Raw genomic sequence first — 169,001 nt, forward strand, 5'->3', positions numbered from 1 at the left:
AACGTTTCACCAGAAACGCGCGGCAAGGTGGAACGCGCGATCGCCATCCTCGACTACCGGCCCAACCACACGGCGCAGGCGCTGCGCTCGCGCTCGAGCAAGACCATCGGCTGCCTGTTCACCGATGTGACCAACCCGCTGTACGCACGCCTCTTCCGCTCGCTCGAGGAGCGGCTGCGCAAGGACGGCTACATGCTGCTGCTGGCCAACGGCCTGAACGATGCGCAGCGCGAGACGGAAACACTCTCCATGTTCAGCCGGCGCGGCATGGACGGCGTGATCGCCGCGCCCGGCAACGAAACCGATGCGCAGGTGCTGGCCGCGTTGAACGGGCTGCCGATGCCCGTGGTGGTGCTGGACCGCGACATGGCCACGCCCGGCTGCGACGCGCTGCTGTTCGACCACGCCGCCGGCATGAAGGCGGCCATGGCGGAACTCTTCGCGCAAGGGCACACGCGCATCGCGCTGGCCTTGTGGCGTGCCAGCAGCCGGCCCGTGCGCCGGCGCATCGAGGGCTACCGCGCGGCCTACAAGGCGGCCGGCCTGCGGGTGCCGGACATGCTGGTGCAGGCCGCATCGGCCACGAGCTCGGTGTTCGCCGATGTCGACGCGCTGCTCAAGCGGGCGGACCGCCCCACGGCCATCGTCGCCCAGGGCACCTACACGCTGGGCAGCACGCTGCGCGCGATCGAAGCCAACGGCCTGCGCGTGCCGCAGGACATCTCCGTCGTCACCATCGGCGACACCGACTTCGCACGCGACCACTCGCCCAGCATCTCGCTGCTCAACGTGGACGCCCAGCGCGTGGCCGAGCTCACCGCCACGCTGCTGCACAGCCGCATGACGGACGCCGCCCAGCCGGCGCGCAGCGAGCGCGTGCCGCTGCAGTTCACGGACCGCGGATCCATCGGGCCGGCGCCGCGGCCCTGAAGCTCAGTCTTCTTCGGCCGGGATCGTCGCCACTTCGTCGATCCACACCCGCGCCTCGGAATCGCTGGGTGCGCGCCAGTCGCCGCGCGGTGACAGCGAGCCGCCCGAGCCGACCTTGGGCCCGTTGGGCACGCAGCTGCGCTTGAACTGGCTGGTCTGGAAGAAGCGCCAGACGAAGGTGCGCAGGTGCTTCTTGATGTCGGCCAGGCCGTACTGGTTGTGCGCACCCTGCAGGGCGTCGGGCCAGGGGCCCCGGTCGCGGTCGTGCCAGGCCGCGTGCGCGAGAAAGGCCACCTTGGCCGGGCCGAAGCCGTGGCGCACGATGTGGTAGAGGTGGAAGTCCTGCAGCTCGTACGGGCCGACGGTGTCTTCCGTGCGCTGGCCGGGCTGGTCCTTGCCATCGGCTGGGGCATCGGCCCCGGCCGGCACCAGTTCGGGGCTGACCTCGGTGGTGAGGATCTCGTGCAGCACCGCGCTGCCGGCGTCGCCCAAGAGCTTCTGCGCGGCCACCCAGTGCACCATGTGCTTGATCAGCGTCTTGGGCACGCTGGCGTTCACGTTGTAGTGCGACATGTGGTCGCCCACGCCGTAGGTGCACCAGCCCAGCGCCAGTTCGGACAGGTCGCCGGTGCCGGCCACGATGGCGCCCTGGTGGTTGGCCAGGCGGAACAGGTGGCTGGTGCGCTCGCCGGCCTGCACGTTCTCGAAGGTAATGTCGTAAACCGGCTCGCCCCGCGCGAACGGGTGGTCCAGGTCGGCCAGCATCTGCCGGCAACTGGGGCGGATGTCGATTTCCTTGGCCGTGCAGCCCACGGTGGCCATGAGCCGGTGCGCCTGGTCCAGCGTGCGCGTGCTGGTGGCGAAGCCGGGCATGGTGTAGGCCAGGATGTGGCTGCGCGGGCGATTGAGCCGGTCCATGGCCTGGGCCAGCACCAGCAGCGCGTGCGTGGAATCCAGCCCGCCGGAGACGCCGATCACCACCTTCTCGATGCGCGCGGCCTCCAGCCGCTGCACGAGCGACTGCACCTGGATGTTGAAGACCTCGCGGCAGCGCTCGTCGCGGGTGGCGGCGTCGGCCGGCACATAGGGGAAGCGCTCGACGGTGCGGCGCAGCGCGCCCGGCGCCTTGGGCGGCGCGAGGTCGAACTCCACGGTGCGCCAGCCGGCCAGCTGGGCCTTGTGCTGCGCGGCCGAGGCGCCGAAGCTGTTCTGCCGCATGCGCTCGTGCACCAGGCGCTCCAGGTCCACGTCCGCAAAGATGGTGTGCGAGACATTGGAGAAGCGCTCGCTCTCGGCCTGCAGCTCGCCGCCTTCGTAGATCAGGGCCTGGCCGTCCCAGGCCAGGTCGGTCGTCGATTCGCCGATGCCGGCCGATGAATACAGGTAGGCCGCCAGGCAGCGGCCCGACTGCAGGCCGGCCAGCCGGTGCCGGTAGGCGGCCTTGCCGATGGTGATGTTGGAGGCCGACAGGTTGACGAGGACCGTAGCGCCCGCCAGCGCGGCGTAGCTGGACGGGGGGATGGGGACCCACAGGTCCTCGCAGATCTCGCAGTGCAGGGCCAGCAGAGGCTGCTGGCGTGCCCGGAACAGCAGGTCGGTACCAAAGGGCACGTCCTGGTCGAACAGGCGCACAGAGGTCGATACGGCCGCATCGGCGGCGGCGAACTGGCGGCCTTCGTAGAACTCGGCGTAGTTGGGCAGGTAGGTCTTGGGCTGCACCCCCAAAACCTGGCCACCGGCGACGATGGCCGCGCAGTTGAACAACCGGTGGTCCACGCGCAAGGGCAGGCCGACGATGGCCACGGCGTCGCGCCCGCGCGTGGCCTGGACGACGGCGTGCAGCGCGTCCACGCAGCGGTCGAGCAGGGTGGCCTGGTGGAACAGGTCGTCGCACGTGTAGGCCGACAGGCCCAATTCCGGAAATGCCACGACCGAGGCGCCCTGGTCGGCGGCGTCCTCGTACAGGCGCACGGTCTCGCCGGCGTTGAACACCGGGTCGGCCACGCGGTTGCGGGGCACGGCCACGGCCAGGCGCACGAAGCCATGGCGCCAGGGGTGCAGAAAGGGCAGGTGGCTCAGTCGGTTCGGCACGGCGCAGGAGTCCTTTGTTCACGACGCGGGTGGCCTGCGATGCTAACTGGCCGGCCCGGCCGCCTCGCGCAGCGTGCCGCAGTTCCAGCACTGTTCGAAGGGCCCTTCCACCACCTCGGCGCAGCCGGGGCAGGCCCAGCGCCGCTCGGGCGGATGCTGCAGCTGATCGAGCATGGCCAGGGCACGCGCCAGGTGGTGGTCGTCCTCGACCCAGATCTCGGGCAGCGCCTGGTCCGGCGGGATCTGGCCGGCGATGCCGCTGGCATAGGCGCGCTGCACCGTGGCCGAGATGCCGTCGCGCCGCAGCATGTCGGCCCACAGCGTGGCGATCATGAGATTCGGAGCAGGCGCGACACGTTGCATGGCGGGCCCATCCTATGCGGGGACTGGCGCGCCGCTTGTCCCTATCCCTCTTCTATCTTCTCTATCTTTCAATAGTGGTAGTAGTAGAGGGCGGTCCTGGCTGTGGACAACTGCGGTTTGTCCAGCCGCGCCGCGCACTTGCGGCACGGCCGTGGCTGTGTGTGGCCGCGCTTTCCTGCTGTCGCGCCGGCATGAACAACTTGCGCCGAACGCGCGCGGCTGTGGACAAGCACCGGCTTGTGCCGGAACTATCCACACGGTTGTTCTTCAGGGGGTCGGATGCTGCGGCGCGACGGCGCCCACCACGGGCAAGACGTGCGGGGCAGGGGCGCTGGCGTGGTGCGGACGCGCTGGCACTGCCTTGCCTTGGGCAGGCAAGGGGGCTGCGGCAGGGACGGACGCAGCCCGGTGTTCGCTGTACTGCACAGCGGCCACCACGAGCGCGAACAGCAGCAGGTGCAGCGCGATGCCGGCACCCGGGCTTTCCAATGTCCACTTCTTCATCTGCGTGGAATAATATCCCACAGAAATGTCCACTCCATCCCGGTCTGCGGTCGTGCTGGCTTCGGTGCTGCGGCTGCTCCGGCCAGCGGTGCGGCTGTTGCTGCGGCACGGTGTGGCCTATCCCAGCTTCGCGGCCGCACTCAAGCAGGTGTTCCTGGAGGCTGCGCGCGACGAGCTGGCCGCCAGCGGCCAGAAAACCACCGACAGCGCCTTGAGCCTGCTGTCGGGCGTACACCGGCGCGATGTGCGCCAGCTGCGCAGCATCGCCAGCGAAGCCCCCGCGCGCGACGCCATGAACATGGCCAGCCAGGTGGTGGCGCGCTGGCTCAGCGACGTGGCCTTCGTCGACGACGAGGGCGCGCCACTGGTGCTGCCGCGCCAGGCCGAAGGGCCAGGCTTCGACGCCCTGGTCGCAGCCATCAGCACCGACGTGCGGCCACGTGCCGTGCTCGACGAATTGCTGCGCCTGGGCCTGGTGGATGAAGGCGCGCAGGGGGTGCGCCTGCTCGCGCCCGGCTTCGTGCCGCGCCAGGGCTTTGCCGAGATGGTGCAGCTGCTGGGGGACAACGTGCACGACCACCTGGCGGCGGCCTGCGCCAATGTCGACGGCCAGCAGAACTTCCTGGAGCAGGCCGTGTTCGTGGACGAACTGACGCCGGCGTCCGCCGCCGAACTGCACGCCCTGGCCGCCAAGGTGTGGCGCCAGGCTTTCCGCCAGGTGATGGGCGAGGCCCAGGCGCGCTTCGACCACGACCAGGCCCATGCCGACCCGGCGCAGCGCACGCAGCGCGTGCGCTTCGGCAGCTACTTCCATGCCACTGATGACCATGAAACGACGCGTTGAGCTGTTGGCAGGCCTCTGGCTCGGCTGCCTGCTGGTGGCCTGCGGCCCCGGCACCGGCGGCACGGGCACCGGCCCGAACGTGGGCGCCAGCCTGGCAGAAGGCACCTACACCGCCACGCTGGACCCGGACCTGCAGCCGGCGCAGCCTCTGCCCTGCGGCGACCGGTGCGGGGGCGCAATGGTCTTGTCGGTCGGCGAGACGCGGGTGGAACTGAGCCTGCCATGCCAGCGCTTCGTGCACGAAGGCGCCTGGGAGTTCGATGCCAACGGCCAGGCCGAGCTGGCGGGCCGCTGGAGCACGGTGGTGCTTTCCGACGGGAAGGCGCTGCTGCAGGAACAGAGCGTGCTGCTCACGCTCGTCGCCAGCCTGCCGGATGGGTACGGGCAGGGTGCGGGGCAGGGCCTGCGGCTGCAGCTGAGCCTGCGCGGCTTCGATGGCGCGGCGCTGCTGGAACCTGTTTTGTTGACGCAACAGCCGCCAGAGGCCGCTACGGTCTCCTGTCTATCTTTCAATTAATTCAATAGTGGTAGTAGTAGAGGGTGGGCCTGCGCTGTGGGCAACCCGGTTTTTCCGAGCGCCATCAAGGGCTTGGCAAATTCACAGCCGTGTGGGCCGGGGCCCTGCAAGCTGCACCCCAGAAGCGAACAACTTTCGCGCGGACGCTTCTCCTGTGGACAACTACCTCGTTGTGCCGGAACTATCCACAGGCTTTTTTCAAGCATCGGCAGCTTCCTACAAGCCCCTGTGTGACGGCTGCGTAGCATGTGCAACAAACCCACAACGAGAGTTGCATGAAGCCCATCACGAAGAAAGCGGCACTGGCCGCGCTATGCCTGGTGTTCGGCGCCGCAGCCCAGGCGCAGCAGCAACGACAGGGCCCCGCCCTGTACCTGGAGGCCGGCCAGGCCCGCCACCATGGCGCCACCACCGACGCGATGACATTGGGCGTGCGCCTGCCCACCGACGTGCGCTTTTTCAGCGGCAGGCTGGCCCTGGCGGTGGATGGCTACGCGAGCCGCTGGCAGGCCGACGCCCTCCCCGGCGAACGCGACGATTTCACCCAGCTGGGCCTGGTGCCCATGCTGCGCTGGCGCTTCGACGAAGGACGTTCACCCTGGTTCGTGGAGGGCGGTATCGGCGTGTCCTATCTGGTGCACGGCTACCGCACCCGGACCAAGGCGTTCGGCTCGCGCTGGAACTTCAGCGACCACCTGGGCGTGGGCTACAGCTTCGGGCGGCACGAGATCGGCATGTACGTCAAGCATGTGTCCAACGGCGGACTGGACAAGCCGAACCCGGGCGAGACTTTCTACCAGCTGCGCTACAGCTACGCGTTGTAAAGGGACGGCGCAGGGAGAAGGGCCGCGAGGCCCTTTTCCGTGGGCGCTACAGGTCGATCACGGCCGCCAGCGGCGCGTGGTCGGAGAGCTTGTTCCACGGTGCGCCGGGCAGCACGATGGGCGAATGCGCGCCGGCGTTGCGCACATAGATCCGGTCCAGCGACAGCATCGGGAACTTGGCCGGGAAGGTCTTGGCCGAGTGGCCCGTGGCGTGCACGAACACCTCGCGCAGGCCGGCGAGTTCTTCCAGGATGTCGTGCGCGCGGCGGCGCCAGTCGTTGAAGTCGCCGGCCACCACCACGGGCGCGCCGGTGGGCACTTCCTTGTTGATCATCTCGGACAGCAGGCGCAGCTGCTCGCGCCGGTGCGACTCGCGCAGGCCCAGGTGCACGCAGAACACATGCATATGGTGCTTCTGGCCTGGAATGGCCAGCGCGCAGTGCAGCAAGCCGCGGCGTTCCGGGCCGGGCAGCGAGACGTCGCGGTTCTCCTGGTGCACGATGGGGAACTTGGACAGCACGGCATTGCCGTGGTGGCCATGGGGGTAGGCCGCGTTCTTGCCGTAGGCGAACTGCGGCCAGATCGAATCGGCCAGGAACTCGTAGTGCGGCGCCTCGGGGTAGTCGGCATGGCGCGCCGCGTGGCGCGCGTGCGTGCCCAGTACCTCCTGCAGGAAGACCACGTCGGCATGCACATGCCGCACGGCTTCACGCAGCTCGTGCAGCATGAAACGCCGGTTGAACGTGGTGAAGCCTTTGTGGATGTTGACCGTCAAGACCTTGATCTTGGTGGCGGTGCCGTCGGCGGTGGTGTTCGACATGGCTTCTGGATGACGCGGATACGGGTGACGGTTGTACCGCAGCCGGCCAGGCCGGCGCTGTAGGACGCCTGCCGGATACCGGGTCTGCGAGACCCGATAGGAGCCGGCTGGCGTCCCGCCGGTTCCTCAGCCCTTCGGTTCGGGCTGGGGCGGCGTGCCGTGCTGGTGCGTGCCGTGGTGCGGGCCGTGGCGCGGCCCCATGGCCATGCGCTGGTCGAACACCTGTTGCTGCTCGGGCGTGAGCGCACCGTACAGCCGCAGCGTGGCTTCGGCACGGCGCTCCATCTCGGCGGAGCGCTTGGCGTGCATGGCACGCATGTGCTCGATGCGCTGCGGCGTGGTCATCTTGCGGATGGCCTCGCGGTCAGGCCGCTCGGACGGCGGGCCAGGCGGCAGCATGCTGGCCGTGAACACGTTCCAGGCCGGCTCCTGCTCGGCCGTGATCTTGAGCTCCTGCTTGAGCCGGGCCTCGCGGCGCTCCATGCGCTTGGCAGGATCGGGGCGGGCGTGTTCGCGGGCATGGCGTGCCGGCGCCTCGGTCGTGGGTGGCGGGGCGGGCGGGGTCTGTGCCATGGCGGCGGCGCCCAGTGCAGCCAGGCTGCCGGCGAGCACGATGCGTTGGAGGGAGAAGAGAGAGCGGGTCATCAAGACTTCCTTTCTGTCGGTGAACCACAGCGGCTGTTGCTCTGCTGTGGGGCCAGTGTCCGGGGCGCTTGTATCGGCCCGGTGCTGTTTGTCCGGCTGTTTGTAAAGTTCTCGCAAGGAAGTTTGCGGTGCCATGCGGCGGCGGCGTGCAACGACAATATGCGGCTTTCCGTGCAACGAGAGCGAACAGTGTTCAAGAACGTGATGGTTTACAAGCTCGGCGGCGCCTGGACGGCGACGTGGGAGCAGATCGAGGAGGCGCTCGGCACGCAGCGCTTCGAGGAATGCGGCCCGACGCAGGAACGTTCGGCCGGCTGGGTTCCGCCGCGTGGCGAGGAACATGGTCCGCTGGTCGAGTCCGTGGGTGGCCAATACCTGCTGCGCCTGATGGTCGAGAGCAAGGCCGTGCCGGCCTCCGTGGTCAAGCGCAAGGCCGACGAACGCGCCCAGCAGATCGAGGCCACCACCGGCCGCAAGCCCGGCAAGAAGGAAATCCGCGACCTGCGCGAAGAAGCCAAGCAGGCGCTGCTGCCCGTGGCCTTCACCAAGCGCGGCGCCACCTGGGTGTGGATCGACCTGCAGGCGCGCCGCTTCGTGGTCGATGCCGGCAGCCAGAACCGGGTCGACGAGATCCTGAGCCTGCTGGTCAAGGTGCTGGACGGCTTCGCGGTGCAGGAAGTGCACACCGCCACCTCGGCCACGGCAGCGATGTCCGAATGGCTCAGCAGCCAGGAGCCGCCGGCCGGCTTCTCCATCGACCGCGAGTGCGAGCTCAAGGCGACCGACGCCTCCAAGGCCGCGATCCGCTACGCCCACCACCCGCTGGACATCGAGGAGATCCGCCAGCACATCGCCGAGGGCAAGCTGCCGACCAAGCTGGCCATGACCTGGGACGAGCGCGTGTCCTTCGTGCTGACCGAGAGCATGCAGCTGCGCAAGCTGCAGTTCCAGGACGGCGTGTTCGAGAAGACCTCGCAGGAGAAGGAAGACAGCTTCGACGCCGATGCCGCCATCTCCACGGGCGAAATCAGCCGCCTGCTGCCGGGCCTGCTGGAGGCGCTGGGCGGCGAGATCGAACTGGTGGCTGCGGTGGAGACACCGTTGCCTGCCGCCGCGGCGCCCACGGCGCAGCCGGACACCGAAGACGCGCCGTTCTGAGGCGCTAGACCATGGCCAGCGGCGGCTTGCGCGCCGGTGGCGGGTAGCGCCGGGACAGTTCGGCGCTGACTTCGTCCTTCAGGACGAGTTCGGCCGCGGCCAAGTTCTCGCGCAGATGCGCCTCGCCCACGGCCTTGGGCAGCGCGTTGACGCCCGCTTGCGCGAGCAGCCAGGCCAGTGCGAGTTGCGCCGTGCTGCAGCCCTGCCGTTCGGCCAGAGCCTGCAGCGCCGCATCGTCAGCCAGCGCGCCCTGGTCCAGCGGGCTGTAGGCCATGAGCGCCACGCCGTGTTCGCGCAGCCAGGGCAGCAGGCTGTGCGCCGGCCCGCGCTCGGTGATCGAGTAGTAGACTTGGTTGGCCGCGCAGGCCGTGCCGCCATCGACGGACCACAGCTCCTGCATGTCGTCCACATCGAAGTTGCTGACACCCCAGCGTGCGATGCGGCCGGCCGCGACCAGCGATTCCATGGCCTCGACGGTTTCGGCCAGTGGCACGCCGCCGCGCCAGTGCAGCAGGTACAGGTCGAGCCGGTCCACACCCAGGCGGCGCAGGCTGCGCTCGCAGGCGGCCACCGTGCCCTGGCGGCTGGCGTTGTGCGGGTAGACCTTGCTGACGAGGAACAGCTCCTCGCGCCGCAGGCCACCGCGCCCGGCCTCGGCCAGGGCCTGGCCGATGGCCTCTTCCGAGCCGCCTTCGCCGTACATCTCGGCCGTGTCGACGAGGCGCCAACCCATGTCGAGCGCGCTGCGCAAGGCCTTCACCTCGGTGGCGCGGCGCGCCTTGGACTCACCGATGCGCCAGGTGCCCAGGCCCAGGGCGGGCAGGGCCGGACCGGTGCCGGGCAGGGGAATGCTGTGCATGTGAAAGCTCCTTTCGCCCGCATTGTGCGGGCGCGGGCTTCACTGGCCGAGCGCCCGGAGTTCGGCCGTCACCTGCTGCCAGGCCACGTCGAAGCCGGGCCGCGCACGGGCATCGGCGCGGGGCTGCAACCCCAGGGCAGCGCGCGTGCCGGCGCCCACGCTGTCGACGAGCGGCACGCCCACCTGGCCCTGGAGGGCCGCGGCCATGCCGGCCAGGCCGGCACCGCCGACGATGACGGCTTGCGCATCCCAGCGCTCGGCCGCCTCCTGGCAGGCCTGGGCCAGCAGCGCGCGCGCACCCACAGGGTCGGCCATGAGCTGTGCGCCCGTGGGTGCCACGGTGTGGATGCCCACCAACGCCTGGTGGCCGAGTGCCAGGGCCAGCCGCTCCAGCATGGGCACCCAGCGCACGCCACCGGTCACGATGGCGAAGCGGCCGTGTTGCGCCGCTTCGGCGAAGGCGGCTTCTGCCAGGCCGGTGACAGGCGACGGGCTGGCTTCGCGCAGCGCGAACAGGCCAGGGTCGCCGAAGCAGCCGATCAGCACGGCGTCGGGTGCGGCACTGCCCGGCTCGGCCAGCGCAGCGGCCCAGGCGTCGAGCGCAGCATGGGCGGCCACGGCGTAGCTCGCTTCGCAGGCGATGTAGGGCGCGCCCAGGCGCGCGGTGACGCTGCGCACCTGGACATCGGCACCGGCCTCGCGCTGCACATGCTGCTGCAGCAGCGCGGTGACCTGGGCCGATGTATTGGGGTTGACGACGAGCAGCTGGCGCATGGCCGTCAAGCCGCGAGCACCGCGGCGAGGTCGATGGTCGTGTCCGCCGGCGGCGTGAACTCGAGCCGGGCTTCCAGCAGGTCCAGGTGCTTGCGCATGCAGCGGCTGGCTTCGCGTGCATCGCGCAGGCGGATCGCGTCCAGCAGCACGCCATGCTCGCGGCAACCGCAGGCCGTGGCCTCCTCGCGCTCCTGCGCATGGTGGCTGCTGAAGGTCATGAGCACCAGCGATGTGCGCGAGACCAGTTCGCGCAGGATGCGGCCCAGCGTCTGGTGGCCGGCTGCCTGCGCGATGTGCAGGTGGAAGTCGCCGGCCTGGCGGATCGCGCGGCGCATGTCGCCGGCCTGGCGCGCGGTTTCCTCGGCGGCGATGCAGTCGGCCAGGCGCTGGATGTCGGCGGGCTGCGCGACCGCGATGAAGCGCTGCACCAGCGTGGGCTCGATCAGCCGGCGCACCTCGAACACCTCGCGGGCCTCCTGCTCGGTGGGCTGGGCCACCGACGCGCCGCGGTTGGGTGTGAGCGTGACGATCTGCTCGTTGGCCAGCCGCACGAGCACGGGCCGCACGCGGGTGCGCGAGACGCCGAAGGCGTTGGCGATCTTGTCCTCCACGAGCTTGGTGCCCGGCAGCAGCTTGTGGTCCAGGATGGCGGAAACCATGCGCTCGTAGATCTCGCTGTCGGAGACCGGGGGGGAGGTCGTGGGCGCCGTATCGGTGGCAGGCATCGCGCGCACTCTATCCCTTGCGCCGGCGCGCGAGCAGCAAGGCCAGGCCGATCGCCAGGCCCATGACCGCGAACGACACCACCGTGGTCACCGTGCCCAGCGCGTAGATGGACGGCGTGGTGACGGTCGATGTGAGCCCCTGCAGTTCCAGCGGCAGCGTGTTGACGTCGCCGATGGCCTGCGAGGTGCGCGCGATCTCGTCCCACGACAAGGTGAAGCCGAACATGCCGATGCCCACCACAGAGGGCGCGACCAGCGGCAGCACCACCTGGCTGAAGCTCTGCCAGGGCGTGGCGCCGAGGTCGCGCGCGGCTTCCTCGTAGCTGGGGTTGAAGCGGTTGAACACGGCGAACATGATCAGCAGGCCGAAGGGCAGCGTCCAGGTGAGGTGCGCGCCGAGTGCCGACGTGTACAGGCCCAGCGCCGTGCCGTAGTTCTCGAGCGCGCTGTCCATGCCCAGCGCGCCGAGCAGCCACTTGATGCCGGTGTCCAGCAGCCGGAACTCCAGGCCGATGCCCAGCGACACGATGATGGAAGGCATGATGAGGCTGGCCACGACGATGTAGAACAGCGCATTGCCGCCCTTGAGCTTTTTGCGGAAGGCCAGGCCTGCCAGCACCGACAGCACCACGGTCAGCACCATCACGGCCGCACCCACGCCCAGCGAGCGGCGCAGCGCGGCGCCGATGTCGACCACGCCCAGGCCCTCGGCCAGCTGGCGGAACCAGTGCAGCGAGACGCCGCGCATCGGGAACGTGAGCCCGCCCTCGGGGCCCTGGAAGCTCAGCACCACGATCACCAGCATGGGGCCGTACATGAAGGCCACGAACAGGGCGAACACCAGCGGCAGCAGCCAGAAGCCGGCGGGGCGTGCGTCGGAAATGCGGGCTTGCATCAGAGTTCTTTCCGAATGTCGACCATGCGGGTCAAGGCCCAGATGATCATCAGGACGACCGTCAACAGGATCATCGCGTTGGCCGCCGCCAACGGGAACTGCAGGTACGAGGTCTGCACCTGGATGATCTTGCCGATGGAGGCGATCTGCTGGCCGCCCATGACGCCGATGGTGACGAAGTCGCCCATCACGATGGTGATGACGAAGATCGAGCCGATGATGATGCCGGTCTTGCACAGCGGCACGATCACGTTCCACAGCGTCTGCCATGCGCTGGCGCCGCTGTCGCTGGCGGCCTCCAGCAGGCTGCGGTCGATGCGCATCATGCTGTTGAAGATGGGCACGATCATGAACATCGTGTAGAGGTGCACGAAGGCCAGCGTGACCGAGAAATCGGAGAACAGCAGCCACTCGATGGGCTCATCGACCAGGCCGATGCCCTGCAGCGTCTGGTTCACCAGGCCGTTGCGCCCCAGCAGCGGCACCCACGAGATCATGCGGATCACGTTGCTGGTCCAGAACGGGATGGTGCACAGCACGAACAGCGCCGTCTGCATGCCCGCGCTGCGCACGTGGAACGCCAGGAAGTACGAGACCGCAAAGCCCAGCACCAGCGTGATGGCCCAGACCAGGAACGAGAACTTCAGCGTGGAGAGGTAGGTCTTGAGCGTGACGCACAGGTCGTCGCCACCCGCCAGGCCCACCGAGCAACCCTCGAAGATCGAGACGTAGTTCTTGAACGTGAAGCCGGGCAGCAGCTCGTACTCGTTGAAGTCCCAGAAGCTGACCATCAGGATCAGCGCCAGCGGGATGAGGAAGAACAGGGCGAAGACCAGCGTGAAGGGCGCGGCCTGCCACCAGGCCGCGATGCTGCGGCCCGGCGCCGCGGACGGGGCACCGTGGGAGGTGGTGGCAGGAGCGCTCATGGCTTGGTCAGCGCCTTACGCAGCGACGAACTGGTTCCACTTCTGGACCATGTAGTTGTTCTCGTCCATCAGCGCGTTCCAGCAGGCGATGCCGCCCATGCGGGCTTCGTAGCTGCCGCCGTCGCGGACCGAACCGGCCTTGGCCAGCACGTCGCCGTTGGGGCTCTTGATGTCCTTCTCGGCAGGCTTGCCTTCCATCCAGTAGGCCCACTCGTAGGCTTCCATCTTGGCCTTGGCGGTCTCCAGCACGGCGCTGTAGTAGCCCTGGCGGTTCAGGTAGGCACCGGCCCAGCCGTCGAGGAACCAGTTGATGAACTCGTAGGCACCGTCGAGCTTGCGGCCCGACAGCGTGGCCGGCAGGCCGAAGCCTGCCGCCCAGGCGCGGTAGCCTTCCTTCAGCGGCTGGAAGTTGCAGGCGATGCCCTTGGTGCGCACGGCCGTCACCGCGGGCGACCACATCGACTGGATCACCACTTCGCCGGACGACATCAGGTTCACCGACTCGTTGAAGTCCTTCCACAGCGCGCGGAACTGGCCGGCCTTCTTGGCTTCGATCAGGGTCTTGATCGTGAGGTCGATCTCGGCCTTGGTCATGTTGCCCTTGTCGGGGTACTTGTACAGGCCCTTGGCCTCCACGACCATGGCCGCGTCCATGATGCCGATGGAGGGGATGTTCAGGATGGCGGCCTTGCCCTTGAACTCGGGGTTCAGCAGCTCGGCCCACGAATCGATCGGGCGCTTGATCAGGTCGGGGCGGATGCCCAGCGTGTCGGCGTTGTAGACCGTGGGGATCAGGCTCATGAACTGCGTCGGGCTCTTGGCGAACACCTTGCTCTTCTCGCCTTCCAGGAAGATCACCTTCTTGGGCGCCGTGCCCTGGTCGCCCACGGCCTTGCCGCCCACGCTGCCGGTGGTGAACAGCGTGGTGATCTTGTCGGCGTTCTTGATCTTCTTGGTGTCGATGCCCTTGAGGTTGCCGGTGGGCACGATCTTCTTGAGCGAGAAGTACTCGGTGTCGATCAGGTCGAAGCTGTTGGGCGCGGTGACGGCGCGCTTGGTCACGTCGTCGGTGGTCACGGCCACGTACTGGATGGTGATGCCGGTATCGGCCTTGAACTTCTCGGCGATGGCCTTGTCCTGGTTCACGGCCGTGCCCAGGTAGCGCAGCACGATGGGCTCCTGCGCGTGCACGAAGGGCGCGATGCCGGTGGCCAGGATGCCGGCCGTGCCCTTGAGCATCGTGCGGCGTTGCAGGCCGGAAGTGGTGGTGGTGTCGGACATGGGTCGTCTCTCCAATCGGTGGCGGCAGTGGATGAAAGGGGAATCAGGCGGCGAGCGCATGCGCGTGCTGCGCGGCCCAGGACAGGCGCACGTCTTCGCCCAGCGTGTAGGGTCGGTCGGCGAAGGCGGCCTCGGGCAGCATCAGCGAGACGCCGGTGCGGCCGGAGCCGTTCGCGGTGTCCAGGCCCAGCAGCACGTAGGTCCCCTGGTACTCGACGTCGGTGACGGTGGCGGCGAGGCCTTCGCCCGCAGTGGCGATGCGCATGTGGTCGTTGCGCACGGCGATCTTGCCGGCCGGCGTGTCCAGCACGTTGTGCCCGCCCATGAAGCGCGCGATGAACTCGGTGGCAGGCTTGTTGTAGACCTCGTGCGGCGGGCCGACCTGCTCGATGAGCCCCTGGTTCATGACCACCATGGTGTCGGCCAGCGCCATCGCCTCTTCCTGCGAGTGCGTGACGTGGATGAAGGTCAGGCCCAGCTCCTTCTGCCAGCGGCGCAGCTCGGCGCGCATCTGGACGCGCAAAAACGGGTCGAGTGCAGAGAGCGGCTCGTCGAGCAGCAGCACCTTGGGCTGCGTGATCAGCGCGCGCGCCAGCGCCACACGTTGCTGCTGGCCGCCGGAGAGTTCACCGGGCTTGCGCTGCGCGAGGTGGCCCATGGCCACGCGCTCGAGCAGATCCTGCGCCTTGGCGTGGCGCTCGGCCCGGGCCATGCCCTTCATCTTCAGGCTGAAGGCCACGTTGTCCAGCGCGGAGAGGTGCGGGAACAGCGCGAAGCTCTGGAACATCATGGCCGTGCCGCGCGCGGCGGCGGGCAGGTCGGTGATGTTGCGGTCTTCCAGCAGCACGTCGCCGCTGCTGACGGTCTCGTGGCCCGCGATCATGCGCAAGGTGGTGCTCTTGCCGCAGCCCGAGGGGCCCAGCAGGCAGCAGTAGCTGCCGCTCGCGATGCGCAGGTCGATGCTGTCCACGGCCGGCTGCCCCTGCGCATAGCGCTTGGTCAGGGCCACGAGTTCCACGGCCACGGGCCGGGGCGCGCTGGAGGAGGGTGCGGCGGAAGGCATGCCGGGGCAGTACGCAAAGCCCGTGCCACGTTTGTACGCAAGCCGTGGCCACGAATGCGTACAAAAAGCACCAAGGAAGTGCGTACATCGCGGCGTGGCCGCCGGGCTTGGTGCGTGCGGTGCCGCGCCGGTGCCGCTTTCTTAGGGTTACAGAAGTTGCATGCGTCTTCTGTGGTTTGGCACGCGGCTTCCCCTAGGATGGAGTTTTGATCGGAGAACGCCCAGTGGCCCTGCAATCCCCCTTTTTCGGCAAGCGTGAGAACGAGCCCCTGAACACCCGGCCGAGCACGTTCAACAACACGTCCGCTTTGCAGCCCTCGTCTTCTTCTTCCACCTCTTCCAGCAGCACCATGGCCTCTTCTGCGACCTCCCCGTCGGTGTCCGGCAGCAGCGCAAGCGCACCCGTCGGCGCTGCCACGCAGGAGCCCGGCAGCAAGCTCATCGTCGGCCCGAACATCAAGCTCAAGGGCGTCGAGATCACCGACTGCGACACGCTGGTGGTCGAGGGCACGGTCGAGGCGACGATGGACTCGCGCATGATGCAGATCGCCGAGCAGGGCGCGTTCAAGGGCTCGGCCGAGGTCGACCTGGCAGAGATCCGCGGCGCCTTCGATGGCGACCTCGTGGTGCGCGAGAAGCTCGTGATCTACGCCACCGGCAAGGTCAGCGGCAAGATCCGCTATGGCAAGGTGGTGATCGAAGAAGGTGGCCAGATCTCGGGCGAGATCAGCTTCGGTGCGGGTGCCGCCAAGAGCAGCAAGCCGGCGCTGGCTGCGGCCTGATCCTTCCGGCTTTCTCCCATGCAAAACGCCGACCCGAGGGTCGGCGTTTTGCATGGCGCGGGCAGCCGATCAGGCGGGCAGCGCGGGGTAGTCGGTGTAGCCTTCGGCGCCGCCCCCGTACATGGTGGCGCGCTCGGGCACCTGCAGCGGCGCGCGTTCGCGCAGGCGGCGCACCAGGTCCGGGTTGGCGATGAAGGGGCGGCCGAAGGCCACGAGGTCGGCACCGTCGGCCACGGCCTGGTCGGCCAGCTGGCGGTCATAGCCGTTGTTGACCATCCAGGCGCCCTTGCCGCCGGCATTGCGGTAGGCGGCCTTCAGCTTGCGGTAGTCGAAGGGCCGGTCGTCGATCTCGCGCGGGCCGCCCGTGGCGCCCTCGATCACGTGGATGTAGGCCAGGCCCAGCGGCGCGAGTTCGGCCAACAGGGTGTCGAACAGCGGCTGCGGATCGGGGTCGGAGATGCCGTTGGCCGGCGTGACGGGCGAGATGCGCAGGCCCACACGGCCGGCACCGATCTCGGCCGCCACGGCGCGCACCACCTCCAGCGTGAAGCGGATGCGGTTGGCAATGGAGCCGCCGTAGTGGTCGGTGCGGTGGTTGGCGCCGAGCTTCAAGAACTGGTCGAGCAGATAGCCGTTGGCGCCGTGGATCTCCACGCCGTCGAAGCCGCTGTCGAGGGCGGCGCGGGCGGCCTTGCGGAAGTCGTCGACGATGCCGGCGATCTCCTCGGCGGCGAGCGCGCGCGGGGTGGAGGTCTGGTCGAAGCCACCCTTGCCGTCGCGGATCAGGTAGGTCTTGGTGGCCGCCTGGATGGCCGAGGGCGCCACCGGTGCCTGGCCATTGGCTTGCAGCTCGGTGTGCGAGACACGGCCCACATGCCAGAGCTGGGTGACGATCTTGCCGCCGGCCGCATGCACTGCGGCCGTGACCTTGCGCCAGCCTTCCAGCTGCTCGGGTGCATAGAGGCCCGGCACGTCGGCGTAGCCCTGGCCCTGCTGGCTGATGGCCGTGCCCTCGCTGACGATCAGGCCGGCGCTGGCGCGCTGGCGGTAGTACTCCACGGCCAGCGGCCCGGGGATGGCGCGCGGTGAACGGTTGCGCGTGAGCGGGGCCATGACGATGCGGTTGGCCAGTGCCAGGCTGCCCGCATGGGTGGGCTCGAACAAGGAAGACATGCACTCTCCGTTGAATTTATTTCTTGGCCGCCCCCAAGGTGCCGGAGCGGACGAAGCGTGCATGTATGGGCGGGCCACCCATCTGCAAGGCAGGGCCTGCCCTGTTACATCGGTTTACTTGGCCAGGCCTTCGGCCTTGAGTGCTTCCTGCACGGCGGGGCGGGCCGCCACGCGGGCCATGAAGGCGGCCACGTTGGCGTAGGCGGACAGGTCGACGCCGGTGGGCTTGGCCCAGGTGGTGACGGTGAACAGGTAGGCGTCGGCCACGGTGAAGTTGTCGCCGGTCAGGTAGTCCTTGCCGGCCAGTTGTTCATCGACCCACTTGTAGCGCGACAGCAGCTTCTCGCGCACGCCGGCCTTGTAGTCCTCGGGCGTGGTCGGATAGAAGAGCGGGCTGTAGCCCTTGTGCAGTTCGGTGCCGATGAAGGTCAGCAGCGACTGCAGGCGGTAGCGCGCCAGCGTGCCGTTGGCCGGGGCCAGGTTCTTCAGCGGGGCCTGGTCGGCGATGTACTGCACGATGGCCGGGCCTTCGGCCAGGCGCGTGCCGTCGTCCAGCTCCAGCAGCGGCACGTAGCCCAGCGGGTTGATGGTGTAGTAGTCGGTGCCGTCGTCGAGCTTGTGCGTCTTGGTCGGGGCCTTCAGGGCTTCGAACGCGATGCCGGCCTCGCGCAGCACGATGTGCGGGGACAGCGAGCAGGCACCGGGGGAGTAATACAGCTTCATGGCGTGTTTCCGAAAGGGTTGGAATCGTTGTGCCGCCAGCATCTGCAGACCCGCGCGGCGGCGCCCGAAAAAGGGCCGCGCGATTGTCCTACACCCCCCGGTGCCGACGGCTGATGCCTGCACAAAGCCCGCGTTTCTACATTGCATGCAAGCGCGGCGCCGCCGCAGTACAAGGAGAGTCGACATGTTGAAGTGGGCCATCATCTTTGCGTTGATCGCACTGGTTGCCGGGGGCTTGGGTTTCGGCGGTGTGGCTGCGGGCGCGGCCGGCATTGCCAAGGTCTTGTTCGGCCTGTTCCTGATCCTGGCCGTGGTGTTCGTCGTGCTTGCCGCACTGGGCGTGGGCGCGGCCAAGAAGATCTTGGACTGAGCCGTGCAATCTGTTCCTGAAGGCCTGGGCAACCAGCGCTACGCGCAGCTGCAGCAATGGCTGCAGAGCCCGGTGCAGCGCGCGCAGCGCATCGTGCAGGTGACGGCCGCCGACTGGTGGCCCGATGGCCAGGTGCCGCAGACGCGCAAGGCCGCCGGCCGCGTGGCCCGTGCGCACCGCGAGCGCGAGCAGGCGCATGGGGTGCGCGGCCGTCGCCACGCCTGAGGCTGACCATGCTGTCCTCCATCGACGTCAAGCTCGTCTACGACGTGGCCGAGCCCACGCACTTCTGCCTGCACCTGCAGGTGGCAGACCATGCCGACCAGCACCTGCGCGAGGAGCGCCTGCAGGTGGAGCCTGCGTTGCCGCTGCATGACTACCGCGACCCGGTGAAGGGCAACCGCTTCGTGCGCTTCGATGCGCCCAAGGGACAGCTGCAGGTGCACTACAGGGCGGAGGTCGAGGTGAACTACGCGCTGCCGACGCCCGGGCTGGGCGAAGCGCCGGTGAACCAGATCCCCGACGAGGTGCTGCACTTCCTGTCGCCCACGCGCTACTGCGAGTCCGACCTGCTCGGCAACGCGGCGCAGCAGTTGTTCTGCAAGGCGCCGGCCGGGCTGGAGCGCGTGCAGGCCATCAGCGACTGGATCCACGACAACATCGCCTACACGCCGGGCTCCAGCGATGCGACCACCACGGCCCAGCAGATCTTCGTGCAGCGCCAGGGCGTGTGCCGCGACTTCGCGCACCTGGGCGTGACCTTCTGCCGCGCGCTGAACATCCCGGCGCGGCTGGTGGCGGGCTATGTGTTCTTCGACGAGCCGCCGCAGGATTTCCACGCGATCTTCGAGGCCTGGCTGGACGGCCGCTGGGTGCTGTTCGACCCGACCCGCATGGCGCCCGTGGAACGCCTGGTGCGCGTGGGCACGGGCCGCGATGCCAAGGACGTGGCCTTCGCCACGCTGTTCGGCAAGGCCCAGCTGCTGAGCAAGGACATCGCAGTGCGCGAGAGCGAGACACCGCCCGCTGCCACGCCCGGCCAGCCGCTGCTGCGCGCCGTCGCCTGATCAGCCGCCGCCCGTGCGGGCGGCCTGGCGGAACTCGCTCGGGCTCAGGCCCGTGTGCTCGCGGAACACGCGCGCAAAGTGCGACATGTTCGAGAAGCCCCAGGCCAGCGCGATGTCGGTGATCGAGCGGCCCGCCGCGGGCGCCTGCCGCAGCTCCTGGATGCAGGCCTGCAGCCGCTGCTGCTGGATGTAGCTCGCCAGCGTCAGGTCGCCCTCGGCGAAGGCGTTGTGCAGGTGGCGCTTGCTGCAGTTCAACGCTGCCGCGATCTGCTCGATCGACAGCAGCGGGTCGCGCAGGTGCCGCGCCACATGGTCGCGGATGCGGTCGCGCAGCGCCTGCTTGAGCGTCACCGCCGTGCCCTGGCCCGCAAGCTCCAGCAGCGACAGCTGCACTAGCTGCATGATGAGTTCGCCAGCGCCGCGGGCTGCCGTCTCGCTCATGGCGGGCAGCTCCAGGTAGGTGTTGCGCATGGTCTCCAGCGCCACGCGCGAGATGCCGCTGGCGCCGCCCACGTGGCGCGCCATGAGCGGGTCGAGCCGCACGCCGCGCTCGGCCATCTGCCGCTTGGGCAGCATCACGATCAGGTGCTCGGTGGGCGCGGGGTTGTCGATCGCGTAGTCGTGCGTGGTGTCGTAGATGATCCAGCCACCCGCCTGCGCGCGCGCCTTGCGGCCCTGCTGCTCGACCTCGGCGCTGCCCTGCCAAGGCGCCACGATCTTGAGGTAGCCGGCTTCGTCGCGGCGCGCCATCTGCGGCGTGCGCAGCACGCGGTGGCGGCCGGCCTCCAGGCGTGTCAGCACCACGTCGCCGGCGCGCGAGGCCGACAGGCGGCCGTCGAAGTCGCTGTCGCCGTAGAGGTCGGACTCCAGGCCGCCGAAGTGGCGCCAGATCCATTCGCGCCATTGCGGTGCCCGGTCGCGCGGGGCGACCGCGTCGGTGCTCAGCAGCAGGGACGGGGTCATCGGCTTCTCCGGGGTGGCAGACGGGCCGCGATGATAGGCCGCGCCACCCGGCGCGCGGGTGCGCTGCCGGGTTAACCCGGGGGCGTGTGCGCGCTGGTGCCAGCATTCCCTGCACGCTGCGCACAGCGCCTGCGGCGCGGTCTTCCCACGATCCGGACCACCGATTCCGAGGAGACAAGACCATGACCATCCACTCCCGCCGCCGCGTGCTGCAAGGCGCGGCCGCCGCGCTCGGCAGCGCCGCCTTCGCGCCCGCGCTGCAGGCCCAGAACACGCCCGTGCGCATCGGCTACGCCATGGCCCGCACCGGCCCCTGGGCGCCCGGCGCACAGGTCAGCCAGGAGCCCAACTACCTGCTGTGGGCCGAGCAGGTGAACGCCGCCGGGGGCCTGGACGTGAAGGGCACCAAACGCCCCATCGAGCTCATCGGCGTGGACGACCGCAGCGACATCGAGACCTGCGTGCGCAGCTACCAGAAGCTGATGGGCAGCGACAAGGTAGACCTGATCCTGCCGCCCTGGGGCAGCAACGCGAACTTCGCCATCGCGCCGCTGGCGCAGCGCTTCGGCTACCCCATGCTGGCGCCCACGGCGCTGTCGCGCAAGCTGATCGACATGAACCTGTCGTTCTTCTTCTCCATCCTGCAGCAGCCCGACCGCATGATGGGCGCGCTGGTCGACATGCTGGTGGCGAGCAACGTGAAGACGGTCGCCATCGTCTACATGGACGACCTGTTCGGCTTGGAGAACTTCGCCGCGATCAACAACGCGCTCAAGAAGACAAGCATCCAGGTGGTGGAGCGCAAGAGCTATCCGCTGGGCGTGAAGGACCTCTCGCCCGTGCTGCGCGGCATCAAGGAGCAGAACCCCGACGCCTTCATCGGCATCACCTACCCGCCCGACACCATCCTCGCCAGCAAGCAGGCCAAGGAGGTCGGCTTCAACCCGAAGTTCTTCTACGCCTCGGTGGGCACGGCCTTCCAGCTCTACCGCAACGTGATCACGGCGCCGGGGGCCGAGGGCGTCCTGGGCATGGGTTCGTGGAACAGCAAGACCAGCGCGGGCGCCAAGGCCTACTTCGACGCGCACACCAAGCGCTTCGAGGGCAAGGAGCCGGACCGCTGGGCCAGCGGCCATTGCTGGGCCAGCCTGCAGATCCTGCAGGCTGCCGTCGCCAAGGCCGGGCTGGACCGCAAGGCGATCCGCGAGTTCGTGGCCACGACCACACACAAGACCATCGTCGGCGACATCCAGTTCACCGGCAGCGAGAACACCGCCACGCAGGGCAGCGTGGGCCAGTGGCAGAACGGGGAGTTCGAGGTGGTGTGGCCGGCGTCGATGGCCACGGCCAAGCTGAACCCGGCCAAGCCGGCGTGGAAATGACGTGTCGTTGACGGCCTGGTTCGAACTGATCGCCAGCGGCCTCATCACGGGCGGCATCTACGCGCTGGTGGGTCTGGGGCTGAACCTGCAGTACGGGCTCATGCGCATCCTGAACATCGCGCACGGCGAGTTCCTGATGCTGGGCGCCTATGCCACCTGGATGGCGCACACGCTGCTGGGCTGGTCGCCGCTGGCGGTCCTGCCGCTGGCCTTCGCGGGGCTGATGCTGATCGGCCTGGCGGTGCATGCGCTGACCTTCCGCAAGCTGGCCGCCGAGGCGCCCAACGTGGATGTGTTCGAGGCGCGCGGCCTCATGGTGGCCTTCGGCCTGATGTTCCTGGTGCAGAACTTCGCCAGCTGGGCCTGGGGCGGCGACCTGCGCGGCTACGACTACCTGACCACACCCGTGGCCATCGGTGGCGCGCAGTTCGCGGCCAACAAGCTCGTGGTGTTCGGCCTGGCGCTGGTGTTCGCGCTGGCGCTGATGGCGCTGCTGCGCTTCACCATGCTGGGCAAGGGCGTGCGCGCGCTCATGCAGTCGCCCACGGGCGCGCAGCTGGTGGGCATCGACACCAAGCGCCTGCACCCGCTGATGTTCGGCGTGGGGCTGGGGCTGTCGGGCGTGGCGGGTTGCCTCTTGTCGATGGCCTACACCATCACGCCTTCGATGGGCGAGCCCTACACGGTGACGGCGCTGATCGTGATCACGCTGGGCGGCTTCGGCAGCATGGGCGGCGCGCTGGCGGGCGGCCTGCTGCTGGGCGTGATCGAGGCGCTGGGCATGCACTTCACCAACCCATCTCTCAAGTCGCTGCTGTCGTACGGCGTGTTCATCGCCGTGCTGCTCTGGAAACCCAACGGACTGTTTGCCAAACGATGAAGCGCGACTGGATTCTTCTGGCGGGGCTCACGCTGGCCGCGGCACTGTTGCCCGGCATCGCGAGCGAGTTCCTGCTCTCGCTGGCCATGACCTGTTTGATGTACGTGGCGCTGGCGTCGAGCTGGAGCCTGTTCTGCGGCAGCACGCGCTACCTGTCGCTGGCCACGGCGGCCTTCTTCGGCATCGGCGCGTACACGAGTGCGCTGGTGCTGGAGAGCCTGCCCTGGCTCGCCGCTGTGGGCCTGGGCGCGCTGGTGGCGGCGGCCATCGCACTGGTGATGGGCCTGGCGGTGCTGCACCTGCGCGGCACCTACTTCGCGGTGCTGACCTTCGGCATGACCGAGCTGATCCGCCATGCGGTGACCTACTTCGAGAAGCAGGTCACGGGCACCGTGGGCCGCGTGCTCGTGGTCGTGCCCGAGGAGAGCACTGTCTACTGGACGGTGCTGGGCATCGCCGCCATCGCCGTGGCCACCGCCATCGTGGTGCGGCGGCGCCGCTTCGGCCTGGCGCTGGTGGGCATCGGCTTCGACGAGCAGCGCGCGCAGACATTGGGCGTGAACACGCGCCTGGTCAAGACGCTGGGCTTCGCGCTGACGGCCGCCTTTGCCGGAGCGGTGGGCGCCATCATGGCCGTGCGCTGGACCTACATCGACCCGGTCACGGTGTTCAACCCCTTCATCGGCTTCCAGACCGTGCTGATCGCGCTGATCGGCGGGGCCGCCACGCTGTGGGGCCCGCTGGTGGCCGCCGTGGTGTTCAGCGTGCTGGCCGAGACGCTGCGGCTGCAGCTGCCGCAGGCCTACATGGTGGCGCTGGGGCTGCTCTTGATCCTGTCGGTGATGTACCTGCCAGACGGCCTGGGAAGCCTGCGCTGGCAGCAGGTGCGGGGCTGGTTCCAACGGGAGCGCCTGAATGGCTGAGCCACTCCTGCAAGCCCGCGCTGTCACGGTGCGGTTCGGCGGACTGACGGCCGTGGATGCCGTGGACGCGCAGTTCCACGCCGGCGAACTGGTGGGCATCATCGGACCGAACGGCGCCGGCAAGACCACCTTCTTCAACGCGATCTCGGGCGTGCAGCCGCCGACCAGCGGTGCGCTGCTGTTGGGTGGGCGCGACCTGGCGGGGCAGGGGCCGCACCGCTTCGCAGCCCTGGGCGTGGCGCGCACCTTCCAGACGCCGCGCGTGTTCGGCGGCCTGCGCGTGGTGGACAACGTGGACTTCGGTTTGCAGTTCGCGGGCCGGGGCCGCACCGCGGTGCCGGCGCTGGCGGACGCGCAGACGATCCTGGCGCTGATCGGCCTGTCGCCCCAGGCCGACCTGCCCGCGTCTGCCGTCACGCCGGCGCAGCAACGCCTGCTGGAGATCGGCATGGCGCTGGCCACGCGGCCGCGCCTGCTGCTGCTCGATGAGGTGGCGGCCGGGCTGACCGAGGCCGAGGTCGAGGCCATGGCCCGCTTGATCGGCCGGCTGCGCGGCGAACTGGGCCTGGCGGTGGTCTGGATCGAGCATGCCGTGACCACCTTGCTGCGCCACGTGGAGCGCGTGCTGGTGCTGCACCAGGGCCGCAAGATTGCGGACGGCACGCCGGCCGAGGTCACACGCAATGCGGAGGTCATCGAGGCTTACCTAGGCGATGAGGTGGCGGCATGAATGTGCGCGCTTTGACCGTTGCGCTGGACCACGCCGACGGTGCACTCCACTCCGCGAATGTCCCCCGCCCCGGGCCGCAGGCGGCCCGAGGCTCCTCCTTTATTTCGCTGCGTGGAGCACACCATCGTCGCGGTTCGGCAGCCTCGTGTCGCATGAAGGTGCACGACGCGACGTGCCCCGGGTCGAGGGCATCGGGTGGCCTCTGCAGCGAAGTAAGGGAGGAGGCCGCCAGGCCGGGGGACATGAGCGGAAGAGGCTACCCGGTGGCGTCGACCCGCGCACCACGCCTCCCCCGCATCGCGCCGCCCCAAGGAGCCACAACATGACCGCCCACCTCAAGATCCAGGGCCTGGGCGCCGGCTATGGCGGCTTCAACGTGATCCGCTCCATCGACCTCGAGGTCGGCCCTGGCCTCACGGTGATCCTCGGACCCAACGGCGCCGGCAAGACGACGCTGCTGAAGGCCCTGGCTGGCCTCATCCCGCGCACCGGCACCGTGCTGCTGGACGACGCACTGCTGCCCGTGCGCCAGAGCGGCGTGGCCGTGCGCCGCGGCATGGCCCTGGTGGCCGAGGGCCGCCAGCTGTTTCCGCAGATGACGGTGACCGAGAACCTGGAGCTGGGCGGCTGGCTCAGCACGAAGGCGCAACGTGCGGAGCGGCTGCGCCGGGCCTTTGCCGACTTTCCGCGCCTGGCCGAACGCGCGCAGCAACTGGCCGGCACCATGAGCGGCGGCGAGCAGCAGATGGTGGCCGTGGCGCGCGCCATGATGTCCGCCCCGCGCCTGCTGATGCTGGACGAGCCCTCGCTGGGCCTGGCGCCGCGCATGGTGGACGAGCTGCTGGCCATCGCAAGGCGCATCGCCGACGCCGGCACCACGGTGCTGCTGGTCGAGCAGAACGTCAAGAAGGCCCTGGCCGTGGCCGACCGCGCCCATGTGCTGGAGCGCGGCGCCCTCGTGGACAGCGGCCCGGCCGCCGAGATCGCGCAATCCGACATCGTCCGCCACGCCTACCTGGGCGTGGCAACCACCTGAAAGGAGAAACCACCATGTCCGACCTGTCCATGCTCATCAACGGCCAAGCCGTGGCCGCCGAGAACGGTGCCACCTTCGACCGCCGCAACCCGCTCGACGAAAGCCTGGCAACGCGCGCACCCGCGGCCACGCCCGCCGATGCCATCCGCGCCGTCGAAGCGGCGGCCGGGGCCTTCCCGGCCTGGAGCCAGACCGGCCCCAACGCGCGCCGGGCGCTGCTGCTCAAGGCGGCAGATGCACTGGAGGCCAAGGCGCCGGAGTTCATCGCTGCGCTGCCGCGCGAGACCGGCGCCACCGCCATGTGGGCCGGCTTCAATGTGCACCTGGCGGCGGGCATGCTGCGCGAGGCTGCCGCGTTGACCACGCAGATCGCCGGCGAGGTGATCCCTTCCGACGTGCCGGGCAGCCTGGCCCTGGCGGTGCGCCAGCCGGCCGGCGTGGTGCTGGGCATCGCGCCGTGGAACGCACCCGTCATCCTGGGCGTGCGCGCCATCGCCACGCCGCTGGCCTGCGGCAACACCGTCGTGTTCAAGGGCTCGGAGCTGTGCCCGCACACGCACCAGCTGATCGCCCAGGCCTTCGTCGACGCGGGTTTTCCGGCCGGCGTGGTGAACTACATCACCAACGCGCCGGCGGATGCGGCGGCCGTGGTCGACGCCATGGTCGCGCACCCGGCCGTGCGCCGCGTGAATTTCACCGGCTCCACGCGCGTGGGCAAGCTGATCGCGGTGCAGTGCGCGCTGCACTTGAAGCCCGTGGTGCTGGAACTCGGCGGCAAGGCGCCCTTCGTGGTGCTGGACGATGCCGACCTCGATGCGGCCGTGGACGGCGCGGCCTTCGGCAGCTTCGCCAACTCGGGCCAGATCTGCATGAGCACCGAGCGCATCGTGGTCGATGCGGCCATCGCCGATGCCTTCGTTGCCAAGTTCGCGGCCAAGGCGAGCGCGCTGCCGCTGGGCGATCCGCGCGGCCCCGATCCTGTGGTGCTGGGCAGTGTGGTGGGCATGGGCACGGTCACGCACTGCAACGCGCTGATCGACGATGCCCTGGCGAAGGGCGCCAAGCTGGTGTGCGGCGGCAAGGCCGACAGCACGCTGATGCCGGCGACGCTGCTGGACCATGTGACGCCTGCCATGCGCATCTATGGCGAGGAGACCTTCGGCCCGGTGAAAGCCATCGTGCGCGTGAGCGGGGTGGAGGAGGCCATCCGCGTGGCGAACGACAACGCCTACGGCCTGTCGTCCGCCGTGTTCGGCCGCGACACGGCACGCGCCATCGCGGTGGCGCAGCGCATCGAGTCCGGCATCTGCCATGTGAATGGCCCGACGGTGCACGACGAGGCGCAGATGCCCTTCGGCGGCGTCAAGGGCAGTGGCTGGGGCCGGTTCGGCGGGAAGGCCGGCATCGCCGAGTTCACCGACCTGCGCTGGCTGACGGTGCAGACCACGCCGCGCCACTACCCATTCTGATTTGGCCTACACGATCAGCAGAAAACCCGCCTTGCGCTGTCGGCGCATGCAAGCGATGCTCGGCGCCCAGAACATGGCGGAGAAGGGCGGGCGATGCCGGCTGGGTCCGACGGTGCAGGGGTGGTCTTGGTCACGGTGGCGGTCCTCGTCGCCGCTGTGGTGCTCGGCTGCGCGCTGGCGCTGGCGTGGCTGTACCGGCGCCTGGGCCTGCAGCGCGGGCAGCTGCGCAAGGCCCTGACGCAACTGGCGCACTCCGAGCAGGAGGCGCGCGACGCCAACGAGCTGCTGTTGGCCAAGCAGGGGGTGGAGCGGGCCTTCGCCGAGTTGTCGACCTACATGCAGGGCATCGACCAGCATGCGCTGGTCTCGGTGACCGATGCAGAAGGCCGCATCCTCAAGGTCAACGACAAGTTCGTGCAGACCACCGGCCACGGGCGCGAGGAACTGCTGGGGCGGGACCACAGCCTGCTCAATTCGGGTTACCACGACCACGCCTTTTTCGAGCGCATGTGGACGACGATCCAGCGCGGCGAGATCTGGCGCGATGTCGTATGCAACCGCAACGAGGCGGATGGGTTGTATTGGGTCGACATGGCCATCGTGCCGCAGAAGGATGCCGCGGGCCAGGTGCTGCGCTACATCGCCGTCTGCGTGGACATCACGGAGCAGCGGCGCCAGGAGGACGCGCTGCATTACCGCGCGACGCACGATGCGCTGACCGAATTGCCCAACCGCACCCTGCTGCTGGAGCGCATGGCGCGAACGATCGCGCGGGCCCGCAGCCGCCAACGGCCGGTGGCGGTGTACTTCGTCAACCTCAACCGCTTCAAGCAGATCAACGACAGCCTGGGCCGGGGCGCGGGCGACCAGGTGCTCTCGGAAATGGCGCGGCGCCTGCAGGACGAGGCCCGTGGGGGCGACACGGTGGCGCGGCTGGCGGGGGACGAGTTCGTCGTCGTCTGCGATGGCTTGCCGCGCAGCATGGTCGAGCCCTTCGGCGCGCGCCTGCACACGGCGCTGCAGGCGCCGGTGCTGTTGTCCGGCGAGCCGCATGTGCTGGGCGGCAGCGTGGGGGTGGCGCTGTTTCCCGACCATGGCGACGAGCCGGAGATGCTGGTCAAGCGGGCGGACCTGGCCATGGAGCAGTCCAAGAACCGGACCGACCGCGGCGTGTGCATCTTCTCCAACGAGATGCAGGATGCCATCGACGTGCGCGTGCAAAAGGAGGCGCGCCTGCGCGATGCCATCGTGCGCCGCGAGCTGGTGCTGCACTACCAGCCGCAGGTGGACTTCGAGACCGGCGCGCTCGTCAGCCTGGAAGCGCTGGTGCGCTGGGATTCGCCGGACTACGGTTTCCTGATGCCGGGCAAGTTCATCGGCCTGGCCGAGGAGTCGGGCCTGATCGGCGCGATCGACACCTATGTGGTGGATGCGGCATGCCGCCAGATGCAGCAATGGCACCAGCAGGGCCATGGCTGGATTCGCACGGCCGTGAACCTGGCGGCGACAAAGTTCTCCGACCCGCATTTCAAGACCGAGCTGCACGAGGCCATGGCGCGCTACGGCATCCCGCCCGGCGTGCTGGAACTGGAGGTGACCGAGAGCCTGGCCATGCGCGACCCGGACGCGGCGCTGGTGCTCATGCACGAGCTCAAGGAACTCGGCATCCTGCTCTCGGTGGACGACTTCGGCACGGGCTATTCCAACCTGGGCTACCTCAAGCGCTTTCCTGCCGACCGGCTCAAGGTCGACCAGTCCTTCGTGCGCGGCCTGCTCAAGAACCCGCAGGACCGGGCCATCGTCGCGGCGGTGGTGCGGCTGGCGCACAACCTGAACATGCGGGCCATCGCCGAGGGTGTGGAGAGCGAGGACGAAGCCATCCTGCTCTATGCACTGGACGTGGACGAGATCCAGGGCTACTGGATGGCGCGCCCGCAGTCGGCCGAGGCGGTGGAGAAGTTGTTCGACCAGCCGTTGCTGCTGGACCCGGCCGCGTTCTTGCAGCGCGAGGCGCTGCCGGTGGTGCTGCTGGTGGAGGACGAGGCGATCACGCGCGAGCTGCTGGAGCACATCCTGCAGTCCTTCGGCGTGCGCGTGGCCAGTGCGGCCAGCGCCGAAGAGGCCATGGAGATGTTCCACCAGCACGACTATGCGATTGCCATCGTCGACCACTGGCTGCCGGGCAGCAGCGGGCTGGAACTGCTGCGCGAGATCCGCAAGCGCATGCCGCACACCGCGCGCGTGCTGATGACCGCCAGCAACGACCCGCAGGTGCTGCGCGATGCCATCAACATCGGCGGCGTCGCGCACTTCCTGGCCAAGCCGATCGACCCCGCCGTGCTGCGCAACGTGGTGCACGACGCCTGCTGGAACACGGCGGCGCAACGCCGGCGCACGCCGCCGCCACCGCCGGGCTGACCCGCTTCAGAGGAACATGCCGCCCGAGGCTTCCACGCGCTGGGCGTTGATCCAGCCCGTGCCGGGCGCCAGCAGCGAGGCGATCACCGGGCCGATGTCGTCCGGCTGGCCAACGCGGCCCAGCGCGGTCTGCGCCGCGACGAAGGCGTTGAGTTCGGCGTTGTCGCGGACCGCGCCGCCGCCGAAGTCGGTGGCGATGGCGCCGGGCGCGACCACGTTCACGCGGATGCCGCGCGGGCCCAGCTCCTTGGCCAGGTAGCGCGTGAGCGTTTCTACGCCGCCCTTCATCGTGGCATAGGCCGCATAGCCCGGCAGCGCGAAGCGGGCCAGGCCCGAGGACAGGTTGACGATGCGGCCGCCGTCGGCGATCAGCGGCAGCAGCGCTTGCGTCAGGAAGAACACGCCCTTGAGGTGGATGTCGACCATCTGGTCGAACTGCGCCTCGGTGGTTTCGGCGAAGGGGGTGTGCACGCCGGTGCCGGCGTTGTTGACGAGGAAGTCGAAGCGCTCGCGGCCCCAGGTGCCGCCGAGCGCGGTGCGCAGCGCGGCGGCGAAGCCGGGGAAGTTGCGCACGTTGGCCACGTCCAGTTGCAGCGCGACGGCCTGGCGGCCCAGGGCCCGGATGTCGGCGACGGCGGCGGCCGCCTCGGTGGCATTGCGCTGGTAGGTCAGCACCACATCCGTGCCCTGGCGGGCCAGGGCGAGTGCGGTGTTGCGGCCCAGGCCGCGGCTGCCGCCGGTGACGATGGCGATGGGGGTGTGGGTCGAGGTGGTCATGGAGTACTCCGGTTGGGTTGCGATGGGCCTGACTTTATTGATGTGCTGCAAGGAGAAAAAGACGCTTGAAGTGATAGATTTGTTCGTCCAAAACGAACAGTGAGCGCCCATGGTCCGCCCCGAACTGCTGCTGGTCTTCACCCGCGTGGCCGAGCTGTCCAGCTTCACCCAGGCTGCCGACAGCCTGGGCCTGCCCAAGGCCAGTGTGTCCAAGTCGGTCAAACAGCTGGAGGAAGCACTGGGCACGCAGCTGCTGCGCCGGAACACACGGCGTGTGGTGCTCACGCACGACGGGCAGGCCTGCTATGAGCGCTGCAAGGACATGCTGGCCAGCTTCGACGATCTGCAGGCCATGTTCCGCCAGGGCCAGGCGTTGCGCGGCCGGCTCCGCGTCGACATGTCGCTGGGCATGGCGCACCGCGCCGTCCTGCCGCGCCTGCCGGCTTTCCTCGCCTTGCACCCGGCGCTGGAGATCGAGCTCTCCAGCACCGACCGGCGCGTGGACCTCGTGGCCGACGGCTTCGACTGCGTGGTGCGGACGGGGCCGCTCGACGCATCCGACCTGGTTGCGCGGCCGCTTGGCATGCTCCTGCAGCACAACCTGGCCAGCCGCGCCTACCTGGCGGCGCACGGCCTGCCGCAGACGCTGGACGACCTGGCCCGGCACCGGCTGGTGCACTACGCGACGCGGCTTGGCGTGCGCAGCGCCGGCTTCGAGGTGGAGGAGGAGGGCGGCGCCGTGCGGCGCATCCCGATGCAGGGCAGCGTGACCGTCAACAACTCCGAGGCCTACGGCGCGGCCTGCCTGGCGGGTCTGGGGCTGATCCAGGCGCCCACCATCGCGCTGCGGCCGCATGTGGAGGCGGGCGATCTGGTGGAGGTGCTGCCGCAGTGGCGTGCGCCGGGCCTGCCCGTCACGCTGCTGTACGCGCACCGGCGCCAGCTGCCAGGGCGGCTGCGCGTGTTCATGGATTGGCTGGCGGAAGTGCTGGCGCCCTACCTGGCGCCGCCTGCATCAGCGCCCTGACGCGGGCGCCGTCGCGGCCTCCAGCCGCGTGAGCCAGGCCATTGCACCGCCGGCATCGCGGCCGCACATCTCGTGGGAGGGCTGCAGGCTGGCGCAGACGGCGGGACGATCGGGCGAACCGAAGATGCGGCAGCGCAGCTTGTCGTCGAGCTGAACGCAGGGCACGCCGGCCGGCTTGCCGTGGGGCATGCCGGGGATGGGCGAGCTGATCGACGGGGCGGTGCAGCAGGCGCCGCAGCCGCTGCGGCAAGAGGGTGGGGCGTCCGGAAGCGGCATGCAGGGGATTGTCGGCCACGCATGGCGCGGACTCACCTCGGCCGATAAAATGTACAGATCTTCGAAAGTTGTACAGATGCAAACCTTGCCCCTGAGTGAATTCCGCGCCAACGCCTCGGCCATGCTCGACCTGGTCGAGCAGGGCGAAACCGTGCGCATCCTCCGCCATGGCAAGCCCGTGGCCGATCTGGTCCCGGTGCGCGACAGCGCAACCGAGCGCGTGCCGAGTTGGAAGCGCAAGATCGAGCCCTTGCAGATCGCGCGTCCAGACGGCAAGACGGGGGCGCAGCTCATCATTGAAGACCGCGAGCAGGCGCGCTACTGACATGCGTCTACTGCTCGATACATCCGCGCTGTACAAGCGCTACGCGGCGGAATCCGGCACCGACGAGGTGGCCGCGCTCAGCGATGCTGCCCGGGAGATCTGCGTGGCGGCGCACTGCCTGACTGAGGTGGCGTCGGCATTGAACAGGCAGCGCCATGATGGCTTGGTCGACATGGACGCCTATGCCCGCATCATGGCCGACGTGCACCGTGACTTCGAGGATTTCTCGCTGGTGCCACTCGACCCGCGCGTCCAGGCGCTCGCCATCTCCGCCATGGAGCGGGCACGGCTGCGCGCCATGGACGCCCTGCACATCGGCTCGGCGCAGCACGCCGCTGTCGACCTGTTCGTCACAGCTGACCGCCGGCAGGCGGCCGCCGCCGAGGCCGCCGGCCTCAAAACCCGATTGATCACCGCATGAGCACCCCCTACACCCACCCCCAGGAATTCGACGTCATCGTCGTCGGCGGCGGCCATGCCGGAACCGAGGCCGCGCTGGCCGCGGCGCGCATGGGCTGCAAGACCCTGCTCTTGACCCACAACATCGAGACCTTGGGGCAGATGAGCTGCAACCCGTCGATCGGCGGGATCGGCAAAGGCCACCTCGTCAAGGAGGTCGACGCACTGGGCGGCGCCATGGCGCTGGCCACGGACGAGGGCGGCATCCAGTTCCGCATCCTCAACTCGAGCAAGGGCCCGGCGGTGCGCGCCACGCGTGCCCAAGCCGACCGCGTTCTCTACAAGGCCGCGATCCGCCGCATGCTGGAAAACCAGCCGAACCTCTGGCTGTTCCAGCAGGCGGTGGACGACCTGATGGTGCAGGGCGACCGCGTGGTCGGCGCCGTGACGCAGGTCGGCATCGCCTTTCGGGGCCGGACGGTGGTGCTGACCGCCGGCACCTTCCTGGACGGCAAGATCCATGTGGGCCTGAACAACTATGCGGCCGGCCGTGCGGGTGACCCACCGGCGCAGTCGCTGAGTGCACGTCTCAAGGAACTGAAGCTGCCACAGGGCCGGCTGAAGACCGGCACGCCGCCCCGGTTGGACGGGCGCAGCATCGATTTCTCCAAGTGCAGCGAGCAACCTGGCGACGGCATGCCGGGCGGCGAGCGCGACACCGTGCCGGTGTTCAGCTTCATGGGCCGGGCGGACATGCACCCGCGCCAGATGCCATGCTGGGTGACGCACACCAACACGCGCACGCACGACATCATCCGTTCCGGCTTCGACCGCAGCCCCATGTTCACGGGCAAGATCGAAGGGGTGGGGCCGCGCTACTGCCCGAGCGTGGAAGACAAGATCAACCGCTTCGCCGACAAGGACAGCCACCAAATCTTCCTGGAGCCCGAGGGCCTGACAACCCACGAGTTCTATCCCAACGGCATCTCGACCAGCCTGCCGTTCGACATCCAGTACGCACTCGTGCGTTCCATGCCGGGCTTGGAGAATGCGCACATCCTGCGGCCCGGCTACGCCATCGAGTACGACTACTTCGATCCGCGAGCCCTCAAGAACAACTTCGAGACGCGGGCGATCCAGGGCCTGTTCTTCGCCGGACAGATCAACGGCACGACCGGCTACGAGGAAGCAGCGGCCCAGGGCCTGTTCGCGGGCGCCAACGCTGCGTTGCAGTGCCTGGGCCGTGACCCGTGGCTGCCCGGCCGCGACCAGGCTTACCTGGGCGTGTTGGTCGACGACCTGGTGACCCAAGGTGTCAGCGAGCCCTACCGCATGTTCACGAGCCGTGCCGAGTTCCGGCTGCAACTGCGCGAGGACAACGCCGATATGCGGCTGACCGAGGCCGGTCGCCAGATGGGCTTGGTGGACGATGCGCGGTGGGACGCTTTCAGCCGCAAACGCGACGCTGTTTCACGTGAAACAGAGCGACTGCGTTCGCTTTGGGTGAGCCCGCGCAATCTGGCCATCGCGGAGGCGGAACGGGTGTTGGGCAAGGCCATCGAGCACGAGTACAACCTGGGCGACCTGCTGCGGCGCCCGGGCGTGGACTACGCTGGCCTGATGTCGCTGGATGGCGGGCGGTTCATGCCGGAGCAAACGCTGGCCGAGGAGGAAGTCGAGCAGATCGAAATCGCCGCCAAGTACTCCGGCTATATCGGCAAGCAGAAGGAAGAGGTCGAGCGCGCAGCGCATCTGGAATCCTTGCGTGTGCCCGAGGATTTCGACTACATGGCCGTGCCGGCGCTGTCGATCGAGGTGCGACAGAAGCTGCAAAAGCAGCGGCCCGAGACCTTGGGCCAGGCATCGCGCATCTCCGGGGTCACACCGGCGGCGATCTCGTTGCTCCTCGTGCACCTGAAGAAGCGCGGCCGCGCCGTCAGCGCGTGAAGGGTCGTCTGCTCGAAGCTGCGCAGGCAATTGGCCTGGTGCTGTCGGATGCGGAGGCCGATGCTTTGCTGGACTACCAGGGCTTGATCGCCAAGTGGAACAAGGTCTACAACCTGACCGCCGTGCGCGACCCGCAGCAGATGCTGACGCAGCATCTGGTGGATTGCCTGGCGGCGGTGCCGCCACTGCGACGCGCGCTGGAGGAGCAGGGCGCTGAAGCGCCAGCGCTTCTCGATGTCGGCGCCGGTGCCGGCCTGCCCGGCGTGGTCTTCGCCATCCTGCATCCGCAGCTGCAGGTGCATTGCGTGGACACCGTGGCCAAGAAGGCGGCCTTCGTTCAGCAGGTGGCGGTGGAGCTCAAGCTGCCCAACCTGCGGGGCCTGCACGCGCGCGTGGAGGGTTTGGGCCAGGGGTACGACATCGTTTCCAGCCGCGCTTTTGCCTCGCTGTTGGACTTCACCACGTGGTCGCGCGCCGCGCTCAAACCGGGCGCGGTGTGGCTGGCCATGAAGGGCAAGGAGCCGCTGGAAGAGATCGCCGCTTTGCCGCCCGAGGTGGCAGTGTTTCACGTGGAACATCTGCAGGTTCCAGGCCTAGATGCCGAGCGCTGCATCGTCTGGATGCGACCCTCCGCCGCTTAAACTCGCGGCCTGCTTCCCCTAGGAGATCCCCGTGTTCGGCATTGCTGACTACGGCGCATTTGTCGCCGCCATCGTCGTCTTTCTGATGATTCCCGGACCGGGCAACCTCGCGCTGATCACGTCCACCAGCAAGGGTGGCCTGCGCGGCGGACTCGCCTGCGCAGCCGGCATCATCCTCGGGGACCAGATCCTGTTGTGGCTGGCCCTGGCCGGCGTGGCGGCCGTGCTGGCCGCTTACCCGACAGCCTTCCATGCCGTGCAGTGGCTGGGCGCAGCCTATCTGGCCTGGATGGGCTTGCGCATGTTGCGCGCCAAGCCGGGCGACGCACCGGTGCTGCAGATGCAGCCGCGCCATTACCTGCGCCAGGCGCTCATGATCACGCTGCTCAACCCCAAGGCGATCGTCTTCTACATGGCCTTCTTCCCGCTGTTCATCGATCCGATTCGCCATCAAGGCATGGTGACGTTCGGCGTCATGGCAGCCACCATCGCGGTGCTTGGCTTCCTGTACAGCCTGGTGGCCATCCTGCTCACGCACCGCCTGGCGGAGCGCCTGCGCGCCAACCGCCGCATCTCCGGCGCGCTCGAGAAGATCGCCGGCCTGTTCCTGGTCGGCTTCGGCATCAAACTGGCGGTGCAGTGATGGCGCGTGTTTTCTGCATTGCCAACCAGAAGGGCGGCGTGGGCAAGACCACGACGACCGTGAACCTGGCCGCCGGCCTGGTGCGTGCCGACCAGCGCGTGTTGCTGATCGACCTGGACCCGCAGGGCAACGCCACCATGGGTTCGGGCGTCGACAAGCGGGCGCTGGAACTCTCCGTCTACGACGTGCTGCTGGAGTCCGCCAGCATCGCCGAGGTGCGCGTGACATCCGAGAAGTGCGGCTACGACGTGCTGGGTGCCAGCCGCGAACTGGCCGGTGCCGAAGTCGAGATGGTCAGCATCGAGCGGCGCGAGCGCCGGCTCAAGCAGGCGCTCGAAGCGGTGCAGGGCGATTACGACTTCATCTTGATCGACTGCCCGCCATCGCTCTCGATGCTGACCTTGAACGGCCTGTGCGCCGCGCACGGCGTGGTCGTGCCCATGCAGTGCGAGTACTTCGCGCTCGAGGGGCTGACCGACCTCGTCAACACCATCAAGCAGGTCCACGCCAACCTCAACAAGGACCTCAAGATCATCGGCCTGCTGCGCGTGATGTTCGACCCGCGCATCACGCTGCAGCAGCAGGTCAGCGACCAGCTCAAGGCCCACTTCGGCGACAAGGTGTTCGACACCGTGATCCCGCGCAACGTGCGTCTGGCCGAAGCGCCCAGCTACGGCCTGCCGGGCGTGGTGTTTGATCCCGCCGCGCGCGGCAGCCAGGCCTACCTGAGCTTTGCGCGCGAGATGGTGGCGCGCGCTCGATGAGCGTCGTGGTGCTCACGCTGCCGGGCTGGCAGAGCTCCGGCCCCGGCCACTGGCAGACGCTGTGGGAGGAGCGTTACGGCGACCGCCGCGTCGAGCAGCACGACTGGATGCGGCCGCTGCGCGGTGATTGGCTGGCGCGCCTGGACGAAGTGCTGCTGGGCCTGCCGCCCGGCCAGCAGGCGGTGCTCGCCGCCCACAGCCTGGGCTGCATCCAGGTCGCGGCCTGGGCCGACCACAGCCGGCTGACGGCGCGCGTGCGCGGCGCCTTGCTGGTCGCACCCGGCGATGTCGAACGCGAAGATCTGCGCGTCTTGCTTCCGGGCTGGGCACCCATCGTGCGCAGCCGGCTGCCCTTCCCCAGCGTGCTCCTGGGCAGCTCCGACGACCCCTATTGCGCGCAGGAGCGCGCCCAGGTCATGGCGCAGGATTGGGGTGCGGCCTACCACGACATGGGCACCGGCGGCCACCTGAACGCCGAGTCCGGCCTGGGCGACTGGCCGGCCGCACGTGCGCTCCTCGAAGAACTCAAGAAAGCAACCACATGACAACCCCACGCCCACCACTGCGTGTATCGCTGCCCTCCGGGGCGCTCCAGCGCCTTCGGGCGGCCGGGCGGCGCTGAGATGGTCACCAAACGACCCAAGGGCCTGGGCCGCGGACTGGAAGCCCTGCTGGGCCCCACCGTCGCCGACACGCCGGCCACCGAGGGCGGCGGCGCTGCCGACGGCAAGCCCACCACGCTGAACCTGGACGCCATGGTGCCCGGCCAGTACCAGCCCCGCACGCGCATGGACGAAGGCGCGCTGTACGAACTGGCCGAGAGCATCAAGGCGCAGGGCATCATGCAGCCCATCCTGGTGCGCCAGCTGGCCGCGGGCGAGCACGCCGGCAAGTACGAGATCATCGCGGGTGAACGGCGCTTCCGCGCAGCGCGACTCGCCGGCCTGGACCAGGTGCCGGTGCTGGTGCGCGACGTGCCCGACGAATCCGCGGCGGCGATGTCGCTGATCGAAAACATCCAGCGCGAAGATCTCAACCCGCTGGAAGAAGCGCAGGGCCTGCAGCGTCTGGTCAAGGAATTCGGCATGACGCACGAGCAGGCGGCCCAGGCCGTCGGCCGCTCGCGCAGCGCCGCCAGCAACCTGTTGCGCCTGCTGCAGTTGGCCGAACCGGTGCAGACCATGCTCATGGCGGGCGACCTGGACATGGGCCACGCGCGCGCGCTGCTCTCGCTGGACCGGGCCACGCAGATCACGGCCGGCAACCAGATCTCTGCCAAGAAGCTGTCGGTGCGCGAGGCCGAGAGCCTGGCCAAGAAGCTGTCGGCCGAGTTCACGCTGACCTCGCCCAAGCCCAAGAAGGAAAAGTCTCGCGACTTGAAGCGGGTGGAGGAGGAGCTGTCCGACCTGTTCGCCGCCGATGTCGAGATCCGCATCAAGAAGCGCGTCAAGCGCGGCGGCCGCCTGCAGGAGGCGGGCGAGCTGAGCATCCAGTTCGGCTCGCTCGAAGAACTCAACGGCCTGATCGAAAAGCTGTCGCCCACGGTCGCGCGCTGATGCCGCGGCTGCCCTGGCCACTGCCTGCCGTGCTGGCCTGGGCGCTGGCCTGGGGCCTGTACCGCGCGCTGCAGGGCCTGGGTTGGACCCCATGGCTCGCACTGCTGCTGGCCAGCGCCGCCGGTGTCCTGGCCAGCGTGCTGGGCAGCAGCCTGTGGCGCCGGGCGCTGATCGCGCTGGGGTTTCCACTGGCCGTGCTGCTGAGCAATGCGGCCCATTGGCCGGCGTGGGCTTGGCTGTTGCCGCTGGCGTTGCTGGCCCTCGTCTATCCGCTCAACGCCTGGCGCGATGCGCCGCTGTTCCCCACCCCTGCCAATGCACTGCAAGGCCTGGCAGACCGCGCGCCACTGCCGGCAGGGGCCCGGGTGTTGGACGCTGGCTGCGGGCTGGGCCACGGCCTCCAGGCGCTCCACTGGACATATCCTCAGGCTGAACTGCATGGCGTGGAGTGGAGCTGGCCGCTGCGCCTGGCCTGCGCCCTGCGCTGCCCCTGGGCTCAGGTGCGCCAGGGTGACATGTGGCGTGCCGACTGGCGCCCCTGTGCGCTGGTCTACCTGTTCCAGCGGCCCGAAAGCATGGCGCGCGCGGTGGCCAAGGCCGAGGCCGAACTCTCGCCGGGCGCCTGGCTGGTCAGCCTGGAGTTCGAGGCCACCGCATTGCGCCCGACGGCCAGGCTGCAAGGCGCGGACGGCCGCCCGGTCTGGCTGTACCAGCTGCCCTTCACCCGGGCATGAAAAAACCGCCCGAAGGCGGTTTCCGGTGGGCGCAGGGCAGGCTTACTGGCCGACCTTGAGCACGCCACCGCGGCCCAGGCCGCCCTTGACCTCCTGCGCCTTGTAGTTGCGCAGCGAGATCACCATCGAGTTCCAGGAATCGATGAAGGCCGCCACCGTGGCCTTGCCCTCGGGCGTGCGCGAGAAGCCGCCCAGGCCGGCTGCAGCGCCGCCGCCGAAGGCACCCAGTGCGGCACCGAAGTTGGTGGCCGTGGCATTGCCTTCGGAGATGCCGATCTGCACGCCCGAGCGGATGTCGAACAGCGTCATGGTCACGACCGAGGCCTTGCTTTCCATGCTGCCGGCCAGCGCGCCGAAGCCGCCGGGCAGGAAGGCGCCCAAGCCAGCAGCCACTTTGCCGGTGGAGTCGTTGTCGATGATGATGGCCGGCTCCAGGAAGTAGTCGGCCGCCACGCGCTGGCCCTTCTCCTGCTTGGACCCTGCGCGGAACTCGCCGGAGTTGCGCTGCTTGTCGGTGATGGCAGACAGCTTGCTCTCCGTGCGGTTGTTGCCGATGGAGGTGATCACGAAGCAGTTGGACTGCTGCACGGCCAGCCGCAGCAGCGGCTCGATCGACGTGACCTTGGTGGCCGCGCCGAAGCTGGCATACCACTCCTTGCCGCGGCCGTCGTCCACGGCCAGCGTGCCCATCGGTGCATCGCAGCGCTCCAGCGCCGGGTTGGCACCGACGCTCGATCCGCCGGCGGCACCGCCGGTCACGGCCGTGGGCGCACTGCCGGTCGTGATCTTGCCGCCGCCAGGCGTTTCACAGCCGGCCAGGGCCAGGATGGAGGCGACCACGACGGCGGGACGCAGGAAGGAGGAGGTGTTCATGGCTTGGCTTTCAGCAAGAGATGGGTAAAGGAAAGTGGAGGGCAGCCGGGGTTGCGGTCAATACCGGTAGTACCAGCCGGTCGGGCGCCAGTCCCAGTAGTACGTGTAGCCGGTCTGCCAGTAGCCGTACCAGGCAGTTCGGTTCAGGTCGACCCAGGCCTTGTAGTCGGCCTGGTTCTTCTTCTTGGCGGCGGAGGCTTCGGCGAGCAACTTGGTGGCTTCCTTGTTGCCGCGTCCGGCGGCCAGGGAAAGCCATTTCTCGGCTTCTGCGGGATCGGAGCCCATTTCTTCCAGGCCCATCAGGTAGAAGCGTCCCAGCGCCAGTTGCGCCTGCGGATGGCCACGCTCACCGGCGCTGCGCATCCATTGCAAGGCCTGGTAGCTGTTCTGCGGCACGCCATCGCCACGGAAGTAACGCAGACCCAGGTCGTAGGCGGCGCGCGGGTCCTTGTTGCCGAGTTCAGACAGAGCGGCGATGCGCCGCGTCTGTTCTGGATTGGTGTCGCGCGTGGCGTCGAAGCTTGCGCTGTTGCGGGGGCGGTCGGAGCAGCCCTTGTCGTCACAGATCCGGACCATGGCCGGCTGCTCCGGCGCGGCAGGCGGCGCTTGCACGCAAGCCGCGAGGGCCACTGCGGCAAGAGGCAAAAGCGTGCGGATCATTGGGCACCCCATCACAAAAGCGGCAACTGTATGTCTCGACATGCAAGAAACCCCTGCATGTCAAGTCGGAGAGTAACCAATTTTGACAAAATCTCAGCGACGGCGGCTGGGATTTTTGTGTGAAGGATGCACGCTGCTGCGCTGCCTCCGGCGTTCAGAGGGAGAAGATCTTCCCCGGGTTCATGATGTTCTGCGGGTCCAGCGCCCGCTTGATCGTCCGCATCATCTCCACCGCGCCGGCGCCGGTCTCGTCCACCAGGAAGCCCATCTTGTGCAGCCCCACGCCGTGCTCGCCCGTGCAGGTGCCTTCCAGCCGCAGTGCGCGCGCCACCAGGGCGTGGTTGAGCTGCTCGGCTTTGGCGCGCTCTTCCGGCAGGTTTGGGTCCAGCAAGTAGCCGAAGTGGAAGTTGCCGTCGCCCACATGGCCGACCAGGAAGTAGGGGATGCCACTGGCGTCGGCCTCGGCCACGGAGTCGAGCAGGCAGTCGGCCAGGCGCGAGATCGGCACGCAGGTGTCGGTGGAGATCACCTTGCAGCCCGGGCGCGACTGCACGGCCGCGAAGTAGGCGTTGTGCCGCGCCGTCCACAGCCGCGTGCGCTCCTCGGGCGTGCTGGCCCATTCGAAGGCGTTGCCGCCGAACTCGGCAGCGATCTCCTGCACCGTCTCGGCCTGCTCCTTCACGCCGGCCGGCGAGCCGTGGAACTCCATCAGCAGCATGGGTTCCTCGCGCAGGCCCAGCTTGGCATAGGCGTTGACCATGCGCACGGTGTTCGCATCGATCAGTTCCACGCGCGCGATGGGCACGCCCAGCTGCACGGTCTGGATCACGCTGCGCACGGCCGCCTCGATGCTCGGGAACGAACAGATGGCGGCCGACACGGCCTCGGGCAGCGGGTAGATCTTGAGCGTGACCTCGGTGATCACGCCCAGCGTGCCCTCGCTGCCGACGAACAGCCGCGTGAGGTCGTAGCCGGCCGATGACTTCTTGGCCCGCGTGCCGGTGCGGATGGCCTCGCCCTGGGCCGTGACCACCTCCAGCGCCAGCACGTTCTCGCGCATGGTGCCGTAGCGCACGGCGTTGGTGCCGCTGGCGCGCGTGGCCGCCATGCCGCCCAGCGAGGCATCCGCGCCGGGGTCGATCGGGAAGAACAGGCCGGTGCTCTTGATCTCGTCGTTGAGCTGCTTGCGCGTGACACCGGGCTGCACCGTCACCGTGAGGTCTTCGGCGTTGATGGCCAGCACCTTGTTCATGCGCGACACGTCGATGCTGATGCCGCCCTGCACGGCCAGCAGGTGGCCTTCCAGCGACGAGCCCACGCCGAACGGGATCACCGGCACCGCGTGCGCGGCGGCCAGGCGCACGGCCTGCGCCACATCGTCGGTGCTCTCGGCGAACACCACGGCCGCGGGCGGCGGCACGGTGAAGGAGGACTCGTCGCGACCATGCTGCTCGCGCACCACCAGCGCCGTGGAACAGCGCTCGCCGAAGCGCGCCTTGAGCGCCTCGATCAGCACGGCAGGCACCTCCCGCGGGTGGAATTCGGGGATCAACTGGGCGGTGGTTGCGGGAGCGTTCATGGGTTTGTCTCCGAGAAGGGCTGCCATTCTAGAAGTGGCCCGAACACCCTGTTCACCAAATACGGATGGCGCCGGCCGGCCTCGGGCGGCATGCTTGCGTCCGTTCGAAACCCGACGAGACACGCTCCTTCCATGACCACCATCACCCAACCCGATGCCGCTGGCGGCATCTTGGTGCGCCACCAGGCCGCGCTCCGGCAGGGCCGCTTCCTGATCCAGCGCTGCGGCGACTGCAGCCAGCACGTCTACTACCCGCGCGAGCTGTGCCCGCACTGCGGCAGCGGCGCGCTCGAACTCGTTGCGCCCGCGGGCACCGGCACCGTCTACTCCGTGACCACGGTGCGCCGCAAGCCCGAGGCCGGCGGCGACCTCAACGTCTCGCTGATCGACCTGGACGAAGGCGTGCGCCTGATGAGCCGCGTGGAAGGCGTGCCGGCCAGCAATGTGCGCATCGGCCAGCGCGTGAAGGCGCGCGTGCTGCAGCGCGAGGGCGCTGACGCGCTGGTGGTGTTCGACGCGGTGCAGGGGGCTTGAGATGAGCGATTGGAAGCAACTGCGCGGCAAGGCCGCCATCGCCGGCGTGGCAACCTTCGGCTGCGGCGAAGCCCCGGGCTACACCGACATGGAGCTGCTGGCCATCTCGGCCCGCCAGGCCGTGGCCGATGCCGGCCTCAAGATGAGCGACATCGACGGCCTGTGCACCGCCAGCGCCGGCGCCACCATGTGGGCCATGCCCGTCATCGAGTACCTCGGCATCCGCCCGAGCTACATCGACTCCACCATGATCGGCGGCTCCAGCTTCATCGCGCACCTGCTGCCGGCTATGCACGCGCTCGAATCGGGCCAGTGCAATGCCGTGCTGGTCTGCTACGGCAGCACGCAGCGCACCGCCACCTTCGGCCGCAAGGAAGTCGGCCAGAGCCGCAAGTTCCTCGATCCGCAGCCGTACGAGCATCCGTACGAGCCCATGATGCCGCTGTCGGCCTATGCGCTGGCGGCAGCGCGCCACATGCACCAGTACGGCACCACGCGGCGCCAGCTGGCCGAGGTGGCCGTGGCCGCACGCCAATGGGCGCAGAAGAACCCCGAAGCGTTCATGCGCGACCCACTGACCATCGAGGACGTGCTCAAGGCCCGCATGGTCAGCGACCCGCTGTCGGTGCGCGATGCCTGCCTGGTTACCGACGGTGGCGGCGCCTACGTGCTGGTGCGCGCCGACCGCGCGAAGGACCTGCCGAACAAGCCGGTCTACGTGCTGGGCAACGGCACGGCCTGCTGGAACCGACAGATCTCGTCCATGCACGACGTGACGGTGACGGCCGCCAAGGACTCCGGCGCCGCCGCGTTCGCCATGGCCGGCCTGCAGCCCAAGGACATCGACGTGCTGGCGCTGTACGACGCCTTCACCATCAACGTGCTGCTGTTCCTGGAAGACCTGGGCTTCTGCAAGAAGGGCGAGGCCGGCCCGTTCGTGGAGAACGGCGCCATCGCCCCGGGCGGGCGCCTGGCCGTCAACACCAACGGCGGCGGCCTCTCGTGCGTACACCCCGGCATGTACGGCATCTTCGCGCTGATCGAAGGCGTGCGGCAGCTGCGCGGCAATTGCGGCGAGCGCCAGATCGCCGGCGCCAAGACGGCGCTGGCGCATGGCAACGGCGGCACCCTGTCCAGCCAGGCCACCGCCATCCTCGGCCTGGCCGAAACCTTGTGAGAACCTGAACATGGCCCACCACACCCAAGACAAGTACGAAGAGATCCGCGACGCCGTGCGCTCGCTGTGCGCCGAGTACCCCGACGAGTACTTCCGCAAGGTCGACGAGCAGCGCGTCTACCCCGAGGCCTTCGTCGATGCACTGACCAAGGCCGGCTGGATGGCCGCGTTGATCCCGCAGGAGTACGGCGGCTCCGGCCTGGGGCTCACCGAGGCGTCCGTGATCATGGAAGAGGTCAACCGCGCGGGCGGCAACTCCGGCGCGTGCCACGGCCAGATGTACAACATGAACACGCTGCTGCGCCATGGTTCCAAGGCGCAGAAGGACTACTACCTGCCCAAGATCGCCAGCGGCGAATGGCGGCTGCAGTCCATGGGCGTGACCGAGCCCACCACGGGCACCGACACCACCAAGATCAAGACCACGGCGGTGAAGAAGGGCGACCGCTACGTCATCAACGGCCAGAAGGTCTGGATCAGCCGCATCCAGCACTCCGACTTCATGATCCTCCTGGCGCGCACCACGCCGCTGGCCGATGTGAAGAAGAAGAGCGAAGGCCTGTCGATCTTCATGGTCGACCTGCGCCAGGCAGAGAAGAGCGGCATGACCGTGCGGCCGATCCTGAACATGGTCAACCACGAGACCAACGAGCTGTTCTTCGAGAACCTGGAGATCCCGGCCGAAAACCTGATCGGCGAGGAAGGGCAGGGCTTCAAGTACATCCTCGATGGCCTGAACGCCGAGCGCACGCTGATCGCCGCCGAGTGCATCGGCGACGGCTACTGGTTCATCGACCGCGTCAGCAAGTACGTGAAAGACCGCATCGTGTTCGGCCGCCCGATCGGCCAGAACCAGGGCGTGCAGTTCCCCATAGCCGAGGCCTACATCGAGGTCGAGGCCGCCAGCCTCATGCGCTGGAAAGCCTGCGAGCTGTTCGACGCGCACCAGCCCTGCGGCGCCCAGGCCAACATGGCCAAGTACCTGGCGGCCAAGGCCAGCTGGGAGGCCGCCAACGCCTGCATCCAGTTCCACGGCGGCTTCGGCTTCGCGTGCGAATACGACGTGGAGCGCAAGTTCCGCGAAACGCGGCTGTACCAGGTCGCGCCGATCTCCACCAACCTGATCCTGAGCTACGTGGCCGAGCACATCCTCGGCCTGCCACGCTCGTTCTGAGGAGTAGGGCATGAGTGAGCATCCCAGCCGTGACCTGGCCGCCTTCGCCGCCGGCCTGCAGTTCGAAGACATCCCCGCGCCCGTGCTGCGCCGCACCGAGGACCTGTTCCTCGACTGGTTCGGCTCGGTGCTGGCGGGCAAGGGTTCGCGCGCCGTCGAGTCCATCGCCAGCGTGGCCCGCGCCATGGGCCCGACCGATGGCGCCAGCGAGGTGCTGATCTCGCGCACGCGCAGCAGCCCGCTGTTCGCCGCCATGGTCAACGCCGCGGCCTCGCACGTGGCGGAGCAGGACGACGTGCACAACGGCTCGGTGTTCCACCCCGCGGCCGTGGTGTTCCCGCCCGCGCTGGCCGTGGCGCAGGCCATCGGCGCCTCGGGCAAGGATCTGCTTGTGGCGTCCGTGGTCGGCTACGAGGTCGGCATCCGCGTCGGCGAGTTCCTGGGCCGCTCGCACTACCGCATCTTCCACACCACGGCCACGGCCGGCACCGTGGCCGCTGCCGCGACTGTGGGCCGCCTGCTGGGCCTGGACGCCGGCCAGATGCTGCACGCCTTCGGCTCGGCCGGCACGCAGGCCGCGGGCCTGTGGGAGTTCCTGCGCGACGCGGCCGACAGCAAGCAGCTGCACACCGCCAAGGCCGCCAGCGACGGCCTGCTGGCCGCCTACCTGGCGCAGGACGGTTTCACGGGCGCGCAGCGCATCCTCGAAGGCAAGCAGGGCATGGGGGCCGGCATGTCGACCGACGCCGACCCCGCCAAGCTGACCGACGGCCTGGGCACCCGCTGGACGCTGGCCGAGACCTCGTTCAAGTACCACGCCTCGTGCCGCCACACGCACCCGGCCGCCGACGCGCTGCAGCAGGTCGTGCGCGCGCACGGCCTGAAGCTCGCCGACATCGCGCAGGTGACCACCCACGTGCACCAGGGCGCCATCGACGTGCTGGGCCCGGTGACCGACCCGCGCACCGTGCACCAGAGCAAGTTCTCCATGGGCACGGTGCTGGGCCTCATCGGCGCGTTCGACCGCGCCGGCCTGGCCGAGTTCGACACGCACTTCCGCAGCCCCGACGTGGTGGCCCTGCGCGACAAGGTCACCATGGTGCTCGACCCCGAGGTCGATGGCGCCTACCCTCAGCGCTGGATCGGCAAGGTCACGGTGGTCACCACCGATGGCCGCACGCTGCACGGCCGCGTCGACGAACCCAAGGGCGACCCGGGCAACACGCTGAGCCGCGCCGAGATCGAGACCAAGGCACTGCAGCTGTCCGCGTACGCGGGCGGCGCCACTGCCGACGAGACGCGCGGCGTGGCCGAACGCGTCTGGCGCATGGCCGAATGGCCGCGCGTCACCCCCCTGCTGTAACCACTTTTCCCAAGACGAAGGAGCACACAACATGAGCGAACAAACATTGATGGCCGGCAAGGTCGTGGTCGTGACGGGCGCCGGCGGCGGCATCGGCCGTGACATCGCACTGGCGCTGGCCAAGTCCGGCGCCCGCGTGGTCGTCAACGACATCGGCGCGTCCGTCAGCGGCGAAGGCAACGACGCCGGCCCCGCGCAGAAGGTCGTCGACGAGATCAAGGCCCTGGGCGGCGAGGCCGTGGCCAACACCGACAGCGTCTCCGACTCGCGCAGCGGCGCCCGCATCGTGACCTCGGCCCTGGACAGCTTCGGCCGCATCGACGGCGTGGTGAACAACGCCGGCATTCTGCGCGACCGCTTCTTCCACAAGATGAGCGACGACGAATTCGACGCCGTCATCAAGGTCCACCTGTACGGCAGCTACTACGTGAGCCGCGCCGCCGCCACGCACTTCAAGGAGCAGAACTCCGGCGTGTTCGTGCACATGACCAGCACCTCTGGCCTGATCGGCAACTTCGGCCAGGCCAACTACTCGGCCGCCAAGCTCGGGCTCGCCGCGCTGTCCAAGTCCATCGCGCTGGACATGCAGAAGTTCAACGTGCGGAGCAACTGCATCGCCCCATTCGCCTGGAGCCGCATGATCGGTTCCATCCCGACCGAGACCGACGCTGAGAAGGCGCGCGTGGAACGCATCAAGCAGATGACGCCCGCCAAGATCGCCCCGCTGGCCGTGGCGCTGTGCAGCGATGCCTCGCAAGACACCAACGGCCAGATCTTCGCCGTGCGCAACAACGAGATCTTCCTGATCAGCCAGCCGCGCCCGGTGCGCTCGGTGCACCGCTCCGAAGGCTGGACGCCCGAGTCCGTGCTGAGCCACGCATTGCCGGCCATGAAGGCCAACTACTTCGGGCTGGACCGCTCGGGCGACGTGTTCACGTGGGATCCGGTCTGAGAGCCACAGCCTAGCGCCGACAGCCCGCGCCGGGGCGGGCTGTCGGAAACATGTGGCATGCCCCTTGCTGCTCGGCATTGTTCGAAGCGAACCCAAGGAGTCCACCGTGTCCAACACCCATCTTTCCCGCCGCGCCTTCGTCGGTGCAGCCTGCGCCAGCTCCCTCGTCGGCCCCGCATGGGCCGAAGAGAAGTTTCCCAGCCGCACCATCCGCATGGTGGCCGGCTTCCCGGCCGGTGGCATCACCGACATCGCCGCGCGCGCGCTGTCCGAGCGCATGGGCGCCATCCTCGCCACGCCAGTCGTCGTGGACAACCGCCCCGGCGCGAATTCCGCCATCGGCACCACGGCCGTGGCGCGTGCCCCGGCCGATGGCTACACGCTGGCCTTCGCCGGCAGCAATGCGATGGTGCTGAACCCGCTGCTCTACCGCAACCTGCCCTACAAGGTCGAGGATTTCGCCTTCCTCGGCTGCATGGGCAGCTCGCCCATGCTGTTGGTGGTGAGCCCTTCGCTCGGCGTGAAGACGCTGCAGGAATTCATCGACAGGGCCCGCGCCGCGCCCGGCAAGATCAACATGGCGCACGGCGGGCGCGGCGTGATCAACCACCTCACGCTCAAGTACTTCGAGAAGCAGAGCGGCACCGCGTTCCAGGACGTGCCCTACAAGGGCAGTGCGCCCGCCATCATCGACCTGGTGGGCGGCGTGGTGGACGGCTCGTTCGATTTCGGCGTCTCGGCCTTGCCGCACATCAAGTCCGGCAAGCTCATCGCGCTGGCCGTGACGAGTTCCGAGCGCATGGCCGCCTTGCCCGACGTGCCCACGCTCATGGAGTCGGGGGTGCCCCACTTCAACGTGCGCACCTACATGCTCATCGAAGGCCCCGCCGGCATGCCGGAGCCGGTGCGCAAGACCTTGGTGGATGCCATCCGTGCGGGCATCGAGACGCCGGCCCTGGTCGAGAAGTTCGCGCCGCAGGGCGTGTTCATCCAGTACGGCTCGCCGGAGTTCGTGGCGCAACTGGTGCGCTCGGAAACCGCGCTGTGGCAGCGCATCGTCACCGAGAGCCAGATCACGCCGTCCGACCTGGTTTGAGGGCCTGTTCGCCTTGACCGCCCATCTGCACGTCGAACCCGCGTCCGGCCTGATCACGCAGGAGCGCGTGATCCGGCTCGACGGTTTCAGCCCCGCCAGCGTGGTCACCGTCGAGGCCTGCAGCACGTGGAACGACGGCACGACCTGGCGCAGCCGCACGCGCTTCCTGGCCGATGCCGAAGGCCGTGTCGATCCGGCCCGCGACATGCCGCTGGACGGCTACGGCATGCCGTCGGCCATGGGCATCGTCTGGTCGATGGCGCCCGACAACCCGTCCGCCATGTTCCCGCCGTCGGGCACCGCGCCGCTGCAGATCGCCATCGCGGCCCGCGATGCGACCGGCCGCACCGCCAGCGCCACGCTGGAACAGACCTTCATCGCCCCTGGTGTGCGCTGCGAGGAGGTGCAGACCGAAGGCGTCAGCGGCGCGCTGTACCGGCCCGCCACGCCGGGGCTGCATCCCGTGCTGGTCTACCTGAACGGCTCCAGCGGCGGAATCAACCATGCGCGCGCGGCCTTGTTCGCGGCGCAGGGCTATGCCTGCCTGGCGCTCGGCGTCTTCAACTGCGAAGGCCGGCCGCGCTATATCTCGCGCACGCCGCTGGAGTACTTCGAGAATGCGCTGCAGTGGGTGCGCCGCACGCTGGCCCCGGCCGATGGCTTCGTCGCCATCGCCGGGATCTCGCGCGGCAGCGAGATGGCCCTGCTCAGCGCCGCGTACTTTCCGGCGCTGGTCTCGGCCGTGGTGGCCGTGGTGCCCACGTCCACCATCAATGGCGTGGCCAGCGCAGGGCAGCCCGGCGAGCCCCGCAGCGCCACCACCTGGACCTACCAGGGCCGCGACCTGCCCAACGTCTGGGAGCCCAGCGCCACGGCCGACTGGGGCCGCGCCGTGCCTTACCAGGACGAGGGCGTGCGCCAGGCGCCGGCCTTCGTGTCCACGCTCGAAGACCCCGCCGCCCTGGCACGTGCCAGCATTCCGGTGGAGCGCATCCGCTGCCCTGTGCTGCTGTTGTCGGCATCCGACGACGGCTTCTGGCCTTCCACGCTCTACGCGCAGCTGGTGCAGCGGCGGATGGCGGCGCCATGCCGCCACATCGACTACCGCGGCGCCGGGCACTACCTGTTCTATCCCGGCCTGCCCACCACTGTCATTGGCAAGACCCACGCGATGTCGGGCCAGCGCGTGTCGGCCGGTGGCGCGCCCGAGGCCAACGCGCTGGCCAACGCGGCGGCGGAGCGCGATGTGCTGCAGTTCCTGCGCGACGTGCGCGCGGGCACCGCCCTGTGAGGGCCGGCCTTACTTCAGGCTCTCCACCTTGCCGAAGGGCTCCATCTCCACGCCGTTGTAGCGCACCGGCTGCATCGCGGCCACGGCGTGCAGGTCCTCGGGGCTGTTGGCCACCGTCACGCCGGGCAGCAGCAGCTCGACCTTGGGGCTCTTGAGGTTGCTGGCGATGCGGCGGATGTTGTCGCGCGTGAGGTTGTCGCCGGCCTCGCGCAGCACGTGGGCCATGAGCTGCGCGGCGACGTAGCCCGTCACGCCGGAGCTGTTCAATGGGTCCACGCCGGGTGCATAGGTCTTGAGCAGCTCCTTGTAGGCCTTCATCTCCGGGTCGTTGTCCCAGTTCTTCGAGCCCGGGTCCTTGTAGTAGGCCAGCGAGATCGCGCCCTTGGCCTTGTCCGCACCGGCCGGCTCCATCGCCATCTTGACGGAGGCACCGGCGATGTTCACGTAGCGCTCGGGCGTCCAGCCCAGCTCGGCCACCTTGCGCAGCGCCTGCGCCGTGGTGCGCGCGGTGGAGGCCAGCACCAGCACGTCGGCACCCGAGGCCTTGAGCTGCACGATCTGGGAATCGACGGTCGGGTCGGTCACCTCGAAGGTGGCCTGCGCCACCAGGCTGGCGTTCTTGCCGGCCAGGCCTTCCTGCAGGCCCTTGAGGATCTCGCGGCCCAGGTCGTCGTTCTGCATCAGGATCGCGACCTTGGCGCCCGGCTTGCTGGTGGCGATGTGGTGGGCGAACACCTTGCCTTCGCCGCGGTAGCTGCCCAGCATGGGCGTGGTCCAGGGGTACTGCTTGGCGTTGTCGAACTGGCTGGCGCCGCTCTGCAGGAACAGCTGCGGCACCTTCTTGGCGTTCATGTAGCGCTGCACGGCGGTGTTGCTGGCCGTGCCCAGGCTGCTGAACCAGGCCAGGATCTGGTCCTGCTCGACCATGCGCCGCGCCACCTCCACCGTCTTCGGGGGCGAGTACTGGTCGTCGTAGACCAGCACCTTGATCTTGCGGCCGTTGATCCCGCCTTGCTCGTTGAGCTTCTTGAAGTAGGCCTCGGCCACCTTGCCGATGATCGAGTAGCCCGACACCGGGCCCGACAGCGGCATCGGCATGCCCAGCAGGATCTCGGTGTCGCTGGCGCCGGGGTCGTACTGCTTCTGGGCAAAGGCAGCGGGTGCCAGCAGGCTGGCGGCCAGGGCCGTGCTGGCGAGTGCGAGCGTGCGACGGGTGATGTGCATGGAGTCTCCGGTTGGCATGGTTCTGTGCGCCGACGGGTCGGCGCGGGTGGTCGACGACTATGGCGCCGGCCGAGCCCCGGCACCATGGCCGAAGCGATCACCGCATTGGCGCAATCGGTCTGTGAGACGCCTCTACGTCGCCTATGCGTCGCCTGTGCGCGCCTGGCCCGCGCGCGCGTCCGCCACCTTGCGCACCAGGTCCCAGGCGAGTTGCGCCACGGGCGCCAGCGCGCGGTGTTTGCGCCGCACCAGCACGATGCTGCGGTCGATGCGCGGCAGCAGCGGCCGCACCACCAGCCCCGGCAGCCCGGCCGGCGGCAGCGCCAGCGTGGGCACGACCGAGATGCCCAGACCGGCATCGAGCATGCGGAAGATCGTCGTCGGGTGCCCCACCTCCTGCGCCACGGGTGCCTGCACGCCGTGCTGGCGCAAGGCTTCGTCGATCAGCCGCCGGCTGCCCGAGGCGTGGTCGAGCAGCACCAGCGGCTCGCCGGCCAGCGCGGTCCAGCGCACGCTGCGGCGACGCGCCAGCGGGTGCTGGGCCGGGCAGACCAGGCAGAAGGGTTCGGCCAGGATGGTCTCGGCATGCAGCTCATCGCGCTGCGCCGGGTCGATCACCACGCCGAAATCGACCTCGCCCGACAGCACGCTGGCCAGCGCGTCGTGCTGGATGCGGTCCAGCAGCACCAACTCCAGCCCCGGGTGCTCCAGCCGACAGCGCGCGATGCAGTCGGGCAGCAGGTTGGCCGACAGCGTGGGGCTGCTGGCCACGCGCACGCGGCCCTGGCGCTGGGTGGCCAGGCCGCGCACGTCCAGCAGCACGGTGTCGAGCTCGTCCAGCACGCGGTCCAGCCGCGCGGCCAGGCTGCGGCCGGCCTCCGTCAGCACCACCTCGCGCGTGGTGCGGTCCAGCAGCTTCAGGCCCAGCTGCTGCTCCAGCTCGGTCACGCAGCGGCTCACGGCCGGCTGGGTCAGGCCGATCTGGTCGCCAGCACGCGTGAAGCTGGCCTGCGCCGCCACGGCCTGGAACACACGCAACTGGCGCAGGCTCACATTCATGCGGCCGAATCATAAATTCATCAGATCAATCCATTTCTCTTTGGTGCGGCAACGCGGTCCAATCGCGTCATTCCTGTTTTCCCGCTCCGACCATGGCCCGCTCCCGCCTGCTGCCCGACAACTTCACGCTCTACCTCGTCACCACCGTGGTGCTGGCCAGCCTGCTGCCAGCGTCCGGCCGCTTCGCCCAGGCGCTGGAAGTGGCCACCACCGTGGCCGTGAGCCTGCTGTTCTTCCTGCACGGCGCCAAGCTGTCGCGCCAGGCCATCGTGGCCGGCATCGGCCACTGGCGGCTGCACCTGGTGGTGGTGGCCAGCACCTTCGTGCTGTTCCCGCTGCTGGGCTGGGCGCTCCGCCCTGTGCTGCAGCCGCTGGTCACGCGCGATCTGTACACCGGCATCCTGTTCCTGTGCGCGCTGCCGGCCACGGTGCAGTCGGCGATCGCCTTCGTGTCGATGGCGCGCGGCAACATCCCGGCTGCGGTCTGCAGCGCGTCCGCCTCCACGCTGCTGGGCGTGGCGTTCACCCCGCTCGTGGTGGGCCTGCTGCTGACGCAGAACGCCGCCATGGGCGACCCGCTGGACGCCATGGGCCGCATCGGCCTGCAGCTGCTGCTGCCCTTCATCGTCGGCCACCTGCTGCGGCCCTGGCTCGCCGGCTTCCTGCAGCGCCGCGCTTCGGTCATGAAGGTGGTGGACCAGGGCTCCATCCTGCTGGTGGTTTACGCCGCCTTCAGCCACGCGGTGATCGACGGCCTGTGGACGCAGGTGCCGCTGTCTGCGCTGGCCGGCCTGCTGGTGGTCTGCGCCGTGCTGCTGGGCCTGGTGCTGACGATCACCACCTGGAGCGCGCGCCGCATGGGCTTCTCGAAAGAGGACGAGATCACCATCGTCTTCTGCGGCTCCAAGAAGAGCCTGGTCAGCGGCGTGCCCATGGCCAACGTGCTGTTCGCGGCCAACGTGGCTGGCGCCATCGTGCTGCCGCTGATGCTGTTTCACCAGATGCAGCTGATGGTGTGCGGGGTGCTGGCGCAGCGCTATGCGCGGCGGACCGCCGACAGTCCGGCCGCGCCCAAGCCCGCGCTGCCGAAGGGTGACACACGCGCGGGTTGACTGCGTCGCTCAAGGGCTGCGCCGCCGAGCGGTCGGTCGGTCCCGTGGCGATGGGGTGGCGGGCGCGCGGCCGTCGGCGGATCGCGTCCTACACTGCGGCGCGCGAGACCGAGGGTCCGCTCTGTGTTCCACCCCTCACCGATAGGCTTGCGCAGTATGGACATCGAGTTGAACGTCAACGAAGAGCGTTGGCTGCAGTTTCGGGACTTCAGTGTGAAGGCTGTCTCGGTCGTCGCCAGCGAATTCCCCAGGCCGGTGGCTCTGGACAGGGATGAGCTGCTGGCGCCGCTGGCCCGCTGCGTCAAACAGGAGCAGTTCGTCTGCGTGGAGACGCTCAAGCGCCGCCGCCAAGCGCGGGCGATGGTTGTGCGCGATCGCGTCGCCACGGCAGAGCAGCGGGCGCGCGCTCTGCTGACGCTGGACGCTGCCGCGGGCGCCGAGGACACCGCCACCTGGAAGGTGGATTTCCGGCGGGCGGTGGAGCAAGCCGCAGAACAGCTCGACCAGAACCCGCGCTACCGTCTCTTGTGGGAGCTTGACAGGGATCTGCCGCCTAAAACGGCAGCGCCTCGGCAGGACGACGCACCCTACGACGCACGTTCCTTTGTGCGCCTGTGGCACCTCGTGTCAGCGTCGAGCACACTCCATGACCAACTGGTGGAAGCGTTCGCCTCTGAGCTGCATCCGCTGCTGCGTGAGCGCGACGTCGTGGTGGACCGATCCGGGCTGCTCGACCTGGCGGCCTATGTACTGGACGGCACGCTGGAACACGGCTTGCAGCAGTCACTCGATGACGCATCGCCAGACTGGCTGCAAACGCCCGACGGACTGCCCAGTGACAACCCGGCCGCCATGGCGCTGCTCGAGGCGTTGACGCAGCGGGAATTCGACGCGGCCTGCGAGGGCGTGGCGCTGCACGACGGCGCGCAGGTCCACGCCCTGCGCGCGCGCCACCGGCTGTGGGAGGACCGCCAGGAAACGCTGGACGGAACGATCGACTACCTCGTCGATGCCGGCATCCTTGTGGTCAAGCCCAACGACGACGCCACGCGCTACACACTGTCGCCCCGCATGGTGGCGCCGTTGATGTCGGCCAAAGCAGCCGGCAGTGGCGGCTCGGGGTTCACCTTGCTGTCGACGTTGCGCAAGACGAGCGGCGACACGTTCAAGGAACTCGCGAAGGAGGGCGCGCAGATCCTGTTCACGTCGGCCACCATCGGTTTGGGCAAGCTTGTCTTGGAGAAGTGGTAGCGCGCTTTCGGCGCGGCCTACACGCCCGCCCTACAGCAGCCGATCCGCAAAACTGAAATTCGCCAAATGCCGCACCAGCTCCGCCGCCAACCTGGGCAGCGGCTGGCCGGCGCGGTTGACGATCTTGGTCTCGCGCTGGGCCCAGGCGTCGGTCAGCGGCACCAGCGCCAGTTTCAAGGTGCGCGCATGGCGCGCCGCCGACGAGCGCGGCAGGATGCCGATGCCCACGCCGGCTTCCACCAGCAGGCAGATGGATTCGAAGCTAGACACCTGGATGCGGAACTCCAGGTTGCGCCCCATCTGGCGCGCCAGCGGCGGCAGGAAGTTGGCCAGCGCGCTGCCCTCGGCCAGCGAGATGTGCGGCTCGTCCAGCGTCTGCACGAAGTCCATGCGCGGCAGCGCCGCCATCGGGTGCCGGGCCGGCACCACCACGACCAGCTCGTCGGCCACGAAATCGCGCACTTCCAGGCCCTGGGTGTCCACGTTGCCGGCCACCAGGCCGATGTCGGCATGCGCTTCGTGGATCGCCATCACGATCTCCTGGCTCAGCCGCTCGCGCAGGTCGATGCTGACGTCCTTGTGCTGCGCCAGGAAGCTGGCCAGCGCGGAGGGCAGGGCGCTCGTGATCGAGGTGGTGTTGGCCAGCACGCGCACGTGGCCCTTGGCGCCCTGGGCGTAGTCGCGCAGGTCGATCTTCAGGTGGTCCACCTGCTGCAGCACCTTGCGTGCGTGGTGCAGCAGCGCCTCGCCAGCCGGGTTCAGTTCCACGCCCTGGGGCTTGCGGTAGAACAGCTTGGCGCCGATGTTGTCTTCCAGCTGCTTGATGCGCGTGCTGGCCGCGGCCAGCGAAATGCAGGCGCGCTCGGCGCCGCGCCGCAGGTTGGATTCCTCGGCGACGAAGACGAACAGACGGAGGTCGAACAGGTCGAAGTGCATGGTGGGGCCGCGAGCGTACCGCACCGCGCGAACACCCCCTTTGCCAAAAACTGATGGCCGCCGGGCCGGTGCGGTGCCATCCTCGCCGCTCTGGCAGCTGCCCACAACAAGCCCATCAGGAGACACGACCATGCCGCACCCCTTCCACCGCCCCGTCCGCCGGGGCCTGCTGGCGGGCCTGTTGGGCGCCGCCGCACTCGCCGCCGCACCGGCCTGGGCGCAGCAGCAGCCCGTGCGCCTGGTCGTCGGCTACGCGGCCGGCGGCCCGGTCGACACGGCCGCGCGCCAGTTCGCGCAAGTGTTCGGCCGCGAGCTGGGCCGCACGGTGATCGTGGAGAACAAGGCCGGCGTGGCCGGCGCGCTGGGCGGCGAGGCCGTGGCGCGCGCCACGCCCGACGGCAGCGTGCTGTACTTCGGCGCCAGCCCCACGCTGACGATCAGCCCGCACGTGATCAAGACCATGCCGTTCGACACGGTCAAGGACCTGACGCCGCTGTCTCCGGTGCTGACCTACGCCAATGCGCTGGTCATCAACAAGGATCTGCCGATCAAGACCCTCAAGGAGCTGATCGCGTATGCGAAGGCCAACCCGGGCAAGGTGTCGTACGGCTCGGCCGGCATGGGGGCGTCCAACCACCTGTCCGGCGAACTGTTCGCCAAGCAGAGCGGCCTGACGATGACGCACGTGCCCTACAAGGGCAACGCGCCGGCCATGACCGACGTGATCGGCGGCCAGCTGACCATGATGTTCGACATCGTCAGCACCGCGCGCAACTACATCCAGACCGGCCGCGTGCACCCGCTGGTCGTCACCTCGCGCACCCGCAATGCCTCGCTGCCCGACGTGCCCACCATGCGCGAAGCCGGCCTGCCCGGCTACGAGGTGATCGGCTGGTACGGCGTCTACGGCCCGGCCCACATGAAGACCGAGCAGGTGGCGCTGGTCAACACCGCCGTCAACCGCACGCTGGCCGACGAGGGCCTGCGCAAGCTGTGGGCCGAGCAGGGCTACGACATGTGGAACGGCGCGCCCGCCGTGCTGGCCGAGCAGCAGCGCAAGGACCTGGAGATGTGGCGTGGCGTGACCAAGGACATCAAGTTCGAATGAGCGCCGCCATGCCCAAGCACCTCGTTCCCTGGATCGCCGCGTTGGCCTTTGCCGCACCTGCCTTTGCGCAAGACGCCTGGCCCACCAAGGCCGTCACCATCATCGTGCCGGCCGCGCCCGGCGGCACCACCGACATCGTCGCGCGGCTGCTGGCCGACGGCCTCTCGCGCGCCTGGGGCCAGAGCGTGGTGGTCGACAACAAGGCCGGCGCGGCCGGCATCATCGGCACGCAGCAGCTGGTGCGCTCCGCGCCCGACGGCTACACGCTGATCATGGGCAACATCGGGCCCAACGCGATCAACTACAGCCTGTACAAGAAGCTGCCCTACAAGGCCACCGACTTCGCCCCCGTGACGCTGGCCGTCTCGGTGCCCAACGTGCTGGTGGTCAACGCCGACTCGGGCATCACGAGTGCCAAGGACCTGATCGCCAGGCTCAAGGCCGAACCGGCCAAGCATGCCTTCGGCTCCTCCGGCAAGGGCCAGTCGCCGCACCTGTCGGGCGAGATGTTCCTGCAGCGCACGGGCACAAAGGCGGAGCACGTGGCCTACAAGGGCGCTGGCCCGGCCGTGGCCGCGCTGCTGGCCAACCAGTACACCTTCATGGTGGACAACCTGCCCAGCTCGATGGCGCAGATCCAGGGCGGCAAGTTCCGCGCGCTGGCGTTGACGGGCGCCACGCGCAGCCCGCAGCTGCCCGACGTGCCCACCATGGCCGAGGCCGGCGTGCCCGACATGGTGGTCACCGCCTGGTTCGGCCTGGTGGCGCCGGCCGGCACGCCGCCGGCGGTAGTGAACAAGATCCAGCAAAGCGCCCGCCAGGTGCTGCTGGCACCCGAGAACGCGCAGCGCCTGCGCGCCATGGGCGCCGAACCCGGTGGCAACACGCCCGAGGAGTTCGCCCGCTTCATCGACGCCGAACGCGCGCGCTGGCACAAGACCGTCGAGGCCGCCGGGCTCTCGATGGACGAATGACTTTCAACCGACCCTGATGGACCCGACATGATCCGCGACCCAGAAATCACCCAGGCCTTCCTCGACAGCGTGCGCAGCTTCGTCAACGAGCGCCTGATCCCGGCCGAGAACGCCGTGGCCGAGACCGACCAGATCCCCGAAGACATCGTCCAGGAGATGAAGGCCATGGGCCTGTTCGGCCTGACCGTGCCCGAGGAGTACGGCGGCCTGGGCGTGACGATGGAAGAAGAGTCGCTGATCATGTTCGAGATGGGCCGCACCTCGCCGGCCTTCCGCTCGCTGTTCGGCACCACGGTGGGCATCGGCTCGCAGGGCATCCTGATCGACGGCACGCAGGCGCAGAAGGACCACTACCTGCCCAAGCTGGCCAGCGGCGAACTCACCGCCAGCTTCGCGCTGACCGAGCCCGAGGCCGGCTCCGACGCGGGCTCGCTGCGCACCTCGGCACGCAAGGCAACGGATGACAAGGGCGACCACTACATCGTCAATGGCAGCAAGCGCTTCATCACCAACGCGCCCACCGCCGGCATCTTCACGCTGATGGCGCGCACCGACCCGAACAACAAGGGCTCGGGCGGCGTCTCGGCCTTCATCGTCGATGCCAAGTCGCCCGGCATCACGGTCGGCAAGCCCGACAAGAAGATGGGCCAGCGCGGCGCCCACACCGCCGACGTGAACTTCGACAACGTGCGCGTGCCGGCCGAGAACATCATCGGCGGCAAGGAAGGCATGGGCTTCAAGACCGCGATGAAGGTGCTGGAGAAGGGCCGCATCCACATCGCCGCGATCTGCGTGGGCGCGGCCGAGCGCATGCTGGAAGACGCGCTCAAGTACGCCATGGAGCGCCGCCAGTTCGGCCAGCCCATCGCCGAATTCCAGCTGGTGCAGGCCATGCTGGCCGACAGCAAGATGGAAGCGTACGCCGCGCGCTGCATGGTGATCGACGCCGCACGCCGCCGCGACAACGGCGAAAACGTCTCCACCGAAGCCTCCTGCTGCAAGCTGTTCGCCTCCGAGATCTGCGGCAAGGTGGCCGACCGCGCGGTGCAGATCTTCGGCGGCTCGGGCTACGTGGCCGACCATGGCATCGAGCGCTTCTACCGCGACGTGCGCCTGTTCCGCCTGTACGAAGGCACGAGCCAGATCCAGCAGTTGGTCATCGCACGCAACATGATCAAGGCGGCGAGCTGATCCAGTCGCCGGCCTGACGACAACAACGACGGAGACAAGACATGACCCCACAGCCGCTGCGCGCGCTGTTCGGCGAGCGGCTGCGCCTGCCGCTGATCGCCGCCCCGATGTTCCGCGTGTCGGGGCTGGACCTCACGTTGGCGGCCTGCCGCGCCGGTGTGGTCGGCTCCTTCCCCACGGTCAATTGCCGCGGCATCGCCGAGCTGGACCAGTGGCTCACGAGGCTGAGCACCGAGCTCGGCCCGCAGGACGCACCGTTCTGCCCCAACCTCATCATGCGGCGCGAGAACCTGCGCGAGGAGCTGGCCTGCCTGCTGCGCCACCGCGTGGAACTCGTCATCACCAGCGTGGGCGCGCCCGACCCGGTGGTGGCGCCGCTGCACGACATCGGCTGCCGCGTGCTGGCCGACGTGGCCTCGGTGCGCCATGCCGAGAAAGCGATTGCGGCCGGCGTCGACGGCTTGGTGCTGCTGACGGCCGGCGCGGGCGGGCAGACCGGCTGGGCCAACGGCCTGGCCTTCGTGCGCGCGGTGCGCGCGTTCTACGACGGCCCGGTGGTGCTGGCCGGCGGCGTGTCCGACGGCGCGGCGCTGCTGGCTGCGCAGGTGGCCGGCTGCGACCTGGGCTACATGGGCACCAAGTTCATCGCCACCGACGAGAGCATGGCCGAGGACGGCCACAAGCAGATGCTGGTGGACAGCCGTCTCGACGACGTGCTGCTCTCGCGCGCGTTCACGGGCCTGGAGACCAACACGCTGATCCCGTCCATCGTGGCCGCGGGCCTGGACCCGAAGGCCCTGCCGAGCGACATGACCGCCGAGCGCGCGAACGCGCTGTACGGCAGCGGCGGCGAGACCAGCATCCGGCGCTGGCGTGACATCTGGAGCGCGGGCCACAGCGTCTCGGGCGTGGACCGGCGCGGCAGCGTGGCCGCGCTCGTGGAGCAGACGGCCGCCGAGTACCGCGCTGCGGCGCAAGCAGCCATGGCCTGGCTGCCGGGAGCGGCCCGATGAGCGCCGCGCACCAGCACCCCACCTACTGCGGCCTCGTGCTGCGCGCGCTCGCGCGCTTCCCCGAGCGCGTGGCCTTCCAGACCGCCGAGCGCCAGGTGCGCTACGCCGAGGCGGCGCACTTCATCGGCCGCACCCAGGCCGTGCTGCAGGCCTGTGGCCTGCAACGCGGCCAGCGCGTGGCGCTGCTCAGCGCCAACCGCTGGGACAGCTGGTGCGCCGGCGTGGCGGCCCAGGCCCTGGGCGCCGTCGTCACCTCGCTGCACCCGCTGGGCGCGCTCGATGCCCACCTCTACCAGCTGGCCGACGCCGAGGCCAGCCTGCTCATCGTCGACGCGGCGGGCTTCGGCGAGCGCGGCGGCGAACTGGCCGCGCGCTGCCCCGACCTCCAGGTGCTCACGCTGGGGCCGGCCGGCTATGGGCAGGACCTGCTGCGCCTGACAGACGCCCACGGCACGGCCAGCGCGCTGGACCTCTCGCAGCCGGGCGGCATCGCCACGCTGAACTACACGGGCGGCACCACGGGCCAGCCCAAGGGCGTGGTCAAGACCTCGGCCGCCAACGCGCTGATGTCGCTGACCGTGATGGCCGAGTTCGAGCTGCCGCGCCGCCCCAGCTTCCTGGCCGTGGCGCCGATCAGCCACGTGACCGGCACCAACGTGCTGCCCGTGCTGTGCAAGGGCGGCACCGTGCACCTGCTCGAGCGCTTCGACCCGGAGCGGCTGCTGGCCACCATCGCGCGCGAACGCATCAACTTCGCGCTCATGGTGCCCACCATGGTCTATGTGCTGCTGGACCATCCTGGCCTGGGCCAGCACGACCTGTCGTCTCTGGAGCTGGTGCTCTACGGCGCCTCGCCCATGTCGCCCGCGCGCCTGGGCGAAGCTCTGGCCCGCATCGGCCCCGTGTTCTCGCAGCTGTATGGCCAATCGGAGTGTTACCCGATCGCCGCGCTGCCCAAGGCCGACCACGACCCCGCGCGCCCGCACCTGCTGGCCGCCTGCGGCTTCGCGAGCGCGGCCTGCGAGGTCGCGCTACTCGACGACCAGCTGCAGCCGGTGCCGCAAGGCGAGGCCGGCGAGATCTGCGTGCGCGGCGGCATGGTGATGAGCGAATACTGGCGCCAGCCCGAGCGCACGGCCGAGGCCCTGGCCGGCGGCTGGCTGCACACGGGCGACGTGGCGCGCCGCGACGAGGAGGGGCGGTTGTACATCGTCGACCGCAAGAAGGACATGGTGGTCTCGGGCGGCTTCAACGTCTACCCGCGCGAGGTCGAGGATGTGCTGAGCAGCCATCCTGCCGTGGCGCAGGCCGCGGTGATCGGCGTGCCCGATGCCAAGTGGGGCGAGGCGGTGAAGGCCGTGGTCGTGCTGCGGCCGGGCCAGCAGGTCGAGGCCGAGACGCTGATGGCGCTGGTGCGCGAGCGCAAGGGTGCGCTGCATGCGCCCAAGCAGGTCCAGTTCGCGGACGTGCTGCCGCAGACGGCGCTGGGCAAGATCGACAAGAAGGCGCTGCGGGCGCAGGAATGGGCCGGCAGCGGCCGCAACGTGGCCTGAGCCACGCACACCACAACAACCGGAGACCACATGCCTGACATCTCTTCGGCGCGCCGCACGCTGTGCGCCGCGCTGGTCGGCGGCTGGGCGTTCGCGGCAGCGGCGCAGTCCGCCGACCCGGCGCCCGACTTCCCGAGCAAGCCCGTGCGCATCATCGTGAACTCGGGCCCCGGCGTGTCCACCGACATCCTGGCGCGCCAGATCGGCGCGCGCCTGGCCGAGCAGTGGAAACAGCCTGTCGTGGTCGAGAACAAGCCCGGCGCCAGCGGCACCCTGGGCGCGGACTTCGTGGCCAAGAGCCCGGCCGACGGCCACACCCTGCTGATCGGCGTCACCAACCTCGTGCAGACGCAGTTCCTGATGCGTTCGCTGCCCTACGACTTCTCGCGCGACCTCAAGCCCGTGGCGCTGCTGGCACGCGGCCCCAACGCGCTCGTGGTGGCCGCCAACGCGCCCATCAACACGCTGGCCGAGTACATCGCGCTGGTGAAGTCGCAGCCGGGCAAGCATGCTTACGGCACCTATGGCAACGGCACCACGGCCCACATCTGGGGCGAGACCTTCCGCCGCCAGGCCGGCCTGGACACCGTGCACGCGCCGTTCAAGAGTTCGGCGCAGATGCTGACCGATGTGACGGGCGGCCAGATCGGTGCGGCCTGGCCCGACCTGGCATCGGCCATGGGCCTGATCCAGGGCGGCAAGCTCAAGGTGCTGGCGGTGACGGGCAGCCGCCGCCACCCGAACCTGCCCCAGGTGCCGACCTTCGCCGAGCAGGGCATCACCGGCCTGGAACCCTATGGCTGGTACGGCATCCTGGCGCCCAGCGGCACGCCTGAGGCGGTGGTGCGCAAGCTGTCGGCGGCCTGGGTCGATGCGGTGCATTCGGCGCCCATCCACGCCCGCATGGTCGAGATGGGCCTGGTGCCGGCCGGCGATCCGTACGACGCCTTTGCCGCCATGCTGCGCACCGATACGCCCGTCTGGGGCAAGGCGATCAAGGACGGCGGCATCACGATCGACTGAGGTGCGTGCGAACATGGCCGGTTCCTTGAACACAGGAGCTGCCATGCCCACCACCATCGAGCACTTCGCCCCGGTCCGCGCCAAGACGCCACCACTGTCCTCTGCCACGCGCGTGGGCGACCTGGTCTTCGTTTCCGGCACGCCCGGCTACCACGACGACGGCCGCATCGACGAAGACGACTTCGCCGCCCAGTTCGACCAAGCCCTCGTGAACCTGCGCGCCATCCTGGCCGAGGCCGGCAGCAGCCTGCGCGGCATCGCCAAGGCCAACGTGCTGCTCACGCGCGCGCAGGACGTGGCCGAGATGAACGTGCGCTATGCACTGGCCTTCGGGCCCGCGCCGTTCCCGGCGCGCACGACCTGCGTGGTGGCCGCGCTGCCCGATCCGCGCATGCTGATCGAGATCGAGTGCGTGGCGGTGGTGCAGGGTCGGGCCGGTTCATAGGCCTGGCGCGTGCCGCACGGCTGCAAGGCGCGCGGCGCAGCTGCCGGGCGCTGCATGCCCGGCCCATGCGTCAGTCGATCACGCCGCGCTGGAATTCCTCACGCGACAGGCCGCGGTCGCCGTTGCTGTCGATCTCGTCGAAGCGCTCGGCGACCACCGGCAGGCGTTGCGCCTCCTCGCGGCTGAGCCGGCCATCGCCGTTGGCATCGGCACGGTCGAAGGCCGCATTGGCGCGCTGGTGGGCCGCATCCCGCGCGGCGCGGGGCGCGCCCTGCTGCATCTGGGCCTGCACCAGGCTGCCGTGGTCGCGCGCGTGCACCGCGGCGCCCGTGCCTCCCATCACCAGAGCGGCGAACAGGGCCAGGCTGTGTTCTTCGAAGCGGGCGAGGGGACGGAACTTGCGCATGCGAAACCGGTGATCGGAGTGGTCGAGCCGCCATTGCAGCAAACGCGCGCGCGGGGCGCCAGCACTCTTGCGCCCTGTTGCCGCCCTCACAACTGGCCGCGCGACTTCACATTTGGAAGCGGCAAAATGCCCGCCTTTGCATCCAGGGGAACGACACATGGGCCAGCGCCTCACGCAGATCGCCACGCGCACGGGCGACGACGGCAGCACCGGGCTGGGTGACAACACCCGCGTCGGCAAGGACAGCCTGCGCATCACCGCCATCGGGGAGGTCGACGAACTCAACTCGCACCTGGGGCTGCTGCTGTGCGAGCCGCTGCCCGCCGCGGTGCGCGAACTGCTCGTGGACGTGCAGCACCAGCTGTTCAACCTGGGCGGCGAGCTGTCGATCCCGGGATTCGAGCTGCTCAAGCCCGAGGCCCTGCTGCAGCTCGACCAGGCCCTGGCCGACCACAACGCGCAGCTGCCACGCCTGGCCGAGTTCATCCTGCCGGCCGGCACGCGCGCCGCCTCGCAGGCGCATGTGTGCCGCACCGTGGCGCGCCGGGCCGAGCGCGCGGTGGTCGCGCTGGGCCGCGTAGAGGCCGTGCGCGAGGCACCCCGGCACTACCTGAATCGGCTGTCGGACCTGTTGTTCGTGCTGGCGCGCGTGGTCAACCGCATGGACGGGGGCGACGACGTGTACTGGAAGAGCGAGCGCATGGCGCGCGACGCGGGCGACAACGCCGACTGAAGACGGGCGCTGGCCGCAGGGCGCCGCCGCGACGGGGGCCACTGCGATGGTTTTGTAGCGAGCGATCTAGAATGCGTTCTTCATCGATCGCCGGATGCCGTGCAGCCCATGCCCTCGCGCAACGAAAGCAATGAACGCAAGCGCCCGTGGCTGGCCGGCTTGCTCTGGGCCGGCCTCACCGTGACCATCTTCGCCGGCTGGTTCGTCGTCACGCGCTTCAGCGTGACGCGCGAACTGCGCCTGTGGGATGTCACCGCGTTGCGCTTCGGCGTCGGCGCGCTGCTGCTGTCGCCGTCCTTGCTGCGCCGCGGCCACCGGCTGCCGGCCGCGCGCTGGGGCGAAGGCCTGCTGTATGCCTGCCTGTGGGGCCTGCCCTTCGTGCTGCTGGTGGCGTTCGGCCTGCAGCGCACCTCGGCCGGCCAGGCCGCCGCCATCGCGCCGACGCTGATGCCGGTGTTCGCCGCATTGTTCGCCTGGGCGGTGCTCAAGGAGCCGCAGGGCCGGGTGCGCTGGCTGGGCCACGGCATCATCGTGGCGGGCATCGCGTGCATGGTCGCCGCCGGGGCGGCGGCACACGGCATGGCCGATCCGCTGGGGCTGGCGGCGCTGGCATGCGGGTCGTCCATGTGGGCGGTCTACACGCTGCTGTTCCGCCGCAGCAGCCTCACGCCCGTGCAGTCCGCCGCACTGATCTGCGTGTGGTCGGCCGTGCTGTTCCTGCCGGTCTACGTGCTGGGCGGGTTGAGCCGGCTGGGCCAGGCCTCGGGCGCCGAGATCGCGCTGCAGGTGCTGTACCAGGGCGTGCTCATGAGCGGCGTGGCGATCGTCTCGTTCAACCGCGCCGTGGCGCTGCTGGGGCCGGCGGCAGCCTCGGCCATCATCGCGCTGATCCCGGCCGTGGCCGCGCTGGCCGCCATTCCCGTGCTCGGCGAATGGCCGGCGCCGGCCGAGGCCCTGGCACTGGCCTGCGTCGTCGGCGGCGTGCTGCTGTCCGCCCGCCGGGTTCCTTCCATCACCACCACCACCAACGGAGACCGCACACCATGATCCGCTTCTACTTCCACCCGACCCCCAACCCGGCCAAGGTCGCGCTGTTCCTCGAGGAAACCGGCCTGGCCTGCGAGACCGTCCCGGTCGACACGAGCAAGGGCGAGCAGCACACGGCGGCGTTCCGCGCGGTCAATCCGAATGGCAAGGTGCCGGCCATCGTCGACACCGAAGGCCCGGGCGGGCGCGAGGCGCGCGTGTTCGATTCGACCGCCATCCTGCTGTACCTGGGCGAGAAAACCGGGCAGCTGATGGGCCTGCCTGCCGACCGGCCCGAGCTGCTCTCTTGGCTGATGTTCATCGCCTCGGGCCTGGGGCCGTTCTCGGGCCAGTCGGTGCACTTCCAGCATGCCGCGCCGGCCGGGCTGGACTACGCCGTCACGCGCTACCGGCGCGAGGCCGAGCGCCACTACCAGGTGCTGGACCAGCACCTGCAGGGTCGCGACTTCATCGTGGGGGACCAATACACCATCGCCGACATCTCGGCCTGGGGCTGGATCGACCGGGCCGCGCGCGTGCGCAAGGGCGAGGCCGAGCCGCTGGCGCCGTTCCCCGCGCTGCAGCGCTGGTACGCCGCCGTGGATGCGCGCCCGGCCACGGCGCGCGCCCGCGCCATGCTGAAGAGCCACGCCTTCAAGAGCGTCAACGACGACGAGACCAAGCGCGCGCTGTTCCCCACCAACTACGCCCCCATCGTCTGATCGCGGGCCGGCAGCCCAGCGCACGCGACAGGAGGAAGGAACCGTGGCCCGCCCCCGCCAGTTCGACGAAGCCGCCGCGCTCGATGCGGCGATCCGCTGCTTCTGGTCGCGCGGCTACGCGGCCACCTCGGTGCGCGATCTGGCCGAGGCCATGGGCATCACCGGCCCCAGCCTGTACAACGCCTTCGGCGACAAGCGGGCGCTGTACCTGAAGGCCATCGACCACTACGTGGAGAACGGCTTTTGCGACCGCGTGCGGCGCTTCGAGCACCAGCTTGCGCCGCACGCGGCGATCGCCGCGTTCTTCGACGAGATCGTCGCGCTGTCGCTGGCGGACACCGAGCACAAGGGCTGCCTGGTGGTGAACTCGGCGCTCGAGGTCGCGCCGCACGACGCGGAGTTCCAGCTGGCGCTGGCGGCGGTGCTTGGCGACATGGAAGCGTTTTTCCTGCGCTGCGTGCAGGCCGGGCAGGCCGACGGCACGGTGCATGCCGCGCAGCCTGCTGCCGACCTCGCACGCATGCTGCTGGGCCTGCTGATGGGCCTGCGGGTGCTGGCGCGCGCGCGGCCCGAGCCTGCCCTTCTGCGCGGCATGGTCCGGCCGGTGCTGGCGCTGCTGCAGGCCGGCGTCAGCGCGGCGCCAGCACCGCCATCGTGATGCGCGAGACGCAGGTCAGCTCGCCCGCCTCGTTGGCCAGGTCGATCTGCCACACGTGGGTGCTGCGGCCCATGTGCACCGGCCGCGCGGTGCCGGTGACCCACCCGCTGGTGGCGCCGCGCAGGTGGTTGGCATTGATGTCCAGGCCCACGGCGCGCCAGTCCTCGGGCGTGGCGTAGGCCGCGCCGCAGGAGCCCAGCGTCTCGGCCAGCACCACGCTCACGCCGCCGTGCAGCAGGCCGTAGGGCTGGCGCGTGCGCACGTCGACCGGCACGCGGCCGCGGATGAAGTCGTCGCCGACCTCCAGGAACTCGATGCCCAAGTGCTCGACGGCCGTGCCGCGGTTTCCTTGGGTCAGGATGTCGACGGAGATCGGCTTTTTCCAGATGGGCATGGCGGGCGGAGTCAATGAACAGAAGGGCGCCACTATAGGAGCGCCGACGACGCGCCGCTGCTCCGCTGGCGACATGCGCCTACGCAGGCGCGCGGCGCACGAGCGGGGTGTGGCGGGCGGCGCAGCGCGACACTATGGCGATGCGCGCCCGCAAGACCCGGAAGATCCCCCTGATGGCGGCTGCGGCCGTGCTCGCCGCCGCCGCGTTGGCGCTGTGGTGGTGGCTGCCCTCTGAGGCCGCGCTGGCCCAGCGCGTCGCGGCGCAGGCCAGCACCGCACTGGGTGTGCAGGTGCGGGTGGGTGCGCTGCACTGGCAGTTGTTGCCGCGCCCGCAGGTCAGCCTGCACGACGTGGCCACTGCGCAGGAGCAGCCGATCGAGCTGCGCCGCCTGGTCATCGAACCGCGCCTGCTGCCGCTGTTGCGGGGCCATGTGGCGCTGGACCGCGTGGTGCTCGACGGCGCGCGGGTGGTGCAGCAATCCCTGCGTGGCCTGGGCGGCGGCCAGCCGAAGTCCGGCGCCCCGGATCTGGACGTGGCGCGGGTCGAGTTCAACGATGTGACGTGGGTGTCGCACAGCGGCGTGGCCGTGGCCTATTCGGGTGAGGCCGACATCGGCGCCGGCCTGCGCCTGCACGAGGCCCGGCTGTGGCGGCCCGACCAGCAGCCGCCCGCCGACCTGCACATCCTGCGCGAGACGGCCGATGCGCAAGACCCGACGCAGCGCTTCAGCCTGCAGGCGCGCGTGGGCGGTGGCACGGCCGAGGGCCAGGCCCGTGTGCTGGTGCAACCCGGTGGGCGGCTGCGGCTGGAGGGCGAACTGTCGCCGCGCAAGGTGGAGGTGCAGGCCGCGCTGAACAGCTTCCACCGCGATTCGCCCGTGGCCGGCCGGGCCGACGGCGAGACCCGTTTCGCCGCCGAGGGCGACAACCCGCTGGCGCTGGCGCAGACCCTGCACACCGAGACCCGCTTCACCATCCAGCCCGCCACCGTGCTGCGCTTCGACCTGGACCGCGCCATCGAGACCTTGGGCCGCGAGCATGCCGGCCAGACCAGGCTCGACCGGCTGACCGGCAGCGTGCAAACCCAGAACACGCCCGCGCAGGGCATGGCGATCCGCTTCCTCCACATCAAGGCCGAGGCAGGGCGCCTGAGCGCCAGCGGCTCCGCGCTGCTGCAGCGGCGCCAGTTGCAGGCCACCGCGGCCATCGACATCGTCGACGGCCTGGTCGGCGTGCCGATGCGCATCGAGGGGCCACTCGGCCAGCTCAAGGTGACGGTGTCCAAGGCGCCGCTGGTGGGCGCGGTGGCCGGCACCGCGGTGCTGCCGGGCGTGGGCACGGCCATCGGCGCGGCCATCGGCCGGCTGTTCGGCGGCGACGATGCGCCGACGCCTCCGCCCGCTCCAGCGCCGCGGCGGTGACGGCTGCCGCGCCTATCATGCGCGGCACCAGAACCAGACCGGAGACATGCCCGCCATGGCGCCCACACCGCCCGCCGAACGCACCCCGCACATCACGCGTTACCTGGATTGGCTGCAGCACACGCGCGGCCTGGCGTTTGCCGACTACGACGCGCTGTGGCGCTGGTCCACCACCGACCTGGAAGGCTTCTGGCAGAGCATCTGGGACTACTTCGCCATGGAGTCGCCCACGCCGCACCACGCCGTGCTGGCCAACGACGCCATGCCGGGCGCCGAGTGGTTTCCCGGCGCGCAAACCAATTACGCGCGCCAGGTGCTGCGCCATGTGGACGCGGCGCACGCGGCCGGCTGCCCGGCCATCGTCAGCGACAACGAGCGCGGCCAGCGCCGTGAACTCTCCTGGCCGGACCTGCAACGCCAGGTGGCAGCGCTGGCGCTGCACCTGCGCGCGCAGGGGGTGCAGCGCGGCGACCGCGTGGCCGCCTACCTGCCCAACATCCCGGAGACCATGGTCGCCTTCCTGGCAGTGGCCAGCATCGGCGCGGTGTGGAGCGTCTGCGCGCCCGACATGGGCCAGGCCGCGGTGCTCGACCGCTTTCGCCAGATCGAACCGGTGGTGCTGATCGCCTGCGACGGCGTGACCTACGGCGGCCGCGACCTGGACCGCACGCAGACCGTGGCCGAGTTGCGCGCCGCCCTGCCCAGCGTGCGCCAGCTTCTGGTGCTGGACAACCTGGGCGGCCTGCCCCCCGTGCCCGGCAGCCAGCCGCTGGCCGCGGTGCTGGCACGCGCCGATGCCCAGACGGCTGCGTTCGAACCCGACTGGCTGCCGTTCGACCACCCGCTGTGGATTGTCTACTCCAGCGGCACCACCGGCCTGCCCAAGCCCATCGTGCACGGCCATGGGGGCATCGTCGTGGTGGCGCTGGCGCTGTCCACGCTGCACAACGACGTCGGCTGCAGCTACGAGGGGGAGGGCGCACGCTTTCTCTGGTACAGCACCACGGGCTGGATCATGTGGAACTGCCAGGTCGCGGGCCTGCTGGCCGGCACCACCTGCTGCATCTTCGACGGCAGCCCGGGCGGCAGCCGCGAGCAGCCCGACTGGGAGGTGCTGTGGCGCTTTGCCGAAAGCACGGGCGTGACCTTCTTCGGTGCCGGCGCGGCCTACTTCGCCAACTGCATGAAGGCCGGCGTGGACCTGTCGCGCTACCCCGGCCTGGCGCGCGTGCGCGCGCTGGGCACCACCGGCTCGCCGCTGGCGGAAGACGTGCAGCGCTGGGGCACGGCGCAGTTCCAGCGGCTGGGCGTGCAAGACATCTGGTGGTGCAACGTCTCGGGCGGCACCGACTTCGCGGGCGGCTTCATCGGCGGCCTGCGCACGCTGCCGCTGGTGCCGGGCAAGATGCAGTGCCGCATGCTGGGCTCGGCCGTCGAGGCCTGGAGCGACGCAGGCCAGCCGCTGGTCGGCGAGGTCGGCGAACTGGTCTGCACGCGGCCCATCCCCTCGATGCCGCTGTACTTCTGGAACGACGCGGGCGACGCGCGCTACCTGGCCAGCTACTTCGACACCTTCCCCGGCGTGTGGCGCCATGGCGACTGGCTGCGCGTGGATGCCGACGGCAGCTGCGTCATCTTCGGCCGCAGCGACGCCACCATCAACCGCCACGGCCTGCGCATGGGCACGAGCGAGATCTACAGCGCCATCGAGGCCTTGCCCGAGGTGCTGGACGCGATGGTGGTCGACCTGGAATACCTCGGACGCCCCAGCTGGATGCCGCTGTTCGTCGTGCTGCGCGAAGGCACGGTGCTGGACGAGGCGCTCAAGGGCCGGCTCAACGACGCCGTGCGCCGCGCACTGTCGCCGCGCTTCGTGCCCGACGCCATCTTCCAGGTGCCCGAGATCCCGCGCACGCTGTCGGGCAAGAAGCAGGAGCTGCCGATCAAGAAGCTGCTGCTGGGCCAGCCGGCGGACAAGGTGCTGAACCGCGGCACCATGGCCAACCCAGGCTGCCTGGCCTGGTACGAGCAGTTCGCGCGCGATCGCGCGGCACAGGGCTGAGGCTTGCAGGACCGGCTGTTTCCCGAGGAAGAAGCGCCCACCGCGCCGGCACCGCGGCCTGCGCCTGCAGCAGCGCCTGCAGCAGCGCCCCAGGCCGAGCCGCCGCTCAGGCGCTCACGCGTCCGCCCCGTTGCGCCTGTGCCCTGGCCCGAGGAGCTCAGCGCCCTGGCCGCGCGCCTGCCCGAGCGCCTGCATCTGGGCACCTCGTCCTGGTCGTTCCCGGGGTGGAATGGCTTGGTGTGGGATGGCGAGTACACCGAGTCGATGCTGGCCCGCCGCGGCCTGGCCACTTACGCCCAGCACCCGTTGATGCGCACCGTCTCGCTCGACCGGGCGTTCTACCAGCCGCTGACCGTGGCGCAGTACGCGGCCTACGCCGAGCAGGTGCCAGCGGATTTCCGCTTCGTGGTCAAGGCGCCCGCGCTCGTGGCCGACGCGCTGGTGCGCCGCGAGGACGGCCAGGGCATGCGCGCCAACGACGCTTTTCTCGACCCCGGCCTGGCTTGGTCGGCCTTCGTCGAACCGGCGTTGCAGGGCCTTGGCACCAAGGCCGGTGCACTGGTGTTCCAGCTGAGTCCGCTGCCGCCGGCCCTGCTTGCCCGCATGCCGCAGTGCATCGCGCGGCTCGGCGCCATGCTGGCGGCGCTGCCGCCGCTGGCACAGCTGCACGCCCAAGCGCCGGACCTGGTGATCGCCGTCGAAGTGCGCAACGCCGAGTGGCTGGTGGCGGCCTTCGCCGAGGCACTGCGGGCCGGCGGTGCCACCTATTGCCTGGGCGGCCACGCCAAGTTGCCGCCGATCTCCGAGCAGCTGCCGGTGCTGCGTGCGCTGTGGCCGGGCCCGCTGGTCTGCCGCTGGAACCTGCACCGTGCCCACGGCGCCTACGGCTACGAAGAGGCCAAGGCGCTGTACCTGCCGTTCGACAAGCTCGTCGATCCCGACCTGGAGACCCGTGCCGCGCTGGCCCGCGTGGCGCGCGCGACCACGGCTGCGGGCCACCACGCCTACCTCACGATCGGCAACAAGGCCGAGGGCTCGGCGCCGCTGACGGTGGCAGCGATGGCGCGGCTGCTGGCCGACTGATCAGCGCTGCCCGTCGTGGACGGACACGTTTTCCTTGAGCAACCCGCCCAGGCGCGAGTGCACGCGCCCGCCCGTGCCCATCACCAGCGCGAACAGGATCTCCTTGGGCCGCGGCGCATCCTGGATGCCGACCTCGATGCTGTTGAAGTGGCTGCGCACGTAGCTGGCATGGATGTTGTGCACCGGCACCATCAGCCGGTAGCCGGCGCCGGCCACCGCCTTGGACGCCGGCACCATCGCCTTGGGCTCGCCCAGCACGCTGCGCATGGCCCAGCCGCCGGCCTCGTGCCAGACGGCGCCGTGCTCCATCTCGCCGTCCACCCCGACGATGGCGGCCTTGCTGTAGACCTCCACCTTGTCGCGGCCCAGCGTGTCCACGAGCTCCTGCGCCAGCAGCGTGCCCAGGCTGCGCAGTTCGGCCATGAAGGGCATGAGGTCGGGCTCGTAGCGGCCCGCATAGGGGTTGCGGATGACGGCGCAGGACGCGGCCAGCTTCAGCGGCACGTCCACCGGCGGGCCACCTTCGTGGTAGATGGTCTCGATGGTCAGGCTGCGCTTGCGGATCTCGATCAAAGACATTGGGCTTCCTTGCAGGGGAGGAGAGGGACGATCATCGCCGAACCGGCGCGCGGTTGACCAGCCAGATGCCGGCCGCCACGAGCGCCATCGCGCCCAGCAGGCTGGGCGTCAGCGGCTCGTGCAGCGCCAGCGCGCCGAACACCAGCGCGCACAGCGGCGTCAGGAAGATGAAGGCCGACAGGTGCGTGGCCGGGTAGCGGCCCAGCAGCCACATCCAGGCCAGGTAGCTCGCGAACGCGCCGACCACCGTCTGCAGCAGCAGGGAGCTCAGCACGAAGGGCGTGAACTGCACATCCCAGCGCTCGCCCATGGCCAGCGAGAGCGGCGGGAACAGCCATGCGCAGACCGCCAGTTGGTAGAACAGCAGCTTCTCGGGCGCCAGCCGCGTGAGCCCCGTGGCGCGGATCAGCACCGTGGTCAGCCCCCACAGCAGCGCGGCGAGCAGCGACAGCAGGTCGCCGCGCCATGTGTCCAGCCCCGTGCCGAAGCCCTCGCGCAGCGCGAAGGCGACGGCCACGAAGGCACAGGCCAGCCCGGTCCATTGCGCTGGCCGCAGCCGCTCGCTGGGGACCCACCAGGGCAGCAGCAGCGCCACCCAGAACGGCGATGTGTAGAGGAACACCGTGGCGCGCGAGGCCGTGGTGTGCACCAGGCCCAGGTACAGGCAGACGAATTCGCCGAAGAACAGCAGGCCGGCGGCCAGTCCGGCCTTGAGCGAGCCGTCGCGGTCGAACAGCGGGATGCCGCGCCAGCGGCACCAGCCCATCAGCAGCAGCGTGGCGGCAACGAAGCGCAGCGCCCCCTGCAGCACCGGTGGCATGTGCGCGATGGTGGCCTTGACCAGCACCTGCTGCGCCCCCCAGAGCACGCAGCAAACCAGCAGCAGGCCGACCGCCAGGCCATCCAGGTGGTCCTTGCGCTGGACTTGTTGCATGGCTCTAGAGAGGGTGTTCGGTGTAGAAGCGTCCGCCGTGGAACAGCAGCGGCGAGGCGCCCGGCCGGTGGGCGCAGTGCTCCACCTCGCCGACGAAGATGACGTGGTCGCCCTCCTCGTAGCGGCTGCGGTTGAAGCACTCGAACACGGCGGCCGCACCCTCCAGCAGCGGCGCGCCGGCCACGCCTTCGCGCCAGGCCACGCCGCGCCAGCGGTCGGCGGTGCGCGATGCGAATTGCTCGGCCAGCGCCTTCTGGTCCGAGGCCAGGATGTTGATGGCGTAGTGCGAGCCAGCGCTCAGCGCGGCCATGGACGAGGCCGCCTGCGCGAGGCTCCACAACACCAGCGGCGGATGCAGCGAAACGGAGTTGAAGGAGTTGGCGGTCAGGCCGACCAGCTGGCCATCCGCACGGCGTGCAGTGACGATGGTCACGCCGGTGGCGAACATCGACAGGCCCTGGCGGAACTCGGCGGCGGAAAAACTCGGTGCGCGCGCTTGCGGCGGCACGGCGGGAACTGGCATGGACCGGGAATCTACCCGAACTGCCGCGCCGCCCCGTGTCGCGGCACGATTGGCGGGCCCGGGGCCAGGGTCAACGGTGGCGCGCACGTCCTACGGGAGCTCTGCCTGCTCTCCGACAACGCGCTCACTGCGGTGCTTGCAGAGTCGGTAGCTTGCCCATTGCTGCCCGGTTCTGCCTGGCGGCCAGGAGAACACCACCATGGCAGCCAACGACAGGCCCCCCGGCTCTTCCAAGCCCCGCGTCAACTATTTGCGCCGCCGTCCCCGGCCCGGGGCGCTGGTGCGCCCGGTCGACGACCTGGCGCTGCCGCACGAACGCGACCAAACCGAGCAGGGCATGACCGACGGCCGGGTGACGCCCGAAGGCCGGCAGGCCCATGGCGACCTACAGCGCGGCGTGCAGGACACCACCAAGGCGCCCGAGATGGACCGCGCCTACCGTCAACAGAAGGACTGAACACCCGTCGCGCAGGCGCCGCACCGCGGCCCGATTTCTGTTAATTTCCGGCGCTGCTTCGCTTTGCGGCCATCCGGGCCGCAAAGTGCCCGATGGACCCGATCCCCGAAAGGCGCAGCCTTGGACACCCTCGCATCCCCCACCCGTTTCGGCAGCGGCCAGGCGGTTCGCCGGCTCGAAGACGACGCTCTGCTGGCCGGCCGCGGCAAGTTCACCGACGACGTGGTGCCCGAGGCGCAGCTCCGGGCGGTGTTCGTCCGCTCCCCGTATCCACATGCCAGCATCGTCTCGGTGGATGCCGAGGGCGCACGTGGCATGGCCGGTGTGGTGGCCGTCTACACCGGGGCCGACCTGGTGGCCAAGGGCGTCAAGCCGCTGCCGGGCACGGCCGGCTTCAAGCGCGCCGATGGCGGGCCCGGCGTCACGCCGCCCTTGCACGCCCTGGCGCACGAGCGCGTGCGCTTCGTCGGCGAACCCGTGGCCCTGGTGGTGGCCGAGACGCTGCAGCAGGCGCGCGACGCGGCCGAGGCGGTGTTCGTGGACTACGCCGAACTGCCGGCCGTGACCACGCTGGCGCAGGCCTTGTCTGCCGGTGCGCCGGTGCTGACCGATGCCGCCCCCGACAACATCGCCGCCGAGATGCGCCACGGCAGCGTCCAGGCCACGGCAGAGGCTTTTGCCCGCGCGCGCCACCATGTCACGCTGGACCTCACGCACCAGCGCCTGGCCGCATTGACACTGGAGCCGCGCAGCGTGCTCGCCGGTGTCGACCCGGACGATGGCCGGCTGACGATCCGCATGTCCACGCAGATGCCCTCGGGCGTGCGCAACACCGTGGCCGACGCGCTGGGCATCGCCCGCGAGCAGGCGCGCGTGCTGGTCGGCGACGTGGGCGGCGGCTTCGGCATGAAGACCGGCGCCTACCTCGAGGACGTGGCCCTGGCGCATGCCGCGCACCAGCTGCGCCGCAGCGTGAAGTGGGTGGCCGACCGCAGCGAGGAGTTCCTGTCTACCTACCACGGCCGCGACGTGCAGACGCATGCCGAACTGGCGCTGGACGAACACGGCAAGATCCTTGCGCTGCGCATCGCCTCGCAGGCCAATGTGGGCGCCTACGCCACCGGCACCGGCGTGGCCATCCAGCTGCTGATCGGCCCCTGGGTGCAGACCAGCGTCTACGACATCCAGACCATCGACTTCCGCTTCCAGGCGGTGCTGACCAACCAGGCGCCCACGGGGGCCTACCGCGGCGCAGGCCGGCCCGAGGCCATCTTCAACATCGAGCGGCTGATGGACGAGGCCGCGCGCCAGACCGGCATCGACCGCATCGCGCTGCGTCGGGCCAACTTCATCCGCCCCGAGCAGATGCCGTACAAGAACCCGATGGCGCAGACCTACGACACGGGCGCCTTCGAGCAGCAGATGAACCAGGCCCTGGAGCTGGCCGACTGGAGCGGCTTCGACGCGCGGGCCAAGGCGTCTGCCGCGCGGGGCAAGTGGCGCGGCCAGGGCATCGCCACCTTCCTGGAATGGACCGGGGGCAACGTGTTCGAGGAACGCGTGACGGTGGAGGTGCAGGCCGACGGCATGATCGAGGTGTTCTCGGCCGTCAACGCCATGGGCCAGGGCATCGCCACCTCGCTCGCGCAGCTGGTGGTCGACACCTTCGGCGTGCCGGCCGAGAAGGTGCGCGTGGTGCTGGGCGATACCGACCGCGGCGACGGCTTCGGCAGCGCCGGTTCGCGCTCCATCTTCACGGGCGGCTCCGCCGTGCGCGTGGGCAGCGAGCGCACCATCGACAAGGCGCGCGAACTCGCGGCCAAGGAACTGGAGGCCGCCGCCGAAGACATCCGCTACGAGCAAGGTGCCTTCACGGTGGCCGGCACCGACCTCAAGATCGGCCTGTTCGAACTGGCTGCGCGCCAGCCCGAGCGGCGCATCTTCATGGACTCCACCAGCAGCGTGGCCGGCCCGACCTGGCCCAACGGCTGCCACATCAGCGAGATCGAGGTCGATCCGCAGACCGGCTCCGTGGAGGTCGTGGCCTATGCCTCGATGAACGACGTGGGCCGCGTGATCAACCCGCTGATCGTGACCGGCCAGCTCGACGGCGGCGCCGTGCAGGGCATCGGCCAGGCGCTGTGCGAGGAGGTGGTCTACGACCGCGAAACCGGCCAGCCCGTCGCCGGCAGCCTGATGGACTACGCCGTGCCGCGTGCCGACATCCTGCAGGCCGACTTCGTCACGCGCATGGACCAGAGCGTGCCCTGCAAGAACAACCCGCTGGGCGTGAAGGGCGTGGGCGAGCTGGGCACCATCGGCGCCACGCCGGCCATCGTCAACGCCGTGGCCGATGCGCTGGCGCGCAACGGGCTGGCGGGCAAGACGACGCAGCTGCAGATGCCGGTGACGGCACCGCGGCTGTGGACGCTGATGCACGGTTGAGCACCGGCAGCCGGCCGCGCCAAGGGCGCGTCCGACATCGCCTGCATCGAACGAGGAACAGCATGAAAGTCGAAGGCCAATGCCATTGCGGTGCGCTTGCGTTCGAGGCGCAGGTGGAACCGGGCACCACGACGGTCTGCCATTGCACGGATTGCCAGACGCATTCCGGCTCCGCATTCAGGGCCAACATTTCGGCGCCGGCTGCCAGCTTTCGGCTGCTGCGGGGCGAACCCCGCACCTACGTCAAGACCGCGGCCAGCGGCGCGCGGCGGGTGCTGGCGTTCTGCGGCGACTGTGGCAGCCCGCTCTATGCTTGCGCAGAGGAGAACCCGCAGTCCTACTCGCTGCGCACCGGCGTGCTGCAACAGCGGCATGCACTGGGGGCACCGCAGCGCGAGATCTGGACCCGCCGCCGCCTGGGCTGGGTGGCGTTGGCCGGCGTGGGCACAAGCTGCGACGGCCAGCCGTGACGGGCGGGAAGCGCGTGCGCGGGGCTCAGGCCTGGCCGACCGCCTGGCGCATCGCGCCCACCAGCGTGGCGGGCTCCTGTGCGCCCGACACCGCGAGCTTGCGGTTGAAGATGAAGAAGGGCACGCCGCTCACGCCCATCTGGCGGGCTTGCTGGTCGGCGTCGTCGATGGTGGCGAGGGCCTCGGGGTCGTCCAGGTGCGCGCGCGCGGCTGCGGCGTCCAGGCCGGCCTCGGCGGCGATGGCGGCCAGCACCTCGGCATCGCCGACGAAGCGGTTCTCGATGAAGTAGGCGCGCAGCAGGCGTTCCTTCACCTCGGTGGCGTCGGCCCCGCTGCGCTGCGCGAAGTCGATCAGCGCATGGGCCAGCCGCGTGTTCGGCTGGCGCGTGATGCCGTCGATGTTGAGCTCCAGCCCGGCCGTGCGGCCGGCGGCGCGCACGCGCTCGTAGACCGTGGCGGCGCGTTCGGGCCCGCCGAACTTCTCTTCGAGATAGGCCTTGCGGTCGATGCCCTCGGCCGGGAGATCGGGATTGAGCTGGAACGGATGCCAGGTGATCTGCACGGGCGGCAGGTCGGCCGCCTCGGGGCTGGCCAGCGCGGCTTCGAGCCGCCGCTTGCCGATGTAGCACCAGGGGCAGACCACGTCGGAGACGATGTCGATGCGCAGCGGTTCCATGTCACTGTCCTTGCCGGCGGTGCCAGCCGATGAATTGGGGTGCGATGCGTGCAATCACCGGGCCATCGAAGTCCCAGGACATGCAGCCGCCCATGAAGAAGGGCGGGGTGGTGCGCACGGGCTCGGGTTCGCCGCGCTGCTGGCGCAGGTGGTCGCGGTAGGCTCCCAGGGTCTGGAACGCGGCCGTGGCGGTGCCGAACAGCAGTTCGCGCAGATGCGTGCAGCCGCGCGTGCTGCCGATGGCCTCGTCCAGCGCACGGCGCCAGCCACGGCCCAGCGTGGCGCCGATCAGCTGGCGCACGGGCGGCTCGGCGCGCGGGCATTCCTCGAACGGCGTGGTCAGCATGGCGGCGTGGATGTCGACGATGGTCATGTTGTCGTCGATGGTCACGCGCACCTCCATGTCGTGCACGGGCGCACCGGCGGCGCGCTCGCGGCCACGCACGGTCTTGCCGTAGGGCTTGGTGTCGCGCAGGTGGCCTTCGATGTCCCACAGGCCATCTTCGCGGTGGAAGCCGCGGTAGCTGATGCGGCGGTCGTGCGCGGTCGCGCGGGGGGCGGGAGGCGGAAGGGGCATGGCGCTGGCAAATCGGCTGGCAAAGCGAAATTCTAGGAGTCCCGCCCTGGCGGCGCACAGGCCGGGCGCAATGGCCCGACGCGTGGGCGACAGGCTCAGCTGGGCTTGCGCGCGAACAGGAAGAGCAGCGAACCGCTGGCCGCCAGCAACGCCAAGACCGTGAAACCGGCGCGGTAGTTGCCCGTCAGGTCGACCAGCACGCCGGCCACCAGCGGCCCCGCCACCTGGCCGATGGCGATGATCAGCGTCGACAGGCCCAGGATCATGCCGATCGCATTGCGGCCGAAGTAGTCGGCGCGGATCGCCTGCATGAGCGGCCCGCGCAGGCCCCAGGCCATGCCGTGCAGCACCGCAAAAGCCGCCACCATCGCAGTGGCGTGGTGGCCGTAGGTCAGCAGCAGCAGCGCCACGCCGTGGGCCAGCATGCAGCCGGCCGAGAGGTAGCGCTTGTCGTAGCGGTCGCCGATCAGCCAGCCCAGCAGCACGCCGCCGATCTGCGCGCCGGTCAGCAAGGTGATGACCAGCGCGGCCTGCGCCACGCTGTAGCCCAGGCCTTCCTTCATGTGGCTGATGGCGTGCACATTGACGGCCGTGACGACCAGCAGCGCGAAGCCGTGGCCCAGGCCCAGCAGCCAGAACGCGCGCGTGCGCAGCGCCTCGCGCGCCGTGAATTCGCGCTGCGGCGCGGCAGTGGGCGCCGTGCCGGCGCCTGCGGTGGGGGGCGGCGGGGCTGGGTCGCCATCCACCGTCGCGCCGTGGTCCTCGGGCCGGCTGCGGAACATGGAGGCCAGCGGCCAGCCGACCACGATGGACACCACGCCCGAGGCGAAAGCCGTGGCGCGCCAGCCGTAGGTCAGCATCGACCAGGCCACGATGGGCACGAACAGCCCGCCCATGGCCATGCCCAGGTTCATGGCCGACAGCGCCCGCGCGCGCTTGCGCGAGAACCAGCGGATCACGGCCACGTTGATGGGGAAGTAGCCCGACAGGCTGGTGCCGACCGCGATGACGGCCACCGCCATGTAGAACTCGCCGACGCTGTCGATGCGGCTCAGCAGCATGAAGCCGATGCCGAAGGCCACGACGCCGGCGCGGATCATGGCGCGCGGCCCGATCCTGTCCACCAGCCAGCCCAGCACCGGGCCGAGCAGCGCGGACTCGGCCGACTGCATGGCGGCGGCACCCGACAGCGTGGTCTTGCTCCAGCCACGCTCTTCTGCCAGCACGGCCACATAGGCGCCGAAGGCCTGTTGCAGCAGCATGGCCTGCAGGAATTGCAGGCCGCCACCCGCGCCGACCATGCGCCAGCCGTAGAAGATCTTCATCGGTGTGGCGCGCGGCGCCGTCTCCTCTTGTCGTGGCGCTGACCATACCATCGCCCCCCATGCACATGTTCGATCCCGATGCGCTGGAATGCCTGGCCGCCATCGTCGAGGAGGGGGGCTTCGAGCGCGCTGCGCAGCGCCTGCACATCACGCAGTCGGCGGTGTCGCAGCGGCTGCAGGCGTTGGAAGCGCAGGCCGGCACGGTGCTGCTGGTGCGGCGCCCGCTCAAGGCCACGCCGGCCGGGCAGCTGCTGCTCAAGCACACGCGCCAGCTGCGGTTGCTGCGCGCCGACCTGGACCGCGACATGCGCGCGTTCGCGCCCCAGGCCAGCGGCCGCCTGCGCGAGCAGGAACGCGTGGCCGTCGCCGTGAACGCCGACAGCATCGCCACCTGGGTGTTGCCGGCGCTGCGCGAGCCGGTGGCCCAGGGCTTGCCGCTGGAAATCATCGCGGACGACCAGGACTTCACGCAGGAGTGGCTGCGCGAGGGCCAGGTGCTGGGCTGCGTGACCACGCTGGACCAGGCCCTGCGCGGTTGCCGCATGGTGCCGCTGGGGGCGATGCGCTATGTGGCCGTGGCGGCGCCGGCGTTCGCACAGCAACGGCTGGGCGGAGCGCTCACGCCGCACAACTTCCACCAGGTGCCTTTCGTGGCGTTCAACCGCAAGGACGACATGCAGCGGGAATTCGTGTCGGCGCGGCTGGGCTTGCCGCGGCTGGCGCTGAACCAGCTGTTCGTGCCGAGTTCGGAAGGCCAGGTGCGCGCCGTGCTGGCCGGCTGGGGCGCCAGCGTGGTGCCCGAACTGCTGGTGCGCGGCCAGTTGGCGAGCGGCGAACTCGTGGACATCGCGCCGGGCCACGCCGAGCGCGTGGCGCTGTACTGGCACTGCTGGAACCTGGAGTCCGAGGTGCTGGACGGACTCAGCCAGGCGCTGACGCAGGCCGCGCGTGCGGCCCTCGACTGATCACTCGCCCAGCGTGGCGCGCAGCGCGCGGGCTTTCTCGGCGTCGAACGGGCCTTCGACCCGTGCCAGCACCTCGCCGCGGCGGTTCAGCACCACCACATGCGGATGGTCCACGCCGGACAGGCCCGTCGAGCGCGCGAAGGCCGCGCGGTCGGTGAACACCGGCACCACGGCGGCCTTCTCCTGTGCGTAGCGCTCGCGCAGGCGGGTCTCGATCACGCCGCGCTCGGCAGCGTCGCCCGGATCGTTGACCACCAGCATGCGCAGCCAGCGCACGGAGGCATCGCCGCCCAGTTGCAGGCCGTTGATCCAGCTGTCGACGGCAGGGCGGTGGTCGCGGTGGAAGCTGATCAGCGCCAGCGTGCGGTCGGCGCCCAGGCCTTCCGGCAGCGCCAGTGGCTGCTCGTCGAGCTGGCGCGCCTGCACGTTCGGCAAGCGTCCCATCACGCTGGATTCCGTGGGCGCGGCCACGGCAAGCAATACCGCCGCCACAACGGCAAGAAACCATGCCAGGGTAGGTGACCAGACGCTTTTCATACGGTGGCTCCTGTGCGCGACGACGGGGAAAGGGTGAAGCGCAAGATAGCGCGCGTACGACAACCCTGGCGCCCCCGGGTGATTTCGAAACGTAAGCAGTTGCGACGAGATGCTGTTGCGCTCAGACCTCGATCAGCAGCTGCGGGCGGAAGCCCGCCTGCTCACCGTTCTTGGCGTAGCCCAGGGGATTGGCCACGACGCGACACCCGCGGTGCACGTAGTCGCTGGGCGCATGCAAATGACCGTGCAGCCAGAGCTTGGCGTGGGGCAGCAGGTCGTCCAGTGCATTGCAGAAGCCGGCCGTGCCGGGTGTGAGGCCATAGCGCGGGTCGGCGCTGTGCAGGCTGGGCGCGAAGTGCGTCACCACGACGGTGGTGCCGTCGAAGGGCTGGGCCAGTGCCGCGCGCAGCCATTGCTGGCAGGCCAGGCCTTCTTCACGCATCTCGGCCGCCAGCCAGGGCTGGCCATGGCGCACGGTGCCGGTGCGGCGCAGGTAGTGGTCGGCCGCGCGGAAGGCCTTGTGCCGGGCCTTCAACTGGTCGGCCAGCGAGAAGTCGCCGCCTCGCCCGGCCGGGCCGATGGCGTCGTAGTCGGTCCACAGCGTGGTGCCGACCAGGCGCAGCGCGGTGCCGTCGGCGGCGGCGCCGGGCAGGTGCACGATCTCGCGGTCCAGCCAGCGCAGGCCCAGGCGTTCGCAGGTCTGGCGCAGGCGCAAGGCGGTCGCGTCCACGTCCAGCATGTCGTACTCGTGGTTGCCCGGCACGTAGTAGACCGGCACCGGCCAGTCGGCGAAGAGGCGCAGGCCGAAATCGGCATCCGGCATGCGCGAGCCGGTCTGGTAGGAGCCGACGTCCCCCGCCAGGATCAGCACGTCGGCGCCGGACACGGGCTCGGGCACGAAGTTGGTGTGCACTTCGAGGTGCAGATCGGAAAGGAGCTGGAATTTCATGGATTCGTGGTCCGCGTGTGGCCATGCAAAGGTTATGCGCGAACTGCATGGGGCGGGGCTTGCAACCCTAGGGATAACCCTTATTCTTGACCCATCCTGAACTTTGGACCGCCACAAGCGGTGTTCGTATGTTGATCGTTTCCTGGTTTGCCCGCGCTTATCAAGGGTGGACCGCTTCCGCCGCAGCCTCTGCCCACCAGGGCGCCCGTGATGGCGCCGCCGGCGAAGTCGCCTTCGCGCTGCTGGAGAGCGCGGACAACCTCGCGGGCCACGACCCGCATGAGGCACGCCGCCTGCGCAGCGCAGCGCAGGCCTGGCTCAGCGTGGTGCGCTGAGGCAGCCCCTTCACGGCGCGAACGCCTGTTCGGCCGCGCGCACGACGGCCTGGCGCAACCACTGGTGGTGGCTCTGCAGGTCGGTGCGGCGATGCCACAGCGCGGCCACGTGCACGGCCGCCACGTCGAACGGCAGCTCCTGGTGCACCAGTTGTTCGGCGATGCCTGTGGCCTCGACGAAATGGCGCGGCAGCACCGTCAGCAGGTTGGAGTTGGCCACCACGCGGCCGGCCGTGAAGAACTGGTTCACCGTCAGCACGACGCGGCGTTCGCGTTTGAGCAACGCCAGTGATTCGTCGATGAAGCCATAGGGTCGGCCGGAGAAGCTGACCAGCAGGTGGCGCGCGGCGCAGAACTGGTTCAGCGTCAGCGGGCCGCCGGCCAGCGGGTGGTCGCGCCGCATCACGCACACGTATTCGCTGTCGTACAGGCGCTGGTGCTCGAAGGGCACGGCCTTGCCGACCTGCGCCCGCGCTGTCAGATCGGCCAGCACGGCCGGAAAGAAGCCCACGGCCAGGTCTGCCGTCTCGTCGTCCAGCAAGCGGCGCGGATCGCGGGTGGTCAGCGGCACCACACGCAGCGAGATGCCCGGGGCCTCTTCTTCCAGGATGTCCACCAGCCCCGGCACCAGCATGGCGGCGGTCGCGTCGGCCATCGCCAACACAAAAGTGTTGTCGGCTGACAACGGGTCGAAATTGCTGGGGGCCAGAGAGGCTTGCAACTGCCGCAGGGCCTCGCGCACGGCCGGCCACAGGGCCATGGCGCGCGGTGTGGGTTCGATGCCCTGGCCGCTGCGCTGCACGAGTTCGTCGCCCAGCGCATCGCGCAGGCGCTGGATCGCGTTGCTCACGGCGGGCTGCGTCAAAGAGAGATTGCGCGCCGCGCGTGTGAGGCTGCGTTCGGCCAGCACTTCGTCGAAAACACGCAACAGGTTCAGATCCAGCGTGCGGAAGTTCGGCGGCGCCATGGGCCCTCGGGCGTGAAGAAGTTGGCACGCCACTCTATTCATCACCGCGGTGAATGTCCAGCATCATCAATATAAAGTTGAAGACACCTAGGGCAAACCCTAGTATTCGTTCCATAGCGCCACCGATCGGGTGGCCACCAAAGGAAAACACCATGACCAGCTTTGTCCACGTCGACTATCCCCAACAACACCCCGGCGTTGCCCGCGCCGAGGCAGTGATGCAAGCCGCAGGCCGCCTGCGCCAGGGCTTTGACGGCACGCGCGGCATTGCCGCGCTGCTGCTCGCAGGTGTGGTCTCGGCACTCCTCGTGCTGGCAGACCGCCTGGTCGACAGCTGGGGCGGTGGCCGCCTGATGGCCGCCTGGCTGGTGCTGTGGCTGGTGGCCTTCGCCGCCCTGGCCTTGTTCGCCACCCCGGCCCGCCGTCTGGCCAACGCGCTGGTGCAGCGCCTGGATGCCTGGTCGCAGCACGTGGCCAGCCAACGCGCCGACGACCGCCTCTGGGCCACCGCCCAGACCGACGCCCGCGTGATGGCCGACCTGAAGGCCGCGATGTCGCGCAGCGATGCCATCGCACCCCGCGCCGCAGCCGCCCTGTTTGCCCGCGAATCCGCCGGCGCCCGCATCAGCCTGCGTGATGTGATGCAAGGCTGGTACCGTGACGTGCAGAAGGCCCGCGCCGATGTGGCCTACCTGACCGCCGTGAAGGCCGACCCGCGCATGCTGGCCGACCTGCAGGCCGCCGCGACCCGCGCTGAATCGGTGCCGGCCCAGACGCAGACCCTGCTGCGTGGCGACAGCGCCGGCAACGCAATGCGCGACGCAGCCCACGCCCTGGGCGCACGCCGCAGCTACTACTTCTGAGCCCTGTGCTCCGCCCCGGCCGCGCCGGGAACCACTCCAAGCCACCCACCGCGGTGGCTTTTTTCATGGTCGGATGCATCGAGCATGCCGCCTAGAATGAAACCATCGTCACAAATATAGCCGAGCGATGGATTCAATCAAGTGGTTGCTGCTGACTTACAAGGTGCCAGCCGAGCCGACCTCCAAACGCATGGCGCTGTGGCGCCGTCTCAAGGCCTTGGGCGCGGTCTACCTGCAGAACGGCGTCTGCCTGCTGCCCAAGACCGACGACCATGTGCGCAAGCTCAAGGTGCTGGAGAACGACATCGCCGCCATGGGCGGTGAGTGCGTGCTGCTGGAAACCATCGCGCTGGACCGGCTGCAGGAAGACAAGGTCATCGCCCGCTTCAAGGCCGACCGCGACGACCAATACCGGGAACTGCTGGGCCGCTGCCAGGACTTCGAGGCCGAGATCGCCAAGGAAATCGCGATCCAGAAGTTCACGTACGCCGAACTCGACGAAGAAGAGACCGACCTGAAGAAGCTGCAGACCTGGTTCGAGAAGATCCGCAAGCTCGACTTCTACGACGCGCCGCTGGCGGCCACGGCCGCCGACCGCCTCCAACAGTGCGAGGCGCTGCTCGACGGCTATGCCAGACAGGTCTACGACGCCCATGACGAAAACCGTTGAATCCGCCGCCGGCGTGGCGCCCGCCCGCGGCGCCCGCGCCGTACCCCGCAGCGTCTGGGCATTGGGCTTTGTCTCCATGTTCATGGACATCTCGTCCGAGATGGTCCATGCGCTGCTGCCCATCTACATGGTGGCAGTGCTCGGCACCTCGGTGCTGGCGGTCGGCCTGATCGAGGGCATCGCCGAGGCCACCGCCTCCATCGTCAAGGTCTTCTCGGGCGCGATCAGCGACCGTTTCGGCAAGCGCAAGCTGCTGGCGGTGGTGGGCTATGGCCTGGGCGCGCTGACCAAGCCGGTGTTCCCGCTGGCCGGCACGCTGGACTGGCTGGTCGGAGCGCGCTTCGTGGACCGCATCGGCAAGGGCATCCGCGGTGCGCCGCGCGACGCACTGGTGGCCGATGTGACGCCGCCCGAGTTGCGCGGCACCGCCTACGGCCTGCGCCAGACGCTGGACACCATCGGCGCTTTCACCGGCCCGCTGCTCGCGATGGGCCTGATGTGGTGGACGGCCAACAACTACCAGCGCGTGTTCTGGCTGGCCGTGATCCCGGCCTTCGTGGCGGTGGCCGTGCTGGTGGTCTTCGTGCACGAGCCCAAGCTGCCCGAGGCCGCCCGGCCGCGCAAGCTACCGCTCCGCAAGAGCGAACTCGTGCGCCTGGGCGCGGCCTATTGGTGGGTGGTCGGCATCGGCCTGGTCTTCACGCTGGCGCGGTTCAGCGAGGCCTTCTTGATCCTGCGTGCCCAGGCGGTCGGCCTGGCACCGATGTGGGCGCCGGCCGTGCTGGTGCTGATGGGCGTGGCCTACTCGCTGTCGGCCTATCCGGCCGGCGTGCTGTCGGACCGCCGGCCGCGCCAGGATGTGCTGCTCGCCGGCCTGGCGCTGCTGGTCGCCGCCGACCTCGTGCTGGCCTTCATGCCGGGCCTGTGGGGCCTGGGGCTGGGCGTGGTGCTCTGGGGCCTCCACATGGGTTTCACGCAAGGTGTGTTCAACAGCTTGATCGCCGACAGCGCGCCCGCCGACCTGCGCGGCACCGCCTTCGGCATGTACAACCTGCTGACGGGCGTGGGCCTGCTGCTGGCCAGCGTGATTGCCGGCGCGCTCTGGGATGTCGTCGGCTTTCAGGGCACCTTTGCCTGCGGCGCGCTGTTCGCCGGGCTGACCGCGGTGGCCCTCTTGCTGCGGCGGCGCCAGACGGCGTAGCCGCCCCCATGAAAAAGCCACCTTGCGGTGGCTTTTCTCATCGGGAGGCGGTGCCGGTTCAGGCGGCCAGGCGCGTCTCGATCTGCTGCTTGATCTCGCCCATTTCCTTGGGCAGGTGGTAGGCCAGTTGCGCAAACAGCTCTTCGTGCAGCGCGAGCTCGGCCTGCCAGGCGGCCTTGTCGATGCTGGTCACGGTCTTGAACTGGTCGGCGCTGAAGTCCAGGCCGGTCCAGTTCAACTGCTCGTAGGACGGGCTCACGCCGAACACGTGCTCCTGGCCGCCGTCGGCCTGGCCTTCCAGGCGGTCGATCATCCACTTCAGCACGCGCATGTTCTCGCCATAGCCGGGCCAGACGAACTTGCCGTCGGCACCCTTGCGGAACCAGTTGGTCGTGTAGATGCGCGGCAGCGTGGCGCCGGACTGCTCCAGCTTGGCGCCCAGGTTCAGCCAGTGCTGGAAGTAGTCGCTCATGTTGTAGCCCATGAACGGCAGCATCGCGAACGGGTCGCGGCGCACCACGCCCTGCTGGCCCGCGGCGGCCGCGGTGGTTTCAGAGCCCATGGTGGCGGCCATGTAGACGCCTTCCTTCCAGTTGCGCGCCTCGGTCACGAGCGGCACCGTGGTCGAACGGCGGCCACCGAAGATGAAGGCGTCGATCTTCACGCCCTTGGGATCGTCCCAGGCTTCGTCCAGTGCGGGGTTGTTGATGGCGGCCACCGTGAAGCGTGCGTTCGGGTGGGCGGCCTTCGCGCCGGTTTCCTTGGCGATCTGCGGCGTCCAGTCCTTGCCCTGCCAGTCGATCAGGTGCGCGGGCAGGGCCTTGCCGGCCACGTCGTCTTCCATGCCTTCCCACCAGACGTCGCCGTCGTCGGTGAGCGCCACGTTCGTGAAGATCACGTTCTTGTCCAGACTGCGCATGCAGTTGGGGTTGGTCTTGTAGTTCGTGCCCGGGGCCACGCCGAAGTAGCCGGCCTCGGGGTTGATCGCGCGCAGCGAGCCGTCGGCTTGCGGCTTGATCCAGGCGATGTCGTCGCCGATGGTCGTGACCTTCCAGCCTTCGAAGCCGGTGGGCGGCACCAGCATGGAGAAGTTGGTCTTGCCGCAGGCGCTCGGGAAGGCGGCTGCCACGTGGTACTTCTTGCCGTCGGGCTTGGTCACGCCCAGGATCAGCATGTGCTCGGCCAGCCAACCCTGGTCGCGGCCCATGGTGGAGGCGATGCGCAGCGCGAAGCACTTCTTGCCCAGCAGCGCGTTGCCGCCGTAGCCCGAACCGTACGACCAGATTTCGCGCGTGGCGGGGTAGTGCACGATGTACTTGGTCTTGTTGCAGGGCCACTTCACGTCGGCCTGGCCGGCTTCGAGCGGCGCGCCCACGGTGTGCACGCAGGGCACGAAGTCGCCGTCCACGCCCAGCACGTCGTACACCGCCTTGCCCATGCGCGTCATGGTCTTCATGTTCACGGCGACATAGGGGCTGTCGGACAGTTCCACGCCGATGTGGGCGATGTCCGACCCCAGCGGGCCCATGCTGAACGGCACCACGTACATGGTGCGGCCGCGCATGCTGCCCTTGAACAGCGCGTTCTCTCCGCTCTGCAGCAGGGTGCGCATCTCGGCGGGCGCGGTCCAGTTGTTGGTCGGGCCGGCGTCTTCCTTCTTCTCGGTGCAGATGAAGGTGCGGTCTTCCACGCGCGCCACGTCGGACGGGTCGGACAGGGCCAGGAAGGAATTGGGGCGCTTGGCCGGGTTCAACTTCTTGAAGGTGCCGGCGTCCACCAGCTGCTGGCACAGGCGCTGGTATTCCTCGTCGCTGCCGTCGCACCAATAAATGTCGGCAGGCTGCGTCAGCGCAGCGATGTCCGAAATCCAGGCGATCAGCTTGGCGTTCTTCACGTGTGCCGGGGGATTGATGTTCAGTCCCTGCATCGTGGGTGCGTTCATGGGCTAGCTCCTAAGTAAAAAAATCGTCTTTCACAAAGTCGCTCGCAATGCAAGCAGGCCTTGGACTTGGTGGAAGACGACAGGTGCAGCCCGGCGCGACAGTCCGGCGCCGGTGGGAGAGGCCAATTCTAGGGATGGGGCCTGCGCACGGAGCCACGTTGGAGACAAAAACCATGCAAAACATGCATAGGGTTATGTCTGGCGTATGACGCCCGTGACAAAGTTGTCGTCGCATGCACACAACAGGTGCAGCGCCGGAACGTTGTACGGAGGAGGAAGGGGAATGGCGCCGGCCAGTCGGGCGACGCCTAGGGAAGCAACAGGCCGCGTTGCACGGCCTGGGGAGCCTTGCGGCTCAGGCCATCGAGACGGCGATGAAGGCCAACAGGAACATCATCACGCCGCCGACGATGGGCAGCACGATGGGAATCATGGGCACCACGGCTTCCACCGGGTCCACTTCATGGGCAGCGACCTCGTGCGGGTTGGGGCTGGCGTGGGAGTCGGACATGTCTCTTTTCCTTCGCTCGAAAAGGCGGATTGTAGCCAGGGGGTCAGCGCAGTTCCTTGGTCTCGAAGCCGGCCTGGCCCAACGCCTGCACCAGCTCGTCCAGGTGGCTGCGGCCGCGCGTCTGCACCACGATTTCGATGTCCACGTTCTGTGCCGACAGCGCCGTGAACGCGCGCTGGTGTTCCACCTGGTCGATATTGGCGCCGCTGTCGGCCACCACGGTGGCGATGCGCGCCAGCGAACCCGGGTGGTCTGCGGCGCTCACGCGCAGCCGGCCGAGCCGGCCCGAACGCACCATGCCGCGCTCGATGATGGCCGCCAGCAGCATGGGGTTGATGTTGCCGCCCGAGAGCACCAACCCCACCTTCTTGCCGCGAAAGCGACCGGGTTCGCGCAGCAGCGCCGCCAGGCCCGCGGCACCCGCCCCTTCGACCACCGTCTTCTCGATCTCCAGCAGCATCAGGATGGCCTGCTCGATGTCGCCCTCCTGCACCAGCATCAGGGCGTCGACGCTCTCGCGCACGATGGCCTGGGTGATCTGTCCCGGCGAACCCACGGCGATGCCCTCGGCGATGGTGCTGCTGCCCTGGACATGCGCGGTGCCCTGCACGGCGTTGACCATCGCCGGGAAACGCGCCGTCTGCACGCCGACGATCTCGATGCCAGGCTTGAGCGCGCGGGCCGCCGTGGCGATGCCGGCGATCAGACCACCACCACCGACCGACACCACCAGCGTATCGAGCGCTGGCACCTGGGTCAGCATCTCCAGGCCCACCGTGCCCTGGCCAGTGACGATGTCCTCGTCGTCGTAGGGATGCACGAATGCCAGGCCCTGCGCCTTGGCCAGTTCCTGTGCGTGGGCGCGCGCGGCGTCCAGCGAATCGCCGTGCAGCACGATCTCTGCACCGAAGCCGCGCGTGCGCTCCACCTTCACGGCCGGCGTGAAGCGCGGCATCACGATCACTGCGCGCAGGCCCAGGCGCTGCGCGTGGTACGCCACGCCCTGGGCATGGTTGCCTGCGCTCATCGCGATCACGCCGTTCTGCGCGCCGCCGGACTCCACCAGCCGCACCAGCTTGTTGCAGGCACCGCGCTCCTTGAACGAGGCCGTGAACTGCAGGTTCTCGAACTTCAGGAAGACCTGGGCGCCGGTGATGTCCGACAGGGTGCGCGACTCCACGCAGGGCGTTTCCAGCACCTGGCCTTGCAGCCGGGCCGCGGCCTGGCGGATATCGTCGAGGGTCAACATGCCGGCATTGTGGGCCGCAAAGCAGGCGTGGCGCGCGTTTTTGAGGGGCTGCCTTCCAAACCCCCAAGGCCTGCGTTATCGTGGGCCACCGTTCCTTTGCTGATTGGAGATCCATCCATGGTGAAGCGTTTGGTCCGTGATCCAGTAGCCGCCCAGGTGATCGCCTCGCCCGGGCTCGAGGCTGCGCCGGTCCTGGACTTGATGTGTTCGCACTTCGTGCTGACGCTGGTCGCCCGCCAGGGCCCCAAATTCAACGTGCGGCGCGACCTGAACAGCCTGCTCGCGATGGCTGGGCGCCATCTCGTGTGGCCACAGCCGGTGCTGGCGCGGCTGCGCGAATTTCTCGCCCGCCGCTGCAAGGACAACGAGTTCTGGCGTGGCCACACCACGCTGTCCACGGCCGAGTTCATGGAGCGCCATGCGATCTGGCGCGGCCCCTATGAGGAAGGCACGCTGTTCTTCTACCTGGACGAGTACGCCAAGGACCAGCCCAAAGACCTGCTGGCGGCGCTGAAGGTCACCTGCGACTGGCTCACGCGCGCGCTCAAGAAGCAATCCACCCTGGTCGAGAAGAACATCGATGCGCTGTCGGGCCTGCTGCAGCTCAACCGCGCCGAGCGCGCGCTGCTGCTGTACGGCACGCTCGCGCGCTACCAGCGCGACCTGCGCACCATCCTCGTGGAGGTCAAGGTCAACAACGCACCCGAGGCCTATGCAGCCATCGCCGAGGTCGCCGGCGTCAGTGCCACCGAGGTCGGCGAGGCGCTGCGCGCGGGTTCGCGGCTCGAGCGCATCGGCCTGGTGGAGAACCTGATCTCCGAGCACAACATCACCGACCTGGCCGACCTCATGAAGGTCAGCGAGAAGCTGCCGCCCGTGCTCATGCGCGAGTACCGCGACCAGAGCGAGCTCATGGCCGTGTTCACGCGGCCGGCCACCAAGAGCCGCTTGGCCATGGGCGACTTCGGCTTCGTGTCGGACGATGCCGAGGTGCTGGTCGCGCTGCTGCGCAACGCCGTGGCCCGCAAGGAGCCCGGCGTCAACATCCTGCTGTATGGCCCGCCCGGCACGGGCAAGACCGAACTCGCGCGCGTCGTCGCGCAGGCCGCCAACCTCGACCTGTTCGAGGTCGAGTACGCCGACCGCGACGGCAACTCGCTGTCAGGCCGCGACCGCTACCGCTCGCTGCAGATCGCGCAGGTGTTCCTCAAAGGCAGCGTGCAGGCCGCGCTGCTGTTCGACGAGGTCGAAGACGTGTTCCCGCCCATCAGTACCGAGGCTGCGCAACTGATGGCACGCGCCGAGCAGGTCGCGGCGCCCGCCAGTGGCTCGGTCAGCGGCAAGGCCTGGGTCAACCAGATCCTGGAGACCAACCCCGTGCCCACGTTGTGGGTCACCAACCGCATCGAGCAGATCGACCCGGCCTTCCGCCGCCGCTTTGCGTACCACCTGGAGCTCAAGTCGCCGCCGCCGGGTGCGCGCGAGGGCCTGGTGCGCAAGACCCTCGAAGGCGTGGCTGTGTCCGATGCCTTCGTTGCCAAGCTGACCGAACGCAAAGGCCTCACGCCCGCGCAGATCCGCACCGCCGTGCGCTTCGCCGGCCTGGCGCGCGTCGATGAGGCGGCCACTGAGCAGCTGATCGAACGCCAGCTGCGCAATGCCGACAAGGCCCTGGGCCGGCACAGCGAGGAGCGTGCCGGCATTCCCGCGGCCACCACCTACGACCTGGAGATGCTCCACGTCGAGAGCCGCTTCGAGATCGGCCGCATCGTGCAGGCGCTGCAGGCGCGCGGGCACGGCAGCCTGTGCTTCTATGGCGCGCCCGGCACCGGCAAGACCGCGCTGGCAGAACACATTGCGCGCGCGCTCGACAAGCCGCTGATCGTCAAGCGCGCCAGCGATCTGATGAGCAAGTTCGTCGGCGAGACCGAGCAGCAGATGGCCGCCATGTTCCGCGAGGCCGAGGCCGAGAAGGCCGTGCTGCTGCTCGACGAGGCCGACAGCTTCCTGCAGGACCGCCGTGGCGCCCAGCGCACCTACGAGGTCACCGAGGTCAACGAGATGCTGCAGGGCATGGAGCGCCACCGTGGCGTGTTCATCTGCACCACCAACCTGATGGACCGTATCGACCAGGCGGCGCTGCGGCGTTTCACGTTCAAGATCAAGTTCAAGCCGCTGACGACCGCGCAACGCGAGCGCATGTTCGTGGTCGAGGCGCTGGGCGGCGACGTCGCCCTGCTTGACGACGGCGTGCGCACGCGGCTACACCGGCTGGAGCACCTGTGCCCGGGCGACTTCGCCGCCGTGCGCCGCCAGGTCGACATCCTGGCCGCCGAGATGTCGCCCGCGGAGTTCATCGAGCAACTCGAAGCCGAACACCGCATCAAGCCCGAGGTGCGCGAGGCGCGCGGCATCGGCTTCGTGCAGTAGCGGCGCGCGCCTTTCAGAGCAGCGCGAGCGTCTCCGGGTCGGGTTGGCCGCCGTAATAGCGCGCCAACACCTCGCCGAATTCCGGCTGCTGCGGTGCCGCGGCCTGGAACAGCGTCATACACGAACGCAGCTTGAGGTCGTCGGGCGAGCCGAAGATGGCGTGCGCGCTGCGGCCCTGCACCGCCAGCACGAGGCCGGTGGCCTCCAGCAGCCGCGGCCCCAGCACGGGATGCTCGGCATAGGCCTGCGCCTCCGCCAGCGAGGCCAGGCCGAAACGCCGCGCCATGCTGCTCCTGCCGAGCGCCACATGCTGCGGAAAGACGAACCACATCCAGTGGCTGGTCTTGTGCCCGGCCTGCAACTCGGCGCAGACCTGCGGCCACACCGGTTCCTGGGCAGCGACGAAGTGGGCGAAGTGCCGCATGGCCGGATCCTGCATCAGGACTGCTGGCACACGCGCAGCACCTCTTCGCCATACTTCTCCAGCTTGGTCGCCCCCATCCCGCTGATGCCCTGCAGGTCGTCCAGCGTGGTGGGCGCGCGCTGCGCGATGGCGGCCAGCGTGGCGTCGTGGAAGATCACGTAGGCCGGCAGGTTGTGGGTCTTGGCCACCTCGGCGCGCCAGCCTTTCAGCGCCGCGAACAAGGCCTGGCCCGGTGCGTCCAGCGGCGCGGCGGCCGGGGCCACACGGTCGCTGCGGGCTTTGGAGGTCCGCGGCCGGCGGCCGGGCGGCACCGACGCCGACTCGCGCAGGCGCACCGGGGTCTCGCCCTTGAGCACGGCGCGCGAGCCGTCGGTCAGCTGCAGCGTGTTGAACTTCTCGGCGTTGACGGCGATGGCGCCTGTCGCCACCAACTGGCGCAGCACGCTGCGCAGCTGTACCTCCGACAGTTCCGCGCCGATGCCGAAGGTGCTGATCTGCTCATGCTGGAACTGCTTGACCTTCTCGGTCGCCTTGCCGCGCAGGATGTCCATGATGTGCCCGGCACCGAAGCCGATGCCGCTGTGCTGCTGCACGCGGTACACCGTGGACAGCAGCTTGCGCGCGGCATCGGTGCCGTCCCAGACCTGTGGCGGCGTCAGGCAGTTGTCGCAGTTGCCGCAGGGCGCGCTGGCTTCGCCGAAGTAGCGCAGCAGGCGCACGCGGCGGCAGTCGGTGGCCTCGGCCAGCGCCAGCAGCGCATCGAGCTTGCCGCGCATGACCTGCTTGAACTCTTCGCCCGCGGGGCTTTCGTCGATCATGCGGCGCTGGTTCACCACGTCCTGCAGGCCGTAGGCCATCCAGGCGTCGGCGGCCTCGCCGTCGCGGCCGGCACGGCCGGTCTCCTGGTAGTAGCCCTCGATGTTCTTGGGCATGTCCAGGTGGGCGACGAAGCGCACATCGGGCTTGTCGATGCCCATGCCGAAGGCGATGGTGGCCACCATGACGATGCCGTCCTCGCGCAGGAAGCGGTCCTGGTGCTTCTGGCGCACCGCCACGTCCAGCCCCGCGTGGTAGGGCAGGGCGTTCACACCCGCGCCCTGCAGCGAGGCCGCGACCTCCTCGACCCGCTTGCGCGACTGGCAATAGACCACGCCGGCCTCGCCCGCGTGCTCGCCCTCGATGAAGCGCAGCAGCTGCGCCATCGGGTCTTTCTTCTCGGCGATGGCATAGCGGATGTTGGGCCGGTCGAAGCTGCTGACGAACTGGCGCGCCTCCTCCAGCTGCAGCCGCTCGACGATGTCGGCACGCGTCAGCGCATCGGCCGTGGCCGTCAGCGCGATGCGCGGCACGCCGGGGTAGCGCTCGTGCAGCAGCGTCAGCTGGCGGTACTCGGGCCGGAAATCGTGGCCCCACTGGCTCACGCAGTGCGCCTCGTCGATGGCGAACAGCGCCAGCTTGCCGCGCGCGGCCAGTCCGTCCATGAGCTCGAGGAAACGCGGCGTGGTCACGCGTTCGGGCGCGGCGTACAGCAGCGTCACCTCGGCGCGCGCCAGCCGGCGCTCCAGGTCCTGGGTGGCGGCCCAGTCCAGCGTGGAGTTGAGGTAGGCCGCATCGACGCCGGCCTCCAGCAGCGCGCCGACCTGGTCGTGCATGAGCGCGATCAGCGGCGAGACCACCACGGTCACGCCCTGGCCGGCGTTCTGCCGCGCGATCGCCGGGATCTGGTAGCACAGGGATTTGCCGCCGCCCGTGGGCATCAGCACCAGCGCGTCGCCGCCCTCGACCACATGGTCGACGATGGACTGCTGGGCACCGCGGAACTGCGCGTACCCGAAGGTCTCGCGCAGGATGGAACTGGTCACTTCACTCATCGCACCACACTTGTCTACATCTGCTCCCAGGGCAGTCCGTCGAAGCGCCAACCGTTGCTGCGCGAGCGCTGCAGCGCCTCGTTCAGGTCGCCTTCGAAGCCATGCACGACGGCCACCACCTCGCCAAAGCCCGCGGCTGCCAGTGCCTGGCCGGCATCACGGGCGCGCTTGCCGCTGCGGCAGATCAGCACCACCGCGCGGTGCCGGCTGCCGGCGGCGCGCTCGACAGCCGCGACGAAGGCCGCCGGGTCGGGTGTCATGGCCGGGTACTCGTACCAGGGGATGTTCTGCGCACCGGGCGGATGGCCAACGTAGAGGAACTCGATCTCCATGCGCACGTCGACGAACAGCGGCGGATCGCCCGCGCCTTCGGCCGCATCCTGCGTGCGTTCCAGCAGCAGGTCCCAGGCCTGCTTGGGAAGGAGTTCTTGCATGGGGGCGATTGTCGCCCGGCCATCAGGCCATCAATCCGCTCGCGCGCAAAACGCGCCGGCCGATGGCCTCGGCCAGCACCGGGCCCTGCGCCCTGGCGCTGCCGACCAGCGTGAACCAGCGCTTGGCGCGCGTGATGCCGGTGTAGACCAGTTCGCGCGTGAGCACGGGGTTGCCCTGGTCCGGCAGCACCAGCGCCGCGTGCTCGAACTCCGAGCCCTGCGACTTGTGCACCGTCATCGCGAAGACCGTCTCCACGGCCTGCAGCCGGGCCGGCAGCACCCAGCGCACGCCCCCGCTGCCATCGCCGGCCGGGAAGGCGACGCGGCGCACGGGCGGCGCGCCCGGTTCGGGCGCCGGCAGGTCCAGCGTGAGGCCCACGTCGCCGTTCATGAGCGACAGGCCGTAGTCGTTGCGCGTGACCAGCACGGGCCGGCCCGCGAACCAGCTTTGCGTCCCCTGCAGCAGGCCGGCTTCGCGCAGCAGTTCGGCCACCGTGGCGTTGAGGCCGGTCACGCCCCATGGGCCTTCGCGCAGCGCGCACAGCAGCTGGAAGCGCCCCAGCGCCTGCAGCAGCTCTCCCGCCCAGGCATCCCAGGCCGCGGGCGCGGCACCGTCGGGCGGGCGGGTGGTGTGCATGCGGCGCAGGTAGTGCGCGTGGCCGAAGGGCGCGGCGCGCTCGGCCAGCACCAGCGCGCGCAGCTTCGCATCCTGTGCGAGCAGGGCGGGCGGCTGGCTCAGGCGGCAGCTGCGCAGGTCGTCCAGGCCAGCGCGCCACAGCGCTTGGGCGGCGCGGCCGTCGCCGGTGTTGACGGCCTGGGCCAGCTGGCCGATGCCGCTGTCGGCCGTGAAGCGGTGGCTCACGCGCAGCATGGCGATCGCCTGGTCCAGCGGCTGACCGGCGCCGTCCTGCAGCGCGGGTGGCGGCTGCTGGCCGGCGGCCTCCTGCAGCCATTGCACGGTGGCGGCGTCGTAGTGGCCCTCCTGTGCGCGGCTGCACAGTTCGCCGAGCACGGCGCCGGCTTCCACCGAGGCCAGCTGGTCCTTGTCGCCCAGCAGCACCAGGCGCGCTTGGGGCTGCAGCGCCTGCAACAGCCGGGCCATCATCTCCAGGTCGACCATGGAGGCCTCGTCGACCACAAGCACGTCGAGCGCCAGGGGGTTGCCGGCATGGTGGCGGAAATGCCGGCTCTCGGGCTGGCTGCCCAGCAGCCGGTGCAGCGTGGTGGCGGCGCTGGGCACGTGCGGGCGCAGCGCCTCGCCGTGTGGCAGCGCGTCCCAGGGCAGGCGGTCCAGCGCGCCGCGGATGGACTCGGCCAGCCGTGCCGCCGCCTTGCCCGTGGGCGCGGCCAGGCGAATGCGCAGCGGCGCGCCGCCGCCCTGTAGCGCCATGGACTGCAGCAGTGCGAGCAGGCGCACGACGGTGGTGGTCTTGCCCGTGCCGGGACCGCCCGTGACGATGGCGAAGCGCTGGCGCAACGCCAGCGCGCACGCCAGCTTCTGCCAATCCGTGTCCCTTGAGGCCTGGGGCGCGGTGAACAGCGCGTCGAGCACAGGCCGGATGTGCGCGGCCGGCGCCACGGGCTGGGGCGCCAGCCGCGATCCGACCAGCGCGCGCACCTCGCGCTCGTGCTGCCAGTAGCGGCGCAGGTACAGGCGCGGGCCCTGCAGCACCAGCGGCGCCTGGCCGGGACCGGCCTCGCACAGGCGACTGGCACGCAGCGCGGCGCACCAGGCGTCGAGCCGCAGCGCCTGCAGCCACTGGCTGGGCGTCCGCGCGAATTGGGCTTGGGCAGCATCGGCCGCATGGGCCGGCGGCAGCGAGAGGCTGGCCGGGCTGTCGGCCAGTGCGGCCTGTAGATCCAGGCAGACATGGCCGCGCCCCAGCTGGTGGCTGGCCAGGGCAGCGGCCAGCAGCAACGGCGCGCCGGCGGCCGGGTCGAGTTCGTGCAGGAACAGCGCGAAGCTGCGGTCGAGCTCGCGCAGCCAGCCGTGTTCCACCCACTCGCCGAGGTCGGCCAGCAGCGTGGCGCAGTCGTCCAGCGGCGGGGCAGGGGCGTCGAACAGGTCAGGCTGGTTCATCTGCATCAGGGCGGAACAAGGTGTCGAGCGCCTCGATCAGTGCACGCGGCGGCCGGGTCGCGAACACGCCCTGCGTGTCGGCCTCGGCGCCGCGCAGGAACAGGTACAGCGCGCCGCCCACATGGCGGTCGTAGTCGTAGTCGGGCAGCCGCGCGCCCAGCAGCCGGTGCAGCGCGAACACGTAGAGCAGGTATTGCACGTCGTAGCGGTGCGCGAGCAGCGCCTGCTGCATGGCGGCGGCGTCGTAGGCGCGCGCGTCGGGGCCCAGCCAGTTCGACTTGTAGTCGGCCACCCAGTAGCGGCCTTCGTGCTCGAACACCAGGTCCATGAAGCCCTTGAGCATGCCGGCCAGCCTGGTGCCGGCCAGGGCCGGGCGCGGCGCGGCGTCGAAGGTGTGGGCGGTGACCAGCGCGTCGATGGCGCGCGTGTCGGCGCGGTGGATGGGAAACCAGAACTCCAGCTCGGTCTGGTACTGGGCCAGGCGGTCCAGCGCCACGGGCGTGGCGTGGCCGGGCAGGGCGAGCGGCAGCTGCAGCCAGCGCGGCACCCACGCGCACAGCGGATCGATCCAGGCTTCCCAGCCGCGCACGGCGCAGCGCCGCGCGATCAGGTCGCGCAGCGCCTGGGGCTGTGCCACCACGTTGGCGAAGCCCTGCAGCGCGCACCATTCCAGCAAGCCGTGCAGGAAGCTGCCAGGCTCGGCACCACGCGGGAAGGCGTGCCAGCTGCCGGCCGCTGGTGGCCGGGGGCTCTCGGCCTCTTCGCCGGGCTCGGCCTCTTCCAGGGCCTGGTCCTGGCGCGCGTCCTCGGGTTCGGCAGCCACCGCACCGAGTTGCTGCACCAGCGCCGAGTAGCTCGCGATCCACCAGGGCGCGTATCCCTGGCGCTGCGGCTGGCGCGCCGGGCCCACGGGCGGCGGCGCAGCGGCCTGCCAGGTCGCGTTGTCGGGCACCGGCGCGGCTTCCAGCGCGATGTCGGCGCAGCCCGCGGCCAGGGCCTGCAGCTGCGCACGGTAGCTCGCCAGGTCGTCGATGGGTGCGCCACCCGACAGCACATGGCCCAGCGCGCTGCGGTGCAACTGCGGCTTGCCGGCGTTGCCCGGGGCCAGCGGCGCCACGCCCAGCCACAGGCCATGGCGTGCGCGTGTGAGCGCCACGTACAACAGGCGCAGGTCCTCGGCCAGCCGCTCTTCCTCGGCCAGGGCCCGGGCCTGGGTGTATTGGCCGTCCAGTTCGAGCACGCGCACATCGGCCGCGGTGTCGTGGAAGCCCAGCGTCTCCTGCTTGCCGCTGCGCGTTTCGCGCCAGGCGCTGATGAAGGGCAGCAGCACCAGCGGGTACTCCAGGCCCTTGGACTTGTGGATGGTGACGACCTTGATCAGCGCGGCGTCGCTCTCCAGCCGCAGGATGTCTTCCTCGCCCTCCGGGTGGGCCAGGCGCTCGGCCAGCGCGCGCAGCAGCGCGTGCTCGCCATCGAGTTCCACGGCGCGGCGCTGCAGCCATTCGGCCAGGTGCAGCACGTTGGTCAGCCGGCGTTCGCCGCCAGGCTCGGCAAGCCAGCGCGCGGGCAGGTCGAAGTCGTGCAGCAGCTGGTGCAGCATGGGCAGCACGCCATGGCGCTGCCACAGTTCGCGCAGTGCGCGAAAGCGCAGCGCCAGCGCTTCCCAGGCCAGCTCGTCTTCGCGCAGGCGGGCCAGTTCGGCCAGCGGCATGTCCAGGGTGCGCGTGGCCAGCGCGCTGCGCAGCAGGGCTTCGTCGGAGGGCAGCGCGCAGGCACGCAGCCAGTGCAGCAGGTCCTGCGCTTCGGGCGTCGCGAAGACCGAGGCGCGGTCGGACAGGTAGACGCTGCGCAGCCCGCGCGCCGCGAGCGCGGCGCGCACGGCATCGGCCTCGCTGCCGCTGCGCACCAGCACCGCGATGTCGGCCGGGCGCAGCGGCTGCAGGCGCTCGCCGTGGACGAAGCCGGTGCGGCCCGCGTCGGCACCGCGCAGCCAGTGCACGACGGCGCTGGCACTGGTCTCGGCCATGCGCTGGCGGTACTCGGCGCTGCCCACGCGCGGCTTGTCGGCGTCGTGCGGCGGCTCCAGCGACCACAGCGTCAGCGCGGCGGCCGGCACGCCGTCGATCTGCAGCCACTCGGGCCGGCCCTGGGCGTGCACGGGCACGAAGGGCACCGGGTTGTCGCCATCCTGCGCGAAGCGGAAGGCCGCGCGCGGCTGCTGCTCGGCATGCATGAACACATGGTTGACGGCGCGCACCACGGCTTCGGTGGAGCGGTAGTTGGTGTCCAGCGCGTACATCCCGCCCGCGCCGCTGGTGTCGCGGCGCGCGCGCAGATAGGTGCGGATGTCGGCGCCGCGAAAGCCGTAGATGGCCTGCTTGGGGTCGCCGATCATGACCAGGCCCGTGTCGCGGTCAGCGCGCTCGCCACCGTCCTCGGCATAGATGCGCCGGAAGATGCGGTACTGCACCGGGTCGGTGTCCTGGAACTCGTCGATCAGCGCCAGCGGGAACTGCGCGCGGATGCGCGCGGCCAGCGCCGCGCCGCCCTCGCCGTGCAATGCGCGGTCCAGCTGCTGCAGCAGGTCGTCGAAGCCGAGCTCGGCACGGCGCAGCTTCTCGGCGGCCAGCGCCGCGCGCAGCGCGTGGGCGGCCTGCGCGGCCAGGCGGGCGCGCAGTTCGTCGATGGCGATGCCCTCGCTGGCGTGCAGCCACGCGTCGATGGCGTGCAGCGCGGGGTGCTCGGGCAGCTGCTGGTTCTTCTTGAGTCTGGCGCCGGCCAGGCCGAACAGCGCGATGTTTTTCGGCGCGGGGGCGCCCTGGCTCCACTCGGCAAGCGCCTGCAGCCAGCCGGCGAAGACGGCGTCGTCGTCCTTGTTGCGGTAGCTCGTGCCGCTCAGGTGGGGGCGGGCAGCGTGCCACAGGCGTTCGAGGTCTGCGCGCGCGGCGGCCCACGCCGTGCGCGCGGCCTTCTCCAGCGCATCGGCGTGCTGGCGTGCGGCGCCTGCGGCGTGCAGGGCGGCCAGCGCGTCGTCTTCTTCCAGGGGCGTGCCTTGCAGCTGCAGCAGTGCGTCCTCGCGGCGCAGCAGCGGCTCGACGGCCTTCCAGAGCGCCTCCGGGTTGGCGAAGCACTGCAGCAGCATCTGCGCAGCCGGCGCCGCGAGCGGGTAATAGTCTCTGCGCCAGTGGTCCTGCAGCACGCGCTGCTGCAGTTCGGCCAGGTCGGTCTGCAGGGTCTGGCGGAACAGGCTGCCGCTGTCGAAGGCGTGCTCGCGCAGCATGCGCCAGGCCCAGCCGTGGATGGTGGCCACTGCGGCCTCGTCCATCCACTGCGCGGCCACGCGCAGGCGGTGCGCGCAGGCCGGCCATTGCCGGACGGGGAAGTCGGCGCGCAGCGCCTCCAGCACATCGCCGGGTGCGGCCTCGGCCTCGCCCGCGAACACGCGCGCGGCCTCGTCCAGCCGCGCGCGGATGCGCTCGCGCAACTCCTGCGTGGCGGCTTCGGTGAAGGTCACGACCAGGATCTCGGGCGGCGTCAGCGCGCGCGCGAAGGCCGCACCGTCCGCGCCATGGCCCAGCACCAGGCGCAGGTAGAGCAGCGCGATGGTGTAGGTCTTGCCAGTGCCTGCGCTGGCCTCGATCAGGCGCTGGCCGTGCAGCGGGAAGCGCAGGGGGTCGAGCGCAAGCAGGCTGTTCATGGGGCCTCTTCCCCAGCGTCCGGCTGGCCGCGGTGCGCCCCGCCCAGGGCGCGCCAGAGCGGCCCGTACAGCACATCGCTCCATTCGCGCAGGCCACGGCCGTCGGCTGTCTGCGCGGCCTGCAGCGCGGCGAAATCGGCAAACACGCGCGCCAGCGCCGGGCGCTGGCCTTCGCCGCCCGCATGCTGGCCGCCCTCGTAGAGTGCCTGGGCGGCACGCTGCTCGCCGGCCAGCACCGCGAACGCGGTCTTGCAGGCCACGGGCAGCGGCTCGGCCAGGCCCGCCGCCCAGGCCTGCACGAGTGCGGACAGCGTGGCCGCGGCGGCCTCGGCGTCCAGCGCGGGCAGGCGCAGCAGGCCCGATTCGCTGGCCAGCAGCGTGAGCGTGGGACCGGCCGCGATCTGCAACGCGAGGTGCGTGGGCCAGTGCCGCACGATGTGGTGCCAGGCCAGCGTGGGGCCCTTGTGCAGCCGCCCGTTGGCCAGCACCAGGCAGGCCGGCAGCTGCTCGGCATCAGCAGGCCGACGGCGCTGCGGCAGCGCGTCGTCGAAGGCGATGGCCGTGGCCGGATCGGTCCAGCGCAGCGCGTGGCGCTGGTCTTCCAGCAGGGGCCAGCCGGCCAGCGCATCGAGGTAGTGGCCCAGCGTGCGCATGAGCGGCTGGGCCAGCGCACTTTCGGCGATCTGGCCGAAGGCCTGCAGCGGCAGCTGGCCGGCGCGTGCGAGCGCGGCGGTCTGCTCGGCCAGCGCGTCGGCCAGGCCGGCGCGCGCGGCGGCGGGGCTGGGCTGGGCGTCGCACCAGGGTTGCAGCGCGGCGCGCAGGTCGCGTTCCAGCGTCCATTGCTGCAGGCTGTCCAGCCCGAAGGCTTCGTCGTCCTGGGTGTCCTCGGCGTGCAGCGCGAGACCGGTCTGCAGGCGCTGGCGGAAAAAGGCCTCCACGGGCTGTGCCAGGAAGTCGACCAGCGGGCGCAGCGGCTGGGCGTTCTCTGGCTGCCACGCCGCAAGCGGCGCACCGGGGCCGCGCGCGCAAGCGGTCTCCGCGTGGGCGGCCCGCCATTCGCGGCCGTAGCTGTAGAGCCCGTCGATGCTTGGGGCGGCCGGTGCGTCGGGCGCGAAGTAGCGCGGGCTGAAGGGCTGCAGCGGGTGTTCCGTGGTCAGGGCCTGCAGCAGATCGGTGCCGCCCGCGGCCTGCCAGCCGGCCGCGAGGTGGTCGCGCAGCTGGCCGATCAGCACGCTGGGCGCGCGGGCGCTGTGGTCGCGCACGTTGCGGCCGACCCAGCTGATGTAGAGCTGCTCGCGTGCCGAGAGCAGGGCTTCTAGCAGCAGGTAGCGGTCGTCGTCGCGGCGCGAGCGGTCGCCGGGGCGCCAGTCGCCCTGCATGAGGTCGAAGTCGGCGCGCACCATGGGCCGCGGGAAATCGCCGTCGTTCATGCCCAGCAGGCAGACCACGCGGAACGGGATCGCGCGCATGGGCATCAGCGTGCAGAAGCTCACGCCGCCCGTCATGAAGCGCTGCTGCAGTCCTTGCTGCTCGAGCACGGCCAGCCAGCGTTCGCGCACCACGGCCAGCGGCAGCGGCTGGTCGAATCCGGCGTCCGCGCACTCGTCCAGCCACTGGTCCAGGCCCTGCAGCAGTTGCTGCACGCGCAGTTGCTCGCGCGCGTCCACCGGCGCGAAGAAGCCCTGCAGCAGCGCGCGCAGGCGCTCGGCCCACTGCAGCGGTTGCGCCGGTTCGTTCAGGGTGGCAAGGGTGTCGCCGAGCGCGCGCAGCAAGGCGGCCAGCGGGCCCAGGGCCGCCGCATCGAGCCCACCGATCTCATCGTAGGGCGCGATGCCCTCGAAGGCCTCGCCTGCGCCGACTGCGAAGCCCAGCAACATGCGCTGCAGGCCGAAGCGCCAGCTGTTGACTTCGCCGGCCGCGCCCAGCGCCTGCTGCGCCCGCTGGGCCGTGTCCAGCCCCCAGCGCACGCCTGCGCCGGCGATCCAGCGCTTGAGCTGGGGCAGGGCCTCGTCCATCAGACCGAAGCGCGCGCGCAAGGCGCCGACCTCCAGCAGGTCCAGCACGTCGCTGGCGGCGAAGCGGCTGTCGGGCAGCTGCAGCAGCAGCTCCAGCGCCACCAGCAGCGGCTCCTGGCCGCGCCGGCCCTGGTCGGCCACGGTGTAGGGGATCAGGCGCGCATCGCCGCGCGGCAGGCGGCCGAACACGGCCTCGATGTGCGGTGCATAGGCGTCGACGTCGGGCAGCATCACGATCACGTCGCGCGGCTGCAGCGTGGGATCGGCGTCGAAGCGGGCCAGCAGCTGGTCGTGCAGCACCTCGATCTCGCGCTGGGCCGAATGCGTGCTGTGCATGCGCAGCGACCGGTCCAGCGCCGGATCGACCGCGGGCCAGCGCGCACGCGTCTCGGCCAGCGGGCGCAGGTCCAGGATGTCGTCCTGCAGTTGCTGCAGCAAGCCTGCGGGCGCGGCTTCCTCGCTGAACAGGTCGATGCGGCCACTGCCGACACCGGTCCAGGCCGCGCGGTACTGGTCCGGCGCATCGAAGCTGTCGATCAGGTGCAGGTAGTCGCGGCCCTGCTTGCCCCAGGCCGCCAGCAGCGGATGGGCATGCTGGTGCAGCGTGGCCTCGTCGAGCACGGCCGGCATGCCGGCGCGGCGCGCCTGGCGCCGGTAGGGGCCGCGCAGCAGGTCCTGGTCGGCCACGATGTCGGTCCAGTGGTGGCGGCAGGGGTTGTGCACGAAGAGCATGACCTGGGCCACGCCGGCGATCGCGGCGAGCGCCTGCAGCGTCTGCGCGGGCAGGGCCGAGATGCCGAACACCACCACGCGGCGGGGCAGTCCGGCCGGTGCCGGCCCCGCATGCCCGGCCAGCGCGGCGATGAAGCGCTGGTGCACGCCGGCGCGGCTCCCGGCCTGGCCAGCGGCCCCGGCGTCGGCGATCAGTGCGCGCCAGAGCAGGGCCTGCCAGCGCTGGTCGGCAGGCAGGGGGTGTTCGCCGCTGCGCAGGTTGCGCACCACGTCGCGTCCGTCGGCCCAATCGGCCAGCCAGTCCGCGCGGTAGACCTGGTACTGGTCGAACAGGTCGGCCAGGCGCTGGGCCAGCTGGTGGCGCTTGCGCAGGTCGGTGTCGGCGGCCAGGAAGCGGGCCAGCGGCGCGAAGCCTTCCTGGTCCAGCAGGCCGGGCAAGAGGCGCATGAGGCGCCAGGTCAGCGGCGCCTCGTCCAGCGGCGAGCGCTCGGGCACGGCGTCGGCGCCCAGCACGGCGCGGTAGGCGCGCCACAGGAACTGCGCGGGCAGCTGCAGCTGCGTGGCGGCCGTGATGCCCAGGCCGCCGCCCGCCGGGTCGTCGCGGTCGGCCGCCAGCGCCAGCTTGAGCCACTGCGCGATGCCGTTGCTCTGCACCAGCACGACCTCGTTCTCCAGCGGTGCCAACGGGTGGCGGCGCAGCCAGGCCACGAGCAGCTGGCGCAGGTCTTCCGGCCGGTTGCCGTGCAGCACCATGAGGCCGGGTTGCAGGGGGGAGAGGGGAAAGGCGCTGGGCATGCAGGGCTGCGATGCTAGCGCGCTGCGGTGCAACCGGGCGCTTTCTACAATCGCCCCACCATGACGCTCCCCGCCTACACCCGCGCCCAGCAACTGCCCGCAATCCTGGCGGAGCGCATCGCCATCCTCGACGGCGCCATGGGCACCATGATCCAGCGCTTCAAGCTGACCGAGGCGCAGTACCGCGGCGAGCGCTTCAAGGACTTCCACAAGGACGTCAAGGGCAACAACGAGCTGCTCTCGCTGACCCGACCCGATGTGATCTCCGACATCCACGAGCGTTACCTCGCGGCCGGCGCCGACCTGATCGAGACCAACACCTTCGGCGCCATCACGATCGCCCAGGACGACTACGACATGGCGCACCTGGCGCGCGAGATGAACCTGCAAAGCGCCAAGCTCGCCCGCGCGGCCTGCGACAAGTTCAGCACGCCCGACAAGCCCCGCTTCGTCGCCGGTGCACTCGGCCCGACGCCCAAGACCGCCAGCATCAGCCCCGACGTGAACGACCCCGGCGCGCGCAATGTCGATTTCGAGACGCTGCGCGCGGCCTACTACGAGCAGACCGCCGCGCTGGTCGAAGGCGGTGCCGACGTGATCCTCGTGGAGACCATCTTCGACACGCTGAACGCCAAGGCCGCGCTGTTCGCGGTGGACGAGTACTTCGAGGCGAGCGGCCAGCGCCTGCCCATCCTGATCAGCGGCACGGTGACCGACGCCTCGGGCCGCATCCTGTCTGGGCAGACCGTCACCGCCTTCTGGCACAGCGTGCGCCATGCACAGCCACTGGCCATCGGCCTGAACTGCGCGCTGGGCGCCGCGCTGATGCGGCCCTACATCCAGGAGCTGAACCGCGTCGCGCCGGACACCTTCATCAGCTGCTACCCGAACGCCGGCCTGCCCAACCCCATGAGCGACACCGGCTTCGACGAGACGCCGGCCGACACCTCCAAGCTGCTGCACGAGTTCGCGGCCGAGGGCCTGGTCAACATCGTGGGCGGCTGCTGCGGCACCACGCCCGAGCACATCGCGGCGATCGGGCAGGCAGTGGCGCCGCTGGCCACGCGGGCCGTGGCGCAGCGCAGCTTCTTCTACGCCGAGACGGCCTGACAGCCGCGCACGCGCCAGGCCCCGGTCTCGCGCCCGGCATCTGTCCGGCTGCCGTTTCTACGCACAGCGCGCGGTGACCTCCGAGGCTGCGGCCTGCAGCGAGGCCACGGTGGCAGGCGCGACCGCGGGCAGTGGCGCCGGTGTGGCCGATTGCGTCCGTGACCAGGCCTCGAACGCAGCCGCTTTCATGGGCCGCGCGATCAGGTAGCCCTGCACTGCATCGCAGCCCGAGGCATCGATCAGGTCGAACTGCGGCTCGTCCTCCACCCCTTCGGCCACCACCGTGAGCCCCAGCGCGTGCACGAGCTGCGTGATGGCGTTGAAGACGGCTGCATCGCCTGCGCTCTGAGTGGCGTGCACGATGAAGCTGCGGTCCAGCTTCACCGAGGTCAATGGCAGCCGGGGCAGTTGCGACAGCGTGGAGTAGCCGACGCCGAAGTCGTCCATCGCCACCTTGAAGCCGAGCGCACGGGCCCGTGCCAGCTGGCTGATCGCCGTGTCGCTGGCCAGCACGCTTTCGGTCACCTCGATGCACAGCCGGTCGGTCGCCAGGCTGTGCCGGCGGGCGGCGTTGGCCAGCTCGGCCACCACGTCGCCACTGGCGAACTGCATCGGCGAGACATTGATGTTCAGCGTGGGGCACTGCCCGGGAAGGGCACCGTCCCAGGCAGCCGCCTGGCGCACCGCCATTTCCATGATCTTGAGGCCGAGCGGCACCATGAGACCCGTGCGCTCGGCCAGCTGGATGAAGCGGTCCGGCGCCACATTGCCCAGGCGGGGATGGGCCCAGCGTGCCAGCGCCTCGACCGCCACCACGCTGCGGTCGGCCACGCGCACGACCGGCTGGAACACCAGGCTCAGTTCGTCGTCGCGCCGCAGCGCCTCGTGCAGGTCCTGCTCCAGTTCGGCCTCCTGCCTGCGGGCGTCGTGCATGGTCCGCGCGAACACGACGGCCTGGTTCCCACCGCGGCTCTTGGCCACGTACATCGCATCGTCGGCCGACTGGCGCAGGTCGCCCGTGCCGGCGATCTCGGTGTGTGCGATGCCGACGCTGGCCGTGAGCCGGAAGATGCGGTCACCCAGCTCGAACGGCCGGGCCAGCGCCAAGGTGGCGGCCGCACCCATGCGCTCGGCCTCTTGCACCGAGACGCCGGCCAGGAACAGCGCGAACTCGTCGCCACCCAGGCGCGCCACCAGGCATTTGCGGTCCAGCGCCTGCAGGCGCCTCGCCACCTCCTTGAGGATGCGGTCACCCTGTTCGGCGCCCAGCGCCTCGTTGACCGACCGGAAACGGTCCAGGTCGACGAACAGGCTGGCCGCGGGCTCCCCGTCCCGGCTGCGCGCCGCGCGTCGGCGCGCCATGCTGTTGCGGGTCAGCAGGCCGGTCAGGCCGTCGCGCGTGGCGGTGCGCTCCTGCAGCCGCTCGGCCACGGCGCGCAGGCGGTCGAGCCGGTCGGCACGCACTGTGCCGATGACCACCACCACCCAGACCAGGGCCGCGATGGCCGCCGATTCGTAGACCAGCAGGTAGGGGTCGGCCGGCAGGTGCACGCCAGGGTTGTCGATGCTGCGCGCCACGAACCAGCCGATGACCAGCAGCAATGCCGTCGAACTGCCCAGCAGCAGCCGGGCGAGCCGGCCGGGCTCCGACCGGGCCGTCAGGCCGCGCATGAAGCCGCGCCGGGCGGTGGCGAACAGCACGGCCAGCGCCAGCGCGCCCATGCCGAGCCAGTCGGCCGGCCCCACGCTGCCCCAGAAGGGCGAAACATTGGCCAGGTAGCCCGTGGCACCCACGAACAGCAACGCCACCGCACCGCAGGCGAACAGTTGCGAGGCCAGGGGGCTGCGCTGGCGCCGCAGCACCTCGGCGAACGCCAGCATGAGCAGGGCGGTCGCGACGTTGGCCGGCAGGTGCACCGGCCGGCCGGCCGCGGCCTGCGCATCGACGGCCGCCCGAAACGGCGTCAGCGCATCCACCCAGACCGGCCCGATGCTGGGTGCAGCCAGCCGCAACACCAGCAAGACGACCAGCACGGCCAGCGCGCTGTAGGTCACGCCCCGCCACTGCGGTGAACGGGGCCGCCCCGGCAGCAGCGCAACCGCCAGTGCCACCAGGCACAGCGCGGTGTAGGGGTGCGTGGCGGGCAGGCCGGCCACCCACCGCCAGCCGCGCTCCAGGCCCAACGCATAGCTGCCCAGAACGCACAGGGCCACCAGGCCACCCAACAGGGCGCCGACGAGACGGTGGCTGTAGAACGAACGCGGCCGGCCGCGCTTGACGGCGTGCGCGACCGTGTCCAGCGCCTGCCGGGAAACGACAAAACCCAGTGTGCTCATGGTCCAAATTTCGTGGAAGAAGGCGCGTGCTGGCGCCAGCCCCTGCCGAGGCCAGCCTTGCGCCCATGGAGGGTGCAACCCAAGACCGATCCGCCGACGGCAAGCGCGGCGGGGGAAAAGTCTCTCCTTCGTTCGAACACCGTGGCGAGCGCCGCCGGCGGGTGGAAAGACATTTAGGCTGGCGTCGTCGCGCAGACGCCAGGCATTTGTTCAGTATATGGCCATGTTCTACCAGTAATTGGTTCATTTGATGTGGAACTGGGTTGGGTTTGGCCGTGGCGGGGCGCCCGGCGCTGCGGCACACAATGGCCGGCCAGAGCGCGTTCCGCCACCGCTGTCAGGACACTCCGCCATGACCTTCGCCTTTCCCCACGGCTTCACGGGCCAGCAAGCCATCGACGAGGCCTACGACCCGTTCCGCCGCGCGCACGATGCCGCTGCCATCAACCGCCACTTCGCCGAGCGCAGCGAGGAGGCGCGGCGCACGCTGGCGCCACGGCTGGGCGTGCCCTACGGCGCCACGCTGGCCGAGACGCTGGACATCTTCCCGGCCGTGCAGCCCGGCGCGCCGGTGTTCTTCTTCATCCACGGCGGCTACTGGCGCGCCCGTGCTGCGCGCGACTTCCACAGCGTGGCCCTGGGCCCCCACGCCATGGGCTTCACCACGGTGGTAGTCGACTACGCGCTGTGCCCCACGGTCACGCTGGACGAGATCGTGCGCCAGGTGCGCGCCGCAGCCGCCTGGACCGTGCGCCACGTCGCCGAGTTCAACGGCGACCCCGGCCGCATCGTGGTCGGCGGCAGCTCGGCCGGGGGCCACCTGGGCGCCATGCTGTTGACGACGCCCTGGCGCGCCGACTACGGCCTGCCCGACGATCCGCTCAAAGGCGCCGTGCTGCTCTCGGGCCTGTACGACATCGCGCCGCTGCGCTACAGCTACCTGCAGCCGCTGATCCAGCTCGACGAAGGCAGCGTGCGCCGCAACTCGCCCATGCACCTGGTACGGCCCTGCGCCACGCCGCTGCTGCTGGCCTGGGGCGATGCAGAGCAGCCTGTGTTCGCGCAGCAGTCGCAAGGCCTGCACGCGGCCTGGCAGCGCGCGGGCAACCGGGGCGAACTGCTGGCGCTGCCGGGCGCCGACCATTTCGAGGCTTTGGTACCGCTGGAGCAGCCCGACAGCGCGCTGTGCCGGGCCATGCGCGGTTTCGTGGGCGCATAGCGCGGGGCGGGCACGGCGCCTGCTAGACAATGCCGCGCCCTCAGCCACCGCCCGCCCATGACCACGCCCACGCCGCACTTCACCGAGCCCACCACGGGCTATTGGCAGCAGATCCTGCCTGCCTCCGAGGCCGGCCCAGCGGGCGACCCGGTGCACGGCCCCTGGCAGTACGGCTATCCGGCGCGCCTGACCGATGGCCGCGTGCTGGTGCTGCCGATCCGCCAGATCGCCGGCCAGCCCGGGCATGCCGTGGCCTCGCTAATCTGCAACCAGGCGGCGCTGGACGTGATCGACGCACTGGGCGAACTGCTGGCCGCGCGCCTGGCCCCGCTGGCGCCCGAGGTGGTGGTGGGCGTGCCGACGCTGGGACTGTCCTTCGCGCCCATCGTGGCGCGCCGGCTCGGCCATGCGCGCATGGTGCCGCTGGGCTACTCGCGCAAGTTCTGGTACGACGAGGCGCTCTCGGGCGCCGTGCAGTCCATCACCACGCCGACGGCCGGCAAGCGGGTCTACCTTGACCCCAACCTGCTGCCACTGGTGCGCGGCAAGCGCGTGGTGCTGGTGGACGACGCCGTCAGCAGCGGCAGCACCATCGTGGCGCCCTGGAACCTGCTGGAAGCCGCAGGCGCCACCGTGTTGGGCGTCGGCGTGGCCATGTGCCAGGGACGGCGCTGGGCCGAGGTGCTGGGCCCTGAGCGGGCTGCCAAGGTGTTCGGCGTGTTCGACAGCCCGCTGCTGCAGGCCGTGCCCGAGGGCTGGGTGCCGCGCGACTGACCGGGTCGGGGCAGGGCGTTTGGTACGCAACTTGCGTTTCACGGCGTAGCCCGCAACGTATCGCAAATCGTATACGTTTTGGTGCATGACCCGCCCCGGGTCGGTGCACCGCATCCGCCATCTCCTGCCCTTCGGAGCCGCCATGTCGTCCACGTCCACGCCCATGCCTTCCCGTACCCTGTCGCGCCGCCGCCTGCTGCAGGCCGCTGGGGCCGCCGCCTGCGCCACCGTGGCTGCGCCTGCCTTCGCCCAGACGCGCGCCATCAGCATCACGCTGCCCTGGGTCGTGAACGGCTCCAACTACTGGCCCATGGTCGGCAAGGAACTGGGCTACTTCAAGAAGCGCGGCATCGACCTGACGGTCTCGCGCGGCAACGGCTCCGTGGCCGCCGCGCAGGCCGTGGCCAACAAGCAGTTCGACCTGGGCGTGGTGTTCTTCGGCGGCACGCTGGTGAACATGGCGCGCGGCCTGCCGCTGCAGGCGCTGGCCACCGTGGGCTACGACGCACTGATGGGCAACCTGGTGCTGGAGGATTCACCGATCCGCGCGCCCAAGGACTTCGAGGGCAAGCGCGTGGGCACGGTCGCCACCTCGGCCGAGTCGCCGTACTGGACGGCCTACGCGGCCAAGACCGGCATCGACCTCGGCAAGGTCACGCGCCAGCAGCTCGATGCACGCCTGATCGAGCGCGCACTGATGGACAAGCAGGTCGACGCCATCACTGCCATCGGCTCGTCCAGCATTCCTGTGCTCGACTCGCTGGGCGTGAAGACGCGCTTCATCCCCTGGGCCAAGACCGGCGTGCAGCTCTACGCAGCCCAGGTCATCGCGCGGCGCGAGACCATCGAGGCCGACGCCGGCCTGTGCCAGGCCATGGTCGACGGCATCCTCGAATCCGTGGTCTACACCCTCAAGAAGCCCGAGGAATCGCTGGAGATCCTCTACAAGGCCCAGCCCGAGATCGGCATGGCCAAGGGCGGCAAGGAGAATGCCAAGATCTCCCAGGGCCTGGCCCAGGCCACCATGGTCGCGCCCGAGGCCATCGAGCACGGCATGGGCTGGAGCAGCATCCCCACACTGGCCGGCATGATCTCGCTGGCCGCGCGCGCCGGCGCGCTGACGGCCGATGCCAAACCGCTGGTGCCCGAAGACCTGGCCACCAACCGCTTCGTCGGCAAGATCAAGCTCAGCAGCGCCGAGTGGGAGCAGATCCGCAAGAACGTGGCGCCCTACAACAAGATGCTCGGCCTGGCCTGATGCCGTTCACGCTGCCCACGCGGCCCGAGCCGCTGGCGGCCGAGCGCGCGCAGACCGCGCTGGTCGTCATCGACATGCAGAACGGCTACCTCTCGCCGGGCGGCTATCTGGACCTGGCGGGCTTCGACATCGCGGGCAGCCCGCCCGTGGTCGACCGCGCCGCGCGCGTGCTTGCGGCGGCAAGGGCGGCTGGTCTCATGGTCGTGCACGTGCGCAACGGCTGGACCGAGAGCCTGGCCGAGGCCGGCCCGGCGACGTCGCCGATGTGGCACAAGTCCAACCCGCTCAAGTACATGCGCAGCAACCCCGGCGCGCAGCTGCTGATCCGCGGCAGCTGGGACCATGCCTTCGTCGAACCCATGCGGCCGCTGCCGGGCGAGCCCGTGGTCGACAAGCCGCGCTACAGCGCCTTCGCCGGCACCAACCTCGAGATCCTGCTGCGCGCCCACGGCATCACCACGCTGGTGTTCGTCGGCGTCAACACCAATGTCTGCGTGGAGACCGCCGTGCGCGATGCCTTCCACCGCGAGTTCTTCGCCGCGATGGTGGCCGACGCCACGCTGCAGGCCGGCGCGCAGTCTGTGTTCGACGCCAGTGTGTTCAACATCGAGAAGTTCTTCGGCTGGACGATGGCGACCGACGACGCGGTGGCTTGCTTCGAGGGCCTGGCGTGAGCGACGGACTGACGACGCGGCGCATCGTGCTGCCGCTGCTGTTCGCATTGGCCACGCTGGCGCTGTGGGAGGCCGTGGTGCGCGGCTTCGCGATCCGCGAGGTACTGCTGCCCGCGCCCAGCGCGATCGCGCAGCGCCTGCTGGAGACCTTTCCGCTGCTGTTGCAGCACGCATGGCCCACGGTCTGGGAAAGCCTGGCGGGCTTCGCCATCGCCTCGCTGCTGGGCGTGGCGCTGGCCGCGCTGCTGTCCACCTCGGCCCTCATGCGCGACATGCTGTACCCCAACGTCGTGCTGTTCCAGCTGATCCCCAAGATCGCGCTGGCGCCGCTGTTCATCGTCTGGCTGGGCATCGGCTTCCAGTCGCGGCTGACCTTCTCGGTGTTCATCAGCTTCTTCCCGGTGGTGATCGCCACGCTGGCGGGCCTGGACCATGTCGACAAGTCGCTGCTGCGCCTGTGCCGCGCGCTCACGGCCACGCCCTGGCAGGTGTTCACTTCGGTGCGGCTGCCGCATGCGCTGCCCTATGTGTTCAGCGGCATGAAGATCGCCACCACCTTCGCCATCATCGGCGTGATCGTGGGCGAGTTCATCACCTCGCAGGCCGGTCTCGGCTACCTGATCCTGTTCGCCTCGGCCCAGGCCGACACGGCGCTGATCCTCGCGGCCATCCTCGTGCTGTGCGTGTTCGGACTGGCGTTCTATGGGCTCGTCGCCGGCCTGGAGCGCTGGATGCAACAGAAGTTTGGCGCCTGATGTCTTCCGTTTCCCCTTCTTGGCTGCAGCCGCTCGCGACCCCGGCCCAGCGCGACCAGGCCTATGTGTCCGTGCAGAACGTGCACAAGACCTACGCCACACGCAACGGCGAGGTCCATGCCGTGCAGCATGCCGATTTCGACGTGGCCGAGGGCGACTTCCTGAGCCTGGTCGGCCCCAGTGGCTGCGGCAAGAGCACGCTGGTGTCCATGGTCGGCGGGCTGGAGAACCCCAGCGCGGGCTGCATCCTGGTCGGCGGGGAGCCCGTCACCGCGCCGCGCCGCGACTTCGGCTATGTGTTCCAGGACGCCACGCTGCTGCCCTGGAAGAGCGTGCTGGACAACGTGCTGTTCCCGATCCGCACGCAGAAGCGCCCGGTGGCCGAGTACCGTGGCGAGGCCGAGCGGCTGCTGCGGGCGACGGGCCTGTGGGACTTCCGCGACAAGCGCCCGTCCGAACTGTCGGGCGGCATGCGCCAGCGCGTGGCGATCTGCCGCGGCCTGATCAACGACCCGCGGTTGCTGATGATGGACGAGCCCTTCTCTGCGCTCGACGCCATCACACGAGACGACATGAACCTCATGCTGGCCCAGCTCTGGGACCAGGTGCACAAGACGGCGCTGTTCATCACGCACAGCATCCGCGAGGCGGTGTACCTGTCGGACCGCGTGCTCGTCATGAACGCGCGGCCCTCGCGCATCGTGGCCGACATCCGCGTGCCCTTCGCGCGGCCGCGCCGGCCCGAGATGCAGGAAGACCCGGTGTTCAACAGCATCTGCAGCTTTGTGCGCGAGACCATCCATGCCGGGCACGAGAGCCGCAGCGCACACGCCGGCTGAACCTGCCACCCCGCTGCAGCGGCTGGTGGCCGAGCAGCGCGTGGCGCTGGGCGGGCGCTTCTCCACCGACGACATCGTGCGCGTGCTGCACCAGGCCATCGTGCGCGGCATCTTCCACCCGGGCCAGGCGCTGCGGCAGGACGAGCTGGCGGCCGAGTTCCAGGTCAGCAAGATCCCGCTGCGCGAGGCGCTGCGCACGCTGCAGGCGCAGGGCTTCGTCGAGCTGCCGCTGAACCGCGGCGCACTGGTGCAGGCGCCCACGCTGGACCAGCTGAAGGACGCTTTCGAGCTGCGCCTTCTGGTCGAGCCCAGCCTCATGCGCACGGCTGCGCCGCTGCTGAAAAGGGCCGACCTCGACGAGGCCGAGCGCCTGGTGCGCGCCATGGACAAGGCCGGCACCGCCTGGGCCTTCAGCGAACTCAACGTGCGCTTCCATGACCTGCTCTACGGCCCGGCGCAGCGTCCACTGTCCAAGCAGATCCTGGCCATGCTGCAGGGGCACATCCAGCGCATGTCGTTCATGCAGCTGTCGCTGGCCGGCTTCAACCGCAGCTCGAACGAGGACCACCGCGTGATCCTGGTGGCGTGCCGCGAGGGCGATGCGGACGCGGCGGCGCGGGCGGTGGCGGCGCATGTGAAGGGGGTGCGCCGGATCGTGCTGGCGCTGGTGGAGCGGCAAGCGGGCGGTTAGCGTGGTCTCGGCGTCAGTACTTCAGCGCCACGGCCTCGGCGCTGCGACCCGCTACGGCCGCCTCGCGGAACGCCTTGGTGATGAGCCCCGTGGACACGGTCGCGAAGTACCGCGCCCCGATGGCCGCGTGCTTCTCTTCGTCGTCCAGCGTCAGCCCCAGCGTACCCGCGCATTTGCCGGCCGCGATCACGGCCTTCAGCGCGCGCGTGATCTCGGCCTGCACCTCGGCCCTGCGCCAGTCGTCGGCGTAGCCCATGGCGTGCGAGAGGTCGTTGGGGCCGACGAAGACCGCGTCCACCCCGTCCACCGCCGCGATGGCGCCGGCGTTGGCCACGGCTTCGGGCGTCTCCACCATCACGATCAGCGCGATGCCTTCGTTGCTGCGCTGCGCATGCGTGCGCCCGCCGAACGCGCCATAGCCCGCCGCGCGCGTGCTGAACGCGCTGCCGCGCTCGCCCACGCCGGGGTAGCGCACGCGGCGCACCAGGTCGCGCGCATCGTCGGCCGTGTTGACCATGGGGATCTGCAGCGCGCCGGCGCCCATGTCGAGCACGCGCGCGATGTCGTGGCGCAGGCAACGCACCACCGCCGGGATGCCGCTGGCACGCGCGGCGCGCAGCATGTTCTCGGTGGTCTCCAGGTCGGCGCTGCCGTGTTCGTTGTCGATGACGACGAAGTCGAAGCCCGCGTAGGCGCACATCTCCACGATGGCCGGGCTGGGCAGGCCGTTGAAGATGCCGCGCAGTCGCTGGCCGCTCTTCAGCAGTGCGGGCATGCGGTCGTCCAGGGGGTGTCGGATGTCCATGGTGTCGCCTCTCAGTCGATGGTGATGTGGTTGGTCTTGATCAGTTCGCCGAACTTGCGCGTCTCGTCCTGAATGAAGCTGCGAAAGCCTTCGGGGGTCATCGGCTTGGGCGTGAAGCCCTGGGCCGCCAGCTTGGCCTTGACCGGGGCCGATGCCAGCACGGCCACGACCTCCTTGTTCAGGGTGTTCACCACGTCGGGCGGCGTGCCGGCGGGTGCCAGCAAGCCCAGCCAGGTCACGGCCTCGAAACCGGGCACGCCGGATTCGGCCAGCGTGGGCAGGTCGGGCTGCAACTCGGTGCGCGCCAGGCTGGTCACGGCCAGGGCCTTGGCCTGGCCGTTCTTGGCGAAGGCCAGCGCCGTCGTCATGTTGTCGAACTGCATGTCGATCTGGTTGCCGGCCAGGTCGGTCAGCGACTGGCTGCTGCCCTTGTACGGGATGTGCACGGCCTTGCCGCCGATGCGGTTCAGGAGCATCAGCGTGGTCAGGTGCTGCGAGGTGCCGTTGCCGCTGGTGCCGTAGGAGATCGCGTCGGGCTTGGCCTTGATCGTGGCCACGAGTTCCTGCACCGTCTTCGCGCCGGACTTGTTGCCGGCCAGCAGCACCAGCGGCGTGCTGGCCAGCTGGGTGATGGGCGCGAAGTCCTTCTCCACGTCGTAGGGAAGCTTCTTGATGAGGTGCGGATTGACCGACAGCGCGGTCTGGGTTCCCAGCAGCAAGGTGTAGCCGTCGGGCTTGGCGCGCGCGACGAACTCTGTTCCGATGCCGCCGCCGGCGCCGGCCTTGTTGTCCACTACCACGGCCGTGCCCCAGCGCTTGCCGAGTTCGTCTGCGATCAGGCGGCCGATGATGTCGGTGGCGCCGCCCGGCGCGAACGGCACGACGATGACGACGCGGCCGGTCTGCGGGTAGCCGGCGGGTTGTGCCTGGGCCGGGGCGGCGAGGGAGGCGGCGGCCAGGGCCAGGCCGAGCAGGGTGGTGCGGCGGGTGAGGGAGGAGGGCTTCATGGTGCGTGGATCTCTTTGGGTTGTCATTCGGCCTGGATGCCCGCGTCACGGATCACCTTGCCCCACTTGGCGACTTCGGCGCGCTGGAATTCGATGAAAGGCGCCGAGACGCGGCCATCGGGCTCCACGCCCATGTTGCGCAGGCGGGCCTGCACATCGGGCATGGCGACGATGGTGGCCACCTCGCGCGCCAGCCGGTCCACGATGGGCTGCGGCGTGCCGGCCGGCGCGAACACGCCCTGCCACGACTGCATCTCGAAGCCCGTGACACCGGCCTCGGCCAGCGAGGGCGCGCCCGGCAGGTCCGCCAGCCGTGCCTTGGACGTGACGCCCAGCACCTTCACGCGCTTGGCGTCGATCATTGGCCGGGCTGCGGCCACGGTCTCGAAGACCATGTCGATCTGCCCGCCGACCAGGTCGACCATGGCCTGCGAGCCGCCCTTGTAGATGATCTGGCGCAGCTGCGTGCCGGTCAGGCTCTGGTAGAGCTGGCCCGACAGGTGCTGCGAGGTGCCGGCGCCGGCCGTGCCGTAGGTCAGGCTGTCGGGCTTGGCCTTCAGTTCAGCGGTGATCTGCTGCACCGAGTCGAAGCGGCTGCCGGCGGGCACCACCAGCACATTGCTGACCATGCCCACCAGGTTCACGGGCACGAAGTCCTTCACCGGGTCGTAGCCCAGGTTCTTGGAGAAGAACGGGTTGACGGCGTGCGTGGTGATGGTGCCGCCCATGAAGGTGTAGCCATCGGGCTGGGCACGGGCCACGGCCTGCGTGCCGAGGATGCCCGAGACGCCGGGCTTGTTGTCCACGACCACCGGCTGGCCCAGGCGCTCGCCCAGGTGCAGGGCGATCAGGCGCGCCACGCCGTCGGACACGCCGCCGGTGGAGAAGGGCACGACGTAGCGGATCGGCTTGCTGGGCCAGTCGGCGGCCTGGGCCCATGCGGCCAGCGGTGCCAGTGCGGTGGTGGCGAGCAGGGCGAAGGCGCCCAGCGTGCGGCGGTTGATCTTCATCGGGTTGTCTCCTGGGATCGAAAGAAGGGGGATGTGGGTGTGGAGTGGCGTCAGTCGCTCGCGGCGCCCGATGCATTGGCCGGCGGCCGCACCGACCGACGCAGCACCAGTTCGCACGGCACGACCACGTGGCGCGGCGGCGCATCGCCGCGCATCTGGCCGTGCAGCAGCTCCACGGTGGCGGCCACCATCTTCTCCACGCTCTGCACCACGGTGGTGAGCTGGTAGGCGCCCCAGGCGGCCTGGGGCACGTCGTCGAAGCCGACCACGCTCACGTCCTCGGGCACGCGCAAGGCGAGTTCATTGCGCAGCACGTCCATCGCGGCGATGGCCATGTGGTCATTGGCGACGAACAGGGCGTCGGGCGGAAGCCCTTCGGCCGCGAACAGCGCGCGCGTGGCGGCCTGCGCGCCTTCGAAGCTGTAGTCGCCCACGGCGCGGCGGTAGACCTTGTGGCCGGCCTCGGCCAGCGCTTCGTTGAAGCCGCGCTCGCGTTCCACGCTGGTGGACGAACGTTCCAGCCCGGCGATGAAGGCGATGCGCTCGAAGCCGCGCGCCAGCAGCAGCTCGGCCACCATGGCGCCGCCGCGGCGGTTGTCCGAGGTGACGGCGTTGGTGCCGTAGCGCGCCGTGGCGCTGGTGTCGGCCACGCGGTTGAACTGCACGATGGGCACGCCAGAGGCGGCGCAACTGCTCGCCAGACTGGGCGACAGCATGGTGGAGGCCAGCACGATGCCGTCGACCTGGTACTGCAGGATCTCGGCCATCACCTCGTCGGCCTCGTCCAGGTCGCTGATGAACATCAGCACGTGGTAGCCCTGCTTCTGCAGCTTCTGCGAGAGGGTCTGGATCACCAGCGGGTAGAACTGGTTCTCCAGGTAGCTCATCACCAGCGCGACGATGCGGCTTTGCCGCGTGATCAGGCTGCGCGCCATGGCGTTGGGCCGGTAGCCGAGCTGGGCGGCGGCGGCCATCACCTTGGCCCGCGTTTCCTCCGACACGCTGGCGCCCGGCGTGAAGGTGCGGCTGACGGCCGACTGCGAGACCTGCGCCAGCCGCGCGACCTCCTGGGCGGTGGCGCTGCTCTTCATGCCGCCGTCCAGCCGCCGTCCAGCATCAGCGCGCTGCCCGTCACCAGGCTGGACGCGTCGCTGGCCAGGAACACGAAGGCGCCCATGGTCTCCTCGATCTGGCCCAGGCGGCCGAGCGCGATCTTCTCCAGCACCCACTGGCGGAACGTTGCGTCCTCGAACATGCCGCGCGTGAGCTCGGTCTCGATGAAGGTCGGGCACACCGTGTTCACGCGGATGTTGGCGTGGCCCAGTTCCCAGGCCAGGGCCTTGGTCATGCCTTCCATGGCGTGCTTGCTGGCGCAGTACAGCGTGCGGCGCGGGCTGCCCACGTGGCCCATCTGCGAGGAGACGTTGATGATGGAGCCGGGCAGCTTGGCCGCCAGCAGGCCCTGCACCACGGTGCGGGCCACGGTGAACGCGGCCTTGACGTTCAGGTCGAGCACGGCGTCGATGTCTTCGTCCAGCACATCGACCAGCGGCTTGGGGCGGTTGGTGCCGGCGTTGTTGACGAGGATCTGGAACGGCGCGCGCGCGCCCAGTTCGCGGGCCACGGCGGCGCGGTCGCCCACGCCCAGCGCCAGCGTGTCGCAGGCGCAGCCGGCTTGCCGGAGCAAGGTGGCCGCGGCGTCCAGCCCGGCGGCGTCGCGCGCGGCCAGCGTCACATGGGCGCCGGCCTGCGCCAGCGCCGTGGCCGCCGCCAGGCCGATGCCGCGGCTGCCGCCGGTGACGAGGGCGCGGCGGCCGTCGAGGCGAAAGCTGGGCGCCTTCGGCAACGCCTGGGCTACGGCGGTGCTCATGCCTCGAACGGCACCGGCTGGTACCAAGGCACCTCGGCCCGCGTGCCGTAGCGGCGCACGCGCAGGTTGGCCTGCTCGCCGTGGCCGGCGAAGTTCTCCATATGGCACAGGCGCGAGCAGTAGGCGCCCATCGTGGCGCTGGCCTCGTCGGTCAGCACGCGCTGGTAGGTGCAGGTCTTGAGGAACTTGCCGACCCACAGGCCGCCCGTGTAGCGCGCGTTCTTGTTGGTGGGCAGCGTGTGGTTGGTGCCGATGACCTTGTCGCCGAAGCTCACGTTGGTGCGCGGGCCGAGGAACAGCGCGCCGTAGTTGGTCATGTTGGCGAGGAAGTAGTCCGGGTCGCGCGTCATCACCTGCACGTGCTCGGAGGCGATCTCGTCGGCCTTCTGCAGCATCTCCTCGTCGGTGTCGCAGACGATGACTTCGCCGTAGGCGGCCCAGCTCTGCGCGGCGATGCCGGCCGTGGGCAGGATCTTGAGCTGGCGCTCGATCTCGGCCATGGTGTCGTGCGCCAGCTTCTCGCTGGTGGTCAGCAGGATCGAGGGCGAGGTCGGCCCGTGCTCGGCCTGGCCCAGCAGGTCGACCGCGCACATCTCGCCGTCCACGCTGTCGTCGGCGATCACCAGCGTCTCGGTGGGGCCGGCGAACAGGTCGATGCCCACGCGGCCGTACAGCTGGCGCTTGGCTTCGGCCACGAACATGTTGCCCGGGCCGACCAGCATGTCCACAGGCGCCAGGCTGGGCGTGCCCACGGCCATGGCGACCACGGCCTGCACGCCGCCCAGCACCAGGATGTCATCGGCGCCGGCCATGGACATGGCGGTCACGATGGCCGGGTGCGGCTGGCCCTGGTAGGGCGGCGCGGTGGAGACGATGCGCGGCACGCCGGCCACCTTGGCCGTCAGCACGCTCATGTGGGCCGAGGCCAGCAGCGGGTACTTGCCGCCGGGGATGTAGCAGCCCACCGCGTTGACCGGGATGTGCTTGTGACCCAGCACCACGCCCGGGTAGGTTTCGACCTCCACGTCCTGCATCGAGTCGCGCTGGATCTGCGCGAAGTTGCGCACCTGCTTCTGCGCGAAGGCGATGTCCTCGATCTCGCGGGCGGACAGGCTCTTGCGCGCGGCTTCGATCTCGGCCTGGCTCAGGCGGAAATCGGCCGGGTCCCAGTTGTCGAACTGGCGGCTGTACTGGCGCACGGCCTCGTCGCCGCGCTGTTCGATGTCCTTGATGATGGTTTCAACGGTGGCGCGCACCTTGGCGTCGTCGTCGGCACGGACTTGCACGTCCTTGCCGCGCTTGAGGTATCGGATCATGGGTGGGCTTTCGGAACGGATCAGGGTTGGAAGGTTTGCATACGTATTCATGCTGGGCGGTTTGCATGCGTATGCAAACAGGGTTTACCCTCAGAAATATGTCGGGTGCCGGCGGCGCTACGCGGTGGCGCGGCCAGGCATCGCTCTTGCGTGCAGCAGCGCTGTCTTCCGAAACGGAGGGGTCGCGATGAGAACAGGCAGATCTTCAGCTGCGTCGCGCACCTGGGACGGCGAACGCCCCAGGTCCGGACCGGCGCTGCGGGCCGACACGTCGGCGGAGCGCCCGCTGGGCGCGCGGGCTGGCGGGGTGCCCCAGCAGGTGATCACCGAGCGCTGGGACGCGCTCTGCACCCATCTGTACCGCTGCCGCTGCAGCCTGGCGCGGCTCTGAGCGTGGCGCACGGCGGTGCACGGTGCACCGCTCTGGACATCACTCCGGCTCGATGCCGGCCGCCTTCGCCACCTTGCCCCACTTGACCATCTCGCTGCCGATGAAGGCCGCGTACTGCTCGGGCGTGCCGCCGACCGGCTCCACGCCGGCGGCCAGCATGCGTTCGCGCACATCGGGCAGCGCCAGGATGCGCGTGGTTTCGGCCGCAAGCTTGGCGACCACGGCCTTGGGCGTGCCGGCCGGGGCCAGCAGGCCGCCCCAGGTGCTGGTCTCGTAACCGGGCAGGCCGGCTTCGGCCACCGTGGGCACATCGGGGAAGGCCGGCAGGCGCTTGGGCGTGGTCACGGCCAGCGCGCGCAGCTTGCCGCCCTTGATCTGGGCGCTGGTCGCGGCCAGCGTGTCGAACATGATGGAGACGCGGCTGCTCATCAAATCCGGATGCGCCAGCGTGCTGCCCTTGTAGGGGATGTGCTGCATCTGCAGCCCGGCCATGCTCTGGAACAGCTCGCCCGAGAAATGCGGCGCGCCGCCGTTGCCGCTCGACGCGAAGCTGAGTTGCCCCGGGTTCTTCTTGCCGTAGGCGATCACGTCCTGCATGGTCTTGAATGGCGAATCGGGCGCCACCACCAGCACCAGCGGTACGGTGTGCGTCTGCACCACGGGCTCGAAGCTCTTGACCGTGTCGAACGGCAGCTTCTTGAACATGCTGGGGTTGATGGCGTGGCTGCTGGCCACCAACGCCAGCACATGGCCGTCCGGCGCGGCCTTGGCCACGAAGTCGGTGCCGATCACGCCGGTGGCGCCGGTCTTGTTCTCGATGACGACCGGCTGGCCCCAGGCCTCGGTGAACTTCTGGCCGATCAGGCGTGCCGCCAGGTCGATGGCGCCGCCGGGCGAGGCGGGCACGACGATGGTCATGGGCTTGGTCGGAAAGCTCTGGGCGAAGGCGGGCGCGGCCAGCATCAGCGTGGCGGCCAGGGCGAAGGTTCTGCGTTGCATTCGGGTGTCTCCTCCAAAGTTGAAAAGTTCAGCGGCCCTTGGCCTTGCGCCATTCGGCGAAGTCCGTCCGGCTCTTCTCGTCGGTCGGCGGGTACAGGCCCAGGATGCTGCGGCCTTCCATGACCTTCTCCTGCACGAAATCCTCGAACACCGTCATCTCGGTGGCCTCGGCGGCGATCTCGTCGGCCAGGTGCGCGGGCAGCACGAGCACGCCTTCGGCATCGCCCACGATCACATCACCCGGGAACACCGGCGCGTCGCCGCAGCCGATGGGGCCGTTGATCTCGATGGCCTCGTGCAGCGTCAGGTTGGTCGGCGCGCTGGGCTGGCGGTGGTAGGCCGGCATGGCGTACTTGGCGATGTCGGGGCTGTCGCGGAAGCCGCCGTCGGTCACCACGCCGGCCACGCCGCGCTGCATCAGCCGCGCCACGAGAATGCCGCCGGCCGAGGCGGCGCGCGCGTCCTTGCGGCTGTCGATCACCATCACGGCACCGGGCGGGCACTGCTCCACGGCCACGCGCTGCGGGTGGTCGCGGTTCTTGAAGACTTCGATGCCGTTGCGGTCCTCGCGCGCCGGCATGTAGCGCAGCGTGAAGGCCTCGCCGACCATGTTCGGGCCGTTGGGGTTCAGCGGGCGCACATCCTGGATCATCTGGTTGCGCAGGCCGCGCTTGAAGAGGGCGGTGCACAGGGTGGCGGTGCTGACCTTCATCAGCTGGTCGCGGGTTTCTTGCTTCATGGAAGGGTCCTGGTCAGAAGATGTCGGGTTCCGGCACGGGTTGGCCGAACGTGGTTTCGAGGAAGTCGAAGTCGCAGCCCTCGTTGGCCTGCTTGATGTGGCGGCCGAACATCCAGCCGTAGCCGCGCTCGTAGCGGGGCGGCGGGGGCGTCCACGCGGCTTTGCGTTGGGCCAATTCGGCGTCGCTGATCTCCAGGTGGATCGTGCGGGCCGGCACGTCCACCGTGATGCGGTCGCCGGTCTTCACGAGCGCCAGCGGCCCGCCGATGGCCGCCTCGGGCGAGCAGTGCAGCAGGCAGCCGCCGTAGCTGGTGCCGCTCATGCGTGCGTCGGACAGGCGCAGCATGTCCTTCACGCCCTCTTTCAGCAGCTTGGTCGGGATCGGAAGCATGCCCCACTCGGGCATGCCGGCGCCCAGCGGGCCGGCGTTGCGCAGCACCAGGATGTCGTCGCCGGTCACGTCCAGGTCCGGGTCGTCCACCGCCTTCTTGAGGCTGGGGTAGTCGTCGAACACGAGCGCGCGGCCGGTGTGGCGCAGCAGGTGCGGCGCGACCGCGCTGGGCTTGATCACCACGCCGTCGGGCGCCAGGTTGCCGCGCAGCACGGCCAGCGCGCCTTCGGCATAGATCGGGTTGTCGAGTGGCCGGATCACGTCGTCGTTGTAGACCTCGCTGCCGGCGATGTTCTCGCCGATGGTCTTGCCGTTGACGGTCAGTGCTTCCGTCTTCAGGTGCGGGCGGATGCGCTCGAGCATCGCGCGCATGCCGCCGGCGTAGAAGAAGTCTTCCATCAGGTAAGCGTCGCCGCTGGGCCGGATGTTGGCGATGACCTGCACGCGGCGGCTGAAGTCGTCGAAGTCGTCCAGGCTGACCGGATGGCCGGCGCGGCGCGACATGGCGATCAAATGGATGATGGCGTTGGTCGAGCAGCCCATGGCCATGGCGCAGGCGATGCCGTTCTCGAAGTTGGCGCGCGTGAGCATCTTCGCGGGCGTCAGGTCGTCCCACACCATGTCGACGATGCGGCGGCCGCATTCGGCGCTCATGCGCACATGGTTCGCGTCGGCCGCGGGGATGCTGGACGCGCCCGGCAGCGTGAGGCCGATGGACTCGGCGATGCCCATCATGGTGGCGGCCGTGCCCATGGTCATGCAGGTGCCGTGGCTGCGCGCGATGCCGGCCTCCATCTCGTGCCAGGCCTCATCGGACAGGCGGCCGGCGCGGCGCTCGTCCCAGTACTTGAAGGCGTCCGAGCCCGAGCCCAGCACTTGGCCCTTCCAGTTGCCGCGCAGCATGGGGCCGGCCGGCAGGTAGATGAAGGGAATGCCCATGGAGAGCGCGCCCATGGTCAGGCCCGGCGTGGTCTTGTCGCAGCCGCCCATCAGCACGGCGCCGTCCACCGGGTGGCTGCGCAGCAGCTCTTCGGTCTCCATCGCGAGGAAGTTGCGGTAGAGCATGGTGGTGGGCTTGACCATGCTTTCCGACAGGCTGATGGCCGGCAGCTCCAGCGGGAAGCCGCCGGCCTGGAACACGCCGCGCTTCACGTCTTCCACGCGCTGCTTGAAGTGCGTGTGGCACTGGTTGGCATCGCTCCAGGTGTTGACGATGGCGATGATGGGCTTGCCCTTCCAGTCTTCGTAGCCATAGCCCATCTGCAGCACGCGCGAGCGGTGGCCGAAGGAGCGGAAGTCGTCAGGGGCGAACCAGCGCGCGCTGCGCAGGCTGTCGTAAGTGCGTCGTGTCATCGGGGATGTCTGTGGAAGGTGGGTCTCTATTCAGCCTTGATGCCGGCGGCCTTGATCACCTTGGCCCATTTGTCGACCTCGCTCTTCTGGTAGTCGCCGAGCTGGGTGGGCGTCATGTCGGAGGGCAGCATGCCGAAGCCCTTGAGCCGGGCCTGCACCTCGGGCGTGGCGACGATCTTCATGATCTCCGCGTGCAGCCGGTCGACGATGGCCTTGGGTGTGCCGGCGGGTGCGAACACCGCCTGCCAGGAGCCCATGTCGAAGCCCTTCTGGCCGGCTTCGGCGATGGTGGGAACGTCAGGCAGCGACTCCAGCCGCTTGGCGCTGCTGACCGCGATGGGCCGCAGCTTGCCCGACTGGATGTGGGGGCCGACGATCAGCGTGGTGTCGAACATCATGTCCACCTGGCCGCCGACCAGGTCCTGCACGGCCGGGCCGCTGCCCTTGTAGGGCACGTGCGTGAAGGCCACGCCGGACTGGTAGCCCAGCAGGGCCAGCGCCATGTGCGGCGAGGTGCCGTTGCCGGGCGAGGCCGAGGACAGGCCGCCTTGCTTGGCGCGGCTGGCGGCCAGCACGTCGTTCAAGGTCTTGTACGGACTGCTCGCATTGACCACCAGCACGAGCGGCCCGGAGCCCAGCATGGCGACGGGCGCGAAAGACTTGACCGGGTCGTAGTCGAGCTTGGCGTACAGGCTGCCGTTGATGGAGTGCGAGCTGATGGTGCCGCCCAGGATGGTGTAGCCGTCCGGTGCCGCGCGCGCTGCGATGGCCGAGCCCACGCTGCCACCCGCGCCGCCCTTGTTGTCGATGACCACGGGCGTGCCCAGCGCGGTCGACAGCGCCGGGGCGATCACGCGGGCCAGCGTGTCGGTGTTGCCGCCGGGTGGGAACGGGACGATGTAGGTGATCGCCTTGCCGGTCGGCCAGGTGCCCTGGGCGAGTGCGGGCAGCGCGAGGGCGCTGGCGGCGAGCCCGGCGATCGCGCCTTGAACGATCGTTCGACGGTGCATGTTCATCTCCTTGGTGTGTTTTGCGAGGGTTTTCAGCTTGTCGGCGCAGGATTGAAACACTAATATATTAGTACGTCAACGCAGAATCGCCTCATGAACGCCTTGCCCAAGATCCGCCTGGACCGCACGCGCCTGGCCGCGCCGCAGGTGCTGGAGCGGTTGCGCGAGGCCATTTTGGAACTGGAGCTCGTGCCCGGCACCGTGCTGGCGCGCCAGGCCCTGGCCGAGCAATTCGGCATCAGCCAGACGCCCGTGCGCGAGGCCCTGCTGCGCCTGAATGAAGAAGGGCTGGTGGACGTGTTCCCGCAGCACGCCACGGTGGTCAGCCGCATCGACCTGACGGCGGCCCGGCAGGCGCATTTCCTGCGGCGCGCGATCGAACTGGAGTTGGTGCGCGAACTGGCCGCGCAGCGCCCGCTGGGGCTGGTGGCGGCGCTGGAGCGCCAGGTGGGCCTGCAGCAGGCGCTGGCCGAGGCGCAGCAATACGGCGAGTTCGTCGCGGCCGACCGCGCGTTCCACCGGCTGATGTATGCGGCGGCCGGCATGGAAGCTCTGTGGGAGCTGGTCGGCCGCACCTCGGGCCATGTGGACAGGCTGCGCCGGCTGCACTTGCCCACGGCGGGCAAGACCGCGTCGATCCTGCGCGACCACCGCGCCATCACGGCCGGCATCGCGGCGGGCGACGGCCCGGCGGCGCAGGAGGCTGTGCGCACGCATCTGTCGGGCACCTTGTCTGCAGTGGACGAGATCCGAACGCAGTTCCCGGACTATGTGGTCGATGCGGACGCTTGAGCGCCGCAAGGCCAGGCTTGCTGGGCGCTATGGAAGCGCCGATCCGATGTCGGTCCGCGCGAAGTCGTCGCCGACATAGAGCAGCTTGCACCCGTGCGTCTTGGCGAGCACATAAGCAAAGCAATCGCCGTAGTTCAGCCCCGCCGGATGAATACCTTTGCCCCACAGCCCGTAGGCCTGCGCCACATCGTGTGCGCCGGCCGAGGTGACGCTGACGACTTCAAATCCCAAGCCGTCGAGCAGGCGTTCCATTTCCTCCCCCACACCGCGCCGGCCGGCGACGATCAGCGCTTCAGCCACCGTGCCGGCGGAAATCAGCAGCCGATGTTCCGCTGTGAGAACGGCTGCACAACGGTCGGCGTCAGCCTCGTCCAACACGATGGCCATCAGTGCCGAGGTATCGACCGCGATCACGCGGGCAGTCCGTCGTCGTCGTACAGCGCGTCCTGGCTGCGCGCCGCGCCGGGCCCGGGACGTGCCTTGGCCGCCCCGGCGCTGCGCACGGCGGCCAGCAGCGCCCGACGTGCCGCCTGGTTGGAGACGGGCTGCACCGGCACCAGCCGAACGGCGGGGTGGCCGTGACGTGTCAGCACGATGTCGTCGCCCGCTTCCGCGCGGCGGACCAGGTCGGTCAGTTGCCCCTTGGCGTCGGTGACAGAGACATGCATGCCAGGCTCCTGAATGGTCCAAAGAATAGTCCAATATTCTCATGGTCGGTGGCACAGCGTTGGCAACACTAGAATTCGCGCCTCCCAAGGAGCGTTGCAGCGGACCACCGGTCCGTCAGGCTTGGGACCGCATCCGCAACGACGCTCACCGGCCCCTTGATCGCCCGATCGGATGCCCAGGTGAGACCATGACCCACGACACTGCCGCCCCTTCTTCCGCTTCCGAAGCCGCCACGCCGCCGCCCATGCGCCTGTCCGGCCTGGAGCCTGTCGCCATCGGGGCGGGCACGCTGTTCGTCAACATCGGCGAGCGCACCAACGTCACCGGCTCCAAGGCGTTCGCCCGCATGATCCTGAACGGCGAGTTCGACCAGGCGCTGTCGGTCGCGCGCCAGCAGGTCGAGAACGGCGCCCAGGTCATCGACATCAACATGGACGAGGCCATGCTGGACAGCAAGGCGGCCATGGTGCGCTTCCTGAACCTGATCGCCAGCGAGCCCGACATCGCGCGCGTGCCCATCATGGTGGACAGCTCGAAGTGGGAGGTCATCGAGGCCGGCCTGCGCTGCATCCAGGGCAAGGGCATCGTCAACTCGATCTCCATGAAGGAGGGTGTCGAGAAGTTCAAGCACGAGGCGCGGCTGGTGCGGCGCTACGGCGCGGCGGCTGTGGTGATGGCCTTCGACGAGCAGGGCCAGGCCGACACCTTCGCGCGCAAGACCGAGATCTGCGAACGCGCCTACCGCGTGCTGGTGGACGAGGTGGGCTTTCCGCCCGAAGACATCATCTTCGACCCCAACATCTTCGCGGTGGCCACCGGCATCGAGGAGCACAACAACTACGCCGTCGACTTCATCGAAGCCGTGCGCTGGATCAAGCAGAACCTGCCGGGTGCCAAGGTGTCGGGCGGCGTCTCCAACGTGAGCTTCAGCTTCCGTGGCAACGACCCGGTGCGCGAGGCCATCCACACCGTGTTCCTGTACCACGCGATCCAGGCCGGCATGGACATGGGCATCGTCAACGCCGGCATGGTGGGCGTCTACGACGACCTGGAGCCGCAGCTGCGGGAGCGCGTGGAAGACGTGGTTCTGAACCGCCGGCCCGATGCGGGCGAGAGGCTGGTCGAGATCGCCGAGACCGCCAAGAGCGGCGCCAAGGACGAGAGCAAGAAGCTCGAATGGCGCGGCACGCCCGAGGCGCCGGTCAGCGTGGAACAGCGGCTGGCCCACGCCATGGTGCACGGCATCACCGACTTCATCGTGCTCGACACCGAGGAGGCCTACCAGGCCATCCTGGCCAAGGGCGGCCGCCCGCTGCACGTGATCGAAGGCCCGCTGATGGCCGGCATGAACATCGTGGGCGACCTGTTTGGCGCCGGCAAGATGTTCCTGCCGCAGGTGGTGAAGTCGGCCCGCGTGATGAAGTCGGCCGTGGCGCACCTGATCCCCTACATCGAAGAAGAGAAGCTGCGCGACGAGGCCGCCGGCCGCGACGTGCGCAGCAAGGGCAAGATCGTCATTGCCACGGTGAAGGGCGACGTGCACGACATCGGCAAGAACATCGTCACCGTCGTGCTCCAGTGCAACAACTTCGAGGTGGTGAACATGGGCGTGATGGTCCCGTGCCACGAGATCCTGGCCAAGGCCAAGGTCGAGGGCGCGGACATCGTCGGCCTGTCGGGCCTGATCACGCCGAGCCTGGAGGAGATGCAGTACGTGGCCGGCGAGATGCAGAAGGACGAACACTTCCGCATCAAGAAGATTCCGCTCTTGATCGGCGGCGCCACCACCAGCCGCGTGCACACCGCCGTGAAGATCGCGCCGCACTACGAAGGCCCTGTGGTCTACGTGCCCGATGCCTCGCGCAGCGTGGGGGTGGCGCAGAGCCTGCTGTCCGACCAGGCCAGTGCGTACATCGCCGAGCTCAACGCCGACTACGACAAGGTGCGCCACCAGCACGCCAACAAGAAGCAGGTGCCACTGTGGCCGCTGGCCAAGGCGCGTGCCAACAAGACGCCGGTGGATTGGGCGGCCTACCAGCCCACCCGCCCCAAGTTCATCGGCCGGCGCGTGTTCAAGAACTTCGACCTGGGCGAACTGGCCCGGTACATCGATTGGGGTCCCTTCTTCCAGACCTGGGACCTGGCCGGCCCGTTCCCGGCCATTCTCAAGGACGAGATCGTGGGCACCGAGGCGCAGCGCGTGTTCAGCGACGGCAAGCGCATGCTGCAGCGGATCATCGAGGGCCGCTGGCTCACGGCCAACGGCATCGTTGCGCTGTACCCTGCCGCCAGCGTGCACGACGACGACATCGCCTTCTACACGGACGAGACGCGCAGCCACACCGCGCTGACCTGGCATGGCCTGCGCCAGCAGACCGAGAAGCAGGTGATCGACGGCGTGCCACGGCCCAGCCGTTGCCTGGCCGACTTCGTGGCGCCGGCGGGAAGCGGCGTGGCCGACTACGCCGGCATGTTCGCCGTCACAGCCGGCATCGGTGCCGAGGCGCGCGAGAAGCGCTTCGTCGACGACCTGGACGACTACTCGGCCATCATGTTCAAGGCCCTGGCCGACCGGCTGGCCGAAGCCTTCGCCGAATGCCTGCACCACCGCGTGCGCACCGACCTGTGGGGCTATGCGGCCGGCGAGGCGCTGGACAACGAGCAGCTGGTCCGTGAGCAGTACCGCGGCATCCGGCCCGCCCCGGGCTACCCGGCTTGCCCCGAGCACAGCGTCAAGCGGGACATGTTCACGCTGCTGCAGTGCGAAGACATCGGCATGGGGTTGACCGACAGCTGGGCCATGACGCCCGCTGCGAGCGTGAGCGGCTTCTACATCGGCCACCCGGACAGCACCTATTTCAACGTCGGCAAGATCGGCCAGGACCAGGTGGAAGACCTGGCGCGGCGCCGCGGCGTGCCTGTGGCCGAACTCGAGCGGGCGCTGGCGCCGCAGCTCTGAACAGCCGCGCTCGGCCGCAGAGAAGGTTTTACGGTGTCTTACAAATGAGACACCGGCCAGCGACGCTGCTTGCATAGCCTTGGATCCACGGAGCGCGCTTGCGCTCTGCTTCGAGGAGTGACCATGCAAGAACACCAAACTTCCCCTTCGATCCCTGCCCGCTCGGGAAACAAGACGCTGTGGATCGCCGTCGGCGCGCTGGCCGTGGCGGTCGCCGGTCTCGGCGGCACCCTGCTGGGGACGCAGTTGCCCCGCGGTGCTGCTGAGCCGCCGGCCAGCCATGCATCGGGCCTGATGCCCTTTGACGGCGCGCCCACGGCGGCGGCCAAGCCTGCCACGCACAGCGCACCGACCGCACCGGCGCCGGCGCCTCGCGTTGCGCCTGCAGTCGTCCGGGCACCGGCTGCGGCCCCTGCGGCCGCGCCCGTGGCGCGCTGCGAAAGCTGCGGCACCGTCGTCGCCGTGAGCGCCGTGCAGCGGGCCGGCCAGGGCAGCGGCGTGGGGGCGGTGGCAGGCGGCGTGGTCGGTGGCCTGTTGGGCAACCAGGTCGGCGGCGGCAGTGGTCGCGCCGTGGCCACGGTGATCGGGGCCGTGGGCGGCGGTTTTGCCGGCAACGAGGTTGAAAAGCGCGTACGGCAGAACACCGCCTACGCAGTTCGCGTCCGCATGGACGACGGCAGCGTGCGCACCGTGGAGCAGGCCGAGGCCGTGCCCGTGGGCAGCCCCGTGCTGGTGCAGAACGGCACCGCCCGGGCGCGTGGCAACACCGCGGCCTGGAACGGCTCGTAGCGCGAAAACCGTTATCCGTCATCAAAAAAAGGCCGGGCGCCATGCGCCCGGCCTTTTTTTTCTTGACCCAGACGAGAGCACCGTCTCGCCTGCCATCGCGGCAAAACGCGCAAGTCGTAACGAAACCGGAACAAAAAATAGTTCAGATGCAGGGACGGTCAAGGGAACTATTCACGTTCACTGACATTTTGTAGCGGTGTTCGCCTACAAAAACCAATAGCATCCGCCTACACCCGTTGAGCACGTCGCGCAACGCCCAGATCACATAAAAGTCATGAAAACTTTTGAAACCTCTCCCGCCAGCGAGCGGTTTGGGCAATATTTCCGTATTGCACCAGCTTTGGACGCCGCGGCGAGAGACGAAGTGTATTTTGTGCGCCACGACGTGTACGCCCGGGAGCTGGGGTTCGAGCCGGTGCGTACCGAGCAGCGGGAGGTGGATGGCTACGACCGGCATGCGCTGCACTGCATTGTCCGGACCAATGACGACAATGTTCGTCCCGTAGGTTGTGCCCGGGTGGTGCTGACGGATCCGCGGGACCGGGATGCCCCGCTGCCCTTCGAGCAATCCTGCCGCGACACGCTGGACCGCCGCATCATCGATCCCGCGGCATTGCCGCGCGAACGCATCGCCGAGGTGTCCCGGCTGGCCGTCATGGGCGAGTTCCGCCGCCGCCGTGGCGAGCTTCACCGGCCGGTGGCCCTGTCCGCGCGCGACAGCTCGAGCGATCCCTCGGCGCGCTTTCCCAATATTCCGGTGAGCCTGTACTTTGGCGCCGTGGCGCTGGCCCAGCGTGCCGGCGTCGAATACCTGTTCACGCTGACGGAACCGCGCCTGGCCAAGCATTTCGCACGCGGCGGCGTGCAGATCGAAACCGTCGGCGCGCCGATCGAGCACCGCGGCATGCGCATCCCCTCGCTGATGCGCGTCTCGCAGGTCTACAGCAGCCTGCGCGCGATGGTGCGTCCGATCTGGCACGAGGTGCATGCCCAGATGGACACCTGCTACCTGCTGCACGAGGCCATGGTCCAGCGGGACCTGGCCGAGGTGCCGGTCTCGCAGAGCGCGCCACTGAGCGTCTGAGGGCGGATCAACCGGCCGCGGGGCTGCGCAACGCCCGGCGGTATTGCACCGCCTCGGCGACGTGGCTGGTCTGCAGCTTCTCACTGCCTTGCAGATCGGCGATGGTGCGCGCCACGCGCAGCGCGCGGTGGATGCCGCGGGCGGACCAGCCCAGCCGCGCCGCGGCATGGTTCAGGAAGCGGCTGGCCTCCTCGGTGCGTGCGGCATGGCGCTCCAGGTCCTGGCCGGCCAGGGCTTGGTTGCACTGGCCCTGCCGCTGCAGGGCCAGCGCGCGCGCCGCGGTGCAGCGCTCACGCACCGTGGCGGTGCTCTCGGCGGCCGGCGTGTCCAGCAGTTCCTGGGGCGCCAGCGCGGCAAGCTCCAGGTGCAGGTCGATCCGGTCCAGCAACGGACCGCTGAGCTTGGACTGGTAACGCACCACCTGGTCGGGGCTGCAGCGGCAGGCGCGGTGGGTGGCGCCGAAGTACCCGCAGGGGCAGGGGTTCATGGCCGCGATGAGCAGGAAGCGTGCAGGGAACTCTGCGCGCTGGGCGGCGCGGGCGATCGCGATGCGCCCCGTCTCCAGGGGCTCGCGCAGGGCTTCCAGCGCGGCACGGGGGAACTCGACCAGCTCGTCCAGAAACAGAACGCCGTGGTGCGCCAGCGAGATCTCGCCGGGCCGGGGTGGCGATCCGCCGCCGACCAGGGCCACGGCACTGGCCGTGTGGTGTGGTGCGCGGGTGGGCCGGCGCATCCACTGCCCCAGCGAGAAAATCCCCGCCAGGCTGGCGACCGCGGCGCTTTGCAGGGCTTCCTCCGTGTGCATGGGTGGCAGCAGGTTGGCAAAGCGTTGCGCCAGCATGGATTTGCCGCTGCCCGGCGGCCCGACCAGCAGCACGCTGTGCCCGCCAGCGGCAGCGATCTCCAACGCCCGCTTGGCAGCGGACTGGCCTTTGACATCCGCCAGGTCCGGGCCCGCGGCGGCGGCCGGCGGCAGGCCTGCCTGCAGCAGGGTCCAGCCATCGCCCGCAGGCGCTGCGGGGCTGCCGCCCGGCGGAAACGCGGCCACCACGTCCAGCAGATGCCGGGCACGCACGACCTGCATGTCCGGCACCAGGGCGGCCTCCTCGGCACTGCCGGGCGGCAGGACCAGCGTGGGCGGGTGGGCCTGGCCGTGCAGCGCCAGGCTCATGGCCAGCGCGCCGTGCACGGGCCGCAGTTCGCCCGACAGCGACAGCTCCCCGGCGAACTCGTGGCCGGCCAGCCGTCCGGCGTCGACTTGTCCGCTGGCCGCCAGGATGCCCAGTGCGATGGGCAGGTCGAAGCGGCCGGAATCCTTGGGCAGGTCGGCCGGAGCCAGGTTGACCGTCGAGCTCTATGTAATCTATCGGAATGAACACGGTAGCGCCGTCCACGAAGGACGAGGTAGGCTCTACTATGCTCGAACAGGGTAGATCATGATCGTAAGGCTGCTTCCCCAGATCGCGGTGCACACCCAGATGAAGGTGCACCAGCGCACCTATAAGCGCACAGAGGTGTTCGACAGCCGACTGTTCCCGGCTCGGTCGCTCGCGTGGGTGTGGCCGCAGCTCCACGAGCTCGGGCGGAGGTCCCGGCTATCGCCGGAGCAGGATCAAGAAATGCGGTACTTACAGCGGGGCTTGAGGATCGCGAGCAAGCTGAAGACATGGATGGACATCGCGACAACCCGCCCGGAAGACGTCGTTCTGGAGCAGGTGCTCGCGCTGTTCAATGAGTACGAAGACAACCTTGTCACGACCGTCGGTGACAACAACAGCTCCGCCCGCCTCAGTGGGTCCATCCGAAACTTAGTGGAGCGTGTTGTAAAGAAACACTCTAAAGATGCTCGAACGTCCAACATTCGCCAGCATTACAGAGTCCGTTGCGTCATCCGATCAAGAGGCAGGGCTTTACTCAGCGATGTGCCACATCCCGCCCGCCCGCTCATTAAGGCGCTACCTCACGAATCGCTTTCCCAGCTGACGAAGGAAACGACCGCGGTCCTAAGCTGGGATTTGGAGCAGTTCAACAGGGCCGCCGTGGCAGTCCTGCGTAGATATGAGTTGGCACTGGAAAACGTCCAGTTGCTGAGAAACCTCCGAATAGCTCCCGCTGACGGAGAAAGCATAAGAAACAAGGTTCTCCGCCTTGCTTATGTGGGAGACGAGCAGAACTGGAGTGCGGAAGAACTCCAGACCTATGTGGCTCTGGAGCTTGAAATAAGGGAAGGCAAGGCACAAGAGTTTGGTAGACCCGAGTATCCAAAACAACGATACCCGCACAATCTAAATGATTATATGAAAGGGCTATTGTGCGGACTTTCAAATGGCACCACTTTGCCATTCTGGCTTGACATAGAAATAGCACCTCCAGTTGAGGTGCTGCTCTCGTGTGCATTGATTATTCAGATGAAAACGGCATGGAACTTTATCTCCGTGCTCGAACTAGAGCCCCACATGCTGGTAGCGGACAAATTCCCCCTACAACTGCAATCCACCAAACCTAAAACGAAGGACAAAACGCCCATTGTTCTGATCGAGCGGTCAGATGAAGAAGTACTTTTGGCGTTGAAAGTTCTTAGGGAGAGATATCAACGGTTGATATTGAGTGGAATTCAAGGGCCTAGCGTATTTGCAAGCTCCCGATCTGCCCGTAGCGGAAAAGGTGACGCAGTCAGCGGGTGGGATAGCTCTTTAAAAAAGTTCTGCCGTACATACAGCCTGCCCACGTGCTCCGCTGAGATGGTTAGGAATCAGGTCTTGGCCTATCGGGCAACTACACGGAGTATTTTAAGTGCGCGATCAACCGCTGGGCATCTCAGCGAAAACACCACACTAGGCTACATAAACAAAATCCTAGTCCAGCGCCTGAACTCCGCGAACTCGTTTGAGTTCGATAAGCGGTTTGACGCGACCGTACATTACATGATTGACCCGAAACGCGTTGCAAAAGACCAGAAAATTCTTGCGTATCCGATAGGCGACGGCGCATCATGCAAATCTCCGTCGCAGCCTCCAAAGCAGGAATGGCTGGTTGATGGTGCTTGCAGTGGGCGCGAATGCCATAAAAACGGCGGCTGCCCGAACAGAAAAATAGTCATAGATTTGGCCAGAATCGAAGAGGTCGTTCGAACAAAGCGCTATTACGACGCCAACGCAATTCGACTGCTTAACGAGAACGAGGCCGCTTTTGCAGCAGATCATCTGCCCAATCTGGAGTTCAACTATGCTCTGTTCGGCCTTCTGAAGCGCGGACCCTACAGGCATCTGGTCAAGAGGTTCGACAATGAGTGAAGCAGCCGAGAAATCAGAGGCGAGCGGCGCTGCGCCTGAGTTTGAATGCGTTAGCAGGAAGATACGGTTCGATCTTGCGTCTCGCACAATCTCGGTAAAGCGGTCCATAGTTCGCGCCGACGAAGAGCCCTGGGCTGATTTAGGCGTCCAATACGCTTGGATGCCTGCCTCTCCCCTTCATCCCGCACCGACAAAACTTGTCGAACACGACCAATTGTTCTGGTTGCTAGTAGTTTCACTAGATTGTTATGCAGCTAAACAGAAGGGATCAAAGACCTTCCATACAGTCGTAACCGACATATGCAGAACTCTTGTCAAAACATTTGAGTACCTATGGATCGAAGGTTTCTATGATCCTCGTGACGCACCAGAAGCAGTTTGGCAAAAGCTTCGGACAACTCTTGCTAGAGGGAGTTGGAATGCCGCGCTACGAACAGAACAGAGAGCGATAAACTTTGTTGCCGACAACCCTAACACGGCCGCGAATTATATCTATCGCAACTGGAAAGGAAAGATAAGCCTACGAGATGAGTTTCGCGAAGCTCTTGGGACGAACATAGCTGGTTTAGAGACTCGGGCGCTCAAAAGCATCGTGGTACAGGCTACTTCCAAACGTGATGACGATGACGGGCGCTACAAATTTGGTGTTGCAAAGCAAATGTCTGAGACCATGCTGATCCAGACATTGCGCGCTCATGATTTGCTAGGAATGCTCCCTGAAAGATATCGCGTCAAAACGATTCCCAGAGAGAGCGCCTCCGGATTCGCACAGGAGAACGGAAGGAAAGGGAACCGGACAGAGAATATCGAACCAGAAGTCTGGGCAAAGGTGCTTGTGCACGCATACAAATGGATTTACGACTTCGGCCCGTTCGTTGTTGAAGCAGTCCGCGTAATTGCAATCCATTTGGAGCCCTACTTCTCTACCGAGATGCGCCTCCGAGCCGACGCTAATGAATCCGTAGCTTCTTACCGCGCAAGCCTGATGAGGCGTGCACTGCCCAAAATTACCGAGGTACAGGCGCTGAGCGCGGCGATAGGGTTAGAGATTACTAATTACAGCAGGAAAGAGAACCCAGACGGCGAGACTTCAGTTAACGCCGTTCTAAACCAACTGTTGTCATCATGCTTTATCGTAATTGCTTCAATGAATGCACGACGCAAGGATGAGGTTAGCGGAAGAGCTGTCGGTATATACGCTGGGGCACTAAAACAGATTGATCCGCACCGCGATGTGTATGAATGCGACTTCTATGTTGAAAAGACAGTGCAAGACTACGTTCCATTCCTTGTGAACAATGTTTCCGCGACGGCGATTCAACTTGTGGACGACGTAGCAGAGGTGGCATGGTTCTGGCGAGAGGCGGTTAACGAACAACAGGGAGCAGCGGGACGTGAAAGAAAAGTTTTCTTTCTGCCGGGTTTTGTCGGTGGCAAAAAGGGGAAGCCGATATGGTTTGAGTTCGATGCAAACCAAGACGAGCCAGCGCAGGCATTTATTCGAGACGCGTTGGGAGAACTCGCATCGCAATTCAAGGTAAAAGCCCACATGTTCCGACGAGGATATGGACTTCTCTACCACTACCGATATGAGAACGCCACGCTCGTTGCCTTGTCTCAAAAGTATGGGCATCTCGACCTAAACTCCACCCGTCACTACATAACGAATGGGACGGAAACAGAACTTGGAAAGACGGCCGCAGCAAAATGGGCATTACCTTCAAATCCAGTTCAACGTGCTCAATTGGATCAACGCAAGGAAATGCAAGCGGAGATTGAAGACGTGGGTTTGGGAAAGTTAGAAAATTTTGTGCGCGATGTAATCGGAGGCGCGCGAACTTTTGGAGGTGGTTTCTCCAAGTTGGTTGCTCGTTATCACAGGATTCTTAGCGCAAGAGTAGATTACGACCAAATGAGTCTTGCGGCGCAGGCGAAGAGCTTGATGGCGTCGTTGGTGGATCGCGGCCACACTTCGCATCCTCTTAAGACCAATACCTGCTGGGCTGGCCGAAACCGCAAGCATGCTGCATGCGGAGTTAAAAAGGAAGCAGTAGCACGGGAGAATGCATCTGCCATGGTTTGCTCGCGATGCCCCTATTCAGAAACGAACGAAGTTCAGCTTAAGACCCTCGAGCGGGACCTAGCCTTCCTTTCTTCTCACGGGCTTGCGGCCGCCGAAACTGTGAAAGGCCGCGCTGCTATACAAGAGCAAGAAAACCTCCGACGCGTCATTGTTTTGCATAGATTGAGGTTGGGTCTAGACAAATGAAAAAGACAAACATGTCGTTGGCTCGCGGCGCGAGTTCAGATTCTGCGCCTGGTCTCAAGCCTGCTGTAGCCTTCGGAAATCAAAAAGCGGCCGAGAAAAGTATCAGAGATAAGCTTGCAATTATCGAAGGCGCTATAAAGGCTTATGCGAAAGAAAAGGTGGCGAAGTCTTTGGAAGGCCTTCCTCCCACGAAGCGCCAATTCTACTTATGGACACCCATAACCGCATCAGGAGAGAAGTTAAGTACAAATAATCCTGATACCGCTAAGCAATATCCGCCATTGCTGATGCGCATTGAGTCTGCCATTGAACTGATACGTCTGGAGCGGGGCCGCATAGCCATCACGCCTTCAGTCAAAGAGGATTCCTTGGCAGCCGCGAGGCGGTCATCCTCCCTGCACAAAGCTTTACGCGAAATTGCGGAGCGCGAGCTCATTGCGCAGCGTAGGCTCGTCCAGATGGCGAAGCAGGAGTTGGAGAACGCTCAGGCATCGCTTAACTCGACGCAAAAGGAGGCGGCAGCCTTGCAGAAAAACCTACGAGCTGAAATTGCGGCCTTGAGCGCTGAGAACTCTCGACTGGTCAAGCTGAACAAAACGGTCGTTCTGCTCAAGCGATGAACTCCCGTTTCAAGCTTTCTTTGGTCGAGTGCGGCGGGGGCTCATTCGCCGCTATTTTATATGATCTCCAGCGCTGTAGAGTGGTATGGGAAGTCACTGACTACGCCGAAAATCTAATTTCCATCCTTCATTTCAAGCCGACTAGTATTCATCAGGAGATTGGGCATCTCCGCGTATTTTGGGCGTATTTGCACGCGCACGGCATTGCTATCGAGAAGTTCACAGACCGCGACCTGACTGGGTTTCGGGACTATATTACTAGGAGCGCCGAGAATAGTCCGGCGCGTCGTCAGCATCGACCGAAAGCTGCGAAAAAGACAGCTAACGCTAAGTTGACGCGTGTCTATGATTGGCTGATATGGCTTCAAGAAACTGGGCGCATTTCAATAAATTCCATCGGTCGAATTGGTGCGAGGGTGCAGAGTGCGTTGAATGGCAGTAGTTTGTCCTATCACGCAAAGGAGAATCGGAAATTGCGGCTGGAGGATAAGTATCCTCTCCTTCACGAGGAGAGCGACAGTCGGAGTAAGCACACCGTTGCTTCATTCATTCCAACTGAGGAAACCGTTGACCTACTGCACGAGACCTTTTTTTCGAAAGGTTCAACAAGCCACATTCGGCATCGAAATTCAATGATGGTCGATTTTGTAGCTTATTCCGGTTTCAGGAGGAACTCAATGAGGTCGCTAAAAGTGGAGCAATTCATCGGTGATGACTACTTGACTAGAACATCCGACACCGTAACGATAAGGCCAGCCGAGCAGAAGTTTGGTTACCAAAACACTTTCGATATCCCGGTCGTTTTGCACAACAATATGCGTGCTTTCATCCTTACCGAGCGCGCGCAATTGCTTCGCGACAAGGGTAAAAACGAATCTGTGGCGAAGGGATTTGTCTTCCTTTCTGACAGGAATTGTACGCCTTTGGACGGGAGAACGATTACCGCTATCGTTTCCGGAGCTATGCGTGCTAACGGGGCGCCGAAAGGAGCAGCCGTTCACGCGTTTAGAGCTAAGTATGCGGTGGAAGCTACAGAAGATGAATTCGAAGATCGTCGAGAGCGAGGGTTGGATACGAGTGAAGACACAATAAGTCGTGCGGTGGCCGTTAAGCTGGGGCACTCTAACCCGGAGTCACAAAGGGCGTACACAGCCCGCCATGCTTCAATAGAGCTGGTAGGAGCAAAGTCTAGACGAATACGAAAATTAGATGAGCTGAAGGAGGAGAATGAGCGATTGCGTCTAGAGAACGATAGGTTGCTGCAGCAATTAAAAGACAGCAGGTGATGAACACATTGTTCTTGATGAGCATTGGTACATCGCTCTTTCAACAGCCCGTCGCTCGCCAGTCTTCAGGCGCCAAGGGTCGCGGCGGTTCTGTTGTATTGACGTGACGAGGGCGGACACCTGCGTTGCTCTCCGCCGTGTGATCGTCTCGTCGGGTTGTGTGGGTAGGCTCGGCGCCGTACGTCTGCGCAGTCTGAAAATAGGGATAGCATCAGGTCCAACACAAAGGCAAGGACGTCAATGGCGGTAGGTCTTCAGGACGCGGTCATGCTGCGCAAGTGTGCTTACAAGGTCCTGGGTTGGTGTCGATTCGGTGCCTTGCTCATGGTCGCGACATTGTGTCTCTCGCGGTTCAGCACCCAGTCTACGGACGGCCTGCCGACGCTGGCAGCTGCGCTTCTGACCGTGTTCGCCGCGACTACTAGCCTTCTGTACAACCGAGCGAGGGCGTACTCAGCGGGGCCGCTCCAGCGGAGAACATTGCACGCGGCCGAGCAATGCCTGCGCGCTACGCTTCTCCTGGTGGTCGGGGTGTCTGCCGCGTCCGCTGTCTTGTACTGGTTGCCCGACCAAAGCGGCCGGTTCTTCACCTCCAAAGATGGTGACAGCTTAGTTGCTTTGGTGCTCACGGCGCCTGCTGTGATGCTTCTTGCCTTCTCGGGCTGGCTCTATGTAGGGGCGCTGCAGACTCTGCTACCGAACATGATTACGCCACTCCGCACGCGCATCCGGTACCGCAGGGAATTGGAGCGTAGGCGGGTGAAGTCATCAACAGACCTCGGCGAGAAGGCACGGTCGACAACTAAGGACGTGTGACCTGTGTGGGCCCTTGCTTAGCCAGAACAGCTACGCCCATCGGTCCGTAGGCGCCCTCTCGCCTTGGCTCGTATATCATCCTGACACTGGCCTTCGCTGCAGGCCTGCACGCTCACAGAGCGAAGCCAATCGAGGCTGCGGCGGTTGGCTTGGTTCTGACCAAGGCGTTGATGCTGGTTGTGTGGGCGCAGTCCGGCTTGACGCCCTGGAGATCAGCAACCATGGCAAGTCCCTTGACATCCAAGCAGATTGCGTATCTGCGCAGCGATGCGAAGAATATTGCGCGCGAGCAAAGTTGCCCCCTTACTCAAGCGCAAGACGAGATTGCGAAGAGGCATGGCTACAAGAATTGGGCATTGCTCGTCCGGTCTAACCGACTGGAGAGGCAAGCAGAGCCGTTGTCGAATGCGGGTCGGAGCAAGTCCAAATTTCTCGCTTCTGGCGAGCGAGCCGATTTGCTTCGGTGGTTTAAGAGTAAGCTTGAGACGGGCGTATCCCAAGGTGAAATTGCCCCCGCGCTTTCAAAGACAGAGCGTCGTCTGGTGGCATTACTGTTTTTTGGTTTTAATCGAAGAATCATCCCGCTCGCGCGAATTTTTGGGCACACGGCGTTGTCTTCGGTTTATCTCTACCTGAAGGTATCAGACCGAGCACCGCGACCACCTTTCGTCTCAGCAAGCGATAGAAAACCATGAAGGCTTCTCTACCAATAGACGGCGCTGGCGTTGTAGTCTATTCGCCGGCAGCGTCGGTCTCCATATGTTGGTGAGAGCCTCAGAATAAACCTCTACGCGTTCCCCGCAATAAACACTTAGACCGAACGGTGCTATCTAGACGGAAACTACCAACCCATTGCGGGCAATCGCGGCTCGGCCCATCATTTCAGCGGCGGCTCGCCGGGGCCAGCATTCGTAATCTTGCTGCGAGTGAATTGAGCCAATATATAAGGGCAAGCCGTTGATGTTGCCTAGAGGCCGTCGCGCTGACGGCAGTACGGGCGTTGTGAAGTCCCTCATGGCCCGGCTAACCAGGCGGACTTCAACCAAGCATGCTTGTGAAACAGGCAGTGGTCGACTGACCGACAGTCCGAACCGCCAAGCTACGCGCGAAAGACCAGTCCCGGCACTTGCGGTCAACGAAAGTCGCGTGAGGCAGTCTCCAGGTCGCCAAGCATTGGCGTGAGGTCTTCTAGCTTGCGAGCGATGAGGCTGCAGGCATCCCCAGCTCGTTGCCACTGGCCATGTACTGCAAGTAGACGAGAGCGAAGAAGCTCCTTTGGCTGTGCATCTCTCACGCTTGGCCAGACGATGACCTGGACATTGCCTGTCTCGTCCTCGAGGCTGACGAAGACGACTCCCTTGGCGGTTTCAGGTCTCTGTCTCAGGGTGACGATTCCGCAAAACGATGCCGCGATGCCGTTGCGCCTCCTCATCAACTGTGAGGCCGTCACGAAGCGGCGCTCGTCCAGTTTGGGCCGCAGAAGCTTCATCGGGTGGCTCCGCAACGTCAGCCCCAACGTGCGGTAGTCCCAGGTCACTTCTTCGCCCTCGGGCGCTGCCCGCAGTTCAAGCACCGGTTCATCCACAGGCGCCTGCCTCAGCAGCATTGGCGGGCGGCGCAACGCGGCTGCATCCCATACCTGCTGACGGCGATGCCCGCTCAGGCTGCGCAGCGCATCTGCGCCCGCGAGCTGCCGCATGTCCTGGTGCTCTAGTTCAGCCAGGCGGGCCAGCTCCTCGGCGCTTTCGAAGTAGGCCTCGTCCCTGGCCCGAACGATGCGGTCGGCAACATCTTTCTTGAAGCCGTCGACCATGCGGAGGCCGAGTCGGACCGCGGGCTGGTGTTCGATGTTTTCCATCGTGCAGTCCCACTCGCTGGAGAGAACATCGGGCGGCCGTACCTCGACCTGGTGCCGCTGAGCATCCTGCACAAGCTGGCTTGCACTGTAGAAGCCCATGGGCTGGCTGTTGAGCAGTCCACACAGGAACTCAGCTGGGTAGTGACACTTCGCCCAGCAGCTGGCGTAGACCAGGATGGCGAAGCTGGCTGCGTGGCTCTCCGGAAAGCCATACGAGCTGAAGCCCTTCATCTGCTCGAACACATTGCGTGCGAAGTCCTCGGTGTACCCGCGATCCACCATGCCGCCGATGATGCGCGGCTCGTACTTGTTCAAGCTGCCTGTCCGGCGCCACGCAGCCATCGCCCGTCGCAGTCCGTCCGCTTCGCCAGGCGTGAAGCCGGCGCAGAGGATCGCCAGCTGCATGCACTGCTCCTGGAACAGCGGGACGCCAAGCGTGCGCCCCAAGGCCTTCTCAATCTCTGGGCTCGGGTAGGTCACCGGGACCGTTCCGTTGCGCCGCTCCAGGTATGGATGTACCGAGCCACCTTGGATCGGACCGGGCCGCACGATGGCCACCTGCACCACTAGGTCGTAGAAGCGTTGGGGGCGGTGCCGCGGCAGCATGCTCATCTGCGCGCGGCTCTCCACTTGGAATGTCCCCACCGTGTCTGCCTTGCAGATCATCTTGTAGGTGACCGGGTCTTCAGACGGGATGTCCTGCATTTCGAACACGTGCCCCTTGCGCTGGCCAATGAGGTCCAGCGTCTTCCTCAGTGCTGTGAGCATGCCCAGGGCCAAGACGTCGACCTTCAGCAGCCCCATGAGGTCCAGGTCGTCTTTGTCCCACTGGATGACCGTGCGGTCAGGCATCGACGCGTTCTCGATGGGAACGAGGCGGCTCAAGGGCCCTGACGTCAGGACGAATCCGCCGGTGTGCTGCCCGAGGTGGCGGGGGAAGCCCAGCAGTTGCTCCGTCAACGTGCGCAGCTGCTTCACGAGCAGGCTGTCCTTGTTGAGCCCTGCCTCCGTCACCAGGTCGTCGGTAAGGTCCAGCTCCCACGAGCTTGTGCCCTTGGCCAGTACGTCCAGAGTTGTCTTATCGAGGTCGAGCGCTTTTCCGACGTCACGCAGCGCGCTCTTGGGCCTGTAGCTCGCCACCGTGGCCGTCAATGCGGCGCGGTCGCGACCGTATTTGGCGTACAGGTACTGGATGACCTCTTCACGTCGCTCGTGTTCGAAGTCGACGTCTACGTCTCATGTGGAACCCGGAGGCCGACGAGCAAGCAGACTGAGAAAAAACGTCAGAAGAATCAAGAGCATACGCCGGACGCGTCGACCTGATAAAAGACATCTTGACCGCCGACGTCTTCTAAATGACGCTGGCCGCTCAATTCCGACAGTTGGGATACATCGGCCGCGCGCAGGACGACGTAACGAGCGAAATGCGATCGAAGCGATCGCTTGGCAGATGTCAGAAACAGCTGCCGACAAGGTCGCGCTAGTGGGCGGCCGGGGCCTTGGGCGGCCTGCCTGGCTTACGCTTGACGGCACCGGTCGTAATTTTCGGCCGGGGACCTCGTCGATATGTCGTTCCACCCTCGAAAGTCTTCTCAACCAGCAGTTGCGGAGGGCAACCGAGTGCCCGCCCCAAAGCGAAGAGAGTTTCTAGCGTGGGCTGAGCGGACGCTAGTTCGAGCCGGCTGATGAAATTGGGGTGCAGCCCCGCAAGTGCAGCGAGTTCCGCCTGCGTCATGTCGGCGTCAAGACGCATTGAGCGCAACACGTTCGCGAAAGCGTCCAGAACCTTCATCAAGAGATCTGCGTTGGCATGCCGCAGATTCTTGAAAAGCACAACTTATAATTTTCACACTATGGTGTGAATATAAAATCTGTGTGGGACTACTTGTTGGCGTCGACCTTTCGCGACAGCAACGCCCGCGGTCGATGCCCGCAAACTTCCAGCTGCCGGGTGGCTCACTTTTTGCCGAACTGACAGGTGATGCAGTGGCCCCGCGTGTTCCGCCGCGCGACTTAACAAGCCATTTTTGGGCGAACGCCCAGCGAACAGGGGAACGAAAACTTGGAGCAGACAGGACTGGTGCACGGCTCGCTTTGCAGGCCGACGATGTTGGACGACGGCGAGGTGGTATGGGGTCAGGTGGCGATGAATGCCCCCCGGCGCTTCTGCATACTCAGCATCAAACTGGAAGACTCCATTTGCCCCGAGCTCTCTTTTTCGGACGACGATCTGTACAAGCGGTTGCGCGAGTTGGAGGCAGACGAGATCGTTGGCATCTCCCTCATTCACCCGCACGACAAGGCCGCGAGGTGGACCGCATATGGCGTGGTTGCGGTGTGGTTGTTCGAACCGGAGAACGGCGAAACCGCCCAAATCTCCTATGAGTTCGACACGGTAGGCCGAAGCGTATGGCCGGAAGGGGAAGGTGCCTGGAGCTTCCTTTGGCGTCGCAGCTGAGCACTTTCCTTCAATCTCGCCCCCGTGCAAGAGCAGCGTAGGGCTGACAGGCGCGTCAGGAGATGCCGTTGTGCTCGTGGCCCTTCACACGCTGGTATCGCGCAAAATTGGTCAACGTGAACGCCGTCAAGAAGAAGTCAAAACCAGGTGAGTCGTTCGTCGACCACCATGCTGTCGAGCGCGCTGTAGAAAAGCTTGCCGAGCGCTGCTCGCTTCTTCTCGCAAGGGTCAAGCATTGGAGAGAAGAGCGGCTTCGAACTGACAGGTACATGTCGGTCGCCGAGGCTGCCGCCGCGCTCGGGCTGCAGCAGCGAACCGTACTCCGTCGCATCGCTCACCGGAAGCTGATTGCGCTTTGGAGCACTGAAGCCGGGAGGTACAGAGTTCTTGCATGTTCGTTGGCCTTAACCCCGCAGGACACGAAGATCTTGATGGACGCGGTGGACGGTAGCAATGGTTTTCTCGAGTGGTATCTCGAGACACCTCAAGTCAAGCTCAACGGCATGAGACCGCTTGACTTGATCGTGGCGTCCGAGAACCATTCACGGGCGGCCAGAGCCAAGCGCAGGCGACTTGTCGAAAGCCTCGCCGAGTTGGGCAGTTCGATCTTTTCCACCGAGTTCGACCGCCTGCGACTTAGCAGGGCAAGCCAAGACTTGTTGCTTGCATGAGCCGAGCCTGGAAGAAGCTGCTCGAGAAGGGCATTCGCAACCAGGACGCCGATCTCCTGACTGACGAGTTCGTTTCGATCGACGAAGCTGCGCAGTTGCTTCGTGTTCATGTGCGCTCCGTGCAGCGCCGCGTGCGCGAACGCAGCCTTCTCACGCTGCGGAGCTTTTCAACCAAGGAGATCCGGATCCCTGCCTGGACCTTGGGCTTTAGGCCTCGAGACACCAGAGCGCTGCTCGCAGAAGTCGGTGATCATCATTGGCACCTATACCTGTTTCTTCGCGAGCCGATCGGCGGCTTGTCCGCTCTCACGCCGGAACAAATGCTTGTGCCGCTCGACCAACTGCGTCGCGTTCCGCGAGCCTACCGTGAGGACTTGATCGAACGGTTAGGCGGTCGCAACGAAACGCTCGTGGCCAAGATCATCGAACTGTTGAGAGACCAGATGCAAGGCACCGACGGCTCGGGCTTTGGATGACACCGGTAGCCCAGCGACGCCAAGCCTTGGAGCACGGCATTGCGACGCGCTCGTGCCGCATTCGCGCGCGTTTCCGCCTCCACCATGCGACGACAAGCCTCAATCTGCGAAGCGAGGCGCTGCGAATCCCCCGACGCAACGGCAGCACCCAGCTCAGCACGCACCGGTGCCAGCTCGGATCGATCGATCTCTGCGATCGACGTCAGCAGCTCCGTCGCCTCGACAGTCAAAGCAGCCCAGGCCTTGGCCTGCTTGACTGCGTTGGCAACTTGGACCTGCAGACTGTCCAACAGCATGCTGCGCCGCTGCGGGCTTTCCTGCGCCAGGATGCTTGTGAGCCGCTCCTCGAATGCCTCGACTTCCCGCGCCTCTCGCGCATGCTGACGCAGAAGCTCCAGATGCCGAGCCAACGAGCTGACCCGTCCATCGACGACGTCGTCTACGCTGGCGCAGTGGGTCGGCGAGTGCGGGGCGCAGTTGCAGCCGCTGGTCAACGCGCTGGCGGAGGAGTTGCGCCGCCATGCGGTGCTGCACGCCGACGAGACGCCGGTGTCCATGCTCAAGCCCAAGCACCTGAGCGACGGCAAGACGCACAAGGCCTACATCTGGTCGTACTGCACCACGAGCTTCAACGCGACGAAGGCCGTGGTCTTCCAATTCGCCGAAGGCCGCAGCGGCGAGAACGTTCAGCAGTTCCTGCAGCTCGACACTCCGCAAGCCTGGCAGGGCACGCTGGTCACCGATGGCTTCAGCGGCTACACCGCCACGACGACCAAGGGCGTGACGTCGGCGCAATGCATGGCGCACGCGCGCCGCAAGTTCAACGACCTGTGGGCCAACCACCGCAGCGAGGTCGGCCGCCAAGCGCTGCGCTACTTCCAGGTGCTGTTCAGGATCGAGCGCGAGATCGAAGATCTGCCTGGCGATGAGCGAAGGCAGATGCGGCAGCGCAAGTCACGTCGGGTGTTGGCCGCCTTGCATCGCTGGTTGCTCAGACAGCGGCAGCTGGTGCCGCCGGGCTCGGCCACGATGAAGGCCATCGACTACAGCTTGAAGCGCTGGACGCAACTCACGCGCTTCGTGCAGGACGGCGACGTGCCGATCTCCAACAACTGGGTGGAGAACCAGATCCGGCCCATTGCCATCGGCCGCTCGAACTGGCTGTTCGCCGGCAGCCTGCGCGCGGGCCAGCGGGCGGCGGCAATCATGAGCCTGCTGCACTCGGCGCGCATCAACGGGCATGAGCCCTACGCGTACATCAAGAACGTGTTGGAGCGGCTGCCCACGCACCCGGCCAGCCGCATTGACGAGTTGCTGCCGCATCGCTGGACGCCTGCTGCATCCGCGTAGCAGCGCGCCAGATCAAGGGATTGCAAATCCGTCCAGGTGAGTTGGCCGGACGGATACAGCCGTACGCGGCGTCGGCAGCTGTGTTGCGCCCCAACTCGCGGCTGATGGTCGATGGCGCACGCCTCAGCAGGCGGGCTATCGCCCGTACACCGCATTTGCGCTGGAGCATGCTCGCAATCGTCATGCGGTCTTCGGGCTGGAGATGGTCGTATCGGATGGCGGGCTTCATGTGAACACCTTACTTCAAGGGGTGTTGCACTTCAGATTTGAGGCCGCCATCAGATTTGCGGACGAACCGCGGCCGGCATCGTGGTTCACCGTTTCCGGCCCCTCTCGCCCAGCGTCTGACTAGGGCAAACATAGTTGGTCGAGGTTGAAGAGCCCAAGTCCATGATTTTGCAGCGCGTCGCGTGCGATGCAAAGTTCGTCGGAGTGGTGCTCACACCGGCGGTCACCCTACGCTCAAAAATAAAGCTCGTCGAGATCATCCACGGCCGCAACGAACGCTGCGCAACCCGTGATGAAGCAGTGAACCGCCCTGGGGCGGTTCACTGTGCTGGCAAGCTGCAGCTGACTGCATTGCGCCCTGAGCCGACATCCACGGCCCTGAATCCGGCGCCACGAAGCGGTCGGGCCGGTACGCCGGCCCCCCGTGGAGGGCTCACACGGATAGACGGTACTCAGGGCGACAGAGGCGCAGCGCGCGGCTAGAGACCTTGCAGGCCAGCCGCCCGCTCCCAGAGGCGGTGTACGGCCGGGACTACTTCGTCGCAGCCACCGCCGACGAGAGCCGTTCAATCGGGATCGGTTTGAAGGAACGGCCCACGAGGACAGGACCTCTTCATCCCGATCATTCAAGCCATACGCAGCTTCACACTTGCCGCCGCGGTTAGCTCGTCAGCCAGGCAACTTGGCCGCCAGCAGATCGATCTTCTCGATGTTCGGCGGTGTACTAAGCAAGGCGCCCGCGTTCGCCATCAACGCGGCGGCGATCGGTCCGTGCAGGTGAGCCTCGCGGCCGGCCTCGTCCGCAAAAGCGTCAAAGACGCCGAACGTCGATGGGCCGAACTTCAATGCGAACCAGGCGGTGGTGCCCGACTCGGCGTTGGCGAGCGGCAACGCGCCTCGCAGAAAGTCGGCAACGGCAGCTTCCTGGCCAGGCTTGGCTTCGAGGCGGACGAACAGGGCGAACTTGGTCATGGAGCGATCCTCTGGTTGAACGGGTGACAGCGTTGGCGAGTGCGAAGTCTCGGGCGCGGCGGCAGTTTCCGCGAGTGGCAGAAATGCCAACATTGATATCATTTCTGCCATGAAACTACACCTTGTTGTTCTCGATGGCGTGTTCGACCTGGGTCTTGCTGCACTCATGGACACACTGAGCACGGCCAATGAATTGGCGGGCTCGCTCGCACAGGCGCCGCCGCCCATCGACGTCACGGTGGTCGGCGTTCGGCGTCGCGTTCGCACCGCGCACGGTCTGACGGTACCGGTCGTGCCAGTGCACCGCGTGCAAAACCCTGACGTTGTTCTGGTGCCCGCGCTCGGCGCCAAGATGCCAGACGCGCTCGCCGCGCGTCTCGCGCATGCGGACGTGGCCGATGCGGTCGTCGCGTTGCAGCAATGGTCAAGCGCCGGCGCGGCCACTGGCGCCGCCTGCACCGGCACCTTCTTGCTGGCGGAGAGCGCGCTGCTAGATGGCCAGCGCGCCACAACTTCGTGGTGGCTGGCGCCAATGTTTCGGCAGCGCTATCCGCACGTGGCGCTCGACGACTCCCGCATGCTTGTGAATTCGGCCGGCTTCACCACGGCCGGCGCCGCCTTGGCTCATCTCGACCTGGCGTTGAGCGTCGTGCGCAGCCGTAGCCCGGCGCTGGCGGCTCTGGCGGCGCGATACCTGCTGGTAGAGGCCCGCGGCTCGCAAGCCGAGTTCGTGATCCCCGATCACCTGGCCCATGCCGACCCGGTGGTCGAGCGCTTTGAGGGCTGGGCCAGGCAGCAACTCGCGCACGGGTTCTGTCTCGCCGATGCGGCCGTCGCAGCGGGCGCGAGTGAACGCACCTTGGCGAGGCGCGTGCAAAGCGTGTTGGGCAAGACACCCCTCTCGTACTTCCAGGATCTGCGCGTCGAGCGTGCGGTGCATCTGCTGCGAACCGGCAGCGAGAGCGTCGACCAAATTGCCGCTCAGATCGGCTACTCCGACGGTGTGACCCTCCGCGCCTTGTTGCGACGCAAGCTGGGCCGCGGCGTGAGGGAGTTGCGCGCACGTGCCTGATCGGCGCCGCGTGGTGCAGGTCGATGAAGTGGCCGAATGCTGCCGGTACTGAACGTCTGCAGATGGCCGTCTGCCGCCTGCCGTGGCTGGCGGCTACGCGCCCGTTGCAGTCTGCTGCGTTGCGTGCTTGAACGTCAGGTCTGTAGTAGTCAGCTGCCGTTCGCATGCGTGTCGGTCCGATGCCAGGCACGTCCAGCAGAGAGCCGATCCCACCTGTACACCGCGCCGCGGTGAAGGATTGGGCAAAGGAGCGGATTGGCCTTCCGTGGCAGGGGCCACGGCGCGGCTACTTTACTGAAGCGTCACTGTCCGCGCGCTGCGCAAACGATGTGCGCTCCAGTTCTTTACGCTTATCAGCGTTCAGTCCAGCTTGAGCCCTCGCAGGCGCAGCGCATTGGCAATAACGCTCACCGATGACAGCGCCATGGCGGCAGCAGCGACAACCGGCGACAGCAAGAGCCCGAAGAACGGGTACAGCACGCCCGCCGCGAGCGGTATTCCCGCGACGTTGTAGGCGAACGAAAGCACCAGGTTCTGGCGGATGTTGCGCATCGTTGCGCGCGACAGCGTTCGCGCACGAACAATACCCATGAGGTCACCCTTCAGGAGGGTCACGCCGGCACTTTCCATCGCAACATCCGTCCCGGTGCCCATGGCGATGCCCACGGTCGCCTGGGCCAGGGCAGGCGCATCGTTGACGCCGTCGCCGGCCATCGCGACCGTGCGACCTTCGCCCTGCAGCCGCTTCACGACGGCCGCCTTGTCTTCGGGGAGAACGTCCGCGACCACTTCGTCAATGCCGAGCTGCTGGCCGACGGCCTGGGCGGTCGTCTTGCCGTCACCGGTCAACATGACCACGCGCATCCCGATGGCTTTGAGTTCCTCTAGCGCCTGCTGCGTGGTCTGCTTGATGGGATCGGCAATGGCAACGAAGCCCGCCAGTTGACCATTGATGGCGACGAAGATCACAGTGGCGGCGTTGCGCCTGTGCTGTTCGGCAATGCCTTCGAGCGCCGATGCATCCACACCGGATTCAGCAAGGAACTTCAAGCTGCCGGAGATGACCGCCGTACCCGCCACGGTGCCAACGACGCCTTTCCCCACTGGCGAGTCGAAGTCCGAGACAGGGGACAGTTCAAGCTTGCGCTCCTGCGCGTCGGCAACGATGGCCAGGGCCAGGGGATGCTCGCTTGCCCGCTCCACGCTGGCGAGCTTCCGGAGCACATCCTGCGGCGTGAAGCCTTGCGCCGCTTCGATGTGAACGACCTTAGGGCGGCCCTCGGTCAACGTCCCGGTCTTGTCGATCACAAGGGTGTCGACCTTTTCCATTTTCTCCAGCGCTTCGGCGTCACGGATCAGCATGCCGAGCTGCGCCCCCTTGCCCACGCCGACCATGATGGACATGGGCGTGGCCAGTCCAAGCGCGCAGGGGCACGCGATGATGAGCACGGCAACCGAGGTCACAAGCGCATAGCTGAAGGCCGGCGACGGCCCCCAGACGAGCCAGACCATGAAGGTCGCCAGTGCCACGAGCATTACCACTGGCACGAACCAGCCGGCGACCTGGTCGGCCATGCGCTGGATCGGTGCCCTGCTGCGCTGGGCCGCCGCCACCATGTGGACGATCTGCGACAGCAAGGTGTCGGCCCCGACCTTCTCCGCCCGCATCACGAAGCCGCCGGTCTGGTTCATCGTTCCCGCCGTGACCTTCGATCCGACGGACTTGGCAACCGGCACCGGTTCGCCGGTCACCATTGATTCGTCGACGTTGCCCTTGCCCTCGGTCAGCTCGCCATCGACCGGTACCTTCTCGCCTGGCCGCACGCGCAGAAGGTCGCCGACCTGAATGGCATCAACCTGGACTGTTGCGTCCGCACCGTTGGCGTCCACCTTCACCGCGGTCTTGGGGGCCAGGTGCAACAAGGCCTTGATGGCCCCGGACGTTTTCTCCCGCGCACGCAGTTCCAGCACTTGCCCGAGCAGGACGAGCACGGTGATGACTGCCGCTGCCTCGAAGTAGACGGCAACGGCCCCGTTGTCGCTTCTCAGCGCCTGGGGAAACAGTTGAGGCATCAGCGTTGCGACGATGCTGTAGAGCCATGCCGCGCCGGTGCCGAGCGCGATGAGCGTGAACATGTTGAGGCTTCGGTTCTTGATCGAAGCTGCCCCCCGGGCGAAGAACGGCCAGCCGGCCCACAGCACCACTGGTGTTGCCAGCAGCAGTTGCACCCAGTTGGAGGTTTGCTGCGCAATCAGGTGATGGATGTTGAAGACATGGCCGCCCATCTCCAGCGCGAAGACAGGGGCGGTCAGGACGGCGCCGATCCACAGGCGGCGCCGCATGTCCGTCAGCTCCGGGCTTTCACCTTGATCCTCCGTGGCAAGCAGCGGCTCCAATGCCATGCCGCAGATGGGGCAGGTGCCAGGGCCGATCTGGCGCACTTGCGGATGCATGGGACAGGTGTACTCGGCCTGGCCGGGTGAACTGGCACGTGGCTGGGGCGCACCATCCCCCGGGGCGGCAGGGTGGTGGTGATGACCCGCATGACCGTGCTGGCACTGCGCACTATGTGCGCCCTGGCCCGGACCGTCGTTGTGTCCGCTCGATGCGGGATGAGGCGCCTGGTGGCCGGCGGGGTGGTGGTGTTCGTTTGGCATGTCGGACTCTCCGGTTGACCAGTCTCACGATTGACACCGTTGGAAGGTCAAGGGCTTCACACGCAGGTTCTGCGATACGCGTGCGCCTTGTCGTGTTGACCTTGTCACAGTGGGAAGGTCTAGGATGGCTAAAATTTAATGGCTAGCCCGGCATTGTTCTGCCGCGCGCGCTCTACGTGAAACTGCTTCGCATCTGGCTTCTTGTGCTGCTCGCTGTATCGCTACCCATCAGGGGTGCGATGGCTGCAGCCATGGTCTGTCCGCCGGCAAGCGGCATGCCAGCCAAGCACGCTAGCGAGCACCACGCGGATCACGGCCACGGCGACCAGGTCCACGACCAGGCCGACCATTCGCACCACGATGAGAAGACAGCTGACCATTCCCATGCGTCGGGCCCCGACAAGTGCAACATGTGCTCGGCCTCGTGTTCGACACCTCCAGTGCCCAGCGCTGCAGCCGGGCTGGGTACGCCGGTCGAACTGAGTACGGCCGGTTTTCCCCACCTCTTCGCTCCTGCGCCGACGTTCCAGTCGGACGGCCAGGACCGACCCCCACGAACCATCTGACCCTTTGAGGCCTCCGCTGGAGGCCCGATGGGGCTCGTGCGTCCGCTTCGCGCAGGCATGAGCGTCTGCTGGCACCTCGCCAGCTTTCTCACATGGTTTTGAACAATGAACAAGCTCGCTCACGGCTTGGCACCTGCGCTGGTGCTGTGCCTGCCGCTTGGTGTGCTGGCCCAGTCCGCCAGTAGCCAAGCAGAAGATTCCAACGCGCCTTCCCCGGCGCTGCGCTACCAGTCCGCTTTCTCCGACTACAAGCCCTGGCAGGACATCAAGCCGGGCAACTGGCGGCACCTGAACGATGCGCTGGTGGCCACGCCTGCGGGCAAGGCCGGCGGTCACGCCGGCCATGCGATGCCATCGGCATCGGGTGGACCAGCCGCGCCGGCTCCGGTCACTCCCTCGGCCACGCCCCATGGTGGCCACTCCATGCACGGAGGCAAGCCATGATGCGGCTCACAGCGGCGGCCCTCGCCACACTGGTGCTGGCAGGTTGCGCCTCGTTCTCGCCCGATGGCGGCATGGACCGGGTGTCGGAGCTGGCCAAGGAACGCACAGGCCAGGCAATCGTGCCGCAGCGCACGACGCAAGACATCGACCAGGCACGCACCCGCGTGGCCGAACTCTTGAAGCAACCCCTGACGCCCGACGCAGCCGTCGAGCTGGCGTTGCTGAACAACCGAGGCTTGCAGGCAAGCTTCAGCCAGCTCGGCATCGCGGAGGCCGACCTTGTCCAGGCTGGCCGCCTGCGCAATCCTGTGTTCGGGTTCGGCCGCATGGCACTTGGTGGTGGCGCAGCGGAGATCGAGCGCTCGGTGATGTTCGACGTGCTGGGCTTGCTCACCATGCCGGCGGCGACCCGGATCCAGCAGCGCAACTTCGAGCAAGTGCAGTATGCCGCGGCGTCCGAAGCCGTCGGTGTCGCGGCCGACACGCGGCGTGCCTATTTCGGCGCGGTGGCGGCACAGGAGATGGTCAAGTACCTGCGGCAGGTCAAGGACGCGGCTGACGCTTCCAATGAGCTGGCCAAGCGCATGCTGCGCGCAGGCAACTTCAACAAGCTGGCTCAGATGCGCGAGCAGGCGTTCTATGCCGACGCGACCGCGGGGTTGGCGCGCGCCGAGCAGCAGGCCGTGGCCGAACGCGAGCGACTCACGCGCTTGCTGGGGCTGTCCGGCGACCAACTCGACTTCGTCCTGCCCGAGCGCCTGCCCGAACTGCCGAAGTCGCCCACCACGCCGCAGAACGCAGAGCAGGTCGCCATCGCCAAGCGCCTGGACGTGCTGATGGCCAGGCGTGCAACCGAGGCCACGGCGCAATCGCTCGGACTGACCAACGCCACGCGCTTCATCAATGGCCTGGAGGTGGGCTACCAGAACAAGAGCGAGACCGGCGAGCGCCGGCAGAACGGCTTTGAAATCGAACTGCCGATTCCCTTGTTCGACTTTGGCTCCGCGCGGTCCGCGCGCGCGGAGGCGACCTACATGCAGTCCGTGCACCGCACGGCTGCGGTGGCCGTGAATGCGCGGTCGGAAGTGCGCGAGTCCTACGCTGCCTATCGCACCGCGTACGACCTTGCCAAGCACTACCGCGACGAGGTGGTTCCGCTGCGCAAGCGCATTTCCGAGGAGAACCTGCTGCGCTACAACGGCATGCTCATCGGTGTGTTCGAACTGCTGGCCGATGCGCGCGAGCAGGTCAGAGGGGTCACGGACTACGTCCAGGCGCTGCGCGATTTCTGGGTCGCGGAGACCAGCCTGCAGACAGCGCTCACCGGGCGTTCGCCAGGCGTCGGCTCCGGCCCTTCCGCAGCGCCCTCTGCAGCACCCGAACAGTCCGCCGGCCACTGAAAGAGCAACCATGTCCAACCGTAGAAACTTCTTCAAGACGGCAGGTGCCGTCGCTCTGGGTGCCACGGCGGTCAGCCGCGTGGGCGCCGCGTCCCTGCCCGAGGCGGTCTACCAGACCTCGCCCGCCATGCAACCGCTGCTCATGCCCAGCACGGGTCGGCCCTACAACCCGGTCGCCACGCTGAACGGCTGGAGCCTTCCCTGGCGCATGCACAACGGCGTCAAGGAGTTCCACCTGGTCGCCGAACCCGTGGTGCGCGAATTCGCCCCCGGCATGAAGGCCAACCTGTGGGGCTACAACGGCTCCAGCCCCGGGCCGACCATCGAGGCCGTCGAGGGCGACCGGGTGCGCATCTTCGTCACCAACAAGCTGCCCGAACACACCACGGTGCACTGGCACGGCGTCATGCTGCCCTCGGGCATGGACGGCGTCGGCGGTCTCACGCAGCCGCACATCCCGGTGGGCAAGACCTTCGTCTACGAGTTCACCCTGCTGCGCGCCGGCACCCACATGTACCACCCGCATGCCGACGAGATGACCCAGATGGCCATGGGCATGATGGGCATGTTCATCATCCACCCGAAGGACCCGCGGCAGATGCGTGTGGACCGCGACTTCGTGTTCCTGCTTGCGTCCTACGACATCGAGCCCGGCGCGGCCACGCCGAAGACGGCCGAGATGACCGACTTCAACCTGTGGACCTGGAACAGCCGCGTGTTCCCGGGCATCGACTCGCTCGTGTGCCGCACGGGCGACCGGGTGCGCGTGCGCGTCGGCAACCTCACCATGACCAACCACCCGATCCACATGCACGGGCCGCATTTCGTGGTGACGGGAACGGACGGCGGCTGGGTGCCGCCTTCAGCGCGCTGGCCGGAGGTGACCACCGACATCGCCGTGGGGCAGATGCGCGCCTTCGAATTCGATGCCGTTGCGGGCGACTGGGCCATCCATTGCCACAAGTCGCATCACACCATGAATGCGATGGGCCACGACGTGCCCAACATGATCGGCGTGGACCACAAGGGCGTGGCGGAGCGCATCACCAAGCTGGTGCCCGACTACATGGTCATGGGCGACAAGGGCATGGCGGACATGGGCTCGATGGAGATGCCGCTGCCGGACAACACGCTGCCCATGATGACCGGTACCGGGCCGTTCGGCCCCATCGAGATGGGCGGCATGTTCAGCGTGGTGAAGGTGCGTGATGACGTGCGGCCGGGCGACTACAAGGAGCCGGCGCCGTACAAGCATCCCCAGGGCGCCGTCTCCTACGAGTTCACAGGGCAGCTCGAGCAGGCGCCGCGTGCCCAGGCGCCCAAGGCCGACCAGAACACCATGACCGTGCGCAAGCCCTCGGGCGCCGGCCACTCCAGCCATTGACCACAAGGACCTCCAGATGAAAACCAGAATCGCCATCTTCAGTCTCACCGCACTGCTGGCCAGCGCCGGTGCCTTCGCGCACGGCAACGAAGATCATGCGGCCAAGCCACGCAAGTTCGACGCCTCGAAGGTGGAAGACACTGCCTTCGGCCGCGAGGGCGACCCCGCGAAGGCGGTGCGCACCATCCAGGTCGACATGGCCGACACGATGCGCTTCACGCCGGCCAACCTCACCATCAAGCGTGGCGAAACCGTGAAGATCGTCGCCACCAACAAGGGGCGGGTGCTGCACGAGATGGTCATCGGCACGCCCGAGGAACTCAAGAAGCACGCCGAACAGATGAAGAAGTTCCCCGAGATGGAACACGAAGAGGCCTACATGGCCCACGTCAAACCGGGCAAGACCGGCGAGATCGTGTGGCAGTTCACGAAGGCCGGCGAGTTCGAGTTCGCCTGCCTGATTCCGGGCCACTTCGAAGCCGGCATGGTCGGCAAGGTCACGGTCAAGTGAAGCGGCGGGCCGTTCTCTCGGCCGCAGCGGCCAGCGCTGCTGCGCTGGCCCTGCCGAGCTGGTCGCAGGGGCCGCTGCCGGCGGTGGCGGTCTACAAGAGCCCGACCTGCGGATGCTGCGGCGACTGGGTCGACCACCTGAAAGCCGCCGGCTTCGCCGTGAAGGTCATCGAGGTGGACGACACCTCGGCCGCGCGCAAGCGCCTTGGCATGCCGGCTGAGTTCGGCAGTTGTCACACGGGGCTCGTCGGTGGCTACGTGGTCGAGGGGCACGTGCCAGCCAAGGAAATCAAGAAGCTGCTGAACACCCGGCCGAGCGCCATCGGCCTGGCGGTGCCGGGCATGCCTGTCGGCTCGCCCGGCATGGAGGTCGGCACCCAGCAGGACGCCTACGACGTGCTGCTCATCGACACACAGGGCCGCAAGTCGGTCTTCGCCCACTATCCAAAGGCTGGAATCTCATGAAATTCACACACATCCTGGCGGCCCTAGCCGCAACTGCTGCGGTCGCTGGTGCACATGCGCAATCGGCACCGCCTGCGGGCGCCGAGCATGCGACCCACCAAGCGACGACGAGCGCACCCCAGGTGGATGCCGAGGTCCGAAAGATCGACGCGGAGCAGGGCAAGGTGACGCTGCGCCATGGCCCGATCCCAAACCTGGACATGCCGAACATGACCATGGTCTTCCGGGTCACCGAACCCAAGATGCTGGAGGCCATCAAGGAGGGCGACAAAGTGAAGTTCACCGCCGACAAGATCAACGGCGCCTTCACCGTGACGTCAATACAGGTGGCCAACTGACGGCCCCGCGCGCCGGTTCGCCGGCGCAGCGGCAGGCGCGCACATCGCCCGTCTGGTCTAATATAGTCCCCCACACTATATTTTTCGGGTGGCTTCGTGGCGCATACCGTTCTGCAAAAGGGAAAGATCATTGCGCGCGTCAGGCGGATCAAGGGCCAGATGGAGGGCATCGAGCGCGCGCTTGAAACCGGTGCGGCCTGCGGTGAAGTGCTTCGTCAGCTTGCTTCTGCACGCGGGGCCATGAATGGTTTGACGGCCGAGCTGATGGAGGATCACCTGCAGGAGCACGTGGTGCATGCCAAGTCCGAACAGGAACGCCAAAGCGGTGGCCAGGAGATGGTCGACGTGATCCGGACCTACCTGAAATGACGGCCTTCGAGAACCCCGCGGTGCGTTTGCAAGCCCCCCACGACCACCAGTTCCTCGGGGCAGACCATCACCGCAACGAGCGGCGGGTCTGGCTGGTCATCGCGCTGACGGCCAGCATGATGCTGGTCGAAATCGTCGCCGGGACTGTGTATGGCTCCATGGCGTTGGTGGCCGACGGATGGCACATGTCGACGCATGCCGGAGCGATGCTCATCACTGCGTTGGCCTACGGATATGCGCGGCGCAACTCGAACAATCCGCGCTTCGCGTTCGGCACAGGCAAGCTGGGCGACCTCGCGGGGTTTGCAAGCGCTGTTGTCCTGGCACTCATCGCCCTGCTGATTGGCTACGAAAGCTTCATTCGGCTCGTGAACCCGATTCCCATCAGCTTCGGGCAGGCCATCGCCGTGGCTGTCGTTGGGCTCCTAGTGAACCTGGTTTCTGCGTGGCTGCTCAAGGACGATCACGCTCATCACTATGGCCACGGGCACCAGCACGACCATGGCCATCAGTACACTCACGGCGGCCACGAGCAAGGCCAGGACAACAACCTGAGGGCCGCCTATGTCCACGTTCTTGCCGACGCGTTGACATCCGTGCTTGCCATCGTTGCACTGCTTCTCGGGCGCGGCTATGGCTGGTTGTGGGCTGACCCATTGATGGGTGTTGTCGGCGCGGTGGTCATTGCGCGTTGGTCCTGGGGGCTCATCCAGGACGCTGGCAGCGTGTTGCTGGACGCCCCACAAGAAGCGGGCGAGGTTCGTCAAGAGATCGAGGAGGCCCTTGCAACCACAGGTGACGCGATTTGCGACCTCCACGTGTGGCAGGTCGGGCCTGGACGCCTGGCCGCCATCGTCTCGATCATTTCCGCGAACCCTCGCGGTATCAACGACTACAAGGAGTTGCTGGCACCCATCCACGAGCTCGTGCACGTCACGGTGGAGGTAGCTCAAGCAACGGATGGCGGTACTGACTAGTTTCTGCCTGTGCGTCCAACAAAGACGCGAACTGGCGAAGTCGAAGGCTTTCTCCAATGTCGCGGATGTGTCAACACAGGGGCGCGTCTTGAGAGCTTCAGATACAACCTCGGCATCTATCCAAACCGTGTGAACTACCGCCCGTCGAGGTTGGGGGGCTGCGCTCGTTCCAGTCTGACGCTGAGCGCCCCCAACGACCGCTGCCAAGATAAGCCGCCGTTCGGCTGATGTATTTGATCGACCGCTGGTGGCCGTTGGCGTGCATTCGCCAATCGTGTGCCAGTGAGAACTCCAGCCCTTCCAAGAGCAGTCAACCAGAGAACCTGAACCTAGAATCTGGCCCCCTCATCACGCCCACTTGTCCCTCCCCGCTGTGGACAACATTTGGGAGAAAACTGCGGGTATATCGCCCGAGATCGTTGTAGGGCGCGGGCTGCAGCGGAATGCCCAACGAAAGGGCACTGTTCGTTCACCGAGACCACCCCGGTCCGCGCACCCTCTCGCATGGCAAATAAAAGCGCCCTGCCCCAGCGCGCGCCCCAAACCCCATACTGACCATGCTCCCGTGGACATCGCGTCCACCAAGCCTTCATCGGCCGTCTCGGCGGCCCTGAAGTCCAGTTCGCTGGCGTCGCAGTCGTTACCTGCCTCGTAGCCGCCGGCCCTGTGCCGGTGGGCCATCGTCTGATGACCTGTTGACGTCGTTGGCCCTGTGCCGATGCCGACCGCATGCTGCGGCAGCCCACGCTGCCTGGCATCGAGCGAAGGCCTGTGTCTGCGGATGCAGGCCTTCACCTTGCCGTCGCGGATGCCCGCGCCAGCCAATTGCCGCTCCGGCTTGCCTGGAGCTTTCCCAACCGGGGACCTTGTCCCCGCCGGGGATGGGCGTTCCCTTTTGCCACGCGAAGGAGAACCCCATGTCCACTGCCTCTTTGTCCCAGTCGTCGCGCCGCGTCCCCTACCTGCTCGGGGGCACCTCGGCACATGCCGCTACGGCGATGCCGCGCCATGCACTGCCGGCACTGTTCCTGCCGCTGCCGCGCGCCGCCATCCTGGCTGCCATGGAACGCGGAACGCGCTGATCGGTTACGACCGCACCTGGGACACCATGTCCTGGGGCGCATCGTCCCTTCCAAGGAGATCGCCATGCCGGTTTCGTGCGGCGCCTGCGCCTGCACCGCGATGCGGTGCTGGGGGCGCTCGATGCGCTGGCACCGCCCAACGAGGGCGCGGCGCGGACCATCGCCATCCTGTCGGATGCCGAGATCGCACTCGGCGCGCAACGCATCCGGGCGCGCAGCCGCCATCCGCTGGAGGATGTGGCGCTGTACTACATGCTGTTCGCCACGGCCGCACGGCCGCTGGAGATCGCGCGGCTGCAGGTGCGCGACTACCTGGCGGCCGATGGCATGGTGCGAACCAGCTCCGAACTGCGCCCGGAGGTCACGATCACAGGCCGGGCGCGGCCTTTGCTGTTCGCCAGCGCACGGCTGCGCGAGGCGCTGGACGTGTGCCTGGACGCGCGTGTCGCCAGCGGCCAGGGTCTGGGCCGTCAGGACGCCTACCGGGGCCTGGATCCGGACAGCCGTCTGTTCCTGTCCTCCACTGGCACCGGATTCACGATTACGCCCTACGGCGAGCCCGGCCAACACCGTTTCGAGTGCCGTGCCATCTGGCACCACTACCGCACGCTATTCCGCCACGCCGAGCAGAAGCAGGTGACGGCGCTGACGGCGCGACACACCGTCGCCGCACGCCTGTACGCCTGAGGAGCCGACGAAGGTCAGATTGGCCTGTTGTTCGGCATCGGCGAACTGCGTGGCGTGCGCGAACAGTTCCCGCGCCGACTGCCCAGCCTCGACGAGCTGGTGCGCGACCTGGTCTGACGCCGTGGAGACCACCGCCCTGCCCTGCGACCTGGACGCACTGGGCGATGCCCAGCAGTTCGCGCTGTATGGCCGCACCTGGTCGCTGAACGACCCTGAATTCCAGCATGCGCTGGCGCGTGCACACCAGACCGGCGACCGGCCGCGCTGCCTGTGCACGCCGGCCGGTCTGGACATGTACGTCGCGCGCCACCAGCGCTACCGTGTCAAGCGATTGCCGGACAGCGGCCCGCAGCACCATCCGACTTGCCCCTCTTATGAGCCGGATGGCGCCTGCTCCGGCCTCGGCCCGCTGGTCGGCGACGCGGTGCGCGATGCAGGGTCGGACCGGGTGGAGCTGCGCGTGGATTTCCCGTGGGTGCGGCTGCAGGGGCGCGCCGTGCCGCCAGGCCCGCCGGGCGAGCGTGGCGAAGTCGCCAACCCACGCGCCCGTATGTCGCTACGCGCCGTGCTGCACTACCTGTTCGAGCGCGCCGGCTTCAACCGTTGGACGCCTGCCATGGCGGGCAAGCGGCACCAAGGCGTGCTGCACAAGTACCTGATGGAGGTGGCCGCCGGCATTGCCGTCAAGGGCGTGCCGTTGGCCGATCGCCTGTACGTGCCGGAACGCTTCGACGAACGGCGGATGGCCGAGGTCGCTGTGCGGCGCAGCGAGAAGCTGGCCATCACGCACCCGCAGGACGGTTGTGCGCCCATGGCATTGATGGTGGGCGACTTCAAATGCTGTGAGCCAGGCGACCTGGCGCGTCGGCTGTGGATCCGGCACATGCCCGACCTGCCGCTGTTGCTGGCACCGCAGGGTTGGCAGCGTCTGGTGCGCGTCCATCGGCCGCTGCTGGAAGCACACGATGCTGATGGCGGGCGTCGGCTGCGCCTGGTGGTGGCAGCCCTGGTGCGAGCACATCGATCCCTCGGGTTTGAGATCGACACGGCGTGTCTGATGCTGACCAGCCGGGATTGGATCCCGCTTGAAGGTCTGTCCGAATTGACGTTGGTCGAAGCACTGGTGGCTCAGCAGCGCCGCTTCTTCAAGCCGTTGCGTTACGACGCGCCGACTGCGGCATTGTTTGCAAATGCGCTGCTGCTGGATGCTGGACCTCGCCCTGTCGCGCTGCACCTGCTGAGTGCCTTCATGCCGGCGCCGGATCGCGTTGCCAAGGAACACCTTGTGCAAGCGGACACTGGATCAGCGTGGGTCTGGTCGGTAGAGCAGTCGATGCCTCAGTTTCCGCTGCCGGCAGCCCTTCGCTAACCAACCAAGCAACAGTTTCCGGACACCTCGTTCAACTACAGGCTGGGCAGGGGAAAGGATTTAAGAGTTGCGCAAGCGATGCGACCGCCGGTCCGCACCGAGCTGCGTCTTTCCGAGCGGTCTTCCCCAGCATGCAGCTAGCCGCGCCTCGCTGGCAAGTTATGCGCGCCATCGAATTGGAGGCCATCTCATCAACGTGATGCATTCGTTCATGGCTCGTCCCGCTCAGTCTGTCGAACGTCTTCAGAAGCCGGAACGATTGACGCGTACGAAGTCGTCCAGCGATCTAGGGTTAGCCCTATATCGTACTGGCATGCCAGCCATGTTCCAATTAAGTTCCACGCAGCAATACGTTGCAAACTCGAAGAGAGCACAAGGACCATGGCACTGAGCATCTACCCCATTGCATCCGACTTCGCGGCCGAAATCGGCGACGTTGACCTGTCGCGGCCACTGTCGCTAGAAGACCGCGAGGCCATCAAGCAGGCGTTCTGGAAGTACGCGGTACTGATCTTTCCGCAACAGACGATGACGCAGCAGCAACACGTCGACTTCGCGACCATCTTCGGCCCGCTGGAAACCACCATCCAGAAGCACCGCACCGACGAGGCATTGCGCATACGCGAGGACATCGCCGACGTGTCCAACCTGGACGCCAACAACCAGGTCTGGGGAGAGACCAGTCGTCAGCGCATGTTCCAACTGGGCAACAGGCTGTGGCACACCGACAGCACGTTCCGCAAAGTCCCCGCCAAGGCTTCACTGCTCTACGGTCGCACGGTGGCGCCCATCGGAGGCCACACCGAGTTCGCCGACATGCGCGCCGCTTACGACGCACTGCCGGCGGCGATGAAGAACCGCATCGACAAGCTGATCGTGGAGCACTCGATCTTCACTTCGCGCGCCAAACTGGGATTCACTGCGTTCTCGGACGAGGAGCACGCCGCGCTGCCGCCAGTACCTCAGGTCCTGGTGCGCACGATTCCCGAGAACGACCGAAGGTCGCTCTACCTGGCATCGCATGCCGGCCGCGTGTTTGGCCTGCCCGACGCCGAGGCCGCCGAGCTTCTGGAGATGCTCACGGCACACGCCACCCAGCGGCAGTTTGTCTACACCCACCGCTGGCGCCAGCACGATCTGCTGATCTGGGACAACCGCTGCACCATGCACCGGGGCACGGAATTCGACGACCTGCGCTGGAAGCGCGACATGCAGCGCGCCACTGTCTCGGAACCCGCCAACTCGTGCGAGATGGCCGGTGTGACCGTCCCGGTCGCCGCCTGAGCGATGGGCGACATCCTTCGCATCCTCGGCGCGCCAGCACTGTATGTCCAAGGGCCGAACGCGTCCATGCGGCTCGGCGACATCGCTGCGGGACTCGGACGAAACGTGCTGCTCGTCTCGGACGCCGTGGTCGAGCGCCTGTTCGCGCCGCGCGTGCGGCAGAGCATCGAAGCCAGCGGGCTCGCGTTCTCGTCCGTCTCGTTCACTGGCGACCTCACGCCGGCCAGTGTGGAACGCATGGCCAGCGCCCAGCGGGCGTGGCAGCCGGACGTGGTGATCGCCGCAGGTGGCGGCAAGGGTGTGGACGCGGGCAAGGCCGTGGCATGCGCCCTCGGCACGCGGCTCATCACCTTGCCGACAGCGCCCTCGAACGACGGCCCCACCAGCCGCGTCTTCCTGCTCTACGACGATCACCATCGGTTGCTCAGCGTCGAGAAGCTATCCCGCAACCCGGATGCCGTCGTGGTCGACACCACCATCCTTGCCGCAGCGCCGGTCGATCTGCTCGTCTCGGGCATCGGTGACGCGATCGTCAAACGCTACGAAGCAGCGCAATCCATCGGCGCGGGCGGCCTCAACCTGTTCGGCGGCCAGGCGACGCTGCTTGCGGCGAAGCTGGCGCAGACCTGCGATGAAGTCGTTCGCCAGCATGCCGTGGCGGGTCTGGCTGCAGCGCGCGCCGGGCGGCCCGACACATCGTTTGAACACCTGGTCGAGGCTTGCATCCTGCTGGCGGGCATCGGCTTCGAGGGCACTGGTTTGTCGGTGGCACATTCGATGACGCGCGGCCTGACGGCGGTGCCCGAAACGGCAGGCGCCCTGCACGGCCGCCAGGTGGCCTATGCGCTGCTCGTTCAGTTCGTACTCGAGCAGCGCTCCAACGCCTTCCTGGCAGAACAGTTCGCCTTCTATCGCGCCGTGGGCCTGCCCACGAGTCTGCACGAACTCGGCCTTGCCAAACCCGCGACGCAGCAGCTGTCGACGATTGCCGCGCTCACTCTCGATGCCCCGCACATTCGCAACTTCGAACGCCGGCTCACGCATGGCGATCTGGTGGAAGCGATGGCGCGCCTCGAGCAACTCGGCGTCGCAGCCTGAATCCCGCGCTTTCTCCCCGCCCTGCCATCCAACCTGGAACACATGAGATACCTATGAATCCGTTCAACAACGTTCGCGCTCTCGTCTCATCCTGTCTCGCCGCTGCGTCCTTCGCGACGCCACATTTCAGCGCGCAGGCCGCCGACATCACCTGGCGCCTGCAGAGCGTCGCCGGTGCCGGAACGACCGAATACAGGAATCTCGTCGAGCGTTTCGCCAAAGAAGTCAACCAACGCACCAACGGTCGTGTCGAAGTCAAGACCTTTCCCGCCGGCATGCTGATGAGCAGCGCGAATGTCGTCGATGCGGTGAGCAAGGGCACGCTCGATGTTGGCCACACCTATCTTGTCTATTTCAGTGGCAAGGAGCCCGCACTCAAGGCGGTGAACGAGTGGCCGGCCGAAGTCAATCCGCTTCAGGGCTACAACTGGTTCTACGAGGGCGGCGGCGCGGAGTTGATGCGCAAGATCGTGGCGCGCCACAACATGCACTTCCTCGGTGTCTCGCCGCTGCTCGGCGAGCAGATCTGGTCGAAGAAGCCGATCAAGGGTGTCGACGATCTGAAGGGCGTCAAGGTGCGCGCGGCGGGTCTGGCCGCCGATGGCTTCGCAAGGCTCGGCGCTTCCGTCGTCGCGTTGCCCGGCGAGGAGGTGTACACCGCACTGCAGCGCGGTGTGGTCGATGCCGTCGAGTTCACGACGATGCCTGTGAACTACGGCCTCGGCTTGCAAGAGGTGGCGAAGTTCGTCTCGGTGCCGTCGTACTCAGGCGGGGGGACATCCGACTGGGTCGTGAGCCAGGCCGCGTGGAACAAGGTACCCGCCGATCTGAAGCCCAAGATCGAAGAGGCCCTGAAAGTCGCCAGCATGGACTACAACGCCTCGGCGGTGGCCGAAGAGAAAGAGCTGATGGTCAAGCTCGAGAAGAGCGGTGTCACGCTCGTCAAATGGCCCGATAGCGAGATGCGCAAGATGGAGAACGCGCGCCTGGCTGTCATGAAGGACAAGTACGCCGTCGAATCCAAGGACTACGCCGAGAAGCTGGACTCCCAGCTGAAGTTCCTTGGGAAGCTCGGCTACCGCGCGAACTGACGTTGCCAGACTCTCCCATGCGGCAACTATGCGACGCGATTGATCGCCTCAACGAAGGGGCGGGACGACTGGCGGCTCTGCTGATCCTGCCCAGCCTGCTGATCACGATGATCGAGGTGGTAGCACGGTATGCCTTCGACAGCCCGACGGTCTGGGTCAACGAATCCGTGCAGATCCTGTTCGGCTTCTACTTCCTGCTCGGGGGCGGATACACGCTGCTGCACGGCGGGCACGTGCGGGTCGACCTGATGCTGCTCGGCCTGACGCCGCGCGCGCGCCGTCGGGCCGAAGTGGTTGGTCTGGTGGTCACGATTTTCTATCTCGCCGTGCTGTTGTGGTTCACCGGCGAGCAGGCGCTCGACGCCATCACGAGCCGCGAGCGCGCGGAGAGTCCGTGGGCGCCCTACATCTTCCCCGTGCTCACTGCCGCGCCGGTGGCCGCCGCGCTCATGGTGCTGCAGGCGGTATCGCTGATCTTGCGCGCCTACGTCGATCCGGCACACCGGGCCCAGCCTGACGGCGACGTCCCCGGCTGACTTTTGTTTTCTACAGGGTAGGTATCAATCAATGGGTGTTGAACTCCTCACGGTCGTCCTGTTCGGATCGCTGTTCGCGCTGATCTTCCTGGGCGTTCCACTGGCCTTCGCGCTCGGCAGCGTGGCGGTGGTGGTGGGCTATTTCGAATGGGGGCCGATGGCGCTGCACCTGCTAGCGGGCCATGTGAAGAGCGCCACCTTCAACTACACGCTGGTCTCGATCCCGTTCTTCATGTTCATGGCCGGCATCCTCAACAAGGCGGGCGTGGCCAACGACCTTTACCACGCCATCCATGTGCTGTTCGGCCCGCTGCGCGGCGGCCTTGCGGTCGGCACCGTTCTGGCTTGCACCATCATTGCGGCCATGAGCGGCGTAAGTGCGGTGGGCGTGCTGGCCATGGGTTCGCTCGCGCTGCCGGCAATGCTGGCGCGCGGCTACGACAAGCACATGTCGATGGGCACCATCCTCGCGGGCGGAGCGCTCGGGCAACTGATCCCACCCTCGGTACTGGGTATCGTCTACAGCGGCCTGGCCAATCTCTCGGTCGGCCAGGTCTTCCTTTCAGGCCTGATGCCCGGCCTGTTGCTTGCATCGCTTTTCATCGCCTACGTGCTGATCAAGTGCTGGATCAACCCGGCAGCAGGCCCCGCGATGCCCGCCGAGGAGCGAGCGCTCGTCACCGGTCGCGCGCGTATCACAAGCCTGCTGGGGATCGTACCCGTCGGCCTGCTGGTCCTGGCTGTGCTGGGGGCCATGTTCACCGGCATCGCGGGCCCCACGGAAGCAGCCGCCGTCGGCGCCATCGGCAGCATGGTCATCGGCTTCGCGCGCCGCAGTCTACGCTGGGCCGATATCGCAGACGCAGCCCGCGAAACCCTGAAGTCAACTTCGATGGTGATCTGGATTGCCATTGCCTCGCTTGTCTTCGTATCGGTCTACGCCGGCATCGGAGGCGACAAGCTGGTGCGCAGCATGCTCCTCGGCATGGACCTCTCGCCCTGGGTGGTGATGACGATCATGATGGTCATCCTGTTCCTGCTTGGGATGGTGATGGACCCGATCGGAATCATCTTCCTGACCACGCCGATCTTCCTGCCCATTGTGGTAGCACTTGGATTCGATCCCCTCTGGTATGGCGGCATGCTGATCATCAATCTGGAGATGTCCTACCTCACGCCGCCGTTTGGCTACAACCTGTTCTACCTGAAGTCGGTGGCGCCCAAGGGCATCACGATGAAGGACATCTACAAGTCGACGCCGCCCTTCATCGCGCTGCAGGGACTCGGCTTGCTGATCTGCGCTGCTGCGCCACAGATCATCACTTGGCTGCCCACCTACGTGCTGGGTCGGTAGGTTCCCATTCCCCTTTCAACAGAGGCTTCCACATGGTTTTTCCGATCAACTACATCACGTCGGTGCAATTCGGCTTCGGTGCGATTGCCACATTGGCGCAGGAGTGCGAGCGCATTGGCATCCAGCGCCCGCTGGTCGTCACCGACGCCGGCGTTCGCGCAGTTGGCCTGCTCGATCGCGTGCTCGCACACCTGGCCGATGCCAGTGCCGTCGCGGTCTTCGAGCAAACGCCTTCCAATCCGAACGAAGCGGCGGTTCGCGCCGCCGTCGCACTCTTTCACGCGCAGCGCTGCGATGGCGTGATCGCGGTGGGTGGTGGCTCTTCGATCGATCTGGCTAAGGGCGTTGCGGTGTGCGGTACGCATGAAGGGCCGCTGAAGAACTTTGCGTTGATCGAAGGTGGACTCGCCAGAATCACCGCCGCAACTGCACCGGTGATCGCGATTCCGACCACGGCTGGCACCGGCAGCGAAGTGGGCCGCGGCGCGGTGCTGATCCTCGACGACGGCCGAAAGGTGGGCGTGATCTCGGCGCATCTGGTGCCAAAGGTGGCGATCTGCGATCCGGAACTGACGCTCGACTTGCCGGCCAGACTGACCGCTGCAACCGGCATGGACGCGATCGCCCACTGCATCGAGACCTTCATGTCCCCGGCCTTCAACCCGCCTGCGGACGGCATCGCGCTGGACGGACTGTGGCGCGCATGGGCGCATATCGAGCGCGCCACACGCGAGCCGCACGACCGCGAAGCACGCCTGCAAATGATGTCCGCATCGATGCAGGGCGCCATGGCGTTCCAGAAAGGCCTCGGGTGCGTGCACAGCCTCAGCCATTCGCTCGGCGGCCTCGATCCGACCCTGCACCACGGCATGCTGAATGCCGTTTTCCTGCCCGCTGTCATCGAGTTCAACGAGTCGGCGACCACGGTGAGGAACGAAAACAAGCTCGCCCGCTTGGCGCACGCGATGGACCTGGCCGACCCGGCCTCCGTCGGCGACGCCATCGCCGCGATGAACCGTCGTCTTGGTCTGGCCACAAGCTTGCGCAACATGGGCGTCAGCGAAGCCAGCTTCCCACGCATTGTCGAAGGCGCGCTGCAGGACCATTCGCACAAGACAAATCCGCGTCTCGCCGATGCGAGTGACTATGCGCGGATGCTCAGTCGTTCTCTGTGACCAGTCGACAGCTAGCGTTCGCAACGATCGTCAGCCTTGGTGTTGCCAGGGGCTCTACGTCGTTTTCCTTGGCGCTTGGTCCAGCACCCGCCGAACCACACGGCGGGTGTTGCGCGGGTTGGCGGGAGCGAATGGTGAAGTGTTCAGGTCCGTGAGCTGGACAATGCGCAGGTAGGCGATGCCGATGAAGGTCACTGCGTTTCTGAATCTCCGGGCAGCGCGCTCTGCCAACTATCGGAAGCCGTTCATGGCTTCCACGAAGGCGTTGCTGCGGTGCTCGAACATGCCGTGCACTACGGTCTCGCAATGCCCGCTCAGCCAATACACCAGGCGCTTGAAGGCGTCCAGCCGGCTGCGCCGGGTCCAACTCCTCGCACAGCGACATGACCAGCGCCCCGAACAGCGTCGTGAAGCCGCTGCCCTCGCGTGCCCATGGCACGGTCAACTGACCGGTCTTACCACACGCCGTGCAGCCCACGCGTGAGATCGATGCGTGCAGCCAGGCCCTGTCCAGGAACAAGTCTGGATGGCGCCAGGACCGTCGTACCCGCTCGTGCACCACCTGGCCCTGCGCGCCGCACACCTCAGGCCGCAGCCGGGCAGGCCATTCGCCCAGTAGTGTTGATCATCTCGAAATCGATAGGCAGCTTCGCCGTGTTCAGCTCGACCTTGTCTACCTTCCACGGATCAGGACAGCATCGCAACCGCTCCAGCCGTCTGTCGCTGATCTCGGGGCGCAGCGTTGAGAGGGGCTACTGATGTGCACAGCGCGCGCCGGACCGCCGACGCGCCTGTGCCCCAAAGCGAATACGAAGGGACTTCCCCAATCCCACCACGGTGTCCAGGCACCAAGATCGACTTGCGGAAGTTCAATCTGAAACGGAAAAGGGGAAGTCCAAGACGGAGATTACACGGGCGCCGGTGGCGCGGGTAGGGGTCGATCTGTCCAAGCGGGTTTACCAAGTGCATGCGGTCGATGCCCAGGGGCGCTGCGTGCTGGCCAAGGCGATGGCACCGGATCGGTTCTTCGCCTGGTGCGCCGGGTTGCCGCAGGGTTGTGTCGTGGCGATGGAAACCTGCGGTGGCGCCCATCACGTGGCCCGCCGCCTGCGCCTGCTGGGCCTGGACGCGCGGCTGATCGCCGGCCACCTCGTCACGCCCTACCGCATGGCCGGCAAGAGTGGCAAGAACGACGCCAACGATGCCGCCGCCATCTGCGAGGCCGCGGGCCGCCCGCACATGCGCTTCGTGCCGGTCAAGACGGCCGAGCAGCAGGGCCAACTGGCCGTGCACCGGCTGCGCGAGGGTTTCAAGGAAGAGCGCACGGCGCTGATCAACCGCATCCGCGGCCTGCTGGCCGAGTTCGGGCTGGTGTTCGCGCAGGGGCCGGATGCCTTGCGCCTGGTGCTGGCCAGCGTGATCGAGGACGCCGGCAACGAGATCCCCGGCGTGGCGCGGCTGGCGCTGCAGCGTGCCCATCTGCACTGGATCGACATCGATCTGCAGATCGCCTGGTGCGACGAGCGCATCGCCACCCATGTGCGCGCGGATGCGCGGGCCACCAAGGCCGCGGCCCTGCTGGGCATCGGCCCGACCACGGCGTCGGCGCTGGTCGCGAGCGTGGGCGAGTTCGGCCAGTTCACCAACGCGCGCCAGTTCGGCGCCTGGCTCGGCCTGGTGCCCAGCCAGAACTCCACCGGGGGCAAGGCCAGGCTCGGAGGCATCACCAAAGTAACCGTCCGGCCAACCCACATTGAATTGCCGTAGCCGACCCTGGATGCTTGTGTCCACGAACAAATGATCTGACCCCCGAAACCTGGACGAACTCGAGGGTTCGAAGTGACCAGGTACACAGAGAAGCAGAAGCTTGCGGCCGTCTTGGCCTACAGGAAGGGCGCCGGCGGCTTGCGTGCCACCGCCAGCGCGCACGACGTCGGCGTTGATTCGCTGAGGGCGTGGATCGCCGCGTACGAGGCCAACGGGAAAGCTGGCCTGGTGGCGAAGAGGCGCACCATCTACGATCTCGACTTCAAGCTCGAGGTTCTGCGCCGAATGCAGGATGAGAGTCTGTCGTGCAGGCAGGTTGCGGCCCTCTTCAACATCCGGCGACTCGACATGGTGGCGGAGTGGAGCCGGCTGTACGTCGCTCATGGGGCGGCGGCGTTGCAGCCTGGCTGGAAGTGGGAACAGAAGAGGATGAGTAAGCCGCCGAGCAGGCGCGATGACCGCGATGCGGTGACGAACGACCAACGCGGCCGCGAGGAGTTGCTGCGCGATCTCCAGCAACTGCGCGCGGAGAACGCTTACCTAAAAAAAGTGCAGGCCTTAGCTCGAACCAAGTCACGCTCGGCGCCCGTGAAAGGACGTTGATCGTGCTCGAGTTGAGGCCGCACTTCCCTCTCGGCGATCTGCTGCGCGCCGCCGAACTGGCGCGCAGCAGCTTCTACTACCAGCTGAAGGCCCTCGGCACAGGTGACAGGCACTGCGACCTGAAGGCGAAGATCCGCGAGATCTTCGACCGCCACAAGGGTCGGTATGGCTATCGACGGGTCACTGCCGAACTGCGCCAGCAAGGACTCGTCGTCAACCACAAGACAGTCCAGAAGCTGATGGTGGAGATGCAGCTCAAGTCGCTGGTCCGCCCCAAACGCTACAAGGCCTACGACGGCGCTGCTTCCGAGAAGGCCCCAGACCGCTTGGAGCGCGACTTCACGGCTGATGAGCCCAACCAGAAGTGGGTGACCGACGTGACCGAGTTCAAGGTCAACAACCAGAAGCTGTACCTGTCGCCGGTGATGGACCTCTACAACCGGGAGATCGTGTCGTATGAGATTGCAGAACGTCCGCTCCCGATCATGATCAAGAACATGCTCACCAAGGCATTCAAGCGGCTCGATTCGGGCGAGAAACCGATCCTGCATTCGGACCAAGGATGGCAGGGTGGATTCAACCGGTCGACGCAACACCGGGTTACGCGGCGGATTTTAGGTAGTCGTTCAGCGCCTCCGTGGGAGTCCTCCAGTCCAACGTTTTG

At 67.9% G+C, this 169,001-nt stretch carries 160 protein-coding genes, 5 pseudogenes and 1 riboswitch (1 of these 166 cut by a window edge); of the genes and pseudogenes, 101 read left to right on the top strand and 64 right to left on the bottom strand.

All coding sequences use genetic code 11. The features are described 5' to 3' along the window. On the top strand, window positions 1–930 hold the 3' portion of the coding sequence (locus DES41_RS29825) for a LacI family DNA-binding transcriptional regulator (protein WP_114471260.1). It extends 90 nt beyond the left edge of the window; 930 of the gene's 1,020 nt are visible here — the last part of the coding sequence; its start codon lies beyond the left edge, outside the window; its stop codon occupies window positions 928–930. A 3-nt stretch (window positions 931–933) separates the two neighbouring features. Here the strand turns inward: DES41_RS29825 and DES41_RS29830 are convergent, their stop codons facing one another. The 3 genes from DES41_RS29830 to DES41_RS29840 form a co-directional block, all read right to left on the bottom strand. After that, entirely contained in the window at window positions 934–3,021 is a 2,088-nt protein-coding gene (locus DES41_RS29830; RefSeq protein ID WP_245965925.1) for an NAD(+) synthase, read from the bottom strand. Between the two features lie 42 nt (window positions 3,022–3,063). Continuing rightward, entirely contained in the window at window positions 3,064–3,384 is a 321-nt protein-coding gene (locus tag DES41_RS29835) for a DUF2007 domain-containing protein (RefSeq protein ID WP_114471261.1), read from the bottom strand. A 267-nt stretch (window positions 3,385–3,651) separates the two neighbouring features. Continuing rightward, window positions 3,652–3,909 (bottom strand): hypothetical protein, encoded by a 258-nt coding sequence (locus DES41_RS29840; RefSeq protein WP_147282978.1) that lies wholly within the window; start codon window positions 3,907–3,909, stop codon window positions 3,652–3,654. Between the two features lie 4 nt (window positions 3,910–3,913). Between DES41_RS29840 and DES41_RS29845 the strand changes: the two genes are divergently transcribed. The 3 genes from DES41_RS29845 to DES41_RS29855 all read left to right on the top strand — a co-directional run bounded on the left by DES41_RS29845 (window position 3,914) and on the right by DES41_RS29855 (window position 6,073). Continuing rightward, window positions 3,914–4,732 (top strand): DUF6502 family protein, encoded by an 819-nt coding sequence (locus DES41_RS29845; RefSeq protein WP_147282979.1) that lies wholly within the window; start codon window positions 3,914–3,916, stop codon window positions 4,730–4,732. Continuing rightward, window positions 4,716–5,249 (top strand): hypothetical protein, encoded by a 534-nt coding sequence (locus DES41_RS29850; RefSeq protein WP_147282980.1) that lies wholly within the window; start codon window positions 4,716–4,718, stop codon window positions 5,247–5,249. Before DES41_RS29845 ends, DES41_RS29850 begins: the two co-directional genes overlap by 17 nt. Window positions 5,250–5,524: 275 nt before the next feature. Further along, window positions 5,525–6,073 carry an acyloxyacyl hydrolase gene (locus DES41_RS29855; protein ID WP_114471265.1) on the top strand — a complete coding sequence of 183 codons (549 nt, stop codon included), beginning with the start codon at window positions 5,525–5,527 and terminating at the stop codon, window positions 6,071–6,073. A gap of 46 nt (window positions 6,074–6,119) precedes the next feature. Here the strand turns inward: DES41_RS29855 and DES41_RS29860 are convergent, their stop codons facing one another. Next, on the bottom strand, window positions 6,120–6,893 hold the full coding sequence (locus DES41_RS29860) for an endonuclease/exonuclease/phosphatase family protein (RefSeq protein WP_114471266.1): 774 nt from the start codon (window positions 6,891–6,893) through the stop codon (window positions 6,120–6,122). A 126-nt stretch (window positions 6,894–7,019) separates the two neighbouring features. Then, entirely contained in the window at window positions 7,020–7,538 is a 519-nt protein-coding gene (locus tag DES41_RS29865; RefSeq protein ID WP_170168320.1) for a Spy/CpxP family protein refolding chaperone, read from the bottom strand. 189 nt (window positions 7,539–7,727) lie between these two features. Here DES41_RS29865 and DES41_RS29870 point away from each other — a divergent pair, with 189 nt between their 5' ends. Then, entirely contained in the window at window positions 7,728–8,696 is a 969-nt protein-coding gene (locus DES41_RS29870; protein ID WP_114471268.1) for a recombination-associated protein RdgC, read from the top strand. Window positions 8,697–8,700: 4 nt separating this feature from the next. Here the strand turns inward: DES41_RS29870 and DES41_RS29875 are convergent, their stop codons facing one another. The 8 genes from DES41_RS29875 to DES41_RS39920 form a co-directional block, all read right to left on the bottom strand. Then, window positions 8,701–9,555, bottom strand: coding sequence for an aldo/keto reductase (locus tag DES41_RS29875; protein ID WP_114471269.1), 855 nt, complete (start codon window positions 9,553–9,555; stop codon window positions 8,701–8,703). Between the two features lie 39 nt (window positions 9,556–9,594). Continuing rightward, the gene (locus tag DES41_RS29880; RefSeq protein ID WP_114471413.1) at window positions 9,595–10,329 is read right to left on the bottom strand and encodes an aspartate/glutamate racemase family protein; all 735 of its coding nucleotides are present in this window, start codon (window positions 10,327–10,329) and stop codon (window positions 9,595–9,597) included. A 5-nt stretch (window positions 10,330–10,334) separates the two neighbouring features. Next, window positions 10,335–11,054: a GntR family transcriptional regulator gene (locus DES41_RS29885; RefSeq protein ID WP_114471412.1), complete on the bottom strand. Its 720-nt coding sequence runs from the start codon at window positions 11,052–11,054 to the stop codon at window positions 10,335–10,337. A gap of 10 nt (window positions 11,055–11,064) precedes the next feature. After that, on the bottom strand, window positions 11,065–11,949 hold the full coding sequence (locus DES41_RS29890; protein ID WP_114471270.1) for an ABC transporter permease: 885 nt from the start codon (window positions 11,947–11,949) through the stop codon (window positions 11,065–11,067). Beyond that, window positions 11,949–12,875 carry an ABC transporter permease gene (locus DES41_RS29895; RefSeq protein WP_114471271.1) on the bottom strand — a complete coding sequence of 309 codons (927 nt, stop codon included), beginning with the start codon at window positions 12,873–12,875 and terminating at the stop codon, window positions 11,949–11,951. Before DES41_RS29895 ends, DES41_RS29890 begins: the two co-directional genes overlap by 1 nt. A gap of 15 nt (window positions 12,876–12,890) precedes the next feature. After that, window positions 12,891–14,156, bottom strand: coding sequence for an ABC transporter substrate-binding protein (locus tag DES41_RS29900; protein WP_114471272.1), 1,266 nt, complete (start codon window positions 14,154–14,156; stop codon window positions 12,891–12,893). A 43-nt stretch (window positions 14,157–14,199) separates the two neighbouring features. Next, a complete protein-coding gene (locus tag DES41_RS29905) occupies window positions 14,200–15,219 on the bottom strand; it encodes an ABC transporter ATP-binding protein (protein ID WP_114471273.1) in 1,020 nt (339 codons plus the stop codon). 193 nt (window positions 15,220–15,412) lie between these two features. Continuing rightward, window positions 15,413–15,571, bottom strand: a complete 159-nt coding sequence (locus DES41_RS39920) for a hypothetical protein (protein WP_425466408.1) — start codon at window positions 15,569–15,571, stop codon at window positions 15,413–15,415. On the opposite strand from DES41_RS39920, the gene DES41_RS29910 reads away from it, so the two are divergent. Continuing rightward, window positions 15,528–16,001: a bactofilin family protein gene (locus DES41_RS29910; RefSeq protein ID WP_425466407.1), complete on the top strand. Its 474-nt coding sequence runs from the start codon at window positions 15,528–15,530 to the stop codon at window positions 15,999–16,001. The genes DES41_RS39920 and DES41_RS29910 overlap by 44 nt on opposite strands. 69 nt (window positions 16,002–16,070) lie before the next feature. On the opposite strand, the gene DES41_RS29915 is transcribed toward DES41_RS29910, so the two are convergent. Both DES41_RS29915 and gstA read right to left on the bottom strand, forming a co-directional pair. Further along, window positions 16,071–17,174: an alkene reductase gene (locus DES41_RS29915; RefSeq protein WP_114471275.1), complete on the bottom strand. Its 1,104-nt coding sequence runs from the start codon at window positions 17,172–17,174 to the stop codon at window positions 16,071–16,073. Between the two features lie 114 nt (window positions 17,175–17,288). After that, complete coding sequence (gstA, locus tag DES41_RS29920; protein ID WP_114471276.1) at window positions 17,289–17,897, bottom strand: glutathione transferase GstA; 609 nt, start codon at window positions 17,895–17,897, stop codon at window positions 17,289–17,291. Between the two features lie 184 nt (window positions 17,898–18,081). On the opposite strand from gstA, the gene DES41_RS29925 reads away from it, so the two are divergent. From DES41_RS29925 to DES41_RS29935, 3 genes are read left to right on the top strand one after another with little or no spacing between them, the layout of a single operon-like run. Then, window positions 18,082–18,267: a DUF1328 family protein gene (locus DES41_RS29925; protein ID WP_056663631.1), complete on the top strand. Its 186-nt coding sequence runs from the start codon at window positions 18,082–18,084 to the stop codon at window positions 18,265–18,267. A 3-nt stretch (window positions 18,268–18,270) separates the two neighbouring features. Further along, complete coding sequence (locus DES41_RS29930) at window positions 18,271–18,492, top strand: hypothetical protein (RefSeq protein WP_114471277.1); 222 nt, start codon at window positions 18,271–18,273, stop codon at window positions 18,490–18,492. Between the two features lie 8 nt (window positions 18,493–18,500). Then, window positions 18,501–19,334 carry a transglutaminase domain-containing protein gene (locus DES41_RS29935; protein WP_114471278.1) on the top strand — a complete coding sequence of 278 codons (834 nt, stop codon included), beginning with the start codon at window positions 18,501–18,503 and terminating at the stop codon, window positions 19,332–19,334. Here DES41_RS29935 and DES41_RS29940 read toward each other — a convergent pair whose 3' ends face one another. Beyond that, window positions 19,335–20,297, bottom strand: coding sequence for an AraC-like ligand-binding domain-containing protein (locus tag DES41_RS29940; protein ID WP_114471279.1), 963 nt, complete (start codon window positions 20,295–20,297; stop codon window positions 19,335–19,337). It abuts the gene before it with no gap. 182 nt (window positions 20,298–20,479) lie between these two features. Between DES41_RS29940 and DES41_RS29945 the strand changes: the two genes are divergently transcribed. The 7 genes from DES41_RS29945 to DES41_RS29975 all read left to right on the top strand — a co-directional run bounded on the left by DES41_RS29945 (window position 20,480) and on the right by DES41_RS29975 (window position 29,135). Further along, the gene (locus DES41_RS29945; protein WP_114471280.1) at window positions 20,480–21,679 is read left to right on the top strand and encodes an amino acid ABC transporter substrate-binding protein; all 1,200 of its coding nucleotides are present in this window, start codon (window positions 20,480–20,482) and stop codon (window positions 21,677–21,679) included. 1 nt (window position 21,680) lies between these two features. Beyond that, window positions 21,681–22,559 (top strand): branched-chain amino acid ABC transporter permease, encoded by an 879-nt coding sequence (locus DES41_RS29950; protein ID WP_114471281.1) that lies wholly within the window; start codon window positions 21,681–21,683, stop codon window positions 22,557–22,559. After that, window positions 22,556–23,482, top strand: coding sequence for a branched-chain amino acid ABC transporter permease (locus tag DES41_RS29955; RefSeq protein WP_114471282.1), 927 nt, complete (start codon window positions 22,556–22,558; stop codon window positions 23,480–23,482). Before DES41_RS29950 ends, DES41_RS29955 begins: the two co-directional genes overlap by 4 nt. After that, on the top strand, window positions 23,475–24,212 hold the full coding sequence (locus DES41_RS29960) for an ABC transporter ATP-binding protein (protein ID WP_114471283.1): 738 nt from the start codon (window positions 23,475–23,477) through the stop codon (window positions 24,210–24,212). Before DES41_RS29955 ends, DES41_RS29960 begins: the two co-directional genes overlap by 8 nt. A 322-nt stretch (window positions 24,213–24,534) precedes the next feature. Next, window positions 24,535–25,248 carry an ABC transporter ATP-binding protein gene (locus DES41_RS29965; protein WP_114471284.1) on the top strand — a complete coding sequence of 238 codons (714 nt, stop codon included), beginning with the start codon at window positions 24,535–24,537 and terminating at the stop codon, window positions 25,246–25,248. 14 nt (window positions 25,249–25,262) lie between these two features. Then, window positions 25,263–26,717 (top strand): aldehyde dehydrogenase, encoded by a 1,455-nt coding sequence (locus DES41_RS29970; protein WP_114471285.1) that lies wholly within the window; start codon window positions 25,263–25,265, stop codon window positions 26,715–26,717. A gap of 93 nt (window positions 26,718–26,810) precedes the next feature. Next, window positions 26,811–29,135, top strand: coding sequence for an EAL domain-containing protein (locus tag DES41_RS29975; protein ID WP_114471286.1), 2,325 nt, complete (start codon window positions 26,811–26,813; stop codon window positions 29,133–29,135). A 6-nt stretch (window positions 29,136–29,141) separates the two neighbouring features. On the opposite strand, the gene DES41_RS29980 is transcribed toward DES41_RS29975, so the two are convergent. Further along, window positions 29,142–29,912, bottom strand: coding sequence for an SDR family NAD(P)-dependent oxidoreductase (locus DES41_RS29980; protein ID WP_114471287.1), 771 nt, complete (start codon window positions 29,910–29,912; stop codon window positions 29,142–29,144). 109 nt (window positions 29,913–30,021) lie between these two features. Between DES41_RS29980 and DES41_RS29985 the strand changes: the two genes are divergently transcribed. Beyond that, complete coding sequence (locus tag DES41_RS29985) at window positions 30,022–30,939, top strand: LysR family transcriptional regulator (RefSeq protein ID WP_114471288.1); 918 nt, start codon at window positions 30,022–30,024, stop codon at window positions 30,937–30,939. Here the strand turns inward: DES41_RS29985 and DES41_RS29990 are convergent. After that, window positions 30,928–31,215: a YkgJ family cysteine cluster protein gene (locus tag DES41_RS29990; RefSeq protein ID WP_114471289.1), complete on the bottom strand. Its 288-nt coding sequence runs from the start codon at window positions 31,213–31,215 to the stop codon at window positions 30,928–30,930. The two genes, DES41_RS29985 and DES41_RS29990, sit on opposite strands and share 12 nt — an antisense overlap. Here DES41_RS29990 and DES41_RS29995 point away from each other — a divergent pair. From DES41_RS29995 to DES41_RS30035, 9 genes are all read left to right on the top strand, one after another. Continuing rightward, window positions 31,136–31,540 (top strand): type II toxin-antitoxin system Phd/YefM family antitoxin, encoded by a 405-nt coding sequence (locus DES41_RS29995; protein WP_245965926.1) that lies wholly within the window; start codon window positions 31,136–31,138, stop codon window positions 31,538–31,540. The two genes, DES41_RS29990 and DES41_RS29995, sit on opposite strands and share 80 nt — an antisense overlap. A 1-nt stretch (window position 31,541) precedes the next feature. Beyond that, a complete protein-coding gene (locus DES41_RS30000) occupies window positions 31,542–31,961 on the top strand; it encodes a type II toxin-antitoxin system VapC family toxin (protein WP_114471291.1) in 420 nt (139 codons plus the stop codon). Beyond that, window positions 31,958–33,886: a tRNA uridine-5-carboxymethylaminomethyl(34) synthesis enzyme MnmG gene (gene mnmG, locus DES41_RS30005; RefSeq protein WP_114471292.1), complete on the top strand. Its 1,929-nt coding sequence runs from the start codon at window positions 31,958–31,960 to the stop codon at window positions 33,884–33,886. The genes DES41_RS30000 and mnmG overlap by 4 nt, the downstream gene beginning before the upstream one ends. Next, on the top strand, window positions 33,883–34,527 hold the full coding sequence (rsmG, locus tag DES41_RS30010; RefSeq protein WP_114471293.1) for a 16S rRNA (guanine(527)-N(7))-methyltransferase RsmG: 645 nt from the start codon (window positions 33,883–33,885) through the stop codon (window positions 34,525–34,527). The genes mnmG and rsmG overlap by 4 nt, the downstream gene beginning before the upstream one ends. Window positions 34,528–34,558: 31 nt before the next feature. After that, window positions 34,559–35,170 carry a LysE family transporter gene (locus DES41_RS30015; RefSeq protein ID WP_114471294.1) on the top strand — a complete coding sequence of 204 codons (612 nt, stop codon included), beginning with the start codon at window positions 34,559–34,561 and terminating at the stop codon, window positions 35,168–35,170. Then, window positions 35,170–35,934, top strand: a complete 765-nt coding sequence (locus tag DES41_RS30020; protein WP_114471295.1) for a ParA family protein — start codon at window positions 35,170–35,172, stop codon at window positions 35,932–35,934. The genes DES41_RS30015 and DES41_RS30020 overlap by 1 nt, the downstream gene beginning before the upstream one ends. Then, window positions 35,931–36,479, top strand: a complete 549-nt coding sequence (locus DES41_RS30025; RefSeq protein WP_114471296.1) for an RBBP9/YdeN family alpha/beta hydrolase — start codon at window positions 35,931–35,933, stop codon at window positions 36,477–36,479. Before DES41_RS30020 ends, DES41_RS30025 begins: the two co-directional genes overlap by 4 nt. Window positions 36,480–36,557: 78 nt before the next feature. Next, window positions 36,558–37,490 (top strand): ParB/RepB/Spo0J family partition protein, encoded by a 933-nt coding sequence (locus DES41_RS30030; protein WP_114471297.1) that lies wholly within the window; start codon window positions 36,558–36,560, stop codon window positions 37,488–37,490. Beyond that, window positions 37,490–38,224: a class I SAM-dependent methyltransferase gene (locus tag DES41_RS30035; RefSeq protein WP_114471298.1), complete on the top strand. Its 735-nt coding sequence runs from the start codon at window positions 37,490–37,492 to the stop codon at window positions 38,222–38,224. Before DES41_RS30030 ends, DES41_RS30035 begins: the two co-directional genes overlap by 1 nt. A 42-nt stretch (window positions 38,225–38,266) precedes the next feature. Here DES41_RS30035 and DES41_RS30040 read toward each other — a convergent pair whose 3' ends face one another. The 3 genes from DES41_RS30040 to DES41_RS30050 form a co-directional block, all read right to left on the bottom strand. Continuing rightward, window positions 38,267–39,097, bottom strand: coding sequence for a hypothetical protein (locus DES41_RS30040; RefSeq protein WP_114471299.1), 831 nt, complete (start codon window positions 39,095–39,097; stop codon window positions 38,267–38,269). A gap of 57 nt (window positions 39,098–39,154) precedes the next feature. Continuing rightward, entirely contained in the window at window positions 39,155–39,757 is a 603-nt protein-coding gene (locus tag DES41_RS30045) for a tetratricopeptide repeat protein (protein ID WP_114471300.1), read from the bottom strand. A gap of 154 nt (window positions 39,758–39,911) precedes the next feature. After that, window positions 39,912–41,336: an FAD-binding oxidoreductase gene (locus DES41_RS30050; protein ID WP_114471301.1), complete on the bottom strand. Its 1,425-nt coding sequence runs from the start codon at window positions 41,334–41,336 to the stop codon at window positions 39,912–39,914. Window positions 41,337–41,468: 132 nt separating this feature from the next. On the opposite strand from DES41_RS30050, the gene DES41_RS30055 reads away from it, so the two are divergent. From DES41_RS30055 to DES41_RS30085, 7 genes are all read left to right on the top strand, one after another. Beyond that, window positions 41,469–41,870 (top strand): Zn-ribbon domain-containing OB-fold protein, encoded by a 402-nt coding sequence (locus DES41_RS30055; protein WP_114471302.1) that lies wholly within the window; start codon window positions 41,469–41,471, stop codon window positions 41,868–41,870. Between the two features lies 1 nt (window position 41,871). Further along, window positions 41,872–43,047 (top strand): thiolase, encoded by a 1,176-nt coding sequence (locus DES41_RS30060; RefSeq protein WP_114471303.1) that lies wholly within the window; start codon window positions 41,872–41,874, stop codon window positions 43,045–43,047. A gap of 10 nt (window positions 43,048–43,057) precedes the next feature. Further along, window positions 43,058–44,221, top strand: a complete 1,164-nt coding sequence (locus DES41_RS30065; protein WP_114471304.1) for an acyl-CoA dehydrogenase family protein — start codon at window positions 43,058–43,060, stop codon at window positions 44,219–44,221. A 10-nt stretch (window positions 44,222–44,231) separates the two neighbouring features. Further along, on the top strand, window positions 44,232–45,584 hold the full coding sequence (locus DES41_RS30070) for an MmgE/PrpD family protein (protein ID WP_114471305.1): 1,353 nt from the start codon (window positions 44,232–44,234) through the stop codon (window positions 45,582–45,584). Between the two features lie 31 nt (window positions 45,585–45,615). Next, window positions 45,616–46,536, top strand: coding sequence for an SDR family NAD(P)-dependent oxidoreductase (locus DES41_RS30075; protein WP_114471306.1), 921 nt, complete (start codon window positions 45,616–45,618; stop codon window positions 46,534–46,536). Between the two features lie 106 nt (window positions 46,537–46,642). Next, window positions 46,643–47,632: a Bug family tripartite tricarboxylate transporter substrate binding protein gene (locus tag DES41_RS30080; RefSeq protein ID WP_245965927.1), complete on the top strand. Its 990-nt coding sequence runs from the start codon at window positions 46,643–46,645 to the stop codon at window positions 47,630–47,632. Window positions 47,633–47,645: 13 nt separating this feature from the next. Continuing rightward, complete coding sequence (locus DES41_RS30085) at window positions 47,646–48,923, top strand: acyl-CoA thioesterase/bile acid-CoA:amino acid N-acyltransferase family protein (protein WP_114471307.1); 1,278 nt, start codon at window positions 47,646–47,648, stop codon at window positions 48,921–48,923. 9 nt (window positions 48,924–48,932) lie between these two features. On the opposite strand, the gene DES41_RS30090 is transcribed toward DES41_RS30085, so the two are convergent. Together DES41_RS30090 and DES41_RS30095 are read right to left on the bottom strand one after the other, a co-directional pair. Continuing rightward, a complete protein-coding gene (locus DES41_RS30090) occupies window positions 48,933–50,147 on the bottom strand; it encodes an ABC transporter substrate-binding protein (RefSeq protein ID WP_170168321.1) in 1,215 nt (404 codons plus the stop codon). A 141-nt stretch (window positions 50,148–50,288) separates the two neighbouring features. Further along, on the bottom strand, window positions 50,289–51,206 hold the full coding sequence (locus tag DES41_RS30095; RefSeq protein WP_114471309.1) for a LysR family transcriptional regulator: 918 nt from the start codon (window positions 51,204–51,206) through the stop codon (window positions 50,289–50,291). Window positions 51,207–51,298: 92 nt separating this feature from the next. Here DES41_RS30095 and DES41_RS30100 point away from each other — a divergent pair, with 92 nt between their 5' ends. Further along, complete coding sequence (locus tag DES41_RS30100; RefSeq protein ID WP_114471310.1) at window positions 51,299–52,318, top strand: bile acid:sodium symporter family protein; 1,020 nt, start codon at window positions 51,299–51,301, stop codon at window positions 52,316–52,318. Window positions 52,319–52,474: 156 nt separating this feature from the next. Next, the gene (locus DES41_RS30105) at window positions 52,475–53,569 is read left to right on the top strand and encodes a hypothetical protein (protein WP_114471311.1); all 1,095 of its coding nucleotides are present in this window, start codon (window positions 52,475–52,477) and stop codon (window positions 53,567–53,569) included. A gap of 30 nt (window positions 53,570–53,599) precedes the next feature. Here DES41_RS30105 and DES41_RS30110 read toward each other — a convergent pair whose 3' ends face one another. Continuing rightward, window positions 53,600–54,505 (bottom strand): LysR family transcriptional regulator, encoded by a 906-nt coding sequence (locus DES41_RS30110; RefSeq protein ID WP_114471312.1) that lies wholly within the window; start codon window positions 54,503–54,505, stop codon window positions 53,600–53,602. Window positions 54,506–54,635: 130 nt separating this feature from the next. Between DES41_RS30110 and DES41_RS30115 the strand changes: the two genes are divergently transcribed. The 7 genes from DES41_RS30115 to DES41_RS30145 are packed head-to-tail and all read left to right on the top strand — an operon-like array spanning window position 54,636 to window position 61,812. After that, on the top strand, window positions 54,636–55,613 hold the full coding sequence (locus tag DES41_RS30115) for a Bug family tripartite tricarboxylate transporter substrate binding protein (protein WP_114471313.1): 978 nt from the start codon (window positions 54,636–54,638) through the stop codon (window positions 55,611–55,613). An 8-nt stretch (window positions 55,614–55,621) separates the two neighbouring features. Continuing rightward, window positions 55,622–56,587, top strand: coding sequence for a Bug family tripartite tricarboxylate transporter substrate binding protein (locus tag DES41_RS30120; protein ID WP_114471415.1), 966 nt, complete (start codon window positions 55,622–55,624; stop codon window positions 56,585–56,587). 27 nt (window positions 56,588–56,614) lie between these two features. Beyond that, window positions 56,615–57,778 carry an acyl-CoA dehydrogenase family protein gene (locus DES41_RS30125; RefSeq protein WP_114471314.1) on the top strand — a complete coding sequence of 388 codons (1,164 nt, stop codon included), beginning with the start codon at window positions 56,615–56,617 and terminating at the stop codon, window positions 57,776–57,778. Between the two features lie 41 nt (window positions 57,779–57,819). Continuing rightward, the gene (locus tag DES41_RS30130; protein ID WP_114471315.1) at window positions 57,820–58,791 is read left to right on the top strand and encodes an NAD(P)H-dependent flavin oxidoreductase; all 972 of its coding nucleotides are present in this window, start codon (window positions 57,820–57,822) and stop codon (window positions 58,789–58,791) included. Then, entirely contained in the window at window positions 58,788–60,344 is a 1,557-nt protein-coding gene (locus tag DES41_RS30135) for an AMP-binding protein (RefSeq protein WP_114471316.1), read from the top strand. Before DES41_RS30130 ends, DES41_RS30135 begins: the two co-directional genes overlap by 4 nt. A 30-nt stretch (window positions 60,345–60,374) precedes the next feature. Beyond that, entirely contained in the window at window positions 60,375–61,367 is a 993-nt protein-coding gene (locus DES41_RS30140; protein ID WP_114471317.1) for a Bug family tripartite tricarboxylate transporter substrate binding protein, read from the top strand. A gap of 43 nt (window positions 61,368–61,410) precedes the next feature. Further along, on the top strand, window positions 61,411–61,812 hold the full coding sequence (locus tag DES41_RS30145) for a RidA family protein (protein ID WP_114471318.1): 402 nt from the start codon (window positions 61,411–61,413) through the stop codon (window positions 61,810–61,812). A gap of 70 nt (window positions 61,813–61,882) precedes the next feature. On the opposite strand, the gene DES41_RS30150 is transcribed toward DES41_RS30145, so the two are convergent. Beyond that, the gene (locus tag DES41_RS30150; RefSeq protein ID WP_114471319.1) at window positions 61,883–62,218 is read right to left on the bottom strand and encodes an EF-hand domain-containing protein; all 336 of its coding nucleotides are present in this window, start codon (window positions 62,216–62,218) and stop codon (window positions 61,883–61,885) included. A gap of 157 nt (window positions 62,219–62,375) precedes the next feature. On the opposite strand from DES41_RS30150, the gene DES41_RS30155 reads away from it, so the two are divergent. The 4 genes from DES41_RS30155 to DES41_RS30170 all read left to right on the top strand — a co-directional run bounded on the left by DES41_RS30155 (window position 62,376) and on the right by DES41_RS30170 (window position 65,357). Beyond that, the gene (locus tag DES41_RS30155) at window positions 62,376–62,951 is read left to right on the top strand and encodes a cob(I)yrinic acid a,c-diamide adenosyltransferase (RefSeq protein WP_114471320.1); all 576 of its coding nucleotides are present in this window, start codon (window positions 62,376–62,378) and stop codon (window positions 62,949–62,951) included. A 108-nt stretch (window positions 62,952–63,059) separates the two neighbouring features. After that, complete coding sequence (locus DES41_RS30160) at window positions 63,060–63,998, top strand: DMT family transporter (RefSeq protein ID WP_114471321.1); 939 nt, start codon at window positions 63,060–63,062, stop codon at window positions 63,996–63,998. Beyond that, window positions 63,995–64,699, top strand: a complete 705-nt coding sequence (locus DES41_RS30165) for a glutathione S-transferase family protein (RefSeq protein WP_114471322.1) — start codon at window positions 63,995–63,997, stop codon at window positions 64,697–64,699. The genes DES41_RS30160 and DES41_RS30165 overlap by 4 nt, the downstream gene beginning before the upstream one ends. A gap of 43 nt (window positions 64,700–64,742) precedes the next feature. After that, on the top strand, window positions 64,743–65,357 hold the full coding sequence (locus DES41_RS30170; RefSeq protein ID WP_114471323.1) for a TetR/AcrR family transcriptional regulator: 615 nt from the start codon (window positions 64,743–64,745) through the stop codon (window positions 65,355–65,357). Here DES41_RS30170 and DES41_RS30175 read toward each other — a convergent pair. Further along, a complete protein-coding gene (locus tag DES41_RS30175) occupies window positions 65,329–65,751 on the bottom strand; it encodes a hotdog fold thioesterase (RefSeq protein WP_114471324.1) in 423 nt (140 codons plus the stop codon). The genes DES41_RS30170 and DES41_RS30175 overlap by 29 nt on opposite strands. 173 nt (window positions 65,752–65,924) lie before the next feature. Between DES41_RS30175 and DES41_RS30180 the strand changes: the two genes are divergently transcribed. The 3 genes from DES41_RS30180 to DES41_RS30190 are packed head-to-tail and all read left to right on the top strand — an operon-like array spanning window position 65,925 to window position 70,317. Continuing rightward, the gene (locus tag DES41_RS30180; RefSeq protein ID WP_245965928.1) at window positions 65,925–67,172 is read left to right on the top strand and encodes an AsmA family protein; all 1,248 of its coding nucleotides are present in this window, start codon (window positions 65,925–65,927) and stop codon (window positions 67,170–67,172) included. A 55-nt stretch (window positions 67,173–67,227) separates the two neighbouring features. After that, window positions 67,228–69,234 carry an acetoacetate--CoA ligase gene (locus DES41_RS30185; protein ID WP_114471417.1) on the top strand — a complete coding sequence of 669 codons (2,007 nt, stop codon included), beginning with the start codon at window positions 67,228–67,230 and terminating at the stop codon, window positions 69,232–69,234. Between the two features lie 3 nt (window positions 69,235–69,237). After that, on the top strand, window positions 69,238–70,317 hold the full coding sequence (locus DES41_RS30190) for a DUF72 domain-containing protein (protein ID WP_114471325.1): 1,080 nt from the start codon (window positions 69,238–69,240) through the stop codon (window positions 70,315–70,317). Here the strand turns inward: DES41_RS30190 and DES41_RS30195 are convergent, their stop codons facing one another. From DES41_RS30195 to DES41_RS30205, 3 genes are read right to left on the bottom strand one after another with little or no spacing between them, the layout of a single operon-like run. Beyond that, a complete protein-coding gene (locus tag DES41_RS30195) occupies window positions 70,318–70,896 on the bottom strand; it encodes an amino acid synthesis family protein (RefSeq protein ID WP_114471326.1) in 579 nt (192 codons plus the stop codon). It lies immediately after the preceding gene. Window positions 70,897–70,927: 31 nt separating this feature from the next. After that, complete coding sequence (locus tag DES41_RS30200; RefSeq protein ID WP_114471327.1) at window positions 70,928–71,830, bottom strand: DMT family transporter; 903 nt, start codon at window positions 71,828–71,830, stop codon at window positions 70,928–70,930. Between the two features lie 4 nt (window positions 71,831–71,834). After that, window positions 71,835–72,353 (bottom strand): flavin reductase family protein, encoded by a 519-nt coding sequence (locus DES41_RS30205; RefSeq protein ID WP_114471328.1) that lies wholly within the window; start codon window positions 72,351–72,353, stop codon window positions 71,835–71,837. Between the two features lie 199 nt (window positions 72,354–72,552). Between DES41_RS30205 and DES41_RS30210 the strand changes: the two genes are divergently transcribed. The 3 genes from DES41_RS30210 to DES41_RS30220 all read left to right on the top strand — a co-directional run bounded on the left by DES41_RS30210 (window position 72,553) and on the right by DES41_RS30220 (window position 75,725). After that, the gene (locus DES41_RS30210; RefSeq protein ID WP_114471329.1) at window positions 72,553–72,810 is read left to right on the top strand and encodes a hypothetical protein; all 258 of its coding nucleotides are present in this window, start codon (window positions 72,553–72,555) and stop codon (window positions 72,808–72,810) included. Between the two features lie 120 nt (window positions 72,811–72,930). Beyond that, the gene (locus tag DES41_RS30215; protein WP_114471330.1) at window positions 72,931–75,255 is read left to right on the top strand and encodes a xanthine dehydrogenase family protein molybdopterin-binding subunit; all 2,325 of its coding nucleotides are present in this window, start codon (window positions 72,931–72,933) and stop codon (window positions 75,253–75,255) included. 62 nt (window positions 75,256–75,317) lie between these two features. Continuing rightward, window positions 75,318–75,725, top strand: a complete 408-nt coding sequence (locus DES41_RS30220; protein WP_114471331.1) for a GFA family protein — start codon at window positions 75,318–75,320, stop codon at window positions 75,723–75,725. Between the two features lie 25 nt (window positions 75,726–75,750). Here DES41_RS30220 and DES41_RS30225 read toward each other — a convergent pair whose 3' ends face one another. The 3 genes from DES41_RS30225 to DES41_RS30235 form a co-directional block, all read right to left on the bottom strand. Further along, entirely contained in the window at window positions 75,751–76,401 is a 651-nt protein-coding gene (locus DES41_RS30225; protein ID WP_114471332.1) for a DsbA family oxidoreductase, read from the bottom strand. 1 nt (window position 76,402) lies between these two features. Further along, complete coding sequence (locus tag DES41_RS30230) at window positions 76,403–76,978, bottom strand: DUF2889 domain-containing protein (RefSeq protein ID WP_114471333.1); 576 nt, start codon at window positions 76,976–76,978, stop codon at window positions 76,403–76,405. A 95-nt stretch (window positions 76,979–77,073) separates the two neighbouring features. Beyond that, window positions 77,074–78,303 carry an MFS transporter gene (locus DES41_RS30235; RefSeq protein ID WP_170168322.1) on the bottom strand — a complete coding sequence of 410 codons (1,230 nt, stop codon included), beginning with the start codon at window positions 78,301–78,303 and terminating at the stop codon, window positions 77,074–77,076. 59 nt (window positions 78,304–78,362) lie between these two features. On the opposite strand from DES41_RS30235, the gene DES41_RS30240 reads away from it, so the two are divergent. After that, window positions 78,363–79,268: a LysR family transcriptional regulator ArgP gene (locus DES41_RS30240; protein WP_114471335.1), complete on the top strand. Its 906-nt coding sequence runs from the start codon at window positions 78,363–78,365 to the stop codon at window positions 79,266–79,268. Here the strand turns inward: DES41_RS30240 and DES41_RS30245 are convergent, their stop codons facing one another. Further along, window positions 79,269–79,712, bottom strand: a complete 444-nt coding sequence (locus tag DES41_RS30245; protein ID WP_147282981.1) for a hypothetical protein — start codon at window positions 79,710–79,712, stop codon at window positions 79,269–79,271. A 214-nt stretch (window positions 79,713–79,926) separates the two neighbouring features. Then, a complete protein-coding gene (locus DES41_RS30250; RefSeq protein WP_114471337.1) occupies window positions 79,927–80,754 on the bottom strand; it encodes a metallophosphoesterase in 828 nt (275 codons plus the stop codon). Window positions 80,755–80,840: 86 nt separating this feature from the next. On the opposite strand from DES41_RS30250, the gene DES41_RS30255 reads away from it, so the two are divergent. After that, complete coding sequence (locus DES41_RS30255; RefSeq protein ID WP_211333112.1) at window positions 80,841–81,089, top strand: hypothetical protein; 249 nt, start codon at window positions 80,841–80,843, stop codon at window positions 81,087–81,089. Between the two features lie 10 nt (window positions 81,090–81,099). On the opposite strand, the gene DES41_RS30260 is transcribed toward DES41_RS30255, so the two are convergent. Further along, window positions 81,100–82,056, bottom strand: coding sequence for a LysR family transcriptional regulator (locus DES41_RS30260; protein ID WP_114471339.1), 957 nt, complete (start codon window positions 82,054–82,056; stop codon window positions 81,100–81,102). A gap of 152 nt (window positions 82,057–82,208) precedes the next feature. On the opposite strand from DES41_RS30260, the gene DES41_RS39780 reads away from it, so the two are divergent. The 3 genes from DES41_RS39780 to DES41_RS30275 all read left to right on the top strand — a co-directional run bounded on the left by DES41_RS39780 (window position 82,209) and on the right by DES41_RS30275 (window position 84,790). Then, window positions 82,209–82,919 (top strand): hypothetical protein, encoded by a 711-nt coding sequence (locus DES41_RS39780; protein WP_211333113.1) that lies wholly within the window; start codon window positions 82,209–82,211, stop codon window positions 82,917–82,919. Window positions 82,920–83,046: 127 nt separating this feature from the next. Next, window positions 83,047–83,589: a Chromate resistance protein ChrB gene (locus tag DES41_RS30270; protein WP_114471340.1), complete on the top strand. Its 543-nt coding sequence runs from the start codon at window positions 83,047–83,049 to the stop codon at window positions 83,587–83,589. Further along, a complete protein-coding gene (locus DES41_RS30275; RefSeq protein WP_114471341.1) occupies window positions 83,573–84,790 on the top strand; it encodes an MFS transporter in 1,218 nt (405 codons plus the stop codon). Before DES41_RS30270 ends, DES41_RS30275 begins: the two co-directional genes overlap by 17 nt. Window positions 84,791–84,848: 58 nt before the next feature. Here DES41_RS30275 and DES41_RS30280 read toward each other — a convergent pair whose 3' ends face one another. From DES41_RS30280 to DES41_RS30285, 3 genes are all read right to left on the bottom strand, one after another. Next, window positions 84,849–86,732, bottom strand: coding sequence for a phosphoenolpyruvate carboxykinase (GTP) (locus DES41_RS30280; RefSeq protein WP_114471342.1), 1,884 nt, complete (start codon window positions 86,730–86,732; stop codon window positions 84,849–84,851). A 355-nt stretch (window positions 86,733–87,087) separates the two neighbouring features. After that, window positions 87,088–87,243, bottom strand: coding sequence for a hypothetical protein (locus DES41_RS38530; RefSeq protein WP_170168323.1), 156 nt, complete (start codon window positions 87,241–87,243; stop codon window positions 87,088–87,090). A 43-nt stretch (window positions 87,244–87,286) separates the two neighbouring features. Further along, on the bottom strand, window positions 87,287–88,492 hold the full coding sequence (locus DES41_RS30285) for a threonine ammonia-lyase (protein ID WP_114471343.1): 1,206 nt from the start codon (window positions 88,490–88,492) through the stop codon (window positions 87,287–87,289). 117 nt (window positions 88,493–88,609) lie between these two features. Between DES41_RS30285 and DES41_RS30290 the strand changes: the two genes are divergently transcribed. Beyond that, on the top strand, window positions 88,610–90,922 hold the full coding sequence (locus tag DES41_RS30290) for an ATP-binding protein (RefSeq protein WP_114471344.1): 2,313 nt from the start codon (window positions 88,610–88,612) through the stop codon (window positions 90,920–90,922). A gap of 13 nt (window positions 90,923–90,935) precedes the next feature. Here the strand turns inward: DES41_RS30290 and DES41_RS30295 are convergent, their stop codons facing one another. From DES41_RS30295 to recC, 6 genes are read right to left on the bottom strand one after another with little or no spacing between them, the layout of a single operon-like run. Then, window positions 90,936–91,346 carry a DUF1810 domain-containing protein gene (locus tag DES41_RS30295; RefSeq protein ID WP_114471418.1) on the bottom strand — a complete coding sequence of 137 codons (411 nt, stop codon included), beginning with the start codon at window positions 91,344–91,346 and terminating at the stop codon, window positions 90,936–90,938. Window positions 91,347–91,360: 14 nt separating this feature from the next. Continuing rightward, window positions 91,361–93,217, bottom strand: a complete 1,857-nt coding sequence (gene recQ, locus DES41_RS30300) for a DNA helicase RecQ (protein ID WP_114471345.1) — start codon at window positions 93,215–93,217, stop codon at window positions 91,361–91,363. A 14-nt stretch (window positions 93,218–93,231) separates the two neighbouring features. Beyond that, window positions 93,232–93,651: a rhodanese-like domain-containing protein gene (locus DES41_RS30305; protein ID WP_114471346.1), complete on the bottom strand. Its 420-nt coding sequence runs from the start codon at window positions 93,649–93,651 to the stop codon at window positions 93,232–93,234. Between the two features lie 22 nt (window positions 93,652–93,673). Next, window positions 93,674–95,731, bottom strand: coding sequence for an exodeoxyribonuclease V subunit alpha (gene recD, locus DES41_RS30310; protein ID WP_114471419.1), 2,058 nt, complete (start codon window positions 95,729–95,731; stop codon window positions 93,674–93,676). Next, a complete protein-coding gene (gene recB / locus DES41_RS30315; protein WP_114471347.1) occupies window positions 95,718–99,428 on the bottom strand; it encodes an exodeoxyribonuclease V subunit beta in 3,711 nt (1,236 codons plus the stop codon). The genes recD and recB overlap by 14 nt, the downstream gene beginning before the upstream one ends. Then, window positions 99,425–102,970 (bottom strand): exodeoxyribonuclease V subunit gamma, encoded by a 3,546-nt coding sequence (gene recC / locus DES41_RS30320; protein ID WP_211333116.1) that lies wholly within the window; start codon window positions 102,968–102,970, stop codon window positions 99,425–99,427. The genes recB and recC overlap by 4 nt, the downstream gene beginning before the upstream one ends. 60 nt (window positions 102,971–103,030) lie before the next feature. Here recC and DES41_RS30325 point away from each other — a divergent pair, with 60 nt between their 5' ends. Beyond that, the gene (locus DES41_RS30325) at window positions 103,031–104,080 is read left to right on the top strand and encodes a homocysteine S-methyltransferase family protein (RefSeq protein ID WP_114471349.1); all 1,050 of its coding nucleotides are present in this window, start codon (window positions 103,031–103,033) and stop codon (window positions 104,078–104,080) included. A gap of 57 nt (window positions 104,081–104,137) precedes the next feature. Here DES41_RS30325 and DES41_RS30330 read toward each other — a convergent pair whose 3' ends face one another. After that, the gene (locus DES41_RS30330; RefSeq protein ID WP_114471350.1) at window positions 104,138–106,417 is read right to left on the bottom strand and encodes a putative bifunctional diguanylate cyclase/phosphodiesterase; all 2,280 of its coding nucleotides are present in this window, start codon (window positions 106,415–106,417) and stop codon (window positions 104,138–104,140) included. Between the two features lie 352 nt (window positions 106,418–106,769). Here DES41_RS30330 and DES41_RS30335 point away from each other — a divergent pair, with 352 nt between their 5' ends. The 7 genes from DES41_RS30335 (at window position 106,770) to DES41_RS30365 (ending at window position 112,627) form a co-directional block, all read left to right on the top strand. Beyond that, on the top strand, window positions 106,770–107,636 hold the full coding sequence (locus DES41_RS30335; protein ID WP_114471351.1) for an alpha/beta hydrolase: 867 nt from the start codon (window positions 106,770–106,772) through the stop codon (window positions 107,634–107,636). A gap of 57 nt (window positions 107,637–107,693) precedes the next feature. Continuing rightward, the gene (locus tag DES41_RS30340; RefSeq protein WP_114471352.1) at window positions 107,694–108,410 is read left to right on the top strand and encodes a phosphoribosyltransferase; all 717 of its coding nucleotides are present in this window, start codon (window positions 107,694–107,696) and stop codon (window positions 108,408–108,410) included. Between the two features lie 163 nt (window positions 108,411–108,573). After that, on the top strand, window positions 108,574–109,668 hold the full coding sequence (locus tag DES41_RS30345; RefSeq protein WP_170168324.1) for an ABC transporter substrate-binding protein: 1,095 nt from the start codon (window positions 108,574–108,576) through the stop codon (window positions 109,666–109,668). Continuing rightward, window positions 109,668–110,342: an isochorismatase family protein gene (locus DES41_RS30350; protein WP_114471354.1), complete on the top strand. Its 675-nt coding sequence runs from the start codon at window positions 109,668–109,670 to the stop codon at window positions 110,340–110,342. The genes DES41_RS30345 and DES41_RS30350 overlap by 1 nt, the downstream gene beginning before the upstream one ends. Beyond that, window positions 110,339–111,097: an ABC transporter permease gene (locus tag DES41_RS30355; protein ID WP_114471355.1), complete on the top strand. Its 759-nt coding sequence runs from the start codon at window positions 110,339–110,341 to the stop codon at window positions 111,095–111,097. Before DES41_RS30350 ends, DES41_RS30355 begins: the two co-directional genes overlap by 4 nt. Then, on the top strand, window positions 111,097–111,936 hold the full coding sequence (locus tag DES41_RS30360; RefSeq protein ID WP_114471356.1) for an ABC transporter ATP-binding protein: 840 nt from the start codon (window positions 111,097–111,099) through the stop codon (window positions 111,934–111,936). Before DES41_RS30355 ends, DES41_RS30360 begins: the two co-directional genes overlap by 1 nt. Next, a complete protein-coding gene (locus DES41_RS30365) occupies window positions 111,899–112,627 on the top strand; it encodes a GntR family transcriptional regulator (protein WP_114471357.1) in 729 nt (242 codons plus the stop codon). Before DES41_RS30360 ends, DES41_RS30365 begins: the two co-directional genes overlap by 38 nt. A 13-nt stretch (window positions 112,628–112,640) precedes the next feature. On the opposite strand, the gene DES41_RS30370 is transcribed toward DES41_RS30365, so the two are convergent. The 6 genes from DES41_RS30370 to hisD are packed head-to-tail and all read right to left on the bottom strand — an operon-like array spanning window position 112,641 to window position 118,635. Then, entirely contained in the window at window positions 112,641–113,432 is a 792-nt protein-coding gene (locus DES41_RS30370) for an HpcH/HpaI aldolase family protein (protein WP_114471358.1), read from the bottom strand. An 11-nt stretch (window positions 113,433–113,443) separates the two neighbouring features. Continuing rightward, window positions 113,444–114,439: a Bug family tripartite tricarboxylate transporter substrate binding protein gene (locus DES41_RS30375; protein WP_114471359.1), complete on the bottom strand. Its 996-nt coding sequence runs from the start codon at window positions 114,437–114,439 to the stop codon at window positions 113,444–113,446. Window positions 114,440–114,462: 23 nt separating this feature from the next. After that, the gene (locus DES41_RS30380; protein WP_114471360.1) at window positions 114,463–115,449 is read right to left on the bottom strand and encodes a Bug family tripartite tricarboxylate transporter substrate binding protein; all 987 of its coding nucleotides are present in this window, start codon (window positions 115,447–115,449) and stop codon (window positions 114,463–114,465) included. A gap of 50 nt (window positions 115,450–115,499) precedes the next feature. Further along, complete coding sequence (locus tag DES41_RS30385; protein ID WP_114471361.1) at window positions 115,500–116,540, bottom strand: LacI family DNA-binding transcriptional regulator; 1,041 nt, start codon at window positions 116,538–116,540, stop codon at window positions 115,500–115,502. After that, on the bottom strand, window positions 116,537–117,319 hold the full coding sequence (locus tag DES41_RS30390) for an SDR family NAD(P)-dependent oxidoreductase (RefSeq protein ID WP_114471362.1): 783 nt from the start codon (window positions 117,317–117,319) through the stop codon (window positions 116,537–116,539). The genes DES41_RS30385 and DES41_RS30390 overlap by 4 nt, the downstream gene beginning before the upstream one ends. After that, window positions 117,316–118,635 carry a histidinol dehydrogenase gene (hisD, locus tag DES41_RS30395; RefSeq protein ID WP_114471363.1) on the bottom strand — a complete coding sequence of 440 codons (1,320 nt, stop codon included), beginning with the start codon at window positions 118,633–118,635 and terminating at the stop codon, window positions 117,316–117,318. The genes DES41_RS30390 and hisD overlap by 4 nt, the downstream gene beginning before the upstream one ends. Window positions 118,636–118,822: 187 nt before the next feature. On the opposite strand from hisD, the gene DES41_RS38035 reads away from it, so the two are divergent. After that, window positions 118,823–119,026: a hypothetical protein gene (locus DES41_RS38035; protein WP_147282982.1), complete on the top strand. Its 204-nt coding sequence runs from the start codon at window positions 118,823–118,825 to the stop codon at window positions 119,024–119,026. 39 nt (window positions 119,027–119,065) lie between these two features. Here DES41_RS38035 and DES41_RS30400 read toward each other — a convergent pair whose 3' ends face one another. The 4 genes from DES41_RS30400 to DES41_RS30415 are packed head-to-tail and all read right to left on the bottom strand — an operon-like array spanning window position 119,066 to window position 123,518. Continuing rightward, entirely contained in the window at window positions 119,066–120,025 is a 960-nt protein-coding gene (locus tag DES41_RS30400; protein WP_114471364.1) for a tripartite tricarboxylate transporter substrate binding protein, read from the bottom strand. 28 nt (window positions 120,026–120,053) lie between these two features. Next, window positions 120,054–120,764, bottom strand: a complete 711-nt coding sequence (locus tag DES41_RS30405) for a ribonuclease activity regulator RraA (RefSeq protein WP_114471365.1) — start codon at window positions 120,762–120,764, stop codon at window positions 120,054–120,056. A 13-nt stretch (window positions 120,765–120,777) separates the two neighbouring features. After that, window positions 120,778–122,508, bottom strand: coding sequence for an L-arabinonate dehydratase (araD, locus tag DES41_RS30410; RefSeq protein ID WP_114471366.1), 1,731 nt, complete (start codon window positions 122,506–122,508; stop codon window positions 120,778–120,780). A gap of 26 nt (window positions 122,509–122,534) precedes the next feature. Further along, window positions 122,535–123,518: a Bug family tripartite tricarboxylate transporter substrate binding protein gene (locus tag DES41_RS30415; protein WP_114471420.1), complete on the bottom strand. Its 984-nt coding sequence runs from the start codon at window positions 123,516–123,518 to the stop codon at window positions 122,535–122,537. Window positions 123,519–123,611: 93 nt separating this feature from the next. On the opposite strand from DES41_RS30415, the gene DES41_RS30420 reads away from it, so the two are divergent. Further along, entirely contained in the window at window positions 123,612–124,310 is a 699-nt protein-coding gene (locus tag DES41_RS30420) for a GntR family transcriptional regulator (RefSeq protein WP_114471367.1), read from the top strand. Window positions 124,311–124,337: 27 nt separating this feature from the next. Here DES41_RS30420 and DES41_RS30425 read toward each other — a convergent pair whose 3' ends face one another. Beyond that, the gene (locus tag DES41_RS30425) at window positions 124,338–124,724 is read right to left on the bottom strand and encodes a type II toxin-antitoxin system VapC family toxin (protein ID WP_114471368.1); all 387 of its coding nucleotides are present in this window, start codon (window positions 124,722–124,724) and stop codon (window positions 124,338–124,340) included. Then, window positions 124,721–124,978 (bottom strand): type II toxin-antitoxin system Phd/YefM family antitoxin, encoded by a 258-nt coding sequence (locus tag DES41_RS30430; protein WP_114471369.1) that lies wholly within the window; start codon window positions 124,976–124,978, stop codon window positions 124,721–124,723. Before DES41_RS30430 ends, DES41_RS30425 begins: the two co-directional genes overlap by 4 nt. A gap of 80 nt (window positions 124,979–125,058) precedes the next feature. Further along, a riboswitch (S-adenosyl-L-homocysteine riboswitch) is annotated at window positions 125,059–125,132 on the top strand. A gap of 34 nt (window positions 125,133–125,166) precedes the next feature. Here DES41_RS30430 and metH point away from each other — a divergent pair. The 3 genes from metH to DES41_RS30445 all read left to right on the top strand — a co-directional run bounded on the left by metH (window position 125,167) and on the right by DES41_RS30445 (window position 129,811). After that, on the top strand, window positions 125,167–127,938 hold the full coding sequence (gene metH, locus DES41_RS30435) for a methionine synthase (protein ID WP_114471370.1): 2,772 nt from the start codon (window positions 125,167–125,169) through the stop codon (window positions 127,936–127,938). Window positions 127,939–128,061: 123 nt separating this feature from the next. Then, a complete protein-coding gene (locus tag DES41_RS30440) occupies window positions 128,062–128,727 on the top strand; it encodes an outer membrane lipoprotein (RefSeq protein ID WP_114471371.1) in 666 nt (221 codons plus the stop codon). A gap of 274 nt (window positions 128,728–129,001) precedes the next feature. Continuing rightward, complete coding sequence (locus DES41_RS30445) at window positions 129,002–129,811, top strand: PEP-CTERM/exosortase system-associated acyltransferase (RefSeq protein ID WP_114471372.1); 810 nt, start codon at window positions 129,002–129,004, stop codon at window positions 129,809–129,811. Window positions 129,812–129,818: 7 nt separating this feature from the next. Here the strand turns inward: DES41_RS30445 and DES41_RS30450 are convergent. Next, window positions 129,819–131,159: pseudogene (locus DES41_RS30450) on the bottom strand (YifB family Mg chelatase-like AAA ATPase); the annotation flags it as partial. A 322-nt stretch (window positions 131,160–131,481) separates the two neighbouring features. Between DES41_RS30450 and DES41_RS38040 the strand changes: the two are divergent. The 5 genes from DES41_RS38040 to DES41_RS38060 all read left to right on the top strand — a co-directional run bounded on the left by DES41_RS38040 (window position 131,482) and on the right by DES41_RS38060 (window position 138,790). Further along, complete coding sequence (locus DES41_RS38040; RefSeq protein WP_147282983.1) at window positions 131,482–133,104, top strand: hypothetical protein; 1,623 nt, start codon at window positions 131,482–131,484, stop codon at window positions 133,102–133,104. Next, window positions 133,097–135,373, top strand: a complete 2,277-nt coding sequence (locus DES41_RS38045) for a hypothetical protein (protein WP_147282984.1) — start codon at window positions 133,097–133,099, stop codon at window positions 135,371–135,373. The genes DES41_RS38040 and DES41_RS38045 overlap by 8 nt, the downstream gene beginning before the upstream one ends. Then, complete coding sequence (locus tag DES41_RS38050; protein WP_147282985.1) at window positions 135,370–135,993, top strand: efflux RND transporter periplasmic adaptor subunit; 624 nt, start codon at window positions 135,370–135,372, stop codon at window positions 135,991–135,993. The genes DES41_RS38045 and DES41_RS38050 overlap by 4 nt, the downstream gene beginning before the upstream one ends. Continuing rightward, window positions 135,990–137,279: a site-specific integrase gene (locus tag DES41_RS38055; protein ID WP_147282986.1), complete on the top strand. Its 1,290-nt coding sequence runs from the start codon at window positions 135,990–135,992 to the stop codon at window positions 137,277–137,279. The genes DES41_RS38050 and DES41_RS38055 overlap by 4 nt, the downstream gene beginning before the upstream one ends. 965 nt (window positions 137,280–138,244) lie before the next feature. Further along, entirely contained in the window at window positions 138,245–138,790 is a 546-nt protein-coding gene (locus DES41_RS38060) for a hypothetical protein (protein ID WP_147282987.1), read from the top strand. A 437-nt stretch (window positions 138,791–139,227) separates the two neighbouring features. Here DES41_RS38060 and DES41_RS30465 read toward each other — a convergent pair. Together DES41_RS30465 and DES41_RS39925 are read right to left on the bottom strand one after the other, a co-directional pair. Next, window positions 139,228–141,189: pseudogene (locus DES41_RS30465) on the bottom strand (error-prone DNA polymerase); the annotation flags it as partial. 244 nt (window positions 141,190–141,433) lie between these two features. Then, a complete protein-coding gene (locus DES41_RS39925; RefSeq protein WP_114471377.1) occupies window positions 141,434–141,745 on the bottom strand; it encodes a helix-turn-helix domain-containing protein in 312 nt (103 codons plus the stop codon). Between the two features lie 270 nt (window positions 141,746–142,015). On the opposite strand from DES41_RS39925, the gene DES41_RS30475 reads away from it, so the two are divergent. From DES41_RS30475 to tnpC, 4 genes and pseudogenes are all read left to right on the top strand, one after another. Beyond that, a complete protein-coding gene (locus DES41_RS30475) occupies window positions 142,016–142,411 on the top strand; it encodes a hypothetical protein (protein ID WP_147282988.1) in 396 nt (131 codons plus the stop codon). A gap of 116 nt (window positions 142,412–142,527) precedes the next feature. Next, window positions 142,528–143,082 (top strand): hypothetical protein, encoded by a 555-nt coding sequence (locus tag DES41_RS30480; RefSeq protein WP_147282989.1) that lies wholly within the window; start codon window positions 142,528–142,530, stop codon window positions 143,080–143,082. Further along, window positions 143,079–143,558: a hypothetical protein gene (locus DES41_RS30485; protein WP_114471380.1), complete on the top strand. Its 480-nt coding sequence runs from the start codon at window positions 143,079–143,081 to the stop codon at window positions 143,556–143,558. The genes DES41_RS30480 and DES41_RS30485 overlap by 4 nt, the downstream gene beginning before the upstream one ends. A 438-nt stretch (window positions 143,559–143,996) precedes the next feature. After that, window positions 143,997–144,908 (top strand): annotated as a pseudogene (gene tnpC, locus DES41_RS30490) (IS66 family transposase); the annotation flags it as partial. Between the two features lie 58 nt (window positions 144,909–144,966). On the opposite strand, the pseudogene DES41_RS39930 reads toward tnpC, so the two are convergent. Beyond that, window positions 144,967–145,137: pseudogene (locus tag DES41_RS39930) on the bottom strand (helix-turn-helix domain-containing protein); the annotation flags it as partial. A gap of 668 nt (window positions 145,138–145,805) precedes the next feature. Then, on the bottom strand, window positions 145,806–146,108 hold the full coding sequence (locus DES41_RS30500; RefSeq protein ID WP_114471382.1) for a putative quinol monooxygenase: 303 nt from the start codon (window positions 146,106–146,108) through the stop codon (window positions 145,806–145,808). Window positions 146,109–146,217: 109 nt separating this feature from the next. On the opposite strand from DES41_RS30500, the gene DES41_RS30505 reads away from it, so the two are divergent. Continuing rightward, complete coding sequence (locus tag DES41_RS30505) at window positions 146,218–147,180, top strand: helix-turn-helix domain-containing protein (RefSeq protein WP_114471383.1); 963 nt, start codon at window positions 146,218–146,220, stop codon at window positions 147,178–147,180. Between the two features lie 360 nt (window positions 147,181–147,540). Here DES41_RS30505 and DES41_RS30510 read toward each other — a convergent pair whose 3' ends face one another. Continuing rightward, window positions 147,541–149,838, bottom strand: a complete 2,298-nt coding sequence (locus DES41_RS30510; protein ID WP_170168325.1) for a copper-transporting P-type ATPase — start codon at window positions 149,836–149,838, stop codon at window positions 147,541–147,543. Between the two features lie 671 nt (window positions 149,839–150,509). Here DES41_RS30510 and DES41_RS30515 point away from each other — a divergent pair. From DES41_RS30515 to DES41_RS30590, 17 genes are all read left to right on the top strand, one after another. Beyond that, on the top strand, window positions 150,510–150,848 hold the full coding sequence (locus DES41_RS30515) for a hypothetical protein (RefSeq protein ID WP_114471385.1): 339 nt from the start codon (window positions 150,510–150,512) through the stop codon (window positions 150,846–150,848). Beyond that, window positions 150,845–152,248 (top strand): TolC family protein, encoded by a 1,404-nt coding sequence (locus DES41_RS30520; protein WP_245965929.1) that lies wholly within the window; start codon window positions 150,845–150,847, stop codon window positions 152,246–152,248. The genes DES41_RS30515 and DES41_RS30520 overlap by 4 nt, the downstream gene beginning before the upstream one ends. Window positions 152,249–152,258: 10 nt before the next feature. Then, window positions 152,259–153,632, top strand: coding sequence for a multicopper oxidase family protein (locus DES41_RS30525; RefSeq protein WP_114471387.1), 1,374 nt, complete (start codon window positions 152,259–152,261; stop codon window positions 153,630–153,632). Window positions 153,633–153,648: 16 nt separating this feature from the next. After that, entirely contained in the window at window positions 153,649–154,143 is a 495-nt protein-coding gene (locus DES41_RS30530) for a cupredoxin domain-containing protein (RefSeq protein WP_114471388.1), read from the top strand. Then, on the top strand, window positions 154,140–154,607 hold the full coding sequence (locus tag DES41_RS30535; RefSeq protein WP_114471389.1) for a DUF411 domain-containing protein: 468 nt from the start codon (window positions 154,140–154,142) through the stop codon (window positions 154,605–154,607). The genes DES41_RS30530 and DES41_RS30535 overlap by 4 nt, the downstream gene beginning before the upstream one ends. Next, the gene (locus DES41_RS30540; RefSeq protein WP_114471390.1) at window positions 154,604–154,945 is read left to right on the top strand and encodes a copper-binding protein; all 342 of its coding nucleotides are present in this window, start codon (window positions 154,604–154,606) and stop codon (window positions 154,943–154,945) included. Before DES41_RS30535 ends, DES41_RS30540 begins: the two co-directional genes overlap by 4 nt. A 96-nt stretch (window positions 154,946–155,041) precedes the next feature. Beyond that, the gene (locus DES41_RS30545) at window positions 155,042–155,314 is read left to right on the top strand and encodes a metal/formaldehyde-sensitive transcriptional repressor (protein ID WP_114471391.1); all 273 of its coding nucleotides are present in this window, start codon (window positions 155,042–155,044) and stop codon (window positions 155,312–155,314) included. Continuing rightward, window positions 155,311–156,291 (top strand): CDF family Co(II)/Ni(II) efflux transporter DmeF, encoded by a 981-nt coding sequence (dmeF, locus tag DES41_RS30550; RefSeq protein ID WP_114471392.1) that lies wholly within the window; start codon window positions 155,311–155,313, stop codon window positions 156,289–156,291. The genes DES41_RS30545 and dmeF overlap by 4 nt, the downstream gene beginning before the upstream one ends. 917 nt (window positions 156,292–157,208) lie before the next feature. Next, window positions 157,209–157,373 (top strand): hypothetical protein, encoded by a 165-nt coding sequence (locus DES41_RS38535; protein ID WP_170168326.1) that lies wholly within the window; start codon window positions 157,209–157,211, stop codon window positions 157,371–157,373. A gap of 75 nt (window positions 157,374–157,448) precedes the next feature. Further along, a complete protein-coding gene (locus tag DES41_RS30555; protein WP_245965930.1) occupies window positions 157,449–158,060 on the top strand; it encodes a site-specific integrase in 612 nt (203 codons plus the stop codon). Window positions 158,061–158,109: 49 nt separating this feature from the next. Beyond that, entirely contained in the window at window positions 158,110–159,429 is a 1,320-nt protein-coding gene (locus DES41_RS30560) for a DUF1173 family protein (RefSeq protein WP_245965931.1), read from the top strand. A gap of 381 nt (window positions 159,430–159,810) precedes the next feature. Then, window positions 159,811–160,713 carry a TauD/TfdA dioxygenase family protein gene (locus tag DES41_RS30565; protein ID WP_114471393.1) on the top strand — a complete coding sequence of 301 codons (903 nt, stop codon included), beginning with the start codon at window positions 159,811–159,813 and terminating at the stop codon, window positions 160,711–160,713. 3 nt (window positions 160,714–160,716) lie between these two features. Next, window positions 160,717–161,811 carry a glycerol dehydrogenase gene (locus tag DES41_RS30570; protein WP_114471394.1) on the top strand — a complete coding sequence of 365 codons (1,095 nt, stop codon included), beginning with the start codon at window positions 160,717–160,719 and terminating at the stop codon, window positions 161,809–161,811. A 53-nt stretch (window positions 161,812–161,864) separates the two neighbouring features. Next, entirely contained in the window at window positions 161,865–162,902 is a 1,038-nt protein-coding gene (locus DES41_RS30575; protein ID WP_114471395.1) for a TRAP transporter substrate-binding protein, read from the top strand. 17 nt (window positions 162,903–162,919) lie between these two features. Beyond that, window positions 162,920–163,438: a TRAP transporter small permease subunit gene (locus DES41_RS30580; RefSeq protein ID WP_114471396.1), complete on the top strand. Its 519-nt coding sequence runs from the start codon at window positions 162,920–162,922 to the stop codon at window positions 163,436–163,438. A 31-nt stretch (window positions 163,439–163,469) separates the two neighbouring features. Then, complete coding sequence (locus DES41_RS30585; RefSeq protein WP_114471397.1) at window positions 163,470–164,792, top strand: TRAP transporter large permease; 1,323 nt, start codon at window positions 163,470–163,472, stop codon at window positions 164,790–164,792. Window positions 164,793–164,824: 32 nt separating this feature from the next. Beyond that, window positions 164,825–165,967: an iron-containing alcohol dehydrogenase gene (locus tag DES41_RS30590; protein ID WP_114471398.1), complete on the top strand. Its 1,143-nt coding sequence runs from the start codon at window positions 164,825–164,827 to the stop codon at window positions 165,965–165,967. On the opposite strand, the gene DES41_RS39935 is transcribed toward DES41_RS30590, so the two are convergent. Further along, a complete protein-coding gene (locus tag DES41_RS39935) occupies window positions 165,951–166,550 on the bottom strand; it encodes a transposase family protein (RefSeq protein WP_425466406.1) in 600 nt (199 codons plus the stop codon). The genes DES41_RS30590 and DES41_RS39935 overlap by 17 nt on opposite strands. Window positions 166,551–166,873: 323 nt before the next feature. Here DES41_RS39935 and DES41_RS30605 point away from each other — a divergent pair. From DES41_RS30605 to DES41_RS30615, 3 genes and pseudogenes are all read left to right on the top strand, one after another. After that, window positions 166,874–167,698 (top strand): annotated as a pseudogene (locus tag DES41_RS30605) (IS110 family RNA-guided transposase); the annotation flags it as partial. 108 nt (window positions 167,699–167,806) lie between these two features. Next, entirely contained in the window at window positions 167,807–168,337 is a 531-nt protein-coding gene (locus DES41_RS30610) for a helix-turn-helix domain-containing protein (RefSeq protein WP_114471400.1), read from the top strand. Between the two features lie 2 nt (window positions 168,338–168,339). Beyond that, a partial coding sequence (locus tag DES41_RS30615; RefSeq protein ID WP_245965935.1) for an IS3 family transposase occupies window positions 168,340–169,001 on the top strand: 662 nt, incomplete at its 3' end.

Origin of the sequence: Pseudorhodoferax soli, from assembly GCF_003337555.1 — a bacterium.
Taxonomy (GTDB): Bacteria; Pseudomonadota; Gammaproteobacteria; order Burkholderiales; family Burkholderiaceae_C; genus Pseudorhodoferax; species Pseudorhodoferax soli.

Bases quoted from the DNA above. Each gene is read 5' to 3' on its own strand.
- DES41_RS29835 (WP_114471261.1), bottom strand. From the start codon at position 3,384: ATGCAACGTGTCGCGCCTGCTCCGAATCTCATGATCGCCACGCTGTGG.
- DES41_RS29845 (WP_147282979.1), top strand. From the start codon at position 3,914: ATGTCCACTCCATCCCGGTCTGCGGTCGTGCTGGCTTCGGTGCTGCGG.
- DES41_RS29850 (WP_147282980.1), top strand. From the start codon at position 4,716: ATGAAACGACGCGTTGAGCTGTTGGCAGGCCTCTGGCTCGGCTGCCTG.
- DES41_RS29855 (WP_114471265.1), top strand. From the start codon at position 5,525: ATGAAGCCCATCACGAAGAAAGCGGCACTGGCCGCGCTATGCCTGGTG.
- DES41_RS29860 (WP_114471266.1), bottom strand. From the start codon at position 6,893: ATGTCGAACACCACCGCCGACGGCACCGCCACCAAGATCAAGGTCTTG.
- DES41_RS29865 (WP_170168320.1), bottom strand. From the start codon at position 7,538: ATGACCCGCTCTCTCTTCTCCCTCCAACGCATCGTGCTCGCCGGCAGC.
- DES41_RS29875 (WP_114471269.1), bottom strand. From the start codon at position 9,555: ATGCACAGCATTCCCCTGCCCGGCACCGGTCCGGCCCTGCCCGCCCTG.
- DES41_RS29880 (WP_114471413.1), bottom strand. From the start codon at position 10,329: ATGCGCCAGCTGCTCGTCGTCAACCCCAATACATCGGCCCAGGTCACC.
- DES41_RS29885 (WP_114471412.1), bottom strand. From the start codon at position 11,054: ATGCCTGCCACCGATACGGCGCCCACGACCTCCCCCCCGGTCTCCGAC.
- DES41_RS29890 (WP_114471270.1), bottom strand. From the start codon at position 11,949: ATGCAAGCCCGCATTTCCGACGCACGCCCCGCCGGCTTCTGGCTGCTG.
- DES41_RS29895 (WP_114471271.1), bottom strand. From the start codon at position 12,875: ATGAGCGCTCCTGCCACCACCTCCCACGGTGCCCCGTCCGCGGCGCCG.
- DES41_RS29900 (WP_114471272.1), bottom strand. From the start codon at position 14,156: ATGTCCGACACCACCACCACTTCCGGCCTGCAACGCCGCACGATGCTC.
- DES41_RS29905 (WP_114471273.1), bottom strand. From the start codon at position 15,219: ATGCCTTCCGCCGCACCCTCCTCCAGCGCGCCCCGGCCCGTGGCCGTG.
- DES41_RS39920 (WP_425466408.1), bottom strand. From the start codon at position 15,571: ATGGTGCTGCTGGAAGAGGTGGAAGAAGAAGACGAGGGCTGCAAAGCG.
- DES41_RS29915 (WP_114471275.1), bottom strand. From the start codon at position 17,174: ATGTCTTCCTTGTTCGAGCCCACCCATGCGGGCAGCCTGGCACTGGCC.
- gstA (WP_114471276.1), bottom strand. From the start codon at position 17,897: ATGAAGCTGTATTACTCCCCCGGTGCCTGCTCGCTGTCCCCGCACATC.
- DES41_RS29925 (WP_056663631.1), top strand. From the start codon at position 18,082: ATGTTGAAGTGGGCCATCATCTTTGCGTTGATCGCACTGGTTGCCGGG.
- DES41_RS29935 (WP_114471278.1), top strand. From the start codon at position 18,501: ATGCTGTCCTCCATCGACGTCAAGCTCGTCTACGACGTGGCCGAGCCC.
- DES41_RS29940 (WP_114471279.1), bottom strand. From the start codon at position 20,297: ATGACCCCGTCCCTGCTGCTGAGCACCGACGCGGTCGCCCCGCGCGAC.
- DES41_RS29945 (WP_114471280.1), top strand. From the start codon at position 20,480: ATGACCATCCACTCCCGCCGCCGCGTGCTGCAAGGCGCGGCCGCCGCG.
- DES41_RS29955 (WP_114471282.1), top strand. From the start codon at position 22,556: ATGAAGCGCGACTGGATTCTTCTGGCGGGGCTCACGCTGGCCGCGGCA.
- DES41_RS29960 (WP_114471283.1), top strand. From the start codon at position 23,475: ATGGCTGAGCCACTCCTGCAAGCCCGCGCTGTCACGGTGCGGTTCGGC.
- DES41_RS29965 (WP_114471284.1), top strand. From the start codon at position 24,535: ATGACCGCCCACCTCAAGATCCAGGGCCTGGGCGCCGGCTATGGCGGC.
- DES41_RS29970 (WP_114471285.1), top strand. From the start codon at position 25,263: ATGTCCGACCTGTCCATGCTCATCAACGGCCAAGCCGTGGCCGCCGAG.
- DES41_RS29975 (WP_114471286.1), top strand. From the start codon at position 26,811: ATGCCGGCTGGGTCCGACGGTGCAGGGGTGGTCTTGGTCACGGTGGCG.
- DES41_RS29980 (WP_114471287.1), bottom strand. From the start codon at position 29,912: ATGACCACCTCGACCCACACCCCCATCGCCATCGTCACCGGCGGCAGC.
- DES41_RS29985 (WP_114471288.1), top strand. From the start codon at position 30,022: ATGGTCCGCCCCGAACTGCTGCTGGTCTTCACCCGCGTGGCCGAGCTG.
- DES41_RS29995 (WP_245965926.1), top strand. From the start codon at position 31,136: ATGGGCGAGCTGATCGACGGGGCGGTGCAGCAGGCGCCGCAGCCGCTG.
- DES41_RS29990 (WP_114471289.1), bottom strand. From the start codon at position 31,215: ATGCCGCTTCCGGACGCCCCACCCTCTTGCCGCAGCGGCTGCGGCGCC.
- DES41_RS30000 (WP_114471291.1), top strand. From the start codon at position 31,542: ATGCGTCTACTGCTCGATACATCCGCGCTGTACAAGCGCTACGCGGCG.
- mnmG (WP_114471292.1), top strand. From the start codon at position 31,958: ATGAGCACCCCCTACACCCACCCCCAGGAATTCGACGTCATCGTCGTC.
- DES41_RS30020 (WP_114471295.1), top strand. From the start codon at position 35,170: ATGGCGCGTGTTTTCTGCATTGCCAACCAGAAGGGCGGCGTGGGCAAG.
- DES41_RS30025 (WP_114471296.1), top strand. From the start codon at position 35,931: ATGAGCGTCGTGGTGCTCACGCTGCCGGGCTGGCAGAGCTCCGGCCCC.
- DES41_RS30030 (WP_114471297.1), top strand. From the start codon at position 36,558: ATGGTCACCAAACGACCCAAGGGCCTGGGCCGCGGACTGGAAGCCCTG.
- DES41_RS30035 (WP_114471298.1), top strand. From the start codon at position 37,490: ATGCCGCGGCTGCCCTGGCCACTGCCTGCCGTGCTGGCCTGGGCGCTG.
- DES41_RS30040 (WP_114471299.1), bottom strand. From the start codon at position 39,097: ATGAACACCTCCTCCTTCCTGCGTCCCGCCGTCGTGGTCGCCTCCATC.
- DES41_RS30045 (WP_114471300.1), bottom strand. From the start codon at position 39,757: ATGATCCGCACGCTTTTGCCTCTTGCCGCAGTGGCCCTCGCGGCTTGC.
- DES41_RS30050 (WP_114471301.1), bottom strand. From the start codon at position 41,336: ATGAACGCTCCCGCAACCACCGCCCAGTTGATCCCCGAATTCCACCCG.
- DES41_RS30055 (WP_114471302.1), top strand. From the start codon at position 41,469: ATGACCACCATCACCCAACCCGATGCCGCTGGCGGCATCTTGGTGCGC.
- DES41_RS30060 (WP_114471303.1), top strand. From the start codon at position 41,872: ATGAGCGATTGGAAGCAACTGCGCGGCAAGGCCGCCATCGCCGGCGTG.
- DES41_RS30065 (WP_114471304.1), top strand. From the start codon at position 43,058: ATGGCCCACCACACCCAAGACAAGTACGAAGAGATCCGCGACGCCGTG.
- DES41_RS30070 (WP_114471305.1), top strand. From the start codon at position 44,232: ATGAGTGAGCATCCCAGCCGTGACCTGGCCGCCTTCGCCGCCGGCCTG.
- DES41_RS30075 (WP_114471306.1), top strand. From the start codon at position 45,616: ATGAGCGAACAAACATTGATGGCCGGCAAGGTCGTGGTCGTGACGGGC.
- DES41_RS30090 (WP_170168321.1), bottom strand. From the start codon at position 50,147: ATGCACATCACCCGTCGCACGCTCGCACTCGCCAGCACGGCCCTGGCC.
- DES41_RS30095 (WP_114471309.1), bottom strand. From the start codon at position 51,206: ATGAATGTGAGCCTGCGCCAGTTGCGTGTGTTCCAGGCCGTGGCGGCG.
- DES41_RS30100 (WP_114471310.1), top strand. From the start codon at position 51,299: ATGGCCCGCTCCCGCCTGCTGCCCGACAACTTCACGCTCTACCTCGTC.
- DES41_RS30105 (WP_114471311.1), top strand. From the start codon at position 52,475: ATGGACATCGAGTTGAACGTCAACGAAGAGCGTTGGCTGCAGTTTCGG.
- DES41_RS30110 (WP_114471312.1), bottom strand. From the start codon at position 54,505: ATGCACTTCGACCTGTTCGACCTCCGTCTGTTCGTCTTCGTCGCCGAG.
- DES41_RS30115 (WP_114471313.1), top strand. From the start codon at position 54,636: ATGCCGCACCCCTTCCACCGCCCCGTCCGCCGGGGCCTGCTGGCGGGC.
- DES41_RS30120 (WP_114471415.1), top strand. From the start codon at position 55,622: ATGCCCAAGCACCTCGTTCCCTGGATCGCCGCGTTGGCCTTTGCCGCA.
- DES41_RS30125 (WP_114471314.1), top strand. From the start codon at position 56,615: ATGATCCGCGACCCAGAAATCACCCAGGCCTTCCTCGACAGCGTGCGC.
- DES41_RS30130 (WP_114471315.1), top strand. From the start codon at position 57,820: ATGACCCCACAGCCGCTGCGCGCGCTGTTCGGCGAGCGGCTGCGCCTG.
- DES41_RS30135 (WP_114471316.1), top strand. From the start codon at position 58,788: ATGAGCGCCGCGCACCAGCACCCCACCTACTGCGGCCTCGTGCTGCGC.
- DES41_RS30140 (WP_114471317.1), top strand. From the start codon at position 60,375: ATGCCTGACATCTCTTCGGCGCGCCGCACGCTGTGCGCCGCGCTGGTC.
- DES41_RS30145 (WP_114471318.1), top strand. From the start codon at position 61,411: ATGCCCACCACCATCGAGCACTTCGCCCCGGTCCGCGCCAAGACGCCA.
- DES41_RS30150 (WP_114471319.1), bottom strand. From the start codon at position 62,218: ATGCGCAAGTTCCGTCCCCTCGCCCGCTTCGAAGAACACAGCCTGGCC.
- DES41_RS30155 (WP_114471320.1), top strand. From the start codon at position 62,376: ATGGGCCAGCGCCTCACGCAGATCGCCACGCGCACGGGCGACGACGGC.
- DES41_RS30160 (WP_114471321.1), top strand. From the start codon at position 63,060: ATGCCCTCGCGCAACGAAAGCAATGAACGCAAGCGCCCGTGGCTGGCC.
- DES41_RS30165 (WP_114471322.1), top strand. From the start codon at position 63,995: ATGATCCGCTTCTACTTCCACCCGACCCCCAACCCGGCCAAGGTCGCG.
- DES41_RS30175 (WP_114471324.1), bottom strand. From the start codon at position 65,751: ATGCCCATCTGGAAAAAGCCGATCTCCGTCGACATCCTGACCCAAGGA.
- DES41_RS30180 (WP_245965928.1), top strand. From the start codon at position 65,925: ATGGCGGCTGCGGCCGTGCTCGCCGCCGCCGCGTTGGCGCTGTGGTGG.
- DES41_RS30185 (WP_114471417.1), top strand. From the start codon at position 67,228: ATGGCGCCCACACCGCCCGCCGAACGCACCCCGCACATCACGCGTTAC.
- DES41_RS30195 (WP_114471326.1), bottom strand. From the start codon at position 70,896: ATGTCTTTGATCGAGATCCGCAAGCGCAGCCTGACCATCGAGACCATC.
- DES41_RS30200 (WP_114471327.1), bottom strand. From the start codon at position 71,830: ATGCAACAAGTCCAGCGCAAGGACCACCTGGATGGCCTGGCGGTCGGC.
- DES41_RS30205 (WP_114471328.1), bottom strand. From the start codon at position 72,353: ATGCCAGTTCCCGCCGTGCCGCCGCAAGCGCGCGCACCGAGTTTTTCC.
- DES41_RS30210 (WP_114471329.1), top strand. From the start codon at position 72,553: ATGGCAGCCAACGACAGGCCCCCCGGCTCTTCCAAGCCCCGCGTCAAC.
- DES41_RS30220 (WP_114471331.1), top strand. From the start codon at position 75,318: ATGAAAGTCGAAGGCCAATGCCATTGCGGTGCGCTTGCGTTCGAGGCG.
- DES41_RS30225 (WP_114471332.1), bottom strand. From the start codon at position 76,401: ATGGAACCGCTGCGCATCGACATCGTCTCCGACGTGGTCTGCCCCTGG.
- DES41_RS30230 (WP_114471333.1), bottom strand. From the start codon at position 76,978: ATGCCCCTTCCGCCTCCCGCCCCCCGCGCGACCGCGCACGACCGCCGC.
- DES41_RS30235 (WP_170168322.1), bottom strand. From the start codon at position 78,303: ATGAAGATCTTCTACGGCTGGCGCATGGTCGGCGCGGGTGGCGGCCTG.
- DES41_RS30240 (WP_114471335.1), top strand. From the start codon at position 78,363: ATGCACATGTTCGATCCCGATGCGCTGGAATGCCTGGCCGCCATCGTC.
- DES41_RS30245 (WP_147282981.1), bottom strand. From the start codon at position 79,712: ATGGGACGCTTGCCGAACGTGCAGGCGCGCCAGCTCGACGAGCAGCCA.
- DES41_RS30250 (WP_114471337.1), bottom strand. From the start codon at position 80,754: ATGAAATTCCAGCTCCTTTCCGATCTGCACCTCGAAGTGCACACCAAC.
- DES41_RS30260 (WP_114471339.1), bottom strand. From the start codon at position 82,056: ATGGCGCCGCCGAACTTCCGCACGCTGGATCTGAACCTGTTGCGTGTT.
- DES41_RS39780 (WP_211333113.1), top strand. From the start codon at position 82,209: ATGACCAGCTTTGTCCACGTCGACTATCCCCAACAACACCCCGGCGTT.
- DES41_RS30270 (WP_114471340.1), top strand. From the start codon at position 83,047: ATGGATTCAATCAAGTGGTTGCTGCTGACTTACAAGGTGCCAGCCGAG.
- DES41_RS30275 (WP_114471341.1), top strand. From the start codon at position 83,573: ATGACGAAAACCGTTGAATCCGCCGCCGGCGTGGCGCCCGCCCGCGGC.
- DES41_RS30280 (WP_114471342.1), bottom strand. From the start codon at position 86,732: ATGAACGCACCCACGATGCAGGGACTGAACATCAATCCCCCGGCACAC.
- DES41_RS38530 (WP_170168323.1), bottom strand. From the start codon at position 87,243: ATGTCCGACTCCCACGCCAGCCCCAACCCGCACGAGGTCGCTGCCCAT.
- DES41_RS30285 (WP_114471343.1), bottom strand. From the start codon at position 88,492: ATGTTGACCCTCGACGATATCCGCCAGGCCGCGGCCCGGCTGCAAGGC.
- DES41_RS30290 (WP_114471344.1), top strand. From the start codon at position 88,610: ATGGTGAAGCGTTTGGTCCGTGATCCAGTAGCCGCCCAGGTGATCGCC.
- DES41_RS30295 (WP_114471418.1), bottom strand. From the start codon at position 91,346: ATGCGGCACTTCGCCCACTTCGTCGCTGCCCAGGAACCGGTGTGGCCG.
- recQ (WP_114471345.1), bottom strand. From the start codon at position 93,217: ATGAGTGAAGTGACCAGTTCCATCCTGCGCGAGACCTTCGGGTACGCG.
- DES41_RS30305 (WP_114471346.1), bottom strand. From the start codon at position 93,651: ATGCAAGAACTCCTTCCCAAGCAGGCCTGGGACCTGCTGCTGGAACGC.
- recD (WP_114471419.1), bottom strand. From the start codon at position 95,731: ATGAACCAGCCTGACCTGTTCGACGCCCCTGCCCCGCCGCTGGACGAC.
- recB (WP_114471347.1), bottom strand. From the start codon at position 99,428: ATGAACAGCCTGCTTGCGCTCGACCCCCTGCGCTTCCCGCTGCACGGC.
- recC (WP_211333116.1), bottom strand. From the start codon at position 102,970: ATGCCCAGCGCCTTTCCCCTCTCCCCCCTGCAACCCGGCCTCATGGTG.
- DES41_RS30325 (WP_114471349.1), top strand. From the start codon at position 103,031: ATGACGCTCCCCGCCTACACCCGCGCCCAGCAACTGCCCGCAATCCTG.
- DES41_RS30330 (WP_114471350.1), bottom strand. From the start codon at position 106,417: ATGAGCACACTGGGTTTTGTCGTTTCCCGGCAGGCGCTGGACACGGTC.
- DES41_RS30335 (WP_114471351.1), top strand. From the start codon at position 106,770: ATGACCTTCGCCTTTCCCCACGGCTTCACGGGCCAGCAAGCCATCGAC.
- DES41_RS30340 (WP_114471352.1), top strand. From the start codon at position 107,694: ATGACCACGCCCACGCCGCACTTCACCGAGCCCACCACGGGCTATTGG.
- DES41_RS30345 (WP_170168324.1), top strand. From the start codon at position 108,574: ATGCCTTCCCGTACCCTGTCGCGCCGCCGCCTGCTGCAGGCCGCTGGG.
- DES41_RS30350 (WP_114471354.1), top strand. From the start codon at position 109,668: ATGCCGTTCACGCTGCCCACGCGGCCCGAGCCGCTGGCGGCCGAGCGC.
- DES41_RS30360 (WP_114471356.1), top strand. From the start codon at position 111,097: ATGTCTTCCGTTTCCCCTTCTTGGCTGCAGCCGCTCGCGACCCCGGCC.
- DES41_RS30365 (WP_114471357.1), top strand. From the start codon at position 111,899: ATGCCGGGCACGAGAGCCGCAGCGCACACGCCGGCTGAACCTGCCACC.
- DES41_RS30370 (WP_114471358.1), bottom strand. From the start codon at position 113,432: ATGGACATCCGACACCCCCTGGACGACCGCATGCCCGCACTGCTGAAG.
- DES41_RS30375 (WP_114471359.1), bottom strand. From the start codon at position 114,439: ATGAAGCCCTCCTCCCTCACCCGCCGCACCACCCTGCTCGGCCTGGCC.
- DES41_RS30380 (WP_114471360.1), bottom strand. From the start codon at position 115,449: ATGAAGATCAACCGCCGCACGCTGGGCGCCTTCGCCCTGCTCGCCACC.
- DES41_RS30385 (WP_114471361.1), bottom strand. From the start codon at position 116,540: ATGAAGAGCAGCGCCACCGCCCAGGAGGTCGCGCGGCTGGCGCAGGTC.
- DES41_RS30390 (WP_114471362.1), bottom strand. From the start codon at position 117,319: ATGAGCACCGCCGTAGCCCAGGCGTTGCCGAAGGCGCCCAGCTTTCGC.
- hisD (WP_114471363.1), bottom strand. From the start codon at position 118,635: ATGATCCGATACCTCAAGCGCGGCAAGGACGTGCAAGTCCGTGCCGAC.
- DES41_RS38035 (WP_147282982.1), top strand. From the start codon at position 118,823: ATGAGAACAGGCAGATCTTCAGCTGCGTCGCGCACCTGGGACGGCGAA.
- DES41_RS30400 (WP_114471364.1), bottom strand. From the start codon at position 120,025: ATGCAACGCAGAACCTTCGCCCTGGCCGCCACGCTGATGCTGGCCGCG.
- DES41_RS30405 (WP_114471365.1), bottom strand. From the start codon at position 120,764: ATGAAGCAAGAAACCCGCGACCAGCTGATGAAGGTCAGCACCGCCACC.
- araD (WP_114471366.1), bottom strand. From the start codon at position 122,508: ATGACACGACGCACTTACGACAGCCTGCGCAGCGCGCGCTGGTTCGCC.
- DES41_RS30415 (WP_114471420.1), bottom strand. From the start codon at position 123,518: ATGCACCGTCGAACGATCGTTCAAGGCGCGATCGCCGGGCTCGCCGCC.
- DES41_RS30420 (WP_114471367.1), top strand. From the start codon at position 123,612: ATGAACGCCTTGCCCAAGATCCGCCTGGACCGCACGCGCCTGGCCGCG.
- DES41_RS30430 (WP_114471369.1), bottom strand. From the start codon at position 124,978: ATGCATGTCTCTGTCACCGACGCCAAGGGGCAACTGACCGACCTGGTC.
- metH (WP_114471370.1), top strand. From the start codon at position 125,167: ATGACCCACGACACTGCCGCCCCTTCTTCCGCTTCCGAAGCCGCCACG.
- DES41_RS30440 (WP_114471371.1), top strand. From the start codon at position 128,062: ATGCAAGAACACCAAACTTCCCCTTCGATCCCTGCCCGCTCGGGAAAC.
- DES41_RS30445 (WP_114471372.1), top strand. From the start codon at position 129,002: ATGAAAACTTTTGAAACCTCTCCCGCCAGCGAGCGGTTTGGGCAATAT.
- DES41_RS38040 (WP_147282983.1), top strand. From the start codon at position 131,482: ATGGACATCGCGACAACCCGCCCGGAAGACGTCGTTCTGGAGCAGGTG.
- DES41_RS38045 (WP_147282984.1), top strand. From the start codon at position 133,097: ATGAGTGAAGCAGCCGAGAAATCAGAGGCGAGCGGCGCTGCGCCTGAG.
- DES41_RS38050 (WP_147282985.1), top strand. From the start codon at position 135,370: ATGAAAAAGACAAACATGTCGTTGGCTCGCGGCGCGAGTTCAGATTCT.
- DES41_RS38055 (WP_147282986.1), top strand. From the start codon at position 135,990: ATGAACTCCCGTTTCAAGCTTTCTTTGGTCGAGTGCGGCGGGGGCTCA.
- DES41_RS39925 (WP_114471377.1), bottom strand. From the start codon at position 141,745: ATGAAGGTTCTGGACGCTTTCGCGAACGTGTTGCGCTCAATGCGTCTT.
- DES41_RS30485 (WP_114471380.1), top strand. From the start codon at position 143,079: ATGAGCCGAGCCTGGAAGAAGCTGCTCGAGAAGGGCATTCGCAACCAG.
- DES41_RS30500 (WP_114471382.1), bottom strand. From the start codon at position 146,108: ATGACCAAGTTCGCCCTGTTCGTCCGCCTCGAAGCCAAGCCTGGCCAG.
- DES41_RS30505 (WP_114471383.1), top strand. From the start codon at position 146,218: ATGAAACTACACCTTGTTGTTCTCGATGGCGTGTTCGACCTGGGTCTT.
- DES41_RS30510 (WP_170168325.1), bottom strand. From the start codon at position 149,838: ATGCCAAACGAACACCACCACCCCGCCGGCCACCAGGCGCCTCATCCC.
- DES41_RS30515 (WP_114471385.1), top strand. From the start codon at position 150,510: ATGAACAAGCTCGCTCACGGCTTGGCACCTGCGCTGGTGCTGTGCCTG.
- DES41_RS30520 (WP_245965929.1), top strand. From the start codon at position 150,845: ATGATGCGGCTCACAGCGGCGGCCCTCGCCACACTGGTGCTGGCAGGT.
- DES41_RS30525 (WP_114471387.1), top strand. From the start codon at position 152,259: ATGTCCAACCGTAGAAACTTCTTCAAGACGGCAGGTGCCGTCGCTCTG.
- DES41_RS30530 (WP_114471388.1), top strand. From the start codon at position 153,649: ATGAAAACCAGAATCGCCATCTTCAGTCTCACCGCACTGCTGGCCAGC.
- DES41_RS30540 (WP_114471390.1), top strand. From the start codon at position 154,604: ATGAAATTCACACACATCCTGGCGGCCCTAGCCGCAACTGCTGCGGTC.
- dmeF (WP_114471392.1), top strand. From the start codon at position 155,311: ATGACGGCCTTCGAGAACCCCGCGGTGCGTTTGCAAGCCCCCCACGAC.
- DES41_RS38535 (WP_170168326.1), top strand. From the start codon at position 157,209: ATGTCCACTGCCTCTTTGTCCCAGTCGTCGCGCCGCGTCCCCTACCTG.
- DES41_RS30565 (WP_114471393.1), top strand. From the start codon at position 159,811: ATGGCACTGAGCATCTACCCCATTGCATCCGACTTCGCGGCCGAAATC.
- DES41_RS30570 (WP_114471394.1), top strand. From the start codon at position 160,717: ATGGGCGACATCCTTCGCATCCTCGGCGCGCCAGCACTGTATGTCCAA.
- DES41_RS30575 (WP_114471395.1), top strand. From the start codon at position 161,865: ATGAATCCGTTCAACAACGTTCGCGCTCTCGTCTCATCCTGTCTCGCC.
- DES41_RS30580 (WP_114471396.1), top strand. From the start codon at position 162,920: ATGCGGCAACTATGCGACGCGATTGATCGCCTCAACGAAGGGGCGGGA.
- DES41_RS30585 (WP_114471397.1), top strand. From the start codon at position 163,470: ATGGGTGTTGAACTCCTCACGGTCGTCCTGTTCGGATCGCTGTTCGCG.
- DES41_RS30590 (WP_114471398.1), top strand. From the start codon at position 164,825: ATGGTTTTTCCGATCAACTACATCACGTCGGTGCAATTCGGCTTCGGT.